Genomic DNA, 230,686 nt, shown 5'->3' with positions numbered 1-230,686 from the left:
ACAACGGGCGCACCTATCTACGGGAGATGGTCTTCGGCAACCCCGAGGAGCCCCACCACCGCGATGCCCTCGCTGTCGTCGAGCAGACCGAGGAAGCGATCGCCGCCGTACTGCGCCGAGACGAGCGTGTCGGGGTGGCCGAAGCCGCAAGGAGAGCGCATATCGTGTCCGCGATCATGTTTCTCGCCATGGCTGCCACTGCCAACATCGCGCGCAGTGTGGACGAGATCGTGGCGGACATCAGGGAGCAGGTGTCTGCCCTCCTGCCGCAATGATCCCGGCGGTGCCCGGAGTAGTCCGGGGTCAGCGCTGATTCGCTCTATACCCCACCGGCGGGCTCGCCGATGGTCCGCGTGTTCAGCCGGGTCGCGGCCCGCCCCCGATCTGTGTCGAAGGTCAGGCGCGCAGGCAGAAGGGGTGACCGGCCGGGTCGCTGAGTACACGGGAGCGTTCCGGGCTGGGCTGAAATGTAGCCTTGGTCGCGCCGTGACGGATCGCTTCGGCCTCGGCGCTGTCGAGGTCGTCGACGGTGAGATCGAGGTGGATCTGCTGCGGGCGCTCGGCGGCGGGCCAGGTCGGTGGCCGGTAGTTCTCGACACGGACAGCGCCGAGATGCAGCACCCCGGTTGCGACGGCACAGAATCCGGGGGTTTCGACGACGACCTCACCGCCGAGTAGGTGCGCCCAGAAGCGGGCCAGGTCATGCGGGTCGGCGCAGTCGAGATTGATCGCGGCAATGGTGGCCGGTGGCATATGTACTCCTTGATGACGAGAGGGGACGCAGAGTGCGCGGCTTGACCGGAGAAAGCCGGTACCGACTTCAGAGCACCGGCACGAGCGGGTCGGCGAGGAGACTCCGGTCCCCGTCGACACCATGAACGAGCGCCGCGGCGACATCGTCGTAAGGCGCCCCGAGCCGGATCGCGCTCGCCTCGTCCAGTGTTCGGTAGTGGTGTGGGCCGAGTTCGAAATCCAGAGCGTCGAGGTAGCCGTCGAGCTGGGCCGGGGTGCGGGGGCCCACGATGGGGATCATCGAGGTACCGGCTCGTGCGGCGCGTTCGCGCAGCCAGGCCAGTGCGACCTGGACCGGGCCGGTGCCGATCTCCTCGGCCACGGTGAGCACTGCGTCGAGTACCGAACTACGCTGCGCTGCCTCGTTGTTCCCGGCGCCATCGGTGTTGGTCCGGCCGCTGAGACGGCCTGTCTCACCGCGGCGGTACTTGCCGGTCAGCAGGCCGCCGGCCAGCGGGGAGTAGAGCACAACACCCAGCCCGTACGCCTGGCTCATGGGGAGGAGTTCCCGTTCGGCGGAGCGTTCGGCCAGGCTGTATTCGGTCTGGATTCCGATCAGCGGCGTACGCCCCGTCTGCGCCGCACCGGCTACCGCGCCCGCGACCCGCCAGGCCGGGAAGTTCGACAGGCCACCGTATCGGATCTTGCCCGCTCGAATCAGGTCCTCCAGACCGGCCAGGATCTCGGGCATGGGTGTGACACCGTCGGGGAGGTGCGGCATGAATACGTCGACGTAGTCGGTCTTCAATCGCCGCAGGCTATCCTCCAGGGACCGGATCATGATCTTGCGGCTGTTGCCGGTGGTGCCCGGCCGGATGTGCGAGCTCCTGCTCCCGGTGTATTTGGTGATCACCACGTAGTCGTCGCGCTCACGTCCGAGCAGGTCGCCGAGGACGGTTTCGGCCTCGCCGTTCTGGTAGATGTTCGAGGTATCGATGGTGGTCCCGCCGGCGGCGGCGAACGACTCGAATATCGATCTCGATCCGGCCGCCCCCGCCGAAGCGGGAGCTGTACCGAAATTGGCTGTGCCCAATACGTATTCCGAGACCCGCAGGCCACTGTGCCGTCCGAAGGCCTGGTAACGCACGGGTATCTCCTTGCTGTGGGGTACTGTCGGCGACGTTAGCATAAAAAAACGATCGGTCACTCTCTTTATGCCCAAGGTAAGCCAAGCCCACCGCGACGCCCGTCGACAGCAGATCATCGACGCGGCCTACGCTCGTTTCGCCAGCCACGGCTTCGCGCGTACGTCCATGACCGACCTCGTCCAAGCCTCCGGGCTGTCGAACGGCGCGATCTACCGGTACTTCACGAGCAAGGACGAGATCGTCGCGGCGATCTGCGACCAGTCGAGCCAGGACTTTCCGGCGGAGCTGACCTTCGAGGCCATCGACGCCTTCCTGCAGCACATCCGGACACTGGCGCGCGAGAAGGGCCACGCCCGGTTGGTCGCGCAGATCTTCGCCGAGGCCGCCATCACCCCGAGCCTCGCCACGCTCGTCGACGGGCAGCTCGAAGAGATGCGCACGGCGGTCTGCGCACTTCTGCCGGACCACCCGCCGGCACACGCGGCCCGCATCTCCGAGGCCTTCGTCGCACTCTGCCACGCCTACAGTCAGCAGCTCGCCGTACGGGGCGATCTGGACCCCGCCCCCTTCACTGCAGCCCTCGTCGCGATGACCACGTCGTAGCCGACCCGGGCCACCGGGCCTAGATCAGCTGTTCAGCTAGGTCCAGGGTGTGCAGAACGGTCTGCCGCGAGGTTGTCGTAGAGGGCGCTGAGGTCGAGGGAATCGGCAGGGCTGCTGCGGACCTGTGCGGTGCGGTCCACCTGGCGGTGTAGCGCTTCCATCTTCTCGTCGAGTTGGGTGGCGACTTCGGCGGCTTGGGCCAGGTCGCTGCGGAGGTTGGGGGGAACTTCGCCTCGATACTTGTAGTAGATCTTGTGTTCCAGGCTGGCCCAGAAGTCCATCGCTATGGTGCGGATCTGGATCTCGACCGGTATCCGTTCGGTGCGTGCGGAGCGGAACACCGGGATCGACACGATCAGGTGCAGGCTCTGGTAGCCGTTCGGTTTGCGGTGGGTGATGTAGTCGCGCTCCTCCAGGACGGTGATGTCTTCCTGGCCGGCCAGCATGTCCCGGATCGCGGCGATATCGGAGATGAAGCTGCAGACCACCCGGACTCCGGCGATATCGAGCACATTCTCCCGGATCGCCGCCAGGTTCATCGGGTAGTTCTTGCGCTGCACCTTTTCCAGCACGCTTTCCGGCGATTTCAGCCGCGATCCCACATGCTCGATGGGGTTGTACTCATGGGTGCTGTTGAAGTCCTCGCGCAGGATATTGATCTTCGTGGTGATCTCGTCGATCGCGAATTTGTAGCCGAGCATGAAGTCGACGAACTGTTCGCGCAGCGCACGGACATGCTCGACATCGATTCGCCCCGGCTCGCCGGAGAAACCATCGACGGCCGTGGTGTCCGGATTCCAGGGCTTCATTGCGCCCATTGTGCCTTCACCGGCGCTTTCCCCCGGTGTCGGATCGGATTCGTCGTGGTGGTTCCGCGCGTTCGATCAGCCCGGCAAGGCGGTCGATGAGCTCGTCGCGAGTGAGGTGGTTGCCGAGGGCGTCGTCCTGCCATGTCAGTAGCAGGCCCCATATGCCGGTGAACAGCACCGTGGCGCTTATCTCGGCATCGATGGGATCAGCCTCGGCGGCAGGGTCCGGTGAGGTGTAGTCGAGGTAGATCTGGATCAGCCCGACCGCGACCTGACGGCCGCGCTGGGCCAGTTCGGGATTGGTTGCAGCCTCGACGGCGATGATCCGGCCGCGGCGCGGGTCTTCGGTGATGAAGTCGATCCAGGACCCCAGCAGATCGCGTAGCGCCTGGCCGCGGTCGGCAACCGGGGTTGCTGCCGCGTTGGTGAGCAGCGCGATCCCGTCGCCGATGACCCGGTCGTAGACGGCGGCGACGAAGTCTTCCTTGGTGTCGAAGAGTTCGTAGAAGTGTCGTTCACTGATCCGGGTGGCGCGGCAGACGGAGCGCACCGTCACTTCCCGCGTTCCTCGGGTGCCCATGATCTCGATACCGGCTTCGAGTAGTCGTTCGTGCCGGTCGCTGCGCCGCTCATCGCGGGTTCGGCCGTTCCATACGCGGCCGGTGGTGGTGCGTGCCTGTTCGGGCGCTGTCGTTTCTCGACCTGTTGACACCGGTTCGATCGTACCCCTACTGTGACAACACTCGTTGTAGACAACGCATGTTGTCGATAATGAAGGTGGTGCGACGTTGCTCTGCTGTGTTGTGGCCGGGACGCTGATGGCGTTGGGCTACCGGATCCGGGTCTGGTTCACCCGGCGCGGTGCCGGGCCGGTTCAGTTGTTCGCGCCCCCGGCCCGCCGCCCCGCACCGGGGCAAACCATACCGGCGCCGTCGGCGCCTGTGACGGTCCGGATCTCTCGGCGGCCGCGGATGCTGCTCTGGGTAGCGGCAGGAATCGTGACCTACCTGGCCGGGATCGCGGTGTTGCTCGCCCTGGGATGGGTTGACAGCAGTACCGGTACGTCGGGGTGGACGGCACATACGCTCACCTCGGCGGGTTTCGCTCTCGCGATATTTTGCCTGCTTCGCATTGCTGCCGGCGGGGTTGCGGAGCCTTCGAGCTCGTTGCGTGAACATCTCGGGTGCGCGCTGGTGGGGATCGGGTTGGTGTGGTTCGTACTCGGCATCGTCGATATGCATGTGCTGGGGCTGTTCCACCTGGATCCCGGCTCGGCCGACGTTCCGGCCGATCACGCCCACGCCCATACGCACTCCACGATGCCTGCGCATCATTCGACGACGATGTGGGACTGGGGCTTCCACGGAATCGGCCCGGTGTTCGTGGTACTCGGATGGAGCGCGCTGCCGGTGTTGCCGCGATTCGCCGAGAAACATCCGTCCGCCGGCTCGCCGGTCGCTCCGATTCCTGCTTTCTCGAAAGGCTGATCATGACCACCAGCCCCCTCTCCCGCACCGGTTCGGCGCCCTCGGTGACCGAATCCAGTCCCGAAGATCTGGAAATCCTTCGCTACCTGCTCGATCTGGCTCTGCAACCGCTGGACCGTTTCGACGGCTTCACCCACGCCGAGCAAATGCTGCTCAGCGCCCTGCGCTACCAGCTCAACGGACTGTGCTGGGCACTGACGCTGGCCCAGCGCACCCGCACCCCGGCCTTCACCGGATACCTGGCCGAGGCGCAGCGCAATGCGATCACCAAGATGTGCGACAAACGTGTCTGGAAGTACTGGTGGAAACAGGAGCTCATCGGTTACGGCCGGTGGAACCGCGACCCCATCGCCCACCACAACGTCATGTACTCCGCCTATCTCGGCGTCATGATCGGACTCTACGAAACCCTGAACACCGACCCCACATTCGACCAACCCGGATCACTGACGCTGCGCTGGAACGAACGACGAAGCTATCTCTACGATTTCGGTAGTCTCGCCGAAGCGATCCAGCGCAATATGCTCGAACGCCCGAACAGTCCGCAGTACCCGTGCGAGCCGCACCTGGTGTATCCGGTGTGCAACACTTACGCGCTCAACACCTTGCGGATGCATGACCGGCTCCACGGGAGCACCCTCACCGGCGACCTTGTGGACCGCGTCCGCGAAAGCTACGACCGCGATCGCTGGCGCCGCCCCGACGGCCGCTTCTACAGCGGCAGAACCCGCGCCGGCCGGATCCCGTTCCTGCCCCCGATCCTTACCAACGATGCCTGGATGGCCTACTGGCTGCACTCACCCATGCCCGATATCGCCACCCACACCTGGGACATGCTGCGCGAGCGGTTCATCGCCCTGTCCGGCACCGAAGTCACGATCACCGGCGCCCCCGAGAAACGGATCGACCCCGGCAACTACAGCCTCGCCAACGGCGGCGGCCCCACCTATGCGATTCTGGCCAAAGCCGCCCGCGAACTCGGCGACGAAGACCTCGCCGGCGCGCTGCAAGAACTTCTCGGATGCCGGTTTCCGCTCGCTCGCGCCGGTGGCGCGGCCCGCCACAGCGGTCTGTCCACGCTCGGTAACGTCCTGGCCGCGATGGGACGCTTCGGCGGTGCCGGCGTCACCGCCGGCCTGATCGACGGAAATGTACCTGCCGAATGGATTACCGGCCCCATTCTGGCCGAGGCCGCCTATCCCGACGTGCAGGTGGCACGTGCGGTCACCGACGGGCGTGGTCTCGACCTTGTGCTCTACCCCGGGTCCGGCCATCCGGTGACCACCGTTCTCGGAATCGGACGACTCACCCCGGGTGCCACCTACCGGGTGACCGGCACCCTCGACCACATCACCGCCGAAGGGGACGGCAGCACCCGGCTCCCGGTCCGCCTGCACGGGCGAACCGAAATCCACATCCAACCGGTATGAGCACAAGCCGGCCGGTTTCTGCGCCCTCCGGTTACGGCCGGGCACGCCTGATCGCCTCTGTTCTGTCTACTCGCAAGCCGGCACCTGTCTGCGGACATCGGGTCCCGCGGAGCCGCCACCTGGCGGCTCAGAACCAGCTGTCAGCAAGCAGATTCAGGGAGCGCTGCCGCACTGCGGGGTCATAGGCGTAGGTGACGGTGATGAGCTCGTCGGCACCTGTGCGTTCTACGAATTCCTCGAGCTCCCGAACGACCGTCTGCGGCGCGCCGACTGCCTTGATGCGCAACATCGCGTGATCACGACCGCTCTGCGCGGCAAGCCGGCCGGGGTCGACGGGCGGCTGGAGCTTCCGCCGCCGGCCGCTCCGGATATCGAGGAACATCTGCTCCAGCGTGGTGAACTCCCGCTCGGCCTCCTCGTCGGTCGGTGCCACCATGACGTTGATGCCCGCCATCAAGTACGGCTGCGCGATCTGCGCGGTGGGAGCGGAATCGGAAAACGTGTCCCGGTAAACCTTGACGGCCTCGTCCAGCTGATCGGGCGCAAAATGCGAGGCGAGGGCGAACGGTAACCCGAGCTGGCCTGCGATGGAGGCTCCGTTGACCGTGGAACCCAGGACCCAGATGGGGACCTCGGTTCCCGCGGAGACAGCCGAAACGATCGGGGCGCTCCGGGCCGTTCCGTCTGCGCCGAACCAGCCCTGTAGATCGAAGATGTTCTCCGCAAAAGCCTGCGGATCGCCGGATGACCGGCTCAGGGCACGCGCGGTCATCATATCCGTGCCCGGGGCACGGCCCAGGCCGAGATCGATCCGGTCGCCGTACATGGTGGCGAGGGTCCCGTACTGCTCGGCAACCATGAGTGGCGCGTGGTTGGGGAGCATCACACCGCCGGATCCCACGCGGATCCGTTCGGTCACCGAGGCGGCCTGAGCGATCAGCAGCGATGTGGCGCTGGCGGCGAGGTTGGCAGTGTTGTGATGCTCGGCGAACCAGAGCCGGTGATAGCCGAGCCGGTCCGCTTCACGGGCGGCGTCCATCGAGGCGGCGATACCGTCGCGGGCCGTTGAGCCTTGGGGGATGGAGACCAGATCGAGAATGCTCAGTGGCACGGACAAGGTCGCGGCTTCCTCACGTTGACGACGATAGATACTGGCGTGTCAACCATCGGAACCCCAGCGTCTATTCCTTGATCGTTGTGAACCGAGTTTCCAGCCGGTCCTGCCGGTGTTCTGTTGCGCGATGGCGCTCGAATTTCTCAGCGGCCTTTCGAAGCACTTCAGGCCAGGGGTAGGCCGACGAGTCCGGCGAGGAGCCCGAGGGCGGCGCTGATGGTGAGTACACGGGGTACGGACCAGCCGAGCTTGAAGGTGAGCAGGGCGGCGAGCGTAGTGATGGACATCGCGATGGGATGGATGCTGCCGAGGTCGGGAACCTGCATGTTCAGGGGGCCGGTGGTCAGCGTGCGCGTGGTGGCGAAGAGCGTGTGGAGTGTGAAGTAGAGGCCGAGGCCGGCGATAACGCCGACGACGGCTGCGGTGATCCCGGTCAGGGCTGCCGAGAGGCTGTGGTTGTGGCGGAGGCGTTCGACGTAGGGGGCGCCGAGCAGGATGAACAGGAAGCAGGGTACGAAGGTGACCCAGGTGGTGAGTAGGGAGCCGAGAATGCCTGCGGCCCAAGGGTTCAGGCTGCCAGGATTGTTGTATGCGCCGAGGAACGCGACGAACTGCACGACCATGATGAGGGGCCCGGGAGTCGTTTCGGCGAGAGCGAGTCCGCGGACCATATCGGTGGGTGTGAGCCAGCCGTAGACTTCCACGGCGCGTTGGGCGACGAATGCCAGCACGGCGTAGGCGCCGCCGAAAGTGACCACCGCGGTGCCGGAGAAGAACACGCTCTGGGTGGTGAAGGTGCTGGAGGTACCGGTCAGAACGGCGGTAGCCAGTACGGGTGAGGCCCAGACGAGCAGCCCGGTACCGAGTACGAGCAGGTTGCGACGCGCGGACGGTGGTTCGCGGTGCAGCGCGTCGTCGGAGATCAGCGGCGGGGCTGCATCCTGCTTTTCGCCGGGCTCGGGCCGCCGAAGGTCTGCAGCGAGATCAGGAACCACGCCCTGGTCGCAGTGCGCAGGGGGACGAGGTCTGTCGTTGTATCGGTGTTGCTCGGCAATGGCGGAGTCCGCTTCCGGCCGAATCCAGCGCTGGATGTAACCATGGTTGCATGAAACCATGGTTACAGTGACTTGGGAATGTGAGAATCATTGCAACCATGGTTGCGTTAGGCTGGTGTTGTGAGGTTGGAGGCTGACACGGGGGTGCGCGGATGAGCAGCGCGAATCCCGCCCGCGCGGATGCGCCGGGGCAGTGGGTGTTGCTGTCCTATCGGATACCGCGCGAGCCGTCCACGGCCCGGATCGCGGTGTGGCGCAAGCTCAAACGCCTGGGCGTAGCCGGTTTGGGTGATGGGGTGGTGGGGTTGCCGGCCGATGCCCGCACGCGTGAGCAGTTGGACTGGCTGGCCGAGGAGATCGTTGAAGCCGGAGGGGAGGCGATGGTGTGGCTGGCCCAGCCCGCCGCCGTCGGCCAGGAGCGGCGCCTGGCCCGATCGATGGCCGATGCCCGGACCACTGAGTACGCCGCGGTGATCGCCGAGGCGCAACGATCCGCCGCCCTGCCCGAGCCCGAGCGGTTGCGAGCCTTGCGCCGGTTGCGGGGCGAACTGCGCCGCATCCAGCGCCGCGACTACTTTCCGCCCGCCGAGCGCGCCGTCGCGGTGCGGGCAGTGCAGGCATTGCACCCCGACAACGTCGTTTCCGAGGAGTCCGCATGAAATGGGCCACCCGCGCCGGTATACACATCGACCGCGCTGCCTGCGCCTGGCTGATCCGCCGCGAAATCGACACTGAGGCCGAGTTCGTGTTCGTCGCCGGCCCGGCCGAGGTCCCCGCTGAGACGACCCCGTTCGATATGCGCGGAGTGGAACTCGGTCACCACGGCGGGGACTGCAGCTTCGAAACCATCCTGCGCCGTTACGAACTCACCGATCCGGTGTTGTGGCGGCTGGCCGAGATCGTGCACGAGGCCGACCTCGACGACGAACGCTTCGACGCGCCTGAAGCGCCTGGCCTCGACGTCGTGCTGCGCGGGTTGTCGCTGGCCGGCGATGACATCCACACCCTGGCCGTGGCCGGCCCGATTTTCGACGGCCTCTACGAGTACTACCACCGTGAAACCCTTCTCGGCCGCGCCCCGGCCTGAACGCCACACCGCCGAGGCCGCGGCGTCGCCGGCGGCCGGGAATTCACGGCGTACGCCGGTGTTCGAACTCGACGCGGTATCGCTACGCCGGGGCTCGGTCACCGTGCTCGACAGCGTCGGCGCCGAAATCCCGGCCGGGGCCTGCACTGTGATCACCGGACGCAGCGGAGCGGGCAAGTCCAGCCTGTTGCGGTTGCTGAATCGCCTCGACGAACCCGACGCGGGCCGCATCACCTTCAGCGGGAACGCACTGGAGCACCACGATGTGCTCGATCTGCGCCGCCGTGTTCAGCTGGTAGCTCAGCATCCGATCCTGTTGACCGATACCGTGTTCGGCGATCTGTGCTGCGCGTGCCCGACTCTGAGCCGGGAGGCCGGCGCGGCGCTGCTCCAACGGGCAGGGCTGGCGCCGGTGTTCTGCGACCGTCCCACCGCCGGGCTCTCCGGTGGGGAAGCTGCCCGGGTATGCCTGGCCCGAGCCCTGGCGATGGGCCCGCAGGTGCTGCTGCTGGACGAGCCCACCGCCGCCCTCGACCCTGTCGCTACCCGGGCGATCGAATACACCCTGGGCGGGTTCACCGCCGCCGGCGGCACGGTGGTGCTCGTCGGTCACGACCCCGCGCAGATCCGCCGCCTTGCCGACCGGGTGATCACCCTCGACCACGGCCGTATCGCAGAACCCGGTGCGCGCTCGTGAATGCCACGGCGATGACATGGCTGCAGGTGGCTGCCTCTGTCCCGCTCGTGGCCCTCGCGGTAGCCGTCGCGGCGAAGGAACGGCTGGGATTGACCCGCGATCTGCTGTCGGCTGCGGTCCGCGCCGCCGTGCAATTGGCCGCTGTCGGGGTCGTGCTGCTGCTGTTGTTCGAACATGCCGCCACCGCGGGTGTCATCGCCTGGGTGGCCGTGATGCTGCTGATCGCCGGGCAGGTTGCCGGTCGCCGCGGCCGTGCCGTACCCCATGCCCGAATCCTGGCCACTGCCTCGATTGCCGCCGGATCGCTGCCCACTGTGGCCGTCTTGATCGTGTTCGAGATCCTGCCGGTGCGGCCCGAAGTGATCATCCCGGTCGCGGGCATGATTGTCGCCACCGCCATGCAGGCCACCGGCCTGACACTGCTGCGCCTGGCCCAGGAGATCTGCCACGCCCGGCCGGCGATCGAGGCCCGCCTCGCGCTGGCCATGACCGTGGACCGCGCCTTTGCGCCGAACCGCCGCTCGGCGGCCCGGACCGCGCTGCTGCCCGCAATCGATTCGACGAAAGTCGTCGGGCTCGTCAGCCTCCCGGGCGCCATGACCGGGCTGATCATCGCCGGCGTCGACCCGCTCACTGCCATCCGCTACCAGATCGTCGTCATGTACATGCTGCTGGCGGCCGCGACACTTGCGGCCGCCGCCGCAGGTCACCTCGCGCAACGCGTGCTGTTCGACCCCCGCGCCCACCGGCTCCGGCTCCCGGTGGGGTCGGACGAGCCGTAGCCCGGACTATCGCCCGGCGCGTCGTGGTTCCGGTCAGGCCGGGGTCTGCGCGGAGGGAGCTTCGGTATCGGCTTCGTCGTGGTCGGACAAGCCGAGACGCAGATGTTCGCTGTGGTAGACGGCTTCGTCGAGCAGTTGGGCGACGTGGTTGTCGTAGAGGCTGTAGATGATGCTGCGGCCTGTCCGGCTGCCGGTGACCAGGCCGAGGTTGCGCAGCAGCCGGAGCTGATGGGAGACCGCCGACTGTTCCATGCCGACCGCCTCGGCGAGTTCGGAGACGGCACGCGGGCCCTGGCGTAGTTCGGTGAGGATGAGTAGCCGGCTCGGTGTGGCCAGAGCCTGCAGCGTGGTTGCCACATGTGCGGCGGATTCGACGTCCAGTCGCGCGGCAGGCCGGTCGCGGCCGTCGACCCCATGTCCCATGACTACGGAGTTTAACCCAAGTCTGGTGCATGAATGAAGACATGTTCATTTGTGCTGTTATGGTGGGCCAGTTCCTGCTCTGATCTGTGGAGGTCTCTCGTGGTGTCGACCACCGTCACAACCAGTCGACCGGTCGCCACGCCGACGGCGCCGCCGCGACGCACCCGGCTGTTCGCTCTCCCCGAAGCGCGCTGGGCCGCAGCGGCTTCGGTGTTGTTCCTGCTCGGCATGGTCACCCAGTGGCTGGACGCTCCGGTATGGCTGTGGTGGGCGCTGTACCTCGCTTGTTACGCCACGGGTGGCTGGGAACCGGGTTCGGCCGGCCTGCGGGCGCTGCGGGAGAAAACGCTCGATGTCGATCTGCTGATGGTGTCGCGGCGATCGGTGCCGCGGCGATCGGACAGGTTCTCGACGGTGCGCTGCTGATCGTCATCTTCGCGACCTCCGGTGCCTTGGAGGCGCTGGCCACCGCGCGGACCGAGGATTCGCTGCGCGGACTGCTGGATCTGGCCCCCGACACCGCCACCCGGCTCACCGGCGACGGTGGCGAGGAGACCGTCGAGGCCGCCGATCTGGCGATCGGTGAGGTGATCCTGGTGCGCCCCGGCGACCGGATCGCCGCCGATGGGACAGTGATCGCCGGGGCCGGCGAAGTAGATGAGGCCGCCATCACCGGTGAATCGATGCCGGTGGACAAATCCACCGGCGACGAGGTGTACGCCGGAACCCTCAACGGCACCGGTGCCCTGCGAATCCGGGTGGACCGTCGTGCCGAGGACTCCGTCGTGGCCAGGATCGCCGGACTGGTCGAAGAAGCCAGCCGCACCAAAGCGAAAACCCAGCTGTTCATCGAGAAAATCGAGCAGCGCTACTCGGTGGGCATGGTCGCGGTCACTCTCGCCGTCTTCATCGTGCCGCTGCTGTTCGGCGCCGACCTGCAATCCGCGCTCCTGCGCGCCATGACCTTCATGATCGTCGCCTCACCGTGCGCGGTCGTACTCGCCACCATGCCGCCGCTGCTCGCGGCCATAGCCAATGCCGGCCGGCACGGAGTACTGGTCAAATCCGCCGTGGTGATGGAGCATCTCGGCACCACCACCCACGTCGCCTTCGACAAGACCGGCACGCTGACCCGCGGTGTCCCCGAACTCACCGACATCCGGCCGTTACCCGGAAGTCCCTGCACCGAGGAGCAGATCCTGCGGCTGGCCGGGGCGGCCGAGCACGGCAGCGAACACCCACTGGCCGCCGCCGTCGTGCGGGCCGCCCGCCACCGCGACCTGTCACTGCCCGCCGCCGACGAATTCAGCTCGCTACCCGGCCGAGGAGTTTCGGCGCTGGTCGACGGCCACTTCGTCCAAGTCGGCTCGCCCGCGGCGTTGCTCGGCGTCCACGAATCGGCAACACCCGAGGCGGCCGCCATCGTCGATGAACTGCAACAGCGCGGGCGCACCGCCGTGGTCGTCCTGTGCGAACGGAACCCCGTCGCCGTTCTCGGACTCGTCGATCAACTGCGCCCCGAGGCCGCCGCCGCCGTCTCCGCGGTCACCGGATTGACCGGCACCGCACCGGTTCTGCTCACCGGCGACAACGCGGCGACCGGCAACCAGCTGGCCGGACAGGTCGCGATCACCGACGTACGTGCCGGACTGCTGCCCGAAGGCAAGATAGCCGCCGTCCGTGGATTCGAGCGGGAAGGCGAGCGGATGACCGTCGTCGGGGACGGCGTCAACGACGCGCCCGCCCTGGCTGCCGCCCATGTCGGAATCGCCATGGGCGGTGCCGGATCCGATCTGGCCCTGCAGACCGCTGACGCGGTCGTGGTCCGCGACGACCTGACCGCCATTCCCGCCGTGATCGCGCTGGCCCGGCGGGCCCGCCGCATCGTGCTGGCCAACCTCGCGATCGCTGCCACCTGCATCACCGTCCTGGTGCTCTGGGACCTCTTCGGTCATCTCCCGCTGCCGCTGGGCGTGGCCGGCCACGAAGGTTCCACAGTGATCGTCGGCCTCAACGGCCTGCGTTTGCTCACCGGCCGAGCCTGGAAACAGGCCGAACGAAGCGTGAAACGCGAGCGACACGCCTCCGACTGAACCGTCTCGAGCCCAGTCCTCACCCTGCTCAGGTGCGCGGAGGCGTAGGTGGGGTGAATTGGACGATGAGCCATCCAGACACGCCTCGATCCCGGCTGTCTCGGCTGCACCGATGACTTTCGGGTGATCCTGTCGTCGATACCTGTGGATTTGCCGACAGACAGGAGTCCAGGCATGACGGAGCCGTTTCGATCGGGGATGACCTCGGTGCGGGCAAATGGTGTCGATCTCGGTATCGAGAGCTTCGGCCGTGCGGACGATCCGCTGGTCCTGCTGGCCGGTGGCACAACGATGTTGTCCTGGCCCGACCCGTTGTGCGAGCGGCTCGCGTCGGGCGGCCGGCGCGTGGTCCGCTACGACCTGCGCGACTCCGGCGCATCGACCGCCCTCGACCCTGAGGCCCCGGCCTATAACCTGCGAGATCTCGCCGCCGACGCGGCCGCGCTGGTCGAGCGGCTCGGTGCCGGGACCGCCCACCTCGGTGGGATCGGCGTCGGCGGGATGGTCGCTCAGGTCGCCGCGCTGGACCACCCGGATGTGTTCTCCGCACTGACCCTCGTCGGTACCCGGCCGGTGGCGCCGGGCCCGGTCGACGAGGACCTGCCCGACCACGACCGCGCGGTCATGGGCGCGCTGTTCGCCCGCCCACAACCGGACTGGACCGACCGAGACGCTGTCGCGGCGTTCGCCGCCGAAGGCGCCGGGCCGATGGGCAACGATCCACAACAGGCCCGGGCGACGGCGGCCCGGATCTGGGACCGGACACAATCGAGCGATCCCGCGGTGCACCAGGCGAACCAGCTCGGGATGGTGTTCTCCCGGATCGACTGCGCCCCGCGCTGGCGGGAGCGGCTCGGTGAGCTCGACGTGCCCACACTCGTGGTGCACGGTCGCGCCGATCCGTTCTTCCCGGTCGGCAACGGCGAGGTCCTCGCCGCCGAAATCCCCGGGGCGCGATTGGTCGTCCTCGATGACATGGGGACCGCTCTGCGCGACACCACGGCCGACCGGGTCGCCGCCGCCATGCTTGCCCTGTAACCGCCCGCGAGTGCGGCAGACTGAGCCTCGCGGATCGCACGATGTAATCTCCTGGCGGTAGCGGAGACGAGCGGATTCGGGAAGCCGGGACAGCAGTGGTCCTTTCCGGCGGGGGTGATCGCAGCAGTCGCAGGACGAGCCGCTACTCGCGGCGGCCAGCCCGATCCCGATGGGCGAGCTCGCCTTGGGAGAGCTCGGCGGGTATCGCGCGCTCGAGGATGGAGGGCGAGGCGAAGTTAGGACCTTCCGTTGGATGCCTGCTCCGGGGGCCAGCGGTCGGTGATCATCTCGGTCATCTCGTTCACCCAGGTGTCGTCGAGGGCGGCATCACGACGGATGAGGATGCGGAAGATCGCGGTGCCCGCCACGACCTCGGCGAGCATGGGCAACTGGTCGTCGTCGCGGCGCTGCTGGCCGTAGCGGGATTCGAAAGCGGCCAGGTTGCCGGCCAGCCGGTCGATCATCATGCTGTGCACTTCGGGGGCGGCGACGGTGTCGGCGATCAGTCCCGGTAGTGCCACCCGCACTTCCGGTCTGTCGAATATCGCGCGGACCGTCTCGACCAATGCCCGGATGTCCGCGCGGATATCGCCGGAACCGTCCGGGGTGGGAATCGTTTCGGCGGACAACACGGCCTCGTGGACGAGCTGTGCCTTGCCCGACCAGCGCCGGTAGATGGCGGCCGTGGTCGTCCCGGCGCGCGCGGCGATCGCCGACAGCGATAGCGCGGGGTAGCCCGTCTGCAGGATCAATTCCCGGGTGGCCGCGATGATCGCGGCGTCGATCCTGCCGTCGCGCGGCCGCCCCGGCGTGGATGGCGCAGACCCCTTGCCTTCTTTGCGGCCTTCTGCTGTCATGATCCCACCCTAATTCCAATACGGTGTGCATCATATTTGAGGGAGAGCGTGTGAACCTGAGCCCACTCGACGAGTATCCGATTCATCAGACGCCGGCGCCCCTCACCTGGCCCGCCACCTCCGATCGGAATTTCTACGATCGCTCGTACTTCAACGTGCTCGATCGGGACGGCCGCTTCATGGCCCTGACCGGAATCGGCTACTACCCGCGCCTCGGCGTGAAGGACGCCTACTTCGTCGTCCGTCGAGGGGACACCCAGACCGCGGTGCACCTCAGCGACGCCCTCGATGACGACCGTCTCCACCAGAACGTCAACGGCTACCGTCTCGAGGTCGTCGAACCGTTGCAGGAGTTGCACCTCACCTTGGCCGAGACCGAGGGCATCTCCGCGGATCTCACCTGGCGTGGGCTGTTCCCCGCCGCCCTCGAACGGCCGCACGAAATGCTGACCGAACGACGAGTGACACTGCAGGCCAGCCGGTTCGCCCAGGTCGGCACGTGGCAGGGCTGGATCGATGTGGACGGCGACCGCTTGACAGTCGATCACGACACCAGCGTGGCGAGCCGCGACCGATCCTGGGGTATCCGGCCGGTCGGTGAGCCGGAACCGGCGGGCCGGCCGGATGCCGCATTCCGCGGAATGTGGTGGCTCTACCTGCCACTGGCCTTCGACGATTTTCAACTGTTCCTGATCCTGCAAGAAGACCCCGACGGCCACCGCAGCCTCTACGACTGCACCCGCCGCTGGCGCGACGGCCGCGTCGAACAACTCGACGGAGTACGCGCCACCATCCACTACACACCCGGTACACGGATCCCGCATGGTGCCCATGTCTCGTTCATGAACCGCGCCGGTGACCGGATCGAACTCGATATCGAATCGAAGCTCTTCGCGCCCATCGCGTTCGGGTCCGGTTACGGCGGCGACTCCTCCTGGGCGCACGGCACCTGGAAGGACGGGCCGTTCGCCGAACGCGTCAGCTTCGACCTGACAGACCCCGCGGTGATGGCCCGCGCGCCGTTCAGTCTCATCGACCATGTCGGCGCGGCCGTGTGTACCGAAGCCGACGGGCAGGTCCGCGAGGGCGCGGGGTTGTTCGAGCACGGTGTGCTCGGACCGCACTATCCGTCGGGGTTCTCCGACTGGACCGACGTAGCGGAATAGGCACGACGTATGAAGATCATGACAGCGCTGTACGGCCCCACCGATGCGGTCGAACGCGCGACAGTGCTCCAGGAGGCCGGCGCCTCCGGCGTTTTCACCTTCGAAGGCCCGTTCGACGTTTTCACGCCGCTGGTACTGGCATCGGCAGTCAAGGATCTCGACGTGATGTCCAACGTCGCGATCGCACTTCCCCGCAACCCGATCCAGCTCGCCCACCAGGCCAACGATCTGCAACTGCTCAGCGAGGGGCGTTTCATCCTGGGGCTGGGCACACAGGTGCGCGCGCAGATAGAGAAGCGTTACGGGGCCGAATTCGACCGTCCGGTCGCACGGATGAAGGAAATGGTGGGGGCGCTGCGAGCGATCTTCGCGGCATGGAACGACGGTGCACGGCTGGACTTCCGCGGCGAGTACTACCGGCACACCCTGATGACGCCGACCTTCGTCCCCGGGCCGAACCCGTTCGGTCCGCCGCCGATCTATCTCGGCGCACTGGGACCCCGGCTGACCAGAGCCACCGCGGAGGTGGCCGACGGGCTGCTGGTGATGCCGTTCGGGACGAAGCGGTTCCTGCACGGCACGACGATGCCGGCCGTCCGCGCGGGGCTGGCCGCGGCCGGACGCAGCGAGGACGACTTCGAAGTGGTACCCGAGATCATCGTGTCGGTGGCCGGCGGACGAGACGACGACCATGCCTCGACCCGGATGCTGCTGGCGTTCTACGGCTCCACCCCGGCCTACCGGCCGGTGCTCGACGCTCACGGCTGGGGTGAGCTGCAGCCCGAACTCAATGCGATGTCCAAGCAGGGCCGCTGGCGGGAGATGGCGAGCCTGATCGACGACGACATACTGCACACCATCGCCGCCTGCGGTACCCCGGCCGAGGTGGCCGCGCATATCCGGGACCGCGTGGACGGCGTATCGGACCGGATCTGCCTGTATCAGCCGGGTCCCATCGCCGTCGACGCGCTCGCCGAGATCGTGGACGCGCTGGGAGGATCCGCATGTCACTGACCACGATCGAATTCGACGACGTCACCGATGACCGCTACGGCGGCAAAGCGGCCGGCCTCGCGCAACTGCGCCGTCTGGGACTTGCGGTGCCGGTGGGATTCGTCGTCGCCGATGTTTCCGGGCAGGACGCCATCGAGGCTGCGGCAGAGAGGTTTTCCCAGATGGCCGCCGCCGGGGCGACCCCCGTGGCCGTCAGGTCCTCGGCAGTCGGAGAAGACGGCGACGACCAGTCCTTCGCCGGGCAATACGACACGGTGCTGGGCGTCGACTCCGCCGACGCCTTCGCCGCGGCCGTGTGTACCTGCGCCGCCTCCGTCCATTCCCGGCGAGCCTCGTCCTACAGCGGACAACGCGGCGCCACCATGCATGTAGTGGTTCAGCAGATGGTCGACGCCCGCGCCGCCGGCGTCGTGTTCACCGCGGACCCGGCGACCGGCCGCCGCGACCTCATGGTGATCGACGCCGTCACCGGACTCGGTGAAGCGCTCGTCGACGGTACGGCTTCCCCTGACCATATCGTCCTGGATTCCGACGGCACGCCCGCTGTGCACGAGGTCGGCGAGGTGCCGGTCTTGTCACCGGAGGAGATCACGGATATCCGGTCCGCTGCCCAGCGTGCCGCCCGGCACTGGGGCAGGCCGATGGACCTCGAATGGGCGATCGACCGATCCGGGAAACTGTGGTGGCTGCAGGCCCGGCCGATCACCACCCTGCCCGGCGCTCTCGACGAGATGGATTCGCCACTCGCGGGCGCCGACCACGTGTACACGCGCTGCAATATCGGCGAGATGATGCCGGGGGCCTTCTGCCCGCTGACCGCATCGGTATCCGGCTATGCCATCGACTACGCGATGCAGATGACGCAGGTGGTGGCGCGGGCCCAGGCCGGTTACGAGAAGCCGTGGCTGCAGGTCGGCTATTTCTACGGCCACATGTTCCTGAACCTGACCGAAGGTACGGCGCTGAGCTCGGGCCTGCTGGGCAATTCGCTGGAGCAGTTCTCGATGTCGATCTGCGGCCGGGTGGTCGACGAGCTGCAGGCGCAACCACCGAAGCCGTTCGCTCGCAGGCTCGTCAACACCGTCCGGCTCACCACACACGCACTGTGCGCCGGCCCCGCGATCCGCCGTTTGGGCGATCGAATCGCCGAATTCCGGCTCCCGGACGGTGACGACCCACGGATCATCCTGCGCCAGTTGGAATCCGGCGTCGAACAGTACTGCGATATCACGCTGACCCATGTGCGGTCGTCGTCACGCGCCGCGGTTGCCGCCAATATCTTGGAGAGCGTTCTCGTACGTCAGGCGGTCAGGGACGGACGCAGCGAGGAAGACGGCCGAGCCGATGCGGCCAGGCTCATGGCCGGCGCCGCCGAGGTCGAGAGCGCGCTCATGCTGGAGGAGCTCCAGTCGGTCGTGCGCACCATCGCCGGCGACGAGGCGGCCACCGAGGAGTTCCTGGGGCGGGAGCCGGACCACGCGGTCAGCGAGCTGCGGGCAGCTGACAACGCCGGTGGTGGGGCGTTGCGGCGTTTCCTGAGCCGTCACGGTCACCGTGGATACCGCGAGCTGTGTATGCGTGACCCCTCCTGGGCCGAGGACCCGGGAGGCCTGGGAACGATGATGCAGGTCATGCTGCGCTCAGCGGTCGATCCGGCCGACCGTGGGCCGGTGCACGCACACGTCGAGGCGCCCAGATCTGCGGCCGTCGGGTTTCTCGCCCGGCTGGCACAGGGGGGCGCGCGGGGGCGCGAGGAGACGAAATCGAAGATGGCTCTGATGGCCCATGCGCTCAAGCTCGGGTACCGGCACCTGGGCGAAGTGCTGGCCGGGTCGGGACGGCTGCCCGACGCCGATCTCGTCTTCTTCTTCGACCGCGGGGAATTGCACCGCGTCGTCGGTACGGAAGACATCACCGGTCTCGTGCAGTGCGCCCGGAAACGCCGAGACGCGCTGGCGTTCCAGGATTCCCTCGAGTTCGACGACGTGTCGGTGGGCCGGCCGGCGCCCCTCATCGCCCGGATACAGCACGCAATCACCGACGACCAGATCCCCGGACGGCCCGCCGGCCGGGGAACCGTGGAAGGTGTGGTGCGTGTCGCGAAGTCGATTGTCGAGGCACGTGACGTGCGGCGCGGTGAGATTCTGGTCGCCCCGGTCACCGACGTGGGGTGGACCCCGTACTTCACGGTCATCGCCGCGCTTGTCACCGATATCGGCAGCTCGGTATCCCACGGTGCGGTGGTGGCACGCGAGTACGGTCTACCGTGCGTCGTCAACACCCTGGTGGCCACCCGGGTGCTCCGGACCGGCGACCGCGTACGTGTGGACGGGGACCGAGGCCTGGTCACCCGCCTCGGCGAGCCCTGACTCTCGCACCGAGCGACTCGGGGAACGGACAGACGAGTTGAGGTTCGCCGACCGGTATCCCGTGAAGTATCAGGCACATCTCATCGACGACGACTTCCGCGATCATCCGGGGGAAGGGACACCCTCGCGCGAGGCCGAGCTGGCGATATGGACCGTCACGTCCAAAGGATTACCGCGTAGTCCCGGGCCCGGGGTAGCAGGGTCGGGGTGTGGCGGAAGATCGATACGGTGTCATCGTGTTCGAAAACAATTCGCGCCTGGAGCGCAAGATCGATCGTCTCGGGCGAAAACTCGACCTGATCTTGCAGCACCTGCAGATCGAAGACCCCGATGCTGTCGACTTCACCGAAATCGATGAGCTGCTACGCCGGAACAAGAAGGTCCAGGCCGTCAGGCGTTTCCGCCAGCTAGACCCCGGCGCCGGCCTGAAGGAAGCCGCGGATGCGGTCGAAGCCCGTAGGAAAACCCTCTGAGGGGCTGAACACGGCCACGACGGCCAACTGGATGCGCCCGGCAGCAGATCGGCCCGCCGACTCCGCGGCGAAACTGTGCAAGAACTTGCGCCCGAGGTGCCCTTCTGAACTCCCTGAAGGATTCGGAGATCTTCCCGGCATCGGTGCGCTTCTCCGGTGTCACCATCTCGTATGCCCTCGGCGCCATCCTCGGCGGTGCGTTCGCGCCCGCTGGGTGTTCTACCGCGGCCGCGCCCCGGCTCGGTATCCGCAGGCTGCTGACGGGGTCCACGCACCGGACTAATAAATAATAATTTAGTATTGACAGTGTGGGGTGTGGTCGGCGACTCTGATCGAAGCGAAGTTGCCCAGCGAGACATCGAGGTCACATGCAGGTCAAGTGGAAGTGGGGCGCCGTCCTGGGCGCGGTGCTGATCGCCGCGACCGTCGCGGGCTGCGCGGGCAAGGTAGGTGCGAACGGCCGCGTCGGGGTCGTCTACCTGAACGCGGAGGGGTACTACGCCGGCGTCGCGAGGGGCCTGAACGACACCTTCGCCGAACTGCCCGACGCGCCGCAGCTGCTCGCGTCGAACATCCAGTCGGATGCGTCGAAGGAGAGCACGTTCGTGGATACAGTCGCCTCGGTCGAGGCCGACGCGCTGATCATCTCGCCGTCTTCCGCCACCGCCTCCGTCCCCGCCTTGCGGCTCGCGCATGACAGCGGCGTACCGATTATCTGTTACAACACCTGCGTAGAGGATGCCGCCGCCCGGGAGCTGGTGTCCGCCTACGTGCTCGGCGACCCCGAGGAGTTCGGCGCCGCTTCAGGACGTCAGATGGCCGCCTACTTCAAGGAACAGGGCATCACCGCGCCGAAGGTGGCGGTGATCAACTGCGAACAGTTCGAGGTGTGCGTCCAGCGCCGGAACGGTTTCGAAGAAGCGCTCACCGCGGCGATTCCCGGTGCCACAATCGTGGCCAATCAGCAGGGGCTGACCCTCGACGAGGCGGTGCAGCGCTCCGAACAGGTTCTCACGGCCCAGCCCGATATCGACGCGTTCTACGGTGAAGCCGGCTCACAGATGATCGGCGCGGCCCGCGCTGTCGCGGCCCGCGGTAAAGCCGGTGACGTGGTGGTATTCGGCGGCGATATGTCCACGCAGGCGGCCGGGATGTTGCGCGCCGGCACCATTCTCAAGGGCGTCACCGATATCTCCGGTATCAAGGTCGGCGAGCTGGCGGGCCGCGCGGCCGTCGACATCCTCGACGGCAACCCGCCCACGGAGTTCGTGATCCCGGCGCCGGTCGACGAGTACGTCGGAGCGCAGGCCGGCGCGGACTGGATCGAAACGCATCCGGACGGCATCCCGTGACCTCCGCACCCGCTCGCGACCCACGCCATTCCCGGAAGGACATCATGGATCACCGCACCGGCGATGCCGCCGTCGTCGTCGAGATCGAGGGTTTGACCAAGCGCTATGGCGGCGTGCAGGCGCTGACGGATGCCTCCGTGACCATTCGTGCCGGTGAAGTGCGGGCACTGCTCGGCCGCAACGGCGCCGGGAAGTCGACGATGATCCGGCTGCTCGCGGGTGTCGAAACCGCGGACCGGGGCACCATCCGCGTCGGCGGTGAACTACTCGGCCACGGCGGTGTCCGGCGGTCGACCGCGCTCGGTGTCGAGACCGTCTACCAGGAACTGAGCCTGGTCCCCGAACTGACCGTCGCGGAGAATATGTTCCTGGGCGTCTGGCCCCGCACCGGCGGCCGGGTCGATTACGACACCATGCGCCGCGAAACCGCCGCCGTGCTGGAGGAACTCGAACTCGATATCGACCCCCTCAGCCGGGTCGAATCGCTCCCGCTCGCCGAACAGCAGCTCGTCGAGATCTGTCGTGCCGTCCGGCGTCGCCCCCGGCTGCTCATCCTCGACGAGCCGACCAGCGCGCTGGCCGCCGCCGAGGTCCAGGCGGTACTGAAAACGGTCGACCGGATCGCGGCGGCCGGGGTCGCGGTCGTGTACGTCAGCCACCGTCTCGACGAGATCCGGCAGGTCGCGTCGAGCGCGACCGTGATGCGTGACGGCCGGGTCATCGAAACTGTCGCGCTCGAGGACGTCAGCACCGCCCATGTGGTGGCGCTGATGGTCGGCTCCGCCGAGCCGGCCGTGGAGGAACGCGCCGAGCGCGTCGTGGATCGCTCCGGAACCCCGTTGCTCTCCGTACGGAACCTGGTGTTGCCGCCGAAGATTCGCGAGGTGTCCTTCGACGTGCACCCGGGCGAAGTACTCGGGCTCGCCGGTTTGATGGGTTCCGGCCGCAGCGAACTGCTGCGCGCCATCGCGGGATTCCATCCGATTTCGTCCGGCTCCGTCGCGGTGGCCGGGACCGATGTCCGCAACCCCAGTGCCGCCCGGATGAAAGCCCTGGGCGTCGGTATGACCCCCGAGGATCGCAAGGGCGCCGGCATCGTGCCGCTGCTCGGTGTCGACGAGAACATGCTCATCTCGGATTATCGGGCGGTCAGCTCCGGACCGACCATCCGCTACCGCCGGGTCCGCGATGCCGCCGCCGGCCTGATCGCGCGGCTGTCGATCGCGACAGCTCGCGCGCAGACGCCGATCGTCAACCTCAGCGGTGGCAACCAGCAGAAGGCGGTTATCGGTCGCTGGCTGCACGCGGGCAGCCGGATCCTGCTGCTCGACGAGCCCACTCGCGGTGTCGATGTCGCCGCGAAATCCCAGATCTACCGCCTCGTCCGGGAACTCGCCGATGGGGGAGCCGCCATCGTGTTCGTCTCGGGCGAGCTCGAGGAACTGCCCCTGGTCTGTGACCGCGTGATCGCGCTGCGCGGCGGTGCGATCACCGAGGAGCTGACCGGCTCCGGTATCACCATCGATTCTGTCCTCGCCGCCGCGATGGCGGCCTGACCACCACGAAGCAGAGACGAGAAGAGGACCCCGTGGTCATCACCAAGAACAATCTCCAGCCGGGTGATTCCCGCACAGTGCGCAGTTGGCTGGGCTCGCGTAGCCATCAGCTCAACGAAATCGGCCTCGTGGTGGCGATCGCGGCACTCTACGTGGTGCTCGGTCTGACGGCGTCGGGTTTCATGGACGGCTCGAACCAGCTCGGCATCCTGCGGGATGCCGCGACGATCGGAATCGCCGCCTGGGGGGTGACGCTGGTGATCATCGCGGGCGATATCGATATCAGCATCGGCCCGGCCGTCGCGTTCGCATCGGTGTTGGTCGCGATGGGTAGCGCCCAGTGGGGGCTCGGTGTGTTCGGGGCCGTGCTGCTGACCCTGGTACTCGGGGCGGCCTGGGGTGCACTGGCCGGCTGGTTGCGTGCCAGTTTCAATGTGCCCTCTTTTATCGCCACCCTCGGTCTGTGGAGTGTCCTCGGCGGTCTCGGTCTCTATCTCACCGACGCCCTGCCCGTGGTGCTCCCGGAGAGCGGCCTGTTCGACCTACTGGGCGGTTCTGTCCTGGGTATCCCCACCTCCGCGGTGGTGATGCTCATCCTGTTCGCCGTGTTCGTCTACATCGCCAAGTTCACCGCGTACGGTCGTTCGGTGTACGCCATCGGCGGTAACGCGGCCGCCGCCCAGCTGGCCGGAATCAACCTCACCAAGGTACGTATCCTGCTGTTCGCCACCACCGGCCTGCTCTCCGCGATCACCGGCGTGCTCCTCGCCTCCCGGCTCGGCGCGGGATCCGGTAGCGCGGGATCGGGACTGGAATTCGATATCATCGCCGCCGTCGTCATCGGTGGCGCCGCTCTCGCCGGTGGTCGCGGCACGATGCTGGGCACCTTGCTCGGCGTCGTCTTCATCACCGTGATCGGTAACGGGCTGGTCCTGCTCGGGGTGAACTCGTTCCTGCAGGACGTTGTCCGCGGCGTGATCATCGTCGGCGCCGTGCTGATCAACGCGCTCGTCGTACGCCGCGGAGCCGCGGCCGTCCGCACCGCATGACGGGCTCCCATATCCGTGCGGGTCACCACTCGGTCCTGACCCGGCCGCTCACAGGAGGAATCGTGACCACAACCGAGTCCGGGACCGTTCCCGAGACGATGCCGGGTATCTACCTTCCCGGTAACTCCACCACCGAGATGCGGCAGGTCCCCGTGCCGGTGCCCGGCCCGGGACAGTTGCTCGTCGAGGTCGGCGCCGCCGGTATCTGCGGTACCGATATCAGCTACATCTACCGCGAGTACAAAACACACCGCGGTATCGACGGCCCCGCTTATCGCGGCGTCGTCTCCGGCCACGAGCCTTCCGGTCGCGTCGTCGCCGCCGGACCGGGCTGTGCCCGCTTCGGCGCCGGCGACCGGGTCATCGTCTACCACATCGCCGGCTGCGGACTCTGCGACAACTGCCGCCGCGGCTTCTACATCAGCTGCACCGCACCGTCGCGGGAGTCGTACGGCTGGCAGCGCGACGGCGGCAACGCCCGGTACGTTCTGGCCGAGGAACGCACCTGTGTGCCGCTGCCTGCGGAGCTGTCCTATGTCGACGGTGCGCTCATCGCCTGCGGGTTCGGCACGGCCTATGAGGGATTGCGCCGCATCGGTGTCAGCGGGGAAGGGGACCTGCTCGTCGTCGGTCTCGGACCCGTCGGTCTCGCGGCCGGCATGATCGGCCGCGGGATGGGCGCCCGCCGCGTGGTCGGCGTCGAACTGTCCGGCGTGCGCCGGGAATGGGCCGATTCGCTCGGTATCTTCGACGCCACCGTCGCGCCGGACGAGGCGGACACCGAACTCGGCCGGCTCACCGGCGGCGCGGGTTTCGCCTTCACCATCGATGCGTCCGGCTCGGCGCCCGGCCGGTCCACGGCGGTCGAGCACGCCGCCGAATGGGGCCACGTCTCGTTCATCGGCGAGGGCGGCCGTTTCGACACCGAGGTTTCGGACACCCTGCTGCACAAGCAGTTGACATTGCACGCGTCGTGGGTGACGTCCCTGCAGGCGATGTCGGAGCTGGCGGCCAATCTGGTCGCGTGGGGGCTGCGTCCCGAGGCAGTGGTCAGCGATCGGTTCACCCTCGACGAGGCCGATCAGGCCTTCGCCCTCGCCGCGGGTGGCAGCCGCGGCAAGGTCGTCTTCGTCTCGGATTCACTGCCGTGACGCCTCGGCCGCCCGCTACCGGAACCCACGTCGAGATCGACGAGGGTGCCGGGCATCGTCCGGACGTTGTCTGGCTCGACAACGCGGTGTTACGGCTCGGATTCGTCCCCGCGCTGGGCGGACGGCTGCTCTCGGTGCAATTGCGCGGCCGGGAAACCCTGTGGCGCAACGCGGACCTGCTGGACGAGAACTTGTATCCGGTGCCGCCGCACGTGCCCGCACCGGTTTCGGGGCCGATGAGTGCCTGGAACAACTACGGCGGAGACAAGACATGGCCCGCGCCGCAGGGCTGGTCGGGCCCGGCCGAATGGGCGGGCCCACCGGACCCGGTGCTGGACTCCGGGCCGTACGACCGGCACGTAGAGCGGACTCCGGGTGCGGTGACCCTGACGATGACCAGCGGTCACGACCCGCGCACCGGCCTGACGCTGACCCGGGCGGTCACGCTGCGGGACGGACAGAGCTGGTACGACGTACGGCTCGAGGCACGCAATACGTCGGCGCAGCCGGTGCGGTGGGCGCTGTGGAACGTCACCCAGCGCGCCGCGGGCGGACCCGGGAGCGGTGGTGTGTACGTCGGTGTCACCGATGGCGACCACCGGGCGGTGCCGCTCGCTGTCGGCACCGGCGCGCCCCGGCACCAGGTCCTCGGCGCCGATCGGCTCGTGGTCCCGCACCAGGATGTTGTGGGCAAAATCGGCTTCCCCGGTGCCGGTGGATGGCTGGCGCACGCGGCGCACGGCATCACCACTACCCAGACCTTCACTATCGACCCGCGCGGTGCCTACCCGGACGGCGGGTCCCGGGTGGAGGTGTGGATGGAACATCCGCTGAGCGAACCGATCGAACATCTCGGCGGCCTGCGCCCGCGGGCCCGGATCGTGGAGATCGAACTCCTCGGCCCTTCGGTGACGCTGGCGCCGGGCGAGCACTCCGCACTCGCGTATCGGAGCGCGACCGCCGCCGGTGCGGGTGAGGTCCGCACCGTCACTCCGGTCGGGCACTGGGAGAGCGACGCCCGGTTCGCCGCGTATGTCGACGGCGACCTCCTGGCCGGCGGTATCGCCGTCGGCGGTGTGCGTGCGGGTGCGGGAATCACGCTGGACAGCGCCGTGATCGGGAGTCCGGTCACGCTGCGCGAGCACGGCACCGGAGTCGAACACGACCTCGGCGCCGCCCCCGGCCCCGGCCGGGCATACGACCAGGAGGAGCAGCTGTGACCGCAGAACCCGGCACCGGCACGGTGCTGATCACCGGTGCGGCCCGGGGTATCGGTGCCGCGACCGCCCACCGCCTGGCGGCCTCCGGCCGGTCGGTGGTGTTGTTCGACCTTGCCGAGGAGGTCGCCGAAACGGCCGCGTCGATCGAATCGGTGGGCGGCCGGGCTCTGGCCTTCCGCGGCGACGTGACCTCCGAATCCGACTGGGCGACAGCGATCGAACGCACGCATGCGATATTCGGTCCCGTCGACGCCCTCGTCTGCAACGCGCTGGCCACCGATCATGTCCCACTGCACGAGATGGCGCTCGCGTCGTGGCAGCGGCAGCTGGACGTCAACCTCACCGGCGCCTTCCACGGAATCCGGGCCTGCCTGCGCGACCTGCGGCGCGACCGATGCGGCGCGATCGTCATCGTCTCGTCCGTCCACGCCGGTTTCGGTCTCCCCGGGGTCCCCGCCTACGCGGCGACCAAGGCCGGGCTCACCGGGCTCACCCGGCAGCTGGCCACCGAGTACGGCGGTGAGGTCCGGGTGAACTGTGTGCTGCCCGGACCGATCCTGACCACGCAGTGGGACGGTATCCCGGAGGCAGATCGCGCCGCGAGCGCCGCGGAGACAGTGATCGGACGGCTCGGTGATCCCGGCGAGGTGGCCGGCCCCATCGAGTTCCTGCTCGGTGCGTCCGCATCGTTCGTCACCGGCGCGACACTCACCGTCGACGGCGGCTGGAGCATCACCAAGAATTCGTCGTAACCGCAACAGACGCGGTGTGACACATATTCACGGAGAGCGGAGTCGAGGAAAGATGACAGGCTATGCGGGACGCGGCGTCCACGGTACGACGGTGGAACTGCTCGGTTCCCGGATCGTGGACGGCACCATGGCGCCCGGCGAGATCCTCGATCTTCGGGAGATCGGCGCTCGGATGGACCTGTCGCTGACCGCGCTGCGCGAGGCGATCAAGGTGCTCGCGGCCAAGGGCCTCGTCGATTCCCGGCAGCGCCGCGGGACCTTCGTCCGGGACCGGTCCGAGTGGAACGTGCTCGACAGCGACGTGATCCGCTGGCGGCACTCCGCCGGAGACGCGTCCTCGATGCTCGACGAACTCGCCGAGGTGCGGGCGATCGTCGAACCGTCGGCCGCCGGACTGGCCGCGCTACGCCGTACCGACGAGGACCTCGCCGCCTTCGAAAAAGCTCTCGCCGATATGGCCGCCGCCGCGACCGGAACCGCGGAACAGGCCGCCGCCGCGGACCTGGCCTGGCATGGATTGCTGTTGCGGGCCGCCCACAACGAAATGCTGGCCAGTATGAACGTGCTCGTCGAACCCGCGCTGATGGTCCGGGATTCCCTCGTGCACAACCACACCACCGACGACCCGGTGCCGAGTCACCGCGCTGTCGTCGACGCCATCCGGGCGGGCGATCCCACCGCCGCGGTGGCGGCGACCCGGGCACTGCTCGACAAGTCCGCAGACGACCTGTCGCGCGTGCTCAATCTTCTCGACAGTAAGGAATCCGGGTGAAGATCACCGCTATCGATACCTTCGCAGTCGCGCCACGCTGGCTGTTCTGCCGCATCGACACCGATGCCGGCCTCGTGGGCTGGGGCGAACCGGTGGTCGAAGGCCGGTCCGATACGGTCCGCGCCGCGGTCCACGAACTCGCCGAACTGCTCATCGGGAAGGATCCGCGCACCGTCGAGGCGCACTGGCAGGTCCTCACGAAGGGCGGCTTCTACCGCGGCGGACCGGTGCTTTCCAGCGCCGTCGCCGGAATCGACCAGGCCCTGTGGGACATCCTCGGTAAATCCCTGGGTGTACCGGTGCACCAGCTGCTCGGTGGCGCGGTACGCGACCGGGTCCGCGTGTACGGGTGGGTCGGCGGCGACGAACCGAACGCGGTGGCCGACGCCGCGCGTGCCCAGATCGAGGCCGGTCTGACGGCGCTGAAGATGAATGCGTGCGGGCGATTCGGCCGGTTGGCGACGCCCGCCGAACTCGACAGTGTCGTCGCACGCGTCGGCAAGGTCCGGGACGCGATCGGTGACCGCAACGATATCGCGATCGACTTCCACGGGCGCGTCGGAGTCGCGGACGCGCGCAGGCTCGTGCCGATGCTCGAACCGATGCGTCCGCTGTTCGTCGAGGAACCGGTTCTGCCGGAACTGAGCCACCGGCTGCGGGAGGTGGTGGAGTCGGCCACCGTGCCGATCGCGACCGGTGAACGCCTCTACTCCCGAACCGAATTCCTGCCCGTGCTCGAATCGGGCGTCGCGATCGTGCAGCCGGATCTTTCGCACGCCGGCGGTATCTCCGAGGTCCGGCGCATCGCGTCCCTGGCGGAAACCTTCGGCGCGCTGCTCGCCCCGCACTGCCCGCTCGGCCCGCTGGCGCTGGCGGCGAGTCTGCAGGTCGCCTTCGCGACCCCGAACTTCCTGCTGCAGGAACAATCCATCGGCATCCACTACAACGAGGGCAGCGCGGAGCTGCTCGACTACGTCCTCGACCGCACCCCCTTCCAGTTCGTCGACGGGCATATCGAGCGATGGGACGCACCGGGTCTCGGGGTCACCGTCGACGAGGCAGCGGTCCGGGCGGCCGACGCGGTCGCCACCAGCTGGCACGGGCCGATCTGGCACCACTCCGACGGGTCGTTCGCCGAATGGTGAACCCAGTCGGTAAAAGCCCACGACACGAGACCGGACGGAATCGAGGAATTTCATGACCCTGCTCGACGACCTACGTGCCCACCGGCTGCTCGGCATCATCCGTGGCACCGACGCCGCCGCATCGATCGACACCGCACTGGCTCTCGCCGACGAAGGCGTCCGGCTGTTCGAGGTCTCTCTCACCTCCACCGGCGCGTTACGTGTGCTCGAGGAGGTGGCGACGCGGCTGGAGGGACGAATTCAGCTCGGCGCGGGCACTGTCCTCACGCCCGACGAGGTGATCCGGGTGCGGGACGCCGGCGCCACCTACGTCGTCACCCCGGGTGTGGCGCCTTCGGTGCCCGCGGCGATCGAAGCCGGAGTCCCGGTGCTCTGCGGTGCCCTCACGCCCACCGAGATCATCGCCGCCGCCGGGCTCGGTGTGGACGCGGTGAAGATCTTCCCGGCATCCACGATGGGTCCCGGATACTTCAAGGATCTGCGCGCACCGTTTCCCGATATCCCGCTGATCCCGGTCGGCGGTGTGGGCGCGGATACCGTGCCCGCATACCTGGCCAACGGCGCGGTCGCGGTCGGTGTCGCGAGTCCGCTGTGCGGGGACGCCCCGAACGGGGGTGACCTGGACGCGCTGCGGTTGCGGGCACGGTCGTTCCTCGGGGCCGTGCGGGAGCAGATATGAGCGCGGCATCCGAGCGGGCGCTCGACGTCGTCACTTTCGGCGAGACGATGGTCGCGGTGCGCGTAGCGGACCGGATCCGGTACGGCGGCGACGCCACCTTGGCCGTCGCCGGGGCGGAGTCCAACGTGGCGATCGGTCTCGCCCGTCTCGGCCACCGGGTGCGATGGGGCGGCAGGCTGGGCGCCGACGAATCCGGTGAACTGGTGCTGCGTACCCTGCGCGCGGAGAACGTCCTCGTCGACACCGTCTCACGCGACCCCGAACGCGCAACCGGCCTGGTGTTGTTCGAGCAGCGACTGCCGGATGTGACCCGCGTCGAATACCACCGCCGCGATTCCGCGGGCTCCAGGGCCGGCGCGGCGGATGCCGTTGCGGCACTGACGGAAATGCCGCGAATCCTGCACGTCACCGGGGTGACACCGGCCGTCTCCGCGAGCGCCGCCGAGGCCGTCACAGAGGCCGTGCGCATCGCCCGCGCGGGCGGCGCGCTGATTTCTTTCGACGTGAACTTCCGCTCCCGGCTGTGGGATTCGGAAACTGCGGCGGCAGCGCTACGGCCGCTCGCCCGCGGCGCGGACGTGGTCATCGCGTCCGAGGACGAACTCGGTCTCGTCGCCCGTGATCCCGCAGAGCTCCTCGACTGCGGAGTGGCGGAGGTGGTGATCAAGCTCGGCGCCGCCGGCGCCGCCGCGCACACCGCCGCGGGCGTGACCCCGGCTGCGGGACACAAGGTGGGTGTCGTCGACTCGATCGGTGCCGGCGACGCCTTCACCGCGGGGTATCTGTCCGCACTGCTCGACGGTGGTGAGGTCGCCGAGCGGCTCGCGCGCGCGAACACCCTCGGAGCGTTCGCGGTGTCGAGCAGAGGTGACTGGGAAGGGTTGCCGAGTCGCGACGAGCTGGATCTGATCGCGGCAGGCCCCGGGGCGGCATTGCGATGAGCACGGTGGGTGAGTGGAGCGCGCTCGGCCGGGAGCGACACGAACTGGGCGAGGGTGCGCGGGTGACGGACCACGGATTCCTGTTTGTCGACCTGCTGGCCGGAAAGTTGTTCGAGACCGACGGCGGGCCGTCCAGCGGAACCGCCGGCAAGCCATCCTCCGGGACCGAGGCCGACGCGGCGGCTGCCGCACGAGAACTACTGCGGCTCGATGTCCCCCTGGGCGCCGTCGCACCGCGAGCCGACGGCGGCTGGATCGCCGCGGCCGGTACCGGAATCGCGCTGCTCGACGTCTCCGGCGGTACAGAAGCGGATGCCGCCGCTGAGATCCGGTGGCTGGCACGGCCGTTCGACGGCACCCCGGTTCCGATGCGGATGAACGACGGTGTCGCCGATCCCCACGGCCGGTTCTGGGCCGGCGCGATGCCCTATGACGGTACCCCCGGCGCCGGTCGGCTGGTGCGGGTCGACACCAGCGGCAGCGTCCAGGTGGTTCTCGACGGAATCACCATCCCCAACGGGCCGGCGTTCAGCCCCGACGGCGCCACCATGTACCTCGCCGACAGTGCACGCGGGGTGATCCTGCGGTACCGCGTGGGGGAGGACGGCGGGATCGACGAGTCCGCGGTGGTCTTCGCCGCGGTCGGTGATGCGAGTCCCGACGGTATGGCCGTCGACGCGGACGGATACGTATGGTCGGCACTGTGGGGCGGCCGCCGACTGCACCGGTACAGCCCCGACGGGGAGTTGGTCGACGTGGTGCCGGTACCGGCCGCGCAACCGACCAGCGTCGCATTCAGCGCCCGTGCGCCGCACCGGGTCCTGGTCACCACCGCCACTCACGGGCTGGCGGAACCGGGTCCGCTCGACGGTGCGACGCTGGTCGCCTCGACGACGGTCCCCGGACTGCCCACGGCAACCTTCGGCGGGTGAGACGCCGGCCCCGAGCCCGCCATCCGTGGGCGGTTTCGCCCGCCACAGCGGGTGATGTTCTGCGATGTTCCGGTGAGCGTCGCGGCTGTGGCACATCTGACTTCGGTCCGGCGGACCGCGGCCCTCGCGTAAATCTGATCAGGCCTGTGAACAGGCACTTTCCGGTCCGCTGGTGACCGGCCACTCCTCCGGCATTGTCATATCTCAAATCATATACGATCATCAATGCCGGGTCGTTGCGAGACCCACCTCACAGCGACATCCCAAAGGAGTGCAGATGTCCACGGATCTTTCGACCGTCTCCGCTGTCGACCGCAGACGCGTCGCTTTCGCCACCGTCGTAGGCACGGCGGTGGAGTGGTACGACTACTTCATCTACGCCTCGGCTGCCGGGCTGGTGTTCGGGAAACTGTTCTTCGAGCCGGCCGGCTCCGGGTTCGGCACGATCCTGTCCTTCCTCACGGTCGGCGTGAGCTTCCTGTTCCGGCCGCTCGGCGCGTTCCTCGCCGGTCATTTCGGCGATAAGGTCGGCCGGCGCCCGGTGCTGGTGACCACGCTCATCCTGATGGGAACCTCCACCGCGCTCATCGGTCTGCTGCCGACCTACGAGGCGATCGGTATCGGCGCGCCCCTGCTGCTGGTGCTGCTGCGGATCCTGCAGGGTGTTTCCGCTGGTGGCGAATGGGGTGGGGCGGTGCTCATGGCCGTCGAGCATGCGCCGCGCAACCGTCGCGGCCTGTTCGGTGCCATGCCGCAGATCGGTGTGCCGATCGGATTGCTCATGGCCAGCGCCATGATGGCGAGTATGGACGCGCTCTTCCCGGGTGACGCGTTCCTGGACTGGGGCTGGCGTATCCCGTTCCTGTTCTCGGTGGTGCTCATCCTGGTGGGTTCGTGGCTGCGCCGCAGTGTCGAGGAGAGCCCGGTGTTCGCCGAGATCGCCGAGCGTAAGGAGCAGACCAAGGCGCCCATCGTCGACCTGTTCGCGCGCTTCACTCCGCTGGTGCTGCTGTCGGCGCTGGTCTTCGTCGGTAACAGTGCCGTCGGGTACATGACCACGGGTGGCTATATCCAGGGCTACGCGACCGATCCGGACGGTGCCCTCGGGCTCGATCGCGGGCCTGTGCTGTGGGCTGTGACCGTCTCGTCGATCAGCTGGCTTCTCGCGACCCTCGCGGCCGGATGGATCTGCGATGTCATCGGCCGCCGGGTTACCTACATCGTCGGCTGGTGCGTGCAGGGTGTTTTCGTGCTCACCCTGTTTCCGCTGGTGAACACCGGGAACGTCGTATTGCTCGGTGTCGGCCTGGTGCTTCTCACGCTGGGCCTCGGCTTGACCTACGGCGCCCAAGCGGTCTGGTACACCGAGCTGTACCCCGCGTCCGTGCGGTTCTCCGGAGTGTCGATCTCGTATGCGCTCGGCTCGATCCTCGGCGGCGCCTTCGCCCCGACCATCGCGCAGTGGATCCAGCAGAGTACCGGCTCCTCGACGAATGTCGCCTACTACCTGCTCGGTACGACCGTGCTGGGGCTGGTCGGGACCCTGTTGCTGCGGGATCGCAAGGGTATCGATCTGAGCCCCGCCAATGAGGCAAAGCAGCAGGTGGGCATCTACGCGTGGGAGAAGTGATCCCGGTCCGGGGCTGAGTTGTGTGAGAGCCGGGTCACCGCATATCATCGACGAAACAGTCACTATTAGAATTCGCTGTTCCATTATCGAACAAATGCGACTCGCCCGCAACGGAGTGAGGAGAGCCCGTGCAGTTCCATCATCACGGCTATGTATCCGGTGATCCGCGCATCCAAGCGCCTGCCGGTTTCGGCGTCGACCGTCCCGCCGAACTCCCCGATGAGGTCGATGTGCTCATCGTCGGCTCCGGGCCCGCGGGCATGATCGCCGCCGCGCAACTCGCGCAGTTCCCGAATATCAACACCCGCCTCGTGGAGAAGCGGCCGGGCCGGCTCGAAGTCGGGCAGGCGGACGGGATCCAGGCGCGCAGTGTGGAGACCTTCCAGGCGTTCGGCTTCGCCGAGCACATCACGGCCGAGGCCTACCGGATCTCCGAAATGGCGTTCTGGAAGCCGGATCCGCAGAACCCGGCGAATATCGTCCGCGCGGCTCGCGCCCTCGACGACGAAGCCGGTATCAGCGAGTTCCCGCATCTGATCGTCAACCAGGCGCGGGTGCTCGACTACTTCGCCGAGGTGGCCCGGAACTCGCCGTCGCGGCTGGAACCGGATTACGGCTACGAATTCGTTGGTCTCGAAGTGGCCGAGGATGGCGACCGTCCCGTCACTGTGACACTTCGGCGTGCAGCGGGCGAAGCCACGGGGGAGACCCGGAACATCAAGGCGAAGTATGTGATCGGATGCGACGGCGCGCACAGCCGCGTCCGCGAAGCCATCGGCCGCCGGTTCCTGGGTGAAAAGGCCAACCATGCCTGGGGCGTCATGGATGTGCTCGCGGACACCGACTTCCCCGATATCCGCCTGAAATGCGCCATCCAATCGCACGACGGCGGCAGCATCCTGCATATTCCACGCGAGGGTAACCACCTGTTCCGGATGTATGTCGACCTCGGTGAAGTAGCCGAAGGCGACGGCGGCAAGGTCCGCCTGACCTCGCAGGAAGAGGTCGAGGCGCGGGCGAACAAGATCCTGCACCCGTACACGGTGACGGTGAAACATGTGGCATGGCGCAGCGTGTACGAGGTCGGCCACCGGGTGACCGACAAGTTCGACGATGTGCACCCCGACCACAGCGGCACCCGGACCCCGCGGGTGTTCATCACCGGCGACGCCTGCCATACCCATTCGGCGAAGGCCGGTCAGGGCATGAACGTGTCGATGCAGGACGGCTGGAATATCGCCTGGAAACTGGGACATGTACTCGACGGCCGCGCACCGGAATCGATCCTCGACACCTACTCGGCCGAACGACAGGTGATCGCGCAGAACCTCATCGACTTCGACCGGGAATGGTCGACGCTGATGGCGACCCGGCCCGAGGAGATGGAGGACCCGTCCCAGCTCGAGGAGTTCTACGTCAAAACCGCGGAATTCCCGGCCGGTTTCATGACCGAGTACACGCCGTCGATGCTGGTCGCCGCGAACGTTCATCAGGAACTCGCGACGGGGTTCCCGGTGGGTAAGCGTTTCAAGTCGAATATGGTCACCCGGGTCTGCGATGCGAACTCGAAGCATCTCGGCCACCATGCGACGGCCGACGGCCGGTGGCGTATCTACGTTTTCGCCGACGAACCCGCCGCGGGCGAGCCCTCGCGGACGACGGATCTGGCCGAATGGCTGGTCACCGCACCGTCGTCACCCCTGCTCGCCCACACCCCCGCGGACGCCGATCTCGACGCGTGGTTCGACGTGAAGGTGATCTACCAGCAGCCCCACGCCGAGGTGGACCTGAGCAAGGTGCCCGGGGTGTTCCTGCCGAAGGTCGGGCCGTTCCAGCTCACCGACTACGAAAAGGTGTATGCCACCGATCCCGCCCACGATATCTTCACCGCGCGCGGGATCTCCCGTGCCGGTGCGATCGTGGTCGTACGCCCCGACCAGTACGTCGCCGATGTACTGCCGCTCGGCGCCACCGGCGAACTCGCCGAGTTCTTCGCCGGGATCTTCCTGCCCCGGCCCAGCGCGGCCTGATCCGGTAGCCGGCTACCCGCCGAGCGCCCGCGCGACCCGGCCGGCCGCGGTCCGCAGATGCTCGGCGATCTCGGCCTCCGGCCGGGAAAAGGAAACATGGATGGCGGCAATGGATCCACTGGGCTGGCCGGGAATCACGAGTGGCACCGCCACCGACCGCAGCGACGGCACCACTTCGTCGCTGCTGACAGCGAAACCGCGGGCGCGACTGCTCACCAGTTCGTCACGCAACTCCGCGGGCCAGGTGTGCTCGGGCAGTTCCATCAGGATGGCCTTACCCGGGCCGCCCCGGGCGAGCGGATGCCGATGACCGGGGCGGTAGGTCACCGCGACCGTCTGTTCGGGAGCCGCACTGGTGAGGGTGACGGCCTCGTCGTCGTCGAGCCGGACAACCAGCAGGCAAGTCATCCCGAGTTCGTTGGCGGCCGTGCGCAGTTCGGGCAGGGCCGCCTGCTGGAGGTCGAGGGAGACACCGGACGCGAGGGCGGCCAGGCCCGCACCGAGCACGATCCGCCCCGCCGGATCGCGGGCGACGAGACCGTGATCCTCCAGTGTGCGCAGCAGCCGATAGGCCACCGAGCGGTGCACACCGAGCGTTTCGGCGAGTTCGTCGATGCTCATGCTCCGTCCGGCGGCGGCGAGGATTTCGAGCAGCCGGATACCGCGCCGCAGGGTCTGCGATCCGGCGGACTGTCCTGGTTTGTCGGCCACGCGCCGCCCCTCCTTCTGCGTCCCGCGCGGACCCGCCCGCGCGCTGTCGCTCGATAGTAGAACAGCGAATTCGTTATTCGGGCATCCGACGCGTGCCGTTACTGTCATAGATTCGGCGACTCCTCTGCCGGTGGTCGCCCTCGGCAGATATCGAGGTAAACGGCGGGCGATTCGTATCGTGCGCAACCGATTTGTCATCGGGCCCGTCACGGCCACCAGATCGACGCCGCGATTACCAGCAGTGGTAGGCCTATCGCGATGGCAAAGCCGGCTATCACCAGCGCGCTCATCGTGGCACCTTCCCGAATGTCCAGCGTGCGAAGCTCAGGCGCGGTACGACCGTTTCCACGTCGGCCACGTTCATCACCGCGTTGAGTTCGAGTGCGCTCAGATGGTCGGGGGCGGGCAGGATCACCATGTCGGCGGCAATGTTGCGTGCCTGAGCTGCGACCTGTAATACAGACCGTTCACACGGCCATTCGAGGTGGTATCCGAGATGGCGGGCGAGTCGTTGAATCTGGGTGCGATCCCAGTCGGGCGCGCGGCTGAGGTCGTAATCGACCCAGCCGAACGCGATCGGGCGGCGGTGGCTCATGTTTCGGACATCTCCGCTTCTGGAAGCGATGGAGGGCTCCACCCGACCGGCCGTAGACGGCCGGGTGGCCCTTGGAGCGGTAGCGGTCCGGTTTCCGCTTCCGGTGTCAATGTTTCTGCGGTGTGGTGATGCCAACCAGTGGCATACCTAGTGGTCCCGGGGTGGCATCTCTAGTGGCACGCCGACATAACCCGAAATATGCAGGCATCATGTCGATATGCACACGGGCACGCTCATCCGCGACCTGCGCCAGGCTCGGGGATGGTCCCAGGGTCGTCTCGCCGACGAACTGGCCGAACACTCGGGTATGTCGATCAGCCGCGAATACATCTCGCGCCGCTGGGAGTCCTGTAAGTCTGTGTCGTCCCCGTTTTGGCTGCGGCATCTGGCTGCTGTTCTGGATGTGCCGCTGGCAGTTATGGAGTCCGACGTGAATCGCAGGAAATTCCTATCGACTCTGGCCGCAACCACTGTCGCGCCGGGTGTCGCATCCGATCTGCTGGCGGAGGGTTTCTCCGCGCGGCTGCAGGGTGCCGGGCCATCGGTGGATGCGTGGGCGGACACGTTGACCACCTACGGCGCCGACTACATGACGTTGGGCGCGGCCGAGATCCAGAAGCGGCTGGCCGTCGACCTCGCGGTGATCCAGCAGCAGTGCGATTCGCCGCAGATGTGGGCACATGCCGCACGCTTGATGACGTTGTACGCCAAGACGTTTCCCGGTTCGGATGGAAATCGGGCAGTGTCCTGGTACCGGATGGCTGCCGAGTCCGCTGATCGCTCCGGGGACATCGGCACCCGGGTCTGGGTTCGTGGCCGGGCTGCTATCGCTCTCGGCTATGAGGGTGCGGCGCTGCCGGTGGCGGCAATGTTTGCCGACCAGGCCCTCGCCCTCGACGATCGGCCGTCGCTGGGCCGGTTGAATGCGATTTACGGCAAGGCGCATGCGGCAGCGATTGCGGGAGATGTCGACACTGCCCGTGGCCTCGATACCGAAGGGCGACTGGTGTTCGACCGCGCCGGTTCGGGAGATGACGAAGCATCCGACTATGCGGTTCCGTACTGGCGGCTCGGGGTTTTCCGATCGTTGTTACGTGCCCGGCTCGGCGATGAATCGGATGCGGTGGACGCCCAAGACGAGGCGCGCCGATTGCTGCCGCCGACGCTTCCGCGGTTCGCCACTCACCTGGAAATGCACCGGGGCCTGATGCTGGTTCGCGCGGGTGATCGTGCGGGTGGAGTCTTATCTGCGAGGACAGCACTGGAGGCGCTACCGCCGGAGAAGCACTCACTCACATTGCGGATGCTCATGGACGAGATCACCGGACCGGTATGAGGATCCGCACGGGCAGGCCCTCGCCGAACGGGATCTCACCCATACCGTGCTTTGAGGTCGGTGTCGAACAAGCATCGGACGAATAGCGCACAGTTGCTTGTTTGACAGAGTTGTCTGTTTGAAGTAGCGGTCCTGGCGGTGGCGCGGGACACCGGATTCTCTGCTCCGTGCGGTACGTTGCCCCGACGTCACAAATCATATACGATTTCGGATATGACCTCGAGCGAGAGTGCTTCTACTGCTGCGCTACCAGCTGAAACGCGGTTCGCCGGCCTGCCTTCGGCGCCCGGGAAAATTATCGCGGTACACCTCAGTTATGAGTCCCGTGCCGCTCAGCGCGGGCGTCGGCCGGGTGCGCCGTCGTACTTCTTCAAGCCCGCGAGTTCGGTCGCGGCGACCGGTTCGGTGGTCGAGCGGCCGGGGGGAACCGAACTGCTCGCTTTCGAAGGGGAGATCGCGCTTGTTATCGGCGCACCGGCCCGCCGGGTGTCGCGCGAGGATGCTTGGTCGCACATCGCGTGGGTTACGGCTGCGAACGATTGGGGGCTCTACGATCTCCGGGGTAACGACAAAGGGTCGAACGTCCGCAACAAGGGGCGCGACGGTTATACGCCGCTGGGGCCCCGGCTGATCGATGCCCGTCAGGTCGATCCGGCCGCGCTCCGGCTGCGGACCTGGCACAACGGCGAGCTTGTGCAGGACGATACGACCGCGGGAATGATTTTCCCGCTCGCGCAGATCGTGGCCGATCTGTCCCAGCACCTGACTCTGGAAATCGGTGATGTCATCCTGACCGGGACTCCCGCCGGTGCGTCGGTCGCCGTGCCGGGTGATGTCGTGGAGGTTGAGGTCGACGCGCCCGCGGCAGGGTTGTCGACCGGCCGGCTCGAGACACGGGTCGCCGAGGGGGCGGATACGTTCGATCCGGCGCTCGGATCGTTGCCCTCTGTCGATGATCGGCAGCGCGAGGAGGCGTGGGGGTCGCGGGAAGCCGCGGGGCTCGAACCGGAGAGCGCCGGTCTTTCGCCCGAGCTGCGGGCCAAGCTGATGGAGGCGCCGGTCGCCGGGTTGTCCGGGATTCTGCGTAAGCGCGGTCTCAACAATGTGTCCATCGACGGTGTGCGCTCGCTGCGGCCCGGGACGAAGATGGTCGGCACGGCGAAGACCTTGCGTTTCGTGCCGAACCGGGAAGATCTGTTCCGCAGTCACGGCGGCGGCTACAACGCGCAGAAGCGCGTGTTCGACAGTGTCGCCTCCGGCGAGGTCATCGTTATCGAGGCCCGCGGTGAGCGCGGTTCGGGCACGCTCGGTGATGTGCTCGCGCTGCGTGCGAAAGCGCGCGGAGCCGCTGGGATCGTCACCGACGGCGGTGTCCGGGATTCCGCGGCGGTCGCCGAGATCGGGGTACCGGTATTCGGGCAGGGTGGGCATCCGGCTGTGCTGGGTCGCAAACATGTGCCCTGGGAAAGCGATATAGCGGTGGCCTGTGGCGGGGCGACGGTTCTTCCCGGCGACATCATCGTCGGCGACGACGACGGTGTCATCGTCATCCCGGCAGCCATGGCCGAGGAAGTTGTCGACGCCGCACTGGCGCAGGAGGCCGAGGACGCCTGGATCGCCGAGCAGGTCGCGGCCGGGCATCCGGTCGACGGCCTGTTCCCGATGAACGCCGAATGGCGGGCGCGCTACGAGGAGGCACGGGCATATGCCGACAGGTGATCCGGTTATCGCTGCCGGGAGCAAATCGCAGCGCGCCTACGAATGGATCCACACGCGCATCGCCGACCGCCGGTTCGTTCCCGGGTATCGGCTGGTCCTGGGGTCGATCGCCGAATCGCTCGGGATGAGTGTGGTGCCGGTGCGGGAAGCCATCCGGCGGCTCGAGGCCGAAGGGCTCGTCGAGTTCGAGCGCAATGTCGGCGCCCGGGTCGCGCAGATCGACCAGAGCGAATACCTGCACACGATGGAGACACTCGGCGTCGTGGAAGGAGCGGCCACCGCGCTGGCGGTACCGCATCTCACCGAGGCCGATCTCGATCGGGCCGCGGCCGTGAACGCCCGGCTGCGGGCGCTGCTCGACGATTTCGATCCGAACCTGTTCACCCATATCAACGAGCAGTTCCACAGCGTGCTGTTCGAACCCTGCCCGAACCCGCACATTCTCGATCTGGTGCACCGCGGCTGGACCCGGATGTCCGGCTTGCGGTCGTCGACCTTCGCGTTCGTGCCCGACCGGGCTCGTGAGTCGGTGGCGGAACACGATCAGATCGTCGACCTCATCCGCCGGCGGGCCGATCCTCTCGAAATCGAGATGGCCGCGCGGCAGCACCGCTGGCGCACCATGAACGCCTATCTCGGCCAGTACGAACCCGGCGCGCACCCGTTCGATGCGGCCGAACCCACCGACTGACCCCTTTCCCCGACCTCGTACAGGAGGATTCCCATGGCCGACAGTGTGTCGCCACAGCATCATGTACCGGCTGATCTACCGGACCGCATCCGTCACTACATCGACGGTGCCTTCGTCGATTCCGTCGACAGCGACACCTTCGATGTGCTCGACCCGGTTACCAACGACGCCTATGTGCGGGCCGCCGCGGGTAAGAAGGCCGATATCGATCGTGCCGTCGACGCGGCCCGCAAGGCGTTCACCGAGGGCCCGTGGCCGAAGATGCTGCCGCGTGAGCGGTCCCGGGTGCTGAACCGGATCGCCGATATCGTCGAATCCCGCGACGCCTGTCTGGCCGAACTGGAGAGCTTCGATTCCGGCCTGCCCATCACCCAGGCGCTGGGGCAGGCGCGCCGGGCCGCCGAGAACTTCCGTTTCTTCGCCGACCTGATCGTCGCCCAGGCCGACGACACCTACAAGGTGCCGGGCCGCCAGATCAACTACGTGAACCGCAAACCGATCGGTGTCGCGGGCCTGATCACCCCGTGGAACACGCCGTTCATGCTGGAGAGCTGGAAACTGGCCCCGGCGCTGGCCACCGGGAACACCGTGGTGCTGAAACCCGCCGAGTTCACGCCGCTGTCGGCGTCGCTGTGGGCGGGTATCTTCGAGGAAGCCGGGCTGCCGCAGGGTGTGTTCAACCTGGTCAACGGCCTCGGTGAGGACGCCGGCGATGCCCTCGTCAAACACCCCGACGTGCCGCTGATCTCGTTCACGGGCGAAAGCAGCACCGGGCAGATCATCTTCGGCAATGCCGCGCCCTATCTGAAGGGCCTGTCGATGGAACTCGGCGGGAAATCGCCGGCGGTGGTTTTCGCCGACGCCGATCTCGACGCCGCCCTCGACGCCACTGTCTTCGGTGTGTTCTCCCTCAACGGTGAACGCTGCACCGCGGGCAGCCGGATCCTGGTGCAGCGCGAGATCTACGACGAATTCGTCGAACGCTACGCCGCGCAGGCCGAACGGGTGAAGGTCGGCTACCCGCACGACCCCGCCACCGAGGTCGGCGCGCTCGTGCACCCCGAGCACTACGACAAGGTCGTCAGCTATATCGAGATCGGCAAGGGCGAGGCCCGTCTGGTGGCAGGCGGCGACCGTCCCGCGGACTTCCCGGCCGGTAACTTCGTGCGCCCCACCGTATTCGCCGATGTGAAACCCGACGCCCGGATCTTCCAGGAGGAGATCTTCGGCCCAGTCGTGGCGATCACGCCGTTCGATACCGAGGAAGAGGCGCTCGAACTCGCCAACGGCGTGAAATACGGTCTGGCCGCCTATATCTGGACCAACGATCTCAAGCGTGCGCACAACTTCTCGCAGGCCGTCGAGGCGGGCATGGTGTGGCTGAACTCGAACAATGTGCGCGATCTGCGCACCCCGTTCGGTGGTGTGAAGGCCTCCGGCCTCGGCCACGAGGGCGGCTACCGCTCCATCGACTTCTACACCGATCAGCAGGCCGTGCACATCACGCTCGGCAAGGTGCACAACCCCACCTTCGGCAAGTCCGCGTGAGCTCACACCCGGACCTCTCCCGAACCGTACTCACCCCAAGGCAGCAGCAATGACCGAACGCACCCCTACCTCCTCCGGCTTCTTCGTCACCCAGGAAGCCCCCATCCACGCCGACGACCCGGTGGCCACCCCCACCGCGCCGCCGCCGGATATCGTGCGCGCCGCCTACGCCGAACTCGTCGTCACCGATCTGGCCCGCTCCCGCGAGTTCTACGTGGACGTGCTCGGGATGACCGTCACCGAGGAGGACGAGAACGCGGTCTACCTGCGCACTCTCGAAGAGTTCATTCACCACAACCTGGTGATCCGAAAGGGCCCGGTCGCCGCGCTGGCGGCCCTGTCCTACCGGGTGCGGACGCCGGAGGACCTGGACCGGGCGGTCGCCTTCTACACCGAGCTCGGCTGTCGCGTGGAACGCCGGGCGGAGGGCTTCAGCAAGGGCATCGGCGATTCGGTGCGCGTGGTCGACCCGCTCGGCTTCCCGTACGAATTCTTCTACGAGACCGAGCATGTCGAGCGGCTGGCCTGGCGCTACGACCTATACACACCCGGTGCGCTGGTCCGGCTCGACCACTTCAACCAGGTCACCCCCGATGTGCCGCGCGCGGTGAAGCACTACCAGGACCTGGGTTTCCGGGTGACCGAGGATATCCAGGACGAAGCCGGCACCACCTACGCCGCATGGATGCGCCGCAAACCGACCGTCCACGACACCGCCACCACCGGCGGTGACGGCCCGCGCCTGCACCATGTCGCCTTCGCCACCCACGAGAAGCACAACATCCTGTCGATCTGCGACAAACTCGGCGCGCTGCGGCTGTCCGATCACATCGAGCGCGGCCCCGGCCGACACGGTGTCTCCAACGCCTTCTACCTGTACCTGCGCGATCCCGACGGCCACCGCATCGAGATCTACACCCAGGACTACTACACCGGCGACCCGGACAACCCGGTCGTCACCTGGGATGTGCACGACAACCAGCGCCGCGACTGGTGGGGCACCCCGGTCGTCCCGTCCTGGTACACCGATGCCTCGCTCGTGCTCGATCTGGACGGCAACCCGCAACCGGTCGTGTCGCGCACCGATTCCAGCGAGCTGGAGGTCACCATCGGAGCCGACGGATTCTCCTACACCCGCGAACCCGGCGACGAGGACCTTCCGGACTGGAAAAAGGGCGAATACAAGCTGGGCCACCAGCTCTGACGACCGAGGCCGGTCCCGCCGCGCGGGACCGGCCGACAGGAAGGATTTCCGATGGCGCTGGACGCCGAAACCATCACGGCGATCGCCGACGAACTGGCCGCCGCGGAACGCGACCGCGCGACGGTGCCGCTGCTGACCGGGCGCTACCCGGCAATGACCGTCGAGGATTCCTACGCGGTGCAGAACGAATGGCGCCGCCGGGGGATCGCGGCCGGGCGCCGGCCGGTGGGGCGCAAGATCGGGCTCACCAGCAAGGTCATGCAAGCGGCCACCGGTATCACCGAACCCGATTACGGCGCCATCTTCGCCGACGCGGTATTCGACAACGGCGCAGTGATCGAGCACGGGCAGTTCTCCAACGTGCGGATCGAGGTCGAACTCGCCTTCGTTCTCGGTGAGCCGCTGCGCGGGCCCGATGTGACGGTCTTCGATGTGCTGCGCGCGAGTGAGTATGTGGTGCCGGCGCTGGAGATCCTGTCCTCGCGGGTCGAACTACCGGGCCGGACGATCGTCGACACCATCAGCGATAATGCCGCCTTCGGTGGACTGGTGTACGGCGGGAACCCGGTGAAACCGGGCGATATCGACCTGCGCTGGGTCTCGGCCCTGCTGTACCGCAACGAGACCATCGAGGAATCCGGGGTCGCCGCGGCGGTACTCAACCACCCCGCCACCGGTGTGGCCTGGCTGGCGAACAAACTCGCTCAGCACGGCGACAGCCTCGGCGCCGGCGAGATCGTCCTGGCCGGCTCCTTCACCCGCCCGATGTGGGTGGAACAGGGGGATACCGTACTCGCCGACTACGGACCGATGGGAACGATCTCGTGCCGCTTCGTCTGACCCCCACCTTCCGCGACCGGCTGGCCGCCGCGGACCGCACCCTCTACGGCGGGTGGATCTGCTCGGGTTCCCCCGTGGTCGCCGAGATCATGGCCGGCGCGGGCCTGGACTGGCTCCTCATCGATATGGAGCACGCGCCCAACGGCCTGGAATCCGTGCTCGCGCAGCTCTACGCCGTCTCCGGTTATCCGTCGACGCCGCTGGTCCGGGTACCCGCCGGCGAGACGGTGATCATCAAACAGGTGCTCGACCTCGGCGCGCAGAACCTGCTGGTGCCGATGATCTCGACCCCCGGCGAGGCCGCGGCCGTCGCCGGAATGACACGGTACCCGCCCGCCGGAAGCCGCGGCGTGGGCAGTGCGCTCGCCCGCTCCGCCCGCTGGAACCGGGTCGAGGATTATCTGACCGACGACGCCGACCATGTGTCGGTGTTCGTGCAGATCGAAACGATCGACGGTGTCGAGAACGCCCGCGCGATCGCCGAAACACCCGGTGTGGACGGCGTATTCGTGGGTCCCAGCGATCTCGCCGCCTCGATGGGCTTGCTCGGGCAACAGACCCACCCCGAGGTGGTCGCCGCGGTGAAACGTGCCTTCACGGGTATCGCCGCGGCCGGTAAACCCATCGGCGTCAACGCCTTCGACCCGGCCGCCGCGCGGGACTATGCCGCGGCGGGCGCCGATTTCGTTCTCGTCGGAGCCGATGTGGCGCTGCTCGCACGAGGTTCCGAGCAGCTGGCGAAGAGCTATATCGGCAGTACCGGAGAATCGCCGCGTACCTCGTACTGAACGAGCCCGACCGCGCACCGCACCACCGGCACTCGGCGATACCCGACGAGCCGTCCCCGACTGTTCCACCTCCAGGAGTGACGTAGTGACCGACCGAGAGAATGCGCTACTTGCCGCCGTCCCGAACCAGCTGTTCATCGGCGGTGCATGGGTCGATGCCACCGGCGGCGCCACGTTCGCGGTGCACGATCCCGCGACGGGACAGGTGGTACGTGAGGTCGCCGACGCCATGCCCGATGATGGAATCCGCGCCCTGGACGCGGCGGTCGCCGCACAGGAGTCGTGGGCCGCCACCGCGCCCCGCGCACGCAGTGAAATCCTGCGGCGTGCTTGGGAACTCGTGCAGGAACGCGCCGAGGATCTGGCCCTGCTGATGACAGTGGAAATGGGTAAACCGCTGGCGGAAGCGCGCGGTGAAGTGGCCTACGGCGGCGAATTCCTGCGCTGGTTCAGCGAGGAAGCCGTCCGCGTACACGGCCGGTACGGCAGCAACCCCGAAGGTACAGGGCAGATGATCGTCTCCCAGCATCCGGTCGGGCCTTCGTACTTCATCACCCCGTGGAACTTCCCGTTCGCCATGGCCACCCGCAAGATCGCGCCGGCGCTGGCCGCGGGCTGCACCACAGTGCTCAAACCCCCGGAGGCCACACCGCTGACCTCGCTGTTCTTCGCCCAGTTGCTGGCCGACGCCGGGCTGCCCGCCGGTGTGGTGAACGTGGTTACCACCACCTCCGCGAGCCGTATCTCGGCACCCCTCATCGCCGACCCCCGGCTGCGCAAACTCTCGTTCACCGGCTCGACCGGGGTGGGCCGCAAGCTCATCGCACAAGCCGCGGATACGGTCCTGCGCGTCTCGATGGAACTCGGCGGCAACGCCCCGTTCGTGATCTTCGACGACGCCGACCTCGACAAGGCCGTCGAAGGCGCCTTGGCGGCCAAGTTCCGCAATATCGGGCAGGCCTGCACGGCCGCGAACCGGTTCATCGTGCACGAGCGGATCGCCGAGGAGTTCGCCGAGCGGATCACCTCCCGCGTAGCCGAAATGACAATCGGCCGCGGCACCGAGGACGGCGTGACAATCGGGCCGCTCATCGACGACAACGCGGTACGCAAGGCCGCCGACCTCGTCGCCGACGCCACGGGACGCGGTGCGGTGGTACGCACCGGCGGGGCCCGGGTCGAACGGCCCGGCAGCTTCTACGAACCCACGGTCCTCACCGGAGTCGCCGACGGCAGCGAAATCCTGCGCGAGGAGATCTTCGGCCCCGTCCTCGCCATCACCACGTTCACCACCGAGGACGAGGCTGTGCGGCTCGCGAACAACACCGAGTACGGCCTGGTTTCGTACGTGTACACGCAAGACCTCGCGCGTGGTCACCGCATGATCGACCGGCTGGAAACCGGCATGATGGGCCTGAACGCCGGTGTCGTCTCCAACGCAGCGGCACCGTTCGGCGGGATCAAACAGTCGGGAATCGGCCGGGAAGGGGGATTCGAGGGTATCCACGAGTTCCTCTTCACCAAGTACACCCTCATCCCGAACACCTGATCTCGAAGCCGTCGAGCCGGTCATCGGAATCCGGTCCCGGCGAACTGCCGCAGATGGCGAAGGTCCGGCCGGTTGCGGCAGTGGGTTTTGATCCGGGAGACGGTCAGCAGCTGGGGTGCTGGGCGATCATGGCGAGTTCGACAGCATCGGCCATGGCGCGGTAACCCGACGGGTTGGGATGGAGACGGTCGGGGCTGGAGTAGTCGGCCCGGAGGGTCGCGGGGTTGTGTGGGTCGCGCAGGGCGGCATCGAAATCCACTGTGCCGTCGGCGAGTTGCTGGGCGCGGATCCAGGTGTTGATCGCCTGGCGGTGTTTTTCGCTGTCGGGGGCGAGCAGGACACCGTCGACGAGAGCGTCGGAGGCGGGTAGCAGGGTGCCGAGCCAGATTTTCTTTCCGGCGCGGTGTGCCGCGGTGATGAGTTGCTCGTAGCCGGCGATCACCTGTTCGGCGGTTGCGGGTGGCGGCAGTCCGAGGTCGTTGATGCCCTCCTGTACCAGGACCCCGCTCACGCCCGCGTGATCCAATGCGTCGCGTTCGAATCGGGTGAGGGCGCTGGGGCCGAGGAGGAACGGTTCGCCGCCGGTGACCACCCGGTTGCTGCCGATGCCCGCGTTGACGACCGAGACGGGTATGCCCGCGTCGTCGAGTCTGCGCTGGAGGAAGTCGGGATATCGGCTGTCGGTGTCGGCGACAGCGCGGTCGGCCGGGATTCCCATCGGGGTCGTGCCGACGAATCCGTCGGTGACGGAGTCGCCGAACGCCACCACGGCATGCGTGCCGGCCGGTGCCTGCACATCCAGGCCGTGGACGTAGAACCAGGATCCGGTCCGGGAAGTGAACTGGCCGGCGGCTGTCCGGCTGGTGAGGTTGCCGCTGCCCGGTGGTGAATAATAGGAGGTCGCGTTGGCGTTCCAGTGTTTGGTGGGGGGACCGGCTGGGCCGGCGACGTGGATACCGACGACCAGTGGCTGTGCGGGGGTGGTCCGGAACGGTAGCGGGTCGCTGACAATATCGGCGCCTGCGGGAACAGTGATCGATCGGTTGCCGCCGAAGGTTACCGGCCGGATTCGGGTTGCCCCTGCTCCTTCGGTTTGCTCACCGACGGTGACCTCGCCGAAGGTGACCGGTCCCTGCCCGAAGCGGTTGGTGAGATGCACTCGCAGCTGCTCGCCGCCGAGATTCGGGGTGATGACCATGCGGAATGTCTGGTCGTCGACGGTCAGTGGTACCGGTCCTCCCGAGGCGTCCAGCGGGGTCAGGGAATCGGTGGGGCTCGCGGTCCACGCCGCGACGAATCGGTCTCGGGCGCAGTGTTGTTCACCTGGCTGCGCGGTGACGGGGGTGGCGCCGGTCAGCGCCGATGCCGCGACGGCCAACGCGATCATGGCTGCGTATCGTCCGGCCGGTGCGGTGCCGATGCGTTTCGGCGCTGTGCGGGAACGGTTCGGATTCACCGGCATTTCACCTCGCCGCCGGGTATGGGAGAGCACACGACGGACGCCGTGGACCCGGTCGCGGGCGCGTGACAACTATGCATTTCGCCTACTCTTCGTCGAGCCGGTGGTGCTCGGGCTTCATCCGCGGCCGTGGTGTTCTCCCGGTCGTGGCGTGGGCAAGCCCGTTCCCACTCGGGTTGGGCACTCGCTTTCGAGGGCCGGGGTGCCGGCCGGAGCGGCCTGAGGGCCGGGCGCTGGTTCGCGGAGTGACGGTCGGCGCCGGAGACAATCGGGGTGGTACCGGCTCCGTCGGCCGAATCATGGATGCTGCCGAGATGGCGGCGCCGCATCGATGAAACCCATGGTGGTTACTTCCTCGCTGGCAAAAGTAGACCAGCCGGGTGCACGCGAAGTGCCGTCCGGGCACCGCCGTCGGTGAGCGCGAGGGATTGTGCGGTGAACGGTCGGTTTCGGCGGTCGAACGGCTTTCCGGACGGCGGAGGGTCAGTCCCCCGTTCGGTCCGGTGCCCGGAAAGGTGCTGCGAGAGAGGCGATCACCGTCTCGTCGGGTCCGGGTTGCCGGTTCGTCCCACCGGATACTGCGGCGGCCGCGTCGGCGTGGTTGTCGTGGGTGAGCCGATAGGCCGCGCGGTCGAGGATGGGCAGGATTTCGGTGATCTCGAGGTTGCGGTCGGCGAAGCGGCCGATCAGCGCGTAGGTGAGGTTGTTCAGCACCAGCGAGATGTCTTCGACATAGGTGGGGTCCGCTCGTTCGAACAATGCGGTGAGGACCGGTTGCATCGCCTCGATGCCCTGGGCGTCGAGGCGGTGTCCGCAGGGGCCGGTGCGGGCGTGATGGTATGCCTCCAGCATCCGGGGGCTGCGCTCCCACGGTTCGAATACGTACCGGAAAATCCGCATCAGGCCGGCGCACAGGGTTTCTCCCGGCTGTGGTCGTTGCATCGCGGTGAAACTGTGGGTGGCCATCCAGTGCTCGACCGCGGTGACGATCAGTTCGTCGCGATCGGCGAAATGCTTGTACACGGTGGCCAGTGATACGTGCGCGCGGCGTGCGACTTCGCGGAGTTGGACTGCTTCGTATCCGTCGGTTTCCAGCAGGTGCAGGACAACATCGATGATCTGATCGACTGCCGCTGTTTTCGGTGCTGGACTCACAGGTCAACGGTAACGAGGCCCGGTTTCTGCGCGGGAACCGGACCGGCGCGGTCCTCGCCTGACCGTCTGGACACCCCGAGTAACTATGTTACTGTCCGGTACGCCGCAGCTGTGACGTGCTTCATCGGGGCATGGCTGCGTGACTCGGGGCACTCGGCACCTGGTCCCGGGTAGAGGTTCATGGAGAGGTATCGATGTACCAGCAGTACTGGCAGAAGTCGCGGCGGAGACGGCTACCTCGGGGCGTTCGGATGACAGCGGCCGCGGTGGCCGTCGCCTGTGCGGCCGCGCTCGCGGTGGTGACGACCCAGCAGCCCGAGGCCGCGGCCGCGCCGGACGGGTTCTATACCCCGCCCGAGCAGATCCCGGCCGAGCCCGGCACAGTGATCCGGACCCAGCCGATGTCGCTGCTGGCCACGCTGCCTTCCGACCAAGGTTGGCCGGGCAAGGCGGAGCACATCATGTACACCACCCGGTTGCAGGACGGGTCGCCGGTCGCGGTCACCGGGACCTATATCGATGCGGCGGGCCCGTGGCTGGGGGCCGGTCCGCGGCCGACGGTTGTGATCGGTCCCGGTACGTCGGGCCAGGGCGACCGGTGCGCCATGTCGAAGGCCTTCTCGACGGGGATCACGATCACCACCGATCCGTCGCCGTCCTTGTCGGCGAATCAGGAGTTGCCGTCGTCGGCGGTGTGGAGCCGCCTCGGTGCGCGCGTGCTGGTGACCGACTACGTCGGGTTGGGCACACCGGGGACACATACATACGCGAACCGGATCGAGGAGGCGCACGCCGTTCTCGACGGTGCGCGGGCGGCCGGCAACCTGGCCGGCACCGGACCCGATACTCCGCTGGTGTTCTGGGGTTACTCGCAGGGCGGCGGAGCTGTCGCGGCGGCGGCCGAGATGGCGCCGGACTACGCGCCCGAACTGAATCTGAAGGGCACCTGGGCCGGGGGCCCGGTGGCCGATCTGGCCGCGATCCTCGAGCGTATCGACGGAGCCCTGATCGGCGGGGCGATCGGTTTCGCCGTCAACGGTTTGCTGGCCCGCTATCCCGACTTGGAGAAAGCGGTCGACCGGGTGACCAGCCAGGCCGGCCGCGACACCCTGGCAGCACTGAGCGACGCCTGTATCGGCGACATCATCACCCGCTACCCGTTCCTGAAGACCAGCTCACTGACCCGCGACGGGCAACCACTCGGCGCTCACCTGCGGGCGATCCCGGAAGCTGCCCCGGCCCTGGCCGATCTCCGGGTGGGCACCCTCACCCCGGCTTCACCGGTGCTGATCACCAGCGGACGCAACGACGACACGGTGCCCTACAACCAGGCCCGGCAGCTCGCCGACGACTGGTGCGCCAAGGGTGCCACGGTCGAGTTCCGGACGAACGAGTTGCCGCCGCTGCTGCCGGGAACCACCATCCCGAACCATTTCGGCCCGGAAATGATCGACGGATTCGGCCCGGACAACGCAGTTACCTATCTCCTGGATCGCCTGGCCGGCAAGCCGGTCTCCGGCTGCACCATCGACTGACGACCCGGCGCCGAGGCGCCCGCCGCCCGCACGAGAAATCGTGCTGTGCGGATTTCCGCTCGGCGGCCGGCACGGCTTCGTAGTACCACGCGCATCACCCTACGGCGGTGTGCGGCTGCAGCCGTGCCCATTCCAGGGATGAACGCAGTCCTGCTCCGAGAACACACCGAAGGATTGATTGATGAAGGAAATCACGCGCCGATCACTGCTGGCGGGCGCAGCCGCCGCAGGTGCGGGCCTCATCGGGGCACGCGCGATCGGGTCGCCGGCTCCGGCCGCGGCCCAGGTCGGCAATGTCCCACTCACTCAGGAAGAGCACCGGGTGGTGGTGATCGGCTCCGGGTTCGGGGGCGGTGTCAGCGCTTTGCGTTTGGCGCAGGCGGGAGTGCCGGTCACGGTGCTGGAACGGGGACTGCGGTGGCCCACCGGCCCGAATTCGGAGACGTTTCCGCGGGCCACCGCGCCGGACAAGCGGCTCCTGTGGTGCCGCTCCAGCCCGAATCTGTTCGGCCGGCCACTGGCGTTCGAGCCCTACACCGGCCTGGTGGAAGCTGTCCCGGGCGAGAATATGACCGCCCTGTGCGCCGCCGGGGTGGGTGGTGGTTCGCTGGTCTATCAGGGGATGTCGCTGCAACCGTCGGAAGCAGTGTTCAATACCCATTTCCCGCAGGAACTGGACTGGCAGACCATGAACCGGGTGCACTACCCGCGGGTGGCCGGGATGCTACGGCTGGCCGAAGCGCCCGACGAGCTGGTCGATTCCGAGAACTACCGCGCGGCAAGGGTATTCGCCGATCGCGTGCGGCGCGCGGGGATGCCGCTGTCGAAGATTCCGATGCCGATCGACTGGGATTTCGCACTGGCCGAGTTGCGTGGCGAGATGAAACCCTCGTACACCAACGGTGACGGAGCGATGGGCGTCAACAACGGCGGCAAGCACTCCGTGGACGTCACCTACATCGCCGCGGCGGAAGCCACGGGTCTGGTGCGGGTGCAGACCCTCCACGAGGTGACCGATATCGAACGGGCGCCGGACGGCCGCTGGATCGTGCGGGTGCAGCGTCTCGATACCGCCGGTGCGGTGGTGGAGCACAAGGTGCTCACCGCCGGCGCACTGATCCTGGCGGCGGGCAGCCTCAACACCACCCGGTTGCTCGTGCGCGCCGGCGCCAAGAAGATGATCCCTGATCTGCCGGACGGTCTCGGCACGGGCTGGGGTACCAACGCCGACCGCATCTACGTCTGGGCGGACCCCTCCGCGGGATTCGGTGCGCCGCAGGGTGGCCCGGTCGTCTACGGCAGCCTGAACTGGGACGACCCACAGACCGCGCACACCGTTATCCAGGCCTCCATACCACCGCTGGCACTGGATCCGAGCAGCACGATGATGGTCGGCTACGGGGTCAGCGACGGCCGCGGGCAATTCCGCTACGACGCCGCCCGCGACGACGCGGTCCTGCATTGGCCGCGGGAGGGCGACAGTGCCATCCAGGACGGGCATATCGGACCGGCCGTGCACCGGATCGCCGGGCCGGGCGGCGCGCTGGTGGACACGAACGCACTGTTCCCCTCCACCTGGCATCCGCTGGGCGGCGCGAGCATGGGTACGGTCTGCGATCTGGACGGCCGTGTGCACGGTCAGCGCGGGCTCTATGTTCTCGACGGTGCGTTGATGCCGGGTAATACCGCCGCGTGCAACCCGTCGATGACCATCGCCGCGGTCGCCGAACGAGCGTTGGACAACCTCGTCGCCCAGGATGTGGGCACGCTGATCTGAACCGGCTGCCAGGGGGGCCGGACGAATAGCCGGCGCCCGCCGATCGGGCGTCGTCGATATGTGTGAACGGATCGGTCAGCGGATCACCATGCCGCCGTCGACTGCGAGGACCTGTCCGGTGACATAGCTGGTGTCGTCGGACAGGAGAACGGCGATGGTCGCGCCGACCTCGTCGGCCTGCCCGATCCGCCGGAGCGGCAGGTCCGCCGCGGTCTGTGCCGCGGTCTGTTCGTCGTCGAACACCGAGCCGAGTCCCTCCCCGGCGGTAGCGCCGGGGCATACACAGTTGACCCGAATACCCTTCGGGCCGTAGCGGAGTGCGGTGCGCCGGGTGAGTGCGACGACAGCACCTTTGCTGGCGGTATAAGCCATCCCGTAGCCGTGCCCGCGTAAACCGGCGGTCGAGGCGACGGTCACGATCGACCCGCCGGCACCGAGCAGCGGCAGTGCCGCCCGCAACACCAATACGGTGCCGCGCAAATTGACATCGAGGACACGGTCGAAAACCGCCATATCGAGGTCCTCGAGATCGAGCAGGTCGGGCGCTTCGAACACGCCCGCACTGGTACAGACACCGGCGACAGACGGCAACCGCGCGGCCGCTTCCGTCACCGCCCCGGCGACCGAATCCTCGTCGGCGACATCACAGCCGAGAGCGAACGCCGTGCCGCGGGCGGCGAGGTCGGCGGCCTCGGCAGTCAGTTTTCCGATATCGCGGTCCAGCATGGCCACGGCGGCCCCGGCCGAAACCAGTTTCCGGCATGTTCCCAGACCGATACCGCTTGCCGCGCCGGTGACGATGTATCCCCGGCGCCCGAGATCCTGCATATCGATACTCTCCGTACTCTCCGTCGATCGTTCCGGCCGCTGGTGGCTGTCCGGTCGGGTCAGGGCAGGACGGCAGGCATGCTGTCCCAGCCGCGGACCGTCGACGTTGTCGACATCCGTGCCGCGGTGAGGTCGACGTCCCATTCCGGGAAGCGTCGCAGTACCTCCTCGAGAGCGATACGGCCCTCGAGCCGGGCGAGGGCGGCGCCGAGGCAGAAATGCGCGCCGATCCCGAATCCGAGATGGGGTTGTGGCGGGCGGTGGAGGTCGAAAAGGTCGGCGTCGGGCGGGAAGCGGCGGTTGTCGTGGTTGGCTGCCCCGATCAGGAGCATCATCACGCTGCCCGCGGGTACTTCGTGGCCGTGGTGTTCGACGGAGCGGGTGACCCAGCGTGCGGCGTGGGGCGCCGGTGGTTCGAGGCGGAGCAGTTCCTCGATTGCCCGCGGGATCAGCTCGGGGGCTTCGGCGAGTTCACGGCGTTGATCGGGATGCTCGGCGAGGACCTTGCCCGCCCAGCCGATCAGCCGCGTCGTGGTCTCGTTGCCGGCGCCGGCCACCACGTTCACATACATCAGCAGTTCGTCGCGGGTGAGCCGCCGCAGAGTTCCCGTTTCGTCCTCGAACTCGACGTTGAGTAGTTCGGTCACAATGTCGTCGGAGGGGTGCTTCTCCCGCCAGTCGATGTACTCGGCGAAGATCCGGCCGTCGTCAAGCCCGTCCGAGGCAGCCGTCATCGGCCGTCCGTCTTCGGTGGACACCTGAGCGTTGGAGTGATCCCGGACCGCCTCCTGGATTTCCTCGGGAATGCCCAAGAGCATGCAGATCACTCGCATGGGCATGGGGGCGCCCAGGTCTGCGATGAAGTCGAAACCAGCGCTGCCGACGAGGGGATCGAGGCTGCGGGCGCAGAATTCGCGCACCATCGGTTCCAGCCGGCTGATCGTGCGGGGTGTGAACATGCGCGCCACGAGCCGGCGATGGATATCGTGGCGGGGCGGGTCCTCCATCACCAGCAGGCCCGGCGGAATCTCGATACCGGCCTTGATCAGTTCCAGGACATTGCCGCGGCCGGAGCTGTAGGTGGCAGTGTCGGCGAGGCAGCTGTTGACGTCGGAGTACCGGCTCAATGCGTAGAAGTCGTGCTGTTCGTTGTAGTACAGCGGCTTCTCTTCGCGGAGCCGGGCGAACATCGGGTACGGGTTCGCGATGAGGCCCGTGTCGTAGGGATCGAAGAATACTTCGCTGGTAGCGGAGACGGTCATGGCCGTCGCTCCTCTCCGGGAGATGAACCCCCAAGAGCATCGATTCATGCCGGGGCGGCCTGATGGCACCCACGGCGGCGAGGCCGGGTTGCCGCCGTAGGTGCCCGTCCGCATATGAGATACGGACATGTCGCTAACATACGTCCTCGTATGTGAGATTGTCAGCCGTATGCGAGTTTTCGCTTTGACAGGATGGAGCGATGGTGGAGCGCTGGACCCGGGAACGACGCACCGAACACACGCGCAACCTGCTCGTCGACGCGGCGCAGGAGGTCTTCGCCGCCAAAGGATTCGGTGCGGCGAGCCTCGATGACATCGCCGCTGCCGCCGGATACACCAGGGGTGCGATCTATGTGCACTTCAAGGCCAAGGAAGATCTGTTCCTCGCGGTCCATCACCGATACTGGCGGCGCTTCTTCGACACCTTCACCGAACTGCTCGCCTCGGTCACCGAAATCGGCGAGGCCGAACTCACCGAAATCGCCGGACGCTGGCGCCGGCTCGCCGAAAGCGGCGGCACCCAGCAAGCCGCATTGGGCTACGAATTCACCCTCTACCTGCTCCGGAACCCCGGAGCCCGCGCGCGCGTGGTGCCACAGCAGCAGCGGGTCCACGATGAACTCACGGCCTTCGTTGTCGAAAGCCTCGGCAAGCTGGGTGCCACACTCGTCATGCCGGCCTCGACCTTCGCGCAGTTGCTGATCGCCACGAGCGACAGCATCATGCTGGCCGCCGAACTGAACAAGACCGACCTGTACCGGCCGATACTCGAGATGTACACGGCAGTCATCACCGTGCCCTGACCAGCGGTCGTACGAGGCCGGCCGCACCGGTAATCCGGTGGTTCCCGGCAGGCGGTGCTCAGAGGCCGGTTTCTCCATTGCCCCGGGCGAGGACCTGCGGGCCGTACCGGGAAACGATCAGGGTCCAGGGTTCGGCGTAGGGGCCACGGTGTTCGATACGTCGCTGCAGGGCCAGTGCCGTGCGAATCGCGGGTCGCAGAAGCGGGCCGGTGGCCCGGAGGGCTGCGCGCAGCAGACGCGGCTGGGCCTCGGCGATCCACGTGACCGTTTCGGCCCAATCGTGCTGTTGGAAGTCCAGCAGTGCTTGCGATTCCGTGGTGTCGAACCAGCCGGTGAATGCCCATCCCCGATCGTCGCCGGGATCGCCCGGCAAGCTGGCCGAAAGTCCGAGCCGGCCTATGCCCATGGCTTCGAACATGGCGTCCTCGACGTCGCGGTGGGTGTGGGCGTAGCTGTCGTTACCGGCGATGAGCAGCACTTTGCCGTTGATGCTGTCGCGACGTTCGACGGCGTTGGCGAATGCCAGCGCGACGTCGCGGGCATCGACGCCGTGTAGCCGGTTGTCGCCGGGGGTCGCGCGGATCAGCACCAAATGGTCGGTGTTGATCCCGGCGGTGGTGTCGGGGGACAGTATGCCGCCGAGCCTGAGGAAGGCATGGGGGAGACCGCTGCCGGTGATGACGCCCTCGGCCAGTACCTTGTCTTCGCCGTACTGGTCGATCGGGGCTACCGGGGTGTCCGCGGTGATGCGTCCGGGATGCCGATGCGGATTGCGGGAACCGTATACCGCTGCGCTGGAAGCGAACAGCAGCAGCGGAGCGACCGGCAGCTTCTGCCCTGCGCGCACCAGGTTCTCGGTGCCGCCGACGTTGATCCGCCGGGCCAACTGTGGGTTGCGGTAGGACTGCGGGGAGAACATGGCGGCCAGGTGGATGATCGTGCCGGGGTGGTGTTCGTCCACCAGGGCCTCGACAGCGCCGGAGTCGAGCAGATCGGCGAAGGTGGTGCGCAGCGTGCCCGGCTCGGCGGCCCCGGCCAGTCTCTCCGCGGCCGACAGTGCGGCATCGGTGCGCAGATCGGTTGCCACCACCGTATGGCCCCTGGACAACAGGAGTTCGGCGACGCGTTTGCCGACCTGGCCGAATGCGCCGGTGATGAGGACGGGAGCGCGCATGGTGCCTTCTTTCACGCCGGATCGCGGGGATGCGTGTAGCCGTCGGGAATGCGCGGGAACAGGCGAGCCGGCGACAAGGGATCGTCAGGGGAGTTTGACGACGGACAGATACATTTCGAGGATCGGCCGGTAGAGGTCGATATCGTCGAGTTGGCTTCCGAGTATCACCGAATCGCTGGTGGCGATGAGTACCTGGGCGAAGGCGCGCGGCGTGATCGTCAGGCTGCCGCCCACGCGCTCGAGGTTCTCGGCGACGAATGCGGCGAGTTCTTCGGCCACCTCCAGCCGTTTGGCCGCTACCCGTGCCCGGGCCTCCGGATTGCGTAGAAGGTAGAGGGTGAACTCGTGGCCGAGCGCGGCGTGTTCGGCGCCGCGGTCGTGGCTGAGTTTGCGCCAGCGTTCGGCCACTCGGTCGAGTTCGTGCGGCCCCACCGCCGTGACGTTCGAGAGTACTTCGGCGAAGTTGTCGAAATAGCGGCGCCAGTATCGGTCGCTCACCGCCAGGAACAGCTCCTCCTTCACGGAGAAATGCTTGTAGATGGCGCCCTTCGTGTAGCCGGCCGCGTGTGCGATGTCGTCGAGAGTGGCGGCCGCGAAACCCTTTTCGGCGAACACTTCCTCGGCGGCATCCAGCAGGAGGGCGCGGGTGCGCTCCAATCGCCGCTCTTTCGTCCAACGCTCCACCACGGAAACGATCCTAACATGGATCTCAGAAACCCATTGTGATGACAGATACTCGTAGGTATCTTAACGAAGGGCCGGATGCCGGAAGGAGGCGGACTTCGCCGTGAAAACGGATTTCCGTTGCGGTGCCGGTGATATCGAGCGCGTGCCGAGTCCCGCTGTCGGCGATCGGACCCGCTAGCGCTGCAGAACGCAATCCAGAAGGGGCAGTTGCATGAGCGAACTGTCGAACAACAAAACCGCCGAGGTCACCGAAAAGCTCGGCTCCGCGGCCCTCGGCACCGAGAATCGGCAGACGAGCAAAGGCATCTATATCTGGGCCGTCCTCGGCGGGCTGATCCTGGCGCTCCAGGTGTATGTGTGGATCAGATGGATCACCGGCCCCTACTTCGAGCGGGTACCCACCGGCCCGAACGATCCACCGATGCTCATGAAGACGATCCTGAGCATCTGGACGGCCGGCGTCCTGATCGGCTTTCCCCTCGCCATCTACTGGTGGATCATCAGACCGTGGTGGCGCGAGCGCCGGATCACCCTGGACGGCATCCTGCTGGCGTCCATGGGCCTGATGTTCTTCCAGGACCCGTTCCTGAACTATGTGAACACGTGGTGCACCTACAACACCTGGATGTTCAACAGGGGTTCCTGGGCGCCCTACGTTCCGGGCTGGGTATCGCAGGAAGAACCGGGTGCCCAGGTCGCCGAACCACTACTGATGAATGTCCCGGGTTACGCGTGGGGCGTCCTGCTCATCACGATCATCGTGTGCTGGTTCATGCGGAAGGTCAAAGCACGCTGGCCCGGGATCAGCAACCTCCAGTTGATCGGGGTCACGTTCGCGTTCACCTTCGTCCTCGACTTCATCATGGAAGGCTGCATGCTGCTGCCGCTCGGGCTCTACACCTTCCCGGGCGCGATCCAGTCGGTGTCGTTCAACGCGGGTCACTACTACCAGTGGCCGATCTACGAGGGCCTGATGTGGGGCGCGGTCCAAGCGGGTCTGGCCTGCCTGCGTTTCTTCACCGATGATCGCGGGCGCACGATTGTGGAGCGTGGGCTCGACCAGGTCCGCGGCGGCGTCGTCCGGCAGCAGCTCACGCGTTTCCTGGCGATATTCGCCGCGGTGAGCGCGATCTTCTTCGTCTTCTACAACCTCCCCGCGCAATGGGTCGGCCAGCACGCTGATCCCTGGCCCGAAGATATCCAGGAGCGTTCGTACTTCACCGGCGGCATCTGCGGGGACGGAACGGACAAGCCCTGCCCCCATCCCGATCTGCCGATGCCACGCAACGACTCCGGCTACATCAACAAAGACGGGCAGCTCGTCCTTCCGGACGGAGTCGAGGTTCCGAAGATCGTCCCGTTCCAGCCGGAGAACTGATATGCCGACCACAGCCACAGCCGTGAGCCGCCCCGACGTGCAGGCGCCGTTCTACCGGGCGGTCGGAGACGAGGCCGAAGTATTCCGCGCGGCGTCCTGCCGCGGAGTACCGGTCCTGTTGAAAGGTCCCACGGGATGCGGGAAAACCCGCTTCGTGGAGGCCATGGCGCACGAACTGGGCCGCCCGCTGATCACCATCGCCGGCCACGAGGATATGACCTCCGCGGATCTGGTGGGCCGGTTCCTGCTCAAAGGCGGTGAAACGGTGTGGGTCGACGGACCCTTGACGCGGGCGGTTCGCGAGGGCGGAATCTGCTATCTGGACGAGATAGTGGAGGCGCGTCAGGACACCACTGTGGTGATCCACCCGCTCGCCGACCATCGCCGCGAGCTTCCTGTCGACCGGCTGGGCACGACGGTTCCGGCGGCGCCGGGCTTCCAGCTGGTGATCTCCTACAACCCCGGATACCAGAGTGTTCTGAAGAACATCAAGGAGTCCACCCGGCAGCGATTCGTCGCCATCGAACTCGGCTTTCCGCCGCCCGAGATCGAGCGTGAGGTGGTGGCGCGTGAGGCCGGGGTCGCTCCGGAGATCGCGAATGCTCTGGTCGCGCTGGGTAACGCCATCCGGAACCTCGACGGATCACCGCTGCGGGAAGCGTCCTCGACCAGGATGCTGATCCTGGCCGGGTCCCTGGTGGCAGGTGGGCTGAACCTGCGCGCCGCCGTGCGGTCCGCGGTGGTCCAGGCCCTGTCCGATGATCCCGATATCGTCCGCGCCCTCGGTGAACTCGCGGACGCTGTTCTGCCGTCATCATGACCCCATCGGAAACCGAAGGCCCGGAACGATTCCGGCTCCTCGCGACTTTCCTCGCCGGCCGGGCCGTCGCCGTTGCGGCGGCCCGGGCCGGCGAGGCCGCGTACACCGACGGCAACGCTGTCTTCGTTTCCGCGGGTCGCCCCGCGCAGCAGCGCAATGAAGTGCTGGTGCAGTGTGCTCTGCTCCGGGCGGGAAGCCTGGAGCTCGATGTGATCAAGCGGCTGCGAGGACGTCCGCGCCTCGCGCGTCGCTATCTGGCGCTCGAAGGCAGGCGCGCGCTCACCGAGCTCGCGCGGCGCGTGCCGATCGCCGCCGCACTCGGTCCGTACGGGGAAGCGCAGACTGCCACCGTCGCCGAATCGCTCGCCCTCGCGAGAGGTAAGGCGGTGATCGTCGATCCGCCGGAGTGGTTCGGGGTGATCGAGCCCGCCCGATTACTGAAGTCCGGCCGCGGACCGAGTGCCCGGGCGACCGACAAGGACCTGCGGCTGGAATTCGAGCAGCTCGAGCAGCTCGAGCCCGACGACGAAGAAGACGACGAAGCGGAGGGTGCCGGCACCAGCCGCATCCTGAAACTGTTCGAGAATCCACTGGTCAACTCGGAGAAGCTGGCCGATCTACTGCGGAAACTGCTCGGCACCGCGCGTGCCCCCGGGGACAGCGATGCCGGTGCCCAGATGCGGGTGCGTGCCGTGCGGCGCGGCCGGATGGCCGGTGGCGATGCCCGGCCGCTGCCCACCGCGATCAAATTCGTGGTCGACGGAAAACCCGGCGCCGTCACGGGGACAGGCGGAATGTGGTATCCGGAATGGGATGTCCACGGCAACCGGTACCGGCCCGACTGGTGCCGGGTGCTGGACTTCCCGCTGAGAACCGCCGCCGATACCGCCGCCGCTGATATCCCGCACGACGAGGTGCTCCGGCGCCGCCTGGCCCGTGTCGGACTCGGCCCCGAGGTCTCACGCCGGCGTCCCGACGGAGACGAACTGGATATCGATGCCCTGCTCGATCTGGTCGTGGATGTGCGGTCGGGTTGTTCGCCAGCGGAGAACGTCTACGCCGAAACTCGCAAACGTGCCCGGAATCTCGGTGTTCTGATCTTGCTCGACGCCTCCGGGTCGGCCACCGACACGGATTCGGATGGTCTGCCCGTCCATGAGCACCATCGCCGCGCCGCCGCCGTCCTCGCCGCGACACTCGACGATTTGGGCGACCGGGTCGCGGTCTACGCATTCCGATCCGACAGCCGGCGCGCCGTCCACCTCCCGGCGATCAAGACCTTCGACCAGCGATTCGGCGCCGTTGAGCGGGCGCGACTCAACGAGATACAGCCCTCCGGCTATACGAGGCTCGGTGCCGGTATCCGCGGCGCCGGCCGGATCCTCGAAACCGAGGCAGGCACACCGTATCGTCTGCTCCTCGTCCTATCCGACGCTCTGCCCTACGACCACGGCTACGAAAGCAGCTATGCGGAAGCCGACACTCGCAGAGCAGTCGACGAACTCCGCGACGACGGGATCGCCTGCCTCGGCCTGTCCCTCGGCGCGACGACCACCACCGACACGCTCGGACGGGTCTTCGGTCCGGCCGGGTACGCGAATGCCGCGACCCTGTCCGACCTGAGCCCGTACATGGACGAATTGTTCTCGGCGGCGCTGCGCGAGCTCAGCGCGCCGAAACCCCAGGGAAGCCGATAACGCCCGCCGAGGTGTACGGACACTCCCGTCGAAAGGAAACAGCAGTGGACACAGGACACCCGCCGCCGGACTCGGGCCGGACCCGCCCGCACTATCACTTCGATCGCCACACCCCGGAATATCGGGGCCGATTCGCCGCGATCACCCGGGAAATGCACGAAAAATGCCCGGTGGCCTGGACAGGCACCCACGGTGGCCATTGGGTCGCCGCCGGTCACCGTGAAGTGTTCGAGCTCGCGCGGTGCCCGCACGTGTCCAACGACCGCGACTACAAGAACGAGCGCCGCGGGTATCTCGGTATCACCATCCCGTTCGCCGAGACCCCGATGCCCATGCGCAACGGCATTCTTGAGATGGACGATCCCGAGCACCGGCTGTTCCGCGCGGTCCTCAACCCGTACCTGTCACCGAGCGCCGTACGCCGGTGGGAGCCTTTCATCGATGAGCTGGTGCGCGCCTGTCTCGACGAGAAGATCGAGTCCGGGCGGATCGACTTCGTCGATGATCTCGCGAATATCGTTCCCGCCGTCGTGACCCTCGGCATGCTGGGAATACCGCTGGCGAAGTGGGTCGTCTACAACGAACCCTCGCACGCGGTGGTGTACACCCCACCGGATTCACCCGACCGGGAGCGGGTGCAGGAACTGAATATGGCGATGGGCCTGGATCTGCTGGCGAACCTGCACGAGATCCGCGAGAACCCGCGACCCGGCCTGATCGACGGATTGGCCCGGTTGGAGATCGACGGCGAAAAACCCGAAGACATCGATCTACTCGGGATGCTCGGGCTACTCATCGGCGGCGGTTTCGATACGACCACCGCGCTGACCGCGCACTCATTGGAATGGCTGTCCGAACACCCGGGCGAACGGGAAACCCTCAGTCGCGAACGCGAACTGTTGCTGAATCCCGCGACCGAGGAATTCCTGCGCTACTTCACCCCCGCGCCCGGTGACGGCCGCACCATCGCCGCGGACTGCGAAATCGCCGGCCAGCGGTTCGAAGAAGGCGAGCGGCTCTGGTTGTCCTGGGCGATGGCGAACCGGGACCCCGCGGTATTCCCCGAGCCCGACACCGTGGTGCTGGACCGTAAAGGTAATCGGCACACCAGCTTCGGGCTCGGCATACACCGCTGCATCGGGTCCAATCTCGCGCGCACGGTGTTCAAGCGGATGCTGGTCGCCGTCCTCGACCGGATGCCGGACTTCGACTGTGACCCCGAAGCGACCGTGCACTACGACACCATCGGGGTGATCCAGGGGATGCGCAAACTGCCCGCGACGTTCACGCCGGGCCGCCGTTCGGGACCGGGTCTGGACGATACTCTCGTCGCCCTGGAGCGAATGATCGACGAACAGGGCCTCGCCGCCCCTGTCACCGCGGGGTCGTGATCGCAGCGGGCCCGGTGGCCGGCCGGGACCGTGCGGTGCCGGCCGCGGCGGGCGCCCTGCGACCGGGGCATGTCATGCGGCGCGTTCGGGGCCTTCCACTTCGCGCAGGAAGTCCTCGATGAGGGTGGTGATCTCGGCATGCCCGCTGTCGATATCGAACGATTCCTCGATGCGCAGGAAGCGGGAGACGCTGGACATGAGCATGACCAGGGTTATCGGCGTCCAGGTGGTGTCGCCGTGGTCGCGCAGGGCGCGGGTGACTATCTCGAGCTGGAGTTCGCGGAATCGTTTGGACGACTGACTGATCTCGGTCCGGATCGAGGGCCGGTGGGTGGCCAGGGAGACGAACTCCATGGTCAGTGAGGTCCGGGATTGGTCGTGGATCGCGGCCCACAGTGCCCAGAGGGGCTGATCGGATTCGGCGGCCGCGAGGAGGCGCTCATAGCTGCGATCGGAGCCCCTGCGGAAGAGGGCGACGAACAGATTGTCCATCGTGCCGAAGTAGTAATGGACGAGCGCGGAGTTCACCCCGGCGCGGGCCGCGAGCCGGCGGGAACTCACCGCGGCATAGCCCTCTTCGAGCATGACCTGCTGGGCGGCGTCGAGCAGAGCGCTCCGAGTCGACAGACTGGCCGAGTCGGCGGGAATTTTCCGGCCGCTGCGGGCGCTCGGTTCCTTCTTGTTCATGGTGCCTCCGTCTGCTGCCGCTGGAAGTCGGCACGCCACTGTGCTCCGCTGCCGCGGACCCGGTGCTGGTACGGCCGCCTTCTGATCATAGAAACCCTGGCGCCGGCGGTGTGGATGCCCCGGACGAGGGAGCGGTGCGGGGTGGTCCGGGTGCGAACGTGCCTTACGTGAAATGTTTTTCGGCCCTTGACGGACGCAGCATGGCAGCCGTATAACTTTTAAGCAACCGAGTAATTAATCAACTGCTTAATGGTGATCGGTCGATTCTGTCACATCGCTACGTCGCTCCGGAAGAGGAGAACCGTGGAACGCATCGAGGCGGGGCAAGTAACCGGTTCACGGCGCGTCACCGCTGCTCGGCCCGCGGACCGGGCGGGAGCGACGCGGGTGACGATTCGCTGCGGCCGGAGTACCGCCGGCGCCGAGCACCGCGACGGAATGACGATCTTGGACATGGCGCGATTCCTCGGGATGAATCCGCCCGCGAACTGCGAGTCCGGCCACTGCGGCGCCTGCACGGCCCGGATCGAGACCGGCGGTGGCGCCGAGATGCGCCGCAACGAGGTTCTCACGACTACCGAGGTCGCGGAGGGCTGGGTACTGACCTGTCAGGCCCACCCGACCGGTGAATCGGTGCACGTGGTGTACGAGTAGAGGAGCTCACCGATGAACAGACCCGTGAACACAACGGCGCCGGACGAGGTTCCATCCGGTGACAACGGCTCCGCGGGGCGCGTGACGATTGTGACCGGCGGCGCCTCGGGGATGGGACTGTCGGTCTGCCACCGGCTCGCCGCGAGTGGCGATCGTGTCGCCGTATTCGACCTCGACGGCACCGGCGCCGAGCGCGCCGCGGACGAGATACGGGCGGCGGGCGGAACGGCGATGGCCTTCGAGGTCGATGTCACCGATCGGGCGCTGATCGACGAGGCGGTGGGCAAGGTCCGGGCGGTCTGGGGGCCGGTGCAGGTGCTGGTCACCAGCGCGGGAGTTTTCGCGTTCGAGCCGTTCACCGAGATCTCGGCGGATTCGTGGCAGCGAATCCTGGACGTCAACCTCAACGGCACGTTCCACTGCATTCAGGCCGTGATTCCGGACATGATCGCGGCGGGCTGGGGCCGCATCGTTACGATCTCGTCCTCCAGCGCTCAGCGCGGCTCACCGAAGATGGTGCACTACACCGCTTCCAAGGGGGCGGTGATCGCGATGACGAAAGCGCTGGCCCGGGAATACGCGCAGTCCGGTATCACGGTGAACACCATCCCGCCGTCCGGTATCGATACCCCGATGTCGCGCGTTTCCCAGGCGGCCGGGCATCTGCCGGACAACGAGACGATGGCGCGGGCAATTCCGGTCGGCTATCTGGGCAGCGGTGAGGATATCGCCGCGGCCTGCGTATTCCTGTGCTCGGAGGATGCTCGGTTCATCACCGGCCAGGTACTCGGCGTGAACGGCGGGGCAGTGATATGACCTCGACGGTTCCCCGGCTCGAACCACTTCCGGTAGGGGAGTGGACCGAAGACGCGCGGGCGATGTTGCGTGGGCGAGTGGCCCGGGCCGACCGATACCTGTCCGGCGCGCCGGACGCACCACCGATGCCGAATATTCTCGGGATCCTCGGACATCACCCCGAATTGGGCGGCGCCTGGCTGAAATACAACGGGCTGCTCCTGGAACGGGCGACGCTCGATCCGCGACTGCGCGAACTGGCGGTACTGCGGGTCGCGTGGCGGACACGCTCGGCCTACGAGTGGCGTCAGCACACCAAGATGGCCCGGGATCTCGGGATCGGTGACCGGACCATCGAGGACATCGCCTGCGGGGAGACCGCCGGCTGGCCCGAGCCGGATCGGCTGGTGCTGGCGGCGACCGACGAACTCCTCGACAGGTACCGGGTATCCGATACCACCTGGGCCGCGCTCACCGGCCATCTCGACACCCATCAGCTGCTCGAGCTGCTGTTCGTCGTCGGCTCCTACCTGTGCCTGGCCCTCGTATTCAACAGTGTGGACCTGCAACCCGACCCCGATGCCGGCCCCGCGGCGGCACCCGAAGTACCCGAATCGGAGGAATGACCATGGCGCGATGGCCGAAACCGGCGGAAGGAACCTGGACCCAGCACTATCCGGAACTCGGTACCGGACCGGTGTCGTTCGAGGATTCGATTTCACCGGAGTTCTACGAGCTGGAGCGGGAGGCGATCTTCAAACGGGCCTGGCTCAATGTGGGCCGGGTGGAGCAGGTGCCGCGGGTCGGCAGCTATTTCACCAAGGAGATCCATATCGCCCGCACCTCGGTGGTCGTGGTGCGCGACCACGAGAAGCAGGTGCGCGCGTTCTACAACATGTGCCGGCACCGGGGGAACAAGCTGGTCTGGAACGAAGTACCGCGCGCGGAGGTGTCCGGGACGTGCCGGCAGTTCACCTGCAAATACCACGGATGGCGGTACGGGCTCGACGGGCAACTGACCTTCGTCCAGCAGGAGGGTGAATTCTTCGACCTCGACAAGGCGGAATTCGGGCTCGCGCCCGTGCACTGCGAGGTATGGGCGGGATTCATCTTCGTGAACTTGGCCCCCGAACCACCGCAGACACTGCGGGAGTTCCTGGGGCCGATGGTCACCGCACTCGAGGATTACCCCTTCGACCGCATGACCGAATGGTACGAATTCCGGGCCGAGAATCAGAGCAACTGGAAACTGTTCGCCGATGCGTTCCAGGAGTACTACCACGTGCCCGGCCTGCATTCCCAGCAGGTTCCGGGCAAGGTACGCAACCCCGACCCGAGTTTCGAATGCGCCCATTTCCAGACCGACGGGCCGCACCGTGTAGTGAGCACCGGGGGCGCGCGGCGCTGGACGATGGACCCCGAGTACATGTATCCCATCGAACGCGCCACCCGCAGTGGGCTGGTCGGTCCGTGGGAATCTCCCGATATCGGTGAGTTGCCCCCGGGTATCAACCCGGGGCGGGTCGAACCGTGGGGTATCGACAATTTCCAGATCTTCCCCAACCTGGAACTGCTGTTCTACCGCGGCTGGTATCTGATCTACCGCTACTGGCCCACCTCCTACAACAGTCACCTGTTCGAGGCCGTCCTGTGCTACCAGCCCGCGCGCACGGTGCGTGAGCGCGTAGAGCACGAGGTCTCCTCGGTGGTGTTCAAGGAGTTCGCGCTGCAGGACGCCGGAATGCTCACCGGCACCCAGACCGCACTCGAATCCGCCTACCGCACCGCGCGGATCACCGACTATCCCGTCAACGATCAGGAGATCCTGGTCCGCCATTTCCACAAGGTGGTCGCCGACTGGGTCGACGGGTACCGCGGCGCGCGGGTAGGAGCATGATGAGCGAGAACCTGCTGCCACCCGCGTTCGCCGAATTCGAGCGGTTCGCCCCTATTTGGTGCCTGGCCACGGAATCCGAACGCTGGGAACGCCGGATGAACAGTTCGATGGAGGAGCTGTCGGAGTTCTACACCGCCTTCTTCCCCCGCCTGGAAGAGGCCATCGTCTACTGCGACAAATTCCCCCTCGACGATCTGCCCGACGAGGTCCTGCACCTGCTGCAACTCGTCTACTCGCTGTCCATGGTCGCCATGGCGGTCGAGATCTTCTTCCAGCCCAGACCGGTCGACAGCGCCGATGCCGAAATCGAACGGATCGGCGAGCCGTGGCCGTGAGCCGCCCGAACTGCCATGCGATGCCCGAACGAAGGACACAGTGATGCCCACCCTGACTGTCGAAAAGCTGAACCACGAGATCGGCGCGGAGATCGTCGGCCTCGACGTGGACCGGCTGGTCTCCGACGAAACCGTGCCCGGCGCGATCCTGGAGGCCCTGGAAGCGAACGGGGTTCTGGTCTTCCGGGGCCTGCATCTGGAACCGGAAGCACAGGTGGAGTTCTGCCGCAAGCTCGGTGATATCGACACCTCGGCCGGCCACCACCCGGTCTCCGGGATCTACCGGGTGAGCCTGGACACCGCGAAGAACTCGTCGGCGAGCTACCTGCGCGGCACCTTCGACTGGCATATCGACGGATGCACCCCGAAAGACGACACGTACCCGCAGATGGCGACAGTTCTGTCCGCGAAAGCCGTTGCCGTGAGCGGCGGGGAGACCGAATTCGCCAGCACCTATCGCGCCTACGACCGGCTCGACGACGACGAGAAGAAGTACCTGGCGTCGCTTCGTGTGCTGCATACGCTCGAGGCATCGCAGCGGCCGGTCACCGCCGATCCGACACCGCAGCAGCTGGAGTTCTGGCGTCGCTGGCCGACCAGGGAACATCCACTGGTCTGGACACACAAGTCGGGCCGCCGCTCACTGGTGCTGGGCACCTCGACGGACCATGTGGTGGGAATGGATCGGGACGAGGGGCGCGCGTTGCTCGACGACCTGCTCGCTCGCTGCACCGCACCGGCACACGTCTACCGGCACGAATGGACGGTCGGCGACACGGTGATCTGGGACAACCGCGGCGTCGTCCATCGAGCCGCGCCGTATCCCGAGAACTCACCCCGCGAAATGCTGCGTACCACCGTGCTGGGCGACGAACCGATCCAGTAGCCGGCGGGTCCTATCGAACCGAATCACACCGCAAGGAGCACCACCATGCCTCGATGGCCCAAACCCCCCGAAGGCAGCTGGACCGAACACTATCCGGAACTGGGTACCGCGCCGGTGTCCTACGAGGATTCGATCTCACCGGAGATCTACGAAGTGGAGCGGGAGGCGATCTTCAAGAAGGCCTGGCTGAACGTCGGCCGGGTGGAACAGGTGCCGCGGGTCGGCAGCTATTTCACCAAGGAGATCCACGCCGCGTGGACCTCGGTGATCGTCGTACGCGATAAAGAGAAGCAGGTGCGGGCCTTCTTCAATATCTGCCGGCATCGCGGAAACAAACTGGTGTGGAACGAGATTCCTCGTGAAGAGGTATCGGGGACGTGCCGCCAGTTCACCTGCAAGTACCACGGGTGGAGGTACGGGCTCGACGGAGAACTGAACTTCGTACAGCAGGAGGGCGAATTCTTCGACCTGGACAAGAAGGACTACGGGCTCGCCCCCGTGCACTGTGAGGTGTGGGCGGGGTTCATCTTCGTGAACCTGGCCCCCGAACCCGAGCAGTCTCTGCGCGAATTTCTCGGTCCGATGGTCACCGACCTCGAGGGCTACCCTTTCGACCAGCTCACCGAACGCTATTCCTACCGTTCCGAAGTGGGAGCGAATTGGAAGCTGTACATGGACGCGTTCGCGGAGTTCTACCACGCGGCCGTACTGCACGGGAACCAGTCACCGGACAACTTCTCCGCGGCCGCGCAGGCCGCGGGTTTCGAAGCACCGCACTATCAACTGCAGGGCCCGCACCGGATGGTCAGCACCTCCGGGGTGGTGACCTGGGAACTCGACCCCTCCATGCGCAAACCCATGGAGGACATCACCCGCGGCGGGCTGTTCGGACCGTGGGACGTCCCGGATCTCGGCGAACTCCCGGCGGGGGTCAACCCCGGGAAATGCGAGCCCTGGGGCCTGGATTCGTTCCAATTGTTCCCGAACTTCGTGATCCTCATCTGGTCGAGTGGCTGGTATCTCACCTACCACTACTGGCCGACTTCCTACAACACCCACATCTTCGAAGGAAACCTCTACTTCATGCCGGCCCGGACGCCACGCGATCGGGTCGCCCACGAGATGACGGCGGTGACCTTCAAGGAATACGGCCTGCAGGACGCCAGCACCCTGGAAGCCACGCAGATGATGCTCGAATCGCGCGCGGTGACGCGATTCCCGATGTGTGACCAGGAGATCCTGCTCCGGCACCTGCACAAGACCACCGGCCAGTGGGTCGAGAACTACCGGAAAGAACGTGCGGAGGAGACGAACCGATGACCCTGCTGCCCGAACAATTCGCCGACCTGGAACCCTTCGCTGCCCAGTGGTGCCTGGCTACCGAAGGCGAACGCTACAGCACGCGTATGGCCAGCAGTATGGACGATATGCAGCGGTTCTACGACGCCGTCACCCCGCGCGCCGAAGCCGCGATGACCTACCTCGACCATATCGGGCTCGACGATATGCCCGGTGACGCGCTGAACCTGCTGCACCTGCTGTATTCGATGATCATGGTGTCGTTCCCGGTCGAGGTGTGGCGCCAGCCCTGGATACCCGACGCGAGCGAGGCCTCGATGGACTGCGTCATCGAGCCGGCGCCGTGAGCGCCGGGACAACGGTCCTGCGTGCGGCGCGCTGGGTCGATATCGAGGCAGGAATCGTCCGCTCCCCGGCGGTGATCGTGGTGCGCGACGGGCTCATCGAATCGGTGAACCCGCCCGAGACGCCCGCCGAGGCGACCGTCGTGGACCTCGGCGACAGCACACTGCTGCCCGGGCTGATGGATATGGAATTGAACCTGCTCATCGGTGGCCCCGACAACCCGACGGGGCTGCCGAATCCGATGCACGGGGTTCAGGACGATCCGGTCTACCGGACGCTGCGCGGGACCGTCAACGCACGGGAGACGCTGATGGCGGGATTCACCACGGTCCGCAATCTCGGACTCATGGTGAAAACCGGTGGCTACCTGCTCGACGTGGACCTCGGCCGAGCGATCGAGCAGGGCTGGTTCCCCGGTCCGCGCATCGTTTCCGCCGGGCACGCCATCACCCCGACCGGCGGGCATCTCGATCCGACCATGTTCCAGAAGCTGGCTCCGCACATCATGCCGATGTCGGTGCAGGAGGGTATGGCCGACGGTGTACCGGCGGTCCAAGCGGCCACCCGGTACCAGATCAAATACGGGGCCGGGGTCATCAAAATCTCCGCGTCCGGCGGCGTGATGTCGCACAGCACCGCCCCCGGCACCCAGCAGTACTCCGATGCGGAACTCGCCGCCATTGTCGACGAAGCGCACCGCGCCGGCATCAAGGTCGCCGCCCACGCCCATGGCGACGCCGGTATCCGCGCCTGCATCCGCGCGGGCGTGGACTGTATCGAGCACGGCTCCCTCGCCAGTGACGACACCGTGCAGATGATGGTCGATCACGGCACCTTCCTCGTCCCCACCAGCTACCTGTCCGAAGGCCTCGACACCTCGAAAGCTCCACCCGCGCTGCGGCGCAAGGCCGCCGAAGTGTTCCCCAAGGCCCGCCGCATGCTGGGAAAGGCCATCGAAGCCGGCGTCCGGATCGCCTGCGGCACGGACGCCCCGGCCGTACCGCACGGCCAGAACGCCAAGGAGCTGTGGGCGCTGGTCGACCGCGGTATGACACCGATGCAGGCGCTTCGCGCGGCCACGGTCACCAGCGCCGAGCTCATCGACGCCGACGACCGCGGCCGGCTCGCCCCGGGACTGCTCGCCGATATCATCGCCGTCCCCGGCGACCCGTCACGCGATATCAACGTCCTCGAGCAGGTGCGATTCGTGATGAAGGACGGGATCGTGCACAAGAACGAACCGGTCGCGTAGTCACGCCGAACCGATTCCCCACATCCAGGAGGTCACAGGTGCCCAAAGGAATTCTCTACGTCGAGTCCCGCCCGAGCTCACCGGAGGAAATAGCCGAATACCACCGGTGGTACACCGAAACCCATATCGGTGAGATGCTCGATATCGACGGCATCGTATCCGCCCGACGGCTCGAACCGATCGCCGGCGACGGCAGCTTCATCGCGCTCTACGAGATCGAAGCCGACGATCTCGAAGCCGTCCGGGCACGGATGGGCGCACGCGCCCGGTCCGGTGAAATGTCGAAACCGATAGCGGTCCAATCGGATCCGCCGCCCACCATCCGTCTACTTCGTGAGTTGAGTGTCCACACCCCCTGATCGGACGAAAACGATGCGCGCATACAAAGAGCTGTTCGTCGGTGGCCGGTGGTGTCCGCCGAGTACCGACCAGGCGATCGAGGTGGTATCGCCGCACACCGAGGAGCCCATCGCGCGCGTCGCCGCGCCGGCGGCCGCGGATATCGATGATGCGGTCGCGGCGGCGCGGCTGGCATTCGACGCCGGGCCGTGGCCGCGGCTTCCACCCGCTGAGCGAATCCGGATCGTCCGTGGTCTCGCCGACCGGTACGAGGAACGGGTGGAAGAAGTAGCCCAGGTGGTGACCGCGGAAATGGGTGCGCCGATCACCTTCTCCCGTTCGGCGCACGCCCGGCTACCCGGCGTGATGATGCGCGCTCTGGCCGACCTCGCCGACACCTACCCGTGGCAGGAGACCCGGCCGGGCTTTTACGGCACCGGCATCCTGGTGCGCAATAACCCCGTCGGCGTCGTGGGGGCGGTGACGCCCTGGAACATGCCGATGCTCATGGTCGTCGCGAAACTGATTCCCGCCCTGCTCGCAGGCTGCACCGTCGTGCTCAAACCGTCACCGGAGGCGCCGCTGGACGCCTACCTCATGGCCGAACTACTCGAGCAGAGCGAGGTGCCGCCCGGCGTCGTATCGATCCTGCCGGGCGATCGTACGGTCGGCGAGTACCTCGTCGCCCACCCCGGAATCGACAAGGTCTCATTCACCGGATCCACCGCCGCCGGCCGGAAAGTCGCCGCCGTGTGCGGCACCGCGCTCAAACGCGTCAGCCTGGAACTCGGCGGAAAATCGGCGGCCGTTGTCCTCGACGACGCCGACCCGGCCGCGGTCGCCGCCGGTGTGCAGGTGGCCGGACTGATGAACAGCGGCCAGGCCTGCGTGGCCCAGACCCGGGTCCTGGTACCGCGCCACCGCGCGCCGGAATTCGTGGACGCGTTGGCGGCGATGGTCGACGGGCTGGCGGTGGGAGACCCGCTCGACGAAACCACACGTATCGGCCCGATGGTCTCGGCCCGGCAGCGCGAGCGGGTGCGCGGATACATCGAACAAGGGATCGGCGCGGGGGCACGTGTCGTCACGGGCGGAGCGGACAGACCGGCAGGCCTGGACAGGGGCTGGTATGTGCGGCCGACTCTGTTCTCCGATGTCGACTCCGCCATGGGCATCGCCCAGGAGGAAATATTCGGTCCGGTACTGACTGTGCTGGAGTACGCCGATATCGATGACGCGGTGCGACTCGCCGACGACACACCCTACGGACTGTCGGGCTCGGTGTGGACGCCGGATATCGACCGCGGGCTCGCGGTCGCCGGCCGGATCCGGGCCGGCACCTTCGGTATCAATCAGGCCTACAGTATGGATCCGCACGCACCCTTCGGCGGGGTGAAGGCCAGTGGAATCGGGCGGGAATTCGGCAGCGAAGGGCTGGCGGAGTATCTGGAAACCCAATCGATCTCCGGACTCGGATCGTGAGCCGGGTGCCCGGAAACAGGGGGAGTGGCTTTCACGGCATCGATGGCTGCCGGTGATGAGCGAGTATTCTGCTGCCTGACCGCGCCCCAGCCGGACAGGAGGGCAGTGCTATGACGTCATGGCGTGCGCGGGCAATGATCGCCCGGATGTGGTGGCAGCAGAACAAGAAGTTCTACGCCGATCCCGCGGTCATGCGCGAACGTCTGCCGCAACACCAATCGCCCGAACGGGCTCGTCCGCCTCGACGCCTCCGCGATTCGCACCATGTCACCAGCCGCGTGGTCGATGGGCACAATCTCTACACCATCGAGCCGTCCGGCGGACCGACCTCGCCGTGGCACATCTTCCACCTGCACGGCGGTGGTTTCGTCGAAGCGCCCGAAGCCCACCATTGGCATTTCGCGGCCAGGATGGTCGACCGGTTCGGCTGCACCTACAGCATGCCGATGTATCCGCTGGCACCCGAACACGACCACCGGACGATCATTCCCATGATCGAGACCTCCTACAACCGAGCAACCGAGCAGGTCGCGCCCCGGAACCGGATCGTGTTCGGCGACTCGGCCGGCGGCACCCTCGCCCTCACCTTGGCTCGTCACCTGCGCGAGCGTGGGCATCCGCAACCGGCCGCGCTCGCGTTGTTCTCTCCGTGGATCGATCTCGCCACCGACGATCCGCTGTCGCTGACACTGGATGACCGTGACCCCGAACTCGGTGTCACCGGTTTGAAGCAGGCGGGCCGGTGGTACGCGGGCGAGTGTGCACTCGACGACCCACAGATCAGCCCCGCGTTCGCCGATCTCACCGGTATCGCTCCGGTCATCGTCTTCATCGGCCACCGCGACATCCTGTTGCCCGACGCGCGGCGTATCAAAGAACTCGGCGACAGCGCCGGCGTGCCGGTCGAGCTGCGTGAATATCCCGGAATGGTCCACAACTGGATCATGAAACGCATCCCCGAATCCCGGCAAGCCGTCGGTGAACTAGTGGATTTCCTGCACAGGGTGGAGAAAGGGGCCGAACATGATCGTCCGGACAACTGAGGAGATCACCGGAACCGATCGCCAGATCGACACCGACAACTGGACATCGAAACGGATCATCCTCTCCGATGACAATGTCGGCTTCTCTTACCACGAAACGACCGTCGCCGCGGGTACGCAGACCCCGCTGCGCTACCCGGACTACGTCGAAGCTGTGTGGATCATCGAGGGTCATGGCCGGTTGCACGATCGCGATAACGACATGACCTACGAGTTGGGGCCGGGCACTATGTATCTCCTGGACAAGCACGAGCGCCACACGATCATCGCCGATACGCGATTGCGGATGTACTGCGTCTTCGCCCCCGCTGTACCAGCCGGAAGCGGCTGAGGACGGATCCCGGGCTCTCAGGTGACGGTGATGGGGCGTGATCACGCAGATTCCTTGCCGAACGTGAAAGCACCGCCGCCTGAACATCCGGACACCGCCGAAGGCCGGCACCGAGACTGTCCAAGTGCTGACCGGCCGCTATCCGATCGCCGGATTGTCCGTCATGTCGGCGGTGATCGCTGTCGCGGTATCGCGATGACGCTCGCTGCGAAGCCCCGGCGACGATCCCGTGGAGCCCGCCGCGAAAACCGGCGGGGCACCGACGGCGCCCGTCGAGGTCGGCTGAGCGGATCGAAGTGGTCAGGTCACCGTGGCGCGGTCGGTGCGGCGCGGTGACCTGATCCATGTAAGACGCTCTTTTGATCGCGCCGCCCGAACAGCGCGAGACATCCGCTCCCGCCTAGATCACGATCCGTAAGGGGTTTTCCAGCAACGACTTCAGATCGGCGAGGAACCGTGCGGCGACGGCCCCGTCGATGGCGCGGTGATCCGCGGACATGGTGACGCGCAAGGTTTTCCGGCTGACCACCTGTTCGCCGTCCAAGCGCAGTTCGTCGGTGACCGCGCCGACGGCAAGGATCGCGGCCTCGGGCGGATTGATCACCGCGGTGAAATGTTCGATGCCGAACATGCCCAGGTTGGAGATGGTGAAGGTAGCGCCCTCCATATCGGCGGGCCGCAGTTTGCGTTCACGCGCGCGTTCGGCCTTGTCTCGGGATTCCGCGGCGATCTCGGACACGCTCTTGCGATCGGCATCGCCGATCACCGGGACCATCAGGCCCGCCGGGGTCGCCACCGCGACACCGAGGTGCACTCCGCGGTGCCGCAACAGCTTGTCCCCGGCGTAGGAGACGTTGACGGCCGGGTTCGCCCGCAGCGTCATGGCCGCGGCCTTGACCAGCAGGTCGTTGATACTGATCTTTCCCGCTTCCGTTTCCGCGAGGGTCGTATTGATCCGGGCGCGGAAATCCAGCAGGTCGGTGATATCGATAACGCTGGTCAGGTAGATATGTGGCGCCTGTTGCTTACTTTCGGTGAGGCGCTGGGCCGAGATCCGCTGGATGGTGGTGAGCGGAATTTCCTCGTAGTCGCCGGCCGCCGGGACCGTCGCCGCGGCGGCGGCCGCGGGCTCGGCGGCCGAGGCGGGTGCGGCCACCGCCGCGGAAGGATCTGCCCGGTGCGCGGCTTCGACGTCTCGGCGGGTCACGCGTCCCCGGGGTCCGGTCCCGGCCACGGCGCTGATATCGATGCCGAGCTCACGAGCTACCTTGCGGGCGAGTGGAGAGGATTTCGTCCGTGCACCGGATTCGCCGGTGGGGGCGTCGATATCCGAGGTCGCACCCTGTCCGCCGGGTTGCGGGTCCCGAGTGACGGGCTGTGGTGGGGAAGCGGCGGCCGCGGTGGTCCGGAGCGGGGTCTGCGTGGTTGCCGCCGCTCCGCTTCCGTCGCCGACAACGGCGATCGGTTCGCCGATGGGCACGCGTGTGCCTGCCTCGGCGAAGATCTGTTCGAGCACGCCGTCGTCGTAGGCCTCGAGCTCCATGAGGGCCTTGTCGGTCTCGATCTCGGCGAGCACGTCACCGCGCGTCACCTGGTCGCCGACCTTCTTGAGCCAGGCGGACACGACACCGTCCTCCATGGTGTCCGAGAGCCGCGGCATGATGATTTCGGGCACGTTGTGGTCCTTCGGTTTCAGCGTCGGGTGCCGACGGCCGCGAGAGTTTCCAGCGCGGCGGTGTACAGCGAATCGGCGGACGGCAGGGCGAGCCGTTCCAGTGGTTTGGCGTACGGCAGCGGAACCTCGGCCATGGCCACGCGGCGTACGGGGGCGTCGAGGTAGTCGAAGGCGCCGTCGGAAATGGAGGCCGCTACCTCGGCGCCGATACCGTAGGTGAGCCAGTCGTCCTCGCCGATCACAGCGCAGCCGGTTTTGCGTACGGAGGCGATGAGGGTGGTGCGGTCCAGTGGGCGCAGGCTGCGCAGGTCGATCACCTCGGCCGAAATTCCCTCGGCCGCGAGGCGTTCGGCGACCTGGGTGCAGACCGTAGCCATCCGCGAGTAGCCGATCAAGGTGATATCGACGCCCGGGCGGGTGATGGCGGCCTTGCCGATCTCGGCCGCTGGAAGGTTCTCCGGCACTTCGCCTTTGGTGTTGTACAGCGAGAGATTCTCCAGGAAGAGCACCGGATCGTCGTCGTCGATGGCGGCTTTCAGCAGTGCCCGCGCATCGGCCGGCGTGCTCGGAGCGACGACCTTCAGGCCGGGGACGAACGCGTAGTACAGCTCGATGTTCTGTGAGTGCGTCGCGCCGAGCTGCTGGCCGCCGCCGCCCGGGGTGCGGATGACCATGGGTACGTTGGTCTGCCCGCCGAACATGCCGTAGATCTTGGCCGCGTGATTGACGATCTGGTCCAGCGCCAGCAGTGAGAAGTTGATCGTCATGAGCTCCACCACCGGGCGCAGGCCGAGCATCGCGGCCCCGATGGCCGCGCCGACGAAACCCTCCTCGGCGATCGGAGTATCGCGGACCCGCTTCTCGCCGAACTCGGCCAACAGGCCGGCAGTGATCTTGTAAGAGCCTTCGAAGATGCCGATCTCCTCGCCGATGAGGAAAACGTCTTCGTCGCGCCGCATCTCCTCACGGAGGGTTTCGCGCAGCGCTTCACGGTAGGTCATGAGGGCCACAGGGAGTCCTTAGTCAGCGAAAAGTGGGTCGGCCGGCAGACGGTGGGAATCTCCTGCCACCGGCGTCGCATAGGTGTAGTCGAACAGGCTCGACGGCTCCGGATGCGGACTCGAATCCGCGAATTCCACCGCGGCGGAGACCCGTTCGGTCACCTCGTCTTCGAGATCGGCGACCGACTGCTCGGTGAGCACACCGGCGTCGAGCAACCGGGCCTGCCACAGCGTGACCGGGTCGTGGTCGCGCGCGATCGAAATATCCTCGTCGGTGCGGTACTTCGCGGGATCTACGACGGAGTGTCCCTTGAGCCGGTGGCTGACGGTCTCCAGGAGCGCCGGCCGGCCTTCGCGCCGGGCCGTTTCGATCAGCTCGCCCGCCATATCCCGCACGGCCAGCACATCGGTACCGTCTACCCGTTCGCCCCGCATCCGGTAAGCGGCGGCGCGCTTCCACAGATCGGGCTCGGCGGAGGAGTTCTCGACTGTGGTGCCCATACCCGTCTGGTTGTTGATCACCAGGAAGACGATCGGCAGACGCCACAGCGCCGCGATATTCAGCGATTCGTGGAACGCGCCGATATTCGTGGTGCCCTCGCCCATCTGGCAGACCACCACGTCGTCGTCGCCCCGGTAGTCGATGGCGAGTGCGGCGCCGACGGCCAGCGGGACCTGGCCGCCGACGATCGCATAACCGCCGAGCAGGCGCGTCGCGGTGTCGTACATATGCATCGAACCGCCCCAGCCCTTCGAGGTGCCGGTGGAGCGGCCGTAGAGTTCGGCCATGACCCGGCCCGGCTCGATGCCCTTGGCCAGGGCGTAGCCGTGCTCCCGGTAGTTGGTGAACAGGTAATCGGTGGGGCGCATCGCCGCGCCTATGCCGACAACGGTGGCTTCCTCACCCAGGTTGAGGTGGCAGTACCCGCCGATCTCGGCCTGCTGGTAGCTCTGCGCTGTGCGTTCCTCGAAGCGGCGCACGAACAAGATTTCGCGGAACAGGCCGCGCAGCGTATCCGGGTCCTCGGCGGCGATCCGGGTCTCGATCGCGTCGATCTCTCCGGATCCGCCGGCCGGAGATCCGGTGCTGGGCGCCGAAGTTGTGCCGGTGCCGGGTTCGGCGGTCTCGGCCGGTTGGCCTGCGCCGGTCGAGCGGGTCGTCTTGCGGGGGCGCTTGCGCGGCGTGGTGCTGGTCGTCACCTGATCTCCTCAACGTTTCCGGGTCGGTGCGACGTGTACCGGCAGGCCGAGCCCGGTGAGGGCCGCCTCCATGCCGATCTCGCCGAGGGTGGGGTGGGCGTGGATGGTGTCGGCGAGCTCGTCGAGGGTCGCTTCCAGCGAAATCGCCAGTGCGCCCTCAGCGATGAGATCGCTGGCCGATGGGCCGATGATGTGTACTCCGAGAACTTCCTTGTGCCGTGCCCCGGCGACGATCTTCACGAAACCCTCGGTGTCGCCGAAGGTTTTGGCCCGGCCCAGGGCCGCGAACGGGAACTTGGCGGTGATCACGTCTTGGCCGGCGGCGCGGGCGGCGTCCTCGGTGAGGCCGACGCCGGCGATCTCGGGATGGGTGAAGGTCGCGGCCGGGATCACGGTGTAGTCGATATGCGCATCGTGGCCGGCGATCACATCGGCCGCGGTCAGGCCCTGATGGGAGGCCACATGCGCGAGCAGCGCCTTGCCGGTGACATCTCCGATCGCCCAGACATGTTCGACGTTCGTGCGCAGCCGGTCGTCGACTCGGATGAAACCGCGCGTGTCCGTCTCGACGCCCGCGGCATCGAGTCCGAGCCGGCCGGTGTTCGGACGCCGGCCCACGCCCACCAACACCACATCGGCATCGAGGTCGCGTGCCTCCGGGCCGTCGACGTTCACCTGTAACCGGTTCTCGGCCTGCGTGATGGCTGTGACGGTCGATCCGGTCAGTACGGTGATACCGCGTTTGCCGAACGACCGGCCCAGCGCGTTGCCGATCTCCGCGTCTTCCAGCGGGACCAGGCGATCTTGCATCTCCACCACGGTGACTTCGCTGCCGAAGGTCGCGAACAGGCTGGCCCATTCCGCACCCACCGCACTGCCCCCGATGACGACCAGCCGATCGGGGATGCCGGTCAACCCGAATGCTCCGTCGGAGGTGATGACGCCGGGTAGCTCAGCGCCGGGAACAGATAGCCGCGCCGGGACCGAGCCGGTCGCGATGAGCACATCGGTGGCACTGATCGTGCGGCCCGCGTCGGCGACCGTGTCGGCGGCATAGCGTGGCCCGCCGGGAAAAACCGGTGACTCGCCGACCTCGAACACATCGACGGTGGTCGGTCCCGTGAACCGCGCGTGGCCTGCGATAACGGTGACCCCGTTCGCCTTCAGAAGTCCTGCCACCCCATCGGTGAGTTCCCCGACGATGGCGTCCTTGCGCGCGCGCACCGCGGCGAAGTCGACCCGGATGCCGTCCGTGTGCACACCGAAATCGGCTGCGTCGCGCATCGTCTGGAGGACCTCGGCGGACCGCAGCATGGCCTTGGTGGGGATACACCCCCAGTTCAGGCACACACCGCCGGGACGCTCCTTCTCTACCAGGCCGACGCGTAGCCCTCGTTGGGCGGCGCGAATGGCCGCGACATATCCGCCCGGGCCGCCACCGACCACGAGTAGATCGAAATCCGGCACTTGTGGTGCTCCTCATCCTCGAACAATCGACCCGCTCCCGGTTGCGGTGCGGGTCGTCCAATCGAGTCTGGTGGGCACCAGATGCACAAACAATCACCTCGATGTCCAGATATGTGCCGTACCGATTGGGCGCTGAGCCCAATCGGACTAGCGGGTGAGGTCCTGGCTACGGGCCGTTGCGCCGAGATCGAGCGCGGTCAACGCCAGGGAGAACTCCAGGTAGGCGCGCTGACCCTCCAGCGGTCGGCCCAGCAGCGTGGCGATGCGCTGCAGGCGGTTGATCACCGTGTTCCGGTGGCAATGCAGCCGGGGCGCCGCATTGGCGGCGGAACAGCTCTCGGCCAGCCAGACGGACAGGGTGCGCAGCAGAATGTTCCGTTCCTTCCCCGGCAATTCGAGTACCGGGCCGAGCGCGCGAGTGATCAGCAGCTCGGTCAGATCCGGTGACCGCAGCAGCAGGGCTTCGGGATAGCGCTCGTCGAGCGAGATCAATACACCCGCGGCGTCATCGGGGAGGGTATCGAGGGCGAGCACTGCCAGGTTGTGGGCCGAACTGATCGCGGCCATTCCGGCAACCGCGGGGGAGACAGCCGCCCGTCCACGCACCTTCGGCCGAAGTTGTCGCAGCACGGGCTCGGTGGCGCGGCCGTCGAGTGCCACCAGGCCGACTGTGGAGTCGGCTCGTTCGTGCCAGGCCGAGCGGACTCCGAGCGAACTCAGAGCTGTTTCCGGCCCCGTATGCAACGGATGCGAGTCCCCCCGGGCCACCACCACCAGGTAGTCGCCGTGGACGGGCAGGTCCAGTTCACGGGCGGCACGGGCGGCAAACAACGAATCTCGCGCCCGGCCCGCGAGCACGTCCTCGATCAGACTGTGCCGCCGGCGTTCGTCACGCCGAACACGGTCCATCTCGGTGCTGCGGTACGAGGTGACCAATGCCGACGACATCGTATCGATCACCGCCCACATGGCCGTGCCGGTCTCCCGGAATTCGGCCGGCGCCACCTCACCGGCCCTATCGAGCAGCGCCTCCCAGACGATGCGTCCACCCAGCCTGAAAGTGCGCAGCATGGCCTCCAGCGGCACACCCTGCTCAGCACGCTGTTCACCGATGGCCGCGGCTACATCGTCCTGATCGGCGCTCTCGGTCCCGCCACCCAGCAAATCCAGGACCCGCGTCAGGAACCGCCGGCAGCCGTCGACCAGATCCGCGCGGGTCACCGCCGAGTAGTCGGTCCATTCGGGGTTGTCGGTGAAGATCGCCGCTATCAGCCGCTGCGTGAGTTCGGGAATCGCGCTCCGGCAGGCCGCCGCGAGTTCCGCCGAACTCACCACCTGCCCGAACTCCTCTTCTGCCGCCACGCGGGCCACGGTACGCCGGAGCGATTCGGCCGGACGCAGGCGGCGGCCGGTGGGGGAGCGGGCCGCCCGTGACTCCACGCTGGCGTTCGCGGTGAAACTGTTTTCGAGCTCGATGGCAATTCGCCGATCGAATTGATATCGGACGCATCGCCGGCGGATTCGAGCCACGGCGGAAGACCCGATGGGGCGGGCGTAATCGTTCAAATCAACGTTTTGTAAAGTAGCGATACTGAGATATGCGCATTAATCGATGTATCTCGATCGGCTCGAACCGGGCAGGTCTCGTTCTCGGCGGTTCATATTGCCGGGATGCATTCCGGCAGACTGCACGCCATGAAGTACAGCGCCGGAGTTCTGCTGTTTCGTCGTGAGCCGGAGGTACAAGTGTTGCTGGGGCATATGGGCGGGCCGTTGTGGGCGCGTAAGGATTCGGGGGCGTGGTCGATTCCCAAGGGTGAGTACGAGCCCGCGACCGAGGAGGCCCGTGCCGCCGCCGGCCGCGAATTCGATGAGGAGTTGGGAGTGCCGGTGCCCGACGGGGAGTGGATCGCGCTGGGTGACGTGCGGTACGGCAGCGGGCGGAGCAAGAAGCAGGTTACGGTGTGGGCGGTCGAGGGCGAGCTCGATCCGGCCCGGGTGGTGCCGGGGACATTCGAGATGGAATGGCCGCCGCGGTCGGGCGAGTACCGCGCTTTCCCCGAGATCGATCGGGTCGAATGGTTCGATCTGACCACCGCGCACGACAAGCTGACCACCGGCCAGCGGCCGTTGCTGACCCGGCTCGCCGAGCGACTTCGCTGACAATTGCCCACTCGGCCGGTGAGAAGACGGGACGACCCCCGCGTTGGATTTCCGAGGGCCGTCCCGGGGGGGTCAGCGGGTGGCGATGATCGCCGAGCCGTGACCGAAAAGACCTTGATTCACCGCGATACCCGCGCGGGCGTCGTCCACCTGGCGCCCGTCGGCCTCACCGCGTAACTGCCAGGTGAGTTCGCAGATCTGCGCGATTGCCTGGGCCGGTATCGCCTCACCGAAACAGGCCAGCCCACCGCTGGGGTTCACCGGTATCCGGCCGCCCAATGTCGTTGCGCCACTGCGTAGTAGTTCCTCGGCGCCGCCCGTCTCGCAGATCCCGATATCCTCGTACCAGTCCAGCTCCAGTGCGGTGGAGAGGTCGTACACTTCCGCCAGCGATAAATCGGCGGGCCCGAGCCCAGCCTCTTCGTACGCGGCATGCGCGACGGCGGCGCGGAACCCGCGTGGCGGCGGCTCGACCGCGACAGCGGAATCGGTCGCGAAATCCGGCAGGTCTATCTCGGTTTTCGGGAACGTGGGCGTGACCGTCGACAACGCCCGGATGCGGACCGGATCCGTCAGGCCGTGGCGACGCGCGTACTCCATCGAGGTCAGCACGAGCGCGGCACCGCCGTCACTGGTGGCGCAGATATCCAGCAGCCGCAGCGGGTCCGATACGATCGCCGACGCGGCGACCTCTTCGGCCGAAACCTCCTTGCGGTAGCGGGCATACGGGTTGTTCAGGCCGTGCCGGGCGTTCTTCACCTTGACCGCGGCGAAATCGTCGAGCGTGGCACCGTGCAGTGCCATCCGCCGGCGGGCATACAGCGCGAAATAGATCGGGTTCGTCGCGCCGAGCAGGTGGAATCGCAACCAGTCGGGGTCGTCGCGGCGTTCACCGCCGACCGGCTGGAAGAATCCCTTCGGAGCGGCATCCGCCCCGACCACCAGCGCCACATCGCACAACCCGGCCAGAATCTGGGCTCGCGCATTGGCGATGGCCTGGGCGCCGGAGGCGCAGGCGGCGTAACTGCTCGAGATCCGTGCACCCGACCAGCCCAGCGCCTGGGCGAAGGTCGCGCCCGAGACGAATCCGGGGTATCCGTTGCGGATGGTGTCCGCACCGGCGATATAACCGACGTCGCGATGGTCCACCCCGGCGTCTGCCAGTGCCGCGCGCGCCGCGACCAGTCCGTATTCGACGAAGTTCCGCCCCCATTTTCCCCACTGGTGCATACCCGCACCGAGGACGGCGATATCACGATTATTCTCGGCCATCGACCGGCCTCCACATCCACACCGTGTGCTCCGCTTCTTCGTCCTCGTACAGCACGCCGAGAGTCAGTTCGACCGGCATACCGACGGCCAGGTCGTCTACCGTGAGGCCGCGTACCACCTGCCCGAGAATCACCATCTGCTCGACGTCGAGCTCCACCGCCGCCACCACATACGGTTCGAACGGATCGGGCGAGACATAGGGCGCGGGTGGTTTGTACCGGGCGTCCGCGTACGACCAGATCCGGCCACGTGTCGAGAACAGGTATTCGACCAGCTCGGAGCCGTCCTTCGTACCTGCGCACTGCGGGTTCCGGCAGGCCAGTGTGTTCCGCGGGAAGTACGGCGTGCCGCAGGCAGTACAGCGACTGCCCTTCAGGCGCACCGTGCCGTCGTCCGCGGTGAACCAGTCGGCCACGGCGGGGCGTTGTTCCTTCTGCACCTACCCGACGTTATAGGAACACGTTCTATTTTGGGGTGGGAATCCGCTCCCTCGGCGCGCCGGCGGAGGTACCGTGAGACCGAATTGAGGATGGGTCGGCGTCCTCGAGTCGATCTGGAGTACCGCAACGCGATGGGCATTGATCCGCACTTGATTCGCAACGTGACGATCATCGGGGATCCCGACGAGACGATCCGGGTTGTCCACCGCCTGTTCCGCGGTTTCGCCGGGTCCGGCACGGCGGCCACGGTCCCTTGGACGACGGACTGTATCGAGCACACGATCCGGATCACCGAGCTGTCCAGCTGGCACCCCGTCGAGGTGCTGGAACGTTCCATCCGGTTGGCCGATGGGTTGATCACGGTGATGAACGCCGCCGTAGCCAGCACCCCGCGGCTCGAGACGATACTTCGAGTCGCCGACGACCATCAGGTCGCACGGTTGTGCCTGGTGACCGCGCTCGACCATCCCGCCGCCGACTTCGACCGCTGCCTCCGCACGATCGCGGACACGCACGGTGCGGTGCCGTTGACGATGCAGATCCCCGACGGCATCGGCACCGAATTCGCCGGTGTTCTCGATCTGGTCCCGACGGGGGCCCTCGAAGCTCCGGGGGTGACGTGCGGCGGCAGCCATCGAAAAGTGGCCGCCGCAAAGTATCGCGATCTGGTGGATACCGTGCTGGACGCCGCGGATCGCGACTGTCTCCGCGGCCCGCGGGCGATCGCACCCGAACAGTTGCACGACCGCGTCCGCTACCTCACCCGCATCGGCGATGCGGCACCCGTCCTCTGCGATTCGGCCCCGTGGCCTCGCATCGCCCCGCTGCTGGACGCCGTCGTCCGTTATCTACCCTCTCCGATGCACGTCTGCCAGCCGGAGCACGCCCTCGATTATTGACCCGGCGCAGCCCCCGGTGGAGGCGGCCCGGGAGCGTGCCAACGGCGCACGGCCATCATTCCACTGACACGAGATCGGCCGCGGCTGCATACTGATGCCGACATCGATATTGATGTTTTACGTGTTGCCGCGCCCGGCCCGGAGTGGCGAAACCGCAGCTCCCGACCGGTGTTCCAGGGCAACTTGGTGGGAAGGCGATCCATGAACAGCCCAGCGATGAGTTATGCGAGACGACTGGCCGAGCTGGCCCGGATCCATTCGAACGACCTCGCCGTCCGCTTCGTCGGGCTCGACGGAACAGAGTCCACGTTCACCTGGCGGGAGCTGAACGACCGCTCGGCCCAGCTGGCCGCCGCGCTGGCGGCGCGGGGTCTGGCAGTGGGGGACAGGCTCGGCCTGGGTCTGCGCAACACCCCGGAATTCGTGCTCGGCGCGCTCGGCGCGTGGAAGCTCGGGGCGGTGCCTGTGCCGGTCCGCTGGGATCTGCCGGACTGGGAGCTGGACCGGTTGCGGGAAGTAGTCGACGCCAAGGTGCACCTCGACGAATCGGATATCCCGTGGATCCGGGCAACCGCCGAATCCGCCGTGCCCGATCTTCCGGATGCGGTCGCCCCGCAGCGCTTCGGGATCTGCAGCAGCGGCTCCACGGGTACGCCGAAAGTGATCCTGCCGGGCGAACCGGGGACCTACGAGGATTGGCGGGCGACCCCGTTCGCCGAAACCTGGCAGCCGATTCCGCGACCCGAGACGATCATGGTGCTCGCGCCGCTCTATCACACGAACGGTTTCTCGACGCTGATGAACCTGCTGGGTGGTGACCGGCTCGTCATCCTGGAGAAGTTCGACGCGGCGCGGGTGCTGGACGTGATCGAACAACATCGCGTATCGACGTTCACCGCGACACCGACCATGCTGAAGCGTATCGCCGATGTTCCGGATATCGAGCGGCGCGACTTGTCCAGTGTGCAATGGTTTCTCCAGGGTGCGGCTCCCATGCCGCCGTCGCTGATGCGCCGCTGGGTCGAGTTGATCGGTCCGGAGCGAATCTTCATGGCGTACGGCATGACCGAGGGTTTCGGGCTCACCGCATTGCGCGGAGACGAGTGGCTGACCCACGAGGGGAGCGTCGGGCGCGGGTTCCGGGGCACCGAACTGCGCATCCTGGACGAGGACGGTGCGGAACTTCCCGCGGGAGAAATCGGCAACGTATATCTCAGGTCGTCCACGTGGGGTTCGTATACCTACCTCGGTGACGCGCCGCGCGCGGCCGCGACCGCCGACGGTTTCTCCAGCGCCGGCGATATGGGCTACCTCGACGACGAGGGGTACCTGTATTTGAAGGACCGGGCGGTGGATCTGATCATCTCCGGTGGCGCGAATGTGTTTCCGGCCGAGGTGGAGGCGGCGCTCATCGATCATCCCGCGATCGCCGACGTCGTGGTGATCGGACTGCGCGACCCGGAGTGGGGACGCCGGGTGCATGTCGTGCTCGAACCCGCCGACCCGACCGACCCGCCCACCTCCGACGACATCATCGCCTACGCCAAAGGGCGCCTGGCCGCGTACAAGGTCCCCAAAACGGTCGAGGTCGTCGAGGCCATACCGCGCACTGCCGCGACGAAGGTGAACCGCAAGGCCATGGTGGAGGCACGCGGCGGCTGACCGAGGCGGACCGGCCGGCTGACACCCGGCCGGTCAGACGCCCACCGTGGCGAAGGAGTCGTGGTCCGCGGCGGCGGTGCCGAGGCGATGCTGGAGCATGGTGGTGATGGCGGGATCGACCTTCAGGGTGATACTCCAGAGGAAGAAGCCGTGGACTATTCCCCGGCGCAGTCCCAGCCACGCCTCGTCCCAGGTGGGGGCGTCGACACCGCCGGCGCGAAGCCGCTCCAGATAGTGCCGCAGCAGGTCCTTTTCGGCGGAGCGCCGGTCCTCGACGGTGAGCGTGGAGGCGATGTGGTAGCCGACATCGATGTACCAGGGCCCGCGTTGTACCAACTGCCAGTCCAGGAACGCGGGCCGGCCGGCGCCGTCGAGGTACAGGTTGCCGACGTGGGTGTCGCCGTGGATGACCGACCACGGCTGCGCGGTCCGGGCTTGCGCCGCCAGTGCCCGGTGGGCCGCGACGAGCCGATCCGCGTCGCGTACCTCTTCCGGTACCCCCCGGCCGATCTCGCTCTCGAAATTGCCGCGGATCTCCTTGACCCCCCTCGAGGACGAATAGGATTCGAGCCGGGAGGTCAGCCAGTCGGCGGCGCCGAGGCCGGGGTCTGCCCAGGTCGCGGCATGCAGGATGGCGAGTTCGGCCAGACTGTCGGCCACCTGGTCCGGTGTGTAGTCGCTGGTGGCGTCGAGGAATCGCGCGCCCTGGGCGACCACGTCCTCGGTGATCACCACGCCGTGCTGGTCGTTCTCGTCGACATCCGCGTAGACGGTGTGCAGGGTGCGGATTCCGGTGGCGGCCGCGAGGTGCCGGTAGAAGAACACCTCGAATACACCGGCCTGCCGTGCGGACCAGCCGGCGTCCGAGAAATAGCCCTTGCCGCAGAGGTCGGGGGAGAGACCGGGCGGCAGCCCGTCATCGCTCTCGATGTGGAAGCGGGCGTTGGTCGACACCCGGCTCACCACCGGGCCGGGTGTCACCCGGGTGATCCGGACGCCGGGATAGCGTGCGCTGAGCGCTCGGGTGAGCCATTCCGGTGAGAGAAGGTCGGTCATGGTGCGGGGGACCGCGGGGTGGAATTGATTCGATGAAGCCACGATGCCTCTTCTCCGGAATGTGCGAATGCGATACGGACACAGTCGATCCGCGGAATGGGGATGTGGCGGCTCGAGCGGTATCCGCCGAGTCGGCGCAGTGCGCGGATCACGGGTGTCCGGAGTGAACAGTGCGTCCAACTGCTCCGGGATGGAGTGTAAGCGAATATCAATATCGACATCGAGGTTATGCTTGGATTCGATGGACGCAGCGTGGTGCGCCGGGACGAACCCGGTTGTGTCCGTGCAGCGGTGCGGGAATCACGGCGTCGAGGAGAGGGGGCCGGGCCTCAGCCCGTGGTGTCGCCGCCCGCGAATTTGGCGGCGCGGCGGGCCGCGTCGACTACCTGCCGGCCGATGGCCTCGACCTCCCCGGCAGTGAGCTCGTGCTGCGGGCCCATCAGCATGAGCGACGCAGCGACCTGGCCACTCGGGTCGAAGACCGGAGCCGAGACGTGTGTCAACCGGATGGGGGCCGAATCATCGAGTTCCACGGCCAGATACTCGGAGTGTTGTAACCGGCCGGCCAGCTCCTCCTGGTGGCGACGGGCCTGTTCGGGAGCCGCGGGGTCGAGTGCCGTCTCGAAAGCCGAGTCGATATCGGCGGCCCGGTGGCGTTCCGGCGCAATCGAGATGCTGTAACCACGGCGGCGGATGGCGGCCAGTGCGTTGTTCCAGCGATCCGGTGCGTCATCTGCCGGGACGCCATCGGCAGACGCCAGCCAAGCGGCGGCCCGGGTGCTGTCCCAGGCGACGAACACGGCACCGAACGGAGCATGTAGCGGCACGGATTGGCCCGTACGCGGGCGCAGGCCGAGGGGTGGGCCCCAATCGCAAACCGACATCACCCGGGTGTCGTTGCCCACCGGCGCGGATACGGCCACGCAGGCGTCGAGTGCCCGTGCCAGATTCTCCGCCTCTGTGCCGGCGGCATTCAAGAGCGGATTGGCCGCGCGGGCCGCATCGCCCAGCGCGATGCAGAAGCCCCCGAGTTCGTATCGGAGCTCCGGTCCGCGGCGGACGACCAGTCCGAGTTCTGCCAGGGCTTGGAGTGCGGAGTCGCAGGTCGCGCGGGGTATATCGGTAGCGCGCGCGAGCTCGGCGATGGAGTACGAAGCCGCCGGCTGTCTGGCCATGTGCTGCAGGAGCCGGCCGGCGCGGACCACTGCGGGAGACGGCTTGATCGGCATCGCGCCCCCTCGTTTCGGCAGTTTCCGTGACCCGGACAGTCCAAGGGTAGCCGGTGGGGCGGATCGGATCGGTGCGGACCGAATCATACCGGTGCCGGGCGGTTTCGGCGGCTGCGCGGGGGGCTGCGGGCAGAGAACGCTGGTGGGGGATCGAATTCGGCAGCGACTCCGCGGCGATACGAATGGGCGCACCGGCGGGTCTGTCGAATGTGCGGTGCCGAGCGCGGTTCGTGGCCCTCGGCGCGGCACGCCGGGTGCGGCGCAGGTGATATCGGCATTTCGCCACATCGGCGCCCGCCGCTCAGTAATCTGAAGGCTCGACGCAATATCGACGTCGATATCGACATCGCTGGTTCGAAATTCGACCCTGCAACGTCCCCCGGTCGCGGCCGGGGTGCGCCGGGCGGGCGGCCTGGGCCGATGTCCGAAACCTCAGCATTACCCCGGGAGGGCCAATGACGGTCGAACCCCCCTACATCAAAGCATCCGGCTCACACCGGGGACCACTACTTCTCATCGCGTTGATCGCGATCGAAATCTTCGCTGTCACCGAGACCGCGATGGCATTCGCGGCCGTGCCGACCTTCATGCGAGTCTTCGAGGCCGACGCCGCCGCTGTGGGGTGGACGACCAGCGCCTATCTGCTGGTGGGCGCCGGCTCCGCCGCCACGTCCGGCCGGCTCGGCGATATCTTCGGGCGGCAGAAGGTCCTGACGTTCGTGCTGGCGGCGGCGGTGGTCGGTTCGCTGGTCAGCGCGCTCGCCGTCGATTTGTGGATGGTGGTGGTGGGCCGGGGATTACAGGGTTTGTCCGCCGGTGCCATCGCGATCTCCTTCGGCCTGATCCGGGAACTGCTACCCGCACGGCAGGTGCCACTGGCAATAGCCCTGCTCGGCGGCATAGTGCCGATTTCCAGCGGTATCGGGGCATTGTCCGCGGGTTTCCTGATCGATCAGAGCGGCTGGCGCCTGATGTTCGGTGTGGCCGTTGTCCTGGGCATCGTGGCGGCGCTGCTCTCGCTGTTCTGCGTACCGCGGACACCCGGCATCACGCCGCGCCCGCCTGTCGACGTCGTCGGCGCTGTCCTGCTGGTCCCGGCGACCGCCGGGGTCCTGTACGGCGTCACCAAGGGGAAAGATTGGGGCTGGACGGATCCTGGGGTATTGACACCGATCGCGCTCGGCCTCGTGGCACTCGCCGCCTGGATCTACTGGGAGCGAAGGGTTTCCGAACCGATTGTCGATATGCGCCAGTTCGGCGACCGTAAGGTGTCGCTGACAACAGTGGCGACGATCGTCGTCGGCATGGGCCCGATGGGTGCGCTGACTCTGCTGAGTCCGATGGTTCTGCAGTTGCCTGAGGAAGGATCGATCGGTCACGGCCTGTCGCCCACCGCTGCCGGTGGGGTCCAGCTCGGTCTCTGCGTTGTGTGCTATGCCGGAGCGTGGGCGAGTGGGCGGATCGCCCAGTCGGCCGGTGCGCGCTGGTCACTGGTGGTGGCGTGCGTGTTGTACATCAGCGGGGCCGGGCTGTGGTTCTTCGTGACCGACAGCCTGCTGGGGGTCATCGTCTGTCTGGGCGTGACACTCATGGGGCAGAACGTCAGCTACCCGGCGCTGGCGAATCTCATCGTCGAAGCGGTGCCGGCCGAGCAAACCGGTGCCGCATCCGGGATGAACCGGGTGACCCTGAATGTCGGGGTGGCCGCGGGAACCTCGGTGACCTCGGTGATCCTGGCCGCCTTCACCGCCTCCGGGACACATCTGCCGACGGAATCCGCACTGAACGCGGGCCTCGGGTTCGTCATCATCGCATCGCTGGTGGCCATGGCACTGGCGCTGTTGATCGGCGGTCGCCGCCGACAGGCTGCTCCGGGAACACCGGCAGTCACCGTACGCGGGGCCGAGGAAGCTGTGGCCTGACGCGCATAGGCGCTCCGCGCCGGCGGCGGGACGATCCGAGAAGCGGCTCCTCCCCCCGGCTCTTCGATGTATCGGCGGTCTTGCGCCGATGGGGCAATGTCCGTGCCCCACCTCCAGTTCGACCGAGATGAGGTTCATATGACCAATCACGTTCCCTCCGCCGCCGAGTCCGCGTCGGCGAGACCCCACCGGCTCAGGAATCTGACCGGCCTCGGGTGTGCGGCGATCACAGTAATCGGACTGTTGTCGGCGGGTGCCGCACAGGCGGATACCTTCGTGCCGCTCCCCGACGGCCGGGAGACGGGGCCCGGGGTAACGCTCACCCGGGTCGGGGAGCATGCGACTGTTTCGCCGTCGATGGCAGCCAATGGAGTCGGCCGCGTGGCGTGGGTGACCGGCACCGTCGCGGCAGAGGTCACCGATGCGCCCAGGGTCGAGAGGCCGGGCCCGTATTCGTCACCCGGAAACGGGAACGGCACCAACAACTCCTCCACCCACGGTGCATCGCAGGTCAACGCGGGCTACATCATCGGATGCCAGGTCAGTGTCGGTGACAAGGCGATTACGGCCGGGATGTCGGCCAATGTCGGTACCACGAGCGCGGGAGTCAGCGGTTCGGTGGGAGTCCAGCTCGGCCCCGGAGAGGTGAAGCTGGTCCAGGTCGGGTTCAAGGACATCCTGGAACCGGGAAGGTATGCGGTCGGCTACCGGGACTTCGGGATCGACCTTCAGGGCTGCGGTGGCTACGCCCAGGCGCGTTCGTATGCCGTCGTCGAAATCATCGGCAACAACTACTCCAAAACCGTTCTCTACGGAGCTCCCTTCAGCATCGGCTGACGGAAAAGTCCTGTCCTACAACTCGATCCGTCGGCGCACAGCCGACTGTGACCTCTCATGAAAGTACCGATGACGATGCTCCATTTCACCGCGATCGCGCGCACGGCAATACTCGCTGCGGCTGCCACCACCGCGCTCGGTCTCCTGTCGATCGGCGCGGCCCGTGCCGATACCTTCGTACCGTTGCCCGGCGGCACCCTCAGCGAAGCGCTGGTGGACGGTACAACTGTCACCCTGTCCCTGAACGCCGAATCGGCTCTGATCAACCCCTCGATGGGAGCAACCCCGCTCCATCGCAACGTATGGGTGTCGGGTACCGCGCGGGCGGATCTGGCCGGGGCCAATGCGGCCGGCGCCCGCAGTAAACTCCGTCCGGGCTATGTCGTGGGCTGCCAGGTCAATATCAGTGGCGGCAATGTCACCGGCGGCGCGGGGGTCACGCAGCCCTACGCAAGCGAGAACCTGCAGGGCAGCACCTCTCTGGGTGGTGCGCTGAGCCTGGGGCCGGGCCAGGCCCAGGCGGTGTATCTGCTGGACACCGAGGGCCCCGACGCCTTCGGTGACAGTGTCCACAAACCGTTCAACATGTTCACCGGCCCGCAGGGCAGCGTCACCTGGCGGAACAGCACCATCGGGCTGAACGGCTGCGCGGGCTACGCCCAGGCGCGCGCATTTGTCCGAATCGAAGTCGAAACCCGGCAGGTCAAACAGGATGTCACCCTCTGGGGTCAGCCCTTCAGCCTCGGGTAGCCAGGTTTCTGTGGGCGGGGCGGCGGGCGCCCGTATGAGCGCCCCCCGCTCCGCCTTCCTGAGCGGAAGTGGCCGGTCCCGCGCGGTACGCGCGGACTTACCGCTCAGGTAGGCGAGAGGAATTCGCCCGCGAAGTGGCGAAGGCCGTCGATGGCCTCGCGGGATCGGGTCCAGGGGGCCACGATCATCCGTGTCACTCCGGCACGTGCGTATGGTTCGGCGTCCTCGATGCGTGCGAGCTGCGCGCCACCCGGAATCGTCACCTCGATCGGAGTTGTCCGTCCGTAGCGTGTCGCCAGTTCGCTCAGGCGCGCCACGGAGCGGGGGAGTTCGGCGAGCGTGTGATTCATCGGCATCCAGCCGGTGCCGACTGCGGCTGCTCGGCGCAATGCCGCGGCGCCGTCGCCGCCGATGTGGAGCGCGGGGCCGGGGTGCTGCACCGGTTTGGGTTCGAACGCGACCGGGCCGAAGTCGAAGAATGTGCCGTGATGTTCGACGACGTCCTCATTCCACAGACGCCGGCAGATCTCGACGGCCTCGTCCACACGGGCGCCTCGGCTGTCGAAATCCAGGTCCACCGCATCCCATTCGGCGCGCAGCCAGCTCGCGCCGATGCCTAAGAGCAGGCGTCCGCCGGAGAGCACGTCGACGGTGGTGGCCGCGCGTGCCGTCACGAACGGATGCCGCAGCCCGATGTTGTAGACACAGGTGCCGAGCTTGATCCGCGACGTGCGCGCCGCCAGATGACACAGCACACCGAGCGCATCGAAGATCGGGACGTCCGACGGTATCGGCGGGTGGTCCGAACCCTCGTGCGGGCTCCCGGCCGCATCGATCGGCACGACCAGATGTTCCGGGATCCAGACAGATTCGAACCCCAGGCGATCCGCCTCTTCCGCCACGTCGGGCCAGAGACGCGGAGCGACTGCTCCCAGATGCACGCCGTACTCCATCCCGGCCTCCCGACCTCAGGTGACTCGCACCCACGGATACCGAAGTCGATGTCGAAGTTACCATTTCGCCGGTTCCTGCGTCGTCTCCTTCACGAGAGCGCGGGGGATCGATTACCTTGCGGTAACTCTTGTGCCTCAGATCACAGAGAACTATCATTTAGTCCATTGATGCTGAAATACAAGCATCTGGTAATGCTCGCTCACCCCTCTGTCCCGCACTCTCCCGCGGGCCCTCCGAACCGCAGGCATGCACGTCTCACCCGAGATGCGCCGAGCGCCCGGCGCGGTCGGATCGGTGCCCATCTCCCCGGCGAAACCTTCAGCGACTCCGCCGGAGTCGCGGACAGGGGTCGTCGCGGAATACATCGGGAGAGGTCCGAGGCGGTCGAATGAGTGCCGTGTCTTCCCGGGAGGCAACGTTGTCAGCTTCCGTCGAGCCGCGCGGAACCGATCGGTTTCCCCGGCGTAGCGCCTCTTCCCATGGGCTGGGCGCGGAGAGCACGCCGGATCGGCCGGGGCGCAACACCTCGAATCGAACAGGACGAACGGCGGCACGGAGGTGCCCGGCGTGAGCGACGGTGCGTTCAGTGGTTTCCGGGTAGTCGAATTGGCGCAGTGGGTTTTTGTTCCGGTCGCCGGTGCGCTGCTGGCCGACTGGGGAGCGGACGTCGTGCGGGTCGAACGGATCGAGGGTGATCCCTACCGCGGGCTCGCCACCCAGGGCATCGGCACCGACAGCGGTGGGGTCAATCTTTCGATGGCGCTCGCGAATCGGGGTAAGCGATCGGTCGCGCTCGATCTGGGGGCAGCCGAGGGCCGGGCTGTCCTCGACGAACTGCTGGAGACGGCCGACGTATTCCTCACCAATTTCCGGCCGGGAGCATTGAAACGTCTCGGCCTGGACGGGGAAACACTCACCGAGCGGCACCCGGAGCTCGTCTACGCCCGTGGCCACGGATACGGCGTCCGGGGGCCCGATGCCGACCTGCCCGGCTACGATTCGTCCGCGTTCTGGGCGCGGGGCGGGATGGGCCATGTCCTGACGCCACCGGATCGGGCCGACCCCATCGGTCAGCGTGGCGCGATGGGGGATCGCAACGGTGCGATGGCGCTGGCCTTCGGTATCGCCTCGGCGCTGTTGCGACGACAGCGCACCGGACAGGGTGCGGTGGTGGATGTCTCGCTGCTCGCGACCGCGATGTGGACGCTGTCGTCGGACCTGTTGTCCGCGTTGCAGGGAAGCCGGCCACGGGCGATGTCCGGAAAGGAACAACTGCCGAACCCTCTGGTCGGTACCTACCGGACGAAGGACGCGCGGCATATTCAGCTGGTCTTCCTCCAGGCCGACCGGTACTGGGCCGACTTCTGCCGGCTCGTCGGCCGGGAAGAGCTAGTAGACGATCCACGATTCGCGGATCTCGCCGCGCGACGGGAGAACCGGCAGGCCTGCATCGCCGAGCTCGACGCCGAATTCGGCAAGCGCACCTTCGCGGAATGGAAGGAACTTCTCGCCGGTATCGACGCGCCCTGGGCGCCCGTGCAGGCCGTGGAGGAACTCCTGGAGGATCCGCAGGTACTGGCCAACGGCTATCTCGGTGAAGTGGTCGCCGACGGTGTGGAATACCGCCTGCCGGCGGTGCCGGTGCAGTTCGACGAACACGGACCGGAGTTGGCCCGGGCGCCCGAGCACGGTGAGCACACCGAAACTGTGCTGCTGGAACTGGGTCACAGCTGGGAAGAGATCGGTGCACTCCGAGATTCCGGGGTCATTCCATGACACGACTCCGAGGTCATTCCATGACGCGGACGCCGGCGGTTTCCGCGGCGGACCCGGCGGATCGACGACCCGTTCCGGTTCCGGATGAACGTTGCGCACCCTTCCGGACGGCAGCGGCGCGGCACGTGCTCACCCTCGCCCGGTGCGGCCGGTGCGGCCGGTGCGCGATGTTCACAGTTGCCCCGGGCCGGACCTGCCCGCATTACCGCGGCGCTGTGGTCTACAGCGCCGAAACCGTTCCGACCCTGCCAGTTCTACGAAGGGACCCATCATGACGAGCATTCCGCACTGGTGCTCCTATGTGGCCGGGAAATGGCTGGACGGCGGCGACACGTTCACTGTCGAGAATCCGGCCGACGAATCGGTCGTGGCGGAGGTCGCCGCCGCGTCGGTGGGCGATTTCGGGCAGGCGATCGAGGAGGCGCGCCGCAGTTTCGACAGCGGCGTATGGGCGGACCTGCCGGCCCGCGAACGGGCCCGGAAACTGCACGCCTTCCTCGACCACCTCGAGGCCGTCCGCACCGCACTGGTGGATCTGATCGTCGCCGAATCGGGACAGCCGGTGTTCTTCGCGGAGGGGACCCAGTTCCGGACCTCCCTGACGATGGCCCGGGAGACGATCGAGCTCTACCTGTCGATGACACACGAGGAAGCCAATCCGGTGCCGGTCGCCGAGTTGATCCGGGGCGGAACGATATTGAGCATCCGCCGGTACGAGCCGGTGGGGGTGGTCGCCGCGATAACGCCCTATAACGCGGCGCTCATCATGGGCCTGCAGAAACTGATCCCGGCACTGATGGCGGGCGCTTCGGTCGTTGTGCGGCCGAGCCCGCTGACACCGATCTCGTCGCTGATGTTCGGTGCCGCGGCGGAGGTCGCCGACATACCGGCAGGGGTGTTGAGCGTGGTGGTGGAGCCGGGGGCAGCCGGTGCGGAACTGCTCACCACCCATCCGGCCGTGGATATGGTGTCGTTCACCGGTTCCACCTCGGTCGGGCGGATGATCCTGGCACAGGCCGCGCCGACGGTGAAACGGGTTGCCTTGGAGCTCGGGGGTAAATCGGCCCAGATCTACCTGCCCGACGCGGTGGAGCGCGCCGCCCGGGGCGCGGCCGCCGTGGTGGCCGCCACGGCCGGGCAAGCGTGTGTCGCGGCCACCCGCATGCTGGTGCCGCAGGATCGCAAGGACGAGGTCGTCGAGGCAGTCGCACAGGCCTACGCGGGTATCACGGTGGGACCGCCCAGCGATCGCACCGCCCTGATGGGGCCGGTGATCAGTGCCGCCCAGCGGGAACGGTGCGAACGGTATGTGGCACTGGCGTGCGGCGCAGGCGCCCGGGTGGCTTCCGGAGGTGGCCGGCCCGCGGGGCTCGACCGTGGCTACTACTTCGAGCCGACTGTGCTGGACCTGCCGGACAACGACAACCCGGCGGCCCGGGAGGAGATCTTCGGCCCGGTACTCGGAGTGATCGGTTACCGGGACGTCGACGACGCGGTGCGCATCGCCAACGACAGCGATTACGGACTCTCCGGCCAGGTGTACGGCGCCGATGTGGCTGCCGCCACGGCGGTGGCGCGCCGGCTGCGGACCGGCGCGGTGAGCGTCAATGCCGGGCTGTACAGCGCGTACGCGCCGAGCGGCGGATACAAGCACAGCGGTCTGGGCCGGGAGCGCGGAACCGACGGGATCCGCGCGTTCCAGGAACTCAAACATATGTCCGTCGCAGATCTGCGCTGAGCCCGGCCCGGCCGGATGAAGAACCACGACGACCTCGCGAAGGTCGAAGACGAAAGGACGGAATATGACCACCAACCTCGACCTGAACTGGTTGATCTCGGTCGACGACCATGTCCTGGAGCCGCCGAACGTCTGGGTGGACCGCGTGCCCCGCAAGGACCGCGACCGCGCACCGCATATGGTGACCGAGGACAGCGGGATGGACTATTGGGTATATGACGGAAAGAAACTCCCCAGCTCCGGCCTGAGCGCCGTCGTGGGCAAGGCCAAAGAGGAATTCAGCCCCGAACCTGTGCCCTACAGCCAGATGGCGCCCGGATGCTACGACGCCGCCGCGCGGGTGGAGGATATGAACCGTGCGGGAATCCTTGCCTCGCTGTGCTTCCCGTCGGTGACCCGATTCTGCGGACAACTCTTCTACGAGGCCGCGGACCGGGACTTCGGGTTCACCTGCCTGCAGGCCTACAACGACTGGATGATCGAAGAGTGGTGCGGGTCGGCACCCGGTCGCTACATCCCGCTCGTCCTGATCCCGCTGTGGGATCCGGAGCTGGCAGCAAAGGAAATGGAACGTTGTGCCGCAAAAGGTGCCACCTCGTTCGCGTTCTCGGAGAACCCGGAACCGCTGGGCCTGCCGACAATCCATGACCCGAACGGGTACTGGGAACCGGTCATGGCGGCGGCGAACGATCTGGAGATGGTTGTCTCGATGCACGTCGGGTCGTCGTCGACGCTGCCCCAGATCTGCTCGGACGCACCGTTCATGGCCAATCTCACCTGGGGAGCGACTCGAACCTCGGGAACAATGCTGTCGTTCCTGTTCAGCGGCCTGTTCCAGCGCTATCCGAAGCTGAAGATCGCGCTGTCGGAAGGCGAGGCCGGCTGGGCCCCCTACTTCCTGGAGCGGGCCGAACAGGTGCTCGACAAACAGCGCCATTGGGTGAAGCGCGGCCAGTCCTTCGGTGATCACGCCGGCAGCGGCGCTGTCGACCTGGACAACCTCGACCTGCGCGCGGACTTCCGCGACCACATTCACCTCTGCATCATCGACGACGCCCACGCCATCGCGAGCCTCGGTGAGATCCCCGAGGACAACCTGATGTGCGAAACCGACTACCCGCACTCGGATACCACATGGCCCGATTCGATCCAGGTGATCAAGAACCGGATCGATCACCTGCCGGCGGAAACCCAGTACAAGATCCTGCGCGGCAACGCCGAGCGGCTCTATCGGTTCACGCCCGCCGAACCACCCGTCCTGACGCGGGCCTGAGGGCGACCCGGCCGAGGCCGCTCCGCCGAATCGAGTCGGGCCACCGGTGCGCTGCACCCGGTATCGAACGAGGAAGGAATGTGACACAGCGATGTTGCTGGACGCGAAGAGCGCCGTGGTCACCGGCGCGGGGTCGGGTGTGGGGCGCGCGACTGCCCTGCGATTCGCCGAGGAAGGTGCGCGCGTGGTGTGCGCCGATATCAGCCCGGAGCGGGTCGGGGAGACCGTCGCGCTGATCGAGAAGGCCGGTGGGACAGCTGTGGCCGTATCGGCCGATGTCGCCGAGGAAAGCGATGTGGTGCGCATGCTCGGTGTCGCGGTCGAGCATTTCGGCCGGTTGGACATTCTGTTCAACAATGTCGGAATTCCCACCCCGCGGCTGGGGGCACTGCTGGAGGACCATACGGTGGCCGACTTCGAGCGGTTGATCGCGGTCAACTTGCGCGGAGTCTTCCTCGGCTGCAAACACGCGGTGCTGCGCTTCAAACAGCAAGGCGGCGGCGGAGTCATCCTCAACACCGGATCGGTGGCGGGTCTCGTCGGCTGGGGCGGGTCGGTGTACGGGGCCACCAAGGGCGGTGTGCACCAACTGACCCGTGCCGTCGCGATCGAGGGCGCGCCCTTCGGAATCCGCGCGAACGCCCTCTGCCCGGCCGGTATGCCGTACACCGGTTTCTTCGCCGCCGGCGGTCTCGGCGACGGGGCGGGCCCGTCGGAAGAGATGGTGCGGCAGACGGGCGCCCAGCATCCGCTCGGAAACCCGATCACCGCCGAGGACTGCGCGGCGGCCGCCGTCTATCTGGTGTCGGATTCGGCTGCCAACGTGACCGGGGTACTGCTCCCGGTCGACGGCGGATACGTGGCGAGGTGACTGCCGATGTCCGAAACGCATGTACTCGATCGTGCGCGGATCCGGGAACTGTTCGATCTGCGCAGCAGCTACAACCAGCGCATGGGCGGTGACTTCGGCGTCGACCCGTACCCGATCTGGCGGGAACTGCGCGAAAGCGGCCCGGTACACGAAGGCACGGTGCATGCCCTCACGGGCTATCCGGGCGAGGCGTTCTTCCAAGGACTGCCCGAACCCGGCCGGCCGCACTACTCGGCATTCAGTTATGCCGCGCTGGACACCGCGTACCGTAACCCCGCGGTATTCGCCTCCGCTCCGGATACCGTCGATCCCACGGGTGGCGCCGACGTGGCCAACAGCATGCTGAGCATGGGCGGTGACCAGCACCGGCGCTACCGGTCTCTGGTGCAGCGCTCGTTCGTCCCGGGGCGTGCCGGGTGGTGGATCGACAATTGGATCGACGATACGGTCCAGACGCTCATCGACGGCTTCGCCGGCGACGGCCACGCCGAGTTGAATGTGGACTTCTGCGCGGCCATTCCGGTGCTCACGATCACCGGCAGTTTCGGGATCCCCGTCGCCGAGGCACTCGAGGTCCGCGCGGCCATGCACGATCCGCCGGAGATCGTGCGGCGGCTGGCGCCCATCGTCGCCGCCCGCCGCCGGGAACCGCGGGACGATCTGATCAGTGTGCTGGTGCAGGCCGAGATCAGCGAGCCCGACGGCAGCACGCATCGGCTGTCCGATGCCGAGATCTACTCGTTCGCGCTGCTGCTGCTCCTGGCCGGGTCGGGGACGACCTGGAAACAGATGGGTATCACGCTCACCGCCCTACTCCAGCGACCGGAACTGCTGAAACAGGTCGAGGCCGACCGTTCGCTGCTGCGTCCGGCGATCGAGGAGGCGCTGCGGTGGACACCCACCGACCCGATGTTCTCCCGCTATGTCACCAGAGATATCGACTTCCACGGCACATATCTGCCCGCGGGGTCGGTACTGCATCTGTGCGTGGCAGCGGCCAACCGCGACCCCGAGCGCTGGGAGCAGCCGGAAGAATTCGATATCACCCGCAAGATCCGCGCGTCGTTCGCGTTCGGCGGCGGCGCCCACACCTGCCTGGGTATGCACCTCGCCCGGACCGAGATCAGTACCGCGATCGGCGCGCTGCTCGACCGCCTCCCCAACCTGCGCCTGGACCCCGACGCCGAACCACCCCGCTTCATCGGAATGTACGAACGCGGTGTCACCGAGATCCCCGTACTCTTCGGATAGCAAGGACAGCTCATGCCCGATAACGAACCTGGTTACGCCGCACCCGATCTCGGCCTGGTCGGCGCGAACCATATTGCGCGATACCGCGAAACCGACGGTGCGGTGGGCTATGAATGGAACGGCGTCCCGACCCTGCTGCTGACAACGACCGGACGCAGGAGCGGCGCACCGCGCACTTGCGCTCTGATTTTCGGCCGCGATGGGGACGACTATCTCGTCATCGCGTCCAAGGGCGGCGCACCGGCACACCCCGAGTGGTATCTCAACCTCGAGGACCACCCGCGGGCGGAGATCCAGGTGCGCGCCGAGCGCGTCCCGGTAGTCGCGCGGACCGCGAGCGGGGACGAGCGGTCCCGGCTGTGGCAGATCATGGCCGAGCAGTGGCCCAACTACGACGTCTATCGAACCCGGACGGACCGCATCATTCCCCTCGTGGTGCTCTCTCCGGTGTGAGAAAGGCGGAAATCGTTGTGCCCGGCGGCAGTTCAGCCCTCGGGAGATTGCGGCTTCGCGGTGTAGCGCATACCGAGCGCGTTCACCCAGATTCGTGTGAGTTGCTCGGTGGCGGTGTCCAGATCGAAATCGTTCTCGGTATTGAACAGGTGGTCGGTGAAATGCGCGACCATGCCCCCGAGAGCTTGGGCCGCGTAGGCGGGTTCGATCCCGGTGTCGGCCTCGCCCGATTCCTGGAGCAGGTGGATCCGGCGTTCGATGGCCTGTGCGAAAGCGTTCTGCCGCTGCAGCCGGATATCGCGGACCTCGGCGTCGATGGTGGAGACCTGGTGGATGACACTCATGATCTTGGCGTTGGCGCCGTAGACCCGCAGGTAGTGCTCGTTGGCCAGGCGGACGCGCTGCACCGGGTCGGTGTCCTCGGGCGCGGGCTCGGTGGTGAGCAGCTCGACTTCGACCGAATCGGCCACCTCGGTGAAGATTTCCTCCTTGGTGACGAAGTAGGTGTAGAACGAGCCGTGTGAGATACCGGCAGCGGTGCAGATATCGGTGATCCGGGCGTGGATGAAACCGTCGCGTTCGAAAACTTCTTTGGCAGCCTCGAGCAGCCGGCGCCGGGTCTCGCGGCCCCGGTAGGTGCGGCCGGTGCCACGTCGCTTCTCCGGTTCCGTGGCGCCTCGGCCACGGCTGGCATTGGAGATGGCCGGCCTACGGCCGGTGACTTTCGGCATCGGTGTCCTTTCTCGCGGGGTGATCGGTGACATCGCCACTGCGATCGTGCCGGACCGGACCGGACCTGACCGGTGCGGTGCGGCGCGACCACCCGCAACGGCCGACTATAGCGACCTCGATATCGGTGTCGTTTTTTGCGATCAGACGGCCGGTCGAGTCATCGCCGTTGAGCGGAACGGTCAGGCACGTGACCCGCGGCGCTCGGACCCTGCGTCGAGGAGTTCTTCGATTCCGACAATTGCCGACGATATGATCCTGGCGTCAACGACAGTGACGCTGCGCACACCTCCCACACCCTACGGCGGAATCGCACGACCACGCTGGGTCGGCGCTCCGGTCGGCAATACCGTGAACCGGAAGGGGCGATTGTATGCGGGGAACGAAACAGCAAGAGCAGGCGGCGGCGCGGGCGCACGAGCTACCCGGCGCGAGCCTGGAGCACCCGTTCGGTCCGGACTGGGACGTTTTCAAAGTCCGTGGAAAGGTCTTCATGCTGATCACAGAGGTGACCGGCGAGCCCATGGTGATTGTGAAGGCCGAGCCGGGGGAGGCGAAGGCGCTGCGGGAGTCCTTCGAGCACATCACGCCGGGTTATCACATGAACAAACAGCACTGGATCACGTTGACCCCGGGTGACGATATCGATGCGACGCTGGTCCACGATCTGGTGACGGAGTCGTACCTGCTGGTCGTGGAAAAGCTTCCGAAGGGCCGGCGGCCGGTGGACCCGAGCCGATTCGTACGAGGCGAACGATGAAGTCCGCCCGCCGTCAACTGTGAGCCGTGGTAATCCGGCAGCGCCGGCCTGTTCCGGAGACTCTCCGGCCGGGGCTCCGCTCACCGGTCGGATATCAGTCCGCCTGGGTTGCCGAGCCGAGCAGCTCCCGGACCCGATTGGCGACCCGGATGAATTCCGGCTGCTCCATCGTCGTGGCGTAATCCCGGTGCGCGGGCAGGTCCACGTCGAGCAGTTCGATGATCCGGCCCGGCCGCGGGCTCATCACTACCACCCGGTTGGCCAGGTAGACGGCCTCGGCCACCGAATGGGTGACCAGCAGGACCGTTGTACCCGTTTCCCGCCAGATACGGTGCAGCTCGATATTCATCCGTTCCCGGGTGAGCGCGTCCAGTGCCCCGAACGGCTCGTCCATCAGCAGCACTTCCGGTTCGTGCAACAGGGCCCGGCACAGTGAAACCCGCTGCTGCATACCGCCGGAGAGTTCGTGCGGCAGGGCGTTTTCGAATCCGCCGAGCCCGGTCATCTCGATGAGGCGCGCGCATTCGGCCTCGGCCGCCCGTTTGTTCAATCCGCGCATCTCGGCTTGGAGCAGGATGTTCTTGCGGACGGTCCGCCATTCCAGCAATGCCGCGCGCTGGAATACGTAGCCGATATTGCGCTGTGGCCCGCGTACGGGGGCACCGCCGAGTTCGACGCTGCCCCCGCTCGGATCGGTGAGGCCGGCGACCACCTTCAGCAGCGTCGATTTACCGCAGCCGGACGGCCCGACGATCGAGACGAATTCGCCTCGGCGGACCTGTAGCCCTACCTCGTGGAGCGCGGTGACCTCGCCGCGTTTGGACGAGAACCGTACGGTCAGGTCCGCTACCGAGACGGCGGTATCGGTGCGGGCGAGAGTGTCTGTGGGTGTGTTCATATCGTCACCTGTTCCGGTCACGGCTTGCCGGTGGGGGCGAACGTCGATTCCCAGTACTTGGCCGGGTCCTCGGCTTTCCCGAGGAGGCCGGCACCGCTGAGGACATCGACGGTGGCGCGCCAATCGGCTTCGGAATTGGTGCCCGGCGCTTTACCGGCGGTCTCCGATGTGCTGAGCAGCGGGATGGTCTGCTGCCACTGCTCGAGCAGCACCGCCTGCGGCGGCAGTTGCGGATCCTTGCCTTCCATCGCCGCGACCGCGGCCTCCGGGTTCGCGACGGCGGCGGCGAAAGCCTCGCTGGTCGCATCCATCATGGCCTGTACGAGCTCGGGCGAGGATTCGATGGTGGCCTGGTTCGCGATCAGCCCGTTGCTGAAGAAGCTCAGGCCCTGATCGGAATACCGCAGATAGCGGACCTCTTTTCCGCTCTTGTTCGCGATGGTGGGGCCTTGGTCGTGCGCGAATCCGATGAGCCCGTCGACGCGACCCGAGAGCATCGCCGACATCTTGCCCGCCGAGTCGAGGCTCTGCTGGGTCACCTGATCCGCCGGAACGCCGGCTTTGTCGAGATAGACCGGGAACGTCGTGGTCGGTGCGTCGCCCGCGGAGACGGCAATGGTCTTACCCGCCAGATCTGCCGGTGTCCGGATATTCGAATCGGCGAATACCTGTACTGCCGACGGCGTGGTCTGGAGGAATACACCGACACTTTTGATCTTGACGCCCTTGTCGATATTGCTGAGGACGGCCGGGGTGTCGGCCCAGCCGAAGTCGGTCTGCTTCGAACCGGTGGCCTGCGCGGTCTTGGTGGAGCCCTGGCCGGCCGAAATCGTCAGATCGATCCCGTGCTCGGCGAAAATACCTTCCTGCACCCCGTAATAGAACGGGGCGTGCTCACCATAGGGGTACCAGTTGAGCATCAGCGATACCGCGGTGGTCTCCCCGTCGGTGCCGGGGTCCTTCGCCTGGGTGCTTCCGTCCCCGCATCCGGTCAATACCAGGAGCGAGGCGGCCGCGGCGGCGATCGTCGTGAATGTGCGAGTTCGGAATTTCATGGGAGTTCTCCAGCTGTGGCACTGAGATGGGTGTTCGGCAGGCTCATGCCGCGCCGACGGCCGAAGCCGTGGATCGGCGCGAGGCGTGCCAGGGAATAAGGAACTGTTCGGCGATTTCGATGATCGCGAACAGGATGATGCCCAGCATGGACATGATGATGAGGGCGGCGAACAGCATCGCTGTGTCGATATTTCCGTTGGCTTGCAGGATCACGTAGCCGAGCCCTTCGTTCGCGCCGACGAACTCACCGACGACAGCGCCGGTGACCGCGAGGGTGGCGGCGATTTTGAGACCGGACATCAACTGCGGCAGCGATGCCGGGAAACGGACCTTGACGAACGTCTTCCAATTGCTCGCGCCCATGGTGGAGGTGAGCTCGAGTATTTCGGGATCGACCGAGCGCAGCCCGGCCATCCCGGCGATGACAATCGGGAAGAACGCCATCAGAACGGCCACGAGGATCTTGGGGCTGGTGCCGAACCCGAGCCACACGATGAACAGCGGTGCGATCGCGATCTTGGGGATGACCTGCGCGAAGAGGATGAGCGGATACATCGTTCGCTCGACACCGCGGGAGTAGATCATCACCAGCGCGACGGCTTCGCCGATCAGCGCGGCGATAACGAAGCCGGCCACCGTTTCGTAAGTGGTGACCCAGGTGTTCTCGAGTAGGTACGCCGAGTTGTCGGCCGCGGTGCGCCAGGTGTCGGCCGGCGACGGCAGAATGTACGGCTCGACGAATTCGAACTCGGTGACGGCCCACCATGCGACGACGAGCACCGCCACCAGGGCGAGCGGCCGCCATATGGTCGACCACAGTGTGGATGGGGATGGGAGTTTCCGGCGCCGAGTACGAACGGGTCGCGTTGTTTTCGGTGCGGAGGAACCGGCCTCGACGGATGTGACTACCGCCATCTGGAGTCCTAAAGCTAGTAGTGGAGCGGGGTTCGCACTACACCCGCCGGGAATGCGCTTTCCGACGCTGGAATCGAGGCTAGTGTGACCGGACACACAGTGTCAAGGGTTCGGCGTTGTCTCAGGTCGGGCCTGTCGCAAAACGCTGCTGTCGCGCAGGATCACGCGGCCGGGCGCGAATTCGTGGGCCTGCGAGGCTGTCGCCGAGTCGTCGAGTGCGAGCGCGACGGCCTTTTCGCCGATCTCGACCAGCGACAGTGCCACCGTCGACAGGCTGGGCACATGGTCGCGCAGTGTCGGGATATCGTCGAACCCGGCGACGCAGACATCATCGGGCACCGTGAGGCCGAGTTCACGCCATGCCGCGATCGCGCCGATCGCCATAACATCGCTGACGGCGAAAACGCAGGGCGCGATGCCGCCGGCCTGTCCAGGCCGCAGATCCAGCGCGGCGGCGAGGCGGCGGGCGGCGCTGAAACCACCGTCACGGGAGAAATCGCCCGCGATCTCCACCAGCGGTGTCACCCCCTGCGCCGCGAGAGTTTCGACGAAGCCGTTGCGCCGGTCGACAGCGGTCCGGATATTGCCCGGACCTCCGATAACGGCGAAATCCCGGTGCCCCTGCCCGAGCAGCGCCTGCGCCAGTTGCGCGGAGGCCGCGTGGTTTTCGGGCTCCACGGCGGCGCCGAACGGTAGCGGCTGCCCGATGACGACCACCTTGCCGTCGTTGTCCAGATATCGCGCGCAGTCCTTTTCGAGATCGCGGTCGAGATCCCCGCTCTGGCGCGAACCCGCCAGGATGATCGCATCGGCGCGGTGCGAGATGAAGGTGCTCACCGATTCGCGTTCGATATCGAAATCGCGTTGCGTACTGGACAGCAGAACGAGTTTGCCGGCTCTGCGCGCGGCCGCCTGGACGCCCTGCACGATAGAGGAGAAGTAAGGGTCGGCGATATCGTGTACGACGAGTCCGATGAGGCCCGTCGAGGACCGCGCGAGGGCCTGGGCCTGGGCATTTGCCACATATCCCAATTCGGCGGCGGCGGCGCGAACCCGGTCGGCGACACCTTCGCCGGGCACCCGTGACGAGCCGTTGAGGACCCGGGACGCGGTCGCCTGGGAGACGCCCGCCCGGGTCGCGACATCTTGCAATCTCACAGCCGCCATGGCCTCGTGCCTCGTTCTCTCGTGTGCGTGGGGTTGACCGGACTTCGCGACTAGCATAGCTTGGAAAGCGCATTCCGACGCTGACCTGTTCACTCGCCAGGTGTGGGTCCATCCGCACCTCCCGCGACCCATTCCGCGGTCGTCAGCCCGCAGATCAGAAGAGGCACCCAGCCATGCCCGATTCCACTCCGCAGCGCACGCTTCGTATCGCCATGAACGGCGTCACCGGACGCATGGGCTACCGCCAGCACCTGTTGCGCTCCATCCTGCCGATCCGCGACGGCGGCGGGCTGCGGCTCCCGGACGGCAGCCGTGTCCACGTGGAGCCGATCCTGGTCGGCCGCAATGCCGCCAAGCTCGCCGAACTCGCCGAACGACACGGGGTCGCCGAATGGAGCGACGACGCCGCCGCCGTGATCGCCGATCCGTCGATCGACATCTACTTCGACGCGCAGGTCACCTCCCGCCGCGCCGAGGCGCTGGCCCCGGCGATGAAGGCGGGTAAACACGTCTTCACCGAGAAACCCACCGCCGAAACACTGACCGAGGCCGTCGAACTCGCCAGGGTTGCCGCGAACGCCGGCGTCACCGCGGGAGTCGTCCACGACAAGCTCTACCTACCCGGCCTGGTGAAGTTGCGCAGGCTGGTCGACGAAGGTTTCTTCGGCCGGATCCTCTCGCTGCGCGGCGAATTCGGCTACTGGGTATTCGAGGGCGACGGCCAGCCCGCCCAGCGACCCAGCTGGAACTACCGGTCCGAAGACGGCGGCGGCATCGTCGTCGATATGTTCTGCCACTGGAACTATGTACTCGAGGGCCTGCTCGGCAAGGTCGAGGCGGTTACCGCGAAGGCGGCGACACACATCCCCACGCGATGGGACGAACAGGGCAAGCCCTATCCGGCCACCGCCGACGATGCCGCCTACGGGATCTTCGAAATGGAAAACGGCGTGATCGCACAGATCAACTCGTCGTGGGCTGTACGCGTGTACCGCGATGAGCTCGTCGAGTTCCAGATCGACGGAACGCACGGTTCCGCCGTCGCCGGTCTGCGCAAATGCGTCGCCCAGCATCGTTCGCACACTCCGAAACCGGTCTGGAATCCGGATCTCCCGGTCACCGAGCCGTTCCGTGACCAGTGGTTGGACGTGCCGGCCAACGCGGATCTGGACAATGGATTCAAACTGCAGTGGGAGGAGTTCCTCACCGACGTGGTGAACGGCCGGCCGCACCGCTACGGAATGCTCTCCGCCGCACGCGGGGTGCAACTGGCCGAACTGGGACTGCGCAGCTCCGCCGAAGGCCGCCGGATCGAGATCCCGGCGGTCACGCTGTGACCGCCGCATCCACGGGTGTATCGGTCGTACTGCCCGTCGACGGCCGGCTCGAACCGTACGTTCTCGGTGTCCCGGGCGCGTGGACGCGGCCGCGGCGACCCATCACCTCGCGTGTGGCTTTCGCTGCCGCGCATGTGGTTCCGCGCGCCACGGCGGACAACACGCCCGGCGCGTCCGCCGCCGTCGACTGGGACGCGACACTGGCCTACCGGCACGAACTATGGTCCTACGGACTCGGTGTCGCCGATGCCATGGACACCGCACAGCGTGGAATGGGCCTCGATTGGCAGGCGAGCGCGGAATTGATCCGGCGATCCGGAGCCGAGGCGGCATCGGCCGGCGGCCGGCTGGCCTGCGGAGCCGGAACCGATCAGCTCGACCTCGCCGGACTCCCCGCGGGACCGGCCGGACTCGCCACTATCGTCGACGCCTATCGCGAGCAGATCGACGTGGTCACCGACGCCGGAGCCCAGGTGATCTTGATGGCTTCGCGGGCGCTCGTCCGGGTCGCCCGATCGGCCGCCGACTACGTATCCGTCTACGAGAAGTTGCTGGCCGGCGTGGACCGGCCGGTGATCCTGCACTGGCTCGGCACCATGTTCGATCCCGCACTGCACGGGTACTGGGGCAGCCCCGATATCGATACCGCCACCGAGACCTTCCGCACGCTCATCGAGAACAATCGATCGAAGATCGACGGAGTGAAGGTCTCACTGCTCGACGCGGCACACGAGATCGCGTTGCGACGCGCGTTGCCCGATGGTGTGCGGTTGTACACAGGCGATGATTTCAACTACCCGGAGCTGATCATCGGTGATACGCACGGGCATTCCGACGCACTGCTCGGCATCTTCGCGGCGATCTATCCCGCCGCGTCCACCGCGCTACAGGAAATCGACAACGGCAATGTGACGCGTGCGTCGGATATCCTCGGCGCCACACAGGCACTCGGTCGCCATATCTTCGCCGCACCGACCTACTACTACAAGACCGGTATCGCGTTCTTATCCTGGCTCAACGGCCAGCAAGCGGGTTTCTCGATGGTAGGCGGGCTGTCCACAGGCCGTTCCGTGACTCATCTCGCCGAATTGTTCCGGCTCGCGGACAAGGCCGGACTCTTGTCGGATCCGGAACTGGCCGCGCACCGCATGCGAATCTACCTCGAACTGAACGGATTGACATCATGACTTCTGTTGCGGCACAGCAGAGTGCCTTCGATCCGGCCGATCCGTTCCGGTCGCTGTCGCTGAATACGGCGACGACCAAGCGGTGGACCCTGGCCGAGGCGGTGGACGGTGCCGCCCGGGCGGGGCTGGGCGCGATCGGGCTGTGGCGCGATCGGGTCGACGAAATCGGCGCCACCGCCGCGGCGAAGATCGTCGCCGATGCGGGGTTGCGGGTGTCCAGTCTGTGCCGCGGCGGCTTCCTGACCGAGCCGGGCGACGGGCGGGCGGCACTCGACGACAACCGCCGCGCCATCGACGACGCGGCGACACTGGGCACGCGGGAACTGGTGATGGTGGTGGGCGGTATGCCCGACCGGGACCTGGCCGGCGCGCGGGCGCGAGCGGACGAGCGGCTGGCACTACTGGTCCCGTACGCGGCCGAGCGCGGCATCCGCCTCGCCCTCGAGCCGCTGCACCCCATGTTCTGTGCCGACCGGGCAGTGATTTCCACACTGGCACAGGCATTGACGATGGCGCGCCTGCATCCGGCGGAGACCGTGGGTGTTGTGGTCGACACCTTCCATATCTGGTGGGATCCGGCCCTCGAAGAACAGATCGCGCAGGCCGGTGCCACCGGACGGATCAGCTCCTACCAGGTATGTGACTGGCTGAACCCGATGACCGCCGATCCACTGCTGTCCCGCGGCATGATGGGTGACGGCGTCATCGATTTCACGACCATCGGCCGGTGGGTCCGCGCCGCCGGTTACCGCGGTGACGTCGAGGTCGAGATCTTCAATGCGGATATCTGGGCCGGTGACGGCGGGGAAGTGATCGAGACGATGAAGCAGCGCTACCGCGATCTGGTTCTTCCTGGCCTCGTGGACTGAACCGGAAGGGGACCCTGGTGTCGACCGCCGTACACTGTCGATCCCAGTGGAACACAAGGAGATATATGGTCAACGGTAAGGACCTGGAAGCGCTCCAGCGAGATGTCCGATACCTGATGGACCGGACAGAGATCCTCGATTGTATCGCCGGTCATGCACGCGGCTGCGATCGCCATGATCCCGATCTGGTGACCGCCGCCTATCACCACGACGGAATCGATGAACACGGTGCTGCGGTCAACCCGGGGCCCGGCTACGCCGAATGGGCCAATCGGACGCATGCGGAAACATCGCTCGTTCATACTCACCACGTCACGACGCATACCTGCGATATCGACGGTGACACCGCGCACGCGGAAAGCTACGTCCTCGTCGTACTGCTCGGGCTCGACGGCCGCAGCGCCCAGGTGATCGCCGGCCGCTACCTCGACCGGCTCGAACGCCGTGACGGCCGGTGGCGTATCGCGGTACGGCGTTCCACCGTCGAGACGATGTTCGGTGCGGACGCGTCCGTGCTGCAATCGAGCTTCTTCAAGAAAGCGGGCTACCTCGTCGGTACCCGCGACGAATCCGACCTGTCCTACCAGCGCCCGCTGTCCATGGAAACCCCGGCCCCGGAGCGTTGGTGAGCCGGGGCCCGCGGCGGCACGGTGATCGTTCGGAGACCTGTAGCGTCACTTCGCTCCTGCGCCATCGCCGTGCGTGGCCGCCGATATCAGCCCCGCCGTCGCGTTATGCGCCGTATCCGCCGTCGATCCTCAGCACTGCGCCGGTGACGTAGGAGGCCTGCGGGCCGGCGAGGAAAGCGACGCCGGCGGCGATCTCCTCCGGCCTGCCGTACCGAGTTCTTTCCCACGCGTCGTCTGCCGGATACTCGGGCACCGGCCGAAGAGCTGCCGCGATCGTCGGCGTGCCTCGAGAACTGAATTAGGATCGAGGTGGTGAGCACTCCGTTGCCAGATACGACGGTCCGATCGGATTCGCGTACTCTTCCCAGACCTCTGCGGGCATTCGCGATCACTACGACGATCGTCTCCGTGCTGCTGGTCCTCTTCGCCGTCCCGTGGTGGACGTTGGTTATGTCCGGAACCCAGTGGCCGGCACCCGTGGTCGCACTCGGGACAGCGGCCTTCGCGATCACTCTCGTGGCTTTACCCGTGATGCTGGTATCGAGCCACGGCCGCCGCCATCTCGACTGGGCAGGCGTGATCGGCGACTCCATCCTGGGAATCGTCTGGGTGCTCTTCGCGTGGTCGGTGATCGGCACGATCGCGCGGCTCGTACTCGCCGTCGTGGGCGTGGAGGACCCGGTTCGCTCACGTGCGGTGGCCACGGCGGTCGTTCTCGTGACCGCGGTTCTCCTGATCTGGGGCAATCGGGAGGCCATGCGAATTCCCCGAATCGCGCATGTGGACGTCACCCTGCCACGACTCGGCCGGGGCCTGGACGGCATCAGGATCGTCGCCGTCACCGATACCCATTTCGGTCCGATCGACCGGACGAAGTGGTCGGCCGGAGTCGCTGCGGCTGTGAACGAATTGCGTCCCGATATCGTGGCCCACGTCGGTGATATCGCCGATGGCCCCGTGGAGCGACGACGTGGGCAGGCGGCCCCGCTCGCCACCATGGACGCCGGGCTCGCGAGGGTCTATGTCACCGGCAATCACGAGTACCTCGGGGAGGCGCAGGGCTGGCTCGACTACATGGATTCGATCGGTTGGAAAACCCTGCACAACGAGCATATTGTCGTCGAGCGCGGCGGCGACCGCCTCGTACTCGCGGGCGTCGACGACGCCACCGCGAAGTCGGCGAAACTGACTGGTCACGGCGCGAACTTCGACGATGCCCTGGCGGGAGCCGATCCCGGGCTTCCGGTGCTCATGCTCGCGCATCAACCGAAACAGGTCTTCGAGTCCGTGGCCGCCGGTGTCGACCTGCAGATCGCGGGCCATACCCACGGTGGGCAGATCTGGCCGTTCAACTTCCTGGTCCGTCTCGATCAACCCACCGTTCACGGGTTGAGCCGCCACGGTGCACGGACTCAGCTGTACACCAGCAGGGGTACGGGTTTCTGGGGGCCTCCGTTTCGTATCTTCGCGCCCAGTGAAATCACGGTGATAACACTTCATTCCGCTTGACGTCATCGGACGCATCCGGGCCCGATCAAGAGTGTGCAGGCCGGTCGCGGACGACACGAACGGCCGCACGACCCGAGCCCGATATACCGCTGTCCGGAGGGTTCGTTGTCCGAGGTTCTCCGGGTACCTGACGGAACCCGTTGGTGCGGCGGCTCGGAACCCGTACGCTGGTCCGGCGAATATGGGTCAGTGTGGGAGGAAAAACGTTGGGCCGCAAGGAGTCGCGGGAAGAACGGGACGTTTCGCCGGAGAATCGCGAAATGATCCGCAACAATATGCGAGAGGAGCTCGGTATCCCCTCGACCTTCGAGGATGCCGCACCGGAGGATTTCACGGCGTGGTTGTCCCGGGTCGAGAACATGATGGAGAGAATCCCGGGGGAGAACCGGCGGCCGTTCGCCGTCACCGACGGCAACGGGGTGACCGATGTTGTCGGGGATGCGTATCTGCTGCGGCGGCTCGCCGATATCCGCAAGGAACTGCAGGCCGGGTTGAGGGACACCCTGGCGCGACGTGAACTCGACCGGATCCAGTATGTGGCCGAGTCCGCGATCCATGACCCGGTGGCCAGGCAGATGGTCGCGGATCAGATCCTGCGGGCACAGGAAGTGGTGGCGAAGTCCTCGGTGGCCGAGGATGCGAGGGATACAGCGCTGGAGATCGGATTGCGGAACGTGGTTCAGGATTTGCGGCAGCGCCGCTCGGGGACGCGGTGGTCATTGTTCCAGCGGGAACCGATCGCTGTACTCATCGGCGCGTTCCTGCTGGTGGGGTTCAGCGCCGTGATGGTGGTCGCGATGTTCACGGATACGGAAGTGCCGGAGATCGTCATGAACATGATCCTGCTGATCCTCGGATTCTTCTTCGGGCGGTCGGCGGTGGGCGGTCGAGCGGAGAGCTGAACCCCCACTGGGTGGGGTTACCGCGCCGATCACTCTGGAAGTGGAATGGGGCGGGACCGGCGATTTCGGTCCCGACGGTGAACGCCACGCCGGATTCTCGGCGACGGGCACCGTCGAACGGTCCGATTTCGGCGTCGGCGGCCCGCTGCCCGGCATGTTGAGTTATGCCGTGAAGATCGAACTGGAGATCCAGCTGATCGAACCGCGCTGGCGGATCGCTCGCCGGGCGCGGGTCTCAGTGCTGGCCGTTTTCCGTGATCCACGCGGCGATCTGGGCGCGCGAGGTATATCCGAGTTTGGTCAGGATATGTTCCACATGGCTCTGGGCGGTGCGCTGGGAGATCACCAGCTTCGCCGCGATCTGCTTGTTGCTGAGCCCCTGGGCCACCAGATCGGCGACCTGCCGTTCACGTTTGGTCAGTGAACCGGCCGCGCCGGACCCGGCCGCCCGGCCGGAGTCCGGTGCTCCGAGGGCGTACGCGACGGCGGCCTCCATTTTCATGGCCCGGCCTCGGCGATAAGCGGCCTCGAACTCGCGGTTGCCCAGGGCACGGCGCGTCTCCTGCTCACAGTCCTCATGGAAACTCAACAGATTGTGGAAGACGGTCGTCATCCGGGCTCCCGCCGGCCACAACCCCTGTGCGGCTCCCATCAGCACGGCCGCGCGTTCGGCATCGCTACGGACGTCGACAGTCCAGGACAGCGCCTCGAGGCAGAATACGGTGATCACCGTGCTGTTCAACCCGCTGTTCACGCGCAGCGCTTCCTCGAGCAGTTGCCGGCCGCGATCCGGCGCGCCGTGCTGCCACTCTGTCACTGCCAGGCCGCGCAGCGCCGCGGCGCGATGCAGAACCTCCCCGCGCGGCTCGGTAACCGACAGCACGTCCCGGTAGAGTTCGCCGGCGCGGTCTGTCGCGCCGCTCAGCTCATGCGCCCAGGCGAGCAGGGTGAGTGCGCTCATCCTGAGCTGGCCGGTCGGATCCGACCCGGTCAGTTCCACCGCATGTTCGAGCCGGTCACGGGCGCGGCCGGATTCGGCGCCGGAGAGCGCGAGCAGACCTTCGGAATAGGCGATCTGCGCACGGGTCACCTGGTCCGGTTCGGTGGTGGCCAGTGCGCGCGCCTCCTGGAAGTGCGTCTCCGCCGCCGGGAATTCGCCGTGCGAGGCAGCCAACTTACCCGCGGCGCACAGGGCTTCGATACGCACCGGAACCGACTGTGTACCCGGCGCGGCGAGAAGCCGGTCCAGCCAGGATCGGCCCTCCCCGTACAGGCCGCGAAAGTTCCAGAACTCGTAGAGTCCCGCGGCGGTGCGCATACCCGCTTCGGCCGCGGCGGCGGTGCCCTCGGTCAGGCAGTACTCGAGTGCGTCGCGCAGGTTCGACTGCTCGCGTGCGAGACGCGCGATCCAGCGCGGCTGTTCCGCGCTGATCCAGCCGGCCGCGGCGTCGGCTATCAGGCGCTGATACCACTCGTGATGCCGCCGGCGTAGCTCCCGGAGCCGGCCGGCGTCCCGCAGTTCCTGCCGGCCGTAGTCGCGCAGCGTTTCCAGCATCCGGTAGCGCACGACGTCACCGGACTCCTCCCGGACCAGGACGGACTTGTCGACCAGCGAGGACAGCACGTCCAGCAGAATGTGCGGTGCCGGATCGACATCGCAGATCCCCTCGACGGCGTCCAGTTCGCAACTACCGCCGAACACCGAGAGCTGCGACCACAGTTCTTGTTCTACCGGGCTACACAGTTCGTAGCTCCAGTCCATACACAACCGCAGAGTCTGCTGGCGGGTGGGGGCGGTGCGGGCGGAGCGCGTGAGCAACGAGTACCGGTCGTTGAGTCGCTGCAGGATCTGCTCGGGCGACAGTGTGCGCATCCGGGCGGCGGCCAGCTCCAACGCGAGCGGAAGACCGTCCAGCCGTGCGCAGATCCCGGCCACTGTGCCCTTGTTGTCCTCGTCGAGCTCGAAGCCCGGTACCGCCGCGGCGGCCCGCTCGGCGAACAAGGTGACCGCGTCGAAGCGGGGCAGTCCCTTCAGGCTCGGTTCCCGGCCCGGATCGGGTACCGAGAGCGGCGCGACCCGGAGCACAGCTTCCCCTGCGATATTCAACGGTTCCCGGCTTGTCACGAGGATCCGCAGGTCGGGGCATATCCGGAGCATCTGCTCGTTCAATTCGGCCACCGCCTGCACCAGCTGTTCGCAGTTGTCCAGTACGAGCAGTGTGTCGCGGGTGCACAGGAACTGCACCAGTACGTCGATCAACGGGAGAGTCGATTCGTCCCGGACCCCCACCGTGGCCGCGACGATATCGACGAGTATCGCGGCATCGGATACATCGGCGAGATCGACCAGCCATACGCCGTCGGCGTAATCTCGCGTCACCTGTGCGGCGGCCCGCAACGCCAGCCGCGTTTTCCCGACGCCTCCGGTCCCGGTCAGGGTCACCAGGCGGGAGGTGGACAGGAGATTCTTCACCTCGGCCAACTCGGTCCGCCGGTTCACGAGACTGGTCAGCTCGAGGGGGAGGTTGCCGCTGCGATCCGGGAGGGTCCCCGCGCGCGGCCGCGGCACCGGTGTCGCCTCGTCGCGTACCGGGCGGTCCGGGGTATCGCGTAGCGCCATCGCACCCACCGAGTACCCGTGCCGCCGCTGTACTCCACGGGCCCGCTCGCCGAAACCGGCCGCGGAGGGACGTGCCGCTGGGTCTCTGTTCATTGCCGCTTCCGCCAGCGCCGAGACATCGCCGGCGATACCCTGTTCACGCAGGTCGGGCAGCGGTTGGGTGGTTATCCGCAAGAACTGGGCGACAACTTTCTCGCCGGTACGGCGTTCGTATGCCGCATGGCCGGTGAGCGCGCTGAACAGCGTCGCGCCCAACCCGTACACATCGGCGGCCGGCGTCGGAGTGCCACCCTCCAGTACCTCGGGTGCGGTGTACGCGGGCGACCCGGTCACCGTGCCCTCGGCCGTCCGGAACCCTCCCGCGATATGTGCGATACCGAAATCGGTCAGGGCCGGCTCCCCGTAGTCGGTCAGCAGAATATTTCCGGGCTTCACGTCCCGGTGCACGATGCCGACCTGATGCGCGCTCTCGAGGGCGCCCGCAATCTTCACCCCGAGTTGCAAAACCTCTTCCACGGGCAGCGGCCCGTTCCGGCGGACCCGACTCTCGAGCGAACCCGACGCGTAGTAGGGCGTCACCAGATAGAGACGCCCACCGTCGGTGACCCCTTGTTCCAGCACCGGGACGATATTCGGATGTCCGGTGAGGCGGCCCATCGCCCGCTGCTCACGGACGAAACGCGCTCGATTTCCCTCGTCCGAGTCGCCGGACAGGATCTTGACGGCCACTATCCGGTCCAGTGCCTGCTGGGTGCAGCGGTACACGACGCCGAAACCACCACGACCGATCTCCGCGGCCGCCGCGAAACCGGCCGCATCGAGTTCCGCTGCGACGGACGTCGTCGACTCCTGACGTGTTCGCAGCGGGTCATCGCCGGTCATGGGCGGAATACGATCCGTCGAGCATTTTTGGGGGCACTGGGCAACATTGCTGACCTCTCGCCACCACCAACTGTAGGCCTCGGCGGGGGGATGCGGGCACAGCCTGCTCCGGCAGCCGCGTAGACGACGCAGCTGCGGTTGCCCGGCCGGTCCGCGGGTCAGATCGGACGGGTGGACCGATCCGATTGGACCGCGAAGACCGGGAATCTGTCGCCGCACGGCGGTGCGCGGAACCGCACCCGGACCGGCCGGGGTCCGGGCGGTGGCACGTCCCCTTCGATCGTCGTATACACCCAGGGCCCCTCGTCGAGCTCGACGATCGCGATCGTCGTCGCCACCGGTTCGGCGCGGGCATGAGCCGCACACTGCACGATGCGCCAGCACACGATGGACCCGCCGCCGCCGGCCGCCGCCTCCTCGAAGTCATCCGACGAGCAGGACGAGCAGCGCGCCACCGGCGGAGCGAACAGCCTGCTACACGCCGCGCAACGGCGGATCATCAGTGCGTCCACCGGGCATCCCTGGTGGACCTCGTCGGTTTCTCGGATTCGGTCGGGAAGTCTCTGCAGCATCCACATGCCCTCGGTGTCCTGGTACTGGCGGTATCGGCTACCAGCATGGTCCGCACCGGCTCGGACCGCGTCGGCCGAATGGCCCGCCCTATACCTATTCGAGGAAAATGCCCGGTCAGCGGCCCGTGCTCAACGGTCGGACACTCTGGAGCGGTGGTGGGGCGCGCTCAATGATCCGAGGAAACGCCACGTGGCGCGCTCGTCCTCGTCTCCTCCCAGGTCCGTCTGGGTGATCAGCAGTTCGGTCGCCCCCGCGTCGATATACCGGCGTAGTTGTGCCTCCACCTCGGCTTCGGTGCCGATGACCACGAGTTCGGCCGCCGATGCGACCCCCTCACGGTCCAGGACCGAGCGATAGGACGGGATCGCGTCGTAGAACGCCATCTGTTCGGCGGCCCGGGCGCGTACCCGGTCGGGATCCGCGGTCACCACCACCGCGACCCCCGCGATCACGCGGGGCCGGGGGCGTCCGGCGGCACCGGCGGCCGCCTCTACCCGTGGCACGATATCGTCGCCGAGGGCGCGCGGACCCGCCAGGAACGGCACGATCCCGTCGGAGAGTTCGCCCGCCGCGGTGAGCGCCTGCGGCCCCATGGCGGCCACGACGATATCGGGGCCGTCGCCGCCCGCGACCGTGGCCGGAAGCGGTGGTGCGGCGGTGACCGTATCGCCGGTGAAATCGACGGTTCCCGTGGTGAGCACCGATCGCAGGACGGTCAGATACTCCCGCAGCCGGCGGATCGGCCGGTCCGCCGCGACACCGAACGCCGGTTCCTCCAGTGCGCGCGCACCGAGGCCGAGCCCGAGGGTGAAGCGCCGATGACTGGCGGCATGGGCGGTCTGCGCCTGGCTCGCGACCACGAGCGGGTGCCGCGGATTGATCGGAACCACCGAGGTGCCGATATGCAGTCCCGGAACGGCGGACCCGACCACGGCCGCGAGGGACAGCGAGTCGAAGTCGAAACGCTGGGCGAACCAGACCCGGTCTATTCCGGTCTGTTGCACGAAACGCGCGCGCTCGATGACATCGTCCACGGCATTCGCCGCCGCGGAGTGTGGGCTGAGTGCGATTCCGACCGGTGCGTTGAGTGCCATATCCGCCGCAACCCTCGGGGCGAGGAGTCGTATTCCGCCGCGTCGCGTTGCACTCACCGTGAATACGAAGCGTGACAGCAGGGCGTCGTTCTGCCAGATGAAGCCGGCCCGCGTGGCGGTGTGATTCCGGTGGTTGCCCCTCGCGTGGCGATGAGCGACCACCGGAACATGCCGTCGTCGGTACCGTACTTCTCGGTGCCTCGGCACCGAACACGGTCTGCCCGTAGGGTTTACATTGCGGACCGGATGCCGCAGGGGAGGTTGGGCGGAATGGATCACCGAATGTCGGTGCTGCAGTTGGACAAAGATACAGTGCTGCCGCTTGCGTACGAGTATGTGCCGGCGGAGAAGATGTTCCGAACAATGGGTTTCGTACGAACGCCGACGATGATGATCCCGTCGGTGGCCCACAGGGGGGCCGATACCCCGGGGCAGCGCGATCTGTTCTTGGCGAAGGTGCTGACCGGCCTCCAGGTCTCGCCGCGAGATATCCACCGGATCACCGCCGCGGCCGTTCATTCGACCGATCGAGGTTTCGGGGCCGAGTCCGTGCCCGGGATCGATTCGGGGACCGGCACGTTATCGGACGGCACGGAACGCGACGGTCTGCATATGCTCTGGCCGGGGGTGGTCCTCGGTGTGGTAGTCGGTGTGCTGGCCGGCTATATCGTCGCCGGCTGGGACGGCGTGGCGATCGGTGCGTTCGTCGGATCTTCCACCTTGTCCGAATTGTTTCCCGCCGGTTGGCGATTGTTCAGTCGCCGGAGCTATCTGACCATTCAGGACACGCTGGCCTCCGCCATGATCGCGGCCGGATCGGCCGTCGGGGCATGGCTCGGGTATGTGCTCGGCGGTGACGGCGGGCCGGGCCGGGCGGCCGGGGTGTTCCTCGGTATGAGTATCGGTGCCCTGGTGCTGAGTCTGCTCGCCACGACCTACAGTATGGTGCCGTTGCGGAATCGCGCGATGACGTGGTTCGGGCCGTTGATCGTCGGGGGTGTGACCTGGGCGGTGCACGCCGTATGGCACAGCCCGGTGGCCCTGGCGCTGGGTGTGATTATCGGCTTCGTCGTCGCGAGTATCGTGGCGCCGCTGGCCTTTCCGTTGAGCGACACACCGGCGCGCGGCTCATCCGGCGGGTGGTAGCCGGTTCGCACCGGGAGGTTCGGTGGTCGGTGCGATGCGCCAGGACGTGGTGCGAGCGTCGAAGGAGATTTCCCGCCAGCCCTCGGCGCGATCCGCTGAGTTGATGAGTTCGCTGAGGTCGCGGGCGTCTTCGGGGGAGAGTCGCGACGGCATCCGGATGATCATCTGCCGGTCGGTCACCACGACATCGGCGAGGTGGGAGACGCCGGTATCCGCGACGGGAGTGCGTCGCCGCAGGCGACGGAACATACCGGCCAGCTTGGGTACCGCCTGCTCACCCGACCTGGTGGCCATACCCTGCAGGAACGGGAGCAGGGCCGCGGTGGTGAGTCCGGTGAGAACGGCGTCGACCACTCCCGCGCGGCTACCGTCTCCATCCAGATCGCACTCCCAGCAATGGTCGGCCGTTCGCTGGTGGCCGCATTCCGGGCACGGGAACCGCTGGGATTCGGTGGTCATGATCGCCTCTCGCCGGCAGCCGGTGGATCCGTCCGGCAAGAATGCACCGATAGCGGCGCTACCGCAACAAGTTCGGCGTACGGTGGCCATGCCGAGGGGGTGGTGGATGTCCGAAGATATGTTGAAACACAACCAGTTGGCTAGGCGAGCCATGTGGTTGCTGATGCGCGCCGAGAAACGCCGTAGCCTACGACGAATTCGCGCCGCCCAGCATGCCTTCGAGGATGTGGTGACGGTGATGGCACCCGACCACCCGGATCGGCCGGCCTGTCTGGTCAACCTGGGGGCAGCGTATCGAATGCTTTTCGAACATACCGGGAGCGTCGACGATATAGACCGGATGGTGCAGGTGACCCGGCTGATTGTGGCCGAACTCCCCGAGCGGCACGTCGATCGTATCCGGCACCGGCAGAACCTCCGGTCGCTGGTGGCACAGACAGTGGTGGCGCAATCGGACAACGCCGAGATGCTGCATCATCTGATACCGCTGGCACGAGAGGCGTCGGCTGATCCGGTCCACGGTCCGGTATTTCTGGAGGCGTTGGCGATCTGCCTGGGGGCATCGGCCCGGGCCGGTGGGGACCCGGACGTCGTGGGCGAACTGATCGACGTGGAGCGCCGCCGGGTCGCTTCGCTATCGCTCGGGGGCGCGGAGCGGGCAACTGCGCTGACCGATTTGGCGGCGAGCATGCTCCAGCTGGTCGTCGTGACCGCGGATAGATCGCTGCTCGGCGAAATCGTCGGAGTCGCGCGGCAGGCGGTCGAGGCGTGCCCGCCGGGGCACGAGGACCGTGCTCGCGCCCTGTCCACCCTCGGCAACTCGCTGCACGCACTGTTCACGCAGCGGGACCGGCAGCCGGCAACTCTGGAGGAAGCCATCGCGATCGGCCGGGACGCGGTATCGGCCGCGCCGGCCGGGCATCCGGCTCGGCCGTCCTGTTCGACGAACCTGTCGATCGCCCTGCGCGAGTACTACGAGGAGACCCGGGATCTGGAGAGCCTGCGGGAAGCCGTGCGGATCAGCCGCGCGGCGGTCGAATCCGCCGGACCGGACCATCCGGGCAGGGTCAACTACTTGAACAATCTGAGCGCCAACTGTCAGGAATTGTTCAAACGGACCGGCGACCTGGAGTGGATTCTGCTGGCATTGCGGTCGTCGGAGGAGGCGGTCGCCCTGAGTCCGTACGGTTCGGTCCTGTGGGCGAACCGGCTCGCCGAACTCGGCAACGTACGGCATATCCTGGCGGATGCGCCGTACTATCTATGGCCCGACGGTGACGAACCCCGTGGCGGCCCATCGAAAACGGATGCCGGCGATGGGGGGTACGCAGACAGCGATGAGATTCTTCGTAGCGCATTGACCGCGCAGCGCGCAGCGGCGGAGACGAACCCGCAGGGCGCGACACTGAGCAACCTGGCTACCGTCGCACGAAGCCTGTTCGAACGCACCGGCGACCACACCGTATTGGACGAGGCGGTCCGCGCTGCGCACGAGAGCGTGGCGGCATTCGAGCCGGGAACGCCGGAGCGGGCTCGGGCGCTTCTGGGATTGATCCGTGCGCTCGGGCAACGCCGGGACGGTCCGGTCGCCATCGACGAAATCCACGCCTGTTGCCGGGAGCTGGTGGCCGACCGGGCCACACCACGTACCCAGGTACTGGCCCACCGTATCCTCGGCCGCGTCGCGATGGCACTGGACCCGCCGCGGCTCGATATCGCCGGGGCCGCGTACGAGATCGCGATCGCCCGGCTGCCGGAACTGGCGCCGCGGCGGCTGTTGCGGCCGGACCGCGAGCACGGTTTGGCGGAATTCGCCGGCCTTTCCGGGGAGGCGGCGGCGGTAGCTCTGCGGCTGGGCGGGCCGGAACAAGCGATCCAAGTATCGGAGCAGTCCCGCGGCCTGCTGCTGCGGGAAAGTATGGGTGGCCGGGGCGATCTCGGTGAGCTGCGGCGGGTCGATCCGGACGCGGCGGATGAGTTCGTGCGGCTCCGCGATCTACTCGACGCATCCGATCAGGGCGGCACCGATCTGTACTGCGCCGATATCTACGCTGCCGGAGACCCACCGCCCGGCAGCGGTGACCGGCTGTCCCGGCATCGCCGGCTCGCGTCCCATTGGGAGGAGCTCCTCGCGCGCATTCGCCGGCTGCCCGGTATGGAGGGCTTTCTCGGTCCGCCGACGCTCGAGTCGCTGCGTGATGCCCGTCCCGGCGGTCCGGTCGTGGTCGTCAATGTCAGCACTTTCGGCTGCGACGCGATACTTCTCATGGTGGACGGCTCGGTCCGCCGGTTGCCGCTCGACTGTGCCTACGCCGAACTCCAGGAGCGCGCGGAGGCGTTCCGGAACCTCGGGTTCACGGAGGCCGGTGCCCGGGCCGAATCCGAGATTCTCGGGCATCTGGCCTGGTTGTGGGACCGTATCGCCCGGCCGGTACTGGCCGCCACGGGATTACTGTCCGATTCACCGCGAACGGCGGCGGAGGCGCCGCGGCTGTGGTGGTGCCCGGTCGGCGTCGCCGCGTTTCTGCCGTTACACGCGGCCGGGAACCACGATGGGAACAGCACTTCGACGGTGCTGCATCATGTGGTCTCCTCCTACACCACCACCATCGGTGCGCTGCGCCACGCCCGTACCCGCTCCGCTGTGCCGGTGCGGTCGTCCGGGCAGGCCGGCCGTGACCTGCTGATCGTCCGGATGAGCCGAACGCCCGGGGCGCCGGCGTTACCCGGCGCGGAGGCCGAGGCACGCCGCGTCGCGCAGCTGGTTCCGTCGTCGACCACACTGGCCGATACACAGGCGACCCGCGATACCGTCCGTGATGCGATGCCCGGGCATCGCATCACGCATTTCGCGTGTCACGCGGTGACCGAGCCCCGCTCCCCGGCACTGAACCGTCTGCTGCTGACCGACCATGAGAGTGCGCCGCTGACCGGTTTCGAACTGTCCACGTCGGATCTGCCGGATGTGGAACTCGCGTATCTTTCGGCATGCTCGACTGCTCGATCGAGTATCCCGCTCGCCGATGAGACCGTGCATATCGCCGCCGGATTCCAGCTGGCCGGGTACCGGCATGTTGTCGCGACACTGTGGCCTGTACCCGATAAAGCCGCCGGACGCATCGCCGAAGACTTCTATACCCGCCTGCTGCCGGCACTGTCGACCGGTGACACTGCGCGAGCACTGCATCGGGCCACCTCCGGTTTGCGCGCCGACGCTCCGGACCGGCCGTCGCGCTGGGCGGCACATATCCATTTCGGCCCCTGACCATCGACTCCTACCGAATACACCGTCCGGGCCCGCCAACCGGACGAGTGATATCGACGGTGGCAAGGATCAGGTGGCCGAACCGGCTGCCGCGCCGGTGGCCAGGTCGGCGCCCCAGCGGGCGATTGCCGTGTCCAGGTCCAACGGCCGGGGCCGCATATCGCCGGTATCGGGCCAGTCGGCGCGGGGGACGCGCCACATGACCTCGAACTCGATACCGTCGGGGTCCTTCGCGTAGAACGATTTGGACATCAGATGGTCGGAGGCGCCGACGAGGGCGTCGCGCGCCGTCAACCGGCGTCCGGTCTCGGCGAGTTCGCCGAGGGTGCCGACCTCCCAGGCGAGGTGGTACAGGCCGATCCCGCCGGGGCGCGGGCCGGGTGCCTCGTCGCCGAGCGCGAACAGTCCGAGGTCGTGATCGTTATCGGAATCGGCCGCCCGGAGAAACGCGGCCCGGCCCGGGCTGTGGTGAGCGACGGCGAACCCCAGGGTGGCGGTGTAGAAGTCGACGGAGCGGTCGAGGTCGCGGATATAGAGAACAGCGTGGTTGAGCCGGCGCACGGTCATACTGTGGTCCTTTCTGTCCGCACCACCGCGGGTGGTGGGGGAGTGGGCGGCGATATGTCCGGTGTGGCTGTGACGATCCCGGGTCCGTTGATCATGTTCCGGTGAACGTCTTCCGGTATGCCGACGGCGACATGCCGAGACCACGCCGCATATGGTGACGGAGGTTGTCCGGGGAGCCGAGCCCGGATATCTCCGCGACCTCGTCGACCGATAGATCGGCCGATTCCAGCAGTTCCCGGGCCCGGTCGACCCTGCGGTCACGGATCCAGGCTCCGGGCGACACCCCGGTCTCGGCCCGGAATCGCCGGCTGAACGTACGCGGGCTCATCCGGGCCTGTGCGGCGAGAACCGGCACGTTCAGCGGCTCGCTCAGATGGGCCAGCGCCCAGGCCCGGGCAGCCGCCGTGCTCCGCTCGTCGTGGTCGGGCACGTGGTGCTCGATGAATTGTGCCTGCCCGCCTTCGCGCCACGGTGGCACGACACAGTGCCGGGCCGCGCGATTGGCCACCGCGGCTCCGTGGTCGCGCCGGATGATGTGCAGGCAGAGATCGATTCCGGCGGCAAGCCCCGCCGAACTCAGCAGGTTTCCCTCGTCGACGAACAGTACGGTCTCGTCGAGTTCGACCGCCGGGAACAGCCGGCGGAAATCGTCGGCGTACCGCCAGTGAGTGGTCGCGTGGTGCCCGTCGAAAACGCCGGCCGCGGCGAGTACGAACGCTCCGGTACAGATGGAGACTGTCCGGGCCGTGACCGGGATCGTGGCCAGCGCGGCAGCGACCTCCGCGGTGAGTTCACCGGCGGAACGGGCGGGCGGGAACTGAGTTCCGGGCACGATCACTGTGTCGGCGGATGCGAGCACATCCACCCCGGATTCGGCGACAAGCGAATACCCGGAGGTCGCCCGTACCGGGCCGGGTTCGAGTGCGCAGGTGACGACCCGGTAGAGCGGTGTGCCGTCGTCGTCGGTGGCCTGGCCGAAAACCAGCGGCGGAATGGTCGCGTCGAAACCCACCACCGGTTCCAGCAGCAGTACCGCGACGAGATGTGGGCGCGTGGTACGGCGCCGGCCATTGGTGGCATGATTTTCATGCATATTGTCGATTCTGCCACTGGTAGTCCGGGACGTGCTACCGGATGCTGGATTCTCGTGAAGACAGATATCGATATCCACGCGGCAACGGCTTGCGCGGGCCGGCGGCGGCCGCACTACGCGTGGATAGTCGCCGGGGTGAGTTTCGTGGCGATCCTGGGCGCGGCGGGTTTCCGTGCCGTGCCGAGCGTCATGATGACTCCGCTGCACACGGAGTTCGGCTGGTCGCATGCGACGATCGGCGCCGCGATGTCGGTGAACATGGTGCTGTTCGGTGTCACCGCGCCGTTCGCGGCCGCGCTGATGGACCGGTTCGGTGTCCGGCCGATCCTCACCGGGGCGCTGTTGCTGATCGCGGCCGGAACCGGCGTCGGTGTACTCATGACGGCGAGCTGGCAGATGATGCTGCTCTGGGGATTACTGGTCGGCCTCGGCACCGGCTCGATCTCGATGGGTTTCGTCGCCACCGTCTCGACCCGATGGTTCGTCGCCCGGCGCGGACTGGTCACCGGCGTTCTCACCGCGGCGAGCGCGACGGGCCAGCTCATCTTCCTGCCGGTGGTCGCGGAGGTGACCGATCGGGTCGGGTGGCGCTGGGCGTCGATGATCGTCACCGCCGCGGCACTGGCGGTGATCCCGTTGGTGCTGCTGTTCATTCGCGATCGTCCGGGGGATATCGGCGTCACGGCTTACGGCGGTGATCCCGGCGCCTCCGGCGAACCGTTGCCCAACGGGAGTTTCGGGGCGGCGGCGAGCGGCCTGCTCCGAGGTGCCCGGGTGCCCGCTTTCTGGTTGCTCGCGGGGAGTTTCGCCATCTGCGGTATGACGACGAACGGGTTGATCGGGACCCATTTCATCCCCGCCGCCCACGATCACGGAATGCCCACGACGCTGGCCGCCTCACTGCTGGCCACCGTCGGCATCTTCGATGTCGCCGGCACCATATTCTCCGGCTGGCTCACCGATCGCGTGGACGCCCGCATCCTGCTGGTGGTCTATTACCTCGGCCGCGGCGCTTCACTGCTCGTGCTACCGGCGCTGCTGTCGCCCGATGCCGGGCCGAGTACCTGGGTGTTCATCGTGTTCTACGGCCTCGACTGGGTGGCGACCGTACCCCCGACCATCGCGATCTGCCGCAGCTGGTTCGGGCCCTCGACCCCGGTCGTATTCGGCTGGGTTTTCGCCGCCCACCAGGTCGGCGCCGCGGTGGCCGCGTTCGGCGCGGGTCATATCCGGGACGCCGACGGATCGTACGATCTCGCCTTCTATGTCGCCGCCGGACTGTGCGTGGTGGCGGCGCTTCTGTGCGGCGCTCTCCGGATGCCGCGCCGGTCGCACGTGCCGGTGGGGGCCGCTGTCGGCTAGGGTCGGACTCGCTGTTGTCGGCACCTACCTTCGGCGGAGCCCTGTGATCATCGAATTCGTAGTCGGGCTGATCGCCGTGCTGGAAGCCGTCGGACTGGTCGTGCTCTGGCAGTTGCTGGTCCGCACTCGCCGTGAACTCGACGAACTACAGCGCCGGGTCGATAACCGCCAGTTGCTGATGAACGGCGGACGGGAGGCGGTGAAAACAGTCTGGGGTGCCGCGAACCTGCTGCGTAAGAAGGGGTTTCGTGGAGCGGTACTGAGCTCGATCGAAGATCTGGCCGGATGGGCGCAGGTAGAACGACCGGATCTGGCCCGGCTCACCTCCGACGGCAACGTGGTGATCGCGTTCTCCGATATCGAGGGATCCACCGCCCTCAACGAGCGGCTGGGAGATCGGGCCTGGGTCAGGCTACTCGGCCGCCACGAGCGGCTGGTCGGCAAGTACGTCGCCGAGCACGATGGGCATATCGTGAAGAGCCAGGGGGACGGCTTCATGATCGCATTCGCCGAGCCCGAACAGGCGGTGCGCTGCGGCGTGGACGTGCAGGACGCGCTCGGCGGCAGTGCCGGATCCCTCGGCCGCGAAAGCGTTCGCGTGCGAATAGGTATCCACATGGGAAGGTCGGTTCGCCGTGGCGACGACCTCTTCGGGCGGAATGTGGCCATGGCTGCCCGGGTGGCCGGTGCGGCGCACGGCGGGGAAGTCCTGCTGAGCGAGGAAGTGCGCGACGCCGTCGCCGACCGGCCGGGCATCTCTGTCACCGCTGCCCGGGAAGTCGAGCTGAAAGGCTTTCACGGCGTCCATCACCTCTATACGGTCGAACGCGTGCGCTGAAACCGCTGCGACGGTGCTCGCGCCGGCCGACACGACAACGGAAGGATCACCATGGTCACCGTCCTCGGAAGTGGTATCGCCGGAACCGCTCTGGCCGGGGCCCTGGCCGGCTCCGGACGTCCGGTCACGGTGTACGAACAGCGCAGTGGTGGGGGCGGTGGGGCCTTCCTGATCCTCGATGGCCGGGGGCATCGCGGCCTGCTCGAACTCGGTGTGCCGGAGGACGATCTGCACGCCGCGTCGTACCCGGTGGACGAATTGCGGTACACCCCGGACGACGGCGTCACCCGGCGGCGGCCGAACGAGGGCCACCGGTTCTGGCTGCGTCGCGATCTGATGGCGGTGCTGAACCGGTGGGCGGTGGAGTCCGGGGCCGAGATCCGTTATGGTGACCCGGTTTCCGAGGTCCGGGTTGATCCTGCCGGCGGCACCACGCTCCGCCTCGGCGACGATACGGTGACGACCCGGGAGCTGGTGATCGGCGCCGATGGTATCGATTCGGTGGCACGAGCCGGTATCGAACCGGGCCGGACCACGGAATACGCGGGGGATGTCGTGGTCTACGGGATGACGGACCGCGCGGTCGACTGCCCCACGGATCCCTTCGTTCTGCACTTCGACGCCGCAGCCGGTTCCGGTACCCGGCGGGCGGCCACCGTCGGGCATATCTGGCGTCCCGGAGCTACCGCGGCCCTGTGGTTTCTGCGGATCACCCGGGAACCGCTGCCGGGTGCGGAGACCGGGATCCTGCCCGTCGCCGGCTGGGCGGATACCGTCGTGGCGGCGGCTCCGGGATCGGTCCGCGAGCTGACAGCGGAACTGGTCGCCGCGACCGATCAGGTGCACGTTTCCAATGCCCGCAATGTCCCGCTCGGCTCGGCGGCAGCTCCCGCACCGCCGGTGGTGCTGGTCGGGGACGCCGACCACGCCATCACACCCGCGGCGGGTGTCGGAGCCCGGGAGGGGATCGAGGATGTGGTGGCCGTGTACGGGGCGATCGCCGCGGGCGAGTCCCCTGCCGAAGCCATGTCCGCTCGCCGGCGCGCGATAACGGAGGAGCGGGACCGGGTGGCCCGCCGGATGCGGGCCGCCGCGACGTCCGGCACAGCAGCGCGGTAGGGCGATCCGTCTGTCGCGCACTGTCGCCGCGAAGACCGGCTCTCCCAGGTCTTGTGGGGGAGCCGGCCGTCGCAGGACCGGTCAGTGTCCGGCCAGGACCGGCTCCTCCGCGGTCTCGCCGCTGACGGTATCGAGCCGCTTGGTGAGTCCCTCGCCTTCGATATCGAAGGCGGGTACCAGGGGAGACAGCCACTTCGGCATCCACCAGATCCGCTCGCCGACGATCAGCATGAACGCGGGGACGATGAGCATGCGAACCAGGAACGCATCGGCCAGAACACCGACCGCGAGAGCGAACCCGATGGTTTTCAGGATGACGTCGTCGGTGAGGGCGAACCCGGCGAAAACGCCGACCATGATGATCGCGGCGGCCACCACGACCCGGGCGCTGTGGGCGAACCCGTCGATCACGGCCCGGCGGGCGGGGGTTCCGTGCGTGTACGCCTCACGCATCCGGCTGACGAGGAAGACCTCGTAGTCCATGGCGAGACCGAACAGGATGCCGGTCAGCAGGATCGGCAGGATGAACAGCACCGGGCTGGTGCTGTCCACGCCGATGAGCTGGTTCAGCCAGCCCCACTGGAAGACCGCGACCGTGGCGCCGAGGGAGACGCCGACCGAGAGCAGGAAGCCCAATGCGGCCTTGATCGGCACCCAGATCGAGCGGAACACCGCGATCAGCAGGAAGATCGCCAGACCCACCACCACCGCGAGGTAGATCGGGAACACCTCGGACAGTTTGCCGGCGATATCGACACCGACAGCGGTCTGACCGGTGACCAGGGCGCGGGCTCCGGTTTTCGCGGGCAGATCGGCGACGGTGGTGCGGATCTCGGCCACGAGATCCTTGGTGGCCTGGTCCGATGGTCCGGAGCCGGGGATCACGGTGACCGTGGCGAACCGGACGGCCGCGAGCTGCTGCTGGAAGGCCTGCTGGGCCTGCGGTGTGTTGCCGGTGACCGCGGGAACAACGGTGGCGACGTCCGAGCCGGCCCGGCCGGCCATCGCCTGGAGGTCGTCGGTGACGGTCTGTACGGCCGCGGCGGGGTCGGGGGCGTTCGCCGTATCGACGACCACGACGAGCGGCCCGTTGGCGCCGGCGCCGAAATTGTCGGTGATGAGGTCGTAGGCGGTGCGGGCGTCGCTGCCGACCGGCTTGCTGGAGTCGTCGGGCAGCGCGAGCTGCATGGAGGTCATCGGGATGGCGGCGATGGCGGCGATGGCGATACCGCCGACGAGGGCGGGCCATTTACGCCGGGAGATTCCTTCCACCCAGCGGCGGCCGTGCGTGCGGAACTCCGCGCCGCCGGTCTGCGCCGACATATAGCGCGGCTTCCCCTTCATCACCTTCGCACCGGCGAAGCCGAGGATGGCGGGGAGCAGGGTGAGCGAGATGAGCACGGCGATCCCGACGGTGAACGCGCCACCGAGACCCATCTGGGTCAGGAATCCGATATTGCAGACGGCCAGGCCGACCAGGGCGATGATGACGGTCAGGCCGGCGAAGATCACCGCGGAACCCGCGGTGCCGACCGCGCGACCGGCCGCTTCCTCCAGCGAGCGGCCCGCGCGGACCTCGCTCTGGTAGCGCGACATGATGAACAGCGCGTAGTCGATTCCGACGGCCAGGCCGAGCATGGTGCCCAGCGCCGGGGTCACCGAGCTGAGTTCGACGAACCCGGTGAGGGTGGTGATGCCGAGCATCCCGATGCCGACACCGGCGAGTGCGGTCAGCAGCGGCATACCCGCCGCGACCAGCGAACCGAAGGTGATCGCGAGGACCACCAGCGCGACCGCGACACCGATCACCTCGGCGAGTGGCATCTCGACCTCGCTCAGCGCGTCACCACCGATGGCGACTTTCAGTCCCGCATCCTCCGCGGCGTGCGCCGCGTCCTCGAGCGCGGCCCGATCGGTGTCGGCGAGTTCGGTCGAGGTCTTGTTGTAGCTGACCGAGGCGTAGCCGACCCGGCCGTCCTCGGAGAGCGTGCCCCCGGTGAACGGATCCGTTACCGACTGCACATTCTCGGTCTTCAGTCCGCGCAAGGCCGCGGCGACGGACGAGTTGTAGGCGGGATCGGTCAGCGACTGTCCTTCGGGGGCCTCGAACACCACTCGCGCTGTCGCGCCGTCGGGGGAGGCCTGCGGACTGCGCTCCTCGATCAGCTCGAACGCGTGCGTGGATTCGATACCGGGCAACTCGAATTTATCGCTCGTCTTCCCGGACAGTGTCGCCGCTCCGACCGCGAGGACGGCCAGTAACACCACCCAGAATGCCGCCACCGCTTTGCGGTGGACGAACGACCACCGGCCGAGCCGGAACAACTGCCACGCCATGCGCTGTCCTCCAAGCGACTATGTGGACCCCGCGGTCCGGATATGCTTCGAGGGTAGAAGCAAGCGGACTCAAGGGTCCACTTCAGGGAGGTGGATGTGGAGCAACTCACCTGGACCCCATCATGAGACGTGGGTCTCAATGGGATTTGACCTGCGTAGATCCCGAGGAAGCGGCACCATGACCGGCATGGCGACATCGAAGTCGGACGCGGGGCCCACCGATGCCCAGAGCTGGGCGGGCCGCCGGGCGGATGCCCGGCAGAACCATGAGCGGGTACTGGCAGCCGCGATCGAAGTGTTCACCGAGCACGGTATCGGTGCCACGATCCCACAGGTCGCCGCACGCGCCGGCGTCGGCAAGGCAACCGTCTATCGCAGCTACCCGACCAAGGCCGACCTGGTGCAGGAGCTGGCGCGCACGCATATCGAATGGTTCCACGAACTCACCACCGCCGCGGTCGACGCGGCGCACAGCGATGCCTACCGGGCACTCGAATCCCTGCTGGAGCGAATCACCGCCCGGCTGGCCCAGGACAGGCTGATGATCGAAGTGCTCAGCGGCGTCGAAGGGCTCGGGGATGTGCGCCTCGAACGGCAGCTGGAGCAGATTCTGGCTCTGGGACGAGCACAGGGAAGCCTGCGCGCGGACGCCACCGGAATGGATATCCAGGTGCTGGTCTCAGGCGTGGCGCGCGCGCTGATCGACCTCGATATCCGGGACCCCGATATCTGGCGCCGCTATGCACGACTCGCCCTGGCCGCAATACGCGCCGAACCGGCCCGGGACGCCCACTGACAGTCGACCCGGTGTTGTCGCGGGGGCGGCTACCCCGATACCGGCCGAACGGAGCGTCTCGCCGTTCACACCGGCCGGCTCCTGGCTTTTCGAGCGGCTGTCCCGAATAACGCTGCCGACCGCGTTCGGTGCGGCCGATGAGACAGGGCCGTGCCGTAGCATGCTTCGCGCGGCGTCGGTACCGGCGCGCGTACCGAAGTCATAGGAGGGCGTTGTGCAGCTTTCGGGTGTGGGCGTGTGGAGTTCGCAACTGCGCTACGGTGACCCGGCCGAAGCGGCGGACGCGGCGGCCGAACTCGAAGAGCTGGGCTACACCGCGGTATGGGTTCCCGATGTCGGCGGGCCGGTGTTCGACGCCGTGGACAACCTGTTGCGGGCGACCGAGCGAATCGTTGTCGCGACCGGGATCCTGAACCTGTGGATGCACGAACCGGCGGAAGTCGCCGCCTCGTACGCATCGTTGACCCGCGCCCACGGCGAACGGTTCCTGATGGGGATCGGCGTGAGTCACGCCCCGCTGATCGATGCCGGCGATCCGGGGCGTTACCGGAAACCGCTGGCGGCCACCGCGTCCTACCTCGACGCCTTGGACTCGGTCGATCCGCCGGTCCCCGCCGGCGCGCGAGTACTGGCCGCGTTGGGACCGAAGATGTTGCGGTTGTCGGCGACCCGGGCCGGCGGCGCGCATCCGTATCTGGTCACACCCCAGCACACCGCCTCCGCTCGCGCCGCACTCGGCGACGGGCCGCTGTTGCTGCCCGAGCAGACGGTCATCCTGACCACGGACGCCGCGGAGGCGCGGGCCATCGGCACCGAGTGGCTGCGCAGTTATCTCCAGTTGCCGAACTACGCGAACAACCTGCTGCGGTCGGGTTTCACTCAGGAGGACGTGGATTCCGTCAGCGACCGGCTCTTCGACGCGATCATCGCCTGGGGCGACGAAGCCGCGATCCTGCGGCGGGTCTCCGAACACCGCGTGGCGGGCGCGGACCATGTGTGCATCCAGGTACTGGATACCGATCCGCAGGCCTTTCCCCGGGAGCAGTGGCGCCGCATCGCAGCGGCATCGGCCTGAGCGAGCACCCGCTTCCGCCGCGAACCGTACAGCTCCGCCGGAGATCGTGCCGGACCGCCGGCATCGGGAGCGCTTCGGCTGTGCGCCGGGCTTTCCGAGGGCAGGTGCGCGGATCGGCTAGCGGGGCCGTGCGCCTCGTAGGAAGAGGCGCACGGCGTGTTCGAGGTGCCGGTCTTCCTGCTGCTCGGACCGGTGGAATCCGAAATCCGCCAATCTGCCGGGAACCAGTTCCACCATTGCCAGGAAGTGCTCGGCCGCCAATTCGATATCGTCGACGTCGATTTCGCCCGCCGCCGTGCCGCGACGCAGCACCTCCACCACGGCGCGCTGCCGGCCGGACCACATCATGGAGTCCGCGGTGACGGCGAATTCGGGAAACCGCGCGGATTCGCTCATCGCGATGCGGGTCAGGCGTACGTTCCCGGGATCTGTCGCGCGCTTCAACGCTACGTGGCCGATCCGGAGCAGTGCGGTCTCGGTATCTTCGTCGTCGGCTACGGCTTCACTGTCCGAGGCCTCGTAACGTGACAGGGCCCAGGGGATCACCTCCGCGAAGACCGCGCGCTTGTCCGGGTAGCGTGCGTACAACGAGCGCTTGGTGATACCCGCGGCCTTGGCGATCGATTCCATCGTCGCCCCGGCATAGCCGAACTCGAGAAATATCGCGACGGCGGCCTCTCTGACCGCCCGGTCGAGCTTCTTCGCCTCAGCGTGAGTGGGCCGCCCCCGTCTGGTCGTCGACATCCGGTAAGTATGCCACCGAGTATATTTATCGCCGCCGCGCCCGAGGCTGCGGCTGGGGCGGCACGGCTCTCGGTCTACCGGTCCGCGCGTCCGTCGACGATCACGTCGGTGGACGCTTCGATCGTTTTCACGATCGTGGTGAAATCGGACTCCGCGCCTTGTTCGTTCAGTGTCCTCTCCCACATCCGGGCGACGGCGTCGGCCAACTCGGCGGGAGTTCCCAGCGCCCGGGTCTCTTCGAGGTAGAGCCGCACGTCCTTGACCATCAAACCCGTCGCGAACCCGAAATCGAAGGTGCGGGGTAGTACCGAACGGGGAAACTTGTCACGGCTGGCGTGGGTCGCGCCGGATCCGGCGTTCAGTACCTCGATCATCACCGCGGGATCCAGTCCGGCCTTGACGCCCGTAACCATCACTTCCGCTGTCGCCGCCAGCGTGGCGGCAGCCATCAGGTTGTTCACCAGCTTCATCGTCTGCGCGGCGCCCGGCCGGGTTCCGATGAAGATCGTCCGGCCCAGGATCCCGAGAAGCGTTTCGGCGGCGGCGAATTCGTCAGCGGGCCCGGACGCCATGATCGCCAGTGAGCCTGCCCGGGCTCCGGCGACACCGCCGCTGACCGGGCAGTCCAGCGCCGCGATGCCACGCTCTGCCAACAGCGCCGAAATCTGCTGCGCCGTATCGGCGCCGATGGTGGACATATCGACGAAGCGCCGCACCCGCTTGCCGTCGATGACTCCGTTCTCCCCAGCGGCGACGTCCAATGCTGCCTGTTGTGAAGGAAGGCTGGCTATGACCGTCTCGGTGCGGTCGGCGACACCTCGGGGAGAGAGGGCGGCTTCGGCGCCGAGCGCGACCGCGCGTCGGGTCGCGTCGGCGCTGACGTCGAACACCACCACCTGGTGACCTGCCCGCAGCAGTCGCGTGGCCATCGGAAAACCCATATTGCCGAGGCCGATGAACCCGATACGCACGGTGTTCACCTGTTCTCGTCGAGCTCGGCCAAAGCTTCGCGAGCCACTCGGAAACCGTCCACCGCCGCCGGTACCCCCGCGTAGATCGCGACCTGCAGGAATACTTCCCGGATCTCGTCGCGGCTCACCCCGTTGTTGAGCGCTCCTCTGATATGCGTACGTAGCTCGTTCGGCCGGTTGAGCAGTGCGATCATCGCCAGGTTCAGCATGGATCGGGTCTTCAGTGATAAGCCGTCGCGACCCCACACCGCGCCCCAGCAGTACTCGGTGACGAGGTCCTGCAGCGGGCCGGTGAAGTCGTCTTCGGCGGTATACCGGACGTAGGCCTCACCGAGTACCTGAGTGCGGATCCGCCGACCCTTCTCGTAGGTCTCCTGGTCCATGAAACCCTCTCTCGCAACCGCGCGATATACACCGCCTCCCCATAAGTACCCATGGCCGTATACTTTGTCAATGGTCGATGCTCACGGTTGCTGATCCTCCGCAATCACGGCGAACGGTGGCCGGCGGCGACCGTGTTCAGAATCGGAACCGATAGAGGGTGTCGTAGTTTCTGGCGGCGGGGATCCGGTACACCAACTGGAACAACAGGCGCTGCGGCTTCAGTGGAATCGCGTCGACGTCCATGACTCCGGTCGATACGTACTTCAGGCGCGGGTTCCACCGCTCCAGCTCGCGAGCGTCACGCGTGCCCCAGGCATTACGAGTGCCCCACCGGACCAACCCGCTGATCGTGGAGGTCCAGCGAGGCAGTGCGTCGAACAACAGTTCACCGCTGCCGAACCGGTCCGTCAGCCGCTGGAGCAGCTGCCGCACATCGGATTCGGTGAGATACATAAACAGTCCCTCGGCGATAACCAGTGCCGGACGGTCCGAAGGGATATCGTCCAGCCAGCCCGGCTCCGTCACCGACGACCCGATCATCCGGTAGTGCTCACGCTCGGAAAAGATTTCGCGGCGTAGTTCGATCACCTCCGGAACGTCCACATCGAACCAGTCGACACCGCTGGGCAGATCGAGCCGGAACGCCCGGCTGTCCAGGCCGCAACCCAGGTGCAGAACTACCGCGTCGGGATGGCGCTCGAGAAAGTCACCGGCCCAGTCGTCGAGCTGCTTCGCGCGTAACGCCACGAGGAACTGGTTGCTCCACGAGTTGGTCCATCTGCCCATCCGGTCGAAGTCGTAGTCGATGCGATCGACCGCCTCGGCGGCGGCGCGGTCACCGAGAACGGGGTGCTCCAGGCGGCTTTCACACGCCCGCAGGTACAGCGTGCCCAGCATCGTCCACTCCGTCGACCCCCATTTCACGCCGGTGAAGTCGACCTTGTCCGTCATCTGTTGCTCCTCTTCTGCGTGGGAGAGCCCTCCCACGGCCGCGGGCGCCTCAACCGCCCCGTTCGTACAGCGCGCGAACGGTATCGACCGTATCGGCCTCGGCTGGGCGTTTATCGTCGCGGTAGCGCACCACGCGGGCGAACCGCAGTGCCATTCCGCCGGGATAGCGGGTCGAACTCTGCACCCCGTCGAAAGCGATCTCGACGACCTGTTCGGGCCGGAGTTTCACCACGTAGCCATCGGCCGGGCCGTCGGCGAGGCCGGTGAAGCGCTCGGTCTGCCATTTCAACATGGCGTCGGTCATCCCCTTGAACGTCTTACCCAGCATCACGAACTCTCCGGTGGCCGGATCACGTGCGCCCAGGTGGATATTGGACAGGGTCCCGGTGCGCCGGCCGGAACCCCATTCGACGGCGAGTACGACCAGGTCCAGGGTGTGCACGGGTTTGACCTTGAGCCATCCGGCGCCGCGGCGGCCGGCCTCGTACGGTGCCGACGGTGACTTCGCCATGACGCCCTCGTGCCCGGCGGCCAGCGTGCGGTCCAGGAACTGTTGTGCCGCCGCGGCGTCCGCGGTGACCAGGCGGTCGACACGCTGATCGCCGGGTACGAGCGCGTCGAGTGCGGCGAACCGGTCCCGGGTGGGCAGATCGAGGAGATCCCGGCCGTCGAGATGTAGCAGGTCGAAGAAGAAGACCGACAGCGGTTCGAGATCGCCCGGATTTTTGCGGCCGAACCGGGCAGCGGTGACCTGGAAGCGTTGTGGCCGCCCATCGGGGCGCAATGCGATGGCCTCGGCATCAGCGATCAGATCGGTGGCCGGAAGGGCGAGAGTGGCCGCGACGACCTCGGGGAGCCGGCCGGTGACCTCGTCGAGACTGCGGGTATAGATCGAGACCGCGGATCCGGCGCGATGGATCTGCACCCGCGCGCCGTCCAACTTGGCTTCGAAAACGGCTGTGCCGCCGAGTCGCCGGAGCGCATCGTCGACCCCGGTCGCGGTTTGTGCGAGCATCGGCCCGACCGGCCGTCCCGCGCGTAACCGGAACTCCGCCAGTGCCGCCCGGCCCTCGGTCAGTGCCGCGGCCGCGACGCCGGGGAGGTCGCCGGCCAGCATCGCCGCGCGCCGCACCTCGGCGGCGGGGATACCGGCAGCCTCCGCGACCGCGTCGGACATCACTCCCGCCAGTGCTCCCTGCCGTAACTCACCGCTGAGCAACCGGCGCAGAAATATCTGCTCGCTATCGGATGCGCTGCTGAACAGGTCGAGTACCAGTTCGGCGCGTAAGGCCCGGGATCCCTTCCCGGCGACCTCGCGGATCCGGGTGAACCGCGCGTCGACATCGGCGACCGTGAGCGTCGGTGCCGCGGCGGGCGGCGGCAGCGACCGCAGTGCTGCCCAGCCCACGCCGATCTGGCGTTGTGGTAGATCACCGGAAAGCCAGGAGGCGGTTACCGCGACCAGTCGCGGGTCGCCGTGTGCGGCTACGTGGCGCAGCAGCGTGGCGAGACGGCCGGTCTTGTCCAGCCGCGCCGACGCTGTCGCGATATCCGCGGACGCGGCGGCTACCTCGGCGAACAGCACATGCACAGCCTGGCATGCCCAACGGCCTCCGGCAATCAGCGGATCGCCTGCTGTCGACGTCGATCGGCCGTGCAATATGGGGCACTAGCGGTAAACGTCTCATATGGAGCAGACTGGGCGGACACAGGACGTCTGTCGTACGGCGCCGGTGGCGGAACCCGAGGAGATGGCGGATCGATGACCCACGACGACAGTGACCTACCGGCGGACCCGAGTATCGTCGCCGGTATCGATACAGGCCGGGTCACCGCCTGGTTCGCCGAACATATTCCCGTGGCCGCGCCACCTCTGAGGTTCGATCTGATCACCGGCGGCCGGTCAAACCTCACCTACCGTGTGCACGACCGTTCCGGTGCCTGCTGGGTACTGCGCCGGCCGCCCACCGGCCACGTCCTCGCTTCCGCGCACGATGTCGTCCGCGAGTTCCGCATCCTCGACCTACTCGCCGGCACCCCGGTTCCCGTTCCTCCGGTCCTGGGCTGCTGCGCCGATCACGCCGTGACCGGCGCCGATTTCTACGTCATGGACTACGTGGACGGTATCGTCGCCGCCGACACCGCGACCGCTGCCGCGATTCCCCGGGAGAGCCGCGCCGCGGCCTCGCGCGATATCGTCGATACGCTCGCGGCCGTCCACGCTGTCGACACCACCACCGGGCCGCTGGCCGAAATGCGCAGACCCGGCAGCTATCTGGAACGCCAGCTGCGCCGCTGGCACCGCCAGCTCACCGCGGGCGGTGTCGGACCCGGACCCCTCTGGGAGGTCCACGACCTGCTCACCCGGCGGATGCCGGGCGAGCGCTGGACCGGGATCGCGCACGGCGATTTCCGTCCGGGCAATCTGCTGATCGGCCCCGACGGAACCGTTCGGGCAGTTCTGGACTGGGAGCTGTGGACCGTCGGCGATGTCATGGCCGATATCGGCTGGCTCGCCGCCGCCTGGACATCGGCCGAACCGTTCGGCTGGGCTCCCGATCCCGCCGAGGGCTACCTCGATCTCGACACAGTGCTTTCCCGCTACGCCGACGCCACCGGCCGGGCCCTCGACGACCTGCCCTACTACCAGGCGTTCGCACTGTGGCGGCTGGCAGCCATCGCCGAGGGAGTGGCGGCTCGCTTCCGCGCCGGAGTGATGGGCGAACAGGATATCGACGTGACCGAACTGTCGCAGCGGCCCGCCCGGCTCGCCGAATCCGCGCGCACGGTACTCATCGGGCGGTAGGTGGACTGTCAGGTCACGCGGGCGGCCGGCCTGAGATCCACCGCGGCAGTGGCGGCGGCGATCGAACTGGAGGAAGTCGCCAAACTGCAGTTGCTGCTACGGGACCGGACGCCGGTACTCCTCGACGCGGATCAGATCACCGAACTCACCGAGAAGTACGGCACGCCCTGGGAGCTCTGAGGCCGGATCGGAGTCCGGCGGTCGCGACGCAGCCCGAGCGCGTACTGCGGCGATCACGGCCGTAGCGGCACACGGCGCGGTCGAATGATCCGGTGGGTGAGTCGCCAGCCCGCTGTGGTCCGTTCGAAGGTGTCTTCGTAGGTGACACTGCCGAGGGTCCCGTCCGTCATGATGCCGAGCCCCTTGGACATCGTGTGAGCTCTGCTGTCGTGAGCTTCGGTGAACACGATGTTCGTGACGTGATGGGCTACGGGGTTCGCGTCGCCCAACGACAAGGTGGCCTCGCGGATCGACTCCGGCCCCACCAGAACGCCACCACCCAGGGCGCTCACATCGTAAACGACGTCCTCGGTGAAAAGCGCCAGCAGCCCTTCGAGGTCGCCGGAGTCGGTCAGATGCCCGTGCGAGTTGATAAGTTCCGTGATGGCGAACCGGTCGTCAGCGGTCAACATGGTCCAGCCCTCCAGCCTTGAAGCGGGGACATCCCCGGTTATGTGCCGGTACCGTAAACGGGGATGTCCCCGAATAGCAAGCGCAGCCCCAGGTCCGACGCAACCCGCAGTATGGCGCGCCTGCTCAGCGCTGCTCGGGAGCTCATAGCCGAATCGGGCCCGGAAGTCGCGCTCGACGAGATCGCGCGGCGCGCGGGTGTCGGGAACGCCACCCTGTACCGCCACTTTCCGACGCGCGCCGACCTCCTTGTTGCCGTATACGGCGATGAGATCGCCGAACTGTGTCGTAGTGGTACGGAACCGGCCGATTCGGGACCACCGCTGGATGCGCTCTTCACCTGGCTCGGCAAGTTCGTCGTCCACGTGGCGACGAAGCGTCCACTCGCATTGGCCGCGACCGAGGGGCCCAGCGACCGGCGGACGCCGCTGTTCGAGGAATGGCACACCTCGATCACTGCCGCCGCCGACGTCTTGGTGGAACGTGCCCGGCCGGCCTTGCGACCGGATATCACCACAACTGACGTGCTGGCACTGGCCACCGGCGTCGCCCTGGCCGCCGACGCCGACGGTGAGCACGCGCACCGCCTGGTCGGATTGCTGCGCACGGGCTTGGTATCCGGATCTGCCGGCGTGGATCAGTCGAGCTGGAGTTCCGGGGAGTAGAGGTCGAGCCAGTGGTGCAGGTCCAGAACTCGGTCGAGGCCGGCGCGGACCTCCGCGGTCATCCGGGACAGATCGTGCTCCACCGCGTTCTGCACCCAGGTGCGGTCCACCAGTGCGAAAACCGGGCTGTCGGGCGCGGCCACGATCTCCTTGACCTGCTGGGCCAGTCCCGCGGCATAGCCGGGGTCCTGGGTCGAGGGATACGGGCTCTTCACGCGTTGGGCGACCGACTGTGGCAGAACATGTTCGGTGGCATGCCGCAGGAGGCTCTTCTCCCTGCCGTCGAACGTCTTCAACGACCACGGGGTGTTGTAGACGTACTCGACGAGCCGGTGATCGCAGAACGGGACGCGAACCTCGAGCCCGACGGCCATCGAGGCGCGATCCTTGCGATCGAGGAGCATGCGGACGAACCGGGTCAGGTGCAGATGGCAGATCGTGCGCATCCGGCGATCGGTTTCCGATTCCCCGTCGAGGTGTTCGACCTCGGCGACCGCTGTCGCGTACTGATCGCCGATATAGTCGTCGATCGACAAGCGCCGCAACAGGTCCCGGATGAACAGGTCGAACCGGTCGGGGCCCGCCACCGAACTGTTGAAGGCCAGCCACGGAAAGGTATTCGACCGAACCGCCGCATCATCGTGGAACCAGCGGTAGCCGCCGAATACCTCGTCGGCCGATTCCCCCGACAGCGCGACCGTCGACTGGGCCCGGATCGCTTTGAACAGCAAGTAGAGCGAGGCATCCATATCGCCGAGTCCGGCGGGGATATCCCGGGCGGTGATCATCGCGCGCCGCACCTCGGGGTCGGTGAGATCCTCGGGATCGAGGACCACGTCGTGGTGCGCGGAACGCACCAGTTCGGCGACCTCGCGCACGAACGGCGAATCCGGGGTATCCCGCATCTCGTCGGGTCGGAAGCTCTGTTCCTGATGCAGGAAGTCGACCGAGAAGGTCCGCAACCGCTCGCCGTCGCGCGCCAGCCGGGCGGCGGCGAGACCGGTGATGGCACTCGAATCGAGGCCGCCGGACAGCAGAACACACCGGGGCACATCGGAGATCAGCTGACGCTCCACGATATCGGTCATGAGATCGCGTACGCGGGCCACGGTATCGTCACGACTGTCGTTGTGCGCCATCGGGTTCAGCTTCCAATAGGTGCGCGAGCGCAGCCCGCCGCGGTCGACTGTGACGATCGTACCGGGAAGCACCTCGTGCATATCCTTCCACAGCGACCATCCCGGCGATTTCGTCATCGCGAACAGCTCGCGGATACCGTCGGTGTCGACGATCTTGCGGGCCAGCGGATTGGCCAGGATCGCTTTCGGTTCGGAGCCGAACAGCACACCGTCGCGGGTCGGGTAGTAGTAGAAGGGTTTGATTCCCATCCGGTCGCGGATCATCACGAGTTTCTCCTCGCGCTGATCCCAGATCGCGAAGGCGTACATACCGTTGAGGTGATCGACCACCGCGTCACCCCACTGCAGGTAACCGCGCAGGACGACCTCGGTATCGCTGTCCGTGCGGAATCGGTGGCCCAGCTCGATCAACCGGGTGCGCAGTTCGGTGAAGTTGTATGCCTCACCGCTGTAGACGATGGCGATATCGCCGTTCGGGGTTCCGATACTCATCGGCTGGGTGCCGCCCGGAAGGTCGATGATCGCCAGACGCCGGTGACCGAGGCCCGCATGGGTGCGGATGAATGTGCCCGACCCGTCGGGTCCGCGACAGGCCATCGTCTGGGTCATCGCGTCGAGAGTCGAATGATGTTGCGTCAGATCGGAATCGAAGGATACCCAACCGGCGATACCGCACATTGTGCCGCCTCCCGTAGATAGTTAGCAATGCGAACTAAGCGTAACTCCGGTGTAACACATGGCGGCGTGCTTGTCGAAGGGGTGATACTGCTCGGGCGGTTCTCGGAAGCCGGTCCATCGGGCGTCGTCGAACCAGCGCGTGACACCCTCCGCATCGGGGTGCCGGCCCGCGGGTAGCAGCAGGGGGGAGGCGTGACGGACGGTCGGAAAGCGGTGGTGCGGTCAGCGGCGCTGCGGCGGCGGCGATCACCGGTGGTGGCTGCTGGTCTCGGGTTCCGGATCAGGGTGAGTTGGGCACGGTGGCTCGTCGCGGCGGTGACCGGTTCGAAGCCCGTATTGTCGTCGATGAATATCGGTACGCGCCTGAGGATATCGGTGCGTGCAAGGTCGCCTACGAGTCGCCGGAGTCGATCGAAAGGGATTTCCCGATTCGGCACGAGTTGTGCTGACTCCGCAGAACTCGCGGCCGGGTCGTCGCGGCTTCCCACCGTTGACAGGTCTGAGGTCGGCCGCATAGGCTCCGAGCACTATGGTTCTGTTCTGTCATGCGAAAAACTGAAAGTGATTATGTCATCTCATGTCACAGTGGCGTAGATGATATGTGCGTCTCACGTTCGGGTATCACACACTCCTGCGCGCGCCTTGATCTCGCTACATGTCTTGTAGCGCCCCGGCCGCCAGTGGTTCGCAGACCTATCGCTCTGCTGAGTTCGATGGTGTGTCTTCCGGTCCTGGTCTGAGCGGCGACATCTCCTCGGGTCAGCGGCGGCAGGCAACCGGCTCTCTGTCCCCGTGTCGCGGCGGCAGCGCCGAATCGAGTATGTGCGGTCGCCGCCAGGGTATCCGGCATATCCGACATACCCGGCAATTCCGATAAATGGAGAGTTTCGCGACCGGTCGTCCGGGGTAATAGAGCGGGGCTTCTCGACTTGCGTACGTATTTCTCCATTCAGGTGCGGATGCGTAGCGCGATTGTGTGTGTGCATTGACGAAGGGTTGAGTGGTGTCCGGATCGGCATTTTCCGTCGCTATTATCGGCATATCCTGCAGAATGCCGGGGGCGGCCGATCCGGACAGTTTCTGGCAGTTACTGAGAGACGGGAATGCCGCGATCGGGACGGCGCCCCCCGGACGAGAAAAAATCACCGAGCGCGCCGGATTCCTCGGTAACGCGGGCGATTTCGATGCGGACTTCTTCGGCATCTCGCCCAACGAGGCGCGCGCGATCGATCCGCAGCAGTTGCTCGCCCTGGAGCTGAGCTGGGAGGCGCTCGAGGACGCGGGCCTGGCCGCCACTGCGCGCGACGCTCGGCGGTGCGGTGTGTTCTTCGGCAGCACCGGCAGCGATTTCGCCGAGCTGCTGGCCTCGCGCGGTGGGCCGGGGGTCAGCCGGCACTCGATGTGGGGCGTCGGGCGCGGCATCATCGCGAACCGCGTATCGAACTACTTCGGCTTCAGCGGCCCGAGCATTCTGGTCGATAGCGCACAGGCATCCTCACTGGTCGCCGTGCATCTGGCGTGCGAAAGTCTGCGCAGCGGCGAGAGCGATGTGGCCCTGGCCGGCGGACTGAACCTTATTCTGTCGCCGACCAGCGGTGAACGGACAGCGCAATTCGGCGCGCAGTCCGCGCTGGGCGCGTGCCACACCTTCGATGCGCGGGCCGACGGTTTCGTGCGCGGTGAAGGCGGCGGCGTGGTGGTGCTTAAACCATTGGCGCGCGCCGTCGCCGACGGCGACCGGATTCATGCTGTCATCCGCGGCAGCGCGGTCAATACCGGCAACGAGCGCCGCGTGCTGAGCGCCCCGAGCCGGGATGCGCAGGCGGCGGTGATCCGATCCGCGCTGACCGCCGCGGGTGTCGACGCGCCCTCTGTGCAGTACGTCGAATTGCACGGCACCGGGACACCCGCCGGTGACCCGGTGGAGGCCGCCTCGCTCGGTGAAACCTACGGTGTGGGGCGGACCCAGGACGCACCGCTTGCTGTCGGGTCGGTCAAAACGAATATCGGGCATCTGGAAGGTGCCTCGGGTATCGCGGGACTCATCAAGACCGTGCTCTGCCTGACCCATCGTGAGATCGTCGCGAGCCTGAACTTCGAAACGCCGAATCCTCGAATTCCGCTCGGGGAACTGGGTTTGCGGGTCGCTACGGGTACCGAGAGCTGGCCCGCCGCCGCCGTGCGCAGGGCGGCTGTGTCGTCCTTCGGTATGGGGGGATCCAATGCGCACGTGATCGTGGAGGAGGCGCCCGCCACCGGGTCTGCCGAGCCTGCGGTGGTGGGACGGACGGGTGCGGTGCCGCTGGTCGTATCGGCTCGCACCGAGGACGGCGTGGTCGCGCAGGCGGCCCGGCTGCGGGAGTGGTTACTGCGCCATCCGGGTCTGGACGTGGCCGACGTGGCCCATTCGCTGCTGGCCACCCGCGCCCAGCTGGAGTGCCGCGGGGCCGTCGTCGGACGTGATCGAGCGGAGCTGCTGGCCGGTTTGGCCGCGTTGGACGGCTCGGCCGCGCCTGCCGCGGCCACCGGGCCGATGCGGGGGCGGGCCGAGCCGCGCCGGGTCGGGTTCGTCTGCCCGGGGCCGGGCACCGGATGGGCGACTGTGGCCCGGGACCTGGTGGATGGCGGTGGCGCGTTCGCGGCGTCGATCGCTGAATGTGCGGCGGCGCTCGAGCCGTACGTGGACTGGTCGCTGACGGCGGTGCTTCGCGGTGAATCCACGCCCTCGCCGGCTCGCGTGGATGTGGCGCAACCGGCGCTGTTCGCGGTGACGGTCTCGCTGGCCCGGATGTGGCGCGCGGCCGGTGTGGAGCCGGATATGGTGATCGGCCGTGGCGAAGGGGAGATCGCCGCCGCCCATATCGCCGGTGGGCTGTCGCTGGCGGATGCGGCGCGGGTGGTGGCGCTGCGGTCGCGCGTGGTGGCCGAGGAGACTGCCGGACAGGACGATACGGCATCGATCGGACTCGGCGTCGACGCGGTCGAGCGGCTGCTCGCGGAGCTCGAGCCGATCCGCCCGGTCTCCGGATCGGTGCCGTTCTTCTCGAGCATGACAGCCGATGTCATGGATACGGCGCGACTGGATGCCGGATACTGGTGCCGGTCCCTGCGGGAGCCGATGCGAACCGCCGATGCGGTCACGGCACCGACCGGCCACGGCATCAATGGATACATCGAACTCGGCCCGATTTCGGGGCTCACGACGGATATCGGCGTCAGCGCCGAGGGCGACGCCGGCGTACCCGTCGTCGGGTCGTGGCAGCCCGGCGAATCCGGTCCGGATCGGCTTTTGGCTTCGCTGGTACAGGCCCATTGTGTCGGCATCGGCGTGGATCCCCGGGCGCTGGTCTCGGGTGGGACGCGAGTGGAGTTGCCGCCGTACGCATTCCGGCGCCGCGAGTCCGGTGCCGACACGCCGCTGGTCCCCGCCGATGGTGGCAGCGGCGCGCCGCGGGTGGTCGCCGCGGCCGAAGACCACATTTCCGAGAGCCGGATTCCCGCGGACGATACGCCTCCCGCGGCGCCGAACGACAGTCCGCTGGCACGCACACTGCTCGCGGCCCCCGAATATCAGCGCGACACAGTGGTGCTCGACATCGTGCGTGCACACGCTGCCGCCGTCCTGGGACACGAGTCGGCCCGATCGATTCACCCCGGCCTGCCGTTCACCGAGCTCGGTTTCGACTCCCTCAGCGGTGTGGAGCTGCAGAAACGGTTGACGCGGGCCACCGGTGTCGCGCTGCCGGCGTCGCTCATCTTCGACCATCCGACCGCGACCGCCGTCGCGGCGCTGCTGCGGGGACTGATCGCCGGGACCACCCGGGAGCAGCGCCGGGTTCCGCGCCGCACCGCATCGGCAGAGCCGATAGCGATCGTCGGGATGGGCGCCCGGTTCCCAGGTGGTGTGCGCTGCGCGGAGGACCTGTGGGATCTGGTCGCCGAGGGGCGCGACGTGATCAGCGAGTTCCCCGCCGACCGCGGCTGGGACCTGGACCGGCTCTTCGATTCGGATCCCGGCAAAGCGGGTACGGTCTACACGCGGCGCGGTGGATTCCTCAGCGGGGCCGGTGATTTCGATCCCGGGTTCTTCGGCATCAGCCCCCGGGAAGCGCTGGCGATGGATCCGCAGCAGCGGGTGTTGCTCGAAACAGCCTGGGAGGCACTGGAGGACGCGGGTATCGATCCGGTGTCGTTACGGGGTGGCGATACCGGCGTCTACATCGGTGCCTGCTCGTCGGAATACTCCCGTCGGGTGACCGGTGACCTGGAGGGATTCCGGCTGACCGGCACCTCGCACAGCGTCATCTCGGGTCGCGTCGCGTACGTGTTCGGCCTGGAGGGGCCGGCTGTGACGGTGGATACGGCGTGTTCGTCTTCGCTGGTGGCGTTGCACTTGGCCTGCCGGGCGCTGCGCCAGGGGGAGAGCTCCCTGATTCTCGCGGGCGGCGTCACCATCGCGGCCGGCCCGGAGCTGTATGTGGACTTCTCTCGCCAGCGTGGCCTGTCCCGTGACGGCCGATGCAAGGCATTCTCGGCCGCGGCCGACGGTGTGGGATGGTCGGAGGGCTCGGGTGTCCTGGTGCTGGAACGGCTTTCGGATGCGCGGCGCCTCGGCCACAACATTCTCGCCGTTGTTCGCGGTAGCGCGATCAACCAGGACGGCGCGAGCAACGGCCTCACCGCACCGAACGGTCCGTCGCAGGAGCGGGTGATCGCGGAGGCCCTCGCCGACGCCGGAATCTCGGCGGTCGATGTGGACGCGGTGGAGGCACACGGAACCGGTACGACGCTGGGTGATCCGATCGAAGCACAGGCGTTGATCGCTGCCTACGGATCCGGTCGCGGCGATCGGGAGCCGTTGCGGATCGGTTCGCTGAAGTCGAATATCGGCCATACCGTGGCCGCCGCCGGTGTGGCCGGTGTGATCAAGATGGTGCAGGCGCTGCGGCACGAGCGGCTGCCGCGTACGCTGCACGCCGAAACGCCGTCGCCGCACGTGGAGTGGGATCCGGGCACGGTGCGGCTGCTGACCGAATCCGAGCCCTGGATCGCCGGGGACCGGGCGCGGCGAGCGGGTGTTTCGTCGTTCGGGATCAGCGGAACCAACGCGCATATCCTCCTGGAGGAAGCACCCGCCGAGCTCGCCGCCGTGAGCTCCGGTGCCAACGATGCGGTGTGGCAGCCGGATATGGCGGCGCCGCTCACCCCGCTGCTGGTGTCGGGGAAGGGCGCAGCGGGTCTGCGGGCACAGGCCGGCCGGCTGCGTACCTGGCTGTCGGAGCGGCCCGATGTGGACCTCACGGATGTGGCCTATTCGCTGGTGACGTCGCGGGCGCAGCTGGATTCGCGGAGCGTGGTACTCGGCCGTGATCGGGACGAGTTGCTCGAGCGGTTGGCGAGTCTCGCCGATTCGGGCACCGGCGCCGGCGTGGTCACCGGGGCGGCCGGTTCGGGGCTGACGGCGTTCTTGTTCACCGGTCAGGGTGCGCAGCGTGTTGGTATGGGTGCGGAGTTGTATGGCGCGTTTCCGGTGTTCGCGGCGGTGTTGGATGAGGTGTGTGCGGAGTTCGATCCGTTGCTGGGTCGGTCGTTGCGGGAGTTGATGTTCCGGGGCGCTGATGGTGATGGTGGGGTGTTGGATCGGACGGAGTTCACGCAGCCGGCGTTGTTCGCGTTCGAGGTGGCGTTGTTCGGGTTGCTGGAGTCGTTCGGGCTCGCACCGGATGTGTTGATCGGACATTCGGTGGGGGAGTTGGCTGCTGCGTATGTGGCCGGTGTGTGGTCGTTGCAGGATGCGTGTGCCCTGGTGGCGGCGCGGGGTCGGTTGATGGGTGCGTTGCCGTCGGGTGGCGCGATGTTGGCGGTGGCGCTGGGTGAGCAGCGTGCGGGTGAGGTTGTCGGCGGTTTCGGTGATCGGGTGTCTATTGCTGGGTTGAATGGTCCGTCGTCGACGGTGTTGTCGGGGGATGTGGATGCGATCGAGGAGATCGAGCGTGTGCTCTCGGCGACGGGAGTGGCGACGAATCGGTTGCGGGTGAGTCATGCGTTCCATTCGGCGCGGATGGATCCGATGTTGTCGGAGTTCCGTGCGGTCGCGGAGGGCGTTGTGTATCGGAGTCCACGGTGGCCGGTCGTGTCGAATGTGTCGGGTGAGGTTGCCGGGGATGTGGTGACCGATCCGGGGTATTGGGTGGGTCAGGTGCGCAGTTGTGTGCGGTTCGCGCCGGGCGTGGGCACTCTTGTCGGTGAGGGTGTGCGGCGTTTTGTGGAGGTGGGTCCGGATTCGGTGCTGGCGGCGTTGACGGGTGAGTGCCTGGCCGAGGCTCCGGAGATCGAGTCGGCGTCGGTTGTGGCGGCGGCTTCTCGGCGGGCGGTCGATGAGGTGGCGCAGTTGGTCACGTCGTTGGCGGGGCTTCATGTCGCGGGTGTGGGGGTGGATTGGCGGCCGTTGTTCGCGGGCCGGGCGGTGCGGCGGGTTCCGCTGCCCACCTACGCGTTTCAACATCGCCGCTATTGGCTGCCACCGGTCGACGGGACGCCGGCTCCGACTGATCATCCGGTTCTGACGAGTGTGGTCGGGTTGGCGGGTACCGATGAGTGGCTGTTCACCGGCCGGTTGTCGTTGCGTGCGCAGCCGTGGATCGCCGACCATGCGACATTCGGTGTCGTCGTCGTACCGAGTGCGGCCCTGATGGAGTTCCTGCTGGTCGCGGGAGACCGGATCGGGTGTGGCGTGGTGGAGGAGTTGACGCTGCAGGCGCCGATCGTGCCCGGTGCCGGTGATGAGATCGAGTTGCAGGTGCTGGTGCAGGCGCCCGATGAGGCCGGTCGTCGTGCGTTCGAGTTCTACTTCCGGGTTTCTCCGGACGGTGAGTGGGTGCACAACGCGACCGGCGCGCTCGCGGTCCGGTCCGACGACAATTCGTTGCTGTCGCGGCTGCGGGACGAGGCGTGGCCGCCGGGCGACGCCGAACCGGTTGCCGCCGAAGGTATTCCGGAACGCGTTTCGAAGGTGTCCGGGCTCGAGTACGGTCCGGCGTTCCTCGGGGTGCGCGCCGCGTGGCAACGCGACGATCTGGTCTTCTCGGAGATCATGCTGGGCGCCGACGCGGCGGCTCAACCGGGACGCTTCCACCTGCACCCGGCCCTGCTGGATATGACGTTGCACGCCGGCCTCGCCCAGTTCCTGCGGGGTGACGCGGAGTCCGATCCGGATACCGGCAGATTGCTTTTCCGGTGGGGCGGTGCGCGGTTCCACGCGGCGGCGGCAGACAGTGGACGGCGCGCGGAGATGACATCGCTTCGGGTCGCTGCCGTCGCGACGGGCGCGGAGACGATATCTGTCGCGGCCGTCGATCCGGACGGCAATCCCGTCCTGTCGGTCGATGCGGTGGTGATGCGCCCCTACGACACCGAGGCGTTCCGGAGCGCTCTCCCCGGTGACGAAGCGGCCCTGTACGAGGTGCGCTGGGAACACGCCGAAGTAGCGCCGGGCGCGATGCCCGCGCCGGCGCCGGCGGCGCTCGCGGACACGCGCGTGCGTGGAGTCGATGCGTCACATGGCTCACCCGCCGAAGCTGCTGCGGCGGAGCATGTTCCGGACGTGGTGGTGTGGCGGACGCCCGCCGGCGATTCGGCGGAGGTTCGAGAATCGGTTCGGGCGTGCGTGCACGACACACTCGCGCTGCTGAAGTCATGGCTCGTGCAGGACAGGTTGTCCGGCTCGCGATTGGTGGTCGTCACCACGGGTGGCGCCGGGTTGCCCGGAGAGACTCCCGACCTCGCCGCGGCCGCGGTGTGGGGTGTGGTGCGCAGTGCGCAGTCGGAGAATCCGGATCGGTTCGTGCTGGTCGATGAGGATCCGGCGGCGCCGTTGGATTCGGATCGGGTCGCGGCGGTGTCGCGGTCGGGTGAGCCGCAGGTCGCGGTGCGTGGCGGTGAGATGCTGGTGCCGCGGCTGGCACCCGCGTACACGCCGGTGGACAACGGTGCGCCGGCGGCGATGGGCCACGGCACGGTGTTGATCACCGGTGGCACGGGTGGTCTGGGTGCGTTGTTCGCCCGGCACCTGGTGGCCGAGCACGGTGTGCGCAGCCTGGTGCTGACGTCGCGGCGCGGGCCCGATGCGCCGGGTGCCGCCGAATTGGTTGCCGAGTTGGCGCGGTCGGGGGCGGACGCCCGGGTCGTGTCCTGTGACGTCGCCGACCGTGACGAGACCCGGGCCCTGTTGGACAGCATCGATTCCGAGCGTGGATTGACCGCCGTCGTGCATACGGCGGGCGTGCTCGACGACGGCACGATCGGGTCGCTGACCGGTGGGCAGGTCGATCGTGTGCTGGCGCCCAAGGTCGACGGGGCGTGGAATCTGCACGAGTTGACCGGTGACCGTGACCTGTCGGCGTTCGTGGTGTTCTCCTCGGTCGCCGGGGTTGTCGGGTCGGCCGGTCAGGGCAATTATGCCGCGGCCAACAGTTTCCTGGATGCGTTGATACAGCGGCGGCGAGCGGCCGGGCTGGCCGCCACCTCGCTGGCGTGGGGGCCGTGGAACCAGGCCGGAGGTATGACCGGTGGTCTGGATCGCGCCGCGCTCGCGCGATGGGACCGCCTGGGGCTCGGGCAGCTCGGTGACGGCGAGGGGATACGGCTGTTCGACGCCGCGCTCGCGCATTCGCACGCGCGGCCGGTGCTGATCCGCTTCGACGCGGCCGTGGTGCGTCGTGTCACCGAAATCGACAGCGTCCCCGCGGTATTGCGTGGATTTGCCCGGCGTTCCGCGCGTCCGGCACAGGATGTGCGGCGTGCCTCGCCGGCAAACGCCGCCGGTGCGCTCGGCGCCGCGTTGAGCGGAGTGCCCGAGGATCGCCGTGGCGAAGTCGTGCTCGAGATGGTACGTGACCAGGTCGCCGCGGTGCTCGGACACGATTCGGCGGAGTCGGTCGAGGTAGAAATGCCGTTCCGCGAGTTCGGGCTGGATTCGCTCGGTGCGGTGGAGTTCCGTAACCGGCTGGCCACGGCGACCGGTCTGCAGTTGCCGTCGACCCTGGTGTTCGACCACCCGACCCCGGCGGCGGTGGCGAAACTGGTGCAGTCGCGGGTCGAACCCACGGCCGCCGCGCCCGCCGCGAAGACGGCCCGCCGGGCGCGCGCCGACGAGCCGATCGCCATCGTCGGAATGGCCTGCCGGTATCCCGGCGGTGTCGAGTCCGCGGACGAGCTGTGGGATCTGGTGCTGTCGGGCACGGACGCGATCAGTGCGTTCCCATCGGATCGTGGCTGGGCGCTGGATCGGCTGATCGATCCGGACGCGGACCGGCCCGGCACGTCCTATTCCGGGCAGGGTGGCTTCCTGGCCGGTGCCGGTGATTTCGATGCCGGATTCTTCGGGATCGGCCCGCGTGAGGCCGTCGCGATGGATCCACAGCAGCGGTTGCTCCTCGAGGTGTCGTGGGAAGCACTGGAACATGCCGGCATCGATCCGACGTCGCTGCGCGGCAGCGATACCGGTGTGTATTCGGGCGTGATGTATCAGGACTACGAGAACCTGACGCGTGCGGCCGGACCTGACATCGAAGGATATGCGCTGACCGGCGCCGTGGGCAGTGTGGTGTCGGGCCGGGTGGCGTACACGCTGGGGCTGGAAGGTCCCGCGATGACGGTGGATACGGCCTGTTCGTCCTCGCTGGTGGCATTGCATCTGGCCGTCCGGGCGCTGCGTCAGGGCGAGAGTTCGCTCGCGCTGGTGGGCGGTGCGACGGTGATGGCGACGCCGATGGTGTTCTCGGAATTCTCCCGGCAGCGCGGTCTGGCGTCGGACGGACGCTGCAAATCGTTCTCGGCGGCCGCGGACGGTGTGTCCTGGGCGGAGGGCGCGGCCGTGCTGGTCGTGGAGCGGCTGTCGGACGCACAACGCCTGGGCCACAATGTGCTCGCGGTGGTGCGCGGCAGCGCGGTCAACCAGGACGGTGCGAGCAACGGCTTGACCGCGCCCAACGGTCCGTCGCAAGAGCGGGTGATCGCCGACGCGCTGGCCGACGCCGGGTTGGCGCCCGCGGAGGTGGACGCGGTCGAGGCGCACGGCACCGGGACGACGCTGGGTGATCCGATCGAGGCGCAAGCGTTGATCGCCGCCTACGGCCGGGACCGGGGCGAGCCGTTGCGCATCGGATCGCTGAAATCGAATATCGGGCATTCGCAGGCGGCCTCGGGTGTCGGTGGCGTGATCAAGATGGTGCAGGCCATGCGGCACGAAACCCTGCCGCGGACCTTGCATGTGGACGCGTTGTCACCACACGTGGATTGGTCGGCGGGATCGGTGCGGGTGCTGGCGGACCCGGAGCAGTGGACCGCGGGCGATCGGGTGCGCCGCGCGGGGGTGTCGTCGTTCGGGATCAGTGGCACGAACGCGCACGTGATTCTCGAGGAACCGCCGGTCTCAGTGGCCGCGCCGCCGCACCGGACCGCCGCGCCTGCCGCGGCGCCCGCGTCGCCGGAAGTCCTTCCGCTGTTGTTGTCCGCGAAATCCGAAGGGGCATTGCGGGCGCAGGCGGATCGGTTGTGGCAGTGGATGCTCGACCACGCCGACGCGGCGGTGCGGGATGTGGCGTCGGCGTTGGTCGATACCAGGGCACTGCTGGAGTGGCGTGGTGGCGTGCTGGGTCGCGATCGTGACGAGTTGCTGGCCGGTCTGGCGGAACTGGCCGCCGGATCGGGATCAGCGCGGGTAGTCGACGGTATCGCGGGGCAGGGAAAGACGGCGTTCCTGTTCACCGGCCAGGGTGCGCAGCGTCCCGGAATGGGTGCGGGGCTCTACCGGGACTTCCCGGTGTTCGCCGCGGCGCTGGACGAGGTGTGCGCCGAGTTCGATCGCCATCTCGGTGGATCGTTGCGAGCGGTGATGTTCGACGCCCCCGAGGCGGGGTTGAATCGGACGGAGTTCACCCAGCCCGCTTTGTTCGCCTTCGAGGTGGCGCTGTCCGGACTGCTGGAATCGTTCGGCATCGTCGCGGATGTGGTCGCCGGGCATTCGATCGGTGAGCTGGCGGCGGCGTATGTGGCGGGAGTGTGGTCGCTCGCGGACGCGTGTGCGCTGGTGGCGGCGCGCGGCCGGTTGATGGGTGGACTGCCCGAGGGCGGGGCGATGCTGGCGGTCGCCGTCTCGGAGGACGAGGCCACGACGGTGGTGGCCGAGTACCCCGGCCGTTTGTCGGTGGCCGCGGTGAACGGGCCGGAGGCAGTGGTGTTCTCCGGGGACGACGATGCCGTCGGTGAGCTCGAGGCACTGTTCGCCCGGCGCGGCCGCACGACGAGCCGGCTGCGGGTGAGCCATGCCTTCCATTCGGCTCGGATGGATCCGATGCTGGACGAGTTCCGGGCCGTGGCAGCGGGATTGACCTACCACGAGCCGCTGGTGCCGATCGTGTCGAACGTATCGGGTGCGCCGGCGGGCGACGCGGTGTGTGACCCCGAGTATTGGGTGGCGCAGGTTCGCGGTTGCGTACGTTTCGCTCCCGGGGTGAACACGCTGGCGGATTCCGGTGTGCGCAGATTCGTGGAGGTGGGGCCGGATGCGGTGCTCACCGCCATGACCCGGGCCTGCCTGGCCGAGCGTCCGGAGGTGGAGGCGAAGTCCACAGCGGTGGCGGCGTCGCGGCGCTCGGCCGATGAGACCGCCGAATTCGTCGCGGCCCTGACCCGGGCCCATACGGTGGGTGTGCCGGTGGACTGGACGCCGCTGCTCGGTGGACGCCCCGCCCGCCGGGTGACGTTGCCTACCTACGCGTTCCAGCATCAGCGCTATTGGGCGCGTCCGCGCGTCGCGCGGGACCTATGGCAGTCGGGCCTCGACGAGGCAGACCATCCGCTGCTCGGTGCGATGGTGCGATTGCCGGAATCCGAGGAGGTCGTGTTCACGGGCAGGCTGTCCCGAGACGGTCACCCGTGGCTGGCCGATCATGCCGTGGCCGGGGTCGCCTTGCTGCCCGGGGCTGCCCTGGTGGACCTGGCGTTGCACGTGGGAACAATGGTGCGGTGCCCGCTGGTGACGGAGCTGGTGATCGAGGCACCGCTGCCGCTGCCGGCCGCCGGCGCCGCCGAACTTCGTGTGGTGGCGAGCGGGCCGGACGACACCGGATCCCGGACGGTCACGATGTATTCCCGCTCCAGCAGCGGTGATTCGGGCCGGTTCGATGACGATTCGGAACAGTGGATCCGTCACGCGGTCGCGACGGTGGCCGCCGGGCCGGATACGGCAGCGGACGCGACCGGGCCGGTGCAGTGGCCGCCCGCGGGCGCGACGGCCACAGCGATCGACACCGCTTACCCGGATCTGGCCGAGCGCGGCTACGAATACGGGCCGGTGTTCCGCGGACTGACCGCCCTCTGGGCGGGCGACGGTGAGGTGTTCGCGGAGATCACCCTGCCGGAGTCCGCGCTCTCGGAGAGCACACGATTCGGGATACATCCGGCGCTGCTGGATGCCGCGCTGCACGCGATCGTGGTCGGTGGGCTGGCGCCCGATACCCGGGCGGATGCGGTAGTCGTCCCGTTCTCGTGGGAGAACGTCGCCTTGCGCGCGACGGGCGCCACCGCGCTGCGGGTCCGTGCGCGCAGGGTTGCCGGCGCTACCGCCTCCGGGCCGGGAGACGAGCGGATCGCCCTGACCCTCACCGACCGGACGGGCACAGCCGTGGCCGAGGTGGGAGCCCTGACTCTGCGGCCACTGTCGACCGGCACGCTCGGCGTGCCGCGGCGTGGAGCGGGCGGCATCGGCTACGAGCTGGAGTGGATCGCCCTTCCCGAGCGGCCCGGCGAGCCCGTCGGGGACGACGCCTGGAGCTCGGTCGACGATGGTGAAGCCGTCGTTGTCGCCGGCCGGGATATGACGGTGGTGCGGCTCGATGAACCGGCCACCGAGGTCGAAATCCCGACGGCGGTACGGGAGCTGGTGACCGCACTGAAGGATCGGGTACAGCGCCTGCTGTCTCGTGACGGACTCATCGTCGTGGTGACCCGGCGAGCGGTGGCGGTCCATCCCGGCGAGCCGGTGGACTTGGCCGCAGCAGCGGCATGGGGTCTGCTGCGTACGGCACAGAGCGAGAACCCGGACCGGATCCTGCTCGTCGATATCGATGCGGAGTCGGGCTATCGGTCCGCGGTGCCGCTGGCTGCGGCGACCGCGGGGGAAACCCAGCTGGCCGTGCGCCACGGAACGGCGCATATACCGCGGCTGAACCGCGATCCTGGCCCACTCGCACCGGCGATCGCCTCGGCGGGCGCGGCCGGGACCGGGGGCGATGGCGAGGCGTCGCCGCTGAAGACCTCGCACGGCCCGCGCGAGCTACCGGCCCGATCGCTGACTCTGCGTGGCAAGGGCACGCTGTCGCCGGAGAATTTCGGTCTGGATGAGGACCCCGGTGCGTGGGAGGCACTCACACCGGGGCAGGTCCGGGTCGGTATGCGGGCGGTCGGCCTCAACTTCCGGGACGTGCTCATCGCGCTCGGCACCTATCCCGACGAGAGCGGCCGAATCGGTGGCGAAGGCGCCGGAATCGTGCTGGAGGCCGGCTCCGATGTGACCGAATTCGCCCCCGGCGACAGGGTGTTCGGCTTTGTGCCGGGCTCCGGCACGGTGTCGGTGACCGATCACCGGCTGCTCGCGCGGATGCCGGATGGCTGGTCGTTCACCCAGGCCGCCGCGATACCGATCGCTTACGCGACCGCCTACTACGGCCTCGTCGACCTGGCCGGTGCGCAACCGGGCCAGACGCTGTTGCTGCACGCCGCTACCGGTGGCGTCGGGATGGCGGCCGTGCGACTCGCGCGGCACCTCGGCCTGCGGCCGCTGGTCACCGCCAGCCGGCCCAAATGGAATGTGCTGCGCGATATGGGGTTCGACGATTCGGATATCGGCGATTCCCGCACCCTGGATTTCGAACGGAAGTTCCTCGACGCGACCGGCGGGCGCGGCGTGGATATCGTGCTGGATTCGCTGGCCGGCGAATTCGTGGACGCCTCGTTGCGCTTGCTGCCGCGTGGCGGCAGCTTCGTCGAAATGGGCATGCTCGATCGGCGTGATCCCGCCGAGGTGGCCGCCGGCCACCCGGGTGTTCGTTACCACAGCTTCATGCTGATGGACGTGGGCCCGGATCGGCTCCGAGAGATTCTGGCCGCGCTCGTCGGATTGCTCGGCGACCCGATACCGGCGTCGGACCCGGTGACCGCCTGGGATCTGCGGCGGGCGCCCGCCGCCTACCGGTACCTGGGCCAAGCCCGGGGTATCGGCAAGAACGTGCTCACCGTGCCGGCCCCGCTGCGGCCCGAGGGCACCGTACTGATCACCGGTGGCACCGGGGGGCTGGGCGCGGTGACCGCGCGGCACCTCGTCACCACGCACGGCGTGCGCCGGCTGATACTGGCCGGCCGGCGCGGCCCGGACGCACCCGGTGCGGCCGAACTCGCCGCCGAACTCACCGAGCTCGGGGCGCAGGTGGAGGTGGTCGCCTGTGATGCGGCCGACCGCGCCGCCCTCGACGCGATGCTGGCGGCGATCCCGGCGGCGCATCCGTTGACCGCGGTCGTCCATTCCGCGGGTGTGCTGTCCGATGGCGTGCTCGCCACCATGACGGACGAACAGATCGCGCGGGTGTTGCGGCCCAAGGTGGATGCCGCGTGGAATCTGCACGAGGCGACCGCGCACCTGGATCTGTCGGCGTTCGTGCTCTACTCCTCGATTTCGGGCGTTATCGGCAACCCGGGGCAGGCGAACTATGCCGCGGCGAACGTCTTCCTCGACGCACTGGCCCAGCATCGCCACAGGACGGGTCTGCCCGCGATATCGGTGGCCTGGGGGCCGTGGCAGCAGGGCAGCGGTATGACCAGCGCCCTCGGCGAGGCAGACCTCGTCCGGTTGCGGCGCGAAGGACTCCTTCCGCTGGGCGGCGAGGACGGTATGGAACTGTTCGACGCGGCTTTGGCGGGCGGTAGCGCCACGTTCGCGGCGGTCCGGATCGACGGGACCGCGCTCGGTGCGGCCGGTTCCGGTGATATTCGCCCGGTGATGCGGAGCTTGGCGCGGCCCTCGCGGCGCCGGGTGAGCGAACCCGCGACGGCGTCGGACGGGCGTTCCGCGAGCTGGGCGGCGCAACTGCTCGGCCGCTCCGTCGCCGAGCAGGATCGCATGATTCTCGAGGTGATCCGGGCGCAGGCCGCGGCCGTGCTCGGACACACCAGCGCCGATTCGACCGCACCGGACAAGCCGTTCAGCGATATCGGGCTCGATTCGCTCGGGGTCATGGAATTCCGGAACCGGCTGAAATCCGCTGTCGGCGTCCAATTGTCCGCGACCACGATGTTCGACTATCCCACCCCGGAGGCGCTGGCCGGGTTCCTCCGCCAGGAGATCGTTCCGGTCGACGAACCAGAGCGGCGATCGGAGGCCCGGTCGCGGGCGCGGCAGCGGCCGCCCGAACTCACCGACCGATCGCGGGAACCCATCGCCATCGTCGGTATGGCCTGCCGGTACCCCGGCGGCGCCCGCTCACCCGAGGATCTGTGGCGCATGACCGCGGCGGGCGTGGATGCGGTCGGCGGCTATCCCTCCGACCGTGGATGGGATCTGGAGCGGCTGTTCGACTCCGACCCGGACGCACCGGGCACGATCTACACCCGCGACGGCGGATTCCTCGACTCCGTCGGCGACTTCGATGCGGCCTTCTTCGGGATCGGCCCCCGCGAGGCCGCCGCGATGGACCCACAGCAGCGCCTGATGCTCGAGGCGTCCTGGGAAGCGCTCGAAGACGCCGGTATCGACCCGGTATCGTTACGCGGCAGCGATACCGGCGTCTTCGCCGGTGTCATCCATCAGAACTACGGGCCCCGCATCGGCTCCCGGGCAGTCGGCGCCGAGGCGGAAGGCCATGCCTACCTGGGTGTTTCGAACAGTGTGCTGAGCGGCCGGATCGCCTACACCTTCGGTTTCGAGGGCCCGGCCATCTCGGTCGACACCGCGTGCTCGTCCTCGCTGGTGGCGCTGCACCTCGCGTGTCAGGCGCTGCGGCAGGGCGACGCGACGGTGGCTCTCGCGGGCGGGGTCACCGTGATGTCGGATCCCTCCCTGTTGATCGCCTTCGCACGTCAGCGCGCGCTGTCCCCCGACGCCCGCTGCAAGGCATTCGCGGCGGCCGCCGACGGTACGGGCTTTTCCGAGGGGCTCGGCATGCTGGTGCTGGAACGGCTGTCGGACGCGCAACGTCTGGGCCACAACGTGCTCGCCGTGGTGCGCGGCAGCGCGGTCAATCAGGACGGTGCGAGCAACGGTCTGACCGCGCCCAACGGCCTGTCGCAGGAGCGGGTCATCGCGCAGGCGCTCGCGAATGCCGGCTTGGAGCCCGCGGATATCGACGCGGTCGAGGCCCACGGTACGGGCACGACGCTCGGGGATCCGATCGAAGCGCAGGCACTGATCAGGGCCTTCGGGACGCGGCGCGAGGCCGCGCCGCTACATCTGGGTTCGCTCAAATCGAATATCGGTCACACCTCGGCCGCGGCGGGAGTCGGCGGGGTGATCAAGATGGTGCAGGCCATGCGGCACAGCGTCCTGCCGAAGACGTTGCACGTGGATGCGCCGACGCCACACGTGGATTGGTCCGCGGGTACGGTGCGCCTGCTGCGGGACAACGAGCCGTGGCCCGGGGGTGAGCGGACCCGCCGGGCGGGGGTTTCGTCGTTCGGAGCCAGCGGCACCAACGCCCACCTGATTCTCGAGGAGGCGCCCACCGCGCCGGTCGCCGGCGCGCCGGACGGTGTCTCCCCGGCGGTTGCCGCGACGACCGTGGGCTCCGATGTCGTCCCGCTGGTGCTGTCGGCCAAGTCCGGTGAGGCGCTGCGCGCGCAAGCGGACCGGCTGCGGCGGTGGCTCGTCGCCGATCCCGGCGCGGATATGTGGGACGTGGCGCATACCTTGTCGACGTCGCGGGCCCTGCTGGAATGGCGGGGCGCGGTCGTGGGCAGCGACCGGCCCGGACTGCTGGCCGGTCTGGCCGATCTGGCGGCCGGGGCGCCGGGCGCGATCGAGGCGAAAGCAGAGACCGGTAAGACGGCGTTCTTGTTCACCGGTCAGGGTGCGCAGCGTGTTGGTATGGGTGCGGAGTTGTATCGCGCGTTTCCGGTGTTCGCGGCGGTGTTGGATGAGGTGTGTGCGGAGTTCGATCCGTTGCTGGGTCGGTCGTTGCGGGAGTTGATGTTCCGGGGCGCTGATGGTGATGGTGGGGTGTTGGATCGGACGGAGTTCACGCAGCCGGCGTTGTTCGCGTTCGAGGTGGCGTTGTTCGGGTTGCTGGAGTCGTTCGGTATAGAGCCGGATGTGTTGATCGGGCATTCGCTGGGCGAGTTGGCTGCTGCGTATGTCTCGGGTGTGTGGTCGCTCGCGGATGCGTGCGTGTTGGTGGCGGCGCGGGGCCGGTTGATGGGAGCGTTGCCGGCGGGCGGTGCGATGCTGGCGGTGGCTCTGGATGAACCACGAGCGAGTGACGTTGTCGCCGGTTTCGGTGGCCGCGTATCGGTTGCTGGGGTGAATGGTCCGTCGTCGACGGTGTTGTCGGGGGATGTCGATGCGATCGGGGAGATCGAGGTCGAGCTGGCCGCGGCCGGTGTGCGGTCGAGTCGGTTGCGGGTGAGTCATGCGTTCCATTCGGCGCGGATGGATCCGATGTCGGCGGAGTTCCGGGCGGTCGCCGAAGGCATCGCTTATCGGGCTCCGCGGTGGCCGATCGTGTCGAATGTGTCGGGGGAGGTTGCCGGGGATGCGGTGACCGATCCGGAATATTGGGTGGGTCAGGTGCGCAGTTGTGTGCGGTTCGCGCCGGGCGTGGACACTCTCGTCGATGAGGGTGTGCGGCGTTTTGTGGAGGTGGGCCCGGACTCTGTGCTGACCGCGTTGACGCGCGGATGCCTGGCCGAAACTCCGGAGCTCGAGTCGGCATCGGTCGTGGCCGCGGTTTCCCGGAAGGCAGTCGACGAGGTGACGCAGTTCACCGCGTCGTTGGCGCAGTTGCATGTTGCGGGTGCAGGGGTGGATTGGCGGCCGTTGTTCGCGGGCCGGGAGATGCGCAGGGTCCCGCTACCCACCTATGCCTTCCAGCGGCGGCGCTTCTGGTCGCAACCCGGCGACGCGATATCACCTTCCGCATCGGATCATCCGATCGTGTCGGGTGTGGTCGGGTTGGCCGCTGATGACGAGTGGTTGTTCACCGGCCGGTTGTCGTTGCGCACGCATCCGTGGATCGCCGATCACATGACCCACGGCGCCGTGGTCGTACCGAGTTCGACCTTGATCGAGTTCCTTCTGGTCGCGGGTGGCCGGATCGGTTGCGGTGTGGTGGAGGAGTTGACGCTGCAGGCGCCGATCGTGCCCGGTGCCGATGATGAGATCGAGTTGCAGGTGCTGGTGCAGGCCCCCGATGAGGCCGGGCGTCGTGCGTTCGAGTTCTACTTCCGTGTGTCTCCGGACGGTGAGTGGGTGCACAACGCGACCGGCGCGCTCGCGGCCGAGTGGGACGGTGATTCCGAGTTGCTGTCGCGGCTGCGGGAGGAGCAGTGGCCACCTCTCGACGCCGAGTCTGTGGACTGTGCGGGACTTCCCGAGCGGATCTCGAATGATGCGGGCCTCGAATACGGTCCGGCGTTCCTCGGTGTGCGCGCCGCGTGGCAACGTGGTGAGACTGTCTTCTCCGAGATCGAATTGAACCTCGACGCGGCCCCGGACCCGGGGCGCCACGATCTGCATCCGGCCCTGCTCGACATGGTGATGCATGCGGGATTCTCCCGGTTGATATGGCGTGACGGGAACTCCGATCCGGATACCGGCAAGTTGCTGTTCCGGTGGGGCGGTGCGCGTTTGCACAAGCCGGCGGCCGGCGGCGGGCAGTGGCCCGGGGAGGTGAGGTCGCTTCGGGTCGTCGCCGTGGCGACGGGTGCCGAGACGGTGTCTGTCGCGGCCACCGACCCGGACGGCAATCCCATTGTGTCCGTCGATGCGGTGGTGATGCGTCCGTACGACGTGAAGGAATTCCGGGCCACTCTCCCCGGGGCCGAAGCGGCCCTGTATCAGGTCCGCTGGGACCGCACCGCCGACGATGCCGGAGCAGTGGACCAGCCCGTATCGTCACCGGCGTTGCTCGCCGGCACCTCCGTGCCGGGGATCGAGGCGCGGTACGGGTCCGTCGCTGAGCTCGGTGCCGCTGAAGATCTTCCGGGCCTGGTGGTGTGGCGGGTCGCCGGACCGTCCGATGCCGAGCGGCTCTCCGCTGGACCGGGAGCGGCTCGGGCCAGGGTGCACGACACACTCGCAGTGCTGAAATCGTGGCTGGCGCAGGAACGGTTGTCCGAGGTTCGGCTGCTGGTGGTGACAACGGGGGGCGCCGGGTTGCCCGGAGAGACTCCCGACCTCGCCGCGGCCGCGGTGTGGGGTGTGGTGCGCAGTGCACAGTCGGAGAATCCGGATCGGTTCGTGCTGGTCGATGAGGATCCGTCGGCGCCGTTGGATTCGGATCGGGTCGCGGCGGTGTCGCGGTCGGGTGAGCCGCAGGTCGCGGTGCGTGCCGGCGAGATGATGGTGCCACGGCTGGTGCGCGCGTCGGAATCGGATGGGAGCGAGGCAGAAGCGTCGTTCGGTAGCGGGACCGTGCTGATCACGGGTGGCACGGGTGGTCTGGGTGCGTTATTCGCCCGGCACCTGGTGGCCGAGCACGGTGTGCGCGATCTTGTGCTGACGTCGCGGCGCGGGCCCGATGCGCCGGGTGCCGCCGAACTGGTCGCCGAGTTGGCGCGGGCGGGCGCCGAGGTCCGGGTGGTGGCATGCGATATCGCTGATCGCGACTCGGTCCGGGATGTGCTGGACGGTATCGCCGCCGGCCCGATCGCTGTCGTGCACGCCGCCGGTGTGCTCGATGACGGCACTGTCGAATCGCTGACCGGCGAGCAGGTGGACCGGGTGCTGGCGCCGAAGATCGACGGGGCGTGGCACTTGGATGAACTGACCCGGGATCGGGACGTGTCGGCGTTCGTGATGTTCTCGTCTGTCGCGACGGTCCTGGGGTCGCCGGGGCAGGGTAACTATGCTGCGGCGAACGGTTTCCTGGATGCGTTGGCGCGGCGGCGGCGAGCGGCCGGGCCGGCCGCCACCTCGCTGGTATGGGGGCCGTGGAACCAGGGCAGCGGTATGACCGGCGGCCTGGATCGTGCTGCCCTCTCGCGCTGGGACCGGCTGGGATTGAGCCCACTGGAAAAGCGGGAAGGTATGCGCCTGTTCGACGAGGCGCTCACGCACGCCGAGCCCTGCCCGGCGCCGATCCGATTCGATCCGAGCATGCTGCGCCGAGGATCCGAATTCGACAGCGTGCCCGCGGTATTGCGCGGATTCGTGCGGCGTTCCCCGCGGCCGGCGCGACCGGTGGCCGCCGCGCCGGATTCGCTCGGTGCCCGGTTGGCGGAAGTGCTGCCGGCGCGGCGCGGTGAGGTGGTCCTGGAGGTCGTGCTGGCCCAGGCCGCGGCCGTTCTGGGGCATGATTCGGGCGACGATATCCAGCCGGACCAGCGCTTCGACGAGATCGGTTTCGATTCGCTGGGCGGTGTGGAATTCCGTAACCGGCTCGGCAAGGCGACCGGTCTGCAGTTGCCGTCGACCCTGGTGTTCGACCACCCGACCCCGGCCGCGGTGGCGAAACTGGTGCAGTCGCGGATCGAACCCACCGCCGTCGCACCCGTCACGAAGCCTGTGCGCCGTCATCGAACCGACGAGCCGATCGCGATCGTGGGGATGGCCTGCCGATTCCCCGGCGGTATCGGATCACCGGACGAGCTCTGGGATCTGGTTGCCGCCGGAACCGACGCGACCGGTGAGTTCCCCGCCGACCGGCACTGGGATCTGGAGCGACTCTTCGATGAGGATCCGGATAAGCCCGGTACCGTCTACACCCGCCGCGGCGGATTCCTCTATGACGCCGGCGATTTCGATCCGGGATTCTTCGGGATAAGCCCGCGCGAGGCGTCCGCGATGGATCCGCAGCAGCGATTGCTGCTGGAGGTGTCGTGGGAGGCGCTCGAGCGGGCCGGAATCGACCCGGTGTCGTTGCGCGGCAGTGATACCGGTGTGTTCGCCGGAGCCGGGGCCTCGGGCTACGTCGACCGCGTGGTCAGCGATCTGGAGGGCTACCGGCTCACCGGCACCACGAGCAGCGTGATCTCCGGGCGGGTGGCCTATGCCTTCGGTCTCGAGGGACCGGCGATGACCGTGGACACGGCGTGTTCGTCTTCGCTGGTCTCCCTGCACCTGGCGTGCCGCGCATTGCGGAACGGGGAGAGTTCGATGGTGCTGGCCAGCGGTGTGACCGTCGCGGCCAGTCCGTATCTCTACGTCGATTTCGCGCGGCAGCGCGGTCTGTCGGCCGACGGCCGGTGCAAAGCGTTCTCGGCCGAGGCCGACGGCGTCGCCTTCGCCGAGGGCGTCGGTGTGCTGGTGCTGGAACGGCTGTCCGACGCCCGTCGCCGGGGACACGATGTCCTCGCTGTTGTGCGCGGGACCGCGGTGAACCAGGACGGGGCGAGCAACGGTCTGACCGCGCCGAACGGTCCCTCCCAGGAGCGCGTGATCGCCCAGGCCCTCGCCGACGCCGGACTGACCGCTGCCGACGTGGATGCCGTGGAGGCCCACGGGACCGGCACCCCACTCGGGGACCCCATCGAAGCCAATGCGTTGATCGCAGCGTACGGGCAGCAACGCGGGGATCGGGAGCCGTTGCGAATCGGCTCGATCAAATCGAATATCGGCCACACCGTCGCGGCGGCCGGCGTGGGCGGTGTGATCAAGATGGTGCAGGCGCTGCGAAACGAAACCCTCCCCGCGACGCTGCACGCGGAAGCGCCGTCCCCGCATGTGGATTGGACCGCCGGTGATGTGCGCCTGCTGACTCGGCCGGAACCGTGGCGAGCCGGTGGGCCGGTGCGCCGCGCCGGGGTGTCGTCGTTCGGCGTCAGCGGTACCAACGCCCACGTGATCATCGAGGAAGCGCCCGCCCCGCGGCCGGTCGCCCCGGCGCCGGCCACCGAGCACCCGGCGATGGCGGTGCCGTGGCTCGTATCGGCCAAGAGCGAGACCGCCCTGCGGGCACAGGCGGCCAGACTCGGCGAATGGCTCGTCGATCATCCGGACGCCGATCCGGTGGATGTGGCGTATTCGCTCGCGACGACGCGGGCACAGCACGACCGGCGGGCCGCGATCGTCGGCGGTGACCGTGACGAGTTGCTGGCGCGGCTGTCGAAACTGGCTGCCGGTGCCGCCTCGACCGGAGTGGTTTCCGGCTCGGTGGGCGTCGGCAAGACCGCCTTCCTTTTCACCGGTCAGGGCGCGCAGCGAATCGGTATGGGTGCCCGGCTGTCGGAGGCCTTCCCGGTATTCGCCGCGGCGCTGGACGAGATATGCGCTCATTTCGATCCACTGCTGGGATGTTCGCTGAAGCAGGCGATGTTCACCGGACACCTGATCGACGAAGCGGGAGTCGCGGCGGCGGCCGGGATCCTGGACCGGACGCGATTGACCCAGCCCGCGCTGTTCGCGTACGAGGTCTCGCTGTTCCGGCTCCTGGAATCGTTCGGTGTCACCCCGGACGTCCTGATCGGTCACTCGATCGGTGAACTGGCCGCCGCGTATGTGGCCGGTGTGTGGTCGCTGCGGGACGCCTGCGAACTGGTCGCGGCCCGCGGTCGGCTGATGGACGCGCTGGCGCCGGGCGGTGCGATGCTCGCGATATCCGCGTCCGAGACCGAGGTCGGCGCGGTGCTCGCCGGATTCGGTGAGCGGGTTTCGTTGGCCGCGGTGAATTCGCCTGCGGCCGTTGTGGTCTCGGGTGATGAGGACGCCGTCGACGAGATCGGCCGGCTGTTCGGTGAACAAGGCCACCGGGCGACCCGGCTGCGGGTGTCACACGCGTTCCATTCCCATCGGATGGAGCCGATGCTGGCCGAGTTCGAGACCGCGGCGGCGGGCGTAACCTTCGACGCGCCCCGGATTCCGCTGGTGTCGAATGTCTCCGGCCGGATCGCCGGCGACGAGATCCTGGATCCGCGGTACTGGGTATCCCAGGTGCGTGCGGCGGTGCGTTTCGCACCCGGTATCGAGACGCTGGCCGATTCGGGCGTGCGGCGTTACCTCGAAATCGGGCCCGACGCGGTGCTGGCGGCAATGACACGGCATACGCTCGCCGCGGACATCGAGGCTCGATCGGTGGTCGCCGCGGCTGCCCGTCGCGATCACGACGAGGTCGAACAGTTCCTGACGATGCTGAGCCACGCGCACACCGCCGGGATGAGCGTCGACTGGGGCGCGCTGTTCGCCTCACGCCGAGTGGCACGGGTCGCCCTGCCCACCTATGCCTTCGATCATCAGCGTTACTGGCTCGAACCCGGCCTCGACGAGTCCCGCACGGCGTCCTCGGAGCACCCGCCGGCCGGTACCGGCGTGGTGCGGTCGCACGATGTTCGGCAGCCACAGGTCGGCGCGGCGCGGTACGGACTGCACTGGGCAGCGTCCGAGGAAGGCGAGGCGCTCGTCACCGCCGGTGACGTAGCGGTGCTCGGAGCGAGTCGAGTGGCCGGAGCGGACCGGCAGTACCCGGATGTGACGGCGCTGGCTTCGGACGCGTTCGGCCCGGAGATTGTTGTGTGGTCCGAATACACTGCGTGGCGGCACAAGTCGGATTCGGACGCGAGCGGGCGCGTGAAGACCGCACGGCAGCTGATCCGGGATTGGTCGGCCGACGAGCGGTGTGCTCGATCGCGACTGGTCGTGGTGACCGCATACGCGGCAGGCCTGCCGGACGAGCCGTCGGATCCCGCATCGGCGGCGGTATGGGGGCTGACAGGTAGCGCCCAGACCGAGCATCCGGGCCGTATCCTGCTGCTCGACGTGGATGATCACGGTGCCGGGAACCTGACGGCCGAGGCGGTCCGAGCAGCCCTGTCGACCGGCGAGCCACAGGTGGCATGGCGGGATGGCCGCTTCCTGGTGCCACGACTGCGACCTCGGCCTTCCCCGGAAGCCGGGAAAACATCGTTCGGGTCCGGAACCGTCCTGATCACCGGCGGAACCGGGGGATTGAGTGCGTTGATCGCCCAGCACCTGGTGACCTCCCACGATGTGCGGCGACTGTTGCTCGTGTCGCGCCGCGGCGAGAACGCCGGCGGTGCGGCGGAGCTCGCGGCGGAACTGTCCCGGCTCGGTGCCCGGGTACGGATCGCCGCGTGCGACGTCAGCGACCGGAACGCACTGGGAGAACTGCTGTCGAGCATTCCGGCGGAGCATCCACTCACTGGGATCGTGCACACCGCGGGTGTGCTCGACGACGCCACGTTCCACACCCTCACCGATGATCACATCGACCGGGTTTTCGCTCCCAAAGCCGATGCGGCCCGGTACCTGCACGAGCTCACCCGGGATATGGAGCTGTCGGCGTTCGTACTGTTCTCCTCGATCGCCGGAATGACCGGGTCCGCGGGACAAGCGAATTATGCCGCCGCGAACAGCTATCTGGACGCCCTCGCGCGGCAACGGGTGGCCGAGGGGCTACCGGCACTGTCACTTGCCTGGGGCCCGTGGCAGTCCGGGCGCGGTATGACCGGCACCTTGGATCACGCGGCGATGAGCCGGTTGGCGCGCATGGGCGTGGCCGCGCTGGACGGCGCGGACGGCCTGCGGTTGTTCGACGAATCGCTGACCACGGCGGAACCGGTCTCGGCACTGGTACATCTGGACCTCGGCACACTGCGCCTGCACGCGGCCACCGGTCCGGTACCGGCGGTGCTGCGCGGGTTCGCCGGCGCACCCGGCGGGCCGGGCGCCACCTCGATCGCCGAACCCTCGCTCGGGGAGCGGCTGCGCGAGGTGCCGGAGCCGAAGCGGCGGGGGGTCGTCCTGGACCTGGTGCGCGAATACGTCGCGGCGGTCCTGGGCTACGAGTCGGTCGACGATATAGCGGCCGATCGTGGTTTCGACGAACTCGGTTTCGACTCCCTCGGCGGGGTCGAGTTCCGCAACCGGCTCTCGACCGTGACGGGGCTGTCGCTGCCCTCGACCCTGGCGTTCGATTACCCGACCGCGGGTGCGCTGGCCGATTACCTGCTGGCCCGGATCGTGGTCGCTACGCCGGAGCCGGAGGCGAGCGGGGACGATATCGCCCGGCTCGAGGCATTGCTCGAGCGGATCATCGCGAACAACGACGCCGAGACCGTCGCGGGGCTAGAGGGCGTCAACGAGCGCCTGCGCACCTACCTCGCGGGCAAACGGCCGGACGATGGCTACGAAGATCTCGAATCACATTCCGACAGTGAGCTTTTTGATTTGATCGACGAGGAGTTCGGACCGGCATGAGCAGCGCAGACGCCAGCAACGAGGAACGGCTCAGCCGGTATCTCCGCAAAGTCGCCGGAGATCTGCGCGCCGCCAGGAAGCATATCGACCGGCTGGAAGAACGTGCTGCCGAACCGATCGCGATCGTCGGCATGAGCTGCCGATACCCCGGTGGGGCCGATACTCCGGCACGGCTGTGGGACCTGGTCGCCTCCGGCACCGACGCGATCGGCCCCTTTCCCACCGACCGTGGCTGGGACCTCGAGCGGCTGTTCGATACCGATCCGGATACGCCCGGGACGGTGTACACGCGCGAGGGTGGATTCCTGGACGCGGTGGGCGATTTCGACGCGGAATTCTTCGGGATCGGCCCGCGCGCGGCAGAGGCGATGGATCCACAGCAGCGCCTGTTCCTGGAAGCCTCCTGGGAGGCGTTGGAGGACGCGGGCATCGATCCGGTGTCCCTGCGGGACAGCGATACCGGCGTGTTCGCCGGGGTGATCCACCTGGATTACGGGCCCCGCGTCGGGTCACCCGGGCTGAGCGCCGAGTCCGAAGGTCATGCCTATCCGGGTGTTTCGGCCAGCGTCCTGTCGGGGCGGGTGTCGTTCACTTTCGGTTTCAAGGGTCCGGCACTGTCGGTGGACACCGCATGCTCGTCGTCGCTGGTCGCCCTGCATCTCGCGTGTCAGGCACTGCGCCAGGGCGATACCTCACTCGCTCTGGTCGGGGGCGTCACCGTGATGTCGGACCCCACTCAGCTCATCGGGTTCGCCCGGCAACGCGGGCTGTCCCCGGATGCCCGATGCCGGGCCTTCTCGGCCTCGGCGAACGGGACAGGGTTCTCCGACGGCCTCGGCATGCTCGTGGTCGAACGGCTGTCCGACGCGCGCCGGCACGGCCATCCGGTGCTCGCCGTCGTGCGCGGGAGCGCCGTCAACCAGGACGGGACCAGCAGCCGCCTGACCGCACCGAACGGCCCCTCTCAGGAACAGGTGATCGCGCAGGCGCTGGCCGGCGCGGGCCTGACGCCCGCCGATATCGACGCGGTCGAGGCGCACGGCACCGGCACCCCCCTCGGCGACCCGATCGAGGCGCAGGCGTTGATCGCGGCCTACGGTCGCGGCCGGGTGGGAGATCCGCTGCGGATCGGTTCGCTCAAATCGAATATCGGCCACACTTCCGCCGCGGCCGGGGTCGGCGGTGTGATCAAGATGGTGCAGGCGCTGCGGCACGAAACGCTGCCCGCGACATTGCATATCGATACACCGACTCCGCAGGTGGACTGGTCGGCGGACACCGTGCGGCTGCTCACGACGGCCGAACCGTGGGCGGCCGGCGAGCGGGTGCGGCGCGCCGGGGTGTCCTCCTTCGGCGCCAGCGGGACCAACGCGCACGTCATTCTGGAGGAGGCGCCCGCCCCGGCGGAGGCCATCGCCGATGCCACGGACGACCGCACCGCCGGTGCGCGGGCGGTCGCGCCCGGTATCACCCCCGTCCTGCTGTCGGCGAAGACCGAGGACGGGCTGCGCGCGCAGGCGGCCGCACTGCTGCGATGGGTGCGCGAACGGAGCGACCTGACGGTCGGCGATATCGGCTATTCCCTGGTGACCACCCGTGCCCGCCTGGAGTGGCGTGCCGCGGTGGTGGCCCGCGACCGGGAAACGATGCTGGCGGGCCTGGTGGCGCTCGCGGAGCGGGGAACGGCGAGCGATGTCAGCACGGGCCGGGCGGTGACGCGTAAGGCGGCCTTCCTGTGTACCGGCCAGGGCGCCCAACGGCCCGGGATGGGGCGTGAACTGTACGAGGCGTTCCCGGTATTCGCCACGGCCTTGGACGAGATCTGCGCGCAGTTCGACCCACTGCTGGGCGCTTCGCTCCGCCGGGTGATGTTCACCGGCGGGCCGGCCGAGGGCGGTCCCGAGGATGCCGGCGCTCTGCACCGGACGGAGTTCACCCAGCCCGCGCTGTTCGCGTACGAAGTCGCGCTGTACCGGCTCCTGGAATCCTTCGGTGTCACGCCGGACATCCTGATCGGGCATTCGATCGGTGAGCTCGCCGCCGCGTACCTCGCCGGTCTGTGGTCGCTGCCGGACGCGTGCCGGCTGGTCGCGGCGCGCGGCCGTCTCATGGGGCGGCTGCCCGCCGGGGGTGCGATGCTGGCGATCGCGGCGAGCGAGAACGATATCTCCCAGGCGCTCGCCGGGCATCCGGACCAGCTGTCCATCGCCGCCGTGAACGCACCTGCGGCCGTGGTTGTTTCCGGTAGCGAGGACGCGATCGCGGCGCTCGACGAGAAGTGCGTGGAGCGCGGATGGAAGACCTCGCGGTTGCGGGTCTCGCATGCGTTCCATTCGCATCGGATGGATCCGATGCTGGCGGATTTCGCCGAGGTCGCGCGGGCGGTGACCTACCATCGCCCGCAGATCCCGCTGGTATCGAACCTCTCCGGACGGATCGCCGGCGACGAAGTGCGGCAACCCGACTACTGGGTCCGGCAGGTACGCGAGACCGTTCGGTTCGCTCGCGGCGTGGAGACCCTGGTGGCGGCGGGTGTACGCAGATTCCTCGAAATCGGCCCCGATGCGGCGCTGACCGCGATGACCCGGCAGTGCCTGCCCGGCGATATCGAAGCGCGGTCGTCGGTGGTGGCGGGAGCGCGCCGCGGGCGGGCCGAGGCCGAGCAGTTCGTGAACTGCCTGGCGCACGCGCATGCGGCCGGTATGGATGTCGATTGGACGGTGCTGTTCGCGGGCCGCACGGTATCGCGCGTCCCATTGCCCACCTACGCCTTCCAGCGACGCCGCTACTGGCTCGAGCCCGCCGCGGGGAGGGCCGGTGTCGAATCCGCGGGTCTGGGTGTGCTGGAGCATCCGCTGCTGGGCGCGGTGGTATCGGCACCGGCGTCCGGGGAGGTTCTGCTGACCGGCCGGCTGTCGATCGCGGCGCAGCCCTGGCTCGCCGACCACGTGATCGCCGGTTCGACGCTGTTGCCGGGCACCGGGTTCGCGGAACTGGCCCTGCGGGCCGGAGCCGAAGCCGGGTGCCCGGTGATCGACGAGCTGACGCTGCAGGCGCCACTGGTGCTGCCGCCGGACGGTGGTGTGCAGGTCCAGGTCGTTGTCGGCGGGACCGGGCACGAGTCCGGGCAGCGGCCGGTTTCCATCTACTCCCGCGGTGAACACGATCGCGATGACGAGTGGGTTCTGCACGCCCGCGGTCTGCTGACCGTCGCGGGCCCGGACCCGCTCCCAGCCGGACCGTGGCCGCCGGCCCCGGCGACCGCTATCGATATCGCCGCCGCGTACACGAGCTTGTTCGCCCGTGGTTACGAGTACGGTCCTGCCTTCCGCGGCGTGCGGGCGCTGTGGCGGTGCGGCCACGAGGTGTTCGCCGAGATCGCCGCGGACGCGGACACCGGGACACGTGCCGAAGGCTTCGGGATTCATCCGGCACTGCTGGACGCCGCCCTGCACGCGGGGCAACTGGCCGGGGCGTTCGAAGCCGATGCCGGACAACCGGAAACGCCGTTCACGGTCGAGGCCGGGAAGGTGGCGCTGCCGTTCTCGTGGCAGTCGGTATCGCTGTACGGGGCGGAAAGTTCCGTCCTGCGGGTGCGGCTGACCCCGGCCGGATCGTCGGTGTCGGTATCGGTGGCCGACGAATACGGGCAACCGGTTCTGTCGGGATCGGTGACGCCCCGGCCGGTACCGCTCGGGCAACTCGTCGCGGCCGTACCGGGCGGTGCGGCCGATCCGGTCCTGGAACTGGTCTGGTCGCCGGCCGCAGCCGAATCCGGCACGGTGGCCGCGGATGTGGGCCGATGGGACCAGCTCGATCCGGGGGCGCAGGTACCACCGGTGGTGGTGATCGAGGCCGGGTCCGGATGGAACGACAGCGCCGGCACCGGTGTGGTGAGCACCACCCATACCGAGGTCACGCGAATCCTCGAGGTACTGCAGGCCTGGCGGTCCCAGGATCGGTTCTCCTCCAGCACCCTGCTGATCGCCACCCACGGCGCGGTCGCGCTGTCCGGCACCGATACGGCCGACCTCACCGACCTCGCCGGCGCGGCGGTGTGGGGTTTGGCGCGGAGCGCGCAGGCGGAGGATCCGGACCGGATCGTGCTGGTCGACACGGACACCGGCATCGACGACCGGTTCACGGCCACCGTACTGGCCGTGGGCGAACCCCAAGTGGTCGTGCGCGACGGCGTTGCCCACACCGCTCGGCTCACCCGGCCCGCAGTGGTGGCCCCGGCGGCGGCGGAAGCAGACCGCCCCGGATTCGGTGCGGGGACGGTGCTGATCACCGGCGGCACCGGAGGTCTGGGCGCGGTCGTGGCGCGGCACGTGGTGGCCGAGCACGGGGTGCGGTCGTTGCTGCTGGTCAGCCGCAGCGGCCCGCGGGCGGAGGGCGCCGCCGCGCTGTGCGCCGAGCTGGAACAGCTGGGCGCACAGGTTCGCGTGGTCGCCTGCGATGTCACCGACGCCGCCGCGGTGGCCGGTGTGGTGGCCGGGGTACCGGCACAGTGGCCGTTGACCGGTGTGATCCATGCCGCGGGTGTGCTCGACGACGGCACCGTCGCGTCGTTGACCCCGCGACGGGTGGACGCCGTACTGGCGCCGAAAGCCGACGCCGCGTGGTATCTGCACGAGGCCACCGCGGAGCTGGATCTCGCGGCGTTCGTGGTGTTCTCGTCGGTTTCGGGCACCGTCGGCGGGCCCGGACAGGCCAACTACGCGGCCGCGAACACCTTCCTCGACGCGCTGGTGGCCCACCGCCGAGCGCGGGGGCTGGCCGGGCAATCGCTGGCATGGGGTCCGTGGGCACGTTCGAGCGGTATGGCCGGACAGCTCGGTGCCACCGATGTGGCCCGGATGGGTCGCGGCGGATTCGTCCCGATGGCGGACGAGCCGGCCCTGGCCGGGTGGCGTGCGGCGTTCGACCGAGATATGCCGCACGCGGTGATCACCGCCGTGGACATCGCCGCGATGCGCGCCCAGGCCGAGACGGGGCTCCTTCCGCCTGTCCTTCGTGGCCTGGTGCCGGCGGCGGCCCGGCGCCCGGTGGCGACGCCGGCGACGATGCCGGTGCTGCGGCAACGGCTGGCAGATCTCGACACCGACCGGCAGCGGCAGGCGGTCCTCGATATCGTGCGGACCCACGTCGCGGCCGTACTCGGTGACAAGCCCGCGTCCACGATCGAAACGGACCGGGCGTTCCAGGATCTGGGCTTCGATTCGCTGAGCGCGGTCGAGCTGCGCAACCGGCTCAAGTCCGCTACCGGACTGTCCTTGCCGGCCGCGGTGGTCTTCGACTACCCCACGCCACAGGCTCTCGCCACCTATATGACCGGCGAGCTCACCGGCGCGCGGCCCGAGGTCGCGGTCACCACCACCACTGCCACCGACAGCGATCCGATCGTGATAGTCGGTATGGCGTGCCGATATCCGGGTGGGGTCGGTTCGCCCGAGGAGCTGTGGCAGCTGGTTTCGGACGGGGTCGACGCGACCTCGGAGTTCCCGGTGAATCGTGGCTGGGATACCGAACGTCTCTACGATCCCACCGGCGAGACACCGAACAGCACCTATACGCGTGAAGGCGGCTTCCTGCACTCCGCCGGCGAATTCGACCCGGCGTTCTTCGGCATCAGCCCTAATGAGGCCGCGCTGATGGATCCGCAGCAGTTCCTGCTGCTGGAGACTTCGTGGGAGGCGCTGGAGCGGACCGGTGTGGATCCGGCAGTGCTGCGCGGCAGCGCGACCGGTGTGTTCACCGGCATGATGTACCACGACTATCCCGTCAATGCGAATTCGGGATCCATTGCCTCCGGACGGGTTTCGTACATACTCGGCTTCGAGGGGCCGGCCGTGTCGGTGGATACGGCGTGTTCGTCGTCGCTGGTGGCGATGCATCTGGCCGGGCAGTCGCTGCGGTCGGGGGAGTGTGATCTGGCATTGGCCGGTGGTGTGGCGGTGATGGCGACGCCGGAGGCGTTCGTGGAGTTCAGCCGGCAGCGGGGGTTGTCGCCGGACGGCCGGTGCAGGTCGTTCGCCGATTCGGCCGATGGGGTCGGCTGGTCCGAGGGTGTGGGTGTGCTGGTGCTGGAGCGGTTGTCCGATGCCCGGCGTCATGGTCATGAGGTTTTGGCGGTGGTCGCTGGTTCGGCGGTGAATCAGGATGGTGCGTCGAATGGTTTGACGGCGCCGAACGGTCCGTCGCAGCGGCGGGTGATCCGCCGAGCCCTCGCGAACGCCGGTGTGTCCCCGCTCGATGTGGATGTGGTGGAAGGCCATGGCACCGGTACGACGTTGGGTGATCCGATCGAGGCCCAGGCCTTGTTGGCGACCTACGGGCAGGACCGTGATCCTGATCGGCCTTTGTGGCTGGGGTCGTTGAAGTCGAATATCGGTCATGCGCAGGCTGCGGCCGGTGTGGGTGGTGTGATCAAGATGGTGATGGCGATGCGGCACGGTGTGTTGCCTCGTACGTTGCATGTGGATCAGCCGTCCACGAAGGTGGATTGGTCCGAGGGCCATATTCGGCTGCTGACCGAGCCGGTGGATTGGCCGGTGTCGGATCGTCCGCGGCGTGCGGGTGTGTCGTCGTTCGGTATCAGCGGTACCAATGCGCACGTCGTCATCGAACAGGCCCCCGCGACCGCTCCGGTGACACCACCGGCTCCGGACGCGGTATCGGTGGAGGTCGCCGAGAACACCCCGGCCTTGTTGCCGTGGGTGGTTTCGGCCCGGAGCGGTGCGGCTCTCGCCGACCAGGCGGCTCGACTGATATCGCATGTGCGCGAACACGAGCCGGTCGACACCGGCTTCTCGCTGGCGTCCACGCGCAGTGTGCACGAGCATCGCGCGGTTGTCGTGGCCGCGGGCCGCGACGGCCTGCTGTCCGGGGTGCGGGCACTGGCCTCGGGCGTGCGGGCGCCGGGCCTGGTGTCCGGGCGGGTGGTGCCGGGGTCGACAGGTGTCGTGTTCTCGGGTCAGGGCGCGCAGTGGGCGGGTATGGCGGCTGAGCTGCACGCCGCGTATCCGGTGTTCGCCGACGTGTTCGACGGCATTATTGCCGAGTTGGAGCCGTTGCTGGGGCAAAAGGTGTCCGCGAGCGTCGCGTTGTCCGACAGCGAGCTCGTCGACCGGACGGTGTTCGCGCAGGCGGGGTTGTTCGCGTTCGAGGTGGCGTTGTTCCGGCTGCTCGAATCGTGGGGTTTCCGGACGGATGTCCTCGCCGGTCATTCGATCGGTGAGGTCGCGGCCGCGAATGTGGCCGGTGTGTTGTCGCTGGCGGATGCGTGTGTGCTGGTGGCCGCGCGTGGCCGGTTGATGCAGGCGTTGCCCGCGGGTGGGGCGATGATCGCCGTCGGCGCCTCCGAGGCCGATGTGCGTGCCGTGCTGGTGGATGGTGATGTGTCGATCGCGGCGGCGAACAGTCCGTCGTCGGTGGTGGTTTCCGGTGCCGAGGACGTGGTCGCCGCTGTGGCCGATCGCTGTGCCGAGCGAGGGTGGCGGACGCATCGTCTCCGTGTTTCGCATGCGTTCCATTCGGTACTGATGGAACCGATGCTCGCCGAATTCGCCTCGGCGATCGATGGATTGACATTCGCCCGTCCGAATATTCCGCTGGTGTCGACGGTGACCGGCGCGGCGGTCACCGACGAGATGATCGATCCCTCGTACTGGGTCGATCAGGTTCGCGCGACCGTGCGCTTCGCCGATGCGGTAGCCGCCATGTCGAATTCGGGGGTGGCCCGATTCGCCGAGATCGGTCCCGACGCGGTGCTGACCCCGATGATCGCCCGGACGCTCCCCGGCGCGACCGCGGTCGCGGTGGTCCGGCGCGACCACGCCGATGCCCCCGCCGTGGTGAACGCGGTCGCCGGTTTGTTCGTCTCCGGCGCCGAGGTGGACTGGGCCACCTTCTACGCGGGGTCGCGAGCACAGCGAATCGACCTGCCCACCTATGCCTTCCAGCACGAGCGTTTCTGGATCGATGCCGGGCAGATGCGGGCGCGGTCGTGGCTCGGCGGCGGATCGGCCGGCGTCACCGACGTCGGTCTCGATACGGTGGATCATCCGCTGCTGGGTGCTCTGGTACCGCATCCGGATTCGGGTGGGGTGAGCCTCACGGGCCGCTGGTCGGTGGACTCCGTCGAATGGCTGGCCGACCACAGTGTCCTCGGTACGGTGCTGCTGCCGGGCACCGGATTCGTCGAACTGGCCTGTTACGTGGGCGGTCTGCTGGGCTGCGCGACGGTGGACGAGCTCGTCCTGCGGTCCCCCTTGACGCTGCCCGCCGAGGGCAGTGTCGCGGTCCAGGTCGTGGTGACCGCCGCCGACGAGACCGGTCGCCGGCGACTGAGCGTGCATTCCCGCCGGACGAGCGAGCAGCCATGGGTGACCCATGCCGAAGGCGTCCTCGCACCGGGCGATGTCGCGGCCGATTTCGACCTCACCTCCTGGCCGCCCCACGACGCGCGGCCGCTCGATATCGACAAGGCATACGACGAACTGCTCGGCATCGGGTTCGGATACGGTCCGTACTTTCAAGGGTTGCGTGCGGTGTGGCAGCGCGGTGCGGAGTTGTTCGCCGAGGTCGCACTGCCGGAGGCGGAGGATGCCGACGGTTTCGGGATTCATCCCGCACTGTTCGACGCGGCGTTGCACGCCGGGATCATCGACGGGCTTCGCGGCGGTTCCGAAGGCTCGCCGGCGCTGCCGTTCACCTGGACTCGAGTGGTGCTGCACAAGACAGGTGCCGCCGCGGTACGGGTCCGCATCGAGCGTCATGGTGACAAGCTCGGTATCCGGATTGCCGACCGAGAGGGCCGCCCGGTGTTGTCGGTGGGCGGGTTGGTCTCGCGGCCGGTGTCGGCCGAGGGGCTGAACGCGGACCGGGTTGCGGACGCGCTGTTCGGGGTGAACTGGGTGGCTGCCACGCCGGAGGAAGTGAACGCCGGGCCGGGCAGCGTGGCGGTACTCGGCGCCGGGCGCAGTCGTGATGACCGAGATATCGACGGTGTGCGCGGCTACGACGACCTCGCGGCACTGAGGGCCGTTCTCGATGCGCGCGCGGATTCGGATGTTCCCGATGTCGTGCTGTTCGAATGCCCGCATTACGACGGTGCGCCGCCGGAGGCCGCCCGGCAGACGGCCGCCGATGTTCTCGACACCGTGCGCCAGTGGCTGGCCGACGGGCGCTTCACCGGATCCCGATTGGTTGTGCTGACCGAATATGCGGTGGCAGTCGATGATTCGGATACGGTGAATCTCGCTCAGGCCCCGGTGTGGGGTCTGGTGCGTGCCGCGGAGGCCGAACACCCGGGCCGGTTCCAGCTTCTCGACCGGGACAACTCCGGCGACCGGAACGCGCTCCGAATCGCGACCACAGCCGAGGGTATAGCGGCGGAGCCGGAGGCCGCGCTGCGCGGCACCGGCACTGTCGTACCGCGATTGACTCGGCACACACCCGGAACGGTCGTGCCGCTGCCGGAGCCGGGAACGGTACTGGTAACCGGTGGCACCGGTGGCCTCGGTGCGGTGATCGCCCGGCATCTGGTGACCGAATACGGTGTGCGCCATCTGGTTCTGACGTCCCGGCGCGGACCGGACGCCCCCGGGGCCACCGAACTGCGCACGGAGCTGACGGAGCTCGGAGCGCAGGTCACCCTCGCCGCGTGTGATGTGTCGGACCGGAACGCGGCCGCGGCCTTGCTGGCTGCCGTCCCGGCCGAGCATCCACTGGTGGGTGTGGTGCATGCGGCCGGAATCTCGGACAACGGGGTGATCGAGTCGCTCACCGCGGACCGGATCGACCGGGTCTTCGAACCCAAGGTCGATGCGGCGTGGCATCTGCACGAACTCACGCGGGACCAGCCGCTGTCGTTGTTCGTGCTGGTGTCTTCGGCGGGCGGGCTGGTCCTGGCCGCCGGTCAGGCGAATTACGCCGCGGCGAATGTGTTCCTGGATTCGCTCGCCGCATATCGCCACCGCCAGGGTCTGCCGGCGACCGCGGTCGACTACGGTCTGTGGGCACGGTCGACCGGGCTGGGTACCGACCTGTCCGACGCGGATTTCGATCGCATGTGCCGGCAGGGTTTCCCGCCCCTGTCGGAGACCGAAGGCCTGGCACTGTTCGACGCGGCGACAGCCACCGACACCGCACAATTGGTGGCGTTGCGCGTCGATCCGGCCGCACTGCGGACTCGGGGCGAGCGTATTCCCGCCTTGCTCCGGGCGATCGTGCCCGGCCCGGCCCGCCGGACCGGGACCGCCGCCGGCCGGGCATTCGCGCAGAGCCTCACCGGCCTGCCGGAGGCCGATCGCCACAGCGCCCTGCTCGAACTGGTCCGCTCGCTCGCCGCCGAGATCCTCGGCCATACCTCGACCGCCGCGGTGGAACCTCGGCAAGCTTTCCAGCAACTCGGTTTCGATTCGCTGAGCGCGGTCGAATTCCGCAACCGGCTCAATACCGTGACCGGCTTGGCCCTACCGGCCACCCTCGTCTTCGACTACCCCGATGCGCAGACCGTCGCCGAATTCCTCGGCGCGCAACTCACCGGCACCGGCGAGATCGGCGAGCGCGCGATCAGCCGGGTCCGCGCCGGCGACGATCGGATCGCGGTCGTCGCGATGAGCTGCCGCTACCCGGGCGGCGTCACCTCGCCCGAAGACCTGTGGAATCTGGTCGTCTCCGGTACCGATACCACCGGCGATATGCCGACGGATCGAGGCTGGGATATCGACGGTATCTACGACCCGGAGCCCGGTAAGTCAGGTAAGACCTACACCCGCCACGGTGGATTCCTGTATTCGGCAGCCGGCTTCGACGCCGATTTCTTCGGCATCAGCCCGAACGAGGCCACGATGATGGATCCGCAGCAGCGGTTGCTGCTGGAGGTGTCGTGGGAGGCGCTGGAACGCGCCGGGCTCGATCCCGCCGAATTGCGTGGTAGCCCGACCGGTGTGTTCACCGGCCTGATGTACCACGATTACGCGCGGGGAACGGGTACCGGCAGCAGTTCCGCGGGCAGCCTGGTCTCGGGGCGCGTGTCATACGTGTTCGGTATGGAGGGCCCGTCGGTCACCGTGGATACGGCGTGCTCGTCGTCGCTGGTCGCGATGCATCTCGCCGCGCAGTCGCTGCGGTCGGGGGAGTGTGATCTGGCGCTGGCCGGTGGCGTGGCCGTCATGGCGACGCCGGATATGTTCCTCGAGTTCGGCCGGCAGCGAGGTCTGTCGCCCGACGGCCGGTGTAAGTCGTTCTCGGACAGCGCCGATGGTGTGGGCTGGTCCGAGGGGGTCGGTGTGCTGGTGCTGGAGCGGCTGTCCGATGCGCGGCGCAACGGCCATGACGTACTCGCGGTGCTTGCGGGTTCGGCGGTGAATCAGGATGGTGCGTCCAATGGTTTGACCGCGCCGAACGGCCCGTCGCAGCGCCGGGTGATCCGCCAGGCTCTGGCGAACGCGGGAGTGGAGCCCGGCGAGGTCGATGTCGTCGAAGCACACGGAACGGGTACCACTCTCGGCGATCCGATCGAAGCCCAGGCTCTGCTGGCGACCTACGGCCAGGACCACACCGGGGATCGTCCGCTGTGGCTGGGATCGTTGAAGTCCAATATCGGTCATGCTCAGGCGGCCGCGGGTGTCGGTGGTGTGATCAAGATGGTGATGGCCATGCGGCACGGGGTTCTGCCGCCGACGCTCCATGCGGATGAGCCCAGCACAAAAGTGGATTGGTCCGAGGGACAGGTGCGGCTACTGACCCGGACTGTCGAGTGGCCCGAGGTGGGTCGCCCGCGTCGGGCGGGTGTGTCGTCGTTCGGCATCAGCGGAACCAACGCGCACATCATTGTCGAACAGGCCCCGGAGACGGCGCCGGCGACGCCACCGCATCCGGCCGTCGACGCGGCGCCGGTGGTCCGGCCGTGGGTGCTGTCGGCACGCAGCGGCGAGGCGCTTACCGCTGCGGCCGCTCGCCTGGCGGCGCATGTGGATGACCACAGCGCGATCGATATCGGCTTCTCCCTGCTGTCGCGCAGCGTCTTCGAGCATCGAGCGGTGATCATGGCGGACAACCGTGACGGTCTGCTCGCGGGTGTGCGGGCCGTGGCTGCCGGCGAGCGGGCGCCGGGTGTGGTGTCCGGTCGTGCGGTATCGGGTTCGACGGGCATGGTCTTCTCGGGTCAGGGCGCGCAGTGGGCCGGGATGGCCGCGGAATTGCGCACCGGGTACCCGGTATTCGCCGAACACTTCGACGCGATGATTGCCGAGCTGGAACCCGCCCTGGAGCAGCAGGGGTCACTCGAAGCGGCGCTGACGAGCGATGATCTGGTGGATCGGACGGTGTTCGCGCAGGCGGGGTTGTTCGCGTTCGAGGTGGCGTTGTTCCGGCTGCTCGAGTCGTGGGGGGTGCGGCCTGATGTGGTGGCGGGTCATTCGATCGGTGAGGTCGCGGCTGCGCATGTGGCGGGTGTGTTGTCGTTGGTGGATGCGTGTGTGCTGGTGGCGGCGCGTGGGCGGTTGATGCAGGCGTTGCCCGCGGGTGGGGCGATGGTCGCGGTCGGTGCTGCCGAGGCCGAGGTGCTGGAGTTGCTGGGGGATGGTGTGTCGATCGCGGCCGTGAACGGTCCGGCGTCGGTGGTGCTGTCCGGCACCGAGAAGGATGTCGTCGCTGCGGCCGATCGGTGTTCCGAGAACGGCCGGCGGACACATCGTCTCCGTGTTTCGCATGCGTTCCATTCGGCGTTGATGGAGCCGATGCTGGCCGAATTCGCCGCGGTGGTCGAGGGGTTGACGTTCGCCCGGCCGAGTCTTCCGCTGGTGTCGACGGTGACCGGTGCGCGGGTCGGCGACGAGATGTCGGTTCCGTCGTATTGGGTGAATCAGGTTCGGGACACGGTGCGTTTCGCCGATGCGGTGACCACGATGGCGGCACTGGGAGTGTCGAGGTTCGCCGAGGTCGGGCCCGATGCCGTGCTGACCCCGATGATCCATCAGATCATCGGTGACGAGCGGGCGGACGCGCCTGCGGCAGTGGTTGCCCTGGCACGTCGAGATCACGCCGATCCCGCGACAGTACTGGCCGGTGCGGCCGGGTTGTTCGTATCCGGCGCGGGCCTCGACCTGTCCACGCTGTACCGCGGTACGGGTGCACAGCGAATCGACCTGCCCACCTACGCGTTCCAGCATCGGCACTATTGGATGCCCGAAGGATCCGCCGGCAGTGGTGACGCCCGCTCGATGGGCCTGGACGCTACCGGACACCCGCTGCTCTCGGCGGTGGTGTCACACCCGGACACCGGGGCCGCGATCCTGACCGGTCGCCTGTCGGTGCGGTCACACCCCTGGCTGGCCGACCACCGGGTGCTGGACACCGTGCTGTTCCCCGGCACCGGTGTGGTCGAACTCGCTCTGCACGCCGGGCGGCAAGTGGGCTGCCCGACCATGGACGACCTGGTCCTGCGGGCGCCACTGATACTGCCGGAGGCCGGCGGGGTCGCGGTGCGCGTGGTGGTCGACGGCGAGGACGAGACCGGTCGCCGCGCGGTGCGGATCTTCTCCTGTCCCGACGATGCAGCCGATTCGGCGTGGGTTCTCAACGCCGAGGGTGTGCTCGCGCCGGACGCGGTGCCCGCCGCCGCCGACTTGGTCGCGTGGCCGCCGGCCGGTGCGGGGCCACTGGAAATCGACGGTGTATACGACGAGTTGCTCGATGCCGGGTACGGGTACGGTCCGTGCTTCCAGGGTTTGCAGGCGGCCTGGCAGCGTGGCGAGGAGATCTTCGCCGAGATCGCGTTGCCGGATCCGCGGGAGGCCGAGGGCTTCGGAATGCACCCGGCGCTGCTCGATGCGGCGGTACATGCGCTGCGCCCGGCGGGGTACCTGGCCGCGGACGGGACCGGAATCGCGTTGCCGTTCGAATGGTCCGGGGTCACGATCCACGCGGCCGGGGCCGGTGCCTTGCGGGTCCGGCTGGCCCGCGTCGGCGCGAATACGGTGGCGCTGGACCTGGCGGATCCGGCCGGTGCCCCGGTGGCGACCGTACGGCAGCTGACCTCCCGGACGATCGATCCCGCGCAGCTGACGGCGGGCGTATCCGCGGTGGACAACGCGATGTTCCAGGTCGAGTGGAGGCCGCTCGCGGTGCCGGACCATGAGAGCGCGGCGGCGTCGCGGGTGGATCCCGGTGCCGAGGTTCCGGCGCCGGTAGTGGTGGACTGCGCGACGGGTAATGATCCCGCCACGATTCGTGCGGCGACTCACGACATGCTGGAGGTGCTCCGGTCCTGGGCCGCTGATCAGCGGTCCGGTGAATCGGTGCTGGTGATCCGGACCCGTGGTGCGGTATCGGTCGCGGGGGAGGATATTACGAATCTGGCCGGTGCCGCGGTCGGTGGACTCGTTCGTTCCGCGCAGGCGGAGAGTGCCGATCGCATCGTGCTGATCGACACCGATTCCCCGGAAACCGGTACCGACTTCGACGGGTCGCTCGGCGGCATCCTCGCTTCGGGGGAACCGCAGGCCGCCGTGCGTGGCGGGCAGGCGCACAGCGCGCGACTGGTCCGGGTGAGCCCCCTCGCGGCGAATACTTCGCTGCCGGGTGCCGCCTTCGGTCCGGACGATACGGTCCTGATCACCGGTGCGAGCGGTTACCTCGGCGGGCTTCTCGCCCGGCACCTCGTCACCACACGCGGCGCCCGGCACCTGCTGTTGCTGAGCCGGCGCGGCGCGGCCGCGCCCGGTGCCGCCGAATTGCGGGCCGAGCTGCAGCGTCTCGGCGCCGGCGTGGACCATATCGCCTGCGACGTCTCCGACCGCGCCGCACTGGCCGAGGTACTGGCCGCTGTTCCCGCGGAACACCCCGTCACCGGCGTTTTCCATACGGCCGGTGCGCTCGACGACGGCGCCATCGCCTCGCTGACCGCAGACCGGATGGACGCGGTATTGCGGCCGAAGGCCGATGCGGCTCTGCACCTGCACGAGCTGACGGCCGATCTGCCCCTGCGGGCGTTCGTTCTGTTCAGCTCCGCGGCCGGTGCGTTCGGCAACCCCGGCCAGGGGAACTACGCCGCGGCCAACGCCTGCTTGGACGCGCTGGCGTCACACCGGCGGACAACCGGGCGCTGCGCGCAGTCCCTCGCCTGGGGGCTGTGGAGCACGGAGGGCGGTATGGGTGCCGAACTCAGCGAGGTCGACCGGCGCCGCATGACTCGTTCGGGCATGTTGCCGTTGTCGCGGGAGCAGGGCCTGGCATTGTTCGATGCCGCCGCCGGGATCGATGTAGCCGCTCCGGTTCTCGCCCGCCTGGATCGGGAATCTCTGCGCACCACAGGGTTCGCCGCCGCGCTCCTGTCCGGCCTGGCGCCGGCCCGCCGCGGTACGGCGCCGAGTTCGGCCACGGCGTTGCGTGCCCGGCTGGCGGAAACACCCGACGACGAACGCCTGACGGTTCTCGTCGATATCGTCCGCGGTCAGGTCGCGGCGGTGCTGGGGCATCAGAACGCGGTCGCGGCCGACCGGGCATTCAGCGAGCTGGGCTTCGACTCGATCACCGCCATCGAGTTCCGCAACAACCTGAAGACCATCACGGGCCTGCGGTTGCCGGTGACGCTGGTGTTCGACTATCCGAGCCCGCACGCCCTGGCCGGATACCTGGCCGAGGAATTGACCGGCCACGAGCCCGGCCGTTCGGCAGATCCGTCCGACGACGAGATCCGCCGGGCCCTGCACGCGATCCCCGTCACCCGGCTGCGGGAGGCCGGCCTGCTGGAGGCGCTCATGGCGCTGGCCAACGGGCGCGACGACCGCGGCGAGGGTGATCAGGGCATTACCGACGAATCGATCGACGGTCTGGATATCGACGACTTGATCGACTTGGCCTACAACAATTCAGAGGACTGACGGCGAGATGACGAAGCACGAAGACAGCACCCAGAAGCTCGCCGCGGCCCTGCGCGTCTCGCTCAAGGAGACCGAGCGGTTGCGGGCGCGCAACCGCACTCTCGACGCGGCGCTTCGCGAGCCGATCGCGATTGTGGGTATGGCGTGCCGGTATCCCGGCGGGGTCGGCTCGCCCGAGGATCTGTGGCGGCTGGTCTCGGATGGGGTCGACGCGACCTCGGAGTTCCCGGTGAATCGTGGCTGGGATACCGAACGTCTCTACGATCCCACCGGCGAGACACCGAACAGCACCTACACGCGCGAGGGCGGGTTCCTGCACTCCGCCGGCGAATTCGATCCCGCGTTCTTCAATATCAGTCCCAATGAGGCCGCGCTGATGGATCCGCAGCAGTTCTTGCTGCTGGAGACCTCCTGGGAGGCGTTCGAGCGAGCCGGCGTCGATCCCGCCGCGCTGAAGGGGAGCCGGACCGGTGTGTGGGCCGGCATGATGTACCACGACTATCCGGCCAACGCGAACGCGGGCTCCATCGCCTCCGGGCGGGTCTCGTACGCGTTCGGTCTGGAGGGGCCGTCGGTCACCGTGGATACGGCCTGCTCGTCATCGCTGGTCGCCATGCATTCGGCCGCGCAGTCGTTGCGTTCGGGGGAATGTGATCTGGCGCTGGCCGGTGGTGTGACGGTGATGGCCACGCCGGAGACCTTCGTGGAGTTCAGCCGGCAGCGCGGGGCCGCTCCCGACGGCCGGTGTAAATCCTTCTCCGACAGCGCCGATGGTGTGGGTTGGTCCGAAGGTGTCGGGATGTTGGTGCTGGAGCGGTTGTCCGATGCCCTGCGTAACGGTCACCGGGTTCTGGCGGTGGTCGCTGGTTCGGCCGTGAACCAGGACGGTGCGTCGAATGGTTTGACGGCGCCGAACGGTCCGTCGCAGCGGCGGGTGATTCGTCAGGCGCTGGCGAATGCCGGTGTGTCGCCGTCGGACGTGGATGTGGTCGAGGCGCACGGTACGGGGACGACGCTGGGTGATCCGATCGAGGCCCAAGCTCTGCTGGCGACCTATGGGCAGGAACGCGACCCCGATCGGCCGCTGTGGCTGGGTTCGTTGAAATCCAATATCGGTCATGCCCAGGCCGCCGCGGGTGTGGGCGGGGTGATCAAGATGGTGATGGCTATGCGGCACGGGGAATTGCCCCGCTCGTTGCATGTGGATCGGCCGTCTACGAAGGTCGATTGGGCCGAAGGTCAGGTGCGGTTGCTGACAGAGCCGGCTGCGTGGCCGGTCTCGGATCGCCCGCGGCGTGCGGGTGTGTCGTCGTTCGGTATCAGCGGCACCAATGCCCACATCATCATCGAGCAGGCACCGGCGCAGGACCAGGTGCCTGCTTCGGAACGTTCGGACAGCGATCCGGTTCCCGCGTCGGGACAGCGAGCGGCAGCGGACCTTCCGCCCGCGACCGATGCCGATGCGGTGTTGCCGTTCGTGGTGAGCGCGCGGGGGCGGCAGGCGTTGGCGGCGCAGGTGCAACGGCTGCGATCGTTCGCCGCGACCAGTGATGCCCGGCTGGTGGATATGGCGTTCTCCCTGACGAATTCGCGAACACTGCTGTCCGACCGGGCAGTGATTCTGGCCGCGGATCGCGGGCAGCTTTCCGAGAGCGGGGTGGTCGTCGAGGGGACTGCGGGCACGACACCGCGCCGGGTGGTGATGGTCTTTCCGGGGCAGGGGTCACAGTGGCCGGGAATGACCGCGGAGTTGATGCGAACCGCGCCGGTGTTCGCCGAATCGATGCGCGAATGTGTACAGGCGCTCGCGCCGTATGTGGATATCGCGCCCTATCTGGACATCGACGGGAATACCGATACACCCGATCTGGAGCGGGTGGATGTGGTGCAGCCGTTGTTGTGGGCGGTGATGGTGTCCTTGGCACAGCTGTGGCGATCCCATGGTGTGGAACCCGCTGCGGTAGTGGGACATTCACAGGGCGAGATCGCCGCAATGTGTGTGGCGGGAGGATTGTCCCTCGCCGACGGAGCCCGCACGGTGGCGCTGCGGAGCAGGGCGCTGGCGGCGCTGGCGGGTACGGGTGGGATGGTGTCGGTCGCGCTGCCGGTGCGGCGGGTCCGGGAGCTGATCGAGAGCATCGAGCTAGATCCGGCCGGGCCGGATCCGGCTGCCGTGGACTCGGAGCGGCCGGATGCCCGGTTATCGCTGGCGGCGGTCAACGGCCCCTCCTCGGTGGTGGTGTCCGGTGATACCGCGGCGCTCGAGGCATTGGTGGGCTCGACGGATCGAGCCCGGTGGATCGCGGTCGACTACGCGTCGCATTCGCCGCACGTGGAGGGACTGCGTGCGGAACTGACGACGACGCTGGCGGATCTCACGCCGAGGGAATCGACGGTGCCGGTGTTCTCCACGGTGACCGGTGATCAGATGGACGTGCGTACCGCCGATGCCGGTTACTGGTTCGAGAACCTGCGTCGCACAGTGCGATTCGATACAACTATCCGTGCGTTGGTGTCGGCGGGATACGACGCGTACATCGAGGTCAGCCCCCACCCGGTATTGACCGGGAGCATCCAGGAAAGTATCGAGGTCGCTTCGGCGGAGACCGCAGCGGGCGAGTTCGCCCCGGCGAGCGATTTCGTGGTGGTGGGTTCCCTGCGCCGTGGTGAAGGTGGGCTGTCGCGCTTTCTGCACAGCGCGGCCGAGGCGTTCGTAGCGGGGGTGGGGGTGCGGTGGCCACTGCGCGGCAAGCAGGTCGACCTGCCCACCTATGCCTTCCAGCACGAGCGTTTCTGGCTCGACGCCCGGCAACATCTACTGGCCCAGTCGTGGCTGGGTGCCGAACTGGCCGGGGTCAGCTCCGTCGGGCTGGATACGGTGGATCACCCGTTGCTGGGTGCTCTGGTACCGCATCCGGATTCGGGCGGGGTGAGCTTCACCGGCCGTTGGTCGGTGGACTCGGTGGACTGGCTGGCCGATCACAGTGTGTTCGGCACGGTGCTGCTGCCCGGAACCGGGTTCGTCGAGCTGGCGAGTTATGTCGGCGGCATTCTGGACTGTGCCGTGGTGGACGAGCTCGTATTGCAGGCACCGTTGACGTTGCCTGCCGAGGGCAGTGTCGCGGTGCAGGTGGTGGTGACCGCCGCCGACGAGGCCGGCCGGCGACGGCTGAGCGTCCATTCTCGGCAGGGGGGCGAGGGGCCGTGGTTGTCACACGCGCAGGGCGTGCTCGCACCGGGCGAGGTGGCAGGCGACTTCGACCTCGTCTCCTGGCCTCCGGCCGGTGCCCAGCGGCTGGATATCGACGGCGTGTACGACGAGCTGCTCGATGTCGGCTATGGGTACGGTCCGTTCTTCCGAGGTTTGCAGGCGGTATGGCAGCGCAGTGAGGAGTTGTTCGCCGAGGTCGCGCTGCCGGATCCGCAGGAAAACAAGGGTTTCGGGATTCATCCCGCGTTGTTCGACTCGGCCCTGCATACCGCGATAGTCCACCGTCTTCGTGGCGGAGCCGAAAGTTTGCCGGTGCTGCCGTTCTCCTGGAACCGGGTGGTGGTGCATTCGGCCGGTGCCGCGGCAGTGCGGGTCCGGATCGCTTACCGAGGCGACCGGTTGGCAGTGCAGATGGCCGACGAACGAGGCTACCCGGTGCTGTCGGTAGGGGGGTTGGTCGCTCGGCAGGTATCGGCCGAGCGATTGAGCGCGGACCGGGTATCGGAGGCTCTGTTCGGGGTGGACTGGGTCCCTGTCCGGCTGCCGTCGTCCGGAACGGTCGAGCTGGGGCGGGTGGCAGTACTCGGCTGGGGTCGCCACTCCGGTGCGGCGCGGGAATACCGGGATCTCGCGGCGCTGATCGCCGATCTCGACGCGTCCGCGGATTCGGTGGTTCCCGATATCGTGCTGTTCGAGTGTCCCTCGCACGAGGGTGTGGCGCCGGAGGCGGCCCGCCACATTGCCGCCGGTGTTCTCGCCACTGTTCAGAGTTGGCTCGCTGACAGTCGTTTCACTGCTTCTCGCTTGGTCGTCGTCACCGAGCGAGCAGTGGCGGTCGCCGATTCCGAGCGGATCGATCTGGGGCAGGCGCCGGTATGGGGTTTGCTGCGCGCCGCGCAGGCGGAGCACCCGGACCGCCTGCAGCTTCTGGACCTGAGCGCCCCCGACTCGGAGGAGGGCCGCGACCCGATCGCAGTGGCGACCGCGGTAGCGGCTGCCGCGACGGAACCGGAAGCCGCGATACGCGGCACCACTCTGCTCGTACCACGGTTGACCCGGCACGCGCCCGGTACGGCCGTCCGGCTCTCGGAGCCGGGTACCGTGCTGGTGACCGGTGGCACCAGTGGTGTGGGTTCGGTGATCGCTCGCCATCTGGCCGTCGAACACGGTGTGCGCCATCTGGTTCTGACGTCCCGGCGTGGCCTGGACGCTCCGGGTGCGGCGCAGCTGCGTGCGGAGCTGGTCGGGCTCGGTGTCGAGGTGACCGTCGTGGCGTGTGATGTGTCCGACCGGTCCGCGCTGGAAGCGCTGCTGGCCACCGTCCCTGCGGAGCATCCGCTGGTCGGTGTGGTGCACGCGGCCGGAATCGCGGATAGCGGTGTGCTCGAATCGATTACGCCGGAGCGGATCGATCAGGTGTTCCGGCCCAAGGTCGATGCGGCATGGCACCTGCACGAGCTCACTCGCGAATGCTCCTTGTCGTTGTTCGCGCTGTTGGCGTCCGCGGGTGGGTTGGTCTTGGCCGCCGGCCAAGCCAATTACGCGGCCGCGAATGTCTTCCTGGATGCCCTCGCGGTGCACCGTCGCGGTCTGGGATTGCCCGCGACCGCGGTGGATTACGGGTTGTGGGCGCGGTCGAGCGGGCTCGGGGCGGAGCTGTCCGAGACCGACTTCACCCGGATGCGCCGTCAGGGTTTCCCACCGTTTTCCGAGACCGACGGCCTGGCACTGTTCGATGCGGCGGTAGCCACCGATACGGCTCAGCTGGTGGCCCTGCGGGTCGATCCGGCCGTGCTTCGTACCCGCGGAGAGCAAGTTCCCGCCCTGCTCCGGGCGATCGCACCGATCCCCGTGCGCCGCAACAACGGCTCCCCGGCCGCTCGAGCTCTCACGGACCGGCTCGCCGGTCTCTCCGATACCGACCGCCGCGGCGCGCTGCTCGACCTCGTCCGGTCGGTCGCGTCCGAGGTTCTCGGGCATACGTCCAGCGACGCTGTCGATGCCCGGCACGCGTTCCAAGAGCTCGGGTTCGACTCGTTGAGTGCCGTCGAATTCCGTAACAGGCTCAATACCGCGACCGGTTTGCGGTTGCCGGCCACGCTCGTCTTCGATCAACCCAATCCACAGATCGTCGCCGAGTTCATCGATTCACAACTCACCGGTACGAAACAGGACGCCGAGGTCACCACCCGCCGGGCTGTCGATTCCGACCCGATCGCGGTGGTGGCGATGAGCTGCCGGTATCCGGGTGGTGTCGCCTCGCCTGAAGACTTGTGGCGGCTGGTCGCCTCGGGCATCGATACCGTCGGTGAGTGGCCGGCCGATCGTGGCTGGGATATCGAGGCTGTCTACGATCCGGAGCCGGGCAAGGCGGGCCGGTCCTACACCCGGCAGGGTGGATTCCTGCACTCCGCAGCCGATTTCGACGCGGACTTCTTCGGGATCAGCCCGAACGAGGCGACGATGATGGACCCCCAGCAGCGGTTGCTGCTGGAAGTGTCCTGGGAGGCACTGGAACGCGCCGGAGTGGATCCGGGCGTTCTGCGGGGCAGTTCGACCGGTGTGTTCACCGGGGTGATGTACCACGACTACGCGCAGGGGACAGGCACCGCCAGCAGCACCGGCGGCAGTCTGGTCTCGGGCCGCATCGCCTACACCCTGGGGTTGGAGGGCCCGGCCGTATCGGTGGATACGGCATGCTCGTCGTCGCTGGTCGCCCTGCACCTGGCAGCGCAGTCGCTGCGGTCGGGGGAGTGCGATATGGCGTTGGCCGGTGGTGTGGCCGTGATGTCGACCCCGGAGATGTTCCTCGAATTCAGCCGTCAACGGGGTCTGGCCCCGGACGGCCGGTGTAAGTCCTTCGCCGACGCCGCCGACGGCGCCGGGTGGTCGGAGGGCGCCGGGATGTTGGTGCTGGAGCGGTTGTCCGATGCCCGGCGTAACGGTCATGAGGTTTTGGCGGTGGTCGCTGGTTCGGCGGTGAATCAGGATGGTGCGTCGAATGGTTTGACGGCGCCGAACGGTCCGTCGCAGCGGCGGGTGATTCGTCAGGCGCTGGCGAATGCGGGTGTGTCCGCGGTCGAGGTGGATGCGGTCGAGGCGCACGGTACGGGGACGACGTTGGGTGATCCGATCGAGGCTCAGGCGTTGCTGGCGACCTATGGGCAGGATCGTGCCGCGGATCGTCCGCTGTGGCTGGGGTCGTTGAAGTCCAATATCGGTCATGCCCAGGCCGCGGCCGGTGTCGGTGGTGTGATCAAGATGGTGATGGCCATGCGGCACGGGGAATTGCCGCCCACACTGCATATCGATCAGCCGTCTACGAAGGTCGATTGGTCCGAGGGGCATATCCGGCTACTGACCGAATCGGTGGCATGGCCGGCGGCGGAACGTCCGCGTCGTGCCGGAGTGTCCTCGTTCGGCCTCAGCGGGACCAACGCGCACCTCATCGTCGAACAAGCCCCGGTGGCGGATCCGGCGCCGGTTTCGGCGGCCGAGACAGCACCGGCCGGAGGCGTGCTGCCCTGGGTGGTCTCGGCGCGTAGTGGCGAGGCTCTGGCCGATCAGGCCGCGCGCTTGGCGTCCCAGGTGGATGTCCACGATCTCGGTGCGATCGATGTCGGTTTCTCGCTGGTGACGTCGAGGGTGTTGTTCGAGCATCGGGCTGTCGTGCTGTCGTGTGATCGCGGCGAATTGCTTGCGGGTGTGGCGGCGTTGGGGCGCGGCGAGGCTGTGGCGGGTGTGGTGTCGGGTCGTGTGGTGCCGGGTTCGACGGGTGTGGTGTTCTCGGGTCAGGGTGCGCAGTGGGCCGGTATGGCGGATGAGTTGCGTGCCGCGTATCCGGTGTTCGCCGAGGTGTTCGATGCGATCGTGGGGGAGTTGGATCCGCTTCTGGGACAACAGATCGCGCTCGCGGACGCTCTGGTGAGTGCTGATCTGGTGGATCGGACGGTGTTCGCGCAGGCGGGGTTGTTCGCGTTCGAGGTGGCGTTGTTCCGGTTGCTCGAGTCGTGGGGTTTCCGGGCGGATGTCCTCGCCGGTCATTCGATCGGTGAGGTGGCTGCCGCGCATGTGGCCGGTGTGTTGTCGTTGGTGGATGCGTGTGTGCTGGTGGCGGCGCGTGGGCGGTTGATGCAGGCGTTGCCCGCGGGTGGGGCGATGGTCGCGGTCGGTGCGTCGGAGGCCGAGGTGCTGCCTTTGCTGGTGGGCGGAGAGGTGTCGTTGGCGGCGGTGAACGGGCCGTCCTCGGTGGTGGTGTCGGGTGTCGAGGACGCGGTCGTCGCGGTCGCGGACAGGTGTGCCGAACAAGGTTGGCGGACGCATCGTCTGCGGGTTTCGCATGCGTTCCATTCGGTGTTGATGGAGCCGATGCTGGCCGAGTTCGCCGCGGCGATCGAGGGGTTGACATTCGAGCAACCGAAGCTCGCGTTGGTGTCGACGGTGACCGGTTCGCGGGTCGGCGACGAGATGTCGGTTCCGTCGTATTGGGTGGATCAGGTCCGGGACACCGTGCGGTTCGCCGACGCCGTGGCGCGGATGTCCGACCTGGGAGTGGCCCGCTTCGCCGAGGTCGGACCGGACGCGGTATTGACCCCGATGATCGCCCAGACCCTCGATGGCGGGAACGGTGCGGCTGCTTCGGGTCCGATAGTGGCGGCGTCCGCACGTAAGGACCGGGCAGACCCGCCGACCGTATTGCGGGCGGTGGCGACACTGTTCGTCTCGGGCGCCGAGGTGGACTGGGCGCGGCTCTACGCCGGAACCGGCGCGCGGCGAATCGATCTGCCCACCTACGCTTTCCAGCGCCGCCGCTATTGGATGCCCGGAGGATCGTCCGGCAGTAGCGACGCCCGGGCGATGGGTCTGACCGCCGTCGGCCATCCTCTGGTCTCGGCGGTGGTGTCGCAACCGGATTCCGACGTCGTCGCAGTCAGCGGCAGGTTGTCGTTGCAGACGCAGCCCTGGCTGGCCGATCACCGGGTCATGGACACCGTGCTGTTCCCCGGCACCGGATTCGTCGAGCTCGCCCTGCACGCCGGGGACCGAGCCGGCTGTTCGAGCCTGGAAGAACTGGTGCTGCGGGCTCCGCTCGTGCTGCCCGACTCGGCGGGTGTCGCGGTGCGGGTCGTCGTGGGCGGCGAGGACAGCGCGAGCCGGCGCGGCGTGCGGATCTTCTCCCGCCCCGACGACGAGGGCGATTCGGTGTCGTCGTGGACGTTGAACGCCGAAGGGGTGCTCGCGCCGGCAACCGTCGGCTCGCCCGCGAATCTCACCCAGTGGCCGCCCGCCGGCGCCACCGCGGTCGATATCGAGGGTGTCTACGACGCGCTCGATGCGCGGGGATATCACTACGGCCCGGTGTTCCAGGCGCTGAAATCGGTGTGGCGGGCGCCGGACGGGCTCTATGCCGAGCTCGAACTTCCTGAACAGGCCCGAGCCGACGCGCAACGATTCGGTGTACATCCGGCACTGCTGGATGCGGCGCTGCACGCGTTGCGTTTCGCCGACGACACCTCGGCAGAGGACAGCGGCCCGGCATTACCGTTCGAATGGTCCGGCGTCACGGTGCACGCGGCCGGTGCCGATGCGTTGCGTGTCCGGCTGATGCGTACCGGCGCGCACGGCGTCGCCCTTGATATCGCGGATTCGACCGGTGCCGCGCTGGCCACGGTGCGGCAGCTGGCATCGCGACCGATCGATCCCGCCCAGCTCACCACCGGCACATCCATTGCGCGCACTGCTGTCTTCGAGGTCGGCTGGACGCCGATTTCTGTGTCCGGGCACGAAACTTCCACAGTGTCGTGGTCGGATCTGGGTGACGAGGTTCCGGCCGCGGTGGTGCTGGACTGCCCGGCCGGAAACGATCCCAGCGCGGTCCATGCCGCGACCCATCAGGTGTTGGAGGCGCTGCATTCCTGGATCGCCGACGAGCGGTTCGGTGAATCGGTGCTGGTGGTCCGGACCCACCGCGCGGTGTCGGTGGCAGGGGAGGGCATTACGAACCCCGCCGGCGCCGCGGTGGGTGGTCTCGTGCGTGCCGCGCAGGGCGAGCATCCCGGCCGGATAGTGCTGATGGACACCGACTCCGGCGATTCCGGTACCGAACTCGCAGCGTTGCTGGGCGGAATTCTGGCGACGGAGGAACCGCAGGTGGCGCTGCGCGGTGGGCAGGTGTACCGAGCGCGGCTCGCCCGCGTCGTCCCCGCCGCGGCCGCTTCGGCGTCTGTCCTGTTCGATCCGGACGAGACAGTTCTGATCACCGGCGCCGGTGGTTACCTGGGTCGCTTGTTCAGCCGGCACCTGGTCGAGTCATACGGTGCGCGCCGGCTCCTGCTGCTGAGCCGCCGGGGTGAATCCGCGGCCGGTGCGGGCGATCTGGCAGCGGAGCTGCGGCGCCTCGGCGCAGAGGTCGAATACGCCGCGTGCGATGTCGCCGACCGTGACGCGCTGGCCGAGGTGCTGTCCCGGATACCCGTCGAACATCCGCTGGCCGGTGTGTATCACCTGGCCGGTGTGCTCGACGACGGCGCCATGGAGTCGCTGACCCCGGCCCGCCTGGACGCGGTGTTGCGGCCCAAGGTGGATGCCGCCCTCTACCTGGACGAACTGACCGCCGAGTTGCCTTTGAAGGCGTTCGTGCTGTTCAGTTCGGTCGCGGGTCCGTTCGGCAATCCGGGACAAGGCAACTACTCCGCGGCCAACGCGTGCCTGGACGCTGTGGCGGCGCACCGCAGGGCTTCCGGGCGCTGTGGCATATCGCTGGCTTGGGGGCTGTGGAGCGCGGACGGCGGTATGGCCGCGGAACTCGGCGATGTCGCCCGCCATCGCATGTCCCGTTCGGGACTGCTGCCGTTGTCGGAGGAACAAGGCCTGGCGTTGTTCGACGCCGCCGCGACGATCGACGTGGCGGCTCCGGTCCTCGCCCGGGTCGACTTGGATGCCGTGCGCGGCGCGGGAGCGGCGGCGCCCGCATTGTTCTCCGCGCTGATCCCGGACCGGCCGAAGGCGGCCTCCGGTGCCTTCACCGCGTTGCGCGCCCGCCTCGCGAGCACTCCTGACAGCGAACGCGTCGATGTTCTCGTGGAGATCGTACGTGCCCGAGCTGCCGCGATTCTCGGCCACGGCGACGCGAACGCGGTGGCGGCGGACAAGGCGTTCGGCGAACTCGGTTTCGATTCGATCAGTGCGATCGAGTTCCGTAACGCGCTGCGGGCCGTCACGGGTCTGCAATTGCCGGTGACGCTGGTGTTCGACTATCCGACGCCCCAGGCAATGGCGCGGTATCTGGCCGACGAGTTCGCGGGTACCAGCCGCGATGTCGAGGTCTCCGCGCGCGCGGACCTCGACGAGCCGATCGCACTCGTGGCGATGGCCTGCCGTTATCCGGGTGGTGTCGCCTCGCCGGAGGATCTGTGGACGCTGATCGCTTCGGGTGTCGATGCCACCGGTGAGCTGCCCGCCGATCGTGGCTGGGATATCGAAGGCCTCTACGATCCGGAGCCCGGTAAGGCGGGCAAGACCTATACGCGCCGGGGTGGATTCCTGTATTCGGCGGCGGAATTCGATGCCGGGTTCTTCGGGATCAGTCCGAACGAGGCGACGATGATGGATCCGCAGCAGCGGTTGCTGTTGGAGGTGTCGTGGGAGGCGCTGGAGCGGGCCGGTGTGGACCCAGGTGTGTTGCGGGGCAGTTCGACCGGCGTGTTCACCGGTGTGATGTACCACGACTACGCCCAGGCCAACGGCGGCAGCGCCGCCGGCAGCTTGGCGTCGGGGCGTATCGCGTACACGCTGGGGTTGGAGGGCCCGGCCGTATCGGTGGATACGGCGTGCTCGTCGTCGCTGGTCGCGATGCATCTGGCCGCGCAGTCGCTGCGATCGGGGGAGTGCGACCTCGCGTTGGCCGGTGGTGTGACGGTGATGGCGACCCCGGCCACATTCGTGGAGTTCAGCCGGCAGCGCGGTTTGTCGCCGGATGGCCGGTGTAAGTCGTTCTCCGACAGTGCCGATGGTGTGGCGTGGTCCGAGGGCGCGGGTGTGCTGGTGCTCGAGCGGTTGTCCGATGCGCAGCGCAATGGTCATGAGGTGCTCGCGGTGGTCGCTGGTTCGGCGGTGAATCAGGATGGGGCGTCGAATGGTTTGACGGCGCCGAACGGTCCGTCGCAGCGGCGGGTGATCCGGCAAGCGCTGGCGAACGCGGGAGTCGCGCCGGGCGAGGTCGATGTGGTCGAGGCGCACGGTACGGGGACGACTTTGGGTGATCCGATCGAGGCGCAGGCGCTGCTGGCGACGTACGGGCAGGATCGTGCCGCGGATCGTCCGCTGTGGCTGGGGTCGTTGAAGTCCAATATCGGTCATGCGCAGGCTGCGGCCGGTGTCGGTGGTGTGATCAAGATGGTGATGGCCATGCGGCACGGGGAATTGCCTCGGACGCTGCATGCGGATCAACCCAGTACCAGGGTCGATTGGTCCGAGGGCGATATCCGGCTGCTGTCCGAGTCCGTGCCCTGGCCGGAGGGCGATCGGCCGCGTCGTGCGGGCGTGTCCTCGTTCGGTATCAGTGGCACGAACGCTCATATCATCATCGAGCAAGCCCCGTTCGGGGAGCACGTTGCGGCAGAGGTTGTCGAGCCCGCGGCCGCGCCTGTCGCGGCCGCCGCGGCCGGCGGTGTGCTGCCGTGGGTGGTCTCGGCGCGTAGTGGCGAGGCTCTGGCCGATCAGGCCGCGCGTCTGGCGTCCCAGGTGGACGGCCACGATCTCGGTGCGATCGATGTGGGTTTCTCGCTGGTGTCGTCGAGGGTGTTGTTCGAGCATCGGGCCGTGGTGCTGTCGTGTGATCGCGGCGAATTGCTTGCCGGTGTGGCGGCGTTGGGTCGCGGCGAGGCCGTGGCGGGTGTGGTGTCGGGTCGTGTGGTGCCGGGTTCGACGGGTGTGGTGTTCTCGGGTCAGGGTGCGCAGTGGGCGGGTATGGCCGATGAGCTGCGTGCCGCGTATCCGGTGTTCGCCGAGGTGTTCGATGTGATCGTTGCCGAGCTGGAAACCCATCTGGGACAGCAGGTCGCGCTCGCGGACGCTCTGGCGAGTGTTGATCTGGTGGATCGGACGGTGTTCGCGCAGGCGGGGTTGTTCGCGTTCGAGGTGGCGTTGTTCCGGCTGCTCGAGTCGTGGGGTTTCCGGGCGGATGTTCTCGCTGGTCATTCGATCGGTGAGGTGGCTGCTGCGCATGTGGCCGGTGTGTTGTCGCTGGTGGATGCGTGTGTGCTGGTGGCGGCGCGTGGCCGGTTGATGCAGGCGTTGCCCGCGGGTGGGGCGATGGTCGCCGTGGGCACCGCCGAGGCCGAATTGACCGCGCTGCTCGACGGTTTGGAAGCCCCGCTCGAGGTGTCGATCGCGGCGATCAACGGTCCCTCGTCGGTGGTGCTCTCCGGCGTCGAGGCAGATATCGCCGAGGTTGCCGATCGATGTGTCGAGCGTGGGTGGCGCACCCACCGCCTGCGGGTCTCGCATGCGTTCCATTCGGCGCTGATGGAGCCCATGCTGACCGAATTCGCCGCGGAAATAGCGAATCTGACGTTCTCCCGTCCGAGTATTCCGTTGGTGTCGACGGTGACCGGAATGCGGGTCGCCGACGAGATGACCGACCCGTCCTACTGGGTGGGCCAGGTCCGCGACACGGTGCGATTCGCCGAGGCGGTGGCCACCATGGCGGAATCGGGTGTGACCCGCTTCGCCGAGGTCGGACCGGACGCCGTGCTCCTTCCGATGGTCGCGGGGATCGTCGACGCCGGAGAGGCCGCGGCGTCGACCGGCGCGGCTGCCACGGTGGTGGCCATGGCGCGCCGGGACAACGCCGATCCGTTCAGCGTCACACGGGGCGTGGCCGGATTGTTCGTCGCCGGCGCCGAGGCGGACTGGACCGCCCTGTACACCGGCTCCGGAGCCCGGCGAATCGACCTGCCCACCTACGCCTTCCAGCGCCGGCGCTACTGGCTGACGGAAGGCTCGCCGGGCGGCGACGCCCGTGCGATGGGGTTCGTGGCGTCCGGGCACCCGCTGGCTTCGGCGCTCGTCTCGCACCCGGACTCCGACGCGGTCACCCTCAGCGGGCGCCTGTCGGCACAGACCCACCCGTGGCTGGCCGACCACGCGGTCATGGACACCGTGTTGTTCCCCGGCACCGGATTCGTCGAGCTCGCCCTGCACGCGGGGCAGGAGGTCGGCTGCGCGTTCCTCGCGGAGCTGCTCCTGAGAGCTCCACTGGCACTGCCGGAATCGGGGGGCGTCGCCGTGCGTGTGGCCGTCGACGGCGCGGAACCGGCGGGGCGTCGTGCGGTACGGATCTTCTCCCGTCCCGACGACGATGCCGAGGCCGCGTGGACGCTGCATGCCGAGGGCGTGCTCGCGTCGGAGATCACCGGCACACCCGCGGACCTGACGCAGTGGCCGCCGGCCGGCGCCACCGCCGTCGATATCGACGGTGTCTACGACTCGCTCGACGCGCAGGGCTACCACTACGGTCCGGCGTTCCAGGCGCTGAAATCGGTGTGGCGGGGCTCCGGCGAGATCTACGCCGAGCTCGAACTGTCCGAGCCGACCCGATCCGAGGCGTCGCGTTTCGGCCTGCACCCGGCCTTGCTCGACGCCGCGCTGCATGCGATGCGGATCGCGGGCGACGAATCCGCGGAGAACGCAGAGCTCGCCTTGCCGTTCGAATGGTCCGGTGTCGCCGTGCACGCCAGTGGGGCCGGCGCTCTGCGGGTTCGACTGACCCGCGTCGGTGAGCACGGTGTCGCCGTGGATCTGGCGGATGCGACGGGTGGCGCGGTCGCGACGGTGCGCCGACTGGCGACTCGGCCTATCGATCCCAGCCGGCTCACGGCCGCCGCGTCCCTCGTCCGTACCGCGCTGTTCCAGGTCGAATGGACACCCGTCGCGGTGCCCGAAGCCGATACCGAGGTCACCGCGGCCTCGTGGACGGACCTCGGTGAGCAGGTCCCCCGGGCGGTGGTCGTGGACGTCCGGACCGGCAACGATGCCGCCGCCGTCCATACCGCGACGCACGACGTGCTGCAGGTCCTGCAGTCCTGGACCGCGCAGCCGCGCTTCGGCGAATCCGTCCTGGTCGTCCGGACCCGCGGCGCGGTGTCGGTGGCAGGCGAGGACATCACCGACCTGGCCGGTGCCGCCGTATGCGGTCTGATCCGTTCGGCACAGGCGGAGAATCCGGGCCGGATCGTGTTGGTGGACAGCACTTCCGAATTGTCCCGAGACCTGCTCGGCGCGATTCTGGCGACCGGCGAACCCCAGGTCGCGGTGCGAGAAGGCAGCGTTCACCGCGCGCGGCTCGCGCGAGCCGATGCCACCGCGGTCGCCGATACCGTGAACCCACCGTTCGACCCGGACGAGACCGTCCTGATCACCGGTGCGGCCGGTGCGCTGGGCGGGATGTTCGCCCGGCACCTGGTCGCCGCCCACGGCGTCCGCCATCTGCTGTTGCTGAGCAGGCGTGGGGAGTCGGCTCCGGGCACCGACGAGTTGCGCGCGGATCTGGCGCGGATGGGCGCCGAAACAGCTGTCGTCGCTTGCGATGTCACTGATCGTGACGCGGTGGCGAAGGTGCTGTCCGAGGTGTCCGCCGCGCACCCGCTGGCCGGTGTGTTCCACCTGGCCGGCGTCCTCGACGACGGCGCGATCGCCTCGCTGACCCCGGCCCGGATGGATACGGTCCTGGGACCCAAGGTCGATGCCGCGCTGCATCTGCACGCCTTGACCGCGGAACTGCCGCTGAAGGCGTTCGTGCTGTTCAGTTCCGTGGCCGGTGTGTTCGGTAACCCCGGTCAGGGCAACTACGCCGCGGCCAATGCGTGTCTGGATGCCTTGGCGGCTCACCGCAGGGCCACCGGGAACCACGCGATGTCGTTGGCCTGGGGCCTGTGGGACGGGGGTATGGCCGGAGAACTCGGCGACGTCGACCGGCGGCGCATGGCTCGTTCCGGGATGCTGGCACTGTCGCGGGATCAGGGGCTGGCGCTGTTCGACGCCGCCTTCCGGGCCGATATCGCGGTGCCGGTGCTCGCCCGCCTGGATTCGAATATTATGCGCGACGCGAAATTCGCCGCGCCCGCGCTGTTCTCCGGATTGATACCCACTCGCCGCGCCGCGGTGCCGGGGGCGGCCACCGCATTGAGCGCTCGGCTGGCGAGCGCTCCGGACGACGAGCGTCTCGATATGCTCGTGGAGATCGTGCGCGGCCGGGTCGCCGCGGTCCTGGGGCACCAGGATATGAACACGGTCGCGGCCGACAAGGCCTTCAACGAGCTGGGTTTCGACTCGATCAGCGCGATCGAGTTCCGTAACTCGCTGAAAGCCGTGACCGGACTCCCGTTGCCCGTGACTCTGGTTTTCGATTATCCGACACCCCAGGCGCTGGCGAAGTATCTGGCCGACGAGTTCGCCGGCACGAGCCAGGACATCCTCGTCACGGCCGACCGGGCTGTCGACGACGATCCCATCGCTGTCGTCGGAATGGCGTGCCGCTACCCCGGCGGAGTCACCTCCCCCGAGGAACTCTGGGAGCTCGTCCGGAGCGGCGCGGACGCGGTGACGCCGCTTCCGGCCGACCGCGGCTGGGATGTAGAGGGCGTCTACGATCCGGAACCGGGTCGCGCGGGCAAGTCGTACACCCGCCACGGCGGATTCCTGCACACGGCGGCAGAGTTCGATGCGGACTTCTTCGGGATCAGCCCGAACGAGGCGATCATGATGGATCCGCAACAGCGGCAGCTACTCGAAACCACCTGGGAGGCGCTGGAACGCGCCGGCGTGGATCCGGCCGTGCTGCGCGGCAGCTCGACCGGGGTGTTCACCGGTGTGATGTACCACGATTACGCCCAGGGCCACGGTGGCAGTGCCACCGGCAGTCTGGTGTCGGGCCGCATCGCCTACACGCTGGGGTTGGAGGGTCCGGCCGTGTCGGTGGATACGGCGTGTTCGTCGTCGCTGGTGGCGATGCATCTGGCCGGGCAGTCGCTGCGGTCGGGGGAGTGTGATCTGGCATTGGCCGGTGGTGTGGCGGTGATGGCGACGCCGGAGGCGTTCGTGGAGTTCAGCCGGCAGCGGGGGTTGTCGCCGGACGGCCGGTGTAGGTCGTTCGCCGATTCGGCCGATGGGGTGGGCTGGTCCGAGGGGGTGGGTGTGCTGGTGCTGGAGCGGTTGTCCGATGCCCGGCGTCATGGTCATGAGGTTTTGGCGGTGGTCGCTGGTTCGGCGGTGAATCAGGATGGTGCGTCGAATGGTTTGACGGCGCCCAATGGTCCGTCGCAGCGGCGGGTGATCCGTCGGGCTCTGGCGAACGCTGGTGTGTCTGCGCTCGATGTGGATGTGGTGGAAGGCCATGGCACCGGTACGACGTTGGGTGATCCGATCGAGGCCCAGGCCTTGTTGGCGACCTATGGGCAGGACCGTGATCCTGATCGGCCTTTGTGGTTGGGGTCGTTGAAGTCGAATATCGGTCATGCGCAGGCTGCGGCCGGTGTGGGTGGTGTGATCAAGATGGTGATGGCGATGCGGCACGGTGTGTTGCCTCGTACGTTGCATGTGGATCAGCCGTCCACGAAGGTGGATTGGTCCGAGGGCCATATCCGGCTGCTGACCGAATCGGCGCCGTGGCTCGCAGTGGATCGTCCGCGGCGTGCGGGTGTGTCGTCGTTCGGTTACAGCGGTACCAACGCGCACGTCATCATCGAACAAGCGTCGGCCGGGACACCGGCTCCGGTGCCGGTGGTCAAGACCGAACCCGCGGGTGGCCTGCTGCCCTGGGCACTCTCGGCGCGCAGCAGCGAGGCTCTGGCCGGCCAAGCCGAACGGCTCGCATCGTATGCGGACGACCATGACCCGGATCCGCTGGATATCGGCTTCTCACTGGCCTCGACGCGTGGTCTGTTCGAGCATCGCGCTGTGGTGCTGGCCGGCGATCGTGACGGTCTGCTGGCGGGTGTGCGGGCGGTGGCCGCCGGCGAGCAGGTGCCGGGTGTGGTGTCGGGTCGTGTGGTGCCGGGTTCGACGGGTGTGGTGTTCTCCGGTCAGGGCGCGCAGTGGGCAGGTATGGCCGGGGAGTTGTGTGCGGAGTATCCGGTGTTCGCGGAGCATTTCGACGGGATCGTTGCGGAGTTGGAGCCGCTTCTGGGGCAGGAGGTTTCGCTGGCGGTCGCGTTGGACGACGGTGCTGTGGTGGATCGGACGGTGTTCGCGCAGGCGGGGTTGTTCGCGTTCGAGGTGGCGTTGTTCCGGTTGCTCGAGTCGTGGGGTTTCCGGGCGGATGTCCTCGCTGGTCATTCGATCGGTGAGGTGGCTGCTGCGCATGTGGCCGGTGTGTTGTCGTTGGTGGATGCGTGTGTGCTGGTTGCGGCGCGTGGCCGGTTGATGCAGGCGTTGCCCGCGGGTGGGGCGATGGTCGCGGTCGGGGCCCCCGAGGCGGACGTGCTGGAGTTGCTGGGCGATGGGGTGTCCATCGCGGCGGTGAACGGTCCGTCGTCGGTGGTGGTGTCCGGTCCTGAGGATGCGGTCGCGGCTGTTGTCGGGGTGTGTGCGGAGAATGGTTGGCGGACACATCGTTTGTCTGTTTCGCATGCGTTCCATTCGGTGTTGATGGAGCCGATGCTGGCCGAGTTCGCCGCGGTGATCGAGGGGTTGACGTTCGAGCAACCGAAGCTCGCGTTGGTGTCGACGGTGACCGGTGCGCGGGTCGGCGACGAGATGTCGGTTCCGTCGTACTGGGTGCGTCAGGTTCGGGACACCGTGCGGTTCGCTGATGTGGTGACCTCGATGGCGGCTCTGGGCGTGTCGAGGTTCGCCGAGGCCGGCCCGGACGCGGTATTGACCCCGATGATCGCCCAGACTCTCGACTACGAGCAGCTGAGCACGGTTCCCGAGGCGGTGGCCCTGGCGCGCCGGGGGCGGGCGGGCGCGTCGTCGGTGACCGGTGGTGTCGCCGAGCTGTTCGTATCCGGTGCCGCCGTGGACTGGGCCGCGCTGTACGCCGCGACCGGCGCCGTGCGAATCGATCTGCCCACCTACGCGTTCCAACACCGCCGCTATTGGATGACCGATGGGCTCACCGGCGGTGACGCGCGCGGGATGGGTCTCGTCGCTACCGGACATCCACTGGTCTCGGTGGTCGTCGCGCAACCGGACTCGGACGCGGTCACCCTCACCGGCCGGCTATCGATACAGACGCAGCCATGGCTGACCGACCACAGAGTCATGGATACCGTGCTGTTCCCCGGTACCGGTTCGGTCGAACTCGCCCTGCACGCCGGCGAACAGGTCGGCTGCCCGACCCTCGAAGAGCTCGTCCTGCGCGCCCCGCTGACGCTGACAGAATCGACGAGGGTCGCGGTGCACGTCGTGGTCGCCACCGAGGACGAGACCGGCCGTCGCGCGGTGCGGATCTTCTCCCGCCCCGAGGACGCCGCCGATTCGGTGCCGTCGTGGACCCTGCACGCCGAAGGTGTGCTCGCGCCCGGACTCGGCAGTGCGGCCGCGGATCTGGTGCAGTGGCCGCCTGCCGGTGCCGCCGTGGTGGATATCGACGGTCTCTACGATTCGCTCGACGCGCAGGGCTATCACTACGGACCGGCCTTCCGGGCACTGAAATCCGTATGGCGGGCATCTGACGGGCCGCTCTACGCCGAGGTCGAATTGCCCGAGCAGGCTCGGGCCGAGGCGCAGCGATTCGGTGTGCATCCGGCGCTACTGGATGCGGCGTTGCATGCGTTACGCCTGGCCGACGACCCGTCGGCGGAGGGCACCGAGCTGGCCTTGCCGTTCGAGTGGTCCGGTGTCACGGTGCATGCGGCGGCGGCCGACGCGTTGCGTGTCCGGTTGACCCGTGTCGGTGAGCACGGTGTCGCCTTGGATCTGGCCGACCCGTCGGGTGCTCCGGTGGCGACGGTGCGCCAACTGTCGACCCGGCCGATCGATCCCGCGCAGCTCGCTGCCGGCGCATCGGTCGCCGGTAACGGGCTGTTCCAGATCGGCTGGACGCCGGTCACCGTGGGGGCGGACGAGGTCACGTCGGCAGAATGGCCGGACCTCGGTGAGCCGGTCCCGCAGGCCGTGGTGCTGGACTGCCCGGCGGGTGATGACCCCGCAGCCGTCCGTGCCGCGGCACACGCGGTCCTCGAAGTACTGCAGACCTGGATCGCCGACGAACGGTTCGCCGAATCGGTGCTCGTCGTCCGGACCAGCGGTGCTGTCTCGGTCGCCGGGGAAGACGTGACCAACTTGGCCGGTGCGGCCGTCTGCGGTCTGGTCCGTTCGGCACAGTCGGAGCATCCCGGCCGGATCGTGCTGATCGACACCGATTGCGCACTCGACGGTCTGCTGGGCGGGATGCTGGCCTCGGCCGAACCCCAGATGGCGGTTCGTGATCGGCAAGTACACATTCCGCGGCTGGGCCGGGCGGCGTCCCCCGCGGCGACCGCTGCCGCGGACGTCGCCTTCGATCCGGACGACACCGTTCTGATCACCGGTGCCAGCGGTCTGCTCGGCGTATGGTTCGCCCGGCACCTGGTGTCCACCTACGGTGCCCGGCGCCTGCTGCTGTCGAGCCGCCGCGGAGAATCCGCGCCCGGTGCCGCCGAGTTGCGGGCGGAGTTGGGTGAGCTCGGTGCCGAGGTCGTATTCGCCGCGTGCGATGCCGCCGACCGTGACGCGCTCGCCGGAATAGTTGCCGATATCCCGGCGGATCGTCCACTGGCGGGTGTACTTCATCTGGCCGGTGTGCTGGACGACGGCGCGATCGGTTCGTTGACCCCGGCCCGGCTGGATGCGGTGTTCGGGCCCAAAGTCGACGCGGCTCTGCATCTGCACGAGCTGACCGCCGATCTGCCGCTGAAGATGTTCGTGCTGTTCAGTTCGGTGGCGGGCGCGTTCGGCAATCCCGGTCAGGGGAACTACGCCGCGGCCAATGCGTGCCTGGACGCGCTGGCGGCGCATCGCCGCGTATCGGGCCGCTGTGGGCAGTCGCTGGCCTGGGGACTGTGGGACGGAGGTATGGCCGGCGAGCTCAGCGATCTGGACCGGCAGCGCATATCACGCTCGGGCATGCTGCCGCTCTCGCGGGAGCAGGGCCTCGCGCTGTTCGATTCGGCTGTCGGGATCGAGGCGGCGGCTCCCGTCCTCGCCCGCCTGGATCTGGAGAGCATGCGTGGCGCGGGTCCCGCGCTGCCCGCGTTGTTCTCCGGTCTGGTTCGTATCCGTCGTCAGGCGGCGTCGGGTGCGGCCGCGGCGTTGCGCGCGCGTCTGGTGAGCGTCCCGGATGGTGAGCGTTCGCGTGTGCTGGCCGAGATCGTGCGCGGTCAGGTCGCCGCGATCCTGGGACATCAGGATATGAACGAGATCGCCGCGGACCGGGCCTTCAACGAGCTGGGGTTCGACTCGATCACCGCGATCGAGTTCCGCAACGCGTTGAAAGCGGCGACGGGTCTGCCGTTGCCCGCGACTCTGGTTTTCGACTATCCGACGCCGCAGGCGCTGGCGAAGCACCTGGCCGACGAGCTCACGGGCACGGGCGAGGCCGTCGTGGTCGCCGCGGGCCGGGCCGTCGATGACGACCCTGTCGTTGTCGTCGGGATGGCGTGCCGCTATCCGGGAGGGGTCACCTCCGCGGAGAAACTGTGGGAACTGGTGAGTACAGGCGTGGATGCCATATCGCCGATGCCGGTCGACCGGGGCTGGGATATCGATGATATCTACGACCCGGAACCCGGCCGGGCGGGTAGGACCTACGTTCGCGAGGGCGGATTCCTGCACACGGCAGCCGAGTTCGACGCGGACTTCTTCGGTATCGGCCCCAACGAGGCCACGATGACCGATCCGCAGCAGCGGCAGTTGCTCGAAACGTCGTGGGAGGCGCTGGAGCGGGCCGGTATCGATCCCACGGTGCTGCGGGGCAGTTCGACCGGTGTGTTCACGGGTGTGATGTACCACGACTACGCGCAGGGCAGTGGCACCTCCGCCACCGGTAGTTTGACGTCGGGCCGGATCGCCTACACGCTCGGCCTGGAGGGGCCTGCGGTATCGGTGGATACGGCGTGTTCGTCGTCGTTGGTGGCGATGCATCTGGCCGGGCAGTCGCTGCGGTCGGGGGAGTGTGATCTGGCATTGGCCGGTGGTGTGGCGGTGATGGCGACGCCGGAAGCGTTCGTGGGGTTCAGCCGGCAGCGGGGGTTGGCCCCGGACGGCCGATGCAAGTCGTTCGCCGATTCGGCCGATGGTGTGGCGTGGTCCGAGGGCGCGGGTGTGCTGGTGCTGGAACGGTTGTCCGATGCGCAGCGCAACGGTCATGAAGTGCTGGCGGTGGTCGCTGGTTCGGCGGTGAATCAGGATGGGGCGTCGAATGGTTTGACGGCGCCGAACGGTCCGTCGCAGCGGCGGGTGATTCGTCAGGCGCTGGCGAATGCGGGTGTGTCCGCGGTCGAGGTGGATGCGGTCGAGGCGCACGGTACGGGCACGACGCTGGGTGATCCGATCGAGGCGCAGGCGTTGCTGGCGACGTACGGGCAGGATCGTGCCGCGGATCGTCCGCTGTGGCTGGGGTCGTTGAAGTCCAATATCGGTCATGCGCAGGCCGCGGCCGGTGTCGGTGGTGTGATCAAGATGGTGATGGCCATGCAGCGTGGGGTGCTGCCTCGTACGTTGCATGTGGATCAACCGTCCACGAAGGTCGATTGGTCCGAGGGCAATATTCGGCTGCTGACCGAGCCGGTGGATTGGCCGGTGTCGGATCGTCCGCGGCGTGCGGGTGTGTCGTCGTTCGGTATCAGCGGCACCAATGCCCACGTCATCATCGAGCAGGCGCCGGTAGTGCCGGCGCCTGTGGTGGATTCGGTACCGGTGGCCGAGACTGTTCCGGCGGTCTTGCCGTGGACGGTCTCGGCCCGCAGCGGTACCGCTCTCGCCGGTCAGGCTGCCCGCCTGGTCTCACATGTGGAGGACCGCGACGTGCGCCCGGTGGATGTCGGCTATTCGCTGGCGTCCACGCGGGCGGTATTCGAGCATCGCGCTGTGGTGCTGGCCGGCGATCGTGACGGTCTGCTGGCGGGTGTGCGGGCGGTGGCCGCCGGCGAGCAGGTGCCGGGTGTGGTGTCGGGTCGTGTGGTGCCGGGTTCGACGGGTCTGGTGTTCTCCGGTCAGGGCGCGCAGTGGGCGGGTATGGCCGATGAGCTGCGTACCGCGTATCCGGTGTTCGCCGAGGTGTTCGATGCGATCGTGGCGGAGTTGGAAACCCATCTGGGACAACAGATCGCGCTAGCGGACGCTCTGGCGAGTGCTGACCTGGTGGATCGGACGGTGTTCGCCCAGGCGGGGTTGTTCGCGTTCGAGGTGGCGTTGTTCCGGTTGCTCGAGTCGTGGGGTTTCCGGGCGGATGTCCTCGCCGGTCATTCGATCGGTGAGGTCGCTGCTGCGCATGTGGCCGGTGTGTTGTCGCTGGTGGATGCGTGTGTGCTGGTTGCGGCGCGTGGCCGGTTGATGCAGGCGTTGCCCGCGGGTGGGGCGATGATCGCGGTCGGGGCCCCCGAGGCCGACGTGCAGGAGTTGCTGGGCGATGGGGTGTCCATCGCGGCGGCGAACGGTCCGTCGTCGGTGGTGGTGTCCGGTCCTGAGGATGCGGTCGCGGCTGTTGTCGGGGTGTGTGCGGAGAATGGTTGGCGGACACATCGTTTGTCTGTTTCGCATGCGTTCCATTCGGTGTTGATGGAGCCGGTGCTGGCCGAGTTCGCCGCGGTGGTCGAGGGGTTGACGTTCGCCCGGCCGAGCCTTTCGCTGGTGTCGACGGTGACCGGCGCGGCTGTCACCGACGAGATGTCGGTTCCGTCGTACTGGGTGAATCAGATCCGGGACACCGTGCGATTCGCCGACGCGGTGACCACGATGGCGGCTCTGGGGGTGTCGAGATTCGCCGAGGCCGGCCCGGACTCGGTACTGACCCCGATGATCGCCCAGACCCGTGACAGCGCGACCACGATCCCATTGGCCCGACGGAACAACGCGGCCCCCGCGACACTCCTGACGGGGCTCGCCCGCTTGCACGTCACGGGTTCGGTGGTGGACTGGACGGGTTACTACACCGGCACCGGCGCCGTGAAAACGGATCTTCCGACCTACGCCTTCCACCACCGCCGTTTCTGGGACGCGGGCCCGCTGCACACCGGCGACGCCTCCGCGCTCGGTCTGCGATCCACCGAACACCCCATGCTGGGCGCGTTGGTAGCGCAGCCGGAGAGCGGGGGCGTCAGATTCACCGGCCGTCTGTCCACGACCACCCATCCGTGGCTGGCCGATCATCAGGTGCTCGGCACCGCGCTGCTGCCCGGCACCGCATTCGTCGAACTGGCGGTGCACGCCGGAGCGCAGGTCGACTGTCCGGAACTGGGGGATCTCACCCTTCGGGCGCCGCTCGTGTTGCCCGGGCGCGGCGCGGCGCAGATCCAGGTGATCGTCGGCGACGATGACGACGCCGGTCGCCGACGGGTCGACATCTACTCACGCGGTGACGAGAACGATCCGGCGGTTCCGTGGACGCACCACGCGGAGGGCATCGTGAGCCCGAGCGCGGAGTCCGGTGAACAGGAACGCTGGGCCGACTTCGGGCAGTGGCCGCCGGCCGGTGCTTCCGAGGTCGAATTGGCCGGTGCTTACGACGGACTCGCCGACAACGGATACAACTACGGGCCCGCCTTCCGGGGCCTGGTAGCGCTGTGGCGCCGCGGTGCGGATCTCTTCGCCGAGGTCGCACTGCCCGAGCCGGTCTCAACCCAGGGGTACGGCGTACATCCGGCGCTGCTCGATGCCGCCGTGCACGCGCTGCCGTTCGGTCTCGCGCGGGGGGCCGGCGACGAGCACCCGACCCTCGTACCGTTCGCCTGGTCTTCGACGCGGGTGTACGCGGACGGTGCGCGGCGGGCGCGGGTTCGCGTGACCCGGCTGAACGAGGCGGCGGTCACCCTGGCGATGGCCGATTCGAGTGGAGTGCCACTTCTGTCGGTGCAGTCCGTCGCGTTGCGCCCGCTGTCGCCCGATATGCTCTCGGCGGCAACCAGGTCCCGCGACGACGCGCACTACGAGCTCGCCTGGCGGCCCGGCCCCCAGCCGCGGTCCGCGGCGCAAGGTTCCTGGGCCGAGTGGGGCACTGCGGAACCGGCCTCGGTCCTGCTCTTCCGGCCGCCGGTCGAGGGCGGTCCTGTTCCGGTCCGGCTGCGCACAGCGCTCCATCGCACACTCGGCGTACTCCAGGAGTTCGTGAGCGAAGAGCGTTACGCCGCAAGCACTCTGGCCGTGATCACCGACAGTACGGACGATCCGGCGCTCGCCGCGATATGGGGGTTGGTGCGCGCGGCCCAGGCGGAGAACCCGGGGCGGATCGTGCTCATCGAGGCATCCGCGGCGACAACCGCGGATGCCCTGGTAGCGGCAGCGCAGACGGGCGAGCCGGAACTGGAACTCCATGCGGAGGGGACACGGGTGCCCCGGCTGTTCCGCGCGGCGCCACCCGAATCGGAGCGGCCGGCACCCTGGGATCGCGAGCGAACGGTGTTGATCACCGGTGGTACCGGCGCGATCGGCCGCCACCTCGTCGAGCACCTGGTGCGCGAGCACGGTGTCCGGCACGTGCTGCTGGCCGGCCGGCGTGGACCGGCCGCCGCGACGGAACTCATCGCGGAACTCGATGGCCTCGGCGCCGAAGTGCGTGCGGCGGCCTGCGATGCCGGAAACCGTGAGCAGTTGCGCGACCTGCTCGCTTCGATACCCGCGCAGCATCCGTTGGGTGCGATCGTCCACGTGGCGGGTGTTGTCGACAACGGGCTGATCGACACTTTGACGCCCGAGCAGATCGACCACTGCCTCGGCGCCAAGGCCGACGCCGCCTGGCATCTGCACGACCTCACCCGTGACGCCGAATTGTCCGCCTTCGTGATGATCTCCTCGGTGGCGGGCGTGATGACGCCCCCCGGGGCGGGCGCCTATGCGGCGGCCAACCGGTTCCTCGACGCGCTCGCGACCCACCGGCACGCCCGAGGTATACCGGCCACGTCGCTCGCCTACGGCCCGTGGGGAATCGACACCGGACTGGCACACGAGCTCAACCAGGCCGACCAGCAGCGGATGCGCCGCCACGGTCTGCCGCCGCTGGCTCCCGGCAAGGCACTCGAGCTGTTCGACGCGGCAGTGTCCACCGGCCGTCCGGTGCACGTACCGGTGGATATCGACCTCACCAGGTTGCGTGCTCAGGACACGGTGCCCGCGCTACTGCGTGATTTGGTGAAGCGGCCCGGCCGTCGGCAGCACACCGCGGCACCGGACGCGGACGACCTCCGCAAACGACTGGCACAACTGTCGGAATCCGAACAGGAACAGTGGCTGCGGACCCATATCCTCGAGAACGCGGCGAGACTGCTGGGTCACGAGAGCGCGGCCGCTCTCGATCCCGAGCGGGGCTTCCTCGAATCGGGGTTCGACTCGCTGGCCGCTATGGAGTTGCGCAACGCGCTCAACGCTTCCACCGGCCTGACACTGCCGACCGCCGCGATCTTCGATCACGAGACGCCGGCGGCGCTGGCCCGATATCTGGGCAAGGAGCTCACCGCATCCGCACCGAACGCCGGCGAATCAAGCGGGGCCGACGACTCCTTGTACGGGATGTTCCGTGGCGCGGTCACGTCGGGCCGGGCCGGTGCGGGCTACGTTCTGCTGGGGGCGGCGGCACAACTGCGCGAGCAGATCGCCTCGGCCGAGGACCTGGACCGGCTACCGGTGCCCACGCGACTCGCCTCCGGCCCTGCCCTGCCACGCATCATCTGCCTCAGTCCGCCCCTGGCCACCGGCGGTGTGCATCAGTACGCGCGGCTCGCCTCGCGGCTGGGAACGAATCGTGACATTGTGGCGATGTCGCCGATCGGGTGCCGGACGGGGGAGCCGGTTCCGGCGACGGCCACGGCGGCCGCGCAAGTATTGGCACGGTGCGTGCTCGAGGCCGCGCAGGGCGACCCGTTCGTTCTTCTCGGGTACTCCTCGGGCGGCCTGTTGGCCCACCTCGTCACCGAGTACCTGGAAGCGGCCGGTGGTCCGGTACCCGCCGGCGTGGTCACGCTCGACACCTACGCGGTGCACGACGACGGCGAATGGCTACTGGCGCCGATGGCCGAGCACATGGTGTCGAACGAGGCCACATTCGGTCGCTTCGACCCGGCCCGGCTGACGGGTATGGGCAGGTACATCCAGCTCTTGCAGGAGATGGTGCCCGGCCCCGTCACCACGCCCGCGTTGTTCGTCCAATGCGCCGAGAGCTTCCTGGGGAGCTCATCGGATCGCGTGGACTGGCAGGCGCGACCGTGGGATCCGGCGCAGACCGTTGTGCCGGTACCGGCCGACCACTTCACAATCCTGGAGGACGGCTCGGCCGACGTTGCCGAAGCGATCGAGGGCTGGCTCGAGAAATGACGACGGCCGGGTGAGCGAATCGCTCACCCGGCCGGTGCGGGCCCCGGCTGTACTACCGGCCGCCGGCGGCTGTGTGCGTAAGTCGAACCACCGAACTCCAAGGAAGCCAAGGCTTTTCGATCGGCTTACGGGGATCCGGCTGCGGCAAGAGCATGAGCGGCTTCATGTACCACGGGAGCCGGTGGTACTTGTGCGCCGCCGAGGCCAGCGATTCCACCTCGTCCGCAGTCCAGTCGAGGCCGGCGAAGAAGCGCAGCGGATCGACCGGACCGAACCGCCAGGGCGCGTTCGCCAGCGTAGTCGTATTGGATCTGCTCATCCGCTTGACAATGGCCTGATTGTTCACATCCAGTGCCCACCAAGCGATTTCAGGGCGAACCAACGCCGCGGCCAAGCTGACGACATCGTCCTCGGCGAGGTAGTAGACCAGTCCCTCCGTGAGCACCAGCGCCCGCCGCGCACCGGCGAGGGCCTTGTCGAGGAACTGCTCTCGCGCCTCGGGATCGGCGAGATCCACCGCCGTACGAGTGAGCGAGCAGCGCGGCGACTCGTCGGCCAGCAACTCGTTCTTCTCACCGACCGATTCGGGAAGATCCGCCTCGATCCACGGAAATTCGGACGGGAGGTCCAGCCGGTACGGGCGGGTATCCATTCCCGCGGCCATATTGACCACCCGGTCGCAGCCTTGCGCGAGGGTCTTCATTATCAGGTCGTCGATGACCTTGGTCCGCGTGACCAGGTTCCAGCCGTTGTCCACCAAGCGCGGTCCGCGGGCAGCTATGGCACGCCCCCGCTCCCCGGCGAGCCGGTCGGCGAGGGGGTCGTCGAAGAGCGCATCGGGGCGGGCCGACTCCACGGCACGGTAGGAAGCCACCCAGCGGGCGGTGTCGGACACGTGGGTAATCAGTTCATCGGTCTCGGCCACCCGTGCAGTCTCGCACAGCCGAACCACCGCCTCCGTCGACAGCGGCGGTCGACGACCGAACCGGGCGGCCACTGATCCAGCCGAGGAGAACAAGGGCTGCGCAAACAGGTCGACGCGCTGGAGCGCTGAGCGAGGGGCCCGGGGCCGAAAACGTGAGATCTCATGAGATCGTCCCGGAACCGATCGATATGCCTCAACGAGAAAACCCTCCGACCGCTGGTCAGGAGGGGTTTTCTTTGTCGGGCTGACAGGATTTGAACCTGCGACCACTTGACCCCCAGGGAACTGGAAAGTGTGGTCCAGTGTCCAACCAGTCCGGCCCCGTCCAGGTGGGAGGGGTTTCCGCGTCTACTTAGTGTCGATACGTCTACCTGTTCCGGATCAGTCTTGGCATACTGTCGGCACACTGGAAACCGCCGCTCACCTCGGCGAACACGACGGTCTGGCACACCGGCCGTTTTGTCAGCGCAGCGGTGTCACCATGGCCGGGCTGAACCTGTAACGAATCCCTCCGCGATGCCGCTACGTCATCGCCCCCGGCGCGGGTCGGGGATCACCACCACAGGAGGCTCCGAAATGGCATACGCGAAACTCAAATACGACGGCAACTCATACGATCTGGATACGGACAAGGCCGCCGAATTCCTCGAAGAGCTCCGGTACGCACTGCTGTCGGATAAGCCCAAGCTCATCGACGCGCCGTTGATCGCAGGTAAGACCGTCACGATCGCGGTGAGCATCTATACCCCGGTTGCCATCGAGAGAAATGCACCAGCCGGGGATAACGATAAGCCCAAGCGCAGGGTCGCGGCCGTCCTCTAGCCGCAACACGGAACCCGTGTTGCGCAACAGCGCCACCGAAAACAACCGGGCGCAACACGGCTACCGTGCCCCTTGGCCGAATTCTTGACCCACGCCCAGACAGCCCGGGCTACGTCGGTTCCGAACCCTAGTCTCTGAGATAGAGCATTGCTCCCGGTGACAGGGCGTTGTCACCGCCCGCCGTTGCAGGGCGGACCCCATAGTCCGACCCCGGCGTCCTGGGCCTCCTGCTCGGCCGCCGCGATCTGCGGCTGCAACTGGACCGGTTCGTCGTAGACGTAATTGCGCGCCACCCCGGCCCGTGCAGCCTCCACGCTGTAGATCCACCCGGAATCGTCGCGCTCCAGGTAGGCCAGCAGGCGATCGTTGTCGTCGCGCTCGTCCTGGGTGGAGTCCGTCATGACCGCCACTCGGCGGTTCAGCAGCTCTTGCTTCGCGAAGGTTGTGGCCTCCGGACCCCGGCACTCCACCGGCTTGTTCGGGTGCACGGTCTCGGGGGTGTCGATACCGAGTATCCGAACCCGGTCCTCTTGGCCGTTGTCAAAGGTGACGTCGACGGTGTCGCCGTCGACCACCTTGGTCACCGTCGCGGTCGATGGCTCGGCCTGGGCGATGGGGGCGCCGATAAGAACGGCGGCGGCAGCGGCAGGTGAAGCGAGGACAGCGGCCAGTCTGAGCATTGTTCCTCCAGGTGGTGAGGGGGTCCCCGACCTGGTGAAACGCTAGCGACGGCGGACCGGCCTCCGATAGCTCGGAGGGATCACAGTGCGCCCGGACCGGTCACGGTCGAGACACAGTAAACCCGCAGCTCAGCCACATTCCCGCCTTGACCGCCCGGCTGCGTCCAGATGGCTCCGCGCCTTTGCCGGCCGAATTCGAAAGGGCGCGCCGGGCGGTGTCGTTACTCGCTGCCCTCGCGCAGCTCCAGCTCGGCGACGATCAGGGCTCGGGCAGCGTCGCCGTGGACAGCCTGCTCCGACAGGCGGGTGAACACCTTCTCGTAGATGGCAATCTCTCGCGGCTGTGTGATGGCGGACTCGGCAGTGACGGTCTCCACCAGCACTTTGCGGCGGTCGTACAGCACGAAGTCGGTGGTGCGGCGGAAGTATGCGCTCTCGGCCGGGACGATGCCGAACACCAGCCGGGGAAGGTCCATGAGGGTGAGCACGTGCCGGAGCTGCGCCGCCATCACATTATCGGTGCCGACCGTGGTCCGTAGGGCCTGCTCGCCAACCAAGAGGTAGAAGCGATGTCGACCGTGGTGGAGCACCCGTTGCCGCTCCATCCGGGCCTCTACAGCGGCGTCCAGGTCGCGGCTGGTGTTCAGAAACTCCATGCCCGCCGCCATCAGCGCACGCGCGTAGTCCGGCGTCTGGAGTAGGCCGTGGAAGACCTGCGGGTCATATCCACGGAGGAGTTCGGTGCGTTCTTCCACGCCGCCGATCTGGCGCTGGTGGTTCGTGTAGCCGTGGCCGACGATGCGCCGCCACTCCATCCATGCGGCCGAGATATTGCGCAGCGTCGCCAGGAGATCTGGATACTCGTCGTCGGCGCCGGTGATCCGGCACCAAGCGGACAAGTCGTCCTCGGACAACGATTGCGTGCCGTGCTCGATGCGCGAGACCTTTGCCGCGTGCCAGCCTGCCTGTTCGGCCACCTGGTAGCCGCGCAGCCGCGCCGCCACCCGGAGGCCACGTAATCGGGCTCCCAGGTCGCGGCGCGCTTCCTCGACGTTGGTCACTTGGCGTAATCGGTGTGCGGGATTGCCTTTGCCCACAGCTCATCTCGAAGCTGTGCGTAGTGCCCGACAATCACGGGATCGGCAATCGTCGCCCAGCCCGGCTCGGCGGTGCCGTCGCGGTTGAACACGGTGTATGCGGCCATCTCGTCGTCGAACAGCCACCAGTCATCATCGGGCAAACCGGGCGGCGCATCCTGGCGCGGCAACCACCGGATGTCCTCACCCACCTCGATGTTGGCGGCGGTGGTTCCGACCGAGAACCGCGTGTAATCCCCGTGCGGCTCGGTGATCACACGGACCCGCTGCACCGCGCAGCCTGCCGCGGTGACCTCCCGCATGAGCGCGTGCCACCGCGCGCTTGCGGCCGGGTCCTGGGGCTGACCGCCCAGGAAACGCCGAACGCGGTCTGCTTCCCCGGCTACGCCGCTGTAGTCGTCGCGCACCTCCAGGTGGAATGCGCGGCGGTGGGTACGGAAGGCATGGGCGAGGTCATCGAACGTCAGGTGCTGCATCGCGCCTCCGCTCCGTGCCGACGGGCACCTCCACGGCCGACTCGTGGCCGGGTAGCTGGATCTGTTCCAGTGCTTCGGAATCGGTGACCGGTTCCCCCGTGAGCAAGAACGTGCCGTGCCCTGTGTCGTGCAGCAGCGCGCCGAGACACGTACCCGGTTTCAGGTAGCGGATCAGGCGGTGCGGAATCTCGATGGTGCGGGGGTCGTCGGTGCTCCAGCCCTGCCCGACGTATGTCCCCCGATCGCTGAGGAAAAGAGTCGGGCTCTGCCCGTCTGTGCTGTCTCCGCCGAGTCTTTCCAGCTTCATGGTGACGCCTCTCGTGGTGAGTACGAACGATTCCATCATCCGGCCGGAGGTGCCACGGTGTCTCGTAGTTCGCCGCAATATGCCGCAATTTCCTGTCACCTGCGAACTTCCCACGCTTAGCGTGCTTCTCATGCCCCGATGCCGGGGTGGTCAAGTCCTCCGCATCGGGTGCAAGCCAGTCGAAACCGAAGGGGAAACGATGGGGCCTACCGCTTTCGGATGGGTGGACGACGACGCGAGCACCGCGCCCGCATGGGACCGGGCGCAGGTCCGGCGGCTGGCCGAGCGACTCGGCTACCGAATCATCTGGCCCGACGAGTATTCCGTGCTGTCCGTCGCAGATCAGGCGCGGAACTCCGGGGCCGACGTGGTGATCGTCCCCGCCCCGGAGCATCTGGACCCGCTGGCGCTGAACCGGGTCATGGACGTCGTCGATGTCGAGATGGTGTCACCCCGACTGTCCTTCGCCCGGTGGTCGGTGGCCGGGGCTCGACGGTGACCGTCGTGCTCGGGCTGGCCGTGGCGATCGGTCTCCCGCTGGGAGTGCTGATTTGGGCTGCGTGCTGGCCGACCCGCCGCCGGTAACGCAATCTATGCCCCTGGCGATCCGAATGCAGGCCCATCGGGGGCATTTCACTCCACCACAAACCGACAGGAATACACCCCGTGAACGAACACCAGGCTGCGAATATCGACCGCCGAAGACGGACGAACCGCAACATCCTCATCGTGATCGGCGTGCTCGCCGTATCCTTCCTCCTCTGCGCAGGACTCGGCGCGCTGGTCGGCGACCCCGAGGCGTCCGAGGAGATCAGCCCCACGACCACCGAGGTAGCCGCCGCGTCCCCGCAGCCCTCAACGGCCGCCGTCGAACCTCCGCCCGCGCCTCCGGTGACCGCCACCGTCGAGGCCCCGGCACCGACGCCCGAGGCTCCCTCCGTCCAGCCGCCACCGCCCACACCGGTCGCCGGGACCTACCACGATCCCCGATGTGGTACGGCGAGCGAGACAGTCATCGCGATGATCGCCGCCGGTCTCACCGAGGACGGGCTGACTCTGACCAACGGAACCGTGGTGGACAACGGGATCGCAACCTACGTCGGTGCCACCACGATGAAGCCCACGGGCACGATGGAGAGCCGGGCGGACGTATGGACCATCGTGGACGGTGTCGTGTACGCCTCCAGCGGTGGAGCGCGGCGGCTGACCCTCTTCCCGAAAGCCCCCTACGGTAAGGGGATCGCGCCCGGTGACGAACTGGTGGCGCTCACCGATGAGTGTGTCGTCGACCTGACCCGATGACTGGAGATACTGAACCGATGACGGAACGGCTCGCCCATCTTCTTGCCGGGCTCGACAGTGACGAGTCCCTTGCCCGCGGAGCGCTCGACCCGAAACGCATGCCGGAAGCTATGACCCACGTCCAAGCTCACGAACCCGCCCGGGTCTTGCGCCAGGTGGAGGCGATCCGGAAGATCACCACCGAGTTCGAGGACACCCGAGACAATGCGGGGCTTGGCGACTTCGACGGCGGGTACGCTTCGGCGCTGGAATACGTGGTCAAGGCCTTGGCCAGCATCTACCCGTAGAGCGCCCTCTGATCTACCCCGGACACGACGAAACCGCCCCGATCCCTGACTTGGGATCGGGGCGGTGGTCTGTGCGCGGGCGGGTTATCCGGGTGTTGCCCGCAGCCAGGTGCTCGCGCCGCCCGTGACATCGACGACGTTGGTATTGCCGGCGTCGGCCTCCACCGTGAGCAGATCACCATGTGCCAGGGCCACCGGCGTGCCCGTGGTTAGCGTGTGCACGTTCCCGGAACTCGGCCGACTGATACCCGTGAACGGGTAGGTTGCGAGCGGCGATCCTGTATTGCCGTTCCGGATGATCCACAGCGCGATCGTGGTCGACCCGAAACCGGTGGCCTCGGAGATGATGTTGGCCGGCACTATGTAGTTGCCGCCGTTGACGATCTGGAGCGCATAACCGGAGAGCACTGAGTTCGCCTCGGCGGTCCAGTTCGTGACGGTCGCTTGCGCCGTGGTGATATCGAAATTGCCGTTCTTGGTCGTCCCCTGCTGGTAGGCGTCTCAGGCTTCAGGCGGTTTCCGGAAGTCTGTCCATGCCTACCCGTCGAACCAGCGGATGATGCCTTCCGCGTCGGGGTACCAGCCCGCCGGCGGAAGCTGTGGCCCGGACCTCTGTGGGGCGATGACGACAGGTGATGGATGTTTGTCGCCGACCCGTATCAGGGCTCGGATGATGAGCACGATGAGCGTGACCGCGAGCGCGAACCCAACGATGATGACCCACAGGAGGGGCGGTATCTCGGTGGCGCCGCCGATGAGTAGCAGGATCGGGATCCCGGCGACGAGGCCGGGGAAGATCCAATGCCATGTGGGTGTGATTTTGACTTTGGCGAGGGCCGGTTGCGGGGCATCGCCTGCGGGCGGCTGCCAGGGCTGCCAAGGTTCGGTGGGTGGCTGGTTCACGGGTGGCCTCTTGTCGGGTGAGGTGTGTCACCCGTCGATCGGTTGCCGTGCTGGTGGCGTTACCGGCGGGGGGGGGGAGAGAGAGAGAGAGAGAGAAGGGTATCCGCATGTTTTCAACCCTCGGTTGTGTGGCAACGCTTTTGGGTTGGCGCTGTCGGGTTGCTGGCGGCTGAGGATGTGTGACGCCTGATTGGTGGCCCGCGGTATCGGTTGGGGGCTCTACCGGGAAAAATTGGGGAAGTTTGGGAAACAGGGGTGTAGCCCCTGCCGTGTTTCTGCTGGTAGGGCCTTGACGTGCGTCTATCTGTCGGGCTGACAGGATTTGAACCTGCGACCACTTGACCCCCAGATCGGCCTGGGCCACGAATTCCCAAGTCACAGCAGGTTGTTGATGCTGCACGGCAAGTCAATGACGTGGGGATTGCTCACTTGCGTTCCCATCGTGTGGTCCCGTTCTGGTTCCGCTATCCACCTGCAAGAACTTCCTTTTAGCTCGACACACTGCCAGGCACAGGACCGGTCTACGATCAGCGCGTTTCGCCCCTCCGGCCGCGTAAAGTGGGCGACGCAACTGACTCCTGCTCCCTGTCGCCATCGTTGGACTTCAGATCGTCGCCGACCCAACTTGAACCTCAGGAATGGTGACGAGGCAACTTCATCGTGCAGGGGAAGCCTGGCGGCGCAGTCGGCGAGGGCGGTATTGCAAGCCATGGCCGGACGGACTGTATTGTCAAAATCTGCCACCACCGATTCTAGAAATTGCCCACACAAACCGAGTCAGGAATAATGCTCGCATGAACGCCAGCTTGGAAGGCCCCGACTGGAGCGCCGAGTACGACAAACGTGTGGGACAGTACGAAAAACTACGCGGAGAGGTTGAATTTGCCCTCGGGAACGCTCTCGCGGATAAAAAGACTCAAAGCATTAGTGTGCGGGCAAAAGAGCAAAATAGCTTTGTCGAGAAGATACAAAGAAAAGAATACGAAGACCCGTTCGGGGAAATGCCCGATATTGTTGGTGCGCGGATTGTTTGCCTTTTTCTCGAGGATATAGATGAAGTAGAATCGATTATCAGAGAAACGTTCGAGGTAAAGAGTAAGGAAGACAAGACCGCACTGTCCGCGCCTGATACATTCAGTTACCGATCGGTGCACTTTGAGTGCGCCATAAAAGACGAACACAGCGGTCCGCATTATGATGGAATTAAAAATCTCACCTTCGAGATTCAGGTGCGGACCATACTGCAGGACGCGTGGGCTGTAGTCGAGCATGCGTTGGCATACAAGGGTTCGAGTAGCATACCTATCGAACTAAAGCGCGATTTCTCTGCATTGGTCGGCCTTTTCCATTTAGCTGACAAGATTTTCCAGCAGCTCCGCCATGGCATTGAAAAGTCCGAGTTGGATGCCGCTACGACAGTCGACGCCCTCGGCGATGAGACAAAAGAAGTTGAGGTTCCAATCGACCGCGGAACGTTAAAGGCATACCTTCGACGCATATATCCAAACCGCCTATGGGCGAAGGACGCTCATTACTCAAGCCTGGTTGACGATTTGGCGGCAGCCGATATACGGACCCTGGGTCAGCTGATAGAAATACTGGAAGGTGACCCGGAGCGAGTTAAGGTGGCGGAATCGGATGAGATTGGAAAGGGGCCATACTTCGATCTCGATGGAAAAAGGTATAAAGAGCTAGGCGATACGGGATTCGCCCGTGTCGTGGCAGGAATGGTGCTGGAGGATTTTCGAGATAGCCGAAAAAAGTTTCGATTCGTCAAAATGGACGAGTGATTCAAACCGGAATATCCCGTCGGAATACAGCCCATGTTGGCCCTACTGGGTGGTGGCATGCGCATAGGTCGGGCTGGCTACCCGCCTGCCCCTATAAAGCCTGCCCTTCTCGCATAGAGGCTCCGGGGTCCAGGGTGGCAATAGCCATCAGCGGAGCTGACGCCGGAGGCGCCCTTGACGCTGGGGAACACAATGCAGGCCACCACCGAGCAGGGCCACGCAGCCGGAGGCTGCGCACTTCTCGAAGCTCAGCGGAAGATAGCGATGGGCTCCAGCCACAATGCTGGGCCATGGATTTCACCATCCTCACGCCGAACTGTCATATCGAAGGTTGTAGCAGGTTCGATGAAATTGGAAATCGCTTCGCGCATGATTTCCTTCTCAAGGGTGGTCGCAACTCCCTCGTTGATAAGCCGAAGGGTTTGCATCCATTCATCGGGAGCCAGAACCCGATGAACCTGGCCCACTATTGTATAAACGCCACCGAGCGACCGTGTGCCGCCTATTATCCAGCGGTCGTCCAATTCCATGCCCACGGCCGGACCGGGGCTTCCCGTGGGCTCAGCCAGTACAGAGAACGCATTCCTTTCTTCTCCACCAAGAAGGAATCTGACCATATTCGCAATCTGCCCAGTCTGCTCTATATCGCCGTCCGACATTTCCCCAAACAATGTATTCCGGTTGGCGACCTGTCCTGAATACCACAGAAAAATGCGCAACACTGCATATATGGGTACCACGTCAATGGCAGCTTGGATAACAAGTGTATGTCCCGGTTCAACTCCTTTTAGCGCTTCGGGGCCCCACCCTTTAAACGTTCCGAGCGCCTTCCTATCTCGAAGCAGGTCGTACCAGATCTGAAATATCGAAAAACGAGTCCGTGTCTTAGTTAGAGACTCTTCCATCGTGGTCGAGCCCTTTTTTGAGTAGTCACCCTTCAGATTTGCAGCTCCGACCGCCAGGCCACCGCCGAGAGACCCTCCACCCTCTCGAGCTATCACCGCCTTCGATACGACGTCGTCAACTTGGCCCGCTTCTAGAGACGAAAGAGAGTTGGTTACCAGTTCGTCGTTGAGATAGAAAAACCCCCGATGCAGAGCTTCTTCCGGCGGCTGATAGATAGTTCCCATGGGGCGCAGTGTAGTTCGACCAGTGCGAAGAGTCCTAGAAACAGGAGGGGATGACGCTCGTAAGCTGGCCGCTCATCGATTGTGTTGGTGATGCTGCTGGACCACAGCCAATCACCCCGGGCGTTGCCGGCCGATTCGTGCTCGGGCTGCGGGAGACCAAGCCGGGTACGGCACACGTCGTGCCCACACTTCTCGGTTATCGAAAATCAACCATCTCGGGTCGGAAGCGGGTGGTGCCAGCGTGCCGCCGACGCGCCCGGTTGGGCCGCCAGCGCAGCCAGGCCCGGCCGGTTGTGTGGCGGCGGCGCGCATGCGCCGCCGCTCTTGAACCTATATGGCGAAAATCGGCAACAACTCGCGCGAGGTGAGGTGCGTCCGGAGAATTGACCGTATGACTGCTCTAGTGCTCACGCCGGAACGACGAAACACGTTGGCCGAGTTGCTCGATGGCGGTGCGCGGTTGCAGGCCGAGTATCCGAAGGTGGCCGAGTACCTGGATACGGATCCGATGTTGTCGGGAACCGATGATCCGCAGGCAGATGCGGCATTCGATCTGCGGTTCGTGCACTACATGACCGGCGGTGAGTCCGAGTCGGGTAATCCGTACTGGGACATCGTTGCGCCAGCGGTCGGGCTCGATGGTGACCGCCGGGTGGTTAACGGGGGAAGTCGGCAGTGTTCGGGTGGGGTTTGTGCAGACGATCTTGCAGGCGGCCTACGCCTACGCGGTGCCGTCGCCCGAGACGCTGGCGTGGGTGAAGAACTTCGCTGGTGGCCGGTGGTGGAGCTCGGTTCCGGGAGGGGCTACTGGGCGCGGTTGCTGGCTGATGGTGGCCTACCGGTGCGAGCCTTCGACTCCGAACCGCCGGATTCTCCGAGAACGCTTCGTTCCCGAAGTCGGGCCAATAGCAGAGTGTGTGGTATCCGGTGGGTGGCCTCGACGGTTTCGGGGCTGAGCTGGATGTGGGTTCGGTGCTGTTCCTGTGCTGGCCGCCTGGCTGGGGTAATCCGATGGCTTCCGAAGCGCTGGAACTGTTCGAGTCGCGCGGCGGTCGGCGAGTGTTCTATCTCGGCGAGCCGAAGGGCGGCAAGACCGGTGACTACGCGTTCTTTGATCCCCTCTCTGACGGTTGGGTCCTGGAATCGCAAGACACACAGTATGGTTCGTGGTGGAACCTTGCCGATGTAGCGCAGGGGTGGGTCCGCCACGGATAAGCTCTGCCGGACTTCCGGGATGCCGCCCTCGAACTGGCCCAGCAGGAACACATCTGTGCCCGGCCGATTCCAATGCTGGCCTACGACTCGAAAACCCTGACCGAGGAATACGTCGGGCCCCGTGCAAGTCCACGATCGCCTCGGTGTGCCCGGCCTGCGCCGACAAGGCCCGGTTCCTGCGAATCACCCAGTCCCGCGAAGGCTGGCACATCGCCTCCGAACCGGAAAAAGAGGAATCCCCCCGACCGAGCCCAGACCGCGCTGCTTGCGGCTCGTTCGGATCTGTTCGACGCCTTCCAGAAGGCCAAAGCCGAAGGGGACGCGGACATGATGTCCGGGATTCGGGAAGTCGTCGCCGACCTCGACAACGAGATGAAAGACTCCGGATTCCGGGGGACGCCTGCCCGCTCTGGACCGAGAGTGCAAGCCGCGCGGGGCTTGCTCCACCCGCCGCCGCCAGGATGCCCCGAACCTTCCGCGGCTCAAGATCGAAAAAACCACAGTCGGCCGCGAATACCCGGGGGACACCGGCCCTCGAAGTTCATCACCCTGACCATGCCCTCCTACGGGGCCATCAACTGCTCCAGAAGATCGCCGGGCATGCCGACAGCCGGACCACCGAGCGATATCTACACCCGGATCAACAGGAGATCACCGGCGCCGGAGACAAGCTCTCCAAGCACCTCCGGTCCCGTTCTGGTCCCGCTCTCCGGGTGGTCGGATGACAAAGAAAACCCCTCCTGCTCTGGTCAGGAGGGGTTTTCTGGTTGTCGGGCTGACAGGATTTGAACCTGCGACCACTTGACCCCCAGTCAAGTGCGCTACCAAACTGCGCCACAGCCCGTCGCACCCCTTCGGGGTGCTCGATGAGATTACCTCAGAGAGGTTCGAGAGAGCTAATCGGCTGGTCAGAGTGGGTTCGGCGGGTTTGGGCGTTGCCGTTGCGCGGGCGGAGCCGTTAGGGTTGGCGAGTCGAATCGGGGCGGGGATCGGACTCGACAGGATGGGCAATCTGATGCATTCAACAGCACAACGCCCGCATATGGTCTCCCGGATCGCGGGAGCGATCATCTGGGCTTTCGCTCTTGTCGCGGCAGTTGCTGTGCCCGCGGCGGCCGCGCCCGAGGCCCCTGACGGACCTGCGCCCGGTCCGCTCGTCGTTTTGAACGACTACTGCCAGGAGTCCGGCGCTGTCGGGCAGTTGGAAGACGGCAGAACCGCTTATTGCACGCCGGTGGCGAACACCGATGCCTTCGTCTGGTCGTATTCGCGGAACCCGATGCCCCGGGATCCCAACACTCGCGAGTACAGCTGCACGGAGAACGGATGTAACTTTCCGGACGGTTCGGAGGTGCCCGCCTACCAGCGCTGCGGCATTCTCTGCGGGGAACCGCCGACCTCCGGTGATGTGCAGAGCGGGCTGGATGAATGTTTCCGTTCCGGAGCACCGTTCGAGGAATGTGAGGGACGGCTGAACGGCTGAGCTCGGCGCGGCCGGGCTACCCAGTGTCGAATAGACCGGATTCGACCCGGCGACCACTTGACCCCGAGTCGAATGGGCTGCTCGTGCCTCACGGTCGGTCAGGTGCAGGCGGCGCGGGTGGGGAGCAGTAATGGCGAGGCCGCATCGACTGTCCGGTGACCCTCGGGTGTGTCGAAGGTGAGTGCCGGACCGGCGAGGAGGTGGACACGGGTGTGCTCGGGCCGGATATCGACGGTCACGGTGCTGGCGCCGATGCGTAGCCGGCGAACTGTCATTCCCTGGTCGAAACCGGTGGGCAGCATCGGGTCCAGCCGTGGACCGGTTGCGGTCCACCGCAATCCGGTGGGTCCGTACAGCAGGGCGTGCAGGAAGCCCGCGGCGCCGGTGAGGAAGATCCACGCGGGCTGCCCGGCGCCCTGTCCGGCGGTTTCGCCCGGGGATTCGGTCTGGAAACCGAAGGGGCCCTGGCTGTAGGGGGCGACGGCGCGATCGAGGTACCGGCGGGTGGCGCACGGGTCGTGTTCCGCGGCGAGTATCGCGCCCACGCTGCTGCTCATATTCGGGCCGTCGGGGTCGGTGCGCGGGAAGTAGTAGTGCATCGTCGCCGACGGGGAGTAGTCGGGCGCGGAGTACGTGTACGGGTAGCTGATCAGTGCGACATCGGCCTGTTTTATCTGTTGTCCCGCGTAGCCCCGGTACTCGGCGGGGACTCCGGGCGCGATATGGCCGGGCAGGGCCATATTTCCGGCGATATCGTCCCAGCGGGTGTCGACCGGCCGGCCGGTGAGTTCCGCGGCGGTACGTGCGAGCCGCATGGTGTTGGCTACACCGATATTCGTGAGGGTGTGATCCACGGTGGCGACGGCATATTCGTCGGCGGCGCTCGCCGGGGCGAAATGGTATTTCCCGTCGGGCAGTTTCGGTCCGACCCGGGCGACGAGGTAGTCGGCGATCGCCATGATAACCGGTGCCCCGGCGGTACGTAACCAGTCGCGATCGCCGGTGGCCAGGTAGTAGAACCATTGGGCGAGCGCGATCTCGTTCTGTAGATGGGTCTGGTCTAGACCGCATTTGAGCGGGGTCGGGCAGTGCTGGTCCGGGCCGTTGTTCCAGGGGTAGACGGCGCCGGGCATACCGAACGACCGGGCGTTTGCCAGGGCTTGCGGTAGTGCCGCGACGCGCATCTCGACCACGGTGCGGGCAAGCTCGGGATGGAGTGCGAGCAGGGCCGGGAAGATCCAGGTGTCGGCGTCCCAGAAGATCATGCCGGCGTAATCGTCGGAGGACAGTCCCGCGGGCGGGATCGACCACCGTTGTCCGGCGCGGACGCTGGACAGCACCGAATACAGGGCAGACCTGATCCAGGCGCGATAGTCCGGGTGCCCTGGGATCTCGATGGCCGGTTCCCAGAGCCGGTGCCATTCGCCGGTGTGTTCGCCGTGCAGGGCGTCGAAGCCCGCCGCCAGTCCGTCCGCCGATGCCGATCGGGCGACGGTCGCCGGATCGGCGGCGTCGGCGGTGGACGAGAGCCCGACATATTTGGTGAACGTGTACCCGTCCCCGGCCGTTACGGGTTCGGCCACCCGAAGGCCAGCGGTGGCGCCCGAGGCCGGCACAGGTTCGGCCGGGGTACGGCTCGGGGTTACGAGGGTGGACACCTCGAAGGCGGTACCGGTATCTCCGGCCGCGCCCACACCGACGGTTGTCCGGTACCGAGCAGGGTCGGTTTCCGCGACGAGCGGAGTCACACGGCGGGCCGCCGCGCCGTCGAGCAGGTCGGTGACCACGACCGTACCGGTGAAATGCGGTGTGAGGGTGAGGCGTTGGATGCCGAGGTTGGGGCGGGACCGGGAAAGGAAGGTCTCGTATACCAAGTCGACGCGGTAGCCGGGGGCCGGCGTCCAGGTGGTGGCGGTGGTGACGGTCGCGGTGCGGAAGTCCAGGCGCTGCCGGTATCCGGACAGGGTCGCGGGATCGACGCCGGGGGCGTAGGTGTGCTCACCTGCCGAAACGGTCAGCCCGGTCCAGGCCGGGAGGGCCGCGATCGTTTGGTCGAAGGTGGGGCCGTCGCCGGTGCGTGCGTAGAAACCGGCGGCGAAGGTCCCGGTGTAGCGGGGCTGCTGGAGGGGCCACGAAGTCAGGTTGTCCGGGCCGTAATCCTGATATCCGGCGCCTGTCGGTGGTACCACCGTCCCGAATGCGCCGTTGCCGAGGAAGGGCGCGCGGCGATGATCTTCCGGCACGTAATCCGCCGAGACGGCGGTCCAGTCGTCGTCTGCCGGTCCCGGTGCCTCGGCGAACGTTCGAGCCGGGACCGGCGGCGCCAGCAGGGCGAGACACGCGACGATCAGGATTACGAAGCGCATCCGAGCAAGGTAGCCCGGCCGCCCGGCGATTCGAGTCGTCGATGCACAGTCGGCGAGTCCCGGTGAGTACCTGTTAGGGCCGGTACCGAACCTGCGGTGATACCCGCTCCGGCCCGGATGCGCGCCGTTCCCCAGTCGCTGTTCGGCCGGATAGTGGCTTCACCCGTGACGGGTGAGGTGTGCTCAGGCGTGTCCGGGCAGGCTGAGGGTGGGCGCCCAGCCGGAGGACGGTCCTGGGCCGGGCGGTTCGGCCGATACGCAGCGGTACGAAGGCGGGACATGGCGGGCTCCGACGACGACAGCCGCTCCGGCGGCGCGCTCGATGCGGCCGAGCGGCGCGAGCTCGAGCGGCTACGTTCCGAGGTCGCGTCGCTGCGCGCCGGAACGCCGTCCGCGGGAGAGGCTCGGCCGCGGAGCCACGTTCCGCGCTGGACCGCCGCTACCGCCCTCCTGGTCCTCATGGGCCTCCTGCTGGTGACCTCGGTGGCTGCTCGATACATTCACAGCGAGATCCTCGACACCGACCGGTATGTGGCCACCGTGGCGCCCTTGGGCGCGGACCAGGCCGTGCAACAGGCGGTGACCGACCGGATCACCGACGAGATCGTCGACCGGGTCGATATCGAGCGGCTCACAGCGAACGCGTTGACCGAACTGGCGGAGTCCGCGCCACGGCTCGAGCCGGTCGTGGGGTTGGCGCCCGTGATCGCCGGGCAGGCAAGGAACTTCGTGCACGACACAGTCGGTGCGGTGGTCGCTTCGGACGAGTTCGAAGACCTGTGGGTTCAGGCCAACCGCGCCGCACATGCCGGTGTCGTCGCATTGGTGACCGGTGAGACCGGGTCGAGCGCTGTGCGTGTCGACGACAGCGGAACGGTCGGCATCCACCTCGGCGTGATCATCGACAAGGTGCAGGTGCGGTTGTCCGAACGTGGTTTCGCCTTCGCCGACGAGATTCCACAGTTCGATGAGGAGTTCGTATTGATCGAGTCCCCCGAACTCGCCGAGGCTCAGCGGGTGGTTCGGATTCTCGATTCGGCCGCCACCGTGCTCCCGTGGCTTACGCTGCTCGCGGCTGCCGCCGCGGTCTGGATGGCGCCGCGCGGGTCGCGGTTGCGGGCGCTGGTATGTGTCGGGGCGACGTTCATCGTCGCCATGGCGGTGATGGCGGTGGCGCTGAACGCCGGCCGTGCCGTGTATCTCGACAACCTGCCACCCGGGATCCGCTCACCTGCTGCGGCGGCGGCGATTCTGGATGCCGTTGCCGCGCCGTTGCGTAACGCGTTGCGAGCGGTGGTCGTCGTTGGGCTGGTACTCGCTGTCGGTGCCTATCTGATGGGCGGCTCGGCTTCGGCTTCGGCGATTCGCCGCGGTCTCGGCCGTGTTCCGGAACTGCTGCGGCGGCGCGGGTCTGCCCGTCCGCCCACCTCCACGGAGATCTGGTTCGCACGTGCTGTGGTGCCCCTACGCCTCGGCGTCGTCGGCGCCGCGGTGCTGCTCCTGGTGTTCTGGGACTACCCGACCGCAACGGTGGTCGGCTGGGTCGTGGTGGTTGCTCTGGCGGCGCTGCTACTGCTCGAGGTTGTGGCCCGGCCCACGGTCGCGAGGGTTCGGCCGGTCGAAGCCGAGTGAGATACTCGCGCCGCGGGCCGGGCCCCGGTATCCAGAGCCCTGGACATATTTGTCATTGCTGGTCAGAGTGCATTCAGATGGTGGTTCGGAATATTCTGCCCATCCGAGTCGAGCGCCGGATCCGAATGTGAAACAACAGCATCTCTTTCTTTGCGAAAGGTGATCGATGGGTAGCGGCAAGCACAGAGCAGTCAGTCCGCGTCGGCAGAAGATGGGGTCCCTGGTGGTCGCCGGGGCGGTTCCCGTCGTTCTCGCCATGGTGGGGAGCGGCACCGCGAATGCCGAACCCGGCCGATACGTCACGGCGAGTCCGGCCGAACACGACGAGAACCTGCCATATATGGCCGCGGCCGGCGACAACGCGGAGCCGCCCGGCGAAACCCCGCTCGCGGGGCAGGTGGATGAAGGCCGGCAGTGGCCGAACGCAGAAATACCCAATGTGCGGCCCTATCGCGGTGTACGGATCCCCGACGACACCCTGAGTTCGTTGCAGTGGGCACGTTCTGTACCGCACAGCGAATACTTGTCGCCGGTGGAGGCGCTGCACGGTCCGGTTCCGGTGGATCCGGTGCCGCCGATCGCGCCGCCGCCCGGTGCGCTGCGGTTCGGGGACGTACAGGTGGATTCACCGGAATGGTTGCCGCGGGAACAGGCGATCCAGCTCAACGACGGTTCCGCGGTCGCGGAAGCCGATCTGGCCACATTCCTCGACTCGGTCGGTATGGAGCGCACTCGCTCCGACCGGGTCGCGGGTCAGACCGTCGGCGCGGCGGCTCTCGGGGCCGCGGCGGGAGCGGCCGTGGCCGCGCCGTTCGCGCTCGTCGGTGCGGGTGTCGGGGGTGCGCTCGGGCTGGTGATCGGTGCGCCGTTCGCGCCGGTCGGACTCGCCGCGGCACCCGTCGGTGCCGCCTACGGCGCGGCTCTCATGGCTGCTCCGCTCGCCGCGATCGGTGCCGGTATCGGAGCCGGTCTCGGTGCGGCGCATGCGCTCAGCGCTCCGCCGCGAGCCCTCGGCCCGGTGCCGGACAGTGTGCCGGGGGCGGCGATCGCCGGCTGACGCGTGGGTGTCAGGCCGAATGCGGCAGGCTGGTGAGGGCCCGTACGGCGTCGGCCAGTGGGATCATGCGCTCGGGTTGCTCCGCCAGTAGTCCCATCTCGATGTACTGGCGGATCAGGATGGACGGTGTCACGCCGTGTTCGGCGGCCTTGCGCCGGACGCGGTCGCGCATATCCGGCGTCCATTTGAACGAGGTGGCCACCATGCCCTGTTCGATGTGGTCGCTGGTCGGCGGCAACGGCGGGAGCGGGGCGGCATCGTGGTAGGTGAGTGCGTTCAGGAATTCCTCGGCTGCGTCGGGTGACCGCGGATAGCCGGGTTCGGGTTCTTTATCGATCATCTCGGGTCGCCTCCCATGCGGTGTATTCGGCGATGTGTGCGGGCCGCATCGGTACAGCCAGCAGGATCTGCCACCGGGCGTCGGTGCGGAGCCACCGCAGTAGCACGATGAGGGCTCGTCCGTCGTCCGTGCGGCCCCAGACGGTTGCGGCGGGTAGTCCGTCGCGGCTTGTCGCTGCCCGGGGCCACCGCCGCGGCGAATACAGCACCTCCAATACTTCCCAGGGCTCGATTTCGCCGCGGTGGAGCAGTTCGTACGCACCGATCCACCATTCGTACTGCCCGTATTCCACGGATTCCTACGATAATACCTCGGTATTACCCGCGTGGCACAGAGGTGGTGCCCGGTCCGGGCCGGGTCAGGTCGATCGGCAGCGGGGAGGGTCGCCCGGGGCGGGCCGGGCGACAGCCGCCGGGCACGGGGGTGGATCAGCGCAACTGGACGACAGCCGTGGCGCGGCCGAAGATTCTGCGACCCTGGTGCCGGGCAGTGAGGGCGATCGTCGCCGTCCGGCAGACCGGGTCCGTGGCCTTCACTCTGCCGGTGAATTCGATATCGGCGCCTTCCCGGGTGACGTACACCGGACTGGTGAGCCGGACCGCGTATTCCCGGACGGCACCCGGGTCGCCGAGCCAGGAGGTGACGAAACCCGCGCCCGTGCCGATCGACAACATCCCGTGTGCGACGGGGGCTTCGAGGTCGACGTGGCCGGCGATCTCGGCGCTCCAGTGGATCGGGTTCGGATCACCGGACACACCGGCGTAGTTCACCAGATCACCGATCGTGAGGTGCACCGTCCGGGCCGGCAGTTCGTCGCCGACCCGGATCGTGTCGAAAGCGCGACGGTACCCCACGGCCGGCAGTGCGGTGGCGGGCGCAACGGGCAGCTCACCGGCGTCCGCGACCGAACCGCCGCGGGGCGATGGGCCGGGCCGGTTGCTGCCCGGCCGGAAGCCGTGCATGAGCACTCCAGCCCCGAGATCGCCGAGGTCGGGCCCGGCGCCGGCACGGCCCACCACGCCGGTGCGTGAGACCAGAACCAGCGCGCCGTGCTGATCGGTGACCGTGGTCTCGAATGCCATGAGGTCGCCACCGAACGCTCGCCGCACCGATTCGAGGTGGATCTCGAAGGACAGAGCATCGCCGGCGCGGATCGGCTTGTGGTAACGGATGACCTGGTCGGTCTGCATGATCTGGCTCAGGTCGTATCCGGTCATCACGGAATCGAACATTTCGGCTTGCGCCAGGTACCCCGGCACCGAGAAGAAGGTCGCGGGGGCGATGAGCCCGCCGTACCCGTATTCGATCCCGGCGTCTTCGGACCAGTGCACCGGGTGATGATCCTGGACCGCCCGCGCGAATTCGCGGACCTTCTCCCGGCCGACCACGTAATGATCGCGCGTGCGATAGCGCAGCCCCTCCGGGAGTCCGTCGTCGAGCACAGTCCCCGTGGCGCGGCCCGGGGATTCGCCGGGGGCCGTCATCCGATATTCGCCGAGAGATCCGGCAGCATCCGTAGCGCCTGGTCGGCCCAGGTGTTCCAGGCGTGGATTCCGTAGGCGGGGAAGTCGTAGTGCACGTTCTTCGCGCCCAGGGTCGCCATCCGTACCTGGAACGCGCGGGTGTTCACCAGTGCCAGCGCTTCCAGGCCCATTCCGTTGGCGGTGCCCATCGTCGGACCGTCGGACGAGGTGGGCAGGCCACTGGCCGCCGAGACCCAGAGTCGCGTGTTGTTCGCGACAAGCCCACGAGCGGCGACGAACGGATCGATCCGCAGCCATTTCGGATCCCACGGTGCGGCCATCGAATCCACGTTGTAGCCGCCGGCGTCGATCATGGCGACCCGGATCGCCTCGCGCATTCCGGGCGCGGAAATATTCAGATAGCCGGAGTAGGAACCGGCGAAGCTGAATCGGTCCGGATATTGCGCTGCCAGCGTGAGTGCGGCGCTACCGCCCATGGACAGGCCGAATACGCCGTTGCGTTGCGTCGAGAAACCCAGCCTGTCGCGCAGTGCGGCGGGCAGTTCGCGGCTCAGGAAGGTATCCCACTTGTAGGTGTAGGACTTACCGGGGCCCGCCGACATGGCCTGCAGACCGCCGGAGCCGGACGCCGAACCCGACGATCCGTTCGTCGATCCGGATCCGGGCGGTATTCCGGCGAAGGTGCTGGGTGCGTTCCAATCCGTGTAGAAGCTGGACTGTCCGCCGACCGGCATCACCACGTTGATATTCGCTTTGGTGAATTCCCGCGCGATATCGGTATCGATTTCCCAGCCGCTGAGGTCCTCACGGGCGCGCATCCCGTCGAGGGCGTACACCACCCGCGAGGTGTTACCGTCCGCGGCGCGGAAAATACGGGATTTGATCGGGCCCATGCTGCCGTCGACCCAGAAATCCATTCCTGCCGGGTCGAAGGCGGCACGTGCGGAGGGGGCGCCGCCGGCGATCAGGGAGACGGCCTGGAACAGCACGGCGAGCGCGGCGACGGCGGGCCAGAATCTACGGCGGCTACGGGCGGCGAACGTCGCCGGTGACAATCGCATGAGTGAACAGGGCCTTTCGTCCGGTGCGAGCAGGTCGCGCGCGCGGCCGGCTGTGCCGTCCGCGCGCTGTACGACCGGTGCCGAACATCGCGTGGCCCCGCCACGCCATCGGCATACCGATTTCTATGTCGCCTCCGGAGAGCATCCCGTTACCTGTTTGTGATCTTTCACGCGTCCGGGCCCGGCCCCCTATGACCGGTTCTGAGCCACACGGTCACCGGTACTCGGGTGCGGCTCAGTTGTGTGCCTTGCGGTACGCCTCGGTCACCTCGGCGGAAATCCGGCCCCGGTTCGACACTTCCATGCCGTTCTGCCGCGCCCAGTCGCGGATGGCCTGGGTCTGGCGGCTGTCGGCGGCGGCCCGGCCGAGCCGTTTGCCCTTCGTCACCCGCCCGCCGGTCTTGCGCGCATGCGCCGCCCAGCCTCCGACGATTTCCCGCAGCTTCTCGGCATTATGTGCCGCGAGATCGATCTCGTAGGTGGCACCGTCCAGAGCCAGGGTGACGGTCTCCTCGGCCGGGGATGTTCCGTCGTAGTCGTCGACCAGCTCGACGATGACCTTGCGCGCCATACAGTCCTCCGAAAGGGTGGGCAGATAATCCGCGTCATCGTAGCGATATCACACCGGCGCACCGGAACCGGTGGCATCGAGATCGTCGATCGGGCGGCGCTATCCCGGTGGGCGAGTTGGGATCTGCGCGAGGACAGGGGCTACCGGCAGGCGCTCTGGGAGTCGATCGGTGCCGGTCGTCGGTGGTGCAGCCGGTACCCGCGGCGCGGTCCGGGCCCGCCGGCCGACGCGACAGCGCCGGTGGGGGAGCCGGGTATCCGCGACGATTCGGGGAATTCGAAGAACGCGGGGCTATCCGACCCGTGTCGTGAGGAATTCGCGAAATGCGCTCAGGGTGTCCCGGGGAGCCTCGAGTTGCGGGTAGTGACCGACACCGGGCAGTTCGACCACATCCGGTTCGGCGACCAGCCGCTGATATCGGCGCACCATGCGGGCACCCGACACCGGATCACGCAAACCGTCGATGAGCCGGACCGGGACCTGGGGCCGGATCAGGGCACCCACCCAGCGCTCCCGATGGGTCCGCCGCTGCGCCATATAGCCCATCAGTTTGTGGCCGTTGCGTTTTCCGTGCTTACTGCACCACAGCAGCCAGAACCGGTGCATCTCGTCGGAATCCGGTTTGCTGTCGGGGCCGAAGACAGCCGACAGGCTGTGCGCGAAGGTCCCCTCGGTGCCGAACCGGCCGACCAGCGGGCCGAGCGGCCCGGCCAGCAGGCGTTGTATGGGCCGCGGCCGGTGCGCCTCCGGGAAGAGTCCGCCGTTGAGCAGGCAGACCGATTCGACGACCAGTGATCGGTCGCCGGCCGCATGACGTTCCGCGTCGCGGGCCAGCAGTTCCTGGGCGACCGTGTCACCGTAATCGTGTGCCAGTATGTGGAATCGCTCGATGCCCTGCTCGCGCAGCAGCTGTTCACACAGATCGGCCTGATCCATGATCGTGTAGTCGTAGTGCTGCGGTTTGGCCGACCAGCCGAAGCCGATCAGATCCGGTGCCAGCACCCGCGCGAACTGTTCGCACAGATCGGGCCAGACCAGATGCCAATCCCAGGACGCGGTCGGGAAGCCGTGCAGGCATAGTAGGTTCCCCGCGGATCCGGTTCCGCCGGGCCGCCAGAAGATCTGGTGTCCGCGATGGGTAAAACGCTGTCCGTTCGACCGCCAGCTCGCAAACTCGTCCATGCTCCCAGCATGCCCCGCCGGAGCCCGTCGGTCGAGGAGGTCCCGGGCGCGTCGGCGGCGCGTCGCGTCGCGCGTTTCTCCCGCTGCCGGCGGGTAGGGTCGGAGACGCAACCATCGAGGTCCAGCAGTCCTACGAGCCGACCAGGAGGCCCGCCGTGCGGATCGGCATTCTGCTCAGTGAACCATCCGGAAGTGATGCCCTGCGCACGCTCACCGAGGAACTGCGGCGAACCGCCGAGGAGGGATTCCAGTCGGCCTGGCTGTCGCAGATATTCGGATTCGACGCGCTCACCGCGCTCGCCGTGGCGGGCAGCCAGGTACCGGATATCGAACTGGGGACGGCCGTGGTCCCCAGCTATCCGCGGCATCCGGGAGCGCTGGCCCAGCAGGCGCGGACGACCGCACTCGCGGTGGGCCCGGATCGCCTGACATTGGGTGTCGGACTGTCCCATCGTGTCGTCATCGAGAATATGTACGGGTACGGGTTCGAACGCCCCGCCCGCCATATGAGCGAGTATCTGTCGGTTCTCGGCCCACTGCTGCAGCGGGAGCCGGTGTCGTATACGGGTGAAACCCTGGCGGGGAACCTGGAACTCGGTATCCCGGACGAGGGCCGGATTCCGGTGCTGCTGGC

Annotated in this window: 157 protein-coding genes, 1 tRNA gene and 4 pseudogenes (2 of these 162 running past the window's edge); 99 read left to right on the top strand and 63 right to left on the bottom strand. The window is 67.5% G+C overall.

Going from position 1 to position 230,686, the window contains the following annotated elements:
• Positions 1-275, top strand: the 3' end of a protein-coding gene (locus tag ABZ827_RS08010) for a helix-turn-helix domain-containing protein (protein ID WP_357234011.1). The gene continues 328 nt to the left of window position 1, outside the view; only the last 275 of its 603 coding nucleotides appear in the window; the start codon falls outside the window, past its left edge; it ends in the stop codon at positions 273-275.
• A gap of 121 nt (positions 276-396) precedes the next feature.
• Here ABZ827_RS08010 and ABZ827_RS08005 read toward each other — a convergent pair whose 3' ends face one another.
• Both ABZ827_RS08005 and ABZ827_RS08000 read right to left on the bottom strand, forming a co-directional pair.
• Positions 397-753 carry a VOC family protein gene (locus tag ABZ827_RS08005; protein ID WP_357234008.1) on the bottom strand — a complete coding sequence of 119 codons (357 nt, stop codon included), beginning with the start codon at positions 751-753 and terminating at the stop codon, positions 397-399.
• Positions 754-820: 67 nt separating this feature from the next.
• Entirely contained in the window at positions 821-1,879 is a 1,059-nt protein-coding gene (locus tag ABZ827_RS08000) for an aldo/keto reductase (protein ID WP_357234005.1), read from the bottom strand.
• Between the two features lie 67 nt (positions 1,880-1,946).
• Here ABZ827_RS08000 and ABZ827_RS07995 point away from each other — a divergent pair, with 67 nt between their 5' ends.
• Positions 1,947-2,483 (top strand): TetR family transcriptional regulator, encoded by a 537-nt coding sequence (locus ABZ827_RS07995; protein ID WP_357234002.1) that lies wholly within the window; start codon positions 1,947-1,949, stop codon positions 2,481-2,483.
• Between the two features lie 32 nt (positions 2,484-2,515).
• Here the strand turns inward: ABZ827_RS07995 and ABZ827_RS07990 are convergent, their stop codons facing one another.
• Complete coding sequence (locus ABZ827_RS07990; protein ID WP_357233999.1) at positions 2,516-3,301, bottom strand: GTP pyrophosphokinase family protein; 786 nt, start codon at positions 3,299-3,301, stop codon at positions 2,516-2,518.
• Between the two features lie 7 nt (positions 3,302-3,308).
• Positions 3,309-4,004, bottom strand: a complete 696-nt coding sequence (locus ABZ827_RS07985) for a helix-turn-helix domain-containing protein (protein ID WP_357233997.1) — start codon at positions 4,002-4,004, stop codon at positions 3,309-3,311.
• A gap of 91 nt (positions 4,005-4,095) precedes the next feature.
• On the opposite strand from ABZ827_RS07985, the gene ABZ827_RS07980 reads away from it, so the two are divergent.
• Both ABZ827_RS07980 and ABZ827_RS07975 read left to right on the top strand, forming a co-directional pair.
• A complete protein-coding gene (locus tag ABZ827_RS07980; RefSeq protein WP_357233994.1) occupies positions 4,096-4,779 on the top strand; it encodes a hypothetical protein in 684 nt (227 codons plus the stop codon).
• A gap of 2 nt (positions 4,780-4,781) precedes the next feature.
• A complete protein-coding gene (locus ABZ827_RS07975; RefSeq protein WP_357233991.1) occupies positions 4,782-6,209 on the top strand; it encodes a hypothetical protein in 1,428 nt (475 codons plus the stop codon).
• Between the two features lie 127 nt (positions 6,210-6,336).
• Here the strand turns inward: ABZ827_RS07975 and ABZ827_RS07970 are convergent, their stop codons facing one another.
• Together ABZ827_RS07970 and ABZ827_RS07965 are read right to left on the bottom strand one after the other, a co-directional pair.
• Positions 6,337-7,326 carry an LLM class flavin-dependent oxidoreductase gene (locus ABZ827_RS07970; RefSeq protein WP_357233988.1) on the bottom strand — a complete coding sequence of 330 codons (990 nt, stop codon included), beginning with the start codon at positions 7,324-7,326 and terminating at the stop codon, positions 6,337-6,339.
• A gap of 161 nt (positions 7,327-7,487) precedes the next feature.
• A complete protein-coding gene (locus ABZ827_RS07965) occupies positions 7,488-8,318 on the bottom strand; it encodes a chromate transporter (RefSeq protein WP_357233985.1) in 831 nt (276 codons plus the stop codon).
• A 212-nt stretch (positions 8,319-8,530) separates the two neighbouring features.
• Here ABZ827_RS07965 and ABZ827_RS07960 point away from each other — a divergent pair, with 212 nt between their 5' ends.
• The 4 genes from ABZ827_RS07960 to fetB are packed head-to-tail and all read left to right on the top strand — an operon-like array spanning position 8,531 to position 10,944.
• Complete coding sequence (locus ABZ827_RS07960; RefSeq protein WP_357233982.1) at positions 8,531-9,037, top strand: Chromate resistance protein ChrB; 507 nt, start codon at positions 8,531-8,533, stop codon at positions 9,035-9,037.
• Positions 9,034-9,465: a chromate resistance protein ChrB domain-containing protein gene (locus ABZ827_RS07955; protein ID WP_357233979.1), complete on the top strand. Its 432-nt coding sequence runs from the start codon at positions 9,034-9,036 to the stop codon at positions 9,463-9,465. Before ABZ827_RS07960 ends, ABZ827_RS07955 begins: the two co-directional genes overlap by 4 nt.
• Positions 9,434-10,162, top strand: a complete 729-nt coding sequence (locus ABZ827_RS07950; RefSeq protein ID WP_357233976.1) for an ATP-binding cassette domain-containing protein — start codon at positions 9,434-9,436, stop codon at positions 10,160-10,162. The genes ABZ827_RS07955 and ABZ827_RS07950 overlap by 32 nt, the downstream gene beginning before the upstream one ends.
• Positions 10,163-10,173: 11 nt before the next feature.
• Positions 10,174-10,944, top strand: coding sequence for an iron export ABC transporter permease subunit FetB (fetB, locus tag ABZ827_RS07945; RefSeq protein ID WP_357233973.1), 771 nt, complete (start codon positions 10,174-10,176; stop codon positions 10,942-10,944).
• Positions 10,945-10,977: 33 nt separating this feature from the next.
• Here the strand turns inward: fetB and ABZ827_RS07940 are convergent, their stop codons facing one another.
• Positions 10,978-11,367 (bottom strand): metalloregulator ArsR/SmtB family transcription factor, encoded by a 390-nt coding sequence (locus ABZ827_RS07940; protein ID WP_357233970.1) that lies wholly within the window; start codon positions 11,365-11,367, stop codon positions 10,978-10,980.
• Positions 11,368-11,466: 99 nt separating this feature from the next.
• Between ABZ827_RS07940 and ABZ827_RS07935 the strand changes: the two are divergent.
• Both ABZ827_RS07935 and ABZ827_RS07930 read left to right on the top strand, forming a co-directional pair.
• A pseudogene (locus ABZ827_RS07935) lies at positions 11,467-13,460 on the top strand (heavy metal translocating P-type ATPase).
• A 198-nt stretch (positions 13,461-13,658) separates the two neighbouring features.
• Positions 13,659-14,498 (top strand): alpha/beta hydrolase, encoded by an 840-nt coding sequence (locus ABZ827_RS07930; protein ID WP_357234594.1) that lies wholly within the window; start codon positions 13,659-13,661, stop codon positions 14,496-14,498.
• Between the two features lie 236 nt (positions 14,499-14,734).
• Here ABZ827_RS07930 and ABZ827_RS07925 read toward each other — a convergent pair whose 3' ends face one another.
• On the bottom strand, positions 14,735-15,355 hold the full coding sequence (locus tag ABZ827_RS07925; protein WP_357233968.1) for a TetR-like C-terminal domain-containing protein: 621 nt from the start codon (positions 15,353-15,355) through the stop codon (positions 14,735-14,737).
• A gap of 50 nt (positions 15,356-15,405) precedes the next feature.
• Here ABZ827_RS07925 and ABZ827_RS07920 point away from each other — a divergent pair, with 50 nt between their 5' ends.
• From ABZ827_RS07920 to ABZ827_RS07840, 17 genes are all read left to right on the top strand, one after another.
• The gene (locus tag ABZ827_RS07920) at positions 15,406-16,521 is read left to right on the top strand and encodes a hypothetical protein (protein WP_357233966.1); all 1,116 of its coding nucleotides are present in this window, start codon (positions 15,406-15,408) and stop codon (positions 16,519-16,521) included.
• Between the two features lie 9 nt (positions 16,522-16,530).
• Positions 16,531-17,535 (top strand): TIGR03617 family F420-dependent LLM class oxidoreductase, encoded by a 1,005-nt coding sequence (locus tag ABZ827_RS07915; protein ID WP_357233963.1) that lies wholly within the window; start codon positions 16,531-16,533, stop codon positions 17,533-17,535.
• On the top strand, positions 17,526-19,904 hold the full coding sequence (locus tag ABZ827_RS07910; RefSeq protein WP_357233960.1) for a PEP/pyruvate-binding domain-containing protein: 2,379 nt from the start codon (positions 17,526-17,528) through the stop codon (positions 19,902-19,904). Before ABZ827_RS07915 ends, ABZ827_RS07910 begins: the two co-directional genes overlap by 10 nt.
• Before the next feature lie 209 nt (positions 19,905-20,113).
• Positions 20,114-20,377: a hypothetical protein gene (locus tag ABZ827_RS07905; protein ID WP_357233958.1), complete on the top strand. Its 264-nt coding sequence runs from the start codon at positions 20,114-20,116 to the stop codon at positions 20,375-20,377.
• A gap of 368 nt (positions 20,378-20,745) precedes the next feature.
• Positions 20,746-21,729, top strand: coding sequence for a substrate-binding domain-containing protein (locus tag ABZ827_RS07900; RefSeq protein WP_357233956.1), 984 nt, complete (start codon positions 20,746-20,748; stop codon positions 21,727-21,729).
• 44 nt (positions 21,730-21,773) lie between these two features.
• Positions 21,774-23,285: a sugar ABC transporter ATP-binding protein gene (locus ABZ827_RS07895; protein WP_357233953.1), complete on the top strand. Its 1,512-nt coding sequence runs from the start codon at positions 21,774-21,776 to the stop codon at positions 23,283-23,285.
• A 32-nt stretch (positions 23,286-23,317) separates the two neighbouring features.
• A complete protein-coding gene (locus tag ABZ827_RS07890) occupies positions 23,318-24,334 on the top strand; it encodes an ABC transporter permease (RefSeq protein ID WP_357233951.1) in 1,017 nt (338 codons plus the stop codon).
• Between the two features lie 62 nt (positions 24,335-24,396).
• Positions 24,397-25,485 (top strand): zinc-binding dehydrogenase, encoded by a 1,089-nt coding sequence (locus ABZ827_RS07885; RefSeq protein ID WP_357233948.1) that lies wholly within the window; start codon positions 24,397-24,399, stop codon positions 25,483-25,485.
• Positions 25,482-26,705: a DUF4380 domain-containing protein gene (locus ABZ827_RS07880; RefSeq protein WP_357233945.1), complete on the top strand. Its 1,224-nt coding sequence runs from the start codon at positions 25,482-25,484 to the stop codon at positions 26,703-26,705. The genes ABZ827_RS07885 and ABZ827_RS07880 overlap by 4 nt, the downstream gene beginning before the upstream one ends.
• A complete protein-coding gene (locus ABZ827_RS07875; RefSeq protein ID WP_357233942.1) occupies positions 26,702-27,457 on the top strand; it encodes an SDR family NAD(P)-dependent oxidoreductase in 756 nt (251 codons plus the stop codon). The genes ABZ827_RS07880 and ABZ827_RS07875 overlap by 4 nt, the downstream gene beginning before the upstream one ends.
• 52 nt (positions 27,458-27,509) lie before the next feature.
• Positions 27,510-28,229 (top strand): FadR/GntR family transcriptional regulator, encoded by a 720-nt coding sequence (locus ABZ827_RS07870; RefSeq protein ID WP_357233940.1) that lies wholly within the window; start codon positions 27,510-27,512, stop codon positions 28,227-28,229.
• Positions 28,226-29,374: a galactonate dehydratase gene (gene dgoD / locus ABZ827_RS07865; RefSeq protein WP_357233937.1), complete on the top strand. Its 1,149-nt coding sequence runs from the start codon at positions 28,226-28,228 to the stop codon at positions 29,372-29,374. Before ABZ827_RS07870 ends, dgoD begins: the two co-directional genes overlap by 4 nt.
• Before the next feature lie 52 nt (positions 29,375-29,426).
• Positions 29,427-30,053, top strand: coding sequence for a bifunctional 4-hydroxy-2-oxoglutarate aldolase/2-dehydro-3-deoxy-phosphogluconate aldolase (locus ABZ827_RS07860; RefSeq protein WP_357233934.1), 627 nt, complete (start codon positions 29,427-29,429; stop codon positions 30,051-30,053).
• Complete coding sequence (locus ABZ827_RS07855) at positions 30,050-30,994, top strand: sugar kinase (protein WP_357233931.1); 945 nt, start codon at positions 30,050-30,052, stop codon at positions 30,992-30,994. The genes ABZ827_RS07860 and ABZ827_RS07855 overlap by 4 nt, the downstream gene beginning before the upstream one ends.
• Positions 30,991-31,926, top strand: coding sequence for an SMP-30/gluconolactonase/LRE family protein (locus ABZ827_RS07850; RefSeq protein WP_357233929.1), 936 nt, complete (start codon positions 30,991-30,993; stop codon positions 31,924-31,926). Before ABZ827_RS07855 ends, ABZ827_RS07850 begins: the two co-directional genes overlap by 4 nt.
• A gap of 277 nt (positions 31,927-32,203) precedes the next feature.
• Positions 32,204-33,556 carry an MFS transporter gene (locus ABZ827_RS07845; protein ID WP_357233927.1) on the top strand — a complete coding sequence of 451 codons (1,353 nt, stop codon included), beginning with the start codon at positions 32,204-32,206 and terminating at the stop codon, positions 33,554-33,556.
• A gap of 128 nt (positions 33,557-33,684) precedes the next feature.
• On the top strand, positions 33,685-35,586 hold the full coding sequence (locus tag ABZ827_RS07840) for an FAD-binding monooxygenase (protein ID WP_357233924.1): 1,902 nt from the start codon (positions 33,685-33,687) through the stop codon (positions 35,584-35,586).
• Between the two features lie 12 nt (positions 35,587-35,598).
• Here ABZ827_RS07840 and ABZ827_RS07835 read toward each other — a convergent pair whose 3' ends face one another.
• The gene (locus ABZ827_RS07835; protein ID WP_357233922.1) at positions 35,599-36,297 is read right to left on the bottom strand and encodes an IclR family transcriptional regulator; all 699 of its coding nucleotides are present in this window, start codon (positions 36,295-36,297) and stop codon (positions 35,599-35,601) included.
• Positions 36,298-36,583: 286 nt separating this feature from the next.
• Entirely contained in the window at positions 36,584-36,892 is a 309-nt protein-coding gene (locus tag ABZ827_RS07830) for a hypothetical protein (protein WP_357233920.1), read from the bottom strand.
• A 217-nt stretch (positions 36,893-37,109) separates the two neighbouring features.
• On the opposite strand from ABZ827_RS07830, the gene ABZ827_RS07825 reads away from it, so the two are divergent.
• The 8 genes from ABZ827_RS07825 to ABZ827_RS07790 all read left to right on the top strand — a co-directional run bounded on the left by ABZ827_RS07825 (position 37,110) and on the right by ABZ827_RS07790 (position 46,567).
• Positions 37,110-38,228, top strand: coding sequence for a helix-turn-helix transcriptional regulator (locus ABZ827_RS07825; protein WP_357233918.1), 1,119 nt, complete (start codon positions 37,110-37,112; stop codon positions 38,226-38,228).
• A gap of 213 nt (positions 38,229-38,441) precedes the next feature.
• Positions 38,442-39,947: a fumarylacetoacetate hydrolase family protein gene (locus ABZ827_RS07820; RefSeq protein ID WP_357233916.1), complete on the top strand. Its 1,506-nt coding sequence runs from the start codon at positions 38,442-38,444 to the stop codon at positions 39,945-39,947.
• Positions 39,934-40,638: a GntR family transcriptional regulator gene (locus ABZ827_RS07815; RefSeq protein ID WP_357233914.1), complete on the top strand. Its 705-nt coding sequence runs from the start codon at positions 39,934-39,936 to the stop codon at positions 40,636-40,638. Before ABZ827_RS07820 ends, ABZ827_RS07815 begins: the two co-directional genes overlap by 14 nt.
• 33 nt (positions 40,639-40,671) lie before the next feature.
• Entirely contained in the window at positions 40,672-42,186 is a 1,515-nt protein-coding gene (hpaE, locus tag ABZ827_RS07810; protein WP_357233912.1) for a 5-carboxymethyl-2-hydroxymuconate semialdehyde dehydrogenase, read from the top strand.
• A 49-nt stretch (positions 42,187-42,235) separates the two neighbouring features.
• A complete protein-coding gene (hpaD, locus tag ABZ827_RS07805; RefSeq protein WP_357233910.1) occupies positions 42,236-43,390 on the top strand; it encodes a 3,4-dihydroxyphenylacetate 2,3-dioxygenase in 1,155 nt (384 codons plus the stop codon).
• A gap of 51 nt (positions 43,391-43,441) precedes the next feature.
• Positions 43,442-44,230 carry a 2-oxo-hept-4-ene-1,7-dioate hydratase gene (gene hpaH / locus ABZ827_RS07800; protein ID WP_357233908.1) on the top strand — a complete coding sequence of 263 codons (789 nt, stop codon included), beginning with the start codon at positions 43,442-43,444 and terminating at the stop codon, positions 44,228-44,230.
• Positions 44,215-45,018, top strand: coding sequence for an HpcH/HpaI aldolase/citrate lyase family protein (locus ABZ827_RS07795; RefSeq protein ID WP_357233906.1), 804 nt, complete (start codon positions 44,215-44,217; stop codon positions 45,016-45,018). Before hpaH ends, ABZ827_RS07795 begins: the two co-directional genes overlap by 16 nt.
• Positions 45,019-45,103: 85 nt before the next feature.
• Positions 45,104-46,567: an NAD-dependent succinate-semialdehyde dehydrogenase gene (locus ABZ827_RS07790; protein WP_357233904.1), complete on the top strand. Its 1,464-nt coding sequence runs from the start codon at positions 45,104-45,106 to the stop codon at positions 46,565-46,567.
• A gap of 103 nt (positions 46,568-46,670) precedes the next feature.
• On the opposite strand, the gene ABZ827_RS07785 is transcribed toward ABZ827_RS07790, so the two are convergent.
• Positions 46,671-47,954: a GDSL-type esterase/lipase family protein gene (locus ABZ827_RS07785; protein WP_357233902.1), complete on the bottom strand. Its 1,284-nt coding sequence runs from the start codon at positions 47,952-47,954 to the stop codon at positions 46,671-46,673.
• Positions 47,955-48,509: 555 nt separating this feature from the next.
• Positions 48,510-49,181 (bottom strand): TetR family transcriptional regulator, encoded by a 672-nt coding sequence (locus ABZ827_RS07780; protein WP_357233900.1) that lies wholly within the window; start codon positions 49,179-49,181, stop codon positions 48,510-48,512.
• A gap of 251 nt (positions 49,182-49,432) precedes the next feature.
• Between ABZ827_RS07780 and ABZ827_RS07775 the strand changes: the two genes are divergently transcribed.
• Together ABZ827_RS07775 and ABZ827_RS07770 are read left to right on the top strand one after the other, a co-directional pair.
• Complete coding sequence (locus ABZ827_RS07775; RefSeq protein WP_357233898.1) at positions 49,433-50,716, top strand: lipase family protein; 1,284 nt, start codon at positions 49,433-49,435, stop codon at positions 50,714-50,716.
• Positions 50,717-50,897: 181 nt separating this feature from the next.
• Entirely contained in the window at positions 50,898-52,493 is a 1,596-nt protein-coding gene (locus ABZ827_RS07770; RefSeq protein WP_357233896.1) for a GMC oxidoreductase, read from the top strand.
• A gap of 75 nt (positions 52,494-52,568) precedes the next feature.
• Here the strand turns inward: ABZ827_RS07770 and ABZ827_RS07765 are convergent, their stop codons facing one another.
• Together ABZ827_RS07765 and ABZ827_RS07760 are read right to left on the bottom strand one after the other, a co-directional pair.
• The gene (locus ABZ827_RS07765) at positions 52,569-53,321 is read right to left on the bottom strand and encodes an SDR family oxidoreductase (RefSeq protein ID WP_357233894.1); all 753 of its coding nucleotides are present in this window, start codon (positions 53,319-53,321) and stop codon (positions 52,569-52,571) included.
• 59 nt (positions 53,322-53,380) lie between these two features.
• Positions 53,381-54,583 carry a cytochrome P450 gene (locus ABZ827_RS07760; protein ID WP_357233892.1) on the bottom strand — a complete coding sequence of 401 codons (1,203 nt, stop codon included), beginning with the start codon at positions 54,581-54,583 and terminating at the stop codon, positions 53,381-53,383.
• A gap of 200 nt (positions 54,584-54,783) precedes the next feature.
• Here ABZ827_RS07760 and ABZ827_RS07755 point away from each other — a divergent pair, with 200 nt between their 5' ends.
• Positions 54,784-55,386: a TetR family transcriptional regulator gene (locus ABZ827_RS07755; protein WP_357233890.1), complete on the top strand. Its 603-nt coding sequence runs from the start codon at positions 54,784-54,786 to the stop codon at positions 55,384-55,386.
• Between the two features lie 58 nt (positions 55,387-55,444).
• Here the strand turns inward: ABZ827_RS07755 and ABZ827_RS07750 are convergent, their stop codons facing one another.
• Positions 55,445-56,560, bottom strand: coding sequence for an NAD(P)-dependent oxidoreductase (locus tag ABZ827_RS07750; RefSeq protein ID WP_357233888.1), 1,116 nt, complete (start codon positions 56,558-56,560; stop codon positions 55,445-55,447).
• A gap of 84 nt (positions 56,561-56,644) precedes the next feature.
• The gene (locus ABZ827_RS07745) at positions 56,645-57,247 is read right to left on the bottom strand and encodes a TetR family transcriptional regulator (RefSeq protein WP_357233886.1); all 603 of its coding nucleotides are present in this window, start codon (positions 57,245-57,247) and stop codon (positions 56,645-56,647) included.
• Between the two features lie 211 nt (positions 57,248-57,458).
• Here ABZ827_RS07745 and ABZ827_RS07740 point away from each other — a divergent pair, with 211 nt between their 5' ends.
• The 4 genes from ABZ827_RS07740 to ABZ827_RS07725 are packed head-to-tail and all read left to right on the top strand — an operon-like array spanning position 57,459 to position 62,533.
• The gene (locus tag ABZ827_RS07740; RefSeq protein WP_357233884.1) at positions 57,459-58,625 is read left to right on the top strand and encodes a spirocyclase AveC family protein; all 1,167 of its coding nucleotides are present in this window, start codon (positions 57,459-57,461) and stop codon (positions 58,623-58,625) included.
• Position 58,626: 1 nt separating this feature from the next.
• Positions 58,627-59,445 carry a CbbQ/NirQ/NorQ/GpvN family protein gene (locus ABZ827_RS07735; protein ID WP_357233882.1) on the top strand — a complete coding sequence of 273 codons (819 nt, stop codon included), beginning with the start codon at positions 58,627-58,629 and terminating at the stop codon, positions 59,443-59,445.
• The gene (locus ABZ827_RS07730; protein ID WP_357233880.1) at positions 59,442-61,142 is read left to right on the top strand and encodes a VWA domain-containing protein; all 1,701 of its coding nucleotides are present in this window, start codon (positions 59,442-59,444) and stop codon (positions 61,140-61,142) included. Before ABZ827_RS07735 ends, ABZ827_RS07730 begins: the two co-directional genes overlap by 4 nt.
• 44 nt (positions 61,143-61,186) lie before the next feature.
• Complete coding sequence (locus tag ABZ827_RS07725) at positions 61,187-62,533, top strand: cytochrome P450 (protein ID WP_357233878.1); 1,347 nt, start codon at positions 61,187-61,189, stop codon at positions 62,531-62,533.
• Positions 62,534-62,605: 72 nt separating this feature from the next.
• Here ABZ827_RS07725 and ABZ827_RS07720 read toward each other — a convergent pair whose 3' ends face one another.
• Positions 62,606-63,220: a TetR/AcrR family transcriptional regulator gene (locus ABZ827_RS07720; RefSeq protein ID WP_357233876.1), complete on the bottom strand. Its 615-nt coding sequence runs from the start codon at positions 63,218-63,220 to the stop codon at positions 62,606-62,608.
• 303 nt (positions 63,221-63,523) lie between these two features.
• On the opposite strand from ABZ827_RS07720, the gene ABZ827_RS07715 reads away from it, so the two are divergent.
• The 13 genes and pseudogenes from ABZ827_RS07715 (at position 63,524) to ABZ827_RS07655 (ending at position 73,878) form a co-directional block, all read left to right on the top strand.
• Positions 63,524-63,874, top strand: coding sequence for a 2Fe-2S iron-sulfur cluster binding domain-containing protein (locus ABZ827_RS07715; protein ID WP_357233874.1), 351 nt, complete (start codon positions 63,524-63,526; stop codon positions 63,872-63,874).
• A gap of 12 nt (positions 63,875-63,886) precedes the next feature.
• Positions 63,887-64,690: an SDR family NAD(P)-dependent oxidoreductase gene (locus ABZ827_RS07710; RefSeq protein ID WP_357233872.1), complete on the top strand. Its 804-nt coding sequence runs from the start codon at positions 63,887-63,889 to the stop codon at positions 64,688-64,690.
• Positions 64,687-65,295 (top strand): carboxymuconolactone decarboxylase family protein, encoded by a 609-nt coding sequence (locus ABZ827_RS07705; RefSeq protein ID WP_357233870.1) that lies wholly within the window; start codon positions 64,687-64,689, stop codon positions 65,293-65,295. Before ABZ827_RS07710 ends, ABZ827_RS07705 begins: the two co-directional genes overlap by 4 nt.
• Positions 65,296-65,297: 2 nt before the next feature.
• Complete coding sequence (locus ABZ827_RS07700; protein WP_357233868.1) at positions 65,298-66,566, top strand: aromatic ring-hydroxylating dioxygenase subunit alpha; 1,269 nt, start codon at positions 65,298-65,300, stop codon at positions 66,564-66,566.
• Entirely contained in the window at positions 66,566-66,901 is a 336-nt protein-coding gene (locus ABZ827_RS07695; RefSeq protein WP_357233866.1) for a hypothetical protein, read from the top strand. Before ABZ827_RS07700 ends, ABZ827_RS07695 begins: the two co-directional genes overlap by 1 nt.
• Before the next feature lie 43 nt (positions 66,902-66,944).
• Positions 66,945-67,787 (top strand): TauD/TfdA family dioxygenase, encoded by an 843-nt coding sequence (locus ABZ827_RS07690; protein ID WP_357233864.1) that lies wholly within the window; start codon positions 66,945-66,947, stop codon positions 67,785-67,787.
• Positions 67,788-67,832: 45 nt separating this feature from the next.
• Complete coding sequence (locus ABZ827_RS07685) at positions 67,833-69,107, top strand: aromatic ring-hydroxylating dioxygenase subunit alpha (RefSeq protein WP_357233862.1); 1,275 nt, start codon at positions 67,833-67,835, stop codon at positions 69,105-69,107.
• Positions 69,104-69,433 carry a hypothetical protein gene (locus tag ABZ827_RS07680; protein ID WP_357233860.1) on the top strand — a complete coding sequence of 110 codons (330 nt, stop codon included), beginning with the start codon at positions 69,104-69,106 and terminating at the stop codon, positions 69,431-69,433. The genes ABZ827_RS07685 and ABZ827_RS07680 overlap by 4 nt, the downstream gene beginning before the upstream one ends.
• Positions 69,430-70,683: an amidohydrolase family protein gene (locus ABZ827_RS07675; protein WP_357233859.1), complete on the top strand. Its 1,254-nt coding sequence runs from the start codon at positions 69,430-69,432 to the stop codon at positions 70,681-70,683. The genes ABZ827_RS07680 and ABZ827_RS07675 overlap by 4 nt, the downstream gene beginning before the upstream one ends.
• A 38-nt stretch (positions 70,684-70,721) precedes the next feature.
• Entirely contained in the window at positions 70,722-71,042 is a 321-nt protein-coding gene (locus ABZ827_RS07670) for a hypothetical protein (protein ID WP_357233857.1), read from the top strand.
• 13 nt (positions 71,043-71,055) lie between these two features.
• On the top strand, positions 71,056-72,504 hold the full coding sequence (locus ABZ827_RS07665; RefSeq protein ID WP_357233856.1) for an aldehyde dehydrogenase: 1,449 nt from the start codon (positions 71,056-71,058) through the stop codon (positions 72,502-72,504).
• 110 nt (positions 72,505-72,614) lie between these two features.
• A pseudogene (locus ABZ827_RS07660) lies at positions 72,615-73,544 on the top strand (alpha/beta hydrolase); the annotation flags it as partial.
• Complete coding sequence (locus ABZ827_RS07655; RefSeq protein ID WP_357233854.1) at positions 73,528-73,878, top strand: ectoine synthase; 351 nt, start codon at positions 73,528-73,530, stop codon at positions 73,876-73,878. The pseudogene ABZ827_RS07660 and the gene ABZ827_RS07655, both read left to right, overlap by 17 nt.
• A 400-nt stretch (positions 73,879-74,278) precedes the next feature.
• Here ABZ827_RS07655 and ABZ827_RS07650 read toward each other — a convergent pair whose 3' ends face one another.
• The 5 genes from ABZ827_RS07650 to ABZ827_RS07630 all read right to left on the bottom strand — a co-directional run bounded on the left by ABZ827_RS07650 (position 74,279) and on the right by ABZ827_RS07630 (position 80,583).
• Positions 74,279-75,553, bottom strand: a complete 1,275-nt coding sequence (locus ABZ827_RS07650) for a dihydrolipoamide acetyltransferase family protein (RefSeq protein WP_357233852.1) — start codon at positions 75,551-75,553, stop codon at positions 74,279-74,281.
• Between the two features lie 17 nt (positions 75,554-75,570).
• Positions 75,571-76,554 (bottom strand): alpha-ketoacid dehydrogenase subunit beta, encoded by a 984-nt coding sequence (locus ABZ827_RS07645; protein ID WP_357233850.1) that lies wholly within the window; start codon positions 76,552-76,554, stop codon positions 75,571-75,573.
• Between the two features lie 18 nt (positions 76,555-76,572).
• Positions 76,573-77,754, bottom strand: coding sequence for a pyruvate dehydrogenase (acetyl-transferring) E1 component subunit alpha (gene pdhA / locus ABZ827_RS07640; RefSeq protein ID WP_357233848.1), 1,182 nt, complete (start codon positions 77,752-77,754; stop codon positions 76,573-76,575).
• Between the two features lie 9 nt (positions 77,755-77,763).
• Complete coding sequence (gene lpdA, locus ABZ827_RS07635; RefSeq protein WP_357233846.1) at positions 77,764-79,221, bottom strand: dihydrolipoyl dehydrogenase; 1,458 nt, start codon at positions 79,219-79,221, stop codon at positions 77,764-77,766.
• Between the two features lie 147 nt (positions 79,222-79,368).
• A complete protein-coding gene (locus ABZ827_RS07630) occupies positions 79,369-80,583 on the bottom strand; it encodes a helix-turn-helix domain-containing protein (protein WP_357233844.1) in 1,215 nt (404 codons plus the stop codon).
• A 309-nt stretch (positions 80,584-80,892) separates the two neighbouring features.
• Here ABZ827_RS07630 and ABZ827_RS07625 point away from each other — a divergent pair, with 309 nt between their 5' ends.
• Positions 80,893-81,384, top strand: a complete 492-nt coding sequence (locus tag ABZ827_RS07625) for an NUDIX domain-containing protein (protein ID WP_357233842.1) — start codon at positions 80,893-80,895, stop codon at positions 81,382-81,384.
• A gap of 72 nt (positions 81,385-81,456) precedes the next feature.
• Here ABZ827_RS07625 and ABZ827_RS07620 read toward each other — a convergent pair whose 3' ends face one another.
• Both ABZ827_RS07620 and ABZ827_RS07615 read right to left on the bottom strand, forming a co-directional pair.
• A complete protein-coding gene (locus tag ABZ827_RS07620; protein ID WP_357233840.1) occupies positions 81,457-82,656 on the bottom strand; it encodes a lipid-transfer protein in 1,200 nt (399 codons plus the stop codon).
• Positions 82,643-83,071 (bottom strand): OB-fold domain-containing protein, encoded by a 429-nt coding sequence (locus tag ABZ827_RS07615; RefSeq protein ID WP_357234591.1) that lies wholly within the window; start codon positions 83,069-83,071, stop codon positions 82,643-82,645. The genes ABZ827_RS07620 and ABZ827_RS07615 overlap by 14 nt, the downstream gene beginning before the upstream one ends.
• A 156-nt stretch (positions 83,072-83,227) precedes the next feature.
• Between ABZ827_RS07615 and ABZ827_RS07610 the strand changes: the two genes are divergently transcribed.
• Both ABZ827_RS07610 and ABZ827_RS07605 read left to right on the top strand, forming a co-directional pair.
• The gene (locus tag ABZ827_RS07610; protein ID WP_357233838.1) at positions 83,228-83,995 is read left to right on the top strand and encodes a hypothetical protein; all 768 of its coding nucleotides are present in this window, start codon (positions 83,228-83,230) and stop codon (positions 83,993-83,995) included.
• A 201-nt stretch (positions 83,996-84,196) separates the two neighbouring features.
• Positions 84,197-85,657 (top strand): AMP-binding protein, encoded by a 1,461-nt coding sequence (locus tag ABZ827_RS07605; RefSeq protein WP_357233836.1) that lies wholly within the window; start codon positions 84,197-84,199, stop codon positions 85,655-85,657.
• A 33-nt stretch (positions 85,658-85,690) separates the two neighbouring features.
• Here ABZ827_RS07605 and ABZ827_RS07600 read toward each other — a convergent pair whose 3' ends face one another.
• Positions 85,691-86,755 (bottom strand): aminoglycoside phosphotransferase family protein, encoded by a 1,065-nt coding sequence (locus ABZ827_RS07600; protein WP_357233834.1) that lies wholly within the window; start codon positions 86,753-86,755, stop codon positions 85,691-85,693.
• Between the two features lie 287 nt (positions 86,756-87,042).
• Complete coding sequence (locus ABZ827_RS07595) at positions 87,043-87,942, bottom strand: helix-turn-helix domain-containing protein (protein WP_357233832.1); 900 nt, start codon at positions 87,940-87,942, stop codon at positions 87,043-87,045.
• Positions 87,943-88,397: 455 nt separating this feature from the next.
• Between ABZ827_RS07595 and ABZ827_RS07590 the strand changes: the two genes are divergently transcribed.
• The 3 genes from ABZ827_RS07590 to ABZ827_RS07580 all read left to right on the top strand — a co-directional run bounded on the left by ABZ827_RS07590 (position 88,398) and on the right by ABZ827_RS07580 (position 91,451).
• A complete protein-coding gene (locus ABZ827_RS07590; RefSeq protein ID WP_357233830.1) occupies positions 88,398-89,864 on the top strand; it encodes an MFS transporter in 1,467 nt (488 codons plus the stop codon).
• Positions 89,865-90,002: 138 nt separating this feature from the next.
• Positions 90,003-90,701 carry an MspA family porin gene (locus ABZ827_RS07585; RefSeq protein WP_357233828.1) on the top strand — a complete coding sequence of 233 codons (699 nt, stop codon included), beginning with the start codon at positions 90,003-90,005 and terminating at the stop codon, positions 90,699-90,701.
• 69 nt (positions 90,702-90,770) lie between these two features.
• On the top strand, positions 90,771-91,451 hold the full coding sequence (locus ABZ827_RS07580; RefSeq protein WP_357233826.1) for an MspA family porin: 681 nt from the start codon (positions 90,771-90,773) through the stop codon (positions 91,449-91,451).
• 104 nt (positions 91,452-91,555) lie between these two features.
• Here the strand turns inward: ABZ827_RS07580 and ABZ827_RS07575 are convergent, their stop codons facing one another.
• The gene (locus ABZ827_RS07575; RefSeq protein ID WP_357233824.1) at positions 91,556-92,392 is read right to left on the bottom strand and encodes a TIGR03619 family F420-dependent LLM class oxidoreductase; all 837 of its coding nucleotides are present in this window, start codon (positions 92,390-92,392) and stop codon (positions 91,556-91,558) included.
• A 580-nt stretch (positions 92,393-92,972) separates the two neighbouring features.
• Here ABZ827_RS07575 and ABZ827_RS07570 point away from each other — a divergent pair.
• The 6 genes from ABZ827_RS07570 to ABZ827_RS07545 all read left to right on the top strand — a co-directional run bounded on the left by ABZ827_RS07570 (position 92,973) and on the right by ABZ827_RS07545 (position 99,767).
• Positions 92,973-94,181 carry a CoA transferase gene (locus ABZ827_RS07570; protein WP_357233822.1) on the top strand — a complete coding sequence of 403 codons (1,209 nt, stop codon included), beginning with the start codon at positions 92,973-92,975 and terminating at the stop codon, positions 94,179-94,181.
• A gap of 271 nt (positions 94,182-94,452) precedes the next feature.
• Positions 94,453-95,919 carry an aldehyde dehydrogenase family protein gene (locus ABZ827_RS07565; RefSeq protein WP_357233821.1) on the top strand — a complete coding sequence of 489 codons (1,467 nt, stop codon included), beginning with the start codon at positions 94,453-94,455 and terminating at the stop codon, positions 95,917-95,919.
• A gap of 64 nt (positions 95,920-95,983) precedes the next feature.
• Complete coding sequence (locus ABZ827_RS07560; protein ID WP_357233819.1) at positions 95,984-97,192, top strand: amidohydrolase family protein; 1,209 nt, start codon at positions 95,984-95,986, stop codon at positions 97,190-97,192.
• 91 nt (positions 97,193-97,283) lie between these two features.
• Positions 97,284-98,063 carry an SDR family NAD(P)-dependent oxidoreductase gene (locus ABZ827_RS07555; protein WP_357233818.1) on the top strand — a complete coding sequence of 260 codons (780 nt, stop codon included), beginning with the start codon at positions 97,284-97,286 and terminating at the stop codon, positions 98,061-98,063.
• 6 nt (positions 98,064-98,069) lie between these two features.
• Positions 98,070-99,314, top strand: a complete 1,245-nt coding sequence (locus ABZ827_RS07550; RefSeq protein WP_357233816.1) for a cytochrome P450 — start codon at positions 98,070-98,072, stop codon at positions 99,312-99,314.
• Positions 99,315-99,326: 12 nt separating this feature from the next.
• Positions 99,327-99,767, top strand: a complete 441-nt coding sequence (locus ABZ827_RS07545; protein WP_357233814.1) for a nitroreductase family deazaflavin-dependent oxidoreductase — start codon at positions 99,327-99,329, stop codon at positions 99,765-99,767.
• Between the two features lie 32 nt (positions 99,768-99,799).
• On the opposite strand, the gene ABZ827_RS07540 is transcribed toward ABZ827_RS07545, so the two are convergent.
• Positions 99,800-100,498: a TetR/AcrR family transcriptional regulator gene (locus ABZ827_RS07540; RefSeq protein ID WP_357233812.1), complete on the bottom strand. Its 699-nt coding sequence runs from the start codon at positions 100,496-100,498 to the stop codon at positions 99,800-99,802.
• Between the two features lie 371 nt (positions 100,499-100,869).
• Between ABZ827_RS07540 and ABZ827_RS07535 the strand changes: the two genes are divergently transcribed.
• Positions 100,870-101,256, top strand: coding sequence for an MmcQ/YjbR family DNA-binding protein (locus ABZ827_RS07535; protein ID WP_357233810.1), 387 nt, complete (start codon positions 100,870-100,872; stop codon positions 101,254-101,256).
• 94 nt (positions 101,257-101,350) lie between these two features.
• Here ABZ827_RS07535 and ABZ827_RS07530 read toward each other — a convergent pair whose 3' ends face one another.
• The 4 genes from ABZ827_RS07530 to ABZ827_RS07515 all read right to left on the bottom strand — a co-directional run bounded on the left by ABZ827_RS07530 (position 101,351) and on the right by ABZ827_RS07515 (position 105,292).
• Entirely contained in the window at positions 101,351-102,154 is an 804-nt protein-coding gene (locus ABZ827_RS07530; protein ID WP_357233808.1) for an ABC transporter ATP-binding protein, read from the bottom strand.
• Positions 102,155-102,171: 17 nt separating this feature from the next.
• Complete coding sequence (locus tag ABZ827_RS07525) at positions 102,172-103,209, bottom strand: ABC transporter substrate-binding protein (RefSeq protein WP_357233806.1); 1,038 nt, start codon at positions 103,207-103,209, stop codon at positions 102,172-102,174.
• 43 nt (positions 103,210-103,252) lie between these two features.
• Positions 103,253-103,996 (bottom strand): ABC transporter permease, encoded by a 744-nt coding sequence (locus ABZ827_RS07520; RefSeq protein WP_357233804.1) that lies wholly within the window; start codon positions 103,994-103,996, stop codon positions 103,253-103,255.
• 231 nt (positions 103,997-104,227) lie between these two features.
• Positions 104,228-105,292, bottom strand: a complete 1,065-nt coding sequence (locus tag ABZ827_RS07515; RefSeq protein ID WP_357233802.1) for a LacI family DNA-binding transcriptional regulator — start codon at positions 105,290-105,292, stop codon at positions 104,228-104,230.
• A 173-nt stretch (positions 105,293-105,465) separates the two neighbouring features.
• Here ABZ827_RS07515 and ABZ827_RS07510 point away from each other — a divergent pair, with 173 nt between their 5' ends.
• The 4 genes from ABZ827_RS07510 to ABZ827_RS07495 all read left to right on the top strand — a co-directional run bounded on the left by ABZ827_RS07510 (position 105,466) and on the right by ABZ827_RS07495 (position 109,314).
• On the top strand, positions 105,466-106,629 hold the full coding sequence (locus ABZ827_RS07510; RefSeq protein WP_357233800.1) for a Gfo/Idh/MocA family oxidoreductase: 1,164 nt from the start codon (positions 105,466-105,468) through the stop codon (positions 106,627-106,629).
• Positions 106,626-107,816 (top strand): dihydrodipicolinate synthase family protein, encoded by a 1,191-nt coding sequence (locus ABZ827_RS07505; RefSeq protein ID WP_357233798.1) that lies wholly within the window; start codon positions 106,626-106,628, stop codon positions 107,814-107,816. The genes ABZ827_RS07510 and ABZ827_RS07505 overlap by 4 nt, the downstream gene beginning before the upstream one ends.
• A complete protein-coding gene (locus ABZ827_RS07500) occupies positions 107,813-108,685 on the top strand; it encodes a sugar phosphate isomerase/epimerase family protein (RefSeq protein WP_357233796.1) in 873 nt (290 codons plus the stop codon). Before ABZ827_RS07505 ends, ABZ827_RS07500 begins: the two co-directional genes overlap by 4 nt.
• Positions 108,686-108,750: 65 nt before the next feature.
• Positions 108,751-109,314 carry a nuclear transport factor 2 family protein gene (locus ABZ827_RS07495; protein WP_357233794.1) on the top strand — a complete coding sequence of 188 codons (564 nt, stop codon included), beginning with the start codon at positions 108,751-108,753 and terminating at the stop codon, positions 109,312-109,314.
• Between the two features lie 103 nt (positions 109,315-109,417).
• On the opposite strand, the pseudogene ABZ827_RS07490 reads toward ABZ827_RS07495, so the two are convergent.
• Positions 109,418-109,528 (bottom strand): annotated as a pseudogene (locus ABZ827_RS07490) (SDR family oxidoreductase); the annotation flags it as partial.
• A gap of 158 nt (positions 109,529-109,686) precedes the next feature.
• Between ABZ827_RS07490 and ABZ827_RS07485 the strand changes: the two are divergent.
• The 3 genes and pseudogenes from ABZ827_RS07485 to ABZ827_RS07475 all read left to right on the top strand — a co-directional run.
• Positions 109,687-110,823, top strand: a complete 1,137-nt coding sequence (locus ABZ827_RS07485; RefSeq protein WP_357234588.1) for a metallophosphoesterase — start codon at positions 109,687-109,689, stop codon at positions 110,821-110,823.
• A gap of 260 nt (positions 110,824-111,083) precedes the next feature.
• Positions 111,084-111,725 carry a hypothetical protein gene (locus ABZ827_RS07480; RefSeq protein WP_357233792.1) on the top strand — a complete coding sequence of 214 codons (642 nt, stop codon included), beginning with the start codon at positions 111,084-111,086 and terminating at the stop codon, positions 111,723-111,725.
• A gap of 40 nt (positions 111,726-111,765) precedes the next feature.
• Positions 111,766-111,858, top strand: a pseudogene (locus tag ABZ827_RS07475) (hypothetical protein); the annotation flags it as partial.
• Positions 111,859-111,960: 102 nt separating this feature from the next.
• Here the strand turns inward: ABZ827_RS07475 and ABZ827_RS07470 are convergent.
• The 3 genes from ABZ827_RS07470 to ABZ827_RS07460 all read right to left on the bottom strand — a co-directional run bounded on the left by ABZ827_RS07470 (position 111,961) and on the right by ABZ827_RS07460 (position 116,894).
• Positions 111,961-115,227 carry a protein kinase gene (locus tag ABZ827_RS07470; protein ID WP_357233790.1) on the bottom strand — a complete coding sequence of 1,089 codons (3,267 nt, stop codon included), beginning with the start codon at positions 115,225-115,227 and terminating at the stop codon, positions 111,961-111,963.
• 158 nt (positions 115,228-115,385) lie between these two features.
• Positions 115,386-115,739 carry a zinc ribbon domain-containing protein gene (locus ABZ827_RS07465; RefSeq protein WP_357233788.1) on the bottom strand — a complete coding sequence of 118 codons (354 nt, stop codon included), beginning with the start codon at positions 115,737-115,739 and terminating at the stop codon, positions 115,386-115,388.
• 189 nt (positions 115,740-115,928) lie between these two features.
• On the bottom strand, positions 115,929-116,894 hold the full coding sequence (locus tag ABZ827_RS07460) for a TIGR03564 family F420-dependent LLM class oxidoreductase (RefSeq protein WP_357233786.1): 966 nt from the start codon (positions 116,892-116,894) through the stop codon (positions 115,929-115,931).
• Positions 116,895-117,164: 270 nt separating this feature from the next.
• Between ABZ827_RS07460 and ABZ827_RS07455 the strand changes: the two genes are divergently transcribed.
• Complete coding sequence (locus tag ABZ827_RS07455; RefSeq protein WP_357233784.1) at positions 117,165-118,040, top strand: hypothetical protein; 876 nt, start codon at positions 117,165-117,167, stop codon at positions 118,038-118,040.
• Here the strand turns inward: ABZ827_RS07455 and ABZ827_RS07450 are convergent.
• Positions 118,023-118,499, bottom strand: a complete 477-nt coding sequence (locus ABZ827_RS07450; RefSeq protein WP_357233782.1) for a hypothetical protein — start codon at positions 118,497-118,499, stop codon at positions 118,023-118,025. The two genes, ABZ827_RS07455 and ABZ827_RS07450, sit on opposite strands and share 18 nt — an antisense overlap.
• A gap of 106 nt (positions 118,500-118,605) precedes the next feature.
• Between ABZ827_RS07450 and ABZ827_RS07445 the strand changes: the two genes are divergently transcribed.
• Complete coding sequence (locus ABZ827_RS07445; RefSeq protein WP_357233780.1) at positions 118,606-121,764, top strand: CHAT domain-containing protein; 3,159 nt, start codon at positions 118,606-118,608, stop codon at positions 121,762-121,764.
• A gap of 69 nt (positions 121,765-121,833) precedes the next feature.
• Here the strand turns inward: ABZ827_RS07445 and ABZ827_RS07440 are convergent, their stop codons facing one another.
• Both ABZ827_RS07440 and ABZ827_RS07435 read right to left on the bottom strand, forming a co-directional pair.
• Complete coding sequence (locus tag ABZ827_RS07440) at positions 121,834-122,331, bottom strand: VOC family protein (RefSeq protein WP_357233778.1); 498 nt, start codon at positions 122,329-122,331, stop codon at positions 121,834-121,836.
• A 91-nt stretch (positions 122,332-122,422) separates the two neighbouring features.
• Positions 122,423-123,424 carry a helix-turn-helix domain-containing protein gene (locus ABZ827_RS07435; RefSeq protein WP_357233776.1) on the bottom strand — a complete coding sequence of 334 codons (1,002 nt, stop codon included), beginning with the start codon at positions 123,422-123,424 and terminating at the stop codon, positions 122,423-122,425.
• A 54-nt stretch (positions 123,425-123,478) separates the two neighbouring features.
• On the opposite strand from ABZ827_RS07435, the gene ABZ827_RS07430 reads away from it, so the two are divergent.
• From ABZ827_RS07430 to ABZ827_RS07420, 3 genes are read left to right on the top strand one after another with little or no spacing between them, the layout of a single operon-like run.
• Positions 123,479-124,786, top strand: a complete 1,308-nt coding sequence (locus ABZ827_RS07430; protein WP_357233774.1) for an MFS transporter — start codon at positions 123,479-123,481, stop codon at positions 124,784-124,786.
• 43 nt (positions 124,787-124,829) lie between these two features.
• Positions 124,830-125,624: an adenylate/guanylate cyclase domain-containing protein gene (locus tag ABZ827_RS07425; protein WP_357233772.1), complete on the top strand. Its 795-nt coding sequence runs from the start codon at positions 124,830-124,832 to the stop codon at positions 125,622-125,624.
• A 51-nt stretch (positions 125,625-125,675) separates the two neighbouring features.
• Complete coding sequence (locus ABZ827_RS07420) at positions 125,676-126,743, top strand: hypothetical protein (protein ID WP_357233770.1); 1,068 nt, start codon at positions 125,676-125,678, stop codon at positions 126,741-126,743.
• Between the two features lie 81 nt (positions 126,744-126,824).
• Here the strand turns inward: ABZ827_RS07420 and ABZ827_RS07415 are convergent, their stop codons facing one another.
• Positions 126,825-129,080, bottom strand: a complete 2,256-nt coding sequence (locus ABZ827_RS07415; RefSeq protein ID WP_357233768.1) for an MMPL family transporter — start codon at positions 129,078-129,080, stop codon at positions 126,825-126,827.
• 187 nt (positions 129,081-129,267) lie between these two features.
• On the opposite strand from ABZ827_RS07415, the gene ABZ827_RS07410 reads away from it, so the two are divergent.
• Together ABZ827_RS07410 and ABZ827_RS07405 are read left to right on the top strand one after the other, a co-directional pair.
• Positions 129,268-129,876 (top strand): TetR/AcrR family transcriptional regulator, encoded by a 609-nt coding sequence (locus ABZ827_RS07410; RefSeq protein WP_357233766.1) that lies wholly within the window; start codon positions 129,268-129,270, stop codon positions 129,874-129,876.
• A 214-nt stretch (positions 129,877-130,090) separates the two neighbouring features.
• Positions 130,091-130,951, top strand: coding sequence for an LLM class F420-dependent oxidoreductase (locus ABZ827_RS07405; protein ID WP_357233764.1), 861 nt, complete (start codon positions 130,091-130,093; stop codon positions 130,949-130,951).
• A gap of 117 nt (positions 130,952-131,068) precedes the next feature.
• On the opposite strand, the gene ABZ827_RS07400 is transcribed toward ABZ827_RS07405, so the two are convergent.
• The 5 genes from ABZ827_RS07400 to ABZ827_RS07380 form a co-directional block, all read right to left on the bottom strand.
• Positions 131,069-131,695: a TetR/AcrR family transcriptional regulator gene (locus tag ABZ827_RS07400; protein ID WP_357233762.1), complete on the bottom strand. Its 627-nt coding sequence runs from the start codon at positions 131,693-131,695 to the stop codon at positions 131,069-131,071.
• A 74-nt stretch (positions 131,696-131,769) separates the two neighbouring features.
• On the bottom strand, positions 131,770-132,666 hold the full coding sequence (locus ABZ827_RS07395) for an NAD(P)-dependent oxidoreductase (RefSeq protein ID WP_357234585.1): 897 nt from the start codon (positions 132,664-132,666) through the stop codon (positions 131,770-131,772).
• A 5-nt stretch (positions 132,667-132,671) separates the two neighbouring features.
• Entirely contained in the window at positions 132,672-133,049 is a 378-nt protein-coding gene (locus ABZ827_RS07390; protein ID WP_357233760.1) for a carboxymuconolactone decarboxylase family protein, read from the bottom strand.
• Positions 133,050-133,185: 136 nt separating this feature from the next.
• Complete coding sequence (locus tag ABZ827_RS07385) at positions 133,186-134,001, bottom strand: class I SAM-dependent methyltransferase (RefSeq protein ID WP_357233758.1); 816 nt, start codon at positions 133,999-134,001, stop codon at positions 133,186-133,188.
• 49 nt (positions 134,002-134,050) lie between these two features.
• Entirely contained in the window at positions 134,051-135,586 is a 1,536-nt protein-coding gene (locus tag ABZ827_RS07380) for an ATP-dependent DNA ligase (RefSeq protein ID WP_357233756.1), read from the bottom strand.
• Positions 135,587-135,763: 177 nt separating this feature from the next.
• Between ABZ827_RS07380 and ABZ827_RS07375 the strand changes: the two genes are divergently transcribed.
• The gene (locus ABZ827_RS07375; protein WP_357233754.1) at positions 135,764-136,807 is read left to right on the top strand and encodes a phosphotransferase family protein; all 1,044 of its coding nucleotides are present in this window, start codon (positions 135,764-135,766) and stop codon (positions 136,805-136,807) included.
• Positions 136,808-136,987 carry a hypothetical protein gene (locus ABZ827_RS07370; RefSeq protein ID WP_357233752.1) on the top strand — a complete coding sequence of 60 codons (180 nt, stop codon included), beginning with the start codon at positions 136,808-136,810 and terminating at the stop codon, positions 136,985-136,987.
• Between the two features lie 53 nt (positions 136,988-137,040).
• Here ABZ827_RS07370 and ABZ827_RS07365 read toward each other — a convergent pair whose 3' ends face one another.
• A complete protein-coding gene (locus ABZ827_RS07365) occupies positions 137,041-137,439 on the bottom strand; it encodes a nuclear transport factor 2 family protein (protein ID WP_357233750.1) in 399 nt (132 codons plus the stop codon).
• Positions 137,440-137,502: 63 nt separating this feature from the next.
• On the opposite strand from ABZ827_RS07365, the gene ABZ827_RS07360 reads away from it, so the two are divergent.
• Positions 137,503-138,102: a TetR/AcrR family transcriptional regulator gene (locus ABZ827_RS07360; RefSeq protein ID WP_357233748.1), complete on the top strand. Its 600-nt coding sequence runs from the start codon at positions 137,503-137,505 to the stop codon at positions 138,100-138,102.
• Here ABZ827_RS07360 and asnB read toward each other — a convergent pair.
• Entirely contained in the window at positions 138,075-139,919 is a 1,845-nt protein-coding gene (asnB, locus tag ABZ827_RS07355; protein WP_357233746.1) for an asparagine synthase (glutamine-hydrolyzing), read from the bottom strand. The two genes, ABZ827_RS07360 and asnB, sit on opposite strands and share 28 nt — an antisense overlap.
• Positions 139,920-140,919: 1,000 nt before the next feature.
• Here asnB and ABZ827_RS07350 point away from each other — a divergent pair.
• From ABZ827_RS07350 to ABZ827_RS07340, 3 genes are read left to right on the top strand one after another with little or no spacing between them, the layout of a single operon-like run.
• On the top strand, positions 140,920-165,336 hold the full coding sequence (locus tag ABZ827_RS07350) for an SDR family NAD(P)-dependent oxidoreductase (protein WP_357233744.1): 24,417 nt from the start codon (positions 140,920-140,922) through the stop codon (positions 165,334-165,336).
• Positions 165,333-181,229 carry an SDR family NAD(P)-dependent oxidoreductase gene (locus tag ABZ827_RS07345; RefSeq protein ID WP_357233742.1) on the top strand — a complete coding sequence of 5,299 codons (15,897 nt, stop codon included), beginning with the start codon at positions 165,333-165,335 and terminating at the stop codon, positions 181,227-181,229. The genes ABZ827_RS07350 and ABZ827_RS07345 overlap by 4 nt, the downstream gene beginning before the upstream one ends.
• A 7-nt stretch (positions 181,230-181,236) precedes the next feature.
• Positions 181,237-207,942, top strand: a complete 26,706-nt coding sequence (locus ABZ827_RS07340; RefSeq protein WP_357233740.1) for an SDR family NAD(P)-dependent oxidoreductase — start codon at positions 181,237-181,239, stop codon at positions 207,940-207,942.
• A 52-nt stretch (positions 207,943-207,994) separates the two neighbouring features.
• On the opposite strand, the gene ABZ827_RS07335 is transcribed toward ABZ827_RS07340, so the two are convergent.
• Positions 207,995-208,867, bottom strand: coding sequence for an SAM-dependent methyltransferase (locus ABZ827_RS07335; RefSeq protein WP_357233738.1), 873 nt, complete (start codon positions 208,865-208,867; stop codon positions 207,995-207,997).
• A 576-nt stretch (positions 208,868-209,443) separates the two neighbouring features.
• On the opposite strand from ABZ827_RS07335, the gene ABZ827_RS07330 reads away from it, so the two are divergent.
• Positions 209,444-209,689 (top strand): hypothetical protein, encoded by a 246-nt coding sequence (locus ABZ827_RS07330; protein ID WP_357233736.1) that lies wholly within the window; start codon positions 209,444-209,446, stop codon positions 209,687-209,689.
• A 170-nt stretch (positions 209,690-209,859) separates the two neighbouring features.
• On the opposite strand, the gene ABZ827_RS07325 is transcribed toward ABZ827_RS07330, so the two are convergent.
• From ABZ827_RS07325 to ABZ827_RS07310, 4 genes are all read right to left on the bottom strand, one after another.
• Complete coding sequence (locus tag ABZ827_RS07325; protein ID WP_357233734.1) at positions 209,860-210,369, bottom strand: thermonuclease family protein; 510 nt, start codon at positions 210,367-210,369, stop codon at positions 209,860-209,862.
• A gap of 221 nt (positions 210,370-210,590) precedes the next feature.
• Complete coding sequence (locus ABZ827_RS07320) at positions 210,591-211,430, bottom strand: helix-turn-helix transcriptional regulator (protein WP_357233732.1); 840 nt, start codon at positions 211,428-211,430, stop codon at positions 210,591-210,593.
• On the bottom strand, positions 211,427-211,942 hold the full coding sequence (locus ABZ827_RS07315; RefSeq protein ID WP_357233730.1) for a DUF6879 family protein: 516 nt from the start codon (positions 211,940-211,942) through the stop codon (positions 211,427-211,429). The genes ABZ827_RS07320 and ABZ827_RS07315 overlap by 4 nt, the downstream gene beginning before the upstream one ends.
• Complete coding sequence (locus ABZ827_RS07310) at positions 211,920-212,249, bottom strand: hypothetical protein (protein WP_357233728.1); 330 nt, start codon at positions 212,247-212,249, stop codon at positions 211,920-211,922. The genes ABZ827_RS07315 and ABZ827_RS07310 overlap by 23 nt, the downstream gene beginning before the upstream one ends.
• A 199-nt stretch (positions 212,250-212,448) precedes the next feature.
• Between ABZ827_RS07310 and ABZ827_RS07305 the strand changes: the two genes are divergently transcribed.
• The 3 genes from ABZ827_RS07305 (at position 212,449) to ABZ827_RS07295 (ending at position 213,838) form a co-directional block, all read left to right on the top strand.
• Entirely contained in the window at positions 212,449-212,748 is a 300-nt protein-coding gene (locus ABZ827_RS07305; protein ID WP_357233727.1) for a hypothetical protein, read from the top strand.
• Positions 212,749-212,915: 167 nt separating this feature from the next.
• Positions 212,916-213,551, top strand: a complete 636-nt coding sequence (locus ABZ827_RS07300) for a DUF2510 domain-containing protein (protein WP_357233725.1) — start codon at positions 212,916-212,918, stop codon at positions 213,549-213,551.
• Between the two features lie 17 nt (positions 213,552-213,568).
• Positions 213,569-213,838, top strand: coding sequence for a DUF6221 family protein (locus ABZ827_RS07295; protein ID WP_357233723.1), 270 nt, complete (start codon positions 213,569-213,571; stop codon positions 213,836-213,838).
• A gap of 84 nt (positions 213,839-213,922) precedes the next feature.
• Here ABZ827_RS07295 and ABZ827_RS07290 read toward each other — a convergent pair whose 3' ends face one another.
• Together ABZ827_RS07290 and ABZ827_RS07285 are read right to left on the bottom strand one after the other, a co-directional pair.
• Complete coding sequence (locus ABZ827_RS07290; RefSeq protein WP_357233721.1) at positions 213,923-214,246, bottom strand: hypothetical protein; 324 nt, start codon at positions 214,244-214,246, stop codon at positions 213,923-213,925.
• A gap of 129 nt (positions 214,247-214,375) precedes the next feature.
• The gene (locus ABZ827_RS07285) at positions 214,376-214,741 is read right to left on the bottom strand and encodes a hypothetical protein (protein WP_357233719.1); all 366 of its coding nucleotides are present in this window, start codon (positions 214,739-214,741) and stop codon (positions 214,376-214,378) included.
• Positions 214,742-215,535: 794 nt separating this feature from the next.
• Here ABZ827_RS07285 and ABZ827_RS07280 point away from each other — a divergent pair.
• Positions 215,536-216,531 (top strand): hypothetical protein, encoded by a 996-nt coding sequence (locus ABZ827_RS07280; RefSeq protein ID WP_357233717.1) that lies wholly within the window; start codon positions 215,536-215,538, stop codon positions 216,529-216,531.
• A gap of 248 nt (positions 216,532-216,779) precedes the next feature.
• On the opposite strand, the gene ABZ827_RS07275 is transcribed toward ABZ827_RS07280, so the two are convergent.
• On the bottom strand, positions 216,780-217,661 hold the full coding sequence (locus ABZ827_RS07275) for a hypothetical protein (protein WP_357233715.1): 882 nt from the start codon (positions 217,659-217,661) through the stop codon (positions 216,780-216,782).
• Between the two features lie 927 nt (positions 217,662-218,588).
• Between ABZ827_RS07275 and ABZ827_RS07270 the strand changes: the two genes are divergently transcribed.
• Together ABZ827_RS07270 and ABZ827_RS07265 are read left to right on the top strand one after the other, a co-directional pair.
• Positions 218,589-218,876: a hypothetical protein gene (locus ABZ827_RS07270; RefSeq protein WP_357233713.1), complete on the top strand. Its 288-nt coding sequence runs from the start codon at positions 218,589-218,591 to the stop codon at positions 218,874-218,876.
• A complete protein-coding gene (locus tag ABZ827_RS07265; RefSeq protein WP_357233711.1) occupies positions 218,828-219,601 on the top strand; it encodes a replication initiator in 774 nt (257 codons plus the stop codon). The genes ABZ827_RS07270 and ABZ827_RS07265 overlap by 49 nt, the downstream gene beginning before the upstream one ends.
• Positions 219,602-219,646: 45 nt before the next feature.
• Here ABZ827_RS07265 and ABZ827_RS07260 read toward each other — a convergent pair.
• Positions 219,647-219,720 (bottom strand) — tRNA-Pro (locus ABZ827_RS07260).
• A gap of 171 nt (positions 219,721-219,891) precedes the next feature.
• Between ABZ827_RS07260 and ABZ827_RS07255 the strand changes: the two genes are divergently transcribed.
• Entirely contained in the window at positions 219,892-220,359 is a 468-nt protein-coding gene (locus ABZ827_RS07255; RefSeq protein WP_357233710.1) for a hypothetical protein, read from the top strand.
• Positions 220,360-220,457: 98 nt separating this feature from the next.
• Here ABZ827_RS07255 and ABZ827_RS07250 read toward each other — a convergent pair whose 3' ends face one another.
• On the bottom strand, positions 220,458-222,725 hold the full coding sequence (locus tag ABZ827_RS07250) for a haloacid dehalogenase (protein ID WP_357233708.1): 2,268 nt from the start codon (positions 222,723-222,725) through the stop codon (positions 220,458-220,460).
• Positions 222,726-223,004: 279 nt separating this feature from the next.
• Here ABZ827_RS07250 and ABZ827_RS07245 point away from each other — a divergent pair, with 279 nt between their 5' ends.
• Together ABZ827_RS07245 and ABZ827_RS07240 are read left to right on the top strand one after the other, a co-directional pair.
• A complete protein-coding gene (locus ABZ827_RS07245; RefSeq protein WP_357233706.1) occupies positions 223,005-224,357 on the top strand; it encodes a hypothetical protein in 1,353 nt (450 codons plus the stop codon).
• Positions 224,358-224,523: 166 nt separating this feature from the next.
• Positions 224,524-225,414 carry a hypothetical protein gene (locus ABZ827_RS07240; protein WP_357233704.1) on the top strand — a complete coding sequence of 297 codons (891 nt, stop codon included), beginning with the start codon at positions 224,524-224,526 and terminating at the stop codon, positions 225,412-225,414.
• 10 nt (positions 225,415-225,424) lie between these two features.
• On the opposite strand, the gene ABZ827_RS07235 is transcribed toward ABZ827_RS07240, so the two are convergent.
• The 6 genes from ABZ827_RS07235 to ABZ827_RS07210 all read right to left on the bottom strand — a co-directional run bounded on the left by ABZ827_RS07235 (position 225,425) and on the right by ABZ827_RS07210 (position 230,052).
• Positions 225,425-225,754, bottom strand: coding sequence for a hypothetical protein (locus ABZ827_RS07235; protein ID WP_357233702.1), 330 nt, complete (start codon positions 225,752-225,754; stop codon positions 225,425-225,427).
• Entirely contained in the window at positions 225,744-226,046 is a 303-nt protein-coding gene (locus ABZ827_RS07230) for a hypothetical protein (RefSeq protein WP_357233700.1), read from the bottom strand. Before ABZ827_RS07230 ends, ABZ827_RS07235 begins: the two co-directional genes overlap by 11 nt.
• 136 nt (positions 226,047-226,182) lie before the next feature.
• The gene (locus ABZ827_RS07225) at positions 226,183-227,238 is read right to left on the bottom strand and encodes a fused (3R)-hydroxyacyl-ACP dehydratase subunits HadA/HadB (protein ID WP_357233698.1); all 1,056 of its coding nucleotides are present in this window, start codon (positions 227,236-227,238) and stop codon (positions 226,183-226,185) included.
• Positions 227,235-228,299: an alpha/beta hydrolase family protein gene (locus tag ABZ827_RS07220; RefSeq protein WP_357233696.1), complete on the bottom strand. Its 1,065-nt coding sequence runs from the start codon at positions 228,297-228,299 to the stop codon at positions 227,235-227,237. Before ABZ827_RS07220 ends, ABZ827_RS07225 begins: the two co-directional genes overlap by 4 nt.
• 235 nt (positions 228,300-228,534) lie before the next feature.
• Entirely contained in the window at positions 228,535-228,870 is a 336-nt protein-coding gene (locus ABZ827_RS07215; protein WP_357233694.1) for an Lsr2 family protein, read from the bottom strand.
• Positions 228,871-229,161: 291 nt separating this feature from the next.
• Positions 229,162-230,052 carry an alpha/beta hydrolase gene (locus tag ABZ827_RS07210; protein ID WP_357233692.1) on the bottom strand — a complete coding sequence of 297 codons (891 nt, stop codon included), beginning with the start codon at positions 230,050-230,052 and terminating at the stop codon, positions 229,162-229,164.
• Positions 230,053-230,207: 155 nt separating this feature from the next.
• On the opposite strand from ABZ827_RS07210, the gene ABZ827_RS07205 reads away from it, so the two are divergent.
• On the top strand, positions 230,208-230,686 hold the 5' portion of the coding sequence (locus ABZ827_RS07205; protein ID WP_357233690.1) for a TIGR03564 family F420-dependent LLM class oxidoreductase. 433 nt of this gene lie beyond the right edge of the window; the window shows 479 of its 912 coding nt (coding positions 1-479); the start codon lies at positions 230,208-230,210; its stop codon lies off the right edge, out of view.

Source organism: Nocardia sp. NPDC019395 (genome assembly GCF_040632335.1).
Lineage (GTDB): Bacteria > Actinomycetota > Actinomycetes > Mycobacteriales > Mycobacteriaceae > Nocardia.
The sequence above is the reverse complement of the archived record's forward strand: the minus strand, read 5'-3'. Positions and strand labels throughout refer to the sequence as shown.

Coding starts and splice junctions, on each gene's coding strand:
- ABZ827_RS08005 (WP_357234008.1), bottom strand. CDS start 753: ATGCCACCGGCCACCATTGCCGCGATCAATCTCGACTGCGCCGACCCG.
- ABZ827_RS07995 (WP_357234002.1), top strand. CDS start 1,947: ATGCCCAAGGTAAGCCAAGCCCACCGCGACGCCCGTCGACAGCAGATC.
- ABZ827_RS07990 (WP_357233999.1), bottom strand. CDS start 3,301: ATGGGCGCAATGAAGCCCTGGAATCCGGACACCACGGCCGTCGATGGT.
- ABZ827_RS07975 (WP_357233991.1), top strand. CDS start 4,782: ATGACCACCAGCCCCCTCTCCCGCACCGGTTCGGCGCCCTCGGTGACC.
- ABZ827_RS07960 (WP_357233982.1), top strand. CDS start 8,531: ATGAGCAGCGCGAATCCCGCCCGCGCGGATGCGCCGGGGCAGTGGGTG.
- ABZ827_RS07955 (WP_357233979.1), top strand. CDS start 9,034: ATGAAATGGGCCACCCGCGCCGGTATACACATCGACCGCGCTGCCTGC.
- fetB (WP_357233973.1), top strand. CDS start 10,174: ATGACATGGCTGCAGGTGGCTGCCTCTGTCCCGCTCGTGGCCCTCGCG.
- ABZ827_RS07940 (WP_357233970.1), bottom strand. CDS start 11,367: ATGGGACATGGGGTCGACGGCCGCGACCGGCCTGCCGCGCGACTGGAC.
- ABZ827_RS07930 (WP_357234594.1), top strand. CDS start 13,659: ATGACCTCGGTGCGGGCAAATGGTGTCGATCTCGGTATCGAGAGCTTC.
- ABZ827_RS07925 (WP_357233968.1), bottom strand. CDS start 15,355: ATGACAGCAGAAGGCCGCAAAGAAGGCAAGGGGTCTGCGCCATCCACG.
- ABZ827_RS07915 (WP_357233963.1), top strand. CDS start 16,531: ATGAAGATCATGACAGCGCTGTACGGCCCCACCGATGCGGTCGAACGC.
- ABZ827_RS07910 (WP_357233960.1), top strand. CDS start 17,526: ATGTCACTGACCACGATCGAATTCGACGACGTCACCGATGACCGCTAC.
- ABZ827_RS07900 (WP_357233956.1), top strand. CDS start 20,746: ATGCAGGTCAAGTGGAAGTGGGGCGCCGTCCTGGGCGCGGTGCTGATC.
- ABZ827_RS07895 (WP_357233953.1), top strand. CDS start 21,774: ATGGATCACCGCACCGGCGATGCCGCCGTCGTCGTCGAGATCGAGGGT.
- ABZ827_RS07870 (WP_357233940.1), top strand. CDS start 27,510: ATGACAGGCTATGCGGGACGCGGCGTCCACGGTACGACGGTGGAACTG.
- ABZ827_RS07860 (WP_357233934.1), top strand. CDS start 29,427: ATGACCCTGCTCGACGACCTACGTGCCCACCGGCTGCTCGGCATCATC.
- ABZ827_RS07855 (WP_357233931.1), top strand. CDS start 30,050: ATGAGCGCGGCATCCGAGCGGGCGCTCGACGTCGTCACTTTCGGCGAG.
- ABZ827_RS07850 (WP_357233929.1), top strand. CDS start 30,991: ATGAGCACGGTGGGTGAGTGGAGCGCGCTCGGCCGGGAGCGACACGAA.
- ABZ827_RS07845 (WP_357233927.1), top strand. CDS start 32,204: ATGTCCACGGATCTTTCGACCGTCTCCGCTGTCGACCGCAGACGCGTC.
- ABZ827_RS07830 (WP_357233920.1), bottom strand. CDS start 36,892: ATGAGCCACCGCCGCCCGATCGCGTTCGGCTGGGTCGATTACGACCTC.
- ABZ827_RS07825 (WP_357233918.1), top strand. CDS start 37,110: ATGCACACGGGCACGCTCATCCGCGACCTGCGCCAGGCTCGGGGATGG.
- ABZ827_RS07820 (WP_357233916.1), top strand. CDS start 38,442: ATGACCTCGAGCGAGAGTGCTTCTACTGCTGCGCTACCAGCTGAAACG.
- ABZ827_RS07815 (WP_357233914.1), top strand. CDS start 39,934: ATGCCGACAGGTGATCCGGTTATCGCTGCCGGGAGCAAATCGCAGCGC.
- hpaE (WP_357233912.1), top strand. CDS start 40,672: ATGGCCGACAGTGTGTCGCCACAGCATCATGTACCGGCTGATCTACCG.
- hpaD (WP_357233910.1), top strand. CDS start 42,236: ATGACCGAACGCACCCCTACCTCCTCCGGCTTCTTCGTCACCCAGGAA.
- hpaH (WP_357233908.1), top strand. CDS start 43,442: ATGGCGCTGGACGCCGAAACCATCACGGCGATCGCCGACGAACTGGCC.
- ABZ827_RS07785 (WP_357233902.1), bottom strand. CDS start 47,954: ATGATCGCGTTGGCCGTCGCGGCATCGGCGCTGACCGGCGCCACCCCC.
- ABZ827_RS07775 (WP_357233898.1), top strand. CDS start 49,433: ATGACAGCGGCCGCGGTGGCCGTCGCCTGTGCGGCCGCGCTCGCGGTG.
- ABZ827_RS07770 (WP_357233896.1), top strand. CDS start 50,898: ATGAAGGAAATCACGCGCCGATCACTGCTGGCGGGCGCAGCCGCCGCA.
- ABZ827_RS07765 (WP_357233894.1), bottom strand. CDS start 53,321: ATGCAGGATCTCGGGCGCCGGGGATACATCGTCACCGGCGCGGCAAGC.
- ABZ827_RS07760 (WP_357233892.1), bottom strand. CDS start 54,583: ATGACCGTCTCCGCTACCAGCGAAGTATTCTTCGATCCCTACGACACG.
- ABZ827_RS07755 (WP_357233890.1), top strand. CDS start 54,784: ATGGTGGAGCGCTGGACCCGGGAACGACGCACCGAACACACGCGCAAC.
- ABZ827_RS07750 (WP_357233888.1), bottom strand. CDS start 56,560: ATGCGCGCTCCCGTCCTCATCACCGGCGCATTCGGCCAGGTCGGCAAA.
- ABZ827_RS07740 (WP_357233884.1), top strand. CDS start 57,459: ATGAGCGAACTGTCGAACAACAAAACCGCCGAGGTCACCGAAAAGCTC.
- ABZ827_RS07735 (WP_357233882.1), top strand. CDS start 58,627: ATGCCGACCACAGCCACAGCCGTGAGCCGCCCCGACGTGCAGGCGCCG.
- ABZ827_RS07730 (WP_357233880.1), top strand. CDS start 59,442: ATGACCCCATCGGAAACCGAAGGCCCGGAACGATTCCGGCTCCTCGCG.
- ABZ827_RS07720 (WP_357233876.1), bottom strand. CDS start 63,220: ATGAACAAGAAGGAACCGAGCGCCCGCAGCGGCCGGAAAATTCCCGCC.
- ABZ827_RS07710 (WP_357233872.1), top strand. CDS start 63,887: ATGAACAGACCCGTGAACACAACGGCGCCGGACGAGGTTCCATCCGGT.
- ABZ827_RS07705 (WP_357233870.1), top strand. CDS start 64,687: ATGACCTCGACGGTTCCCCGGCTCGAACCACTTCCGGTAGGGGAGTGG.
- ABZ827_RS07700 (WP_357233868.1), top strand. CDS start 65,298: ATGGCGCGATGGCCGAAACCGGCGGAAGGAACCTGGACCCAGCACTAT.
- ABZ827_RS07695 (WP_357233866.1), top strand. CDS start 66,566: ATGAGCGAGAACCTGCTGCCACCCGCGTTCGCCGAATTCGAGCGGTTC.
- ABZ827_RS07690 (WP_357233864.1), top strand. CDS start 66,945: ATGCCCACCCTGACTGTCGAAAAGCTGAACCACGAGATCGGCGCGGAG.
- ABZ827_RS07685 (WP_357233862.1), top strand. CDS start 67,833: ATGCCTCGATGGCCCAAACCCCCCGAAGGCAGCTGGACCGAACACTAT.
- ABZ827_RS07680 (WP_357233860.1), top strand. CDS start 69,104: ATGACCCTGCTGCCCGAACAATTCGCCGACCTGGAACCCTTCGCTGCC.
- ABZ827_RS07665 (WP_357233856.1), top strand. CDS start 71,056: ATGCGCGCATACAAAGAGCTGTTCGTCGGTGGCCGGTGGTGTCCGCCG.
- ABZ827_RS07655 (WP_357233854.1), top strand. CDS start 73,528: ATGATCGTCCGGACAACTGAGGAGATCACCGGAACCGATCGCCAGATC.
- ABZ827_RS07645 (WP_357233850.1), bottom strand. CDS start 76,554: ATGACCTACCGTGAAGCGCTGCGCGAAACCCTCCGTGAGGAGATGCGG.
- ABZ827_RS07625 (WP_357233842.1), top strand. CDS start 80,893: ATGCATTCCGGCAGACTGCACGCCATGAAGTACAGCGCCGGAGTTCTG.
- ABZ827_RS07620 (WP_357233840.1), bottom strand. CDS start 82,656: ATGGCCGAGAATAATCGTGATATCGCCGTCCTCGGTGCGGGTATGCAC.
- ABZ827_RS07610 (WP_357233838.1), top strand. CDS start 83,228: ATGGGCATTGATCCGCACTTGATTCGCAACGTGACGATCATCGGGGAT.
- ABZ827_RS07605 (WP_357233836.1), top strand. CDS start 84,197: ATGAACAGCCCAGCGATGAGTTATGCGAGACGACTGGCCGAGCTGGCC.
- ABZ827_RS07595 (WP_357233832.1), bottom strand. CDS start 87,942: ATGCCGATCAAGCCGTCTCCCGCAGTGGTCCGCGCCGGCCGGCTCCTG.
- ABZ827_RS07590 (WP_357233830.1), top strand. CDS start 88,398: ATGACGGTCGAACCCCCCTACATCAAAGCATCCGGCTCACACCGGGGA.
- ABZ827_RS07585 (WP_357233828.1), top strand. CDS start 90,003: ATGACCAATCACGTTCCCTCCGCCGCCGAGTCCGCGTCGGCGAGACCC.
- ABZ827_RS07580 (WP_357233826.1), top strand. CDS start 90,771: ATGACGATGCTCCATTTCACCGCGATCGCGCGCACGGCAATACTCGCT.
- ABZ827_RS07565 (WP_357233821.1), top strand. CDS start 94,453: ATGACGAGCATTCCGCACTGGTGCTCCTATGTGGCCGGGAAATGGCTG.
- ABZ827_RS07560 (WP_357233819.1), top strand. CDS start 95,984: ATGACCACCAACCTCGACCTGAACTGGTTGATCTCGGTCGACGACCAT.
- ABZ827_RS07555 (WP_357233818.1), top strand. CDS start 97,284: ATGTTGCTGGACGCGAAGAGCGCCGTGGTCACCGGCGCGGGGTCGGGT.
- ABZ827_RS07550 (WP_357233816.1), top strand. CDS start 98,070: ATGTCCGAAACGCATGTACTCGATCGTGCGCGGATCCGGGAACTGTTC.
- ABZ827_RS07545 (WP_357233814.1), top strand. CDS start 99,327: ATGCCCGATAACGAACCTGGTTACGCCGCACCCGATCTCGGCCTGGTC.
- ABZ827_RS07540 (WP_357233812.1), bottom strand. CDS start 100,498: ATGCCGAAAGTCACCGGCCGTAGGCCGGCCATCTCCAATGCCAGCCGT.
- ABZ827_RS07535 (WP_357233810.1), top strand. CDS start 100,870: ATGCGGGGAACGAAACAGCAAGAGCAGGCGGCGGCGCGGGCGCACGAG.
- ABZ827_RS07530 (WP_357233808.1), bottom strand. CDS start 102,154: ATGAACACACCCACAGACACTCTCGCCCGCACCGATACCGCCGTCTCG.
- ABZ827_RS07525 (WP_357233806.1), bottom strand. CDS start 103,209: ATGAAATTCCGAACTCGCACATTCACGACGATCGCCGCCGCGGCCGCC.
- ABZ827_RS07515 (WP_357233802.1), bottom strand. CDS start 105,292: ATGGCGGCTGTGAGATTGCAAGATGTCGCGACCCGGGCGGGCGTCTCC.
- ABZ827_RS07510 (WP_357233800.1), top strand. CDS start 105,466: ATGCCCGATTCCACTCCGCAGCGCACGCTTCGTATCGCCATGAACGGC.
- ABZ827_RS07500 (WP_357233796.1), top strand. CDS start 107,813: ATGACTTCTGTTGCGGCACAGCAGAGTGCCTTCGATCCGGCCGATCCG.
- ABZ827_RS07495 (WP_357233794.1), top strand. CDS start 108,751: ATGGTCAACGGTAAGGACCTGGAAGCGCTCCAGCGAGATGTCCGATAC.
- ABZ827_RS07480 (WP_357233792.1), top strand. CDS start 111,084: ATGATCCGCAACAATATGCGAGAGGAGCTCGGTATCCCCTCGACCTTC.
- ABZ827_RS07470 (WP_357233790.1), bottom strand. CDS start 115,227: ATGACCGGCGATGACCCGCTGCGAACACGTCAGGAGTCGACGACGTCC.
- ABZ827_RS07460 (WP_357233786.1), bottom strand. CDS start 116,894: ATGGCACTCAACGCACCGGTCGGAATCGCACTCAGCCCACACTCCGCG.
- ABZ827_RS07455 (WP_357233784.1), top strand. CDS start 117,165: ATGGATCACCGAATGTCGGTGCTGCAGTTGGACAAAGATACAGTGCTG.
- ABZ827_RS07450 (WP_357233782.1), bottom strand. CDS start 118,499: ATGACCACCGAATCCCAGCGGTTCCCGTGCCCGGAATGCGGCCACCAG.
- ABZ827_RS07445 (WP_357233780.1), top strand. CDS start 118,606: ATGTCCGAAGATATGTTGAAACACAACCAGTTGGCTAGGCGAGCCATG.
- ABZ827_RS07440 (WP_357233778.1), bottom strand. CDS start 122,331: ATGACCGTGCGCCGGCTCAACCACGCTGTTCTCTATATCCGCGACCTC.
- ABZ827_RS07435 (WP_357233776.1), bottom strand. CDS start 123,424: ATGCATGAAAATCATGCCACCAATGGCCGGCGCCGTACCACGCGCCCA.
- ABZ827_RS07420 (WP_357233770.1), top strand. CDS start 125,676: ATGGTCACCGTCCTCGGAAGTGGTATCGCCGGAACCGCTCTGGCCGGG.
- ABZ827_RS07415 (WP_357233768.1), bottom strand. CDS start 129,080: ATGGCGTGGCAGTTGTTCCGGCTCGGCCGGTGGTCGTTCGTCCACCGC.
- ABZ827_RS07410 (WP_357233766.1), top strand. CDS start 129,268: ATGGCGACATCGAAGTCGGACGCGGGGCCCACCGATGCCCAGAGCTGG.
- ABZ827_RS07400 (WP_357233762.1), bottom strand. CDS start 131,695: ATGTCGACGACCAGACGGGGGCGGCCCACTCACGCTGAGGCGAAGAAG.
- ABZ827_RS07390 (WP_357233760.1), bottom strand. CDS start 133,049: ATGGACCAGGAGACCTACGAGAAGGGTCGGCGGATCCGCACTCAGGTA.
- ABZ827_RS07385 (WP_357233758.1), bottom strand. CDS start 134,001: ATGACGGACAAGGTCGACTTCACCGGCGTGAAATGGGGGTCGACGGAG.
- ABZ827_RS07375 (WP_357233754.1), top strand. CDS start 135,764: ATGACCCACGACGACAGTGACCTACCGGCGGACCCGAGTATCGTCGCC.
- ABZ827_RS07365 (WP_357233750.1), bottom strand. CDS start 137,439: ATGTTGACCGCTGACGACCGGTTCGCCATCACGGAACTTATCAACTCG.
- ABZ827_RS07360 (WP_357233748.1), top strand. CDS start 137,503: ATGTCCCCGAATAGCAAGCGCAGCCCCAGGTCCGACGCAACCCGCAGT.
- asnB (WP_357233746.1), bottom strand. CDS start 139,919: ATGTGCGGTATCGCCGGTTGGGTATCCTTCGATTCCGATCTGACGCAA.
- ABZ827_RS07345 (WP_357233742.1), top strand. CDS start 165,333: ATGAGCAGCGCAGACGCCAGCAACGAGGAACGGCTCAGCCGGTATCTC.
- ABZ827_RS07340 (WP_357233740.1), top strand. CDS start 181,237: ATGACGAAGCACGAAGACAGCACCCAGAAGCTCGCCGCGGCCCTGCGC.
- ABZ827_RS07330 (WP_357233736.1), top strand. CDS start 209,444: ATGGCATACGCGAAACTCAAATACGACGGCAACTCATACGATCTGGAT.
- ABZ827_RS07325 (WP_357233734.1), bottom strand. CDS start 210,369: ATGCTCAGACTGGCCGCTGTCCTCGCTTCACCTGCCGCTGCCGCCGCC.
- ABZ827_RS07315 (WP_357233730.1), bottom strand. CDS start 211,942: ATGCAGCACCTGACGTTCGATGACCTCGCCCATGCCTTCCGTACCCAC.
- ABZ827_RS07310 (WP_357233728.1), bottom strand. CDS start 212,249: ATGAAGCTGGAAAGACTCGGCGGAGACAGCACAGACGGGCAGAGCCCG.
- ABZ827_RS07305 (WP_357233727.1), top strand. CDS start 212,449: ATGGGGCCTACCGCTTTCGGATGGGTGGACGACGACGCGAGCACCGCG.
- ABZ827_RS07295 (WP_357233723.1), top strand. CDS start 213,569: ATGACGGAACGGCTCGCCCATCTTCTTGCCGGGCTCGACAGTGACGAG.
- ABZ827_RS07280 (WP_357233717.1), top strand. CDS start 215,536: ATGAACGCCAGCTTGGAAGGCCCCGACTGGAGCGCCGAGTACGACAAA.
- ABZ827_RS07275 (WP_357233715.1), bottom strand. CDS start 217,661: ATGGGAACTATCTATCAGCCGCCGGAAGAAGCTCTGCATCGGGGGTTT.
- ABZ827_RS07255 (WP_357233710.1), top strand. CDS start 219,892: ATGCATTCAACAGCACAACGCCCGCATATGGTCTCCCGGATCGCGGGA.
- ABZ827_RS07250 (WP_357233708.1), bottom strand. CDS start 222,725: ATGCGCTTCGTAATCCTGATCGTCGCGTGTCTCGCCCTGCTGGCGCCG.
- ABZ827_RS07245 (WP_357233706.1), top strand. CDS start 223,005: ATGGCGGGCTCCGACGACGACAGCCGCTCCGGCGGCGCGCTCGATGCG.
- ABZ827_RS07240 (WP_357233704.1), top strand. CDS start 224,524: ATGGGTAGCGGCAAGCACAGAGCAGTCAGTCCGCGTCGGCAGAAGATG.
- ABZ827_RS07235 (WP_357233702.1), bottom strand. CDS start 225,754: ATGATCGATAAAGAACCCGAACCCGGCTATCCGCGGTCACCCGACGCA.
- ABZ827_RS07225 (WP_357233698.1), bottom strand. CDS start 227,238: ATGACGGCCCCCGGCGAATCCCCGGGCCGCGCCACGGGGACTGTGCTC.
- ABZ827_RS07220 (WP_357233696.1), bottom strand. CDS start 228,299: ATGCGATTGTCACCGGCGACGTTCGCCGCCCGTAGCCGCCGTAGATTC.
- ABZ827_RS07215 (WP_357233694.1), bottom strand. CDS start 228,870: ATGGCGCGCAAGGTCATCGTCGAGCTGGTCGACGACTACGACGGAACA.
- ABZ827_RS07210 (WP_357233692.1), bottom strand. CDS start 230,052: ATGGACGAGTTTGCGAGCTGGCGGTCGAACGGACAGCGTTTTACCCAT.